The organism is Nocardia sp. NBC_00881, assembly GCF_045207455.1.
In the GTDB taxonomy this organism is placed as follows: domain Bacteria; phylum Actinomycetota; class Actinomycetes; order Mycobacteriales; family Mycobacteriaceae; genus Nocardia.
Genome location: NZ_CP108798.1, coordinates 8,220,282 through 8,416,270, shown reverse-complemented (window position 1 = coordinate 8,416,270; position 195,989 = coordinate 8,220,282). Strand labels below are relative to the sequence as shown.

Genomic DNA, 195,989 nt, shown 5'->3' with positions numbered 1-195,989 from the left:
CTACGTCAAATCGCCTGAACATGCCGGTGTTTCCGCAGGTCAGAGACTCGCCAGCCGGGGCGGGAAAGGCTTGAATCACACTGATGTGATTCAAGCCACCCGATCTTCATGTGCCCGCCCTCAGAACTCCTGCGAGGTTCTTCTTGCCGCGGCGCAGCACCAGCCACCGACTGTGCAGGTAGTCGGCGTCGGCGGGCGTCCATTCGACGTCGGAGATTCTGGCGTTGTTCACCGAGGCTCCGCCTTCGTTCACGGCACGCCGGGCGGCGCCGCGGCTCTCGCAGAGACCGGTCGCGACGAGCAGGTCGACGATGGTGTTCGTTTCGCCCGCCTTGACCTGCACGACCTCGCCGTCGACCGCAGCCTCGCGCAGCGCAGCGCCCAGCGTCGGCTCGTCGAGGTCGCGCAGCTCGCCGCGGCCGAACAGCGCACGGCTGGCCAATTGCACGGCGCGGGTGTTCGCTTCGCCGTGCACCAGGGTCGTCATCTCGGCCGCGAGCGTGTGCTGCGCTTCTCTGGCGTGCGGGCGCTCGGCGGTCGCCTGCTCGAGCTCGTCCAAATCCTCGGGGGAAAGGAAGGTAAACCAGCGCAGGTAACGCAGTACATCGGCATCGGCGGTGTTCACGAAGTACTGGTACCAGGCGTATGGGCTGGTCATCTCCGGGTCGAGCCACAGGCTGCCACCGCCGGTGGACTTGCCGAACTTCTTGCCGTCGGCCGAGGTCACCAGTGGGACGGTCAGCGCGTGCACGTGCGCGCCGTCGACGCGACGGTTGAGCTCGACGCCCGCGATGATGTTGCCCCACTGGTCGGAGCCGCCGACCTGAAGACTGCAGCCGTACTTGCGGCGCAGCTGCAGATAGTCGTTGGCCTGCAGGAGCATGTAGCTGAACTCGGTGTAGGAGATTCCCTCGCCGTCGAGGCGTCGCTTGATGGTGTCGCGGGCCAGCATGACGTTCACCGAGAAGTGCTTGCCGACGTCACGCAGGAAGTCGACGACCGAGAGCGAGCCGGTCCAGTCCATGTTGTCGGCGATGACGGCGCCGGTCGGCGAATCATCCAGATCGACGAAGCGCTCCAGTTGGGAACGGATCCGCTCAGCCCAGTTCGCCACGGTGTCGGTCGAGTTCATGGTCCGCTCACCGATGTCACGCGGATCGCCGATGAGCCCGGTGGCGCCACCGGCCAGCACGATCGGGCGATGGCCCGCACGCTGGAATCGCTTCAGCGCGAGCAGCGGCACCAGATGACCCGCGTGCAGGCTGGCGGCGGTGGGATCGAAGCCGGCATAGAGGGTCAGCGGACCGGTGGCCACCGCCGCGCGCAAGGCATCCAGGTCGGTGGACTGCGCGATCAGTCCGCGCCAGGTCAGTTCATCGATGATGTCGCCGCTCACGCTGCCCTATCTTTCCGCATAAGGTCTGTGTCCTCGTGTCCGCCTCGGTGCCGTTGCGCGACGCCGCCCAGGTCGAGCGATTGTCGCGGACGGGTTCGGACTGTCGCACAACCCCGGATCGGAAGGTCGACGGCTCCGGCGCATCGACCACCCGGTGGACGCGCCGACCTCGAGCGCCCCTGCCAGGTGAAGACGATGTCTCCCAGAGGTTGCCGAGTGCACGGTCCCGCTGCACGACACGTCGATCGGCGGACCGGAGTCCGCCGATCGCCACGGTTGCCGAAGTGGTCAGCAGAACAACATCTCCCGCAGCGCGACGATGCCGTCGCGCCGCTGGTAGGCCATCCAGGCGAACAGCACCGCCAGCACCATCGGAAACGGCGCCAGGCCCGGTGCGCCCATAATGAACGCCTGAGTGGCGGCGGCCAGCACCACGGTGACCGAAAGGCCCGCCGCGGCAAACCCACTCAGCCGGGGCACCAGCAGGCCGATACCGCCGGCGATCTCGACGACGCCGGTGAAGTAGCGGAACCAGTCGCCGAATCCGATTTCGTTGAAGATCCGCACGGCGTTGGCCTCGCCGAGCACCTTGGGCAGGCCAGAGGCGACGATGAAGAACAGGCCGAGCAAGACCTGCAGGGTCCACAGGGTGCGGTTGAGCACCTTGCCCGAGCGATCGGCGGGAGCGGTGGCGGCGACGGCGGTCATGCGTTTCCTTCAGGTTGGTCGCGCCGGGTAGAGGCGCGTTCACCTGATAGGACGAGGGTGCTCGCGAGAATTCATCGCGCGGCGTCGAGGGTCTTCGACCGCTGGTTTCGCCGACTCCGCGACAGGCAGTGACGCACGGGGACTGCGCCGATAGACCGACACCGCCCTGGAACCGGAGAGCCAGAACCGCCATGGCACATCGGCCGCGGTGCTGACACCCACTCGAGGACCGCTGGCGATCTCGGTGTACTCGACCGGCCGGTTCAACTCCAACCGGATCGAGGAAGATGGGTCGAACAGCCGAGTTCCATAGTCGCTCAAAACGATTCCCAACGCACTGCCGAGATTACCTGGGCCACGGGCCAAGTCGAGATCGGAACGCGCGGCCGGACGCCGCGCCTGGACCGTCTCCCGTCCGGTGATCACCTCGCCGGAGCGGATCAGCACGGCACTGGCCGTCCCGTTCGGGCCACTCGTCACGTTCACGCAGGTGTGCATCCCGTAGCTGAGGTACACATACAGGACCCCGGCGGGCCCGAACATCACTCCGTTGCGCTCGGTGCGCCCGCGCCCCGAATGCGAGGCCAGGTCCGGCCACGGTCCCGCAGGATCTCCCCCGTACGCCTCGACCTCGACGATCCGTACCCCCACCGCTCCGGACCACAAGGTGGCCCCGAGCAGACGCCTGGCGGCGGCGGGCGGTTCGACGGCGAGTTCTTCGGCAGACACAGCCGCTATTGTCCTCGACAGCTGGAACGGAATCTCGGCAGCCACTCGAAGACCCCGCCGTGGCCGGAGCAGGTCGGCTTAAGCATCACTGTCACCGCGACAAGATCCACGCGCTGTGCTGGCCCTCGCGGCGGCGTTACCAGGTCGTCGGCGATCACCGCGACGTAGCCCACCGCGACGAGCGCGGCCACCTGGGCCCAGCGCAGCTGGTAATGCCGATCGAGATGGTCGTAGCCACAGCCTCCCGCGAACAGGCGGCCTCGGGCCGCGGCAGCCAAAGCGTCGAGCGGAAGAAGAACTGGCCGAAGAAGAAGAGCGCGACGCCGCCGGAGAGGGCGGCCGTGGCAACGGAAGCGGCTACGTTCCGGTGGGTGACACTCATCTGAATGCCCGGCCCGCTCACAACGATACCGATCAGCAGCGGATACATCGAGTAACGATAGGCAAGAACGGCCGGTGGGAAGCATTCCCGGTCAGGTATCGCCGCCAGCGCGAGCCCGCCACGCTCGTCATCGACACCGGAAGACGCCCACAACAGCACGTGGGCCGAGCACAGGCCGAGGGCGATGGTGGTGATCAGCCGCGGGTGATCTTCTCCCCCGCCAGTCCGTGCCTCGACGCCGAGGCAACCCTGACTGGCACGAGGCGGACATCGGGGGTGAACCGGGGAAGAAATAGGGACACTCCCGGATGTGTTGTGGCACCGTCGATTTCTAGCGTCATGCCATGTCGTCGAATTCCCGGCCGCGCAAGTGGTGGCGGTTGCTTGTCGTCCTCGTCGCGGGCGTGACGTTGCTGGTGCTGATGATCGGCGCCGGCGTCACCTGGGTGTATGTCGAGGCATCCGTGTCCACCGTCGGTAGCACCCGATTCGTCAACGAACTCGCTATCCCTCCGCTGGCGCCATCGCGCATGGAAGCCGACGGGACCCGCACTTTCGAACTCGACATGCGCGCGGGGCGAAAGGAATTCCTGCTCGGCAAGGACACACAGACATGGGGATTCAACGGCGACTATCTCGGGCCGACGCTGCGGGCTCGGCGCGGGGAGAAGGTGGCGGTCGCCGTTCGCAACAACCTGCCTGAGGCATCCACCGTGCACTGGCACGGTATGCACCTGCCCGCTGCGATGGACGGGGGTCCCCACCACACGGTGCAGCCCGGCGCCACCTGGACGCCGAGCTGGACCGTAGATCAACCCGCAGCGACGCTGTGGTACCACCCACATCCGCATGGCACGACCGAAACGCACGTCAGGCGGGGGCTGGCCGGCATGTTCCTGCTCGATGACGACGTGTCCGCATCCCTCGCCCTCCCCGACACCTACGGCGTGGATGACTTGCCGGTGATCGTCCAGGATGTGAAATTCGACGGCGCGGCGCTCGATTCCTCCTACGCGATCTTCCGGGACGTCGGATTCCTCGGCGATCGGACGATGGTCAACGGGACGCTGACGCCGTACCACCAGATCAACGACGAACTCGTCCGCCTGCGCCTGCTCAACGCCTCGACCGCGCGGACCTACACCTTCGGATTCTCCGACACGCGCCCGTTCTCGCTCGTCGCCACCGACGGCGGCCTGGTGGAGCATCCCGTCGCTCTGAATCGGCTGCGGCTCTCCCCCGGCGAGCGGGCCGAGATCGTGGTGCGGGTGCGGCCCGGCGAGCGAATAGTGTTGCGCAGCAATGAACTCGAGGCCGGACTCGGCTTCTGGACACAGCGATTCTCCGGAGGCGACGACACATTCGACGTCCTCGAGCTGCGCGCGGCCGACACGCTGCGGCCGTCACCGGACCTCGCCGCAACGCTGGCGAGCCCCGGCGCGCCGGACGGTACCGATTCGGTGCGGGAACGGCACTTCGAGGCGAATCTCGCCGGAATCAACGGCGCGCCGATGGCGATGAACCGCATCGATTTCACCGTCACCCGTGGCACCGCGGAGACCTGGGTGGTGCACAACAACGACGGCATGCCGCACAACTTCCATGTCCACGATGTCCAGTTCATGGTGCTCACGGTGGACGGCGGCGCACCGCCCGACGCGCTGAGCGGCCCGAAGGACACCGTCTTCCTGCCACCCGACGGCACCGTGCGGATGGCCATGCGATTCGACGGCCCGGCCGATCCGAACTGGCCGTACATGTATCACTGCCATCTGCTGTGGCACGAGGACCAGGGAATGATGGGCCAGTTCGTGGTCGTCGAGCCGGGCGCGACGGCGGGGACGCCACCCACCCACCACGGCCACTGATTTCCGGGGACGACACGCGATCGACGCTTGCCGTTTCGTCGCGCTCGCGCTAAATTCACCACACAGTGAATTCAACACTCGATGAATTGAGGCGACCATGTCGCAACCAATGCCATCCCCGGCTGTCGACATCCGGAACCTGCGGGTCTCCCGCGGCGGACGCGAAGTCCTGCACGACGTGTCACTGACCATCCCGCGCGGCTCGATCACCGGACTGCTCGGCCCATCCGGCTGCGGCAAGACCACGCTGATGCGCAGCATCGTCGGCACCCAGATCGTCGAATCCGGCGATATCTCCGCGCTCGGCCGCCCGGCGGGCTCGGCGGAATTACGCCACCGGATCGGCTATGTCACCCAAGCGCCGAGCATCTACTCCGACATCAGTGTGCGCGAGAACGTCGCGTACTTCGGCGCGCTCTACGGCCGCGACCGCGACGCCGTCGACGAAGCCATCGTGGCGGTCGGTCTGAACACGCACGCCCACCAGCGCGGCGACGAACTTTCCGGCGGCCAGAAAACCCGGGCCTCGCTTGCCTGCGCCCTGGTCGCCCAACCCGAGCTGCTGATCCTGGACGAACCGACGGTCGGCCTGGATCCGGTTCTGCGCGTGGACCTCTGGAAGCAATTCCGCGAATTGGCCGCGGGTGGAACGACATTGCTGGTGTCCAGCCACGTCATGGACGAGGCCGAACACTGCGACCGACTGCTGCTGATGCGCGACGGGCACCTGCTCGCCCAGCTCAGCCCCGATGAGCTCCGCGCGGAGACCGGCGAACAGAACCTGGAGACCGCCTTCCTCACCCTGATCACGATGGGACAGAACGTATGACCGCCATCCTCGAACCCGCGACGCGGCGCATACCGACGCTGCGACCCTACGCCGCGACCACCGGCCGCATCCTGCGCCAGCTGCGCAACGACCACCGCACCGTCGCCATGATCCTGGTGGTCCCCGCGCTGCTGATGTCGCTGCTGTACTTCATCTACAAGGACACCCCGACCAGCCCGCTGAACCCGGTCTCGCTCTTCGACCGGGTCGGCATCGCCATGCTCGGCATCCTGCCGTTCATCGTGATGTTTCTGATCACCGCGATCGCCATGCAGCGCGAACGCACCTCGGGCACGCTGGAGCGGCTGCTGTCCACGCCGTTGTCGAAGCTCGATCTGCTCGCCGGGTACGGTACCGCGTTCTCACTGGCCGCGGCCGCGCAGGCGGCCGTCGCCTGTCTGGTCTCGTTCGGCCTACTCGGGCTCGACTCGGCGGGCAGTCCCGGCTGGGTCGTGCTGATCGCGGTGGTCGACGCGGTGTGCGGCGTTGCCCTCGGTCTGCTGGCAAGTGCCTTCGCGCGCACTGAATTCCAGGCCGTACAGTTCATGCCGGTCGTGGTGGCGCCGCAGATCTTTTTGTGCGGCTTGCTTGTTCCGCGCGGCCAGCTGCCTGATTGGCTGGAGGCGATCAGCAACGTGATGCCGTTGAGCTATGCGGTCGATGCGCTGCAACAGGTTTCATCGCACCCGGAGGCGACCATCGAGATGTGGCGCGACCTGGCCATTGTCGTCGGGTTCACCATCGTCGCCCTCTGCCTCGGCGCGGCGACGCTAAGACGGCGGACGGCGTGACGACAGGCAAGGGATCCGACGGCGCCGACCGTGCCACCCGAACCGGTCGCAGACCAGGACAGTCGGGCGCTCGCGCGGCGATCCTCGCGGCCGCCCGTACCCGCTTCTCCGACGCCGGTTTCGACAAGACCTCGGTCCGTGCGATCGCCACCGATGCCGGTGTCGATCCTGCCCTGGTGCATCACTACTTCGGCACCAAACAAGGGCTCTTCGCCGCAGTGGTGAAACTTCCGGTCGACCCGGACACGACGTTGCGGATCATCGACTCGGTGCCACTGGAGGAGTTGGGCGAGAACATCATTCGGGCGGTGGTCGCCGTATGGGACTCCCCGGCGGGTCCCGGGATCGTCGCGGTGGTGCGCAGCATCCTGGCAGGCAATGACGACCCGGCGCTGGCCAGGACGTTCATTCTCGAAGTCGTGTTGGAGCGAGTCAGGCAGCGCATCGCCACCGCGGACGACGACGGTCGCGCCCGGGTCGCGTTGGTGGGGTCGCAGATGATCGGCGTCCTGGTGGCCCGCAAGATCATCGCCGTCGAGCCGATGGCGTCCATGCCTGCCTCCGACTTGGTCGCAGCGGTGGGCCCCACGCTCCAGCGCTATCTCACCGGCGGCATCGGGCAGAAACCGTCATGATTACCGCGCGGTCGGGCCGGCACAGTCGCGGCGGACCGGTCACTCCACGACTTCGACAATGTCACCGGGATTCAGATACTCGTAGAACGCCTTGGCACCCTCGTGGAGCATCCGGACGCAACCATGCGACTTCTTCTCGATCGGTCCCACATGAAAAGCAATGTCGCCGTTGAAGAAGACGGCATACGGCATCGGAGCGTTGTGCATCGTGCTCCAGTGGAACTCACGCTTGAACGAAACGCGGAAGACACCGGGCGGCGTCTCGTATCCCGGCATCCCGTGGGAAATCGGGGTCGGACCATAGACCACCCGGCCCTCGTCCATCAGCCAAGCGTCGTCGGTCGACAGCCGCATACAGGCCCGGGCGGCCGTGGAACAGGGCGCCGTGGGCGGTGGGGGCGGAATCAGCGCAGGGAGACCGGGAATGTCCGGACCGCCCGGCCAGAGCGGCTCGGCCTGCGCGGGCACCGCCATGGCGAATCCCACTGACGCGACACCGAAGACAATCGCACATCGGGCTGTCCAGTTACGTAAACGCAAGCTGCTCATTACGCTCCTGACCTCTCTACCCTTCCGCCGCCTGCCTCGCTCACCAGGCTGGTCGGACGCCCCTGCACTGGAGCGTCCAGACCTTCTCGAGGTGTAAATGATCATGGCGGACCCCGCTTCGCCCGGTCAATGGCCGCACTCGAACGTGACGGATCCGTTGCCGAGCGCCGTTTTCGCCCGCAATGGCGGCAAGCGAGTCACGGCGCAACAAGGTGGACAGGCGGGTAACGGCAAGCTGCGATCGACCAGCAGACTCCTCGAGCAGAGGTCAGGTGTCGGCCTGCGCAGCGGTGAACGCTTCGTGTTCGGCGTCGGTCACGTCCCTTGCTTCGTCGATGAGCAGCACCGGGATACCGTTCTCGACGGGGTATGCGCGGCGCAGGCGCGGGTTGTAGAGCAGCGTGCTGCCGTCGGCGGCACGGACCAGATGTAGTGGGCCCTTGTCCTGCGGGCAGGCCAGCAGACTCAGCAGTGTGGCGTCCAAAGTGGTGTGCTCAGGCATAGGGTGAACCTACCTCCCGTGCACATCCGACCGGGAACTGTCCACGTCGGCCGCGGGCGCGCGGCGAAACGAGATGTGCCGGTGCCCGAAGAAGCTCGCGGCCGCGACCAGCGCCATCACCACGACCGCCGCCGTAATGCGCGGCAGGTGCAGGACCGACACGGCCAGCTGGAGCAGCACCATGTTCAGTAGCAGCCCACCGGAATTCACGGCGACGAAAGCGCCGAAGTCACGCGCCAGGTGCCCGCGCACCCGGAACACCAAGGTGCGGTGCAGGACGAACGCGACGACCACGCTGATGCTGTAGGCCGCGGGGGGCGCGACGGCGGCGGGTACCCGGTCGCCGAGGACCGCTAGCCACATCACGGTCAGCACCATGCCGAGGGCGGTGTTCACCACACCCACCATGGCGAAGGCGATCTCCTGTCGTCGCACCACTCGCAAGAGCGGCCCCGGATCGGCGGCAGCCGGCCCGGTCAGGGCGGCGCGGCCGGGCTCCGGATCCGCCGATCGCGACGAATCCAAGGCGGAGACAACGATCGGCGCTGTCTCATCCGTGGCATCCGGGCGCCGCGCGTCCACCCTGCGCGCGCCGACCGGGTCCGCCGCGCTCATCGGATGGCGTCCGCCAGATCGGGTTCACCGGGTTCCCGGGTATCGGTGTCCTGCGGCGTCGGCTCCTCGGTCTGTTCCGCCGACTCGTCCGTGCGTCGCCTGCCGCGCAGATATGCCCATTCCAGCACGCCGACGCCGAGCAGCCCGAGCAGCGCCGCCGCGCCGCCGATCTGCCAGCCGGGCGGCCGCCAGGTCAGCACCAGGTCACCGGACGTCGTCCCCGCCGGAATATCAACGGCGACAAAAGTTTTCGCGACCACCGCGAAGGGAATGTCATGGCCGTCGAGGGTCACGTGATAGCCCGGCCAGCCGAGCCGCGCGAACACGACCCGTCCACCATCGACCGAACTCACCCGCACCCGGCTCGTCGTATCCGATTCCGCGACCGAGGTAGCGGTACCACCGTGCACGGCGGCGACCCGACCGTTCTGGGTGGAAATCAGACCGCCTTCGCGTTCCAGCACCACGATGTACTTCTCGTGCCCCGGGTAGTCGACCCACTTCCAACCGGGCGGCGCGGACTGGTCGCGTGCGTCCGGGTACAGGGCACGCTGCAGCACGACACGGTCGACCTTCATCAGGTCGACGACGGTCTCGCCGGTGGTCGGCTCGGCCGCGAAGGCCCGACGGTAGGCGTCGGGGCAGACGCTGGTGTCCCAGCGCATGCAGAGCATTTCGCCGAACCAATAGTGCCCGTTCGGCGTGTACCCGCTGACGTAAGTCAGCTCGAGGTCCTTGGCGTAGTTGCCGAACACCAGCGACCCGTATGCTCCGGAGAGCTTCCGCTCATCCGGCTGGATGAGCATACGGTCGCCGAGTTGCAGCGTGGTGCCAGGAAAATCGGGGAAGGCGGCCTTCATCTCCGACCGGTTCTCCGGCAGGTTCCAGCCCATCGGCGTCGGCTGGGCAGCCCACACCTGTAGAAACGCGATCGGGAAGGTCGAAACGATCACCAGCGCACAGGCCGCGACCGTGCCGCGGCTGCGACCGATCCACACCACCGCGGCGCCGAGCGCCGCCACCGCCAATGCCGCGACGATGTGCCACACCACCTCGCGCGGAGCCGCCGAGAACGATCGCGCCCACAGCAGACCGATCAGCACCGCGGCGGCGACCCCGCGCCGCCGCCATCCGTCGAATGTCGCGAACCGACCGAGCAGCACACACACCAGCACCAGCAGGCCCAGCGCCACCATCGGCAGCACCCGAACAGGCCAGCGCAGGGGTCCGATCGTGCCGGGCCCCGCAGTCCACATCAGCGCCATCACCGTAAACAGCGCGGGCGCGGTGAACTCACGCGCCGAATCGAGCGCCTTACTCCAGTCGACGAAGGCAAGCGCCGGAATCAGGAACCAGGCGATGTAGACCACCGGCATCGGCTGCACGTAGCCCCACCAGGAGTTGAACGCTGGCAGCGTACTGGGAAGGCTCGCGTTGAGCGATTCCGACCACGGCACGGTGAGGAACTGATCGTTGTTGATCTGCGCCGTGCCTCGCCAGGTCACCTTCGCCGACATCATGCTCGGCAGGTAGGTCATCAGACCGGCCAGCGCGGCACAGACCGCCACCAGGAGCAGGCGCAGCGACGGCCGCCACTTCTTCTGGTAGACGAGTTCACCGACCGCCACGGCGCCGATCATCAGGCCGGCCTCGACCGCCGGGAAAATGTACTGCACCGAGATAGCCAGGTAGAGGAAGACGAACGTCGGAATCGGCCCGCTGTGTTCGATGCGGCGTCCGCGCAGCCCTACGTGGTTACGCAAGCTGCCGCCTCCGGGCCCCTCGCTCCCGCCGGGTCCACGCGCGTACCGCACCCCGGAGGCCCACGCGTGCACCAGCCACGCGGTGCCGGTGAACGCGGTCATCCAGCTGGCTTCGTCGAAGAACAACAGCCATCCGGTGAACGGGATGGCTGTACCGGCCACCGCCGCCCATGGCGCCTTCGCACCGTAAGCCAGGCAGATCCGGTAGACGCCGAGTCCGAGGATGATGGCGAATATCAGCTTCACCACGGTGGCATACAGCGCGAGGTTACCGACCGAGGGCGCGATCAGATCGATCAGCAGCTGCGGTGGATTGAGCAGACCTGCCTCTTCGATGGTGTAGTTTCCCGCCATCCAGTGCTCGGGAACCATCACGGGGAACTGCCCCGCACGCAGTTGTCTGCCGAGCATCACCCACAGCGGCGCGTACTGCGATTCCGTGTCATCGGTGTAGAAATGCCGAATGTTGGCGAATAGAACCGCAACGTACCCCGCGACAACCCCGAGCGCGGTAATGATTCCCCATATGTAGACGTCTCGCGAAGCAACGGTTCTACTTTCCACCACGAGTCACAGACCCTACAGGCAAGCCGGTGCTATCCGGGCAAGCCAGTGCGATGACACCGTCCGAAGACGCAATGCGTTGTCGCCGTGGGCTCGGCGACATCGGTGATGACCGGGAACCTATCCGATCGTGCCTGGGGACTGGACCTCCGGTCGGCGGAACGAAATGTACCGATGGCCGAAGAAACTGGCGACCGCGACCAGGCCCATCACCACGACCGCCGACGGAATCCGCGGCAGGTGTAGCGCCGAGACAGCCAGCGACAGCAGCACCGTATTCATCAGCAGCCCACCGGAATTCACTACGACGAAGCCGGCGAAATCGCGTACCAAACGGCCACGCACCCGGAACACCAGGGTCCGGTGCAGAACGAAAGCCACGACGATGCCCATACCGTAGGCCAGCACCACCGCGACGGCGGGCGGCCACGCGTCACCCAGCACCGCCAGCCACGCCACAGTCAGGGTGATACCGAGCACCGTGTTGCACCCGCCGATCAGCGCAAAAGCAACCTCCTGCCTGCGCACGACCCGCAGCAACGGTCCCACCGGCAACGCACCGGTCGCCGTCGGGTTCGCGGCGGCTGGTGCGTCGCCGGAGCGTGCGTTCGCCCTCATGACACGACGTCCGCCAGCTCGCGGTCCGGCTCGCCGGTCACCGGATCATCGGTCTGCTCCGGCTCCGCACGCCGCCGGGACCGCACGTAGAGCCACTGCAGGATGCCGATGCCGAGCACGCCCGCTACCGCGGTCGCGATGCCGATCTTCCAGCCCGGCGGACGCCAGGTCAGGACCAGTTCGGCGTTCTGGGTGCCCGCTGGCACCTGGACGGCGACGAAGGACTTGGCGACTGTTGTAATCGGAATAGATTTGCCGTTCAAGGTGACTCGGTACCCAGGCCAGCCGAGCCGGGAGAACACGACACGACCGCCCTCGGCCGAGGACACCCGTACCCGGCTGGTGGTGTCGGTTTCGGAGATCGAGGTCGCGGTCACGTCGTCGGCGTCCGCGACGCGGCCGTTCGTCGTCGAGATCGGACCGGCCACTCGTTCCAGCACCGCGATGTAGCGCTCATGACCGGGATAGTCCACCCATTTCCAGCCTTCGGGGACGGGTTGGTTCGGTGCCTCCGGGAACAGCGCCCGTTGCAGCACCACTCGGTCCAGTTTCATCAGATCGACGAGAGGCCGCCCGGTGGTCGGCTCCGGCGCGAACATCCGCCGGTAGGCGTCCGGGCAGACGCTACCGTCCCAGCGCATGCACAGCATCTCGCCGAAATAGAAGTGGCCGCTGGGGGTGTAGCCATTGACGTAGTCGAGTTCGACTCCCCTGGCGTAGTTGCCGAAGACGAGCGATCCATAGGCGCCTTCGACGCTCTTGTCCTGCGGCTGCAACAGACCACGGTCACCCAGCTGGATGGTGGTGCCCGCGAAATCAGGGAAGGCCGCCTTCGCCTCCGAACGCTGGGCGGGCAGATTCCACGCCATCGGGGTAGGTTGCGCGGCACTGACCTGGAAGTACGCGATCGGGAACATCGCGACGATGGCCAGTACGCAGGCCGCCGCCGTACCCCTGGTACGCCCCAGCCACACCGCCCCGGCCACCAACCCGGCGAGCGCTAGCGCCGCGATTACGTGCAGGACCGCGTCGTGCGGGTCGGCGGAGAACGAGCGCACCCACAGCAGCAGAATCAGCACACCCGCCGCCGTGCCGCGACGCTTGGGATCAGCCACCGTGCCGTAACGACCGACCAGCACGCACACCAGCACGAGCAGACCGATAGCCAGCATCGGAAGTACTCGAGCGGGCCAGCGCAGCGGCCCGATCGAACCCGGGCCCGCGGTCCACATCAGCATCATGATCGCGAATATCGCGACCGCGCTGAGTTCGCGCCAGGACTCCCGTGCGCGGCGCCAGTCGATGAACGCCAGCGCCGGAATCAGGAACCAGGCGACATAGGTGACCGGAAGCGGCTGAACATAGCCCCACCACGAACTGAACGCGGGTAGCGAGCTGGGCAGGCTGGCGTTCAGCGACTCCGACCACGGCACCGTGAGGAACTGGTCGTTGTTGATCTGAGAGGTGCCGCGCCAAGTCACCTTCGCCGAGAGCATCGAAGGCAGGAAGGTCAGCAGACCCGCGAGCCCGGCACACCCCGCCACGACGGTCAGCCGAACCACCGGCTGCCACTTGCGCTGGTACACAAGCTCACCCACAGCCACCGCCAGCAGCATCAATATCGCCTCGACTGCCGGGAAGATGTACTGCGTCGAAATGGTCAGATACAGGTAGACGAATACCGGGATCGGCCCGCCGTATTCGATGCGGCGTCCGCGGGGCCCTACGTGGTTACGCCAGCTACCGCCTCCGGGTTCGGCGGGAGCGACGGGACCGCGCATGTAACGCACCGATGCGGCCCACGCGTGCACCATCCACGCGGTGCCGGTAAGCGCGGTCATCCAGCTGGCTTCGTCGAAGAACAGGAAGAAGCCCGACATCGGCAGCGCGATGCCCGCCGCCGCCGACCACGACGGCCGCCCACCATAGACGAGGCAGATGCGGTACACGCCCAGCGCGGCGATGATCGAGAAGATCAACTTCACGACGGTGGCGTACAGGGCGACATTGTCCACCGAAGGCGCGATCAGATCGATCAGCAGCTGCGGCGGGTTGAACAGGCCGGCGTCGTCCATCGTGTTGTTGCCCGACATCCACTGCTCGGGCACCATCACTGGAAAGTTGCCCTCGCGCAGCGCGCGGCCCAGCCCCACCCACAGCGAGGTGTACTGGGATTCGGTGTCGTCGGTAAAGAAATGCCGGATGTTGGCGAGCAAAACAGCGACATAACCCGCGACCACTCCGAGCGCGGTGATGACCCCCCACCGATAGACATCTCGCCGCGAATAACTGTCCTGCCGCGAGTCGAGCACTGCACTGTCCGTCACGAGTTCCCAACCCTACAGGCCGGCTCCTCGCTTGGCATCGGTCGCCGACGCCACCATGATTAGGGGGTGATCAGCTGCTCCGGTAACCCGAAACCGCACCGTGCTAGAGTCCACAACGGTTCGGGCCCTGCTGTCTTGCAGCGAGTACCGGTACGCACCGTCATCGAAAGTCGATCCAGCTGATGCCGATTCCCCCCGTCCGCAGACCCCGTTCCGGCGCCCCCGCGACGAACGGCGATCCAGCTCGGCCCGGCATGGACCGGCCGCACACGGTGTCGGTGGTCGTACCGGTGTACCGGGGCGAGGAAACGATCGCCGGACTGGTCGCCGAGCTACACGGCCTGACGCGCCGCACCGAAACTCCCGGCGGCATCACGTTCACCGTCACCGAGATCATCCTGGTGCACGACCACGGCCCCGACCGTTCCGACATGGTGCTGCAGGAACTGGATCAGACCTACGCCGAGGTGCGCACCGTCTGGCTCAGTCGAAACTTCGGCCAGGATGCGGCGACGATCGCGGGGATGTCGGCAGCGGGCGGCGATTGGATCGTCACCATGGACGAGGACGGTCAGCACGACCCACACTTCATCGCAGACTTCCTGGACACGGCGCTGACCCAGCGTGCCGACCTGGTGTATTCCAAGCCGACCAACACCAGGCCGCACGGATTCCTGCGCAATCTGACCTCGCGCGGGGCCAAGGTGGTGCTGGCGACGCTGTTTGCTTTCCCGGATTCCACCCGGTTCGAAAGTTACCGGCTGATTCGCGGGGACATCGGCCGACAGCTCGCCGAGGTCGCCTCCAACGGCGTGTACCTCGACGTCGCGCTGACCTGGGTGGTCGGCGCGGTCGCGCAGGCACCGGTCGTGCTACGCAGCGAGGGCCGCGAGGAATCCGGCTACAACTATCGCCGGCTGTTCTCGCTCTTCTGGAAGATGGTGCTGTGCAGCGGAACTCGCGGCCTGCGGCTGGTCAGCCTGCTCGGCGTCACGCTGGCTCTCGCCGGCGGCGTGATGGCCGCTGTCGTCGTGTGCGAGGCCCTGACCACCGATGATTGGGCACCCGAGGGCTGGGCCTCGACCATCGTCGTGCTGCTGCTGTGTTCCGGCGCTGTGCTCTTCTCGCTCGGACTCATCGCCGAGTACCTCGGAGTCGCTTTGCACATTCTGGTGGGTAAACCGCTCTATCTCACCGTCGAGACACCGACGCCGCGCCCGGCGGATATCCGGGCATCGACCGCGACCACCGCCAGCAAGGGGACCGACCGGGTTGAGCACTGACCGCGTCATCTTCAGCCGCCCGTTCCGGGCGCGCAAGGAACTACCGAACCTGGAGGCCGTGCTGGCCTCCGACCACAGCCACGGCGACGGGCAGTTCACCGCTTCGGCAACCGCGAAACTGAAGGCCATCACGGGCGCGCCGCACGCCCTGCTCACCACCTCCTGCACCTCCGCGCTGGAGATGGCGGGCCTGCTGCTGGAATTGGGGCCCGACGACGAAGTGATCGTGCCGAGCTTCGCGTTCACCTCCACCGCCACTTCCATGGCGCTACGCGGCGCCACCTGTGTATTCGCCGATATCGATCCGGCGACCGGAAATCTGGATCCGGAGTCGGTGGCCGCCGTGATCACCGAGCGGACGAAGGCCGTGGTGGTCATCCATTACGGTGGCGTCGCCGCCGACATGGCGGAATTGATCGCGCTGGCGAACGCACACGGCTTCGCGGTCGTGGAGGACAACGCGCATGGGCTCGGCGGTACCTGGCGCGGCCATCCGCTGGGAACCATCGGCACGATGGGCACGCTCAGCTTCCACGACACCAAGAACGTGCACTGCGGCGAGGGCGGCGCGCTGCTGCTCACCGACGAGATCCTGATGGCGCGCGCCGAGATCATCCGGGAGAAGGGTACCGACCGGGCACGATTCCTGCGCGGAGCCGTGGACAAATACTCCTGGCAGGACATCGGCTCCAGTTACCTGCCGAGCGAGCTGAACGCGGCCGTGCTCGACGCGCAACTGGACGAGTTCGATACGATCCAAGCCGGACGGCACCGGGTGTGGGACGCGTACGCCGACGCACTCCCGGACTGGGCTCGACGCAACGACGTGCGTCTCATGGCGGTACCCGCGGACCGTGCGCACACCGCCCACCTCTACTACTTACGCACCCCGACCGAACACCGCCGCGACCAGCTCATCGCGCACCTCGCCGCGCAGGGCGTCTCGGCGCCGTTCCACTACGTTCCGCTGGATTCCAGCCCGGCGGGCTTCAAACTCGGCCGCACGCCTCGGCCGTGTGTGCACAGCGCGGAATTCTCGGCAACAGTTGTGCGGCTGCCGCTCTGGCCCGATCTGACCGACGCTCAGATCGCTCGTGTCGTGGACGCGGTCACCGCGTTCACCGTGTGACCGCACGGGTCCGTCCGCCGCGACGGACCCGTATCTCGGCGTCACGCCGTGAGCACGTAGAGCTTCTCCCTGCCGCCCGCGATCAGGGACTGCCGCACCACCCGAGGTCCGTACTCCGCGAAGAACTCGTCCAGCGTCTGCTCGGTGAAGCGGTGCGCCTGCTCGCCGTCGCCCGCGTCGGTGAACCGCTTGCCGATGGTGGCGAGGACAGGATTGTTGCTCGTCGCCAGGTTGCGGACCGGCTCAGCGATGATGACCTGCTTGGTCGCCGCCGCGAGCATCCGATCGATCACGGGCCGCGGCTCGGGGAGGAAATGGTAGAGGCTGGCTTGCATGATCACGTAGTCGGCCGGGGGCAGTGCGTCGTCGGAACGCAGGTTCCATACCTCGCCGCGCCCGCCCGCCTCGACCACACGCGCGACGAAGCGCTCGTTCAGATCGAGCCCCGTATAGGCAACCGACTTGCGACGCAAGTAGCGGGTGTAGAGCGTGGCGGGCCCACAACACAGATCGATCGCGCTCGCCCCCTCCGGGATGAGTTCCGCGATCGCGCGATACCGAGCCGTGTAATGCCTGCCGTACAACGCACGCATCAGCACCTCGTAGACGGTCCCGTTGCGATAGATGAGGCTCGTTCTCACAAGCACTCACTATGCCCCATTCGTCCGGGAATCCCGTAGTTCGGCAAGGTGGATGCGACCACCCCGGCAACGGGGCGTGCCGCGGCATGTCAGCCGCCGAGTATGCGCGCCTGATCCTCGGTGAGGACCTCGTATGCCTCCGACGCCCGGTTGTACCACCAGGTGTCAGGCCCTGGCCGCGGCGGACCGGCGTCTTGCACGGCACGGGCGGAGGGTCGGTAGGACGCGCTGCGCGGGATCTCCTCCACCACGTGGACCAGATCGGGACGCTGGTCCGGGTCCAGCGCGCGCAGCGCCTCGGTGAGGTCCTCGGCCTCGAGCCGGAAACCTTTGCGCACGGTCACTGCGCCCACCGCGATGCACTGGTCGCCGACGCCGAGCCCATAGGCGACCTCCATGTCGACGGCGGTGATGTCGTTGAGCACATCGACGATCGGCTGACCGAAAACCGGCCCGCGGCGGGTGCGGATCACCGTGTCCGTGCGGTCCATCAGCCAGTAGTCGCCGTCGCTGTCGCGGCGGAACAAGTTCTCCGTCGGCATCCACGAATCACCCGGGGCGAACACACCGCGCAGGCCGCCCGCCGAGAGGTCGACGCCCTCGGATGCCTTGCCGATCAGGAGGCCGACCTCGTTGTCCGCGCAGCGCCGGGCGAAGCCGAACCGGTCGACCAGGATCCGCTCGGAGATCGGGTCGTAGGCGACGAGTTCTACCTTCGCGGTGCCCGGCACGGGCCTGCCCTTGCAGCCGCGTTTCGCACCGGCCACGTTGGCGAGCACCACGTCGCCCTCGATCGAGGCGTAGAACTCGAGCACCCGGGCAGGGTCGAACTGCTCGACGGCGCGCCGCCACAACCCGGGCGGCATGCCGGAGCCGATGAATAGACGGATCGGGTGGCGGTGCCCGGCCGGGAAGACTTCCGCATCCAGGATGTCGCGCAGCATTGTCCAGGTGTAGGTCACTACGGTGACGCCGTAACGGTATACCTCCTCGGCGAAGCGTTCCGGGTCGAGCGAACGGGCCAGCGCGATCCGGCTGCCGCCCGCGACCGCCCCGCCGAGGCTGACCAGCAACCCGGAGGAATGGTGTAGCGGCGCCAGGCAATACACTGTGTCGCGCTGGTCGAGGTCGGCGGTGGTCGCGGTGCCGAACGCCGACAGCGCCCAACGGTGGTTGGTGATGTACTTCGCCTCCAGCCGGTTGCCGGTGCCGGTGACCAGCACGAACGCCAGCTCCCGCGCCAGACCGGGATCCGGCCGGTACCACGCGGGTAGCTGCACCTGAGTGGGATCTATCCGTTCCAAATCGATCACCTGGTCGCCGATGGGGATCGTCAGCTCCCGTGCGTCCCCGCCGCCGAGCACCAGCACCCGGGCTCTGGTCGCGGCGGCCTGCCGTAGGTTCTCCGGGTCGGCCACCAAAGTGTCGACACCGGTGAGCTCGATCGCCCGATCCAGTCCGCTGCCCGGGGCGAGCAGCACCGCCACCGCGCCGAGCCGGGACAGCGCCGCGACCGTGGCGAGCGCGCTGGGTCGGGTCTCCATCACCACGCCGATCCGCATCGCGGGGCGAACGCCGACCGAGATGAGGCCGCGCACCACGTTGTCGATACGCACGTTGACGGCCGCGTTGGTGTGCACCCGGTCGTCGAACAGGAACAGGTCTTTCATCGGCGCCCGGCGCGCCTGCTCGGCGAGCAGCCGCCCGAGCGAGATCCGGGTGTGCGACTGGATCATGCCGAGGCGGGCCAGTCTGGGTAGCGCCCGCGCGGCCTCACCGGCCAGCTCGATGGACCCGCGCAGCGTGTTGCCCGCGATACCTTCCAGCGCCTTCCCCACCCCGGCACTCGCCTCGGCGAGGGTCGCGGCGGTGTGCACGACGCGGGTGGCCGCCGAACGTGGGCGATTGTTCGCCACGTGCTCGGCCATCGGGACGATCTGCGGCGGCAGCGGCTTGTCGCGGCTCATCCAGTCGACCCACTGCCGCACCAGCGGCCACGTGTGTTTGGTCGCCATGCTGCCCGCCACCAGGCCGAAGTGCCCGGTGGGCAGGGTCGCCTCATACACCTCCGCGTTCGGGGCCGCCCGCACGATACCGCGGACCGCCGCCGGTTGGCCGATGTCGTCGACCTCACCGAGGAACGCCAGGATCGGGCATTTCAGTTCGGCCAGCGATATCGGCTGATCGCGGATCACGAATCCACCGAGCATCAACCGGTTGTGCGCGACGAACTGCTTGAGCAGATCCGCCGCGGCCGGGCCCGCGTAACCGACCCAGCCGTCACTGTTGAGGAAGCGGCGCTGCCGCTCCTTCGGCAACAGCGCCTCGCGGTCGTGCAGCTGGCGCAGGAAATCGATCCTGGACTTGGCCGTCTTCATCGGGTCGAGCAGCTGGAAGCCGATCCGCACCATGGAGTCGGTGATCGGCAGCCGCGTGACCACGTGGTCGGCCAGGAAGTCGGCGACGTCGGAAACCATTCCGTAGGGAAGCCCGAACGGCATGCCCGCGACGATGTCGACCGGGCTGCCGAAGGTCACGATGCTGTCCACTCCCTTGCCGTACCGGTAGGCGGTGGTCTGATAGGCAAACATGCCGCCCTGCGAGTACCCCAAGAGGTGTACGCCGCTGCCGGTGGCCTCCATGACGGTGTCGATGGCGCTGCTGACCGCGAGCACGTGGTCGGCCAGGTCGCGTTCCCAGCCGCCCTCCTCGCTCGCCGGCGAGCCGAAATCGACCACCCAGCAGTCGATTCCGCCGTGATACAGAATACCGACGGCGCCGTCGTCGGCATTCACGTCCCAGATGTCGGCATTGACCATGAGCGGAGGAACGAGCAGGGCGACGGGACGGCCGGGAGTGGTGTCGTCGGGGAAGTAATGGCGCAGCCGGTACATGCGTCGGCGCTCCACTACCTCGAACGGAGACGACTCCACGTCATTGGTCAGGCCGCCGAAGCGGATGACCTCGAGGCCGTTCTGCGCGGTCGACATCAACCGCTGCACGGACCCCACCACATCCTTCGCACTGATCTTCACGATCGCTCCTGGCCCTACCCTAGAAAGTGACCTATATCACACATCCTGGTGTGTTCAGACGAGCTTGCCACACCGCATGTCCATTATGTGTCCGCTGTGACCCGATCCATGCCAGGTAGCCCATGGTCAGCCGCCCAAGACGTGCACGGACCCGGCCTCGAGGCCCACGCTCGGCCGGTAGCCCACCGAGGCGATTCCCGACGCCGGTCCGCGCTGGAACGCCATCGGCTCCCGTCCGGCTCGCTACGCGGGCGGGAATGCACTCGAGAGTTGCCGGTGCACTCGATCGGATCCCGGGGTGGCAACGCATGCTCCAGCTGCGGGTAAGCCGGGGTTCGAGATACCGCGTGCCGACCGCCGTGGCCTCGCCGGCGACCCATTGGGCGGCGTCGTGAGTCCTCATGGTCGCGGTGGTGATCCGGCAGCGCGCGGGCTTAGCACACGCCGTCGATGCTCAGCACCGTTGGCCATGTCGTTCTTGCCGACCGGGCTCGAACGTCCGCCGCACCGCGGCCGGCGGAATTCCGCCCGTGGTGAGCACGGCAACCGAGCCGGTGACAACCGGAAAGTTCGAACAGATGGGCAGTCCATAGGTCCAGGTGAACCCGAAGATCGACGATTGGTGATCCGCAGCGACGAGAAGGGCATTCGGCGATTTACCGGAATGCTGCCGCGGGTTACGGAACCGAGCGCGTGTCGTGACGATCCGCAGGCCTTCGGGGCAACTTCGAAATTCCTCTGCGCACAGTTGGTTTCGCGGCTTACCATCGATGGCGTCCGGAACACTTTGCCAGGCATCGAATTTCATGAAGCAAGTAGCTGCACAGACATGCGTGCCTGCGAATATTTTGTGAACAGGCACTGACTCTGAACTTTCGGCGATTCTGAATCAGTCCGACTCCGAACGTCATCATTGATCGTCTCGGTGACCATCTCGAGGTGAGGACCACGCATGACCATCGAAATGCCAGTCCAAACAGAAAACAACATTCGCAAGAGCCTCAGCACCTCCACCGCGGGCTTGCTTGCGCACACCACCAAATCCGAACCGCAGATGCAGGGCATCAGCTCGCGCTGGCTCACACGTGCGCTGCCATGGACGCAGGTCAGCGGCGGTGTGTACCGGGTGAACCGCCGCCTGTCGCACACCGTCGGCAACGGTGAGGTGGAATTCGTCATCGACGGCTCCACCGCGAAGGTCATTCCTCTGGAACTGCGGGAACTTCCGCAATTACGTGACTTCGACGACGAGGAGGTGTTGCGCGCTCTCGCGCAGCGCTTCGAACAGCGTGATCTCGAACCCGGCACCGTCATAGCGGAATTCGGCAATCCGATGAATCAGGTCATGCTGATCGTACACGGCAAGCTGAGCAAGATCGGGTCGGGGGAATACGGCGAACCGACCATGCTCGGTATGCTCGCGGGCGGCGATTACTTCGGCGACGCCATGCTCACCGACCCGTCGGCGATCTGGCCGGTCACGGTCAAGACCGTCACGAAGACGACCATGCTGATACTCCCTCGGCAAGCCCTGCAGGAAATGCTCGAATACACCCCGGCGCTGCGGGAGCAACTGTCCCGCGTCGCGGCCACGCCGGCGCGGGCGCAGAACACCAAGGGCGAGGCCGATATCGAGATCGCCTCAGGTCACTCCGGCGAGCCGCTGCTCGAAGGCACGTTCGTCGATTACGACGCCTCCCCCCGCCAGTACGAGCTGAGCCTGGCGCAGAGCGTGCTGCGTGTGCACACCAGGGTCGCCGATCTGTTCAACGATCCGATGAACCAGGTCGAGCAGCAGCTCCGGCTGACCATCGAGGCGCTCTACGAACGCCGCGAAAACGACCTGGTCAACAACCCGGATTTCGGACTCCTGCACAACTGCGACCTGAAACAGCGCATCTACACCGAATCCGGCCCGCCTACGCCCGACGACATGGACGAGCTGCTGAGCATGCGACGCAGCACGAAACTCTTTCTCGCACATCCGAAAGCGATCGCCGCCTTCGGGCGTGAATGCACCAAGCGCGGGCTCTACCCGGATCCGGTCGAGGTGGACGGATCCCGGGTGCCCGCGTGGCGCGGCGTGCCGATCCTCCCGTGCGGCAAGATCCCGGTCAGTGGCAACCACACCACCTCGATTTTGGCCATGCGCACGGGCGAGAAGGACCAAGGCGTAATCGGCCTGCACCAAACTGGTATTCCGGACGAGTACGAGCCCAGCCTCAACGTGCGTTTCAAGGGCATCGACGACCAATCGATCATCTCCTACCTGGTCAGCTGCTACTACTCGGCGGCAGTGCTGGTGCCGGACGCGCTCGGGGTGCTCGACAACGTCCTGGTCGCCCGGCAAGCGGTCTGACCGAGGGGGATGAGGGATGTCGGTGCTCTCCCGCGCCGCGGCGACGCAGGCCACCCATGAGGTGGCCGCCATCGTCGCCGCGCTCCTGACCAACACTCGGACCGCCGCTCCACGGCGGCTGTTCTCCACGGAGATGCTTGTCTCGCCGGTCGACCCGCGAGAAGCCGAGCAGGCGAGCGCCGTACCGCGTACGCTGCTCGGTCCGTCCGGTCTCGGTGCTGCCGCGTTGTTGCTCCCGTCCCCTAGGCGCGCCGCGCCACTGCCCAACAACGCGGCCACGGTAACGCGTGACGCGGCGGCAGCCCCGCAAGTCGGACATGCGCCGTCCACCGCAGGTCGCGCACCGGCGGCCGCTTCACCAGCGACATCTACTGAGGTGGCTGGGGCACAGCGGGTTACCGACCTGATCCCCGCGAAACCCGAAGGGCCCGGTGGGTATACGACGCACCGAGCTACGCGTACTCCGCCGGGGCCGACCGGACTGGGAACCGCCTCGGCGAACAGCGCTCGCCGGGAGACCCCGATTCCACCGCTGTACTGTCCGCCGCCGTTGCGCGACGATCCCGCGCTCGCCGCGGCGGTCAACGATGGAATCCTCGCTTGGGCCGGCGACATCGGGCTCTACGAGGGGCGACTCGAGGAACTACGTGCCGCCGATTTCGGGCGGCTGATCATGCTCGCGCATCCCGACTGCGACGACCCGGACCGGCTGTTGGCAGCGGCGAACTGCGCGGTCTCGGAATGGTCCGTGGACGACTACTACTGCGAGGAGGACGCCGACGACTCGGCGCCGGACGGCACTCGGTCCAGCGCCGAGGCAGAGTTGGGACCCCGACTCGAATTGGCCGCCGCCGCCATCGATCCGGTCCACCTGCCTGCGCGGTATGTCGCCCAGCTGGAAGCGGCCCTCGACGCCGACCCGATCTTGCGGGCGTTCCGCACGTCCTTCGAGCACCTGGGCCGTTACGCCAGCCCGGCGCAGCTCGCCCGGCTGCGCACCGAGATCGCGGGCTGGTTCATCGCGCTCGCCGCGCGGAAGCGGGTTGGCGCTCGGCGGGACGGATGCCGCCCGTATGGGAGTACCTCACCAATCGGCAGCCACACAGCTTCCTGCCGTGCATGGCCCCGATCGACGTGGTTGGTGGCTACGAGCTGCGAGCCGCGGAGTACACCGATCCGGCGGTCCGGCGAGTTGTCACCACGGCCGCACTGGCCAGCCAGATGGTGAACGACCTGTATTCCATGGCACGCGAAGACCTTTCGGACGGCAGAGAATTCAATTTGCCGACGGTCCTCGCCGCCGAGGAGCGCTGCTCGCGGCGCGAAGCTGTGCTGCGCACCGCCGATGTGCACGACGAACTGGTGCACCGGTTCGAACGCGAGGCAGCCCCCCTGGCCGCGGCGGGATCGGCGGAACTACGCCGCTTCCTCGCGGGCCTGTGGGCCTGGATGGGCGGCAACCGAGCCTGGCACGCCGACAGCAAACGCTACAACGAAGTGAAATAAGCAGCACCGCGACGAGTAAGGATGATCACGCATGACCATTCTCAACCCGGCTACGGGTCCTGTTCTGCGCACCAGCTACCAGAAGTCCGTGGCCGCGTACTGGAATGACAACCCGAACGACGACCGGGTCAACACCAAGCTCGGCGAGGTCGACGGCCTCTACCACCACCACTACGGTATCGGCGACCCCGACCTGTCCGTACTGACCGGACCGGAGGACACCCGCCAGGACCGCATCGTCAAGGAGCTGCACCGGCTGGAAAACGCCCAGGCGGACTTCCTGCTCGACCACCTCGGCGACGTCCGCGCCGGCGATCGGCTGATGGACGGCGGGTCCGGTCGTGGAGGCACCAGCTTCATGGCCAACCAACGATTCGGCTGCCAGGTGGACGGCGTGACCATATCCGAGTACCAGGTCGGCTTCGCCAACGGCCAAGCCTCGCACCGTGGAGTGGCGGACAAGGTGCGGTTCCACTTCCGCAACATGCTGGAGACCGGATTCGAGCCCGCATCCATGCGCGGCATCTGGACCAACGAGACCACGATGTACGTGGACTTGTTCGACCTGTTTCGCGAGTTCGCCCGGCTCCTAGAGCCTGGAGGGCGCTACGTGTGCATCACCGGCTGCTCCAACGACGTGACCGGAGGTCGCTCATCCTCGGTCAGCTGGATCGACGCGCACTACGGCTGCATGATCCATCCACGCAGCGAGTACTTCCGCGCCTTGGCCGACAATCACCTGGTGCCGGTCGAAGTGACCGACCTCACCGCTGCCACCATCCCGTACTGGGAACTGCGCACGAAATCCGAGCTCGCGACGGGAGTCGAGAAGCGGTTCCTGACCGCGTACCAGGAGGGTAGCTTCCAATATCTGCTGATCGCCGCCGATAGGGTGGGCGGGTGACCGACAGCATCGCCCAGCCGATCATCGACCGCGAAGCCCTGCTCATCGAGCTCGTCGACGAGACGGGGCACGCCGTCGGCGCGTGCCCCGTCGCCGAAGCCCATCAGGCGCCGGGACGGTTGCACCGTGCATTCTCCGTGCTGCTGTTCGACACGGCGGGCCGGGTGCTGTTGCAGCAGCGTGCGGCGGCGAAGACCCGGTTCCCCTCGCTTTGGGCCAACACCTGCTGCGGCCACCCCGCTCCGGGCGAGCCGGTCGCCACAGCAGCGGCGCGGCGACTTTCCGAGGAGCTGGGTCTGACCGCCGTGCTCACCGAGGCGGGGATCTACCGCTACCGCGCCGAGGACCTGCGCACCAGGCGCGTCGAGTTCGAATGGGACCACGTGCTGATCGGACAGCTGGACGTCGGCACACCACGGCCCGACCCGGACGAGGTCGCCGACTACGCGTGGGTCCAGCTGGACGCGCTGCGCGACGCGCTGGCCAGCGATCCAGACGCCTACACCCCCTGGCTGGCCGGGGTCCTCGACATCGCCGACCACGCTCGGGGCACCGGAACGTCGCTGCGCTGACCTTCCCGACGCGCTTGGCGAATCCCGGTACCGCGGCAGCCGCCGATCCGATCCACCGTCATCTCGTAATCGGCGACGTATGTTTCGATGCGCATATCAACGTAACAAAGTATCAAAATGCCGGCGTAACGAAATGTTCCGAAACTGAGAGAACTCATAAGAACGGCACAGGCTTTGACCAGGACCGTTCCGCATCCTTGATGGTGTACGAGTTCTCGATGAAGTGAGGTGCCCGATGGTCGAGTTCGAGGTCACGGGAACGACAGTGACGGTCCACGTGGTTGGTGCGCATCAGCTACTCGCGCTGCGCGATCAGCTGACCTTCGATCTGTCCGACATCATTGCACTCGGCAAAGCCGGGGTGGACCGCCGCCCGCCGTGGATGCGTGCGCCCGGCACGTTCTTCCCCGGCGTGATCGCAGCGGGCACGTTCCGCGGCAAGGGCCGCAAGGAGTTCTGGGACACCCGCTTCGACGGTCGCGCGATCCGGGTCGACCTGGCGAACGCGGAAGTCACCCGGCTCGTTGTCGACGTCGCCGACCCGGACGGCGAGCTACGCAAGCTCGTCTCCGCCGTGGCTGCCTGATCCCGGTCAGGAACCGAACGACCGCAGCGGGCCGGTGTACGGCTTGGGTGGTGGCGTGGCGAACTCTCCCCGCCCCGACTTCCGTAAACCGAGCGTGATCAGCGATTGCACGGTCAGTGTCGCGGCCGCCACGCCGTCGACCACCGGCACGCCCACCTCGGCGCCCAGGTATGCGCACAGTTCGGCCATGCCGGCGCACCCCAGGACGATGGCGTCGGCCCCATCCGCCGCCACCGCCTCCCGGCAGGCCTCGGTGATGATCTTGCGCGCGTCCGGATCGCTGTCCAGCGCGAGCACCGGGATCTCACACGCGTGGATGCCGCGGCAGAACCGTTGCATGCCATAGCCTTCCACCAGATCGGCGGCCCGGCCGACGGTCCGCCCCAACGTGGTGACCACGCTGAATCCACGACCGAGATGACTTGCCGTGTGCATGGCCGCCTCGGCGATGCCGATCACCGGTCCCCCGGCCGCTTCGCGGGCGGCGTCGAGGCCCGGATCACCGAAACAGGCAAGCACGTAGCCGTCGACCCCTTCGGCCTCCCCGCGCCGGATCGCGGCGAGAAGGCCGGGGACGCTGAGCGCTTCGTCGTAGTGACTCTCGATCGAAGCGGGTCCCATCTCGGAAGTCACCGCGTCCAGGAGGGTGCCGGGGCCCACGACGCCCCTGGCGCACTCCTCGATCGTGTCGGTCATCGACCGGGTGGTGTTCGGGTTGATCACCCGGATGCGCATCAGGTCGGAATTCCTCGCACCGCCAGCCGTGTCCTGGTGGCCAGCGCGTAGTAGGCGACGAACCCGAGACCGCAACCGATGAACCAGCTGTACTGCGCCGCGGTGTACATGCCGGCGATGTCCTTGGCCAGCACCGGTATCACGGCGACCAGCGCGCCGATCACCGTCGCGATCACCGCGGCAGGGTTGTATCCCTTGCGGTACCAGTAGCTTCCGGTCGTCGACAGGGTGAACAGGTCGGCCACTACCACGCGCTGTTTACGCACCAGGTAGTAGTCGGCGATGAGCACTCCGAACAGCGGGCCGATGAACGCACCGAGCACCTCCAGGGTGTAGTGGATGACCTCCGGGTTGTTGTACAGGTTCCAAGGCGTGATCAGCACCGAGCCGACTGCCGCGATCATGCCGCCCGCACGCCAGCTGATCCGCTGCGGGCTCACGTGCGAGAAGTCGAAGGCCGGCGAGATGAAATTCGCGACGATATTGATGCCGATGGTGGCGATGGTGAACGTCAGCGCGCCGAGCACGATCGCGAACGTGCTGTCGATGCGCGCGACCGTGGTGACCGGGTCGGTGATCAACTCACCGTAGACCGGAACCGTCAGCGAGGCGGTGATCACCACCAGCAGCGAGAACAACAGGAAGTTCAGTGGAAGGCCGAGCAGGTTGCCCCGGCGCACCGCGGCGAAGGATTTTCCGTAGCGGGAGAAATCGCCGAAGTTCAGCATCGGGCCGGAGAAGTAGGACACGACAAGCGCGATGGCGCCGAGCATCACCGGCACCGAATCCCATCCGGAGTACTTCACCGCACCGAGGCTCAGGTCGATGGCGCCCCAGCCGGCTTTCGCGATCAGGTAGCCGCACAGCAGGAACATCACCACGTACACCGCGGGCCCGCAGAAGTCGATGAACCTGCGGATGGATTCCATACCCCGCCAGAACACGCAGGCCTGTACTACCCACAGCGTCAGGTAGCTGCCCCAGCCGAGCAGCGAAAGGCCGAGGAAGCCGTAGTCGTCGGCCACTGCGTAGGGCGCGAGCGATGGAAAGAGCTTCACCAGAACCACGTCCAGCGCCGCAGAGGCGAGAAACGTCTGGATCCCGTACCAGGCCACCGCGATCAAACCGCGGATGATGGCCGGGATGTTGGCGCCGAGCACGCCGAACGCGCTACGGCAGATGACCGGATACGGCACTCCGGTGACCTGACTCGGCTTCGCGACCAGGTTGCAGAAGAAGTAGACCACGGTGATGCCGATCAGTAGGGCCGCGAGCACCTGCCAGCTGGCGAGGCCGAGCGCGAACAGGCTGCCCGCGGTGACGTAGCCGCCGACGCTGTGCACGTCCGACATCCAGAACGCGAAGATGTTGTAGGAGCCCCAGCTCTGCCTGTGCAGCGGCACCAGGTCCTTGTTGGTGAGCCGCGGAGCGTACTCGGCAGGTGGTGCGGTGACAGGCGGCACGGCGCGCGGCGGCAACGGGGCGATGGTTTCGGTCATGGGCGTTTCCGATCCGACGGTGGAACTGTGATCGAAACGACGGTAGGAACCGGCTATTGCCCGCCCGTTGCGCGGTTATTTCCCGGCCATTGCGCAGCAGATATATCTTCCGGCGCCAGCAGCCCCGTGTTGCTGGGCACCGTCGCGATCACCGTCTCCAACCTGCGGTGATGCCCTTCGGCGACGAGGAGGAGGCGATCGACGTCCCTGGCGAGGAACGCGTCGAGCATCGATGCGTGGTCGGTGTGCAAGCGCACCCGGTCGGCCGGGCCGATGTGCACCATCGACTGCACCGGCTCGGTGACGTTCCATGCCGATTCGAGCATGTGCAGCAGCCGGAACATCCGCGACGGCCTGGTCAGCGCGACATGGAAGACGCGGGACCGGCGATGGTAGGCGACCGGGTCGTCGTCGCGGATGGCTTGTTCGAGACTCGCGTTCACCTCCAGCAGTTCCGCACGGTCGGCGGCCGAGTGATTCATCGCCGCCGCGGCCAGTGACGCCGTCTCCAGGGTCTCGCGCACGATGTACATCTCGCGCAGTTCGGTGGCGGTCAGCTGGGCCACCGTGTACCCGCTGTGTGGCTCATGCGTGACCAGGCCCTCCCCGATCAGCGTCTTGAGCGCCTCGCGCACCGGGATATGGCTCACCCCGAACAGCTCCGCCACCTCGCGCAGCGGGATGACGGTGCAGGGCGGCACCGCACCGTCCAGGATCACCCGGCGTAGTTCGCCGAGGATCACTTGCGGCCGGCCGGGTTCATCGACGACCAACCTCGCGAGCAGAGCCGAACGTCGTCCCGGTGGCATGGCAACACGCTAGGCGAGCCGTATTGCGTTCCCGGTCACCTTTGTGACGGTCAGGAAACGTCTTCTCACGGCACCGATCGGTCACGTGGGAGGGTGCACAGCGCCGCGTCGAGGGCATGCGATGCTGGGACAGACCGTACGACAGAGAGTTTCCGATGACAGCACAGTTCGTCGATCGTCGCTTCGCACGCCTGGTCGCCGAGTTCGACCGGCTGTTTCGGCGGCCTTCCGACGGCGGTGGAGCCCTGGCGGTCTACCTGCACGGCGAGCCGGTCGTTGACGTCTGGGCCGGGTTCGCACACCCCGAGACGCCGTGGCAGCGAGACACCGTCGCCATGGCGTTTTCCACCAGCAAGGGCGTCGCCAGCACACTGGTGCACCGGCTGGCGGAACGCGGCCTGATCGACTACGACGAGCCGGTCGCGACCTACTGGCCGGAGTTCGCCGCCGCGGGCAAGGAACGCATCACCGTGCGCGCCATGCTCAGCCATCGGGCGGGGCTGCACCGGCTGCGCGGGCTGTTGCCGGGGCCGATCGACGCATTCTTCGACGACGCGGCGGTGACCGCGGCGCTCGCGGCCGCGGCTCCCGACCCACGGTATCGGGTCACCAGCGGCTATCACGGCATCTCCTACGGGCACTTGGCCGCGGAATTGGTACGCCGGGTCACCGGTGCGGAATACACCGACGTGCTACGCACCGAGATCGCGGAACCACTTGCCGCAGAAGAACTCTGGTTCCGGGTCCCAGAGCCCGCACGCGAACGCATCGCCACCAACTTCCCACGTCTGACCGTCGCGGGCCTGAGCTGGGAGCGGAGCTCCCGACTGCTGGGCCGCACCCGATTCGCAGCCGCCGCCGACACCACCCCCGCGGGGTTCGCCGAGCTGATCTCCGATCCACGCCTACACGATTCGGTGATGCCCGGCCTGAATGGCGTCTTCTCCGCTCGCGCGCTGGCCCGCGTGTACGGGGCGCTCGCCAACGGCGGGCAACTCGACGGATACCAGTTGCTGCGCCCGGACACCATCGAGCGGATGACCCAGCGCCAAGTGTTCACTCCGGACTATGTCCTGGCTTTCCGGATTCCATGGGCGCTCGGTTACCACGGCGTGCCCATGAAGCCGTCCAAGGCGGAGCCGGTGTCGGCCTTCGGCCACTTCGGGCTCGGCGGCTCGGGTGGTTTCGCCGACCCCAGCACCGGGATGTCGCTCGCCTTCATCACCAATCGCCTCGGCAGCAGGGTCACACCGCTCGGCGACGGCCGTCTGGCCCGGCTCGGTGCACTGGCGCACAACCTCGCCGAGACCGCCTGACACCGGGGCCGTCCGCTACCCGGGATGGCAGCATGGCGGCATGGAATTGATCGAGATGGCGAGGGTCCAGGCCGCCGCGGAGTTACTCGCTCCCGTGATCCGGCGAACGCCGATGGTGGCGTCTCGGGTGTTGTCCGAGCACGTGGGCAGCGAGGTCTGGCTGAAGTGTGAAAACTTGCAGCGGACCGGGTCGTTCAAGCCGCGTGGTGCCTACAACCGGATCGCGAACCTGCACCAGGACGTGCGAGCGCGCGGTGTGGTCGCCGCGAGCGCAGGCAACCATGCGCAGGGGGTCGCGTGGGCGGCGACCTCGCTCGGCATCGCATCGACGGTGTTCATGCCGATCGGGGCGTCGCTACCGAAACTGGTGGCCACCAAGGCGTACGGCGCGCAGGTGCGCCAGGTCGGCGAGACCATCGACGACTCGCTCGACGCCGCGCTGGACTTCGCCGACCGGACCGGAGCGACGCTGATCCACCCGTTCGACCATCCCGACATTGTGGCAGGCCAGGCGACAGTCGGCAGGGAGATCCTGGACCAACTGCCCGAGGTGGGCACCGTGATCGTGCCGACCGGGGGCGGCGGACTGCTGGCCGGTGTGGCAGTCGCACTGCACCACTTGGCGCCACATGTGCGCGTGATCGGGGTACAGGCGGCGGAGGCGGCGGCGTGGCCGGATTCGCTGGCGGCGGGCCGGCCGGTCCGGGTCGGCCGGATGTCGACGATGGCCGACGGCATTGCTGTGGGCCTGCCGGGCGCCGTGCCGTTCGCCAATGTCGCCGAATACGTTTCGACCATGCTGACGGTGGACGAGGAAGCGCTGTCGACGGGGCTGCTGCTGTGTCTGGAGCGCGCGAAACTGATCGTCGAGCCCGCCGGAGCGGCGGCCGTCGCCGCGCTGATGAGTTTCGCACGGGACGAACTCGATCTCCGCGGGAGTGTCTGTGCGATCCTGTCCGGCGGCAATATCGACCCGCTGCTGCTGACCCGCCTGATCGGGCACGGCTTGAGCGCGGCGGGCCGTTATCTCGCTGTGCGCGTGACTATTTCCGACCGACCCGGCGGACTGAGCGCGCTGCTCGCGGTGGTCGGCAAGACCGGAGCGAGTGTCGTCGACGTGGCGCACTCGCGGACGGGCACCTGGCTGGCGGTCGACGAAGTCGAAGTGTCCCTGACCCTGGAGACCAGGGGACCCACCCATCGCGACGACGTCCTCACCGCACTGGCCAACGCAGGATACGCGGTCCGCACGGCGGATTAGCGCGACAATTGTCGGCCCGCGACCATTGCCGCTGCCGCGAATACGACGCGCGTTGTGAACGATCCTTATTCACGGCAAGCGGCGCGTGCATTGCGTGACGTCCTCACGCGCAGGTCGATCGACCGCTCGCCGCCAGGTCTGTGGGCAGCGATGATGGCATGACGCAGCCGCCAGAAACTCCCGGCGCTCCTCGAATACCGTCACCGCGACCGTATCGAGTGCGGTGGCGACCACCGCCAGCGGAGCGGGGTCATCGACGCAGGCGCGTCCATGACCAGCCGTACCAGCAACCCCTGCAACACGGCCGTGCCACCGAAAAGCACCTCGCGCTTGTCCGCGAGATCCGGCGCCGCCCGCCGCAGGTATCAGGTGCGGAGAGGCAGTTGATGCGTTGACGACGGGCTGCAGAACCGACCTTCGGAGGGGTTGCCGCGCCGTACGATGTCGATCGTCAGCACCCGGACCAGATATATCGGGTCTCGGTACCTGGACAGACCGCGGAGGAAGACTATTCTTGGCGTCGTGCCGGTACCGCGTCGTGAGCTGGCCCATGATCGGATGTGGGAAGCAAGTGATTTCGTCGGTCGTGAGGATGAGCTGGACAAGATCGTCCCCATGTTGGTGCATTCAACGCGGTTGATCACCTTGATCGGTTCGGGTGGTATCGGGAAAACCAGACTGGCAGTGCAGGCTGTCGGCCGTTACCAAATGGCCAGGCATGTGTCGGTGCATTGGGTGCGGCTGGCACGTCTGTCCAAGGGTTCGGATGCCTACGCGGTCGAGGAAGAAATCGCCCAGTCGGTGATCGGTCCGGATTTCTCCGGGCGATCGGTCTGGGAGGCGCTTGTCGACACATTCACCGAAGTGGACGCAGTGGGGCAATACCGACAGTCGATACTGGTGATGGACAATTGCGAGCATGTCCTGGCCGGTGCCGGTGCCGTAATAACTCCGTTGTTGGAAACAGTGCCGGGGTTGAGCATTCTGGCGACCAGCCGTGAACCGATCGGGTGGGTCGATGAGCATCTGATCGTCGTGCCTCCGTTGTCGCGCCGACAGGCTCTGACGTTGTTCCGGCAACGATCCGAGCTCACCGGTCACCCCGTCACCGGCGCCGACCAGATCGCCACAGCAGACCTGATCTGCCGACATATGCACGATCACCCGCTGTACATCCGACTGGCCGCAGCACGACTGGTGCGCCAACCGTTGGCGGCGATCCTTGGGGACCTCAGTGGTGACGAAACCGACGACAAACGTATGCGATGGTCGCCCGGGCCCAGCGTAGGAGCCGATCCCCGACATCGAGGAGTCGGGGATGTGATCGCCTGGTCCTATGACCTGTGCACCGACAAGGAACGCCTGCTGTTCGAGCGCATGTCGGTATTCGCCGCGGGATACGACACCAATCCCGAGGACGACCACAGCGGTGCTTCCCTCGATGTGGGAGCGGAGCTGGATGCGATCGAAAGCGTCTGCGCCGACGACCGGCAACCCGGAGAAGACCGTAGACCGGGAGACGACGACCACCCCGCGTCGCTTTCCGGTGATGGGGCGGTGAGCCTGGCGAGCGAAGAGATCGAGGATCTGCTCGATCGCCTTGTCGACCGATCGCTGGTCACAGCGCACTTCACGACGACCACAGTCCGGTACTCGCTACTGGAAAGTCTTCGGATATTCGCTCGGCGACAGCTCGAGCAACACTCCACCGTTCGAGCCGACGAATCGGCACGGCTGGCCGAACGACACCGCCACTACTATCGCGACAAAGTCGCGTACGCCGCAGCCAACTGGCTGGGTCCCGCCGAACACGACCTGCTGGACTGGGCCCGCGCGGCGTGGGACAACATCCTCACCGCTATCGACACCAGCATTACCACACCCGGCGAAGCGGCAGTCGGCCTGGAAATCTGCTCCGGGCTGCTCGCCCTACGATTTCCTTTCATGAAAGGTCCGTTGCGCGAGATGCGGCGGTGGACCACGCGCTCCTTACAGGCCACCCGGACGTTGGACCCACAACCCGCCGAACTCCAGATAGGGGCGATGGCGATGATCGTATGGCTCACCCTGTGCCAGGGCGAGCCCGAGGACGCCGAACGGATGCTGGAGGACTGCGTCACCGCCTGCTTCCCGGACACTCACAGCAGACGGAACTGGCGAAGCACCGCTGAGACCGATATCGGCCTGCCCGCGGTCGTCGAATTTGCGTGGGGCATCGAACTGCTGCTGGCCCACGGTGATGCACGAGCTATCACTGTTCTGGCGCGAGCCCGCGAAAAGTGGCATCGCCTGGACAACTATGGCGCCGCCGTAATGGCTGACTTGTGGGCGGCACTGGCGGCAGGTGTACTCGGAACCGCGCAACAAGCCCATCAGATCGCACGACATCACCTCGACGAAGCGAACGCTTCGGGTGCTTTGTGGGTGAAGTCCTGGGCTCAGCTGGCTTGGGCGCTCACTTTGACCAGACACGGCAATCCCACCGCCGCATTGGACTTCGAACGGCAGGCACTGACACACCAGCTGCCCGCCCGCGATCCCTGGGGGAGATTCTGGGCGGTCCAGTTTCGGGCTTGGTCATTGGCACAATGCATCACCGACGCCATCGCCGCCGGGAACCCCGACCGCGACGCGCTCACCGCATGGGCTACCGAAATCGCCCAACTAGCCGGAGGAACCGCCACGCAACAAGCCAGGTTCGGCATTCGCCTCGAAGCGCTGGGACCGTTTGCCGACGAAGCCGACAAAGCCCTCGCCGTGGCCCGTCGGACGCTCGGCCCAGAGGCGTTCACGGCAGCGGAAACCCAAGGATCCCGGCTGCGCCCCGAACTCGACGAGGTGCAACAACTCGCCATGGGGACACTATCCATCAACACTCTGGCAGCATCCCGTCCAGCAGGCCGAGCCGCCTCGTCGTATTGGAACGAGTTGACCACCGCCGAGCAAGAGGTCGCGATATTAGCGGCGGCCCGGTGGACCAATGCCGCAATAGCCGCGCGCCGCGGAAACTCCGTCAGAACCATCGACGCACAGATGACCACGATCCTGCAGAAACTGAACATCACCTCACGCGAAGACATCATCGGATTCGTCCCCGAAGACATCATCGACGATGTCCGAGCAGAAACCGCTCGACGCCCACGCCGAGGGAAGACCCACTGACTGTGATCGCGGCGAACTCGCAATAAGTTCGGGTCCATAGTTGGAACGGACATGGAAGCCATGTCTGTGGCATGCCACATCCGATGGCGACGCCGGTGGGGGCGGATGAGGCCACCCCCAACCGCAATTACGCGACGTTGGTGCGATCCAACGTCGGGCCAGGAGGCTCGCTTATTGTGGTAGTACGATGATGCATTTTCAGTGACGATGCCGACGGACCGGACGCGCCGACCGGTGTCCGGCGCTTCCGGTCGGCACGTCTCCTCATCAGGTGGCGGTCAGCAGGTGCGTTTGTAGAAGTACTTGGCGTTGACGTCCATGTCCACATGGGTGATCGCGATCATCGCGGTCTGAATGTTCCTGGTGACCGGCTTGCCCTCGAGAGCGGCGACCGCCTGGTCGACGCCTTCGGCGCCGATCCCCGCCGGGTCCTGGGCGATGAGCGCTTGCACGGTACCGACTTTCAAATCCTCGACCTGCTTCGGGCTCGCGTCGAAACCGACGAGCTTGACCTGTCCGAGCTTGTTGGCGTTGCGCAGTCCGGTCGCCGCGCCCTCGGCCGAACTCAGGTTGGTGGCGAACACACCCGCGAGATCGGGGTGTGCGGCCAGCGTCGCGGTGACAATCGACGCCGCCTGCGCCGCCTCGTTGTTGTTGTATTGCACACCGAGCGAGGTGATGCCCGGGTACCTTGTGATCGCCTCTTGGAAACCCTGCGCCCGCTCGTCGGTGGTGGAAGTGCCCGCCTTGGTGTTGATCACCAGAACTGGCCCCTTCTCCCCGACCAGCTTTGCCAGCGTCGCGGCCGCGAGCGCACCGCCCTTGTTGTTGTCCGACGAGATCGACGACACCGCGACGGACATGTCGTCCAGCGCGGTGTCCACCTCGACGATCTTGATGCCCGCGGCCTCGGCCTGCCGAAGCGGATTGGCCATGGCGGTGGCGTGCGTCGGCGCGATCAGGATGCCGCCGGGCTTGTTGGCCACCACACCGGTAAGCACTGGAGTCTGCGCTCCGGCGTCGAATTTCGTAGGGGCCTGGGTGTCGAGGCGGTAGCCGAGTTTCGCGGCTTCGTCCTGCGCGCCGCACTGCATGGAGATGTAGAACGGCTCGTCGGCCACGCCAGGGATCAGCACCAGCCGCTTGCTGTCACCGCCGCCCGAATTGCCCACCCCTCCAACGCAACCCGCCACCAGCGTGCCGATCATCACCAGTGCGCCGATCACCACCGCGTTCCGTTTCGCCACCCGCATCCGGCACCTCCGCATACTGTCTTCTGTTATCGAGGAATCTCTACTTCCGGTCCCGCGCCCTGCGACGGGCTTGGTCGAACCAGACCGCGGCAACCAAAACCACGCTCACGGCGATCGGCTGCCAGAACACCGGCACCTGTGCGATAACGAAACCCTTCTTCAGCACCGACGGGATGAAAACGCCGATCACGGTGCCCACGATCGAGCCGACACCGCCGAAAAGGCTTGTCCCGCCGATCACCACGCCTGCGATGGCATCCACGTTGTCGGTGCCGTGCCCGCCGATGGTGGTGGTGCCGAAGTAGGCCAGGTTCATGAACCCGGCAAGCCCAGCCAGCAACCCGGTAAGCAGATACACCAGAACCAGATGCCGGGTCACCGCGATCCCGGAGCGGCGGGCGGCCTCCTGATCGGAGCCGATCGCACAGGTGTAGCGACCGAACCGGGTGGTGTGCAGCACCCAGGCGGCCAGCACCGTCACAGCGGTCGCAACCAGCACCAGGTTCGGCACTCCCCCCAGCGACGTGCCGAAACCCAATGAATCGCGCAACTTTTCGGGCACCGTCCTGGTGTCCACGCCTCCGGTGATCAGCTGGGCCGCGCCCAGCGCGGCGCCGAAGGAACCGAGCGTGACGATCAGCGGCGGAACCCCGGCCTTGGCCACCAGAAGGCCGTTCAGCAGGCCCCAGACCCCGCCGCCTGCGACCGACAACAGTAACCCGACCGCGATGACGCCCCAGCCCGCGCCGGTGGCATCCTCGTTCGGGCTCAACCACTCCATGGATTTCGCGCCGAGCACGCCTGCGAATATCAGCACCGTCCCGACCGAGAGGTCTATGCCGGAGGTGATGATCACGAAGGTCATGCCGACCGAAAGCACCAGCAGCACGGACGTTTCGATCAGCAGAGTCTGCAGGGTGAACCGGGTGGGGAAGGCGTCGGGCCGGATGAGGCTGAACACCACGCACAGCACCACCAGCACGACGCCGATCCACACCGTGCCGGCGCCCAGCAGTCGCCGCAGGACCGTGCGTTCGGCCGGTGCGACGACCTCGATATCCCTCATGCCGCGTCCTCATGGGACAGTGCGCCGGTCATGGCGCCGACCAACTGCTCCAGCGTCGCATCGGCGGCGGCGAACCGAGCTACCCGCCTGCCGAGCCGCAGCACCTCGACGCGGTCGGCGACCGCACGAACCTCCGGCATGTTGTGGCTGATCAGGACTACCGCGACGCCCTGGTCCCGTACTCGGCGAATGACGTCGAGGACGCGGTCGCGCTGCACGACGCCCAGTGCCGCGGTCGGCTCGTCCAGGAACACAACCCTGCTCGCCCAGAGCACCGCTCGCGCGACGGCGACACTCTGGCGCTGTCCGCCGGAGAGCGCGCCGATCGGGACGTCGGCGCTCGGTAAGGACACCCCGAGGCGCCGGAAGTGTTCGATCGCTCGGGCTCGCATCGCGGCCTTGTCCAGCATGCCGAGCTTGCCCGGGAGTCCGGGTCGAACGAGTTCCCTTCCGAGGAATAGATTCGCGGCGGGGTCGAGATCCGGCGCGACGGCGAGATCCTGATACACGGTTTCCACGCCGAGTTTCCGCGCGGCCGTCGGCGAATTCAGCACGACCGGATCGCCGTCGAGCACGATGGTTCCGGCATCCGGTCGCTCGGCGCCGGAAAGGCATTTCACCAAGGTCGATTTTCCGGCGCCGTTGTCGCCGATCAATGCGACGACCTCCCCGGCGCGCACCTGAAAATCGGCGCCCCGCAACGCTTCCACGCCGCCATAGCGCTTCACCAGTCCGACGGCTTCCAACACGACCGCGGATTCGCCGGTCGCCTCGGGCCGAATTTTCGAATCGTCTGAGGTCATCGGACACATCCACGTGAAATCCACTGAGCGAGTGTCCAATCCATTGCCCGATGGTACGTTCGTCGGCTCATCCCACGGGACGTATTCGGAAAAGTGCGAATGGCGCAACCGGGCCGACCTAGGCAACCATTATTTTCGGTCGGGAGAACACCGAACGAAAGGCACGGAGCGCCAACACATACTATATTCCCTCGCCGGGCCGAATGTCAGTGTGCACCGCCGAGTTCCAACGCCAGCACACCGAGGATCACCAGCCCGATTCCGCCGACCTGGACCACGGTCAGCCGCTCGCCCAGAAACAGCACACCGATCGCCGCGATCGCGGCGACACCCACCGCCGACCAGATGCCGTACGCCACCCCAATCGTCATGCCGCGCTTCAACGCCTGGGACAGGAAGAAGAACGCCGCGCTGTAGCCGACGACCATTACCAACGAGGGCATGAGCTTGCTGAACCCGTCGGAGAGCTTCAGCGAAATGGTCGCGGTCACCTCGGACGCGATGGCCAATGCGAGCAGTAGCAAGGTCATCGCCGCAGCGTAGCCAGTTCCACGCACCCACACAGAGCGATGCCCTGCGCCGGATGCCACGCAGCTCCCCAAGGTGGGGAACACCGGTAGGACCGCGGCAACCGCGGAGCATACGATCTGGCAAATGATCGGCAGGCAAGACGTTGCGGTGGTTGAGTTTCCCTTCGAAACGCTGACCTGCAACGAAATATCGTTCGCGGAACGCGACGAAAGCTATCGGCTACTGCATGAATGGCCGGAGCCGACCTATCGGCATCCATCCGGACTACGCATGATCTGGAAGTACGCCGATGTGCGCGAGGTGCTGGACGCGGCCACTCCCGGGTTATCCAACGCGAATTCGTTGGATCCGCTGGTGGGTTACGCGCGGATCGCGGCGACTCCGCGGGCCATCCCGCATTTCGTCCGGCACCTGGTTCCGCCGCCCGCCAAGGCGACCGCCAACTTGACCGACGACCGCCTGCACAAGCGCGTGTGGAACACCATGGCTGGTCCGTCGGGGCACTTCACGATCTCCCCCGGCGACCGGCCGCACCGTGCCGCCGCCATGGTCGAGCACTTCCACGACGCGGTGCGCGATTCGGGCTACCGGCCCGGCACCCACCTCGACGTCACGGCATTGTCGATTACATACGCCGCACGGACGTGCGGTGCGGCCGTGGGGTTGCCCGAGTCGGACTGGCCACACGTGGCGGCATGGAGCGGCGCGCAATCGGGGCTACTCGGCCGCGTCATGCGCGGCCGCGAATTGGCCGATGCTGTCGCCGCACTCGGATGGTTGTTCACCGTGAGCGGCCGGGCGGTCCGGGAGGGCCGTGGCAGCGCGGCGACCGGATTCGCGCGCAGGCTTCGCGACGCCGGGCTCTCCCACCGAATCGCCGTGTCGGCCATGGCGAATTCCCTCGCCGCCGGTGTGCACACCGTGAGCGGCAGCATCCAGCAAGGGGTGCAGCGGCTGCTCGCGGACCCGGACCGGGCGTGGTGGGATCTACTCGCCAACCCGGAAGGCTCCGGACGGGTTGCCGCGAAGATCCTCCAGCTCGACCCCGGACTCGTGGCGTGGAAACGTCGTGTCAAGAAACCGGTCGTCCTGCGGAGCGGCACTCGACTCCCGGCGGGACCGGTGCTGGTGATGTTCGCTGCGGCCAACCGCGACCCGGAGGCCTTTCCCGACTGTTTGGATCTGCAGGGTACCGGCAAGCTGCCGTTGACCTTCGGATTCGGCAGGCACGTCTGCCCGGGCAAGAGCATGGCCACGCTCGCCGTCGAAGTGTTCCTCCGGCAGCTACGCGAACTCGCGCCGGAGGCCGAACTCGTCCCGGAGGCGAGTCGCACCACGCGGCGAAGCGATCTCCTGTTCAGCGGAGCCGATATCACCATCACCTGGTAGGACCGATCGACTCGACGTCATTCGCCGAACAGGGACGTTCGCTCCGAACACCGGCTCCGCACCGCCCCGCTGAGTCAGCCCAGCCAGGCGCGTGCCTCGGCCGCCGCCCGCCGTACCTCCCCGAGCTGCGACGCGACCTGCACGCCCGCGGTTCCGCCTCGGGCGTCCCGAGACGCGATGGAGCCCTGCACGGTGAGAACCTCACGCACTCTTCCGGTCAGCGCGGGGTCGATGGCGGCGAACTCCTCGTCGGTGAGCTCGTCGAGGCCGACGCCGCGGGATTCGGCGGCACGCACGCAGGCGCCTGCCGCCTCATGCGCGACACGGAATGGAACACCCTGGCGGACGAGCCATTCGGCGATATCGGTGGCCAGTGTGAAACCGGCGGGGGCGAGTTCGGCCATGCGGTCGGTGTGGAAGGTCAGTGTCGAGACCAGGCCCGCGATAGCCGGGAGCAACAGCTCGAGTTGCGCGACCGAATCGAACAAGGGCTCCTTGTCCTCCTGCAGGTCACGGTTATAGGCCAGGGGCTGCGCCTTGAGCGTGGCCAGCAGTCCGGTGAGGTTTCCGATCAGCCTGCCCGCCTTGCCGCGGGTGAGCTCGGAGACGTCCGGGTTCTTCTTCTGCGGCATGATCGAAGAGCCGGTGGACCACGCGTCGGCCAGGGTGATGTAGCCGAATTCCGGTGTGCTCCAGAGAATCACCTCTTCGGCCATCCGGCTCAGGTCTACGCCGATCATGGCGAGCACAAAGGCGGCCTCGGCCGCGAAATCCCGCGCCGAGGTGGCGTCGATCGAGTTGGCGGCGGCCGCGTCGAAATCCAGGTCCGCGGCGATCGCCTCCGGGTCGAGTCCGAGCGAGGAGCCCGCCAGCGCGCCGGAACCATAGGGCGACACCGCCGCCCGCTTATCGAAGTCGCGCAGCCGGTCCAGGTCGCGCAGCAGCGGGTGGGCGTGGGCGAGTAGATGGTGGGCCAGCAGCACCGGCTGTGCGGCCTGCAGGTGCGTCTTGCCCGGCATCACCGCGTCCGGGTGCGCCGCGGCCTGAGCGACGAGCGCGTCGACCACCGCGAGCACACCCGCCGCGACCCGGCGCACACCGTCGCGCAACCACATCCGGAACAAGGTGGCCACCTGGTCGTTACGCGAACGGCCCGCACGCAGCCTGCCGCCGAGCTCGGCGCCCACTCGCTCGATCAGCCCGCGCTCCAGCGCGCCGTGCACGTCCTCGTCCGAGTCGGCGGGCCGGAACACACCCGAATCCACGTCCGCCGCAAGCCGATCCAGCCCGGCCAGCATCCCCGACAAGTCGCCGTCGGAGAGCAGCCCCGCCTTGTGCAGGACCCGCGCGTGTGCTTTCGACGCGCGAATGTCGTATGGGGCGAGAGCCCAGTCGAAGTGCGTCGACTTGCTCAGCGCGGCCATGGCCTCGGCGGGCCCGGAGGCGAATCGCCCGCCCCAGAGCGCACCCTGGTTCGTGCTGCCGCTCTGCGTCACTGGTCCGCCTCTCCGAGCCTTCAGGCCGTACTAGTTGGGTGATGAGGATTTGCGAGACTACGACTGTGGCGGTAGCCGACAGCGCGCCGGTGCGCGTCCGCGCACCGGCGCGCGTGGGATTACTTCTGGCTCAGGTCACGGCGGGCGGCGACCTTGGAGGACAAGCCGTGGATCTGCACGAAGCCCTTGGCCAGCGACTGGTCGAAGGTGTCGCCCTCGTCGTAGGTGGCCAGGTTGAAGTCGTAGAGCGACTGCTCGGAGCGACGACCGTTGACCACGGCGGAGCCGCCGTGCAGGACCATTCGGATGTCGCCGGAGACATGCTGCTGGGTGTCGCCGATGAAGGCGTCCAGAGCGCGCTTGAGCGGGGAGAACCACAGGCCGTCGTAGGCCAGCTCGCCCCAGCGCTGCTCGACCTGCCGCTTGTAGCGGCCCAGTTCGCGCTCGATGGTGACGTTTTCGAGGGCCTGATGCGCGGTGATCAGCGCGATGGCGCCGGGCGCCTCGTAGATCTCGCGGCTCTTGATGCCGACCAATCGGTCCTCGACCATGTCGAGGCGGCCGACGCCTTGGCGGCCCGCGCGATGGTTCAGTTCGACGATCGCCTCGAGCACGCTGACCTGGCGCCCGTCGATGGCCACCGGCACGCCCTTGTCGAAGGTGATGATGAGCTCGTCCGGCGCCTCGAAGTTGACGGTGGGGTCGGAGGTGTAGTCGTAGACGTCCTTGGTCGGAGCGTTCCACAGGTCCTCGAGGAAGCCGGTCTCGACGGCACGGCCCCAGACGTTCTGGTCGATGGAGAACGGGGATTTCTTGGTGACGTTGATCGGCAGCGCGTTCTCCTCGGCGAAGGCAATGGCCTTCTCCCTGGTCCACGCGTAGTCGCGGACCGGGGCGATCACGTTCAGGTCGGGCGCGAGCGCGCCGATGCCGACCTCGAAGCGGACCTGATCGTTGCCTTTGCCGGTGCAGCCGTGCGCGACGGTACTGGCCCCATGGAACTTGGCGGCCTCGACCAGGTGCTTGACGATCAGCGGGCGGCTGATCGCCGAGACCAGGGGGTACTCGCCCATGTACATGGCGTTGGCCTGGATGGTGGGCAGGCAGTACTCGGTGGCGAACTCGTCACGGGCATCGACCACGATCGCCTCGACGGCGCCGCAGTCCAGCGCTCGCTGACGCACCACGTTCATGTCCTCGCCACCCTGGCCGAGGTCGATGGCCACGGCCACCACCTCGGCGCCGGCCTCCTTGCCGATCCAGCTGATCGCCACGGAGGTGTCCAGCCCACCGGAGTAGGCGAGTACGACGCGCTCGGACATGTTCTGTGTGCTCCTCGGTTTTCGGTAGGTGTACCAGCAGTATGGCGGGTGTCCGAGCGGCGGGCGCGGCCCGGCCCCGACGCCTCGAGACCACTCTCGGCTCGCCCACGTCGTGCTACAAATGATTATGCACGACGATGCAATCCCATTCACAACCGGGGCGGGCGTGCGCACCCGCTCAGACTGACGAACCCGTCGGCAATACCCCTTGCCTCACCACCGCCTGTCGCAGCACCACGCCGGTGACGCATCCCGGCGAAGGTCATCCAGACGCCCGACCGGCAATGCCGATGGACGTGCTCACGTCTCCCAAGGATTGATCACCGGCACGTCCATCGGAGCGAAGTCCTTCACGTTCCGCGTCACGAGCGTCATGCCGTGTTCGCTCGCCGTAGCGGCGATCATGGCATCACGCTCGGGGCGTAGGTCCGGCACGTGCAGCCGCGCGACGCGACGCGCGACGGCCAGGTCGATCCCCAGAATCCGGCCTGCGAACACATCGAGCACGTCGTCCTCCAGCCACCTTCGCAGCCGCTTCCCCTGCGTCGAGTCACGTCGTTCGACTCGACCGATGCCAACCTCGATCTCCAGTACGGTGACGACGCTCATATACAGCTCGGACGGCCTCCGGCCTGCCATCCAGGCCCGAACCGAAGGATTCGCCGCACGAGAGGACTTCCGCAGTTCACTGAGGACGTTCGTATCGAGCAGGAATGTCACAGCCGCGGAACCTTCAACTCGACGGTCAACTGAGCCGGATCGAAATCGATGTCGTCATCCCCCATACTCAACCGCTCCACAATGTCCTGACTGTCCGCGCGCAACCTCCGATACTCCTCGATCGATAGCAGCACGAAAGCCTCCGCGCCACGATCGGTGATTACGACCGGACCCTCGACTGCGGCGCGTTTGGCCGCACTGACGTCGCGATTGAACTCACGCGCACTCATCGTGGTCATCGACGCCTCCCTAATGTAGGTACTTACCTACATTAGGAAGTTCGCCATCGGCGCGCCAGTCGATTGCGCGATCGAGTGCCAGCCCCCACGCCTGGCCAGGCAAAGTTTCGACACCATCGCCATGCTGCTCGAGCAGCGGCGCCGCCCGGAAGCCGGGCAATACCCCGCCGCCTGAATCACCGGACCGCACAGACCTCGCTGCCGCGCTCACAGACACGGTCGCCTACCGGCCGGACTGAGCCATTCCGACTTTCAACCCGGCAAGATGGGACCAGACCCACAGCTGTCGCGCAAGCCTTCGATCATCCAGATCGCCGAGGCGCCCGAGGACTGAGTGACCGCCTCCTACCGGCTTCGATCAGCGCTATCGCGCAGCTCGAGCCCGGTGTCGGTCCCGTTGCAGAGATCGGCCGGTTTCTCTTCCTTCGGTGATCTCGTGACCAGATCGAGCCACGGCTGCTGCCAGACAGTGTCTTTGGGAGTGAGCAGACTCTCGAAGGCTGTGTCCGTATATGCCGGTTGGTTATTCCGGTGCCGCTTCGAACTGTCCGATCCTGTGGTTCAGATTTATTCGGGTGCGTAGAGCTCGGGCTCGAACAGCGCTTTGGCGCCGGCTCGCGTGTGGAGCTTCCGTTGCAGGGAGCGCAGGATCGTGACCGCATCGGCGTCGCGTATCGCATTGACGAGTTGGAACTCGACGCCCGCACCGAACAGGTCGCTGCCGAAGGCCAGTTCGCTCAGAAACAGCGCCCTGGCGGTCTCGACCTCGGTCAGCATGGTAGACCGCGTTCCTGCTCAGCGAGGGCCTGGTCCAAATGGCGCATGGCGCGGTGCACGCGGCCGAGGTTGCTGAGGGTCCTCGCTACGGCCGGATGCTCTGGGCCGTAAGCCTCTTCTGTGATGCCGAGGGCCTCGAGATATGCGGCCTCAGCCTCGCCGAGTCGACCGGATGCGTGATGGACAAGCCCAATGGCGTTCAGTGTGGCGGCAACCTCCGGATCTCGTTGGCCGACAAGGCGAGTGAATATTCCCAACGCACGGGTGTGGGCAGCTCGCGCCTTCTCCAGTTCGCCGAGGTCGCGCTGAACCAGGCCCAGACTGTTGAGGCTTGCCGCCAGAGAACGGGAATCCTCTTCTCCTAACGATGTCGCAATATCAACCGTCCGTTCGGAAATCCATCGGGCCTGCCGCAGCTGCGCTTGCCCGTACTGGTTATGCATAGTCAAGTAGCGCGAGACGCGCTCAATGAGAATTCGTGCACGGTCGAGGTCGGATCGCTCATTGATACTGTGGTCGAGTACGGTCAAGGCGTGCGGTAAAAGCCTGGCACATTCGCCCCAATTCGAAATATCTGCGACGTCTTCCGGAAAGGCGCACTCTAGTAGTCGAATCGCTGCCCCCGACCATTCCTTGCGTTGCTCGACGCTCAGGCTCTCTCGGATCACCAACTGCACAAGGCGATGCATCGAAAGGCTTCTCTCCGATACATCCACTATCGAGTATCTGCTGGCGGCACTCACCATGTTGTTGAATTGCAACGGATCCGAGAGCGCCGATCGTAAGGCGCCCGGCATGGTCGCCGCGTGCCTGAGCAGCATGTTCCGGTCCACATCCTCGGCGGAAAGGTGTGACAGAAGGTTCAATAGTAATTCGGCAGTCGGTGAGATACCCCCTAACTTTTGGAGCGACACCGCCCATGTGGTTGCGACGGTATCTTCGTGGTTCGCTGGCCTTCCCTGGCGGGACATAGCAGCGGCTCTGGATTGAAATAATTCGAGATACGTCACCAACGATATATTGGAGTCCTCGATATAGGCGCCGGCCTGCTCCAGCGCGATCGGGAGATCGCCGAGGATCTCGGCGATCTTGTCTGCAGCCACCCGGTCCGTTGTTCCTGTTCGCGAGAGTAGGAACTCGACTGATTCGGATCGTTCCAGCACATCGAGCCTTATGGTCGACGCATACCCCCGCCACGATGGATTTCTGGATGTCACGATGACATGCCCTCTCGTGTCGGCGGGACGAAACGGCATCAGATCCCGCGGGTCCTCGACGTTGTCATAAATTATCAGCCAATTGTCGTGCGCCCGTAGCCAATCTCGGAGCATCCCCATGCTGTCGCTGTGGCCGTCGGTAGAATGCACGCCCAACCTGATCGCCAGCTGATGCAGTGATTCGGTGACTACTGCTGACCGCTCCGCCGGAATCCACCAGATCAGCTCGTATCGAGCAAGATTTCGGTATGCATATGCAAGTGCCAGCTGCGTTTTGCCGACCCCGCCCATTCCTGAAATGACTGTTGTCTGAACTACTGCCGCAGTCAGCTGTTCGTCCAACTTCCGTTCGACGGCAGCAATCACATCGCTCCGTCCGACGAAGTGCAAGGTCAGGCTCGGTAAATTGGAGATGCGCGGCACCGGGGACCGTGTTGACTCGCTGGCATCCGGTGGCCGCTCGACACCAATCTGGACGTGCTGGGCGACCTGCGGTTGGTGACGCCCGGTAGTCTCGCCGTCGGTCGGTCTGTCTGGGCGGTGTGGCGTGGCCTCCAGTGGATGCTGCGGTGCGTGCCCGAAGCGCTGGCCCAGACGTCGCGGCCCGAATCCTACGGCCGCGGCTGCGCCGTGACCCAAAGCTGGAGCCGGAGGCGATTCGGGATCGTCCAGGCCGAGGCCGAGATAGGGCTTCGGGATGTCGAGTCCCTCGGCGATGCGGACGAACACGTCGTAGCTTTCGATCTTCCTTCTGCCGCTAGCGATCTCGCGGACGCGTTGATCGCCGAGGTCGGTAGCGCGCGCGATCGCGGCCCAGCTCCAGCCGCGGTGGTGCAGGAATTGGAAGATCAGCTGGATGTCTCGGGCAGCGAGCAGCTGGCGGATCGAGATGCCATCGTGCTGCTCGCTGGTCCACCAGGCCGGGTTGATCGACTGTCGTGCGGAAATAGGCCCCCCACCCACCGTCTGTACTGTCGATCCGCAAGTCTAGTGGTGCACGTGGGGGTCACGTCATCGCAATTCGATCAGGGAACGTCCGCACTTGAGGAAGCTTCGGGTGTTGGCGGCACCGAGCAACTCTGCGTGTGTGGCGACCAACTTGGCGATGGGCGCGTCGGCGTCCTCTACACCGAGTGTCACAGTTTCCTTGTCATTGCCGGGCCATTCGACCACCAAGCGCAGCCCGCCGGCTTTGGCCGTGCGGCGAACCTGGTTGAGGCTGGGGATCAGTCGGGTGACCTTGACGAAAAGTTGGGCGATGGTGGCGTCAGCTTTCTCGCTTCCGCTCACTCCGGGCACATCGGGAGTGTTGGAGTAGCGCCTCTCGGAGAACTGGGCCTTGAACCCGATCCGGCTCGACTCGGCGACCTCGAGTCCGTGAATTGCCGCTGTGACGTCGGAGGCCAACAGGGTTTTGACGCCCATCGGGTGGATCCTTCTGTCCCGCATCATCTCTTGAACCAGTGCGATCTCGGGGTCCAGCAGCTCGGTCAGCGACTCGAGGTAAGCGGGCAGCAGCCGGTCGGCGGCGGACATGAGCTTGCCGAATACATCCTTCGGGTCGAAGGCGAGACCGACGTAGTTGCCTTTGCTCTTGCTCATCTTGGCGCCGGTCCCGTCGGTGCCCTCGATCAGGCCGGTGGCCACGACCACCTCCGGCTTCTGCCCGTGGTTCTCCATGACCCGGCGGCACATCTGCATGCTCAGCAGCTGGTCGAGTCCGCCGATCTCGATGTCCGCGCTGATCTCCACCGAATCCAATGCCATGACAACCGAGTACACCAATTCCGCCATCGTCAGGCCGCTGCCCGCGCTGAGCCGATTGCGGAAGTCCTCACGCTGTAGGGAGGCCGAGAGCGGAAGTTTCTCCAGCACGCCGATGAATTCGGGGAGGCCGAACGGTGCGAGCCATTCGCTGTTGAACCGGAAGTCAGCGTCGTCGAAGTTGAAGAACGGTGAAACTTGGTCGCGGTAGGACCGCATGTTGCGCTGAATGTCGTCGTCGGTCAACGGAGGTCGATCCGCAACACGGCCAGACGGGTCGCCGATCTTCGCGGTGATGTCGCCGATGATGAAGACGACCCGATGTCCCATGCGCTGGAAGCGGCTGGCGACGATCATCGGCACCGCGTGGCCGACGTGAACGTCTGCGGCGGTGGGGTCGATGCCGAACTTGACGATCAGCTGTCGCCCGGCGTCACGGGCATCGGTCAGCAGTTCGGCGAGCTGGGCTGACGATGGAAGCAGCTCCTGGGTGCGGGCGGCAATGATCTGGGCCTGTTCTGTGGCAGACAGGTCGCTCAGATCCATCTGTCGACGCTCCGCGAGCAAGGCTAGGATCGCGTTGAGTTGCGGTCCTTCCCGCAGTTCGGGGGCTGTCCCGAGGATGTCCATCGTTGCGTCTCGGGATGCACCGAGACGGGTACTTTCGTGCATCATGCGTCCTGTCCTGTTCGCAGTCGGTGAGGTCGCTAACGGAAGGTGTAGACGACCTTGAGGGTGTGTGGTCGGTTGGTGGCGAACGACTGCGGAACGTCGGGCGGCAGAGCGCAGCAAGTGGCGATGATCGGGGCGAAGTCAGCCTGGTGATTGCTCAGAACCTCGAGCGCGGCGGCGAAGTCGTCCTGGCCTTCGTTGACGCGGTATGCCTTGCTGCCTCGGAGGATTGATTCCTTCTCCAGGAGGCGGCGAACCGATAGATCAGCAGTCGCTTGCGGGCGATAGACCCCGAGTGCCACCACCTGACCCAGGGGTGCCACCGCGGCTGCTGCTATCGATATCGGTTCACTGCTGATGCCTCCTACGGCTTCGACCACGACATCGTACCGGTTGGACTCGACGCTGCCTACAGTGATAACCCGGTCCGCGAAGATGGACAAGCGTTCGATCCGCTCGGCAGACTTGACCGCGATCGTCACCTGCCAGGCGTTTTTCTGCCGGGCACGTACTGCGGCCAGCGCCGCCATCGGCCCGTCGCCAATGACGAGAACATCCAGTCCGTCCATCACCATCGATCGAGTAGCGTGAACAACGCACGCCAGCGGGTCCGTCAACGTTGCCAGCGCGACATCGACATCGGCGGGCACCCGGTACAGCTGTTCGATGGTCACCTGAACTGATCCGCTGAACCCGCCGCGGCCGGTGTCGTGTCGGCCGATGCCAGCGTCGTCAGCACATTGCTCGGTCCATCCCCGTCGGCACATCGGGCACCGTCGACAGGGGCGCAGGGGACGAATGGCTACCAGCGCACCGTTGTCCGGATGCCGGCCGACCAGCTCGTGGCCCAGGGAGGTGAGCGCGAAGCCGCTGCGGAACCGCTGGATGTCGGGGCCGCATACGCCGACCGCGACGACCGGCACGGTCTGCTCGATCACAGCCACCCCCGAACGGTGTGGTCGTCGCCACCACTGGCGGTGATCAATTCCCGCAGCTTCGCCAATGCCGATCCGTCTGATATCAATTCGCGAGCGAGGTCGAATGCTTCCGGGACAGTGGTGGCGATGTCGCCGAGGAGAAGCAGGGTCGCCGCGTTCACCGCGACCATGTCCACCAAGGCCGGGGCGGCGGTGCCGGCGAGAACGTCCACCACGATCCGTGCCTGTTCGGTCAAATCTGACCCTGGCACGAAGTCGCCCACGGAGTATGGCCCGACGCCGAGGACGTCTGCCAGCGCAAGGCGCAGAGTTCGGCCCCGGACCCCTTCTCGGACGCCGACGATCGATGTATCGCCGACAATGCCCACCTCGTCGATCCAGCGGAGGTTGTCTGGAGTCGATGACACGACCAGCATGTCTCCGTCGTGGTACCGGCGTAGTACCTCGAGCGACAGGCTGACATCTGGATGCGCGATGCCGTACAGCAGGGTGTCGGTTCTGATCGGCAGCAGTAAGGCTGGAAAGGCCAACGACAGCACATGCGGAGCGAAGAACAGTCCACCATAGGCGGCGTCGAAGCGAGGAACCATCTGCTCGATCTCGAAGATGCCCAGACCGCATTCGGCCATCACGTCCAGGGTGCGACGTGTGCTTCGCGTGAGCTCGACCCCGAGCCGCTTCAAGGTGTCGGCAGAGCCGGCCACCGACGAGGTGGCCGCGGATGCGCACTTCGCGACCCGGACGCCTGCGGCCGCGGCGACGATCGCCGCTGGAGTTGAGATGTTGGGTGTCTTGATTCCCTTCTTTCCGCTGCCGGCGATCCCGATGACGCATTCCCCGGTGAAGGGATGCGCCGGCCGGGCGGCCGGGCGCAGTCCGTCGAGGGCCAGCGCCGCGTCGATGGCACCGCTGGCTTCCTCGACAGTCGGATGTTTAGCCATCAGCCCGTTCAACAGCACGCCGAGCTGGGCGCTGCGCATCCGCGGATCGTCGATGTCGAGTACCAACCGCATGTAATCGGAGGCTTCGCGATAAGTCAGGCTCGACCCGGAGTTCAGCCGGCTCAGGTACGAGGCGAAATGGGCGGGCTCGGAATCCTCGACAAGCCCCATCAGGTTCGCATACACGCTGTTGCCCTTTCACCACAGCTCGGTGACCGAGATCAGGTAGTCCGCCAGCTCGGCCTTCGCCGACCGCCAGGCCTGGGAGTTCGTCGCGCACTCGCCTACGAGATCCACGCAGTCGCCGTAGTCACGCAGGAACAGCTGGTTGATCAGCTGGAAGCTGGGTGACTCCGCCGCGAGCACTGCGGTGTCACCGGCGATCCGGTCTACGATCTGGTCCGGCGTCGAGGTGACGCTGATCGAGGACTCCGGGATGCTCTTGGACATCTTCGGATGTCCTCCGAATCCGGAGGCGAGGCGCGAATAGATCGACCCCAACGTGAAGTCACCGCGCAGGGTGGTGTTCGAGTCGAGGCGACGCGCGATCTCGGCAGCGAAGCGGACGTACTTGTGTTCGTCGATCCCGAGTAGCACCAGAACGGCGTCGAAGTCCTGGCCGAGGGTGATGAAATCGGAGGCCATGAGGGCGAGAGACACCTTGCGGGGGAACGTCATCGCAGAGGCGACGATCCCGAGGCTCGCATAGTAGGCGTGGTTGTCCTCCTCGGCGTCGTCGAAGTCTGCGTCATCTGCGAAATGACTGAGCAGATACAGGTTTCGTACGGTGTCGACTTCCTCGAACTGGCTACGCAATACACCCGCCGAGTCGTCGTAACCGAGACGCCGGCAGAAGGCTGCGAACCTGTCCGCCAAGTCACGGGCTTCGGAAAGCGACCTGCCCTTGCCGTTGTAAGCGTCCAAGTCGCCGAGAACGATTTGGGTGAACTCGCCGCCCTGCTGGAGCTTCGACATCCCGAGGATCTGCCCCACTGTGCCCATGTGCGGGACTCCGGACATGCCGAACCCTGTGGTCACGACGCGAGCGGAGCGAGGTGTCGACAAAAACCCCTCGGCGCGGTGGTGACACAACCAGCGGAGATTCAGCTCCTCCGCGCTGAAGCCGGCCAGCTCGAAGCCGAAGCGATCGAACTCGAAGTCGCCGTAGCCGTACTCCCGCACGACGTTTCGGTAGTAGGTGTTCGAGAAGATGACCGGTGCCGTTCTCATTGCGCCCTCCGTGCCGGTTTCATTGGTGTCCAACAGGATCCGACTGGCAGGCGCTAGGAAGTAAGACCGAGACGCACCTTCACCGTGAGGGGACAAGGTGATCTGGTCGGAGACAGGTCTATGTTCGAGTCTGGGGCGATGACGGAATCAGACGGCCGCGTAATCGGCTGTGTTGCAACTACTGCCAGATCCAAGTCCTGTCAGGCCCGGCAGCACGTCCACGCTGCGACCAGGAGGCAGGTGGTCGTATTCGACATCGACGGTACGGTGTCGGATTGTCGGCACCGCCTCCACTTTCTCGGCTTGAAGCCACCGCAGTGGGAGAGGTTCTTCGCGTCGTCAGCGATTGACCTGCCGCTACCGCGAGGACTCGCGATTGCCACGGCCCTGGGGTCGAGGTGCAACATTGTGTGGCTGACCGGCCGACCAGAACGGTTTCGGACCATCACGATGTCGTGGCTGGCACGGCAGGGCCTACCGACGGACACGGTACACATGCGGTCCCAATCCGACCGGCGTCCCGTCGCCGAGTTCAAAATGGAGCGAATCGCAGAGATCGCCGACCAGGATGACATCCGCCTGGTCATCGACGATGACGATACTGTCGTCGCCGCGCTTCGCCGCGGCGGATGGCCGGTCTACCACGCACAGTGGTCGACCCGATGAGCGGCGCTGTGCGGGTTGTGCACCTGCCGGCCAGAACGCCGTACGTTCGCAAGATCGTGTCCGCTGACATCGAATTACTCAACGGCAACAGAACCCGGCACGGCATCGTGCCTGCGGCAGTGGGCGCGGAATGGCTTCTCAGACACCGCCCGCTGGACTGGCTCGACGTGGTTCACCTCCACCACATCGAGTTCGAGGATCTTCTGGTCCTCGAAGATCTGCTCGACGCCTGTGCGAACGAGTCGGTGAAGGTCGTGTGCACTGCCCACGACTTGGTGCCGATGTTCACAGCGGCGGGGGACCTCCGAGCACGCCTAGAGCTCGTTGCCCAGTCGGGAGCCAGCTGGATCGGCCTCACCGAGTCGTCGGCAGCCGAACTTCGGCAGCTCGTTCCCGCGGTGGAGCGGGTGCGGGTGATTCCGCATGGATACGTCGTTGCCCCGGACGATCTGATGGGACGTGTTCGGCAGGTGAGCTCGGAGGCGAGCGGCTTTTTGATGTACGGCGCGTTACGCCCGAACCGAGGCCATCTGACGGCGGTGACGAACTGGAGTCTGGCCGTCCCTGACCCGCATGCGCGCCTCAGCCTCCTGTTGCGCCCGTTCAATCCTGCCGATTTCGGCAGGTACAACATCGATGCGCTGTTGTCGGTGGTCCGGGCCGACGATCGGATCAGCGCGACCATGCAGTCCTACCCGTCCGATGCCACCGTTGTCGAAGCCGGGCTCAGATCCGATGCGCTGCTGCTCCCGTACTCACGCGGCACCCATTCTGGTCAGCTGGAGTTGGCCTTCGACCTGAATATGCTGGCGGTGTGCTCCTCGGTCGGGCACCTACGCGAGCAAGCCCTCGTACACGGCGATCGGGTGATCGAGCCGATCTGGTTCGACTGGGGTGACGGCCGAGACTTTCTCTACGGTGAGCGACTCGTCGCGGCTCTCGAGACTGCAGGCCGGCAACTCGTCGCCAGACCGCGGAGCGGTCCGAGCCAGGAGTTCTCGGACTACCGGCGCGACGAGCACACCGTGTTCCTAGCCGAGCATCGCGAGACGTACCTCAACTGAATAGCGACCGCCGCTTTCGACGAGTTCCACACCGGCCGCACCCTCACAGTCAGCCAACTCCACTTCCTGAACCTGCTCACCGACTACGTCAGGAAGAACGGGGTGATCGAGGTGGGCGCGCTCTACGAGCCGCCGTTCAAGTCGGTTGCACCGACCGGGCCGGAGGACATCTTCTCCGAAGAGGATGTGGACCGGATAGTGGCGGTCGTCAGGAATATCCGTACGACTTCACTAGCCGATCAACAAGCCGAGCAGACCGCGGCACACGGATAGCACAGAACCTGGAACGCTCGGCGACGTTTCGCGCTCGCAATCGGCGTACCGGGGCAGTCCCGACAGGTCCTTCTACTTCGCAGTGGGTGTGCAGGTAGCTGTCATCGGCGCCGATGGCCAGCATCTTCCCTTCGAATGATGTTGCGGCGGTCGACGGCGTTGGCGTCTAGGGACAGCACTGGGCCAGGATCTGTCTGTGCCAGACCTGCTGACGACAGCCAAAGACGCCGCGTCCCGTCAGGCGAGTTCCTCGATTGTGGCGGCCACTTCCGCGCCGGTCAGGGGCTCGCGCGCGATGACAGCGATGGTGTCGTCGCCCGCGATGGTGCCGACGATGTACGGCAGGGCGGCGCGGTCGAGGGCGCTGGCCAGATAGTGGGCGGCGCCGGGCGGGGTGCGCAGGACCGCGATGTTGCCGCTGGAGTCGGTGGAGACCAGCAGGTCGCCGAGCAACTTGGACAACCGGTCGGTGCCACCGGTGACGCCGCGGAAGGGACTGCCGTCCTCGGGCACCACGTAGACGCCCGCACCGCCGTCGGCGGCACGGAGCTTCACTGCCCCCAGTTCGTCCAGATCCCGCGACAACGTCGCCTGGGTGGTGTCGATGCCCTCGGCCGCCAGCAGCGCCGCCAGCTCGGTCTGGCTGCGCACCGCGTGCGCCGAGAGCAGTTCGACGATGCGTGACTGCCGCCCGGCGCGGGTGCGCGCGATGGCCGGGCCGCCTCTGACCTCGGTCACACCGCGCTCCCGTATCGTCGCTCCAGCAGCCAGACCAGCAGCGCCTTCTGCGCGTGCAGCCGGTTCTCCGCCTCGTCCCACACCACGCTGTGCGGGCCGTCCAGCACCTCGTCGGTGACCTCCTCGCCGCGGTGCGCGGGAAGGCAATGCAGCACAACGGCGTCCGGCTGCGCGTGCGCGAGCAGGCCGGCGTTGAGCTGGAACGGCCGGAAGGGGCCGACCCGGTCCAGGCCGTCGTTCTCCTGTCCCATAGAAGTCCAAGTATCGGTGACCAGCGCGTCGGCGCCCTCGGCGGCGGCGGCCGGATCACCGGTCAACGTAATGGTGGCACCGGTGTCGGCGGCCCGCTTGCGCGCGGCCTCCACGATCCAGGGCAGCGGTTCGAAACCGGCAGGCGCGGCGATGGTGACGTTCAGACCCGCCGTGACACCGCCGAGCAGCAGCGAGTGCGCCATGTTGTTGGCGCCGTCGCCGAAGTAGGTGAGGTTTCGGCCGATCAGGTCGCCCTTGTGCTCGGCAAGGGTCTGCAGGTCGGCGAGCACCTGGCACGGATGGAATTCATCGGACAGCGCGTTCACCACCGGGACCGTTGCGCTGGCGGCCATTTCATCCAGCCGGACTTGTTCGAAGGTGCGCCAGACAATCGCGTCGACATAGCGCGACAGCACGCGGCCGGTGTCGCCGAGCGTCTCCTCCCTGCCCAGCTGGGTGTCGCGACCGTCGACGACCACCGCGTGTCCACCGAGCTGGGCGATGCCCATCTCGAAGGAGAACCGGGTGCGGGTGGAGTTCTTCTCGAAGATCACGCCGACGCCGCGCGGACCCTCCAGGGGGCGCCGGGAGAACGGTGCCGTCTTGAGGTCGGCCGCGAGCGCGAGGATTTCGGCCTGCTCGGCCGGGCTGACGTCGTCGTCTCGCAGGAAATGCCGTAAGTATTCAGAAGTCATTGTGCCGCAACCTCTTTCGCGTCCGCTAGTGCGCCGTCCAAGATCCCCGGCAAGTCGGCGACGAAATTGTCGGCTTGGGTCTCGGTGAGCACCAGCGGCGGAGCGAGCCGGATCACGTCGGGCTTGGCCGGGTTCACCAGGTATCCCGCCGCCCGCGCCCGCGCCTCGACCTGCGCAGACAGGTCCTCGGTGAGCACGATGCCGAGCAGCAGACCCGCCCCGCGCACCCGGTCGATCAGCGGGTGCTCCAGCAGTTCGATGCCGTCGCTGAGCCGCTTGCCGACGGACTGCACATGCGACAGCAGATCGGTGTCGTCGATCGTGCGCAGCACCGCGAGGGCAGCCGCCGCGCACACGGGGTTGCCGCCGAAGGTGGTGCCGTGCAGGCCAGGCGTGAGCAGTTCGGCCGCCTGGCCGTTGGCCAGCACCGCACCGATCGGGAGCCCCCCACCGAGGCCCTTGGCCAGGGTGATCACGTCCGGCACGATGCCGACGGCTTGGTGCGCGTAGAACGTCCCGGTCCGGCCGATGCCGGTCTGCACCTCGTCGAGCACCAGCAGCGCTCCGTTGCGCGCGGTGATCTCGCGCGCCGTGGCCAAGTAGTCGAACGGCGGAACCACCACGCCGCTCTCCCCCATCATCGGCTCGAGGAACACCGCGGCGGTGTCCTCGTCGACCACGGCGTCCAGCGCCGCGGCGTCACCGTAGGGCACGTGCACGACGCCCGCGGGCATCGGCTCGAACGGCGTCCGCTTGGACGGTTGCCCGGTGAGAGCCAGCGCCCCCATGGTGCGGCCGTGGAACGCCTCATCGCAGGCGATGATCTTGCGCCGCCCGGTCAATCGCGCGATCTTGAACGCCGCCTCGACAGCCTCGGTGCCGGAGTTGCAGAAGAATGCCCGGCCCTCGCCGTCGCCGAAGTGCGCGAGCAACCGCTCGGCCAGCTCGATGACCGGCTCGCTGGCATACAGATTCGAGACGTGCCCGAGCGTGCCGAGTTGCTGGGTGACCGCCTCCAGGATCGCCGGGTGCGCGTGGCCGAGGCTGTTGACCGCGATGCCGCCGAGGAAATCGAGGTAGCGGTTCCCGTCCGCGTCGTAGACCACTGCGCCCGCGCCGCGCACCAGCGCGACCTTGGGGGTGCCGTAGTTGTTCATCAGCGCGGCGGACCACCGCTTCCGCAGTTCAGCTGTCGTCATTGTTTCGTTCCGTCCAGTGGCCGCGACCCGTTCGGGATGAGCGGGGCGGGCGTCACCATCGTTCCGATTCCTTCTCCGGTGAACAGTTCCAGCAGCACGGCGTGCGGGACGCGACCGTCGATCACATGGGCGGTCGGCACCCCTGCTTGCACGGCGCGCAGGCAGGCTTCCATCTTGGGCACCATGCCCGTATCCAGGCTGGGGAGCAACTCCGTCAGCTCGGCGGTGTCGATGCGCGTCGCGAGCGACGACCGGTCCGGCCAGTTCGTGTACAGGCCCTCGACATCGGTGAGCACCACCAGCTTCTCCGCCCCGATACCCTCGGCGAGCGCGGCGGCGGCGGTGTCGGCGTTGATGTTGTGCACCACGCCGTCGGCGTCCGGCGCGATCGTCGACACCACCGGGATGCGGCCCGCGCCGATCAGGTCGAGCACGGCATCCGGGTTCACCGCGGTAACGTCACCGACCAAGCCGATGTCGGTCGGCTCGCCGTCCACATCAACGGTGCGGCGGGTCGCGGTGAACAGCCCCGCGTCCTCACCGGAGGTCCCGACCGCGTACGGGCCGTGCGCGTTGATCAACCCGACCAGTTCGCGGCCTACCTGACCGAACAGCACCATCCGCACCACGTCCATCACCTCGGGGGTGGTCACACGGAAGCCCCCGCGGAATTCCCCTTGCATGCCGAGCTTCTTCAGCATCGCGCTGATCTGCGGGCCGCCTCCGTGCACCACCACCGGGTGCACACCGACCGTGCGCAGGAAAGCCATGTCGGCGGCGAAGGCCCGCTTGAGTTCCTCGTCGACCATGGCGTTGCCGCCGTACTTCACCACGACGATCTTGTCCCGAAACCTCTGCAGCCACGGCAACGCGTCGGCAAGGATGTGCGCCTTGTCCAGCGCCGAGAGCGTGTGCAACACCTGACTGGTCATGAGCTGTAGGCCGAGTTCTCTTCGACGTAGCCGTGCGAGAGGTCCGTGGTGCGGATGGTCGCGCGGGCGGCACCGACATTCAGCTCGATCAGCACCTCGATGTCGGCGCCGGACAGGTCCACCTCGCGGGCGCCCGGCGCACCGACGCCGTCGAGGCACACCGGGTTCCCGTTGAACGACACCGAGATCCGGTTCGGGTCGAGCGTGACCGGCGCCATGCCGACCGCGGCGAGCACCCGGCCCCAGTTCGGGTCGGAGCCGAACAGCGCCGTCTTGACCAGGCTGTCGCGGGCGACGGTCCGCGCCGCGGCCACCGCCTCGTGCTCGCTGACCGCGCCCGCGACGGTGACCAGCACCCGTTTGGTGACGCCCTCGGCGTCGGCCATCAGTTGGGCGGCCAAGTCGTCGCAGACCGCGAGTACGGCGGCATCGAGCTCCTCCTGGCTCGGGGTGACCTCGCTGGCGCCGTTGGCCAGCAACAGCACGGTGTCATTGGTGGAGCAGGAGCCGTCCACGTCGAGCCGGTCGAAGGTGCGCTCGGTGGCGTTGCGCAGGGCCTGGTCGAGCTGGTCGGCGGTGACCGCGGCGTCGGTGGTCAGCACCACCAGCATCGTCGCCAGCGCGGGGGCCAGCATGCCCGCCCCTTTGGCCATGCCGCCGACGTTCCATTTGTCGCGATGGTGGTAGGCCGCCTCTTTGGGCACGGTGTCGGTGGTCATGATCGCGTACGCGGCGTCCGAACCACCGGAGAGGCCACCGCCCATCTCGTGCACGATCTCGGTGACGGCGGGAATCAGCTTGTCCATCGGCAGCCGGTCGCCGATGAGTCCGGTCGAGCAGACGGCGATTTCACCCGCGCCGGTCTCGGTACCCCAATTGCTCAGCGCGGCGGCGAGTTCCTCGGCGGTTCGGTGCGTGTCCTGGAATCCGGCGGGCCCGGTGCAGGCGTTGGCGCCGCCGGAGTTCAGGATCACCGCGCGCAACCGCTTGCCGGTCAGCACCTGCTGCGACCACAGCACCGGAGCCGCCTTCACCTTGTTGCTGGTGAACACGCCGGCGGCCGCGTATTCGGGGCCTTCGTTGAGCACCAGCGCCAGATCCGGCTTGCCGCTGGCCTTGATGCCCGCGGCGATGCCCGCCGCGCGGAAGCCGAGCGGCGCCGTGACGCCTTGGTTGCGCACCAGCTTGCCGCCCGCGTTCTCGGTCGATGTCCCAGCGGTTGTCGTCACGGTGCCACTCCTACGGTGGAAAGTCCTGCGGTCTCGTCGAATCCGACGGCCAAGTTCATCGATTGCACCGCGGCACCCGCGGTGCCCTTGGTCAAGTTGTCGATCGCGCCGATCACGACCAGCAGGCCCGCGTCGACGTCCACCGCCACCTGCAGCGTGACGGCGTTGGAACCGAGCACCGAACCGGTTTGCGGCAGTACGCCTTCCGGCAGCATGTGCACGAAAGGCTCGTCGGCATAAGCTTTTTCGTAGACGGCGCGCGCCTGCGCAGCGTCGACACGGGTGGGTGCGGTGCAGGTGGCGAGGATGCCGCGCGGCATCGGTGCGAGCACCGGGGTGAACGATACGGCGACATCCGTGCCACCCGCTGCCGTCAGGTTCTGCGCGATCTCCGGCGTGTGCCGGTGCGCGCCCGCGATGCCGTAGGCCCGCACCGAGCCCATCACCTCGGTGCCGAGCAGCGCCACGTCCAGCTTGCGGCCCGCACCGGAGGTGCCGCTGACCGCGACCACGTGCACGGCGGGCTCGACGATGCCCGCCGCCACGGCGGGGGCCAGCGCGAGGCTGGCCACGGTCGGGTAGCACCCTGGGACCGCGATCCGGTGCGCGCCGCGCAGCTTGTCCCGGCCGCCGGGCAGCTCGGGCAGACCGTAGGGCCAGCTGCCCGCGTGCGGGCTGCCGTAGTACTTTTCCCACGCTTCCGGGTCGGTGAGGCGGAAATCGGCACCGCAGTCGATGATCACCGTCGACTCGGGCAGCTTCTCGGCGATGGCCGCGGACTGCCCGTGCGGCAGGCCGAGAAAGACCACGTCATGTCCGGCCAGCTCGTCCGCCGTGGTCGGCGCGAGTATCCGTTCGGCAAGCGGCAGCAGATGCGGCTGCAACTCCCCCAGCGTAGCTCCTGCGTTCGATCCCGCGGTCAGCGCCCCGATGGCGAGGCGCCCGGCTCGGTAGGCCGGATGCCCGAGAAGCAGGCGCAGCACTTCGCCGCCCGCGTATCCGCTCGCACCAGCCACCGCGACCCGCACGACAGGCTGGTGAGGCATATCCGAGGAATCAACCATGTGATGATTATGCATGACTATGCAATCTCATTCACAGACCGGGGTCCGTCCTGGTCGGCCACGCGCCCGTGATACCCGGCCCGAAGTTACCCAAACAGTCCGCCACGGAGCACCGGACGACGCGAGGAGCATGCACCCGAGCACTTCCGCGGTGCAGTACCCGCCGCGGGAGGTGCACCGGATACCGGCTTACCGTCGCGCCGGATACCGCGCCGCGGTAGGCCAATGTCGGCGCTGGTCGGGTCGGCGAGCAACATGGCCAGGCCCGCCAGATGGGCTCCTCTGGTCGGCACCACACCATGATTGTTCGCGGTTGTTTCGGCGGGCGCCGAAACAACCGCGAGATAGCGTCGCGGGATGGACCGGATATGCCCAGTAATGTCGATGACCAGAACCCAGACCTTCCATGCGCTGCACCACCGCGCCGAGCCGCTGGTCCTGCCCAATGCCTGGGACTTCGGGTCGGCGGCACTGCTCGCGGCCGAAGGTTTTCCGGCGATCGGCACCACCAGCCTCGGAGTCGCCGCGGCGGCGGGGCTCGCCGACGGCGCCGGGGTCACCGGCGAGGAAACCCTCGCGTTGGCGCGACGGCTCGCCAGGCTGCCGGTGCCGGTGACCGTCGACATCGAGGGTGGGTTCAGCGATTGTCCGGCCACCGTCGCCGAATACGTCGGACGGCTGGCCGAATTCGGTATCGCCGGAGTGAACCTGGAGGACGGCCGGGCGGACACCGCGCTGGCCGGACCAGAGCATCAAGCCGAGCTGATCTCCGCGATCAAGGCACGTTCGCCGGAGCTGTTCGTCAACGCCCGCGTCGACACCTACTGGTTGAACCTCGAGCACGGTGCCACCCTCGCCCGCGCCGAGCGGTACACCGCCGCCGGCGCCGACGGCATCTTCGTCCCCGGCTTGACCGATCCGGACGACATCGGCCGGATCGTCACAGCGATACCCGTGCCCGTCAACATTCTCTACTCGACGACTGGGCCGTCGATCGCGACGCTCGCCGAGCTCGGTGTTCGCCGGATCAGTACCGGCTCGCTGCTGTACCGCGCTGCCCTGGCGGCAGCTGTCGACGTCGCGCGCGCCGTACGCGACAGTACGCCAGTCACCACCGGGGTTCCGAGCTACCGGGAGATTCGCACGATCACCCACCCCGACTCGTGAGACACCAGCCGGACGGCCAGCGACAACACGGTGTGGACGTGCGATGGGCCCGAAACGGCGTTGAAGCTGGTGAAAGAGCTGACACCGATGACGCCATCCCCGCCCGGACGCGCCGATACCCCGGTGGCACATGCTGCGGTGGCCGCCGGAATCGACACCGTGCCTCAGTGCTTGCGCACCACGCGCTCACCCTCGCCGGGCTTCCAGATGGTGATGTCGAGGTGGTCGTCGACGACTTCCACCGTCGAGGCGCCGGTGAGATCGGCGACGTAGAAGTGGTCGAACTCCTCGCCCCGGATGTCGAATCCGCTGTCGTCGAAGAGTTTCTGGGCGAAACGGGCGTGCACTTCCTTGTCCGGAAGCTCGACGACGGTGCCGAAGAGCTTGGCGTCACCGTCGGACACATTCGTGTCGACGGTGGCGGTGTGCAGGCAGAACCGCGGATCACGGGCCAGATCACGGAACTTGGTAGTCCCAGGCATACCGGCGATCACGAGCATCCCCTCGAAGACCCTCGGCTCGATCGGACTGATCCGCGGGAAACCGTCGGAACGGAGGGTGCCGAGCATGCAGAGATTGCCCGCGGCTCGGTGCCTGCGGGTGAAGATTTCGGCGACGCGGGGGGCTTCTTCGACGAATGCGCTCCAAGTGGTCATGGCGAGGACAGTACGACGTGTTCTTGACATCGCCTGTCACGTTTTCCGGCTAGTCTCGCGGCATGCGGGCGAGTCGACTGGTGCAGCTGCTGTTATTGCTGCAAACGCGGGGCCGCACCACCGCGCCGGAACTGGCCAAGGAACTGGAAGTGTCGGTGCGCACCGTCTACCGCGACGTCGAGGCACTCTCGGCGGCGGGCGTGCCGGTGTACAGCGAGCCGGGCCGCGGGGGCGGCGTGCAACTGGTGGACGGCTACCGGACCCGGCTGACCGGACTCACCACAGAGGAGGCCGACGCGGTGCTGCTGGCCGGATTACCCAGTGCCGCAGCTGACCTCGGGCTCGGCACCGTGCTGGCCACCGCGCAACTGAAGGTGCTCGCCGCATTGCCACCCGAACTGCGTGGGCGCGCGACGCGCATCGCCGAGCGCGTGCACGTCGACGCACCGGGCTGGTTCCACCGCCCCGACGAGACGCCGACGCTCGCCACGGTCGCCGACGCGCTCTGGCACGACCGCAGGCTGCACGTCCGCTACGGCCGCAAGGACAAGGTTGTCGAACGCCACCTCGACCCGCTCGGCCTGGTCTTGAAGGCGGGCACCTGGTACCTCGTCGCACGCGGCGGGTCGGCGGTCCGCTCCTACCGGGTGGGCCGGATTCTCGCCGCCGAACCGACCGTCGAGAACTTCGTCCGTCCCGCGGACTTCGATCTGCGGGCGCACTGGTCCGACGCGGCCGACGATTTCGCACACTCGATGCTGCGCGTCCGCGCGCGCTGCCGGATCGCGGCCACGCACCTGCGGCTGCTGCGGCTGATGAACGATCCGGTCGCGGTCGCGGAGGCGATGGCTTCGGCGGGCCCGCCCGATGCCGAAGGGTGGGTGGAGGTGGTCGTGCCCTCGGAGTCCTACGAGGTGCTCGCGCACGGCATTCTGCCGCTCGGTGAATTCCTCGAGGTCCTCGAACCGGCCGAACTGCGCGCATGGTTCGCGGCCACGGCCGCCGCCATGCACGCGCGCTACTCGCGCGCGTAGACCGACGCCGCCCTGGAGAGCACCCGGGGCGGCGGCGCGAACACCCGAGCGGTCAGCGCAGCGACCGGAAGAATTCCCGCACGTCCCCGGTCAGCAGATCCGGCGCTTCCATCGCCGCGAAATGCCCGCCACGGTCGAATTCGGTCCACCGCACGATGTTGTGCTCGTTCTCGGCCAGCTTGCGGATGGACATGCTGCCGGGGAAGATCGCCGCCGCGGTCGGCACGCCGGACTTCTGCAGCGGCGCGCCCCACGCCGCGGACTCGCTGTAGAGCCGAAGCGAGGAGGCGAAGGTCCCGGTGAACCAGTAGAGGCTGATATTGGTCAGTAGCGCGTCCCGGCCCACCGCGTCTTCCGGCAGTTCGATGGCCGGATTCGTGTACTGCCGGAACAGGTCGATGATCCAGGACAGCAGCCCCGCAGGCGAGTCGTGCACGCCGATCGCCAGCGTCTGCGGTCGCGTGGATTGCACCATCGCGTAGTCGTAGCGGGAATAACTCTCCGGGCCGGTCAGCGCGGCCAGCTTCGCTTGATCCTCGGGGCTGTACTCGGATTCGCCACCGCCCCAGGACGGATCGCCCGCGGTCGTGGATTCGTCCGCGTCACCCCAGGATTCGGCGTCGCCGCTGTCCCATCCCGGCATGGTGATCGGTCCGTTCAGGTGGATCCCGGCGAGGTGCTGGCCCGCGATGTGGCCCAGCCGGCTCGCGACGAAGAAGCCCGCGTCACCACCATGCACGCCGTAGCGGTCATAACCGAGTCGCGCCATGAGTTTTGCGACCACCTCCGCGAACTGCTCGGTCGCGCCTGCCCCGACCGCGGTTGCCACGTCCGAGAATGCGAACCCGGGCAGCGAAGGGATCACCAGGTGGAAGGCGTCGGCCGGGTCGGCACCGTGCGCGCGCGGATCGCTCAGCGGCCCGATCACGTCCAGGAACTCGACGAACGAGGCCGGCCAGCCGTGATTGAGCAACAGCGGCAGCGCGCCCGGCTCCGGCGAACGGACATGCAGGAAATGCACCTGCTGCCCGTCGATCTCGGTGACGAACTGCGGCAGCTCGTTCAGCCGGGATTCCGTCGCGCGCCAATCGAATTCGGTGTGCCAATATTCGGCGAGCGGCCGCAGATACGACACGCGCATGCCTTTGTCCCAGCCGACGCCGGGCAGGTCGTCCGGCCACAGCGTGTTCGCGAGCCGGTGGTGCAGATCGTCGATCCGGTCCTGCGGGATGTCGATGTGGAAGGGGCGGATGTCGTGTTCGGTGCTCATGGCGACCACGCTAGGAAGCGCTTAGGACAGTTTCGTTCCTAACTTACTGGCATTCTGGACGCCATGCTGGAATCCTCGGCGCGATTGCTCAAACTACTGGCCCTGCTACAGGCCAATCGCGACTGGACCGGGGCCGAACTGGCCGAACGGCTCGGCGTCACCGGACGCACGGTGCGTCGCGATATCGACCGGCTGCGCGAACTCGGCTACCCGGTGCACGCCACCCGCGGCGCCGCGGGCTATCGGCTCGGCGCGGGCGCCGCACTGCCGCCGCTGCTGCTCGACGACGACGAGGCGGTCGCGGTGGTGGTCGGCCTGCGCAGCGCCTCCGGCGGCACCGTGACCGGCATCGAGGAGGCATCGCTGCGGGCCCTGACGAAATTGGAACAGGTGCTTCCGCCACGGTTGCGTCACCGAGTCCGCACGCTGCGCGGCGCCACCCTGCGCGTCGCCGCCCCCGGCGCGACCGTACCGCCGGACACGCTGATGGCCATCGCCGAGGCGTGTGATCGACACGAACGCCTGCGGTTCGACTACCGCGCGCACAGCGGAGTGTCGAGCGTCCGCTCGGTCGAGCCGCACACCCTGGTGCATTTCAGCAGGCACTGGTACCTGGTCGCCTGGGATGTGGACCGCGCCGACTGGCGTACCTTCCGCGCCGACCGGATCACGCCACGAATTCCCACCGGACCTCGGTTCTCGCCGCGCGATCCACCGGAAGGTGGTGTGGTCGCGTATCTTTCGATGCGATTGTCCGCCCGCTCGTGGCCCTATCAGGCGACGGTGCTGCTGCACAGCTCCGCCGAGGACGCCGCAGACAGCGTATGGCCCGGCATGGGTGTCGTGGAGGCCGTCGACGACCGCAGCTGCCGACTGCACGTCGGCGGCGAGTCACCCGAGGGGCTGGTCTGGATGATCACCTCGGTCGACATCGATTTCACCTTGCTGACCGGTCCACCGGAACTGGTCGGCGCGATCCGCGCCCAGGCCGTCCGCTGCGACCGTGCGGTGCGCGACTTCCCCGCACCGTAATTCCGCGGCGCCCGACCTCCGCCGAGCCGGCAGGAACCTCGCCCCGGACAACTCCACCGACGCCAGCCGCGAGTCCTGAACCGTGTGCCATCGAGCTGTCCACCGGTCGGACGGCCTTCGCCGACCTTCCACGGACAGCTGAGCGTCAGTGTGCATCGACACGCACCTCCTCGACCGGGGTCGCGGTGCGCCGACGACGACCGGCCAGCACGACAGCCACCGCGGCAAGCATGAAGGCGCTGCTGCACCACAGCGCCGTCGTGGGGTGATCGGTGTGGTCGACGACGACACCGGCAGCGGCGGGGCCGAGGACGGCGCCGATGTTGAAGGCCGTGGTCGCCAGTGCCCCCGAGATACGCGAGGCGGTTGGCGCAGCGGTCTGCATAATCGTTGCGATCAGGGTCGACCCGACACCGAAGGCGACCGCGCCCGCGACCGCCGCCATGATCGACACGCCGGCCAGTGTGTGTGCGGTCAGAGCGGCAACCAGCCAAACGCCGACGAGCACCACCGTTCCGACAGTGACGATCCGCCTGCGGTAGCGGTCGATGTAGCGGCCGCTGAGAGTCACACCGACGAACGAACCGACGCCGAACAATGCGAGCACAACCGGAACCCCACCGCCACTCGCCTCGGGAATACCGCCGGTGATCGTGCCCAGATAGGTGAACCCGGCGAACGTCGCCGCGTTGACCAGCACACCGACGAGGACGGCACCACGGACCGGCCGTCTGACCACCACGGCCCACTCTCGCCACATCGACGGCCCCTGCGTGTCCAGGCGGTCACGGTCGCGCGCGTCGTCACGAGGAACCATCGCCCACACCGGCACGAGCGCCGCTGCGCTGACGATGGCAACGGCCCAGAACGCCGAACGCCATCCCCAGACCTGTCCGAGCAATGTCCCGGCAGGCACACCGGCAATGCAGGCAACCGTCACCCCGGACACAACCACAGAGGTGGCACGTCCGACCACGGCGGGGCCGACCAGCCGCGGCAGAGCCGCCAACACTGTCGCCAAGAATCCAGCGTTGGCGACCGCCGCGACGACCCGGGTCGCCAGCAGCGCCGCGAAATCCGTGGCAACAGCACCGACGACATGAGCGACACAGAACAACGCCAAAAACGCTGCTACGGAATACCTGACCGGCGACCGGACCGTCGCCATCGCCATCACCGGCGCCCCGAGCACCATGCCGGCCGCGAACAGTGACGTCAGCAACCCCGCGGCACCGGGCGAGACCCCGACGTCGGCAGCGATCTGCCGCAGCAACCCCGACACCATGAACTCAGACGTGCCCTGCGCGAAGACCGCGACAGCCAGCACGAACACCACAACGGGCATAGAAAGACAACTCCCCGGATACGAGGGGTACCACGCATACGACGCGGCACCCGAGATCGTCGCAGAATCGGGCGAACCATCACCCGACGGCAAGAAACCACCATCGCCCGGCGTTGCGAAATACCCACCTGTCATCAGTCGCTCAACGACCGACAGGCCTCGCACTCACAACGCCGTCCAGCACACAGGCTGGACGGCTACCGTCTGGACGACTCCGGAGAATTCACGCCCACACCATAACAATCCGCCCACGTCCAGCCAACGCAATAACTACGACAGCATGACCCGCAACAGCTGGCTGCAGGCCCAATTCCACACCAGCGCAAGTGATTCCAGTGGCACCGAGGCAGAAAGTACGTGGCCAGGGTGGTGCGATCGCGACGGCGGGCGCGAACAAAGCTGCGCCACCGCGCCGATGCGTCGCGACCGGGTCGCGATCATCTGGATGCGCGGCCTGCGTTCACGGCCATAGCGGGTCGAGTCGTCGCCTTCGGCCGCCACCGCCCTGCTCGACAGGGGCGAGCCGTCATGACCCGCACAGCACCACGGATGCAGTGTCGAGCAACATCGCCGTAGCGCACATCACTACCGATGTAGTATCAACAGGTGCCCATGAAGCGCGAACTCCTCTTGGACGCGGCAATCGACCTGCTGGGGTCGCAAGGCACGCGCGCGCTCACCCACCGCGCCGTCGACAAGGCCGCCGCAATGCCGAGCGGGTCGGCTTCCAATTACTTCCGCACTCGCGAGGCGCTGCTGATCGGCATCGCCGAGCGGCTCGAGGAACGCGACTACGCGGACTGGGAGGCACTGAACCGGATACCAGCGCCGCGCACGATCACCGAACTCATCGACGCCATGACAGGCTTCGTCGTCCACGCGGTAGCGGCCGATCGCACCAGGACACTGGCCAGATACGCTCTTCTCCTGGAAGCGCAGACGATGCCCGCACTGCAGGAAACCGTGCGACGCGAGCACCCTCGGCTGGCCGAATGGGCGGCGACCCTGCTGGCGAACGTCGGCGCCGAGCGAGCGGCGGCGAAGATCCTCGTCGACTACCTCGATGGCACGATCCTGCACCAGGTGATCAGCCCCATGCCGGAGTTCGACCCGCACGGCGCGTTGAACCGGTTGGTACGCGCACTGGTCGGCGGCGCGCTCAACTGAAGAGCGCGAACAGACTCGCGGCCTCCGCGAGCGCTCGCCGGTGCCGTCGATGATGTCGACAGCACCGAACAGCAAGTCGGTGATGGGTTTCGGCTCATCAGAAGAAGGTGTGCAGGAGGTCGATGACGCGCGGCGTCGGTGCGTCGGCGTCGTCGATCACGGGAATGAGCCGCCATTTGTCGAAGGCGGTGCACGGATGGGACAGGCCGAGGCGCACGACCGTACCGATCGGCAGTTCCGTCGCGTCACCACCGGGCAGGCGCAGGAAGGTGTGCTGGTCGTTGAGCGCCGACACGGTGGCGCCCGGGTCCAATGGAGTGCCTTCCGGTCCCGCAATCCGCTGCGGGACCGGAAGCCCTTCATCGAAGGGAAGATCACGCTTCCCCGCGTCCAGCAGGGCGAGCCCGGGCTCCGGGCGCGAGAGCGTCCGCGCCCAGCCGTGCATCGCCGAGCGCAGCGGCTTCTCGCTCCGCGGCGCCGCCAAGGGTGAAATGCCCTCGTAAAAGCCGTCGTCGTGGATGAGATAGGCCCCGGACCGCAGGACGACCGTGGTCGAGACACCCGGTGCGGCCCGCTCGTCGGCGAGCAGGGCCAGGCGTTCCACGACCAAGTCCGGGTAGGCGCTGCCCCCCGCGGTGACGATCGCTGGGCCGCGATACAGCCCGGCGGCGTCGATCTCGCGGTGCAGTCGCGCGAGTTCGTCCAGGTAGTCGCGCACCGCGTGGATGCCATTCGGGGTGCGGTCGTGCGCGAGCGCGCCCTCATAACCGCCCACCCCGGCCAGCGACAGTCGCGCCGCCGCATCGATCGCCTCCGCCACGGCGAGTGCCTGGTCGACGGTGCGCGCGCCGGTACGGCCTTGCGGTCCACCGAGTTCCACCAGCACACGGACCCGCTCCGCACCTGGAGCGGTGCTCAGATGCTCCTGCATCAGCGCGACCGTTTCGACGCTGTCTGCCCAGCAGACGAACTCGAACGACGGATCGTTCGCCGATTCCGCCGCCACCCAGTGCAATCCGACCGGATCGACCAACGCGTTGGCCAGCAGCACCCGCGCGACGCCGAAGGATCGCGCGACCTGTGTCTGCCAGATGGTAGCCAGGGTGATCCCCCACGACCCGGCGGCCAGCTGTTCGGCCCACAACTGTGGGGCCATCGTGGTCTTGCCGTGCGGCGCCAACCGCATGCCCGCCGCGCTCACCCAGTCGGCCATTACCGCGACGTTCGCCGAGACGGCCGCCCGGTCGACGGTCAGGATCGGGGTCTCCAGCTGGTCGAGGGTCGGGGCGGTCGCCAAGAATTCGCGCACGGTGTGCCCCCAGGACGCGGGCGGCATGCCCTTGTGCTCGGGCCCGATCGTGCGGTCCCCGAGTGCTGCTACGACTGCTTGGTCGATCGACACGGCATTCCTTCCCGGCCAGCCCGGTCCACATACCCGGTAGCTATTGCCGTATGCGCAACGCTTGTTGCATATAGTTTTTGGTTTAATTGTTCTGCAGCCCTGAGAAACCCGTCGAGATCGACGCCGTCGCCATCGTCACCCCCTGATCGCCGGTGTGCTCGGGCGGGGACTTCCGTGCCGAACGTATCCCGTTCAGCCGGAGTTGCGCAGGGCGGTGGCCAGGCCGTTCATGGTCAGCAGGATTCCGCGCCGCACAAGTTCCGAGTCGTCACCGGCCCGGAGGCGGCGCAACAGTTCCACCTGCATCTGGTTGAGCGGTTCCAGGTAGGGGAAGCGGTTGTGGATGGACTCGGCGAGCGAGGGATTGTCGGCGAGCAGGTGGTCGTTGCCGGTGATCGCGGCGTGCATGCGGATGGTGCGGGCGTGCTCGTCGCGGATCATGCCGAAGATCTGCTCCCGCAACGCCACGTCGTCGACCAGTTCGGCGTAGCGGGCGGCGATATCGAGGTCGCTCTTGGCCATCACCTGGGCCAGGTTGGACAGCACCGTACGGAAGAACGGCCAGCGACGGTAGAGATCGGCCAGGGTCGCCAGGCGCTCCGGATCGCCGCCGATCCACTGCTCCAGCGCCGTCCCGGTGCCGTACCAGCCGGGCAGCATCACCCGAGCCTGACTCCAGGACATCACCCACGGGATGGCGCGCAGGTCGGCGACCGAGTTCGTCGGCTTGCGCGAGGCGGGCCTGCTGCCGATGTTCAGGTCGCCGACCTCGGCGACCGGCGTGGACTGGCGAAAGTACTCGACGAACCCCGGGGTGTCGTGCACCAGGTGGGCATACGCCGCGCGGGCGCGCTCCGCCAGGTCGTCCATGATGTCGTAGGACGGCTCCGCGTCCGGGCCGAGGCCCTCCACGTCGAGCAACGTCGACTCCAAGGTGCCCGCGATCAGCGACTCGAGATTACGGTGCGCCGCACCGGGTTCCGCGTACTTCGCCGCGATCACCTCGCCCTGTTCGGTGAGCCGCAGCGAGCCGCGCACCGCGCCTGCGGGCTGGGCGAGAAGGGCGTCGTAGCTGCGGCCGCCGCCCCGGCCCACGGTGCCACCGCGACCGTGGAAGAGCCGCAACCGGATTCCGGTCTTGCGGGCGACCTCCACTAGATCCAGCTCCGCCCGATACAGCGCCCAGTTGGCGGCCAGATATCCACCGTCCTTGTTGGAGTCGGAGTAGCCGAGCATCACCTCTTGGCGCATCCCCTGTGCCGTCACCAGCTCGCGATAGACCGGCACGTCCAATGCCGCGGCCAGGGTCGCGGCACCGGCGCCCAGGTCCTCGATGGTCTCGAACAGCGGCACGATGCCCACCGCGCAGCTCGGCTGCCCGTCCGGCTCGCCGGGATCGAGCAGCCCGCCCTCCTTCAGCAGCAGCGCGGCCTCGAGCAGGTCGCTGACCGAGGTGCACATGCTGATCACGTAGCTGGGCACCGCCTCGGCGCCGAGGACCGCCACGACATCCCGTGCGGCGCGGACGATGTCGAGTTCCTTGACGGCGAGCTCGCTCAGCCGCGCATGCGGGCCGAGCAGCGGGCGGCGGGTGCGCAGCTCGGCAGCGAGCAGCTGCACCCGCTGCGCCTCGGACAAGCTCGCGTAGTCCGGGTGTACGCCCGCCCAGGCCAGCAGCTCGGTGACCACCTGCTCGTGCACTTCGGAATTCTGTCGCATGTCCAGACCCTGCAGGTGGAAGCCGAACGTCTCCACCGCGTGGCGCAGCCGCGCGAGACGGTCGTCGGCGAGCAGGTCGTCGCCGCTGCCGCGCAGCGACGCGTCCACCGCGTCGAGATCGTCGAGGACCGCTTGCGGTGTCGGATAGGGCCGCGCGCCGACGTCGAGGCCACCCGGCGGAACCTCCCCGAGCGCGGCCTCGGCGGTGGCGGTCACACGGCCGCGAATATGGTGCAGTGCACGGCGATACGGTTCGTCGGCGTGCGTGGCCGGATCGCGGTAACCGGTCGCGGCGAGGGCGGCCACCTCGGGCGTCACCGCGACGAGACGGGCCGAGAGCGACAGCGATTTCTCCAGCTCGACCAGCTCGTGCAGATAGCGCCCGAAGGCGACCGCCGCGGCCCGGTACGCCGCCTGACGCACGACATCGGCGTTCACATAAGGGTTTCCGTCGCGGTCGCCGCCGATCCATGAGCCGGGACGCAGAATCGGGCGGCGCAGCAGCTCGACTCCCGGCCAGCGCGAGCGCAAGGCTGCGCGCACTTCGGCGTTGATCGCCGGAATCACGTCGAACAGGGTGATGTCGTAGTAGCGCAGGCCCACCGAGATCTCGTCCTGGATCCGCAAGCGCGCCAACCTGATCAGCGCGGTGTGCCACAGGCTCAGCACCTGGCGGCGGATTTGCTGTTCGAAATCGGCGCGCTCCCGTTCGGTCTCGCTATAGCGCTGGCGCAGACGCATCAGCTCGGTGATCCGGGTCTGCACGTCGAAAACCGTGCGACGGCGGGTCTCGGTCGGGTGCGCGGTGATCACCGGCGACACCAGCGCATCGGCCAGCAGATCGGCGACCCGGTCGCCGTCCAGCGCGGCCGCGTCCAGTTTGCGGTAGGTCGCCGCCAGCGACGAATCCTGCGGTGGCTCCCCGGCCGTCTCGTGCGCGGCGCGGCGACGATCGCGCTGGATGTCCTCCGCCAAGTTGGCCAGCAGCACGAAATAGCTGAACGCGCGAATGAGCGGCAGGGCCACCACGATGTCGACACCGTCGAGCATCTCCGCGACGGCGCTGCGTCCGACCTCCTCGCGCCGCACCCGGAACGCCTCGATACGCACCCGCTCGATCAGGTCGAAGACCTCAGGGCCCTCGTGATCGCGGATGGTGTCACCGAGCACGCCACCGAGAAACCGGATGTCGTCGCGCAGCGGCCGGGTGGCGTCCTGTTGCGTCTCGATCGTCGATTCGCCCATGTTCAGACAGTATTGTCCTTCGGCCGGCGACGGTATGCGACGCGGCACACACCGCGGCGGCGCTGAGCACACTGCGCTGGCGAACATGCAGGCCAGGGCTACAGCGGTGGCATCCGAGCCGGTCGGCGGCGGAGGCGGACAGGTGGCGGCCGCACAACCCAGCGTGCGACTCGAACCCATTTCCGACCAGGGACCGACCACACCGTGAGCCGATAGAGCACGGACGGTTATCGGTCGCGTGATAATCCGCGCGTACGGTCGTGTCCCTGTCCGGCGCCACCACGCCCAACGCTCGGTGCATGTCCGAGTGGCTGTCTCACTGCCGCTTGCGGGTGGGTTGCCTTGCGGGAATCGAACCCGGACCTTTTCAGTACACAGCACGATGGCTACTACGAGCTAGCCAAGACTGTCAACGGAGGCGAAGAAAGGGTGGTTTACCTGACGCTATCACGATTCCCGACTACCCAGAGCGATCGCAAGCACGTTCGATCGCCAGGACGTTGGACGAATTAGTTGTGACAAAGTTGGAAGCCGCAGCAGGCTCCTTCCGACGTGTCTCAGTCGAACACGCCGACCGATTCGCCAGGCTAGCAAGCTTCACGCTATCGCCAGCAACGCGCCGAGAGGGCTCATCTCGTTCCAAGAAGTAGCGTCGAGAAGAAACGGAGCAGCGATCAGTAGGCCGACAAGTACTAAAAACCACCCCGCAAAAACGCCACGCTTCGAGCACAAACCTCGGTACGATGCCATATTGCTATGGCTGGCGTTGCCAGCTCCGACTACCACATCCACGCCGCATATAGGAGAGCTGAGTGCGAGCATCGGATTTTAGGCAAGCTTGCACTGGAATCCCGGGGGGAGCAATAATTATGAGAGTCGAGTCGAATAAGTGAAAGCATTTGAACTGGGCAGGGAGAACCTGAACAAGCTCATCGCGGATACCATCGAATTCGATGGAAACGAAGCGACGACTCGATTCCGGATCATTGATCGCCTACTCGGAGATGTCCTGAGATGGCCACCTGAATCTATCGAGTGCGAGAAGCATATCGATGGTGACTACCTCGACTACGTACTCGGAAACCCCGATAAGCAAATAGTAGTCGAGGCGAAGCGCACTTCCAAAACCTTCGAAGCACCCGCAGGGCTCGATAGCGGCCGAATCAACCTCGGCACTCTACGCAACTATTCTAAAAGCAACGCCGCCTCAATTGACCAGGTGCTCCGCTATTGCCAGAGCGCAGGAATAGGTGTCGCTCTACTGTCGAACGGTAACCAGTACGTCGGCTTTCTCGGTAGCCGCTCGGATGGAAAGAAGCCGGTCGATGGGTCTGCATACTATTATGCCTGCCTTGCAGACGTCGCCGAAAAATTTGCCGAATTCTGGGATTTCTTCTCCAGAGACGGAATCAGTCGAAAGAGAATATTCTCGGCTCTGATGGTCGATAAGGAACTAACACCTCCACCGGCTCCACTCTCGAAGAGAATAGTCGGATATCCCGGATACCGCATTGGGACCGAGATGGAAATTGATCTTCGCATACTTGGCGATCTCTTCATTCATGACGTCATGAGAGAGGAGGGTATCACCGATGAATTCTTAAGAGAATGCTACTGCTCAAGCGGAGCACTTTCACAGTACGCTGCGGTGAGCAAGGAAATTTTAAAGACACGGTACATGCGACTTAAGCGAGCAGGTGAACACCGAGAGCGTTGCCAATAAAAAAGGCGCAAATCCTCGCATAAAAGACGACATACTTTCGAGCGCTCTAACTAGGCGGCCGGTTATCCTACTTGGCGACGTAGGGGTAGGAAAGAGTATATTTCTTAAGCACCTCTTTCGAATTGAGGCGCGTAGCATGCTCACACGCACCACGGTCTTCTATATCGACTTCCTCAAGCATTCCGGACTAATCGAAGATGTACCAGATCACATAGTTGATGGAATCACAGAGAAACTGCAAGAAGAGAATGGGGTCGATATCTTCGAAAGCGCCTTTGTTCGAGAAGTATACAACAGCGAAATTAACCGATTCAAACGCGGAATTTACGGTGCTCTTGAGCAAGAGGATCCGGCTGAGTTCCGGAAACACGAGCTTCGAATGCTTGCAGGCTACGTGGACAACGCTTACGAACACGCCCAAAGGTCGCTTAAATTCCTACAATCGTCACGACAGCTAAGCTTCGTCATCGCACTTGACAACGTGGATCAGCACGAAGCTACCTTCCAAGAGAGAATATTTGTTGTAGGACAGGCGATTGCAGAGACTTGGCCGTGCACGGTGTTCATGGCGCTACGCCCGGATACCTTCCATGAATCTCGAAAGACAGGCACACTTGCTGCATACCAACCTCGTGTCTTCACCGTATCTCCGCCACGAAGCGATAATGTCGTCACTAAACGACTTGAGTTCGCACGGAAAGAGTTGGTCGAGTATGGAAGAATGCCAGGTTTTCCGGCCGGTCTAACGCTGGACTCAGAGAGCCTGCTGATTTATATAGATGTACTGCTCGATGCATTCGAATCCAATCGGCAGCTCATCGAACTCGTCGACAACTTGAGCTCCGGCAATACTCGCCGAGCACTCGATTTCATCTCGACCTTTGTAGGTAGCGGCTATGTTCAGACTTCAAGAATATTGCAGGCCCACAAGAACGGCAACTCATATGTAGTGCCGCTCCATGAGTTCATACGGGCAATACTTAATGGTGACCACAAATATTACGACCCTAACACATCTCATGTCCCCAATATTTTTTCTGTCGGGTCCAGCGAAGGCAAAGAACACTTTCTCTTAGCAATGGCGCTGGCAGAGATTGAAACCGCAGGAGATGGCAAACCCGGCGGCTTTACGGACCTCGGTACCGTCTATTCTAAATTGCAGAGACTCGAATTTATCGCTGAGCAAATCGATCACCACCTGGAGCGGGCACGGCGGTTTGGCCTTACCGAGGAAAACGACCACGGAGAATCCGGCAAGCTCATCCGAGTCACTCCTGCTGGCGCATATCTGTACAAGGTTCTAGTCAGCAATTTCTCCTACATCGATGCGATTGTCGTAGACACACCAATTTTGGATATCAACTTCCGCACGCAGATACGCGACGTGCACGATATTAGCGATCGAATCTCTCGCGCAGAGGTTTTTATCTCTTATTTGCATGAAATGTGGAAATTTGCCGAGGAGACGATAGCATTCGATTGGCGCCTGCTCTCGACTGCTTGGGATAAATCGTTAAGCGACGTTAAGAGAGGTGCCACCCGCGCAGCCGAGAGACGTCGGAACCAACATTGAGATTGCGTTAAGGTGCGCAACTTTGGAGCGTATTATTGATGACATCTCACGAATGCAGTGCCTGGACCTCAAGTGACGCATGCTGGGCGAACGCGCGTATACGTCGCGAGCTTCGGCGGTCGGCCAATGCGCTCGGAAGCACGACGGCGGCCGAACGTCCGGTCGCCGTAATCAACCGGAACCACACCAGCACCACCACTGATAAGTGTCGGTGAAAAATATCCGAAAGAGTTTCACAAGGAGCACTACGGAAGCGCGGTTCAGCCATGGCAGCGCGAAGTTGGAGTTACCATTGCGCAATGACGGTGGGTTGCTACGCGGATATGCCGCTACAAGATGAGTTGGGCATTCACAAGTGCGGGGCGGTATTCATGCTTCGGCAGAGACCCGTTCAGGACGCAGTTGTCCAGCTCGGGGGTTGGTCGGTAGAAATCAAGCATGAAGTGCGCGCAGTCGCAGTACATGGCGGTGCTCGCAGTAGGGGATTTTCCGAAGCCTTCTCGGTTGTGCTTGAGGCGGCTAACAATGGTCTGGACTTCATGTCTTTTCGAGGTTTAGCGGACGTTGCCATTCGAGATGCAACCGACGACTGTCTAGTTTGGTGGCCAGAGAACGGGGCGGTCGTTCTGCGTGCTAATGTGATCCACACTATGACTTCGCACCATTCCGCGAGAGTGGTCGTTCATGACGCGGACGGAAACGTAGTACCGAGTTCGCCTCCCACTCCGCTACAGCGAGATGCCTTTCGGTTCATTCGGATGTCAAGGACTTCTGAGTATTTGCATGACGCGTACCGGAATATGTTTCTTGCGCTTGAGTCCGTTATCAGCGAGATCCATCCGCACGCGAGTGGGCGTGAGGCAGCTTGGTTTAAAGACGCTCTCAGTGAGGCTGATAGACTGGAGCCGGTCTCATCGCTCGCGCCCCCCGGAGTATCTGACGCGATCGACTGGATATACAACAATATGTACAGCGATGAGCGCTCAGGTCTTATGCATGCCAAGGCGGGGAGACAATATCTTCTCCCCCAGGAGACTGCCAGCCGTGCGTCAATGCAAGAGTCATTAGGGCGGTTATCGACCTACGTTCTATGACTGCTTGAGAAGCGTTTAACTATTAGGCATATGTCGAGCGGATTCGTTCAAGGCGGCTGGGAGTCCTTTATGAAAAAGGCGCTACCTATTCACCGGATCGCAATTTCCGACGATAAGACACCATTTAACGATGAAGACATACCGTTCGCTCCTGGTGGTGGACACATCATAGAACTTCCACAGGGGCCGGTTGCGCGGGAAAATGAGCCGATGGTTATGAGTGTCACGGGCTCGTGTGAAAGAGATGCATTTAGCCAACTCGATGGGATTTATCGTATTGGAGCGATGGGACCGGAGAAAGAAATGCTGTTGACATCTCCACTATTCGGTCCAGTCCAAGTTGGCGGGGGTGTGGGGCGGTTCGAAGTAAAGCTTGGAATGCGCAACATCAACAGCACTGGACCACGGACACACTTTCCGGCGTAAGGATGACTCCGTCGACCTTGCGTCACCCGCCGGTGCTGGGTGGCAAGCCCCGCAGGGGTGCGGCAGGTCGTATGCCGGATAGTACACGTCGGTAGCCGCCGACGGTTTGTGTGGGTTGTGCGTAGCGGTTCGGTGTCCCCCTTTCCTGGTCCTGCACCGGGGTGCCCGCCCGGGAGCGGCGCGCTTTGCGCGCCGCTCTTGATTCTGTAGACGGAAATTCGGCAAGTGCTCGCACTTGGGGGTAATTGGGGTTTGTTGGAGTTCCATGAATGGAGTTCTATTATAAAACTTTTGGAGGTTGGTTGAAGGTTTCCTAGTTCTCTCTCCCAGTAGGAGGTGCCAACTTCTATCCCTGCACTGCAAAGGAATCATCAGAACTTCCCGCACCATCAACCCGCAAATACCTCCTGCACCGCTGCCGCACAACCCGCGTGCGACCCGAACCCCGACCTGAGGCCAACCAGGCGGTGAGCCGATCGAGCACAGACGGTTATCGGTCGCGGGATACTCCGCGCGTGCGGTCGTGTCCTTGTCCGGTGCCGCCACGGTCAACGCTGGGTGCATGCCTAGGTGTCTGTCGCACTGCTGCTTGTGGGTGGGTTGCCTGCCCCAGCCACAGGAGTCTTTCCACCTCGGATAGACGCCCTTTTTCGTCCAGTTCCGTGAATGCCGCATTCCGCGCCTGGTCCTGGGCCTTGGCGGCCTCAAGTTCTTTCTCAGCTGCCGCGCGTGCTTCGGCTGCCGCGCGCTCGGCGCTGTTGGCATCGGCCGTGTCTCGGGCCGCCTGCTCCCCGTTGTGGGCGGCGTCCCATTGCGCGTACTGAGTGGGCATCGCGAATTCCTGCGCCACCCGTTCGGTGACCTCACGTTCGATCCGTACACGCTCGGTTTCCGGCGTTTGACGTGCTTGCCTGGCTCGCTCGGCTTCTTCTCGGGCCCGTCGGGAGCGTTCGGCTAGCTGTGGGGCTTCCTCCCGGCCGCGCGTGGCGGCCTCTCGGAACTGTTGCACCTTCCGGAATTTCTCGGCTCGCTCTTGTGCCCGCACAATCTGGCGTATCTTCGCCAGCCGTTCACGGGCACGCTGGGCGCGATCCAACTCATACACCCGAACCAATTCGAGTTGCTGCGATGCCAGCGACTGACCGAGCCGTATAGCGCGAAGTGCATCGGCGCGGGAAACTATCTCGTGGTGAAACCGGCCCGGAAAATCCCGCGCCATTGCCTGCAATTCGGCGGCCACAGACCGGGGGATATTCTCACCGGCCACCGTTTCCCAACGGGATTGGGTCAGCTGACCGGACTCAAGTCCTGCACGCTCTTTGAATAATTGCTCGCGCGTGTCCCGCTCATTGACCCGGCCCGATTTACGTTCTATGCCTCGGGTTCCCCGACCTTCAGTGCGGGCGTTATCCAGCACGCGAGGGCCCTTACTGGTTTCTATTCTGAATTGTCGCACCCAGCCTTTTTCGGGAGTTTCCCCCCGCTCGCGCGCTCTCCCTAGTTCGAAGTACAGACCTTTTTCGTAGTTGGTCAGCCGCCGCCGGATGACGTCGTATTCGTCGGGCATTGCAGCGCCCACCCCCGTTTACTGAGTTCTATGTACCCTTGCGTATGTCGCGGGCAGCAGACGTGATCACGTAATCTGCCATACCGGGGCCATCGTCTTCAAGAAACAAATAGTCCGTCATCGAGACCATGCTTCGGACTTCCTGACCGTTGCCGTCGTGCACTGCCGGACTGAAATCGGTGTACAGCGGAGAACCGCTCCATTCGAGGCGGTTGGTCCATTCCATCCCAGCGCGTCGAACAAAGCATTCACCATAGAACCGAACAAACTGATCCGCAGCGTCCCGATTTTCGGGCGAAAGAAATCCTTTTCGGTCGCCGAAGAGTTCCTTTACTGCTTCCAAAATTCGCATCGTCAGCGGTGACGTCCACCAGGCGTCCGAATATCCAGCAATGCCCGGAACCGTGCTGGACAAGAATTTCCGTATCCGCGATTCCATGCGTTCGGGCGCAACCCAATCCAAGAAGGCTTGGGTCTTGTCATCGAATTCGATATCGAAACCGATCTGTTCGTCGTCCACTGGCCGGGCCTTCCCCTCGTGCTGACTGTCTGGTATCGCGGTTCGAGCAGTACAGTGTCACGCCCGCACGCATCAGCGGGCAAGCAGCGCGGATGAAAGCGGGGTGTCGCAATCGGAACCGTCATCGCTCGACATACAGCCGCTCACACGGCAGCCGGGGCAGCCGATCAGTTCCGCCGCTGGCGATGCAGACGGCGTCGGTGCAATGGCGGATACCTTCGTCTTGCACGAACACCAGGGCGGCAGTCAAGCACGCGGCGTAGTGCAGTTGGTAGCCGCGGATCTGCACGATCAGATGTACGTCGGGCTCGTCCGGGAGTGGTGAACTCATCACTTGTGCGCTGCTGAGGAAGTGGTTCGGTTTGGCTGTGTCGGGTTGCATGTGAGGGGCCTTCTGCGAGGGATCACCCGGCGTGAATCTGCCTGTCGTGCAATGGAGTTGGTGAGCAGCGAGGCTGGCCAGCGGGTTCGGTTGGGCACACCGATGTGGAGTCCCGTCCGCGCAGCCTCCCCTCTCGGGTGCCCGGCAGATTGCGCGCTTCCCCTGTGGCACGAAGGGGGGACCAGGCGATGTGCATTCACGAGGCGGTCTGGGTGGTTCAGGTGTTGTTGAGGTGCTGGCCGATGATCGCTGGTATCAACAGGTCCAGGAGGGTGATGTCGTCGGCAGCGGAGATGTTGTCAATGATCGGATCAAGCAGCGGTGCGGCGTAGAGGCGGCCAGTGTGCAGTGCGGGTGCCGTGCGGGCGCTGGTGATCAGTTCATAGACCACCATCGCCATCACACGCACGCGGGTGGTGTCGGTCATCCCGTCTCGCACTGCGTCCGCGGTGGCGTCTATCAGGGTGCCGATTACATCGGTGAGGACGTCGAGTTCGGCGGTGGCGCGCTCGGCGTCCTGGTCACCGGTCACCGACCGCCCTGCGGCGGCTGGACTGCTGGCGGGGCAGGCTGGGCAGCAAGATCGGGATATCGGGTGCGGTCGACTACGACACGGATACCGATCCACGGGCACTTCTGGCCTCCGAGCGCGATGTCCAACGGGGAATCGTGGTGACCCATGCGGCCGTTGACAACCTTCACCATCTGCCCGAAGCAATTCACGGACGGGCACTTCACCGACAACACCCCACCCGCTCCGGAGTGCATGGTGAACAGCCCACACTGCTCGGTGGTAATCCATGGCTCACACCCTGGGCAACACCCGCACGGCACTGTGGCGGCGGTGGGTTCAAGCATTTGCCCTCACCGCCCGCCGCTGCCGCGCTGCTGGGCAGCACATCCTCGGATCGCTTCGACCACGAGCCGCCCCGGCGGCCGATAGGAGTCGCGGGGTAGCTGTACCCACGCCCGGAATAGGCCGGGGCGTTGTCCGGGACCGGGCAACGCGATCTCTCCGGCACGGAGGATCGACACACCCAACCGCGACATCTCCGCGAACAACCGAATGTCCTCCGGCAAATCCGGGCAGGTGAGGAACGTCCAGCGCTGCGAGCGCGGGTGCGTCAGTACCGGCCCGGCCTGCTGGCCCGCGCGGTGCATCCACGCTTTGACTTCCGAACCGATGAACGCGGGCATCATCAACCCACACACCCGCCCCGCCCGCAGCGTGATGCGCCCCAAATGCGGCGGGTCGACTTCGGCGGGCAGGTCACACACCTTCCGATAGAAGTGACACACCGACAAAGGTGTGTGCCCAAACTGTTTCGATGAATCCACGAACGACTCCCCTGCTCGATCCACTGGTGTGCACCCGCCGCCGGGGAACCGATGAGGACACCGCATCAACCCGGCGGCGGGGCTCCTCCAGCCTGTCCAAGCTGAGCATGTAATCCCAGACACGAAACTGCGATCGAGGTCGTACGCTTCTCCTACGGACCGTTGGAGGCACGGGCGAGGGGCGGTAATGATCGTCAGCACATGGACGCGAAAGGAAGTCCGAGCGCTGCGCGAAGTTGCTCTGCGCATGACACAGGAGGAGTTCGCCGAGAAAGTCGGGTTTCAGACTGCAACTGTGCAGAAGTGGGAACAGAAGACCACAGCCGAGCGCCCAGTCAAGGGGCGGTCGGCCGAAGCGCTCGACACGGTATACAGCTATCTCGACCCTGCGCAGCGGGAACGATTCTGGCAGCAACTCGCAGCAGCACTACCGCAGACCGCCAGGCATCCTGTTCTTAGCGGCACAGAAACCGCTCAGTCGGAACCGGCCGAGCCTGGTGACGACACGCTCGGCACGAATGCGTGGAAAGTCGACGAAGACGATGTGAAACGGCGGGAATTCGCGAAGCTGGCGACGGCCGGGGTTGCTGTCACCCTACTGGCGGCCAGTCAGGAACGACTCGATACGAGCGACGTGCAACGCCTGCTCGACGGCGTCGACGCGCTCGAACAGACAGATCAAATCATCGGCGGAGCCGAACTGGTCGACTTCGCTGTCGAGCAGTTGGCTCGCGCGGAAAACCTCCTCGATACCTGCGCCTACAACAGCGTTGTCGGCAATGCCTTCACCAGGGCCACTGGGGAACTCGCCGTGCTCGCTGGATGGCTTGCCTACGACGCCCACCGGCACCCGCTTGCGCGCCGCTGCTTCGCCGACGCCCTGGCCCTCGGCACCGAAGCCAACGACAGCGACCTGGTCGCCGACACCTGCCTGTGCGCCGCCAATCAAGCCCTCGCCCTCGCTCGTTCCGGACACGGCAGCCCTCACAAAGCCCTCCTGTTGGTCGAGCGTGCACGCGACCTCATGCGCGGACGCCCACCGGGCCGGATACATGCACTCATCGCCGTACGCGAGGCGCAGTCCTACGGCATTCTCGGGGACCGAGCAGCCTTCGGGCGCGCAATGGCAACAGCGTGGCGGGAGATGGATCACGCAGCCCAGTTCGAGCCGATCGACCAATGCCCCCAGTGGCTCCGGTTCATGACACACGCCGAAGTCGGCGGTCACGAGGCACGTGGATACGGCGACATCGGCGACCTGGCCCGATCCCTTGATCTGTACGTCGCCGCCGCAGACCGACAAGTCGGCACCCGCAACGCCGTGAACTTGCGCGCGTGGTCGGCCGCCACGAGAGCGCGCATGGGCGATATACACGGTGCGCTGGAAGAGAGCAGGCCGGTCCTGACCGCGCTCATGCAGGTGTCATCTACCCGAACACTGCTCGTCATGGACCCGATTCGCGTCGCGGTCCACCAGCTCCCGATCGGCAGCGACTTCCGCGACCAATTCGACGCTCTCACACAGAAAGCAATCACTACATGACCCAGAAGAACCTGCCGGGTCTCGAGTTCACGCGTTACACCGCAGACCAAGCCCGCCAGCTACGCGAACTCGTGGACGACATCTATCGCCGCTCCTACGTCGAGGCCATCGCGAGCGGCAACCTGTTCGACACTCCGGCCGAGTTCCTGAATCGCTTCGATGCCTACACCAATCGCAGCGATACCGGGTTCGAGCTTGTGGTTGCCCGCATCCATGGCAAGGGCGCCGGCCAAACGTGGGGGTGGCCGCTGCCGCCGAACGCGCGCTGGTGGGAGGGGCTGCGACTGAACGACTCGTCCTCCGACCCGGCCGCGTTCGCCACTGAAGACGGCCGCCGCACCTTCGCGCTCAGCGAGATCATGGTGTGCGCGGAGTACACGGGCCAAGGCGTCGGACACGCCCTGCACGACGAGCTGATGGGCGGGCGACCGGAGCAGCGGGCAACCCTGCTGGTGGAGCCGGACAACACTCGCGCCTATGAGCGTTACAAGAGTTGGGGATGGCACCGGGTAGGCACCCTGAGGCCATCGTGGCCCGACGCCCCAGACTTCGATGTGCTGATCCGTGAATTGCGCTGAGCAGAGTCCCCGATACGGGGCGGGGCGGCCGATGCGGCAACGGATTGATGACATTCGGGCAGGCAACCGAACAACTTCATGGAACCAGTACAGCCAGCACAGGCGGTAAGCCGTTCAGCAATTCGCGTGAACCTCAGTGTGTCTCCAGTCGCAGCGGCGGGAATCGGCGGCACCAGGCAGCATCGTCGATTCACTATTGGCACGGATTCGGTTGTCCGACACAATAAGGACCTCTCGACATGTGGGGGGAAAGATGACTGTTCTTCGCATGATGGTCTTCGTCGCGATTGTTGTGAGCATGAGCGCATGCGCCACTTCGATCCCGAACCAGGAAGCGGGCGAGCCTGTTTCCGCGCAGACATCTCCTCCCTGGGCGACCGACGCAACCTCGATTCCCGACACCGGTGGTCCTCCTGGGCAACCCGTGAAGACCGACTCAGGTCGTGTCCCCGGTGCGCCGATCAAGATCCCGGGATTCATCGAATTGGGGGACGACATCGACTATCTGCACCACAAAGCGAAGGCCGACATCGACACAGCCTGCGGTGGCTGCGTCCGGGTCAAGCGAGAAATCGGCACGGACACAACGAAAACCCGGTGTCAGTACACGGGGTACAAGGGCGCCAAGAGTGAACCGCGAGAGAGCGGGGTCGGTGAGTGGTTGATCATCGACCGCGACTCGACTCTGGTCTTGTTGAGCGGGACGCTGCCCTGCACGTCCGGCACCGCGACACCCATCGAAACGGCCACGCCCCCTGTTAGCAGCACCAGCAGTTCCGCAACGACAACCCGCTCCGGCTCTCCGGCACCCACCTCCTCCCATGCCCCAACCGTCCGAACCACCCGCTGACCCGGCATCAGCCGACCCGGTGCCGTCGCCGCATGGCTCACCATTCGACGGGTTGACCAAGGTAGCCACAATCCTCGGGCAGTTCGTGGCTCCGACGACGCTGCTGACTGCGGTGCTGTTCTATTTCGGGTGGAATCACACGTATTGGTTCTTCGAGTACTTCGGTGTCAACTCGACGTCACTGCATCCGAGTATCCGCGAGTACCTGATGCGCAGCGTCGACGCGTTGTTCGTGCCGCTGATCGTGGCCGGGGTGGCCGGTATGGCGCTGATGTGGGGATACATCGCGCTTCCCGAGTCGGTCCGACGCGGTCGGCACCCACGCTGGCACACCATCACGATGACGGTGGCCGCGGTGGCGCTGGTATTCAACGGGGTGAGCCGGATCTACTTCGTGACGCCGCTCAACAGCGGCCTGTGCGCGGCGCCGTTGTCGATCATCGTCGGCGTCGGCGTACTCGGGTACGTGGTCGCGGTGCGGCGGAAGCGGCTGCGTGAACTCCACCCCGACACCCCGCCACGCACCGAGGCCGCCACGTTTCTGGAGTGGGCGATCATCTTCGTTCTGGTCGGCATCACCTTGTTCTGGATCGCCACCGACTACTCCGTCGCCGTCGGCCAGACGCGGGCACGCGAAACCGCCGCCGAGATACCGTCGCATCCAGGAGTGGTCGTCTACAGCGAAAAGGATCTGCATCTGTCCGCCTCCGATGTGCGCGTGGTGGAGTGCCGCAGTCCCGACCCCGCCGCCGGTTCGGCGTATCGGTTCCGCTACGACGGGCTGGTTCTGCTCACCCAGATCGGCGACCAATACGTCCTGCTGCCCACAACTTGGCGGTACCGACACGGAGCGGTCATCGTGCTGCCGACGTCGAGTCCCGGCAACATCCGTTTCGAGTACCGGCTGTCGGGCGACCACGCGACCGACACCTGCTGACCACGGATCCCGCTCTGTCTCCGGACCGTGGCTGTCGCCGACAGCCATTGTGCACTTCTCGGTCTTCGCCCACTATCAGGCCCGCTACGAGGTCTGATACAGTCCGGCCCGGATACATCGGAGGGCAAGAGGGCGGGATGGCGCACCGAATCACATTGGTCCCCTTGGCGGCAGCACTTGTGCTCGGACTCGCCGCCTGCGGCGAGTCGGCCGAGACGACACCGGCCACGACCACGACGCAGGCCGCGGCAACGAGTGACGCGCCCACGCGGCTGTTCGATCCATGCACCGGGATACCCGACGACGCGCTGAGCGCCGCCGGACTCGATCCGGCGACCAAGCAGGTCGGCGTCGGCGGCGTCAAGCAGCCCGGCTGGGAGATCTGCGGGTGGAGGGGCGCCGACTACACCCTCGGCGTGTTCTCCACCGGCGGGACCGTGGCCGAGTTCGAGCGAAGGCCCGGCAACGTCGACTTCCAGGACGTCACGATCGCCGGACGCAGCGGACGCCAGTTCCGGGTGGACGGCGCGGCCAAGGATCAGATGTGCGACGTGCTGTTCCCCGCCGGGCAGGGGCTGCTGCAGCTGACGTTGGTCAACAAGACCAGCGGCGACCCGTGCGATCGCTTGCAGAGCGTCGGCGAGGCCATCGTCCCGGCACTGCCGAAGTAGGCGACGATCCGGCCGATGGCGTGGACGGACAAGCCGACCCTGGTGTGCGATGGCAATGCCGCGGTGGCGATCGTGTCGGCGGGGATCGGGTGCGCGGTGCGATACGACCGGCAATGGTCCTGGTTGTGCTGGCCCAGTGCGGATGGGGTCGTTGTCGCACGCGCCTCGGGCGGCCCGGCTCGGCCACGCGAATTGGTCGAGTGCGTCGGTCTTCCCTTCGAACTCGCGAAAAGCCCTGCGGCGGAGCACAGGATTGCGGCGTTGACCACACCGAGCTGGTGGCAGTTTCCTCCGTCCGTCGAGCTATCGGTGCGGGTCGAACATCCGGACACTGAACGTCCCATCCTGGTCCAGGCAGGCGCGTTGACGTTGATCGCCGCACACCGCGCTGCCGATCCCACTTCCGAAAAGACGGTGGGCGATCCGGCTTTCGAGAACAGCATGGCGGCGATCCGGTCAGGCGAGCGCCCGGTGGTCTTGGCGTTGGATGCTTCCCGGCCGGGACAAAGCAACGAACTGGCGTTTGTCCTGGACGGCCACTACATCCTCGCCGCCTACCGGGCGCTGGGTCTGGATCCGACGGTGCGGCTGCTCGACTGCATTCCCCGGAGTGAGCGCTGGTGTTGGCATCCGAATGGGCGACCGCGGCGACGGTATACCGCGGATTCGGACGAGTATCGAACGTCCGTCGCGATCGCTTCGCGGTTCATCGAGCAGACCGAGGAGCTGCGGCATCACTCGCCCGATGAGCTGGTGCCCACGCCGGACGGGCACGAACTGCCATGCGGTTGCGCCGCGGGTGACTGGTCCGAATGCCACACCGACGATCCACTGGAGTTCGGCCCGGCTGATCTCGATGCTGCGCTGCGGGATCAACCACACACCGCTCGGCGGGCGCGCCCGCTGTACGCCTCGGTCTGCGAGCCCGAGCTGACCTGGCCCGGTGAACTTGTCGACATATCCGAGGGTGCGGGCGTGATCCGCGTTCTCGGCTCACGGGCGAACCCAGAGGCGAGCGTGCTGTGGTTTCGCGGAAAACCCGCGTTCGCCGAGGCATTTGTCGCGCGCGGCACCTACCTGCGGCTGGTGGCTCGGCTGGCGCCCGAACACCGTCCGTCCGGGTTCGATGACCTGATCGACTGGCTTGCCGATCCGGTGATCGAACGTGATTACTCCGGCAAGCCGTTCGTGACTCGCGAGCTCCTCGACCGACTCCGGCCGTTGTTCACGCTGTTCGAGCCTGGGCAGTACGAAGTCAGGATCGAAGAGCACTGGTCACGCCTGGGATTGGGGATATTCACCAACGAACATCTGCATCCCTGGCCGTGGCCGCCTGGAACCGGTGATCTCCAATTCGGCTCCAGCGGCGATTTCTTTCCCACCGACACCTGGCCCCCGCCGGATCTCGACCGAATCGAGTGGTACCGCACCAGAATCCAGTCCGGCGCGGAACCGGTAGCGGTACTCGTCGCTCCGGGCCCGGCCGGTCCCGAGTATCCCCATACCCGGATGAGTTACCTGTTGGACGGGCACCACAAGGTCGCGGCCGGTGCCCGACTGTTCATCGAAATCGCTCCCTGTCACGATGACGATGTCACCAACGAAGGATTCGCGGCGCTGCTCGAGCCGCACCTCGGCACTCCACCGTTCTGGGATGATTCCTCCTGGCCCGGTGTGCCGGACCTGATCGGAATGTCCTACGGCTACGACCGACGCGGGTCCGTACTGAGCGCCGCGGAGTACTACGCGCGGTTCGATGTGCGGTACGGGAACCCGGCCGCGCCACAATCCCATCGAACCGCCGCCGACAGTATCCTCAACGAGGTGGCCGACCGTCTCGGCGACATGGCGTTGGCCGAACTTCGCGAAATCATCGACGCGCCTGCCTCGTTCGTATCGCTGCTACTGGACAGTCTGCGAGGAGCGTCGTTGACGACGGCGGAATTTGCCGCGATCGCGGACCTCGTCGATGACATCGATGACCCACGGCTGATCGCGTTGGACCCGGACCAAGTGGCTGGTGTCAAACGTCGGTGAACCGTGACCTGAGACGGCCCCACCCTGACCCGCACAGAAGTTTCGCCGTCGACGCGACACCTGCCTCGGCAACCGCTCCGACATCACGCGGCCATTCTGCCCGAGACCGTCCCCGCCGCTACTTCCCGGCGAGGATGCCGAGCACCGCGTCGGAAGTGTAGAACGGCGCAAGACGCTCACGGATCAGCCCGGCCAGGACACCGTTCTTCTTCGCGCCCTCGAGAACCGCGGGCCCGTAGCGCAGAATCTCGTTGGCGATGTCGTCGCCGGTGAGTCCGAGTTCCGGCAGCATGGCGGCCACGGTGTAGTCGCCGTACTTCGTGAAGAACACCTCGACGCACTCGTCGACGAGCAAGCCGAAATACTCCTTCTCACGGGTGGTGACGGCGATCTCGTAGCAGAGCACGACCAGCTCGTTGAGGTCCTTCTGACTCAGGTATTCGCGCAGACCGCTGACCGGTTCGTCGGCGTGCAGGTCCCAGAACTCCATCGCGGCGTCGTGCACCGGGGCGTCGCGCAGCATCTCACGGATGGCGTTGTTGGTGCGTTTCAGTGCGAACAGCGCGCCCTTGCCCGCCAGGTCGCCCACGAACGTGCTGTCGGCCACCTTCTTCGCGCGGTTGGCGGCGGACTGGCCGAACGACATGAGCGAGGAGACGCCCGGGATCTTCTCAGCACGCTCTCGGTTGACCTGCATGAAGTCGTTGATCAGCTTGTCGACGAACTTCGAGGCGACGGTGGCCACGAGCGGGCTCTCGGTGAGCCGGTCCAGGATGCGTTCCTGGGCTTGGTGCATGCCGAAGATCTTCTCCAGCAGCGCCTCTACCGGCTCGCGCTCCACCACCTGGCCGAGCGTGTAGTCGTGGTTGGCGGCGATGTGGTCGTAGACGGAGTCGGCGAACACGCCGACCATGTCGGCGAACACCGGGCTGCCACCGATCAGATCGATGACGGTGCGAACGGTCTGCTTGGCCTGCTCGACCTCGACGATGTCACGGAAGACCAGGGTGTCGGCGACCTGGAGGACGGATTCGGTGTCGCGTGCGAGCACCTCGGCGAAGCGGTCGCCGGTCACCTCGGCGAGGAGGAATTCCACCTGGGCGTCCAGCAGCCGTTCGGCGATCTCACGCGGCTCGCTCATCGAGTTCCACCCATCACAGTCGTAGTCCGATGCACCCGGCCCGGATTACGGCTCACGCGTTTCGAACTCGTTGTCGTGCAACGACTTCCGTATCCGGTCCAAGCGCGCACGCGCGGCCTGCTCGCGTGCCTCCCATTGTTCGTCGACGCCGCGGCCGGCCGGGGTCTCCCGGTCGAGTTCGCCCATCCCCTGAGCAGTGCCGAAGCGCTGCTCGACCTTATCGCGAACTGACTCAAAAGTAGGAACGCCAGCCGGCGAATATCCACCACCCGGGACGGGCGTCGAAATACCGGGCGGCGGTGCCGGTACCACGGGTACCCCCGTAACGTCTCCGACCTGCCCGGACACGTCCGGCACCGCCGCAGGACCGTATGCAGCCGCGCCCGACGTGTCAGGACTCACATCGGCGACGGCCCCCGGATCACCTGCCTCGACGAGGCCGAGCAGCGCCGCGTGCACCGCCGCGAACCCGGAGCGTCCCGCCGTCGCGACCAGCAGCACACCGGCCAATTCCGCGTCGGACAGCGCCGCCAGCCGCCCCGCGATCTCGCTGTTGTCACTCATACCGCCAGGCTACGCAGCCGCGACCACCGCGAACGGTTCACAGCCGGACGAGGGCGCCCGCCCAGTCACGCACGAGGTCGTACCATGCCGAGCCACCGACGAGGATCAGGTCGTTGTGACCCGCGCGGGGAAACACGACGAGCCGTTTCGGCTCTCGCGCCGCGGCGTAGAGCCGTTCGGCGTGCCGCAGCGGCAGCAGTTCGTCCTGGTCTCCGTGCATGATCAGCACCGGGGCGCGCAGCGCGCGGATGCGGCGCTCGCTCGGATAGGCATTCGGCACGAGCGGTGCAGGCAGGAATGGGTACACCGAGCGGGCCGCGTCACGGATGCCCGTGAACGTGGACATCAGCATCAATCCGGCCGGTGGATGCTCCTGCGCCAGTTCGAGCATGACGCCGCCGCCGAGTGACTTCCCCAGGTATACCACCCGATCCGGGTCGACACCCGGTTGTGCCAGCATGGCCTTGCGCGCGGCGCGGGCATCGAGGTAAGTGCCGTGCTCGGTGGGCCTGCCGGTGCTGCGTCCGTAGCCGCGGTAATCGAAGGCCAGCACGTCGAATCCGGCCTCGGTGAGCAGCGCGAAGATCGGCACCCGGTCGCCGATGTTGCCCGCGTTGCCGTGCGCGAACAGGATATGTCCGATCGAATTTCGCGCGGGCATCCACCAGGCATGCAGGATCTCCCCGTCCGCCGTGCGCGGGGACAGGTCGGTGTAGTCCATCCCGAGCACCGCCGGGGTATGCAGCACCGTCCGCGCCGGCAAGTAGGTCAGCGCGTTGAGGATCGGACTGGCCGGATGTCGCATGCCCACGTTCTTACTCCCCGTCGGCGCCGATGCGGCAGGCAGGTCATGCCGCGCCGGGAAGCGGCGCGATGTCGGTGCCAGTACGGATCGGCCCCGACAACGGGCCCGCGGTGCGCGGGATAGTCCGCACCGGGTGCGGTGGAAGGCCCGGAGGACCACGATAGACATGTCCAGGCGAATGGCCAGGTCCGCGTCCAGATGACTGCCGAAGCGGGGGCGGAGACGACGAGACCGTGCGGCGACATGGCAGCACGGTCTCGAAAACGGCGCCGATCAGCCGCGCAGGACCGCACCGACGGTGTCGGAAGCCGCGGTGACGGCTGCGTCACGCGCCGCGCTGGCCTCGTCCTCGGTGAGCGTCCGGTCGGTGGCACGGAAGCGCAGCGCGTAGGTGAGCGACTTGCGTCCCTCGCCCGCCTGGGCACCCTCGTATACGTCGAACAGCGCGATGTCCTCGAGCAGTTCGCCGCCGCCGGTGCGCAACGCTGACTCCACCGATGCTGCTGGGATCGCCTTCTCGACGCTCACCGAGACGTCCTGCAAGACCGCGGGGAACGGGGACACCGTCGGGACCGGCCGGGATTCCCGCAACGGAAGCGCGTCCAGATCGAGTTCGACGGCGCAGGTGCGCGGCGGCAGGCCGGAACGTTCCAGCACGGCGGGGTGCAGTTCACCCGCGTAACCGACGACGGTTCCCTCGACCACCAGCTCGGCGCAGCGACCAGGGTGCCACGGCAGATAGGCCGCGGCACGGCGTTCGATGGTCACGCCCGCCGCGTCGGCGAGGGCGTCGGCGAGGGCGAATGCGTCGGCGGCTTGGGCCGGGCGGCCCTCGCCCCACGGCCCGCGCGGCTCGCGGCGGCCGGTCAGGACGGCCGCCACGCGCACCGGCTGGGCGGGCAGCGAATCGAGCAGTTCGGCGATCTCGTCGTCGGTCGGACGCCGATCCACCGGCAGCTCCTGGACCGGCCTCGTGTTCGGTCCGGGCAGCACGACCTGCGCGATGCCGTAGATGGCCAGATCACGCGCTCCGCGCGAAATGTTGCGTGCGGCCACCTCGAGCAGGCCGGGCAGCAAGGTGGTGGCCAGCTCCGCGCGGTCGACGTCGAGCGGGTTCACCACTCGGGTGGTGGCGCGGCGCGGGTCGTCGACGTCCAGACCCCAGGTGTCGAACACCCCGGCGGGCAGGAACGCCGGCGGCGGCACCTCCACGCAGCCCGCGAAAGCCAGCGCACGGCTGACCGCGCGGCGGCGGCGCTGTGCCGGGGTGAGACCACGGCCGGCCGGGGCGGTCGGCAGCACGGACGGGATCTGTTCGAGCCCCTCCAGCCGCAACACCTCTTCCACCAGGTCGGCGGGCTGGGTCAGGTCGGGGCGCCAGCTCGGCGGCGTGACCACCAGCTGGCCGTGCCCGGAGTCGCTGACGCCGACCTCGACGAGGCAGCCGATCTGCGCCAGGCGACGAGCCGAGGTCCCGGTCGGGTAGATAATGCCCGCGACGCGGTCGGCCAGGTCGATGTCGATGCGGATCGGCTCGGCTACCGGGACCGGTAGGCGAATATCGGATAGCACGGATTCGACTGTGCCACCGGCGATTTCGGCGAGCAGTATGGCGGCGCGGTCGAGCGCGGCGACGTTGATCTCGGGGTCGACCACCCGCTCGTAGCGCTTGCCCGCCTCGGACACCAGCTTGTGCCTGCGCGCGGTCCGGTACACCAGCAGCGGGTTCCAGGTGGCCGCCTCCAACAGGATGTCGGTGCTCTCGGTGCCGACCTCGGTGCTCGCGCCACCCATCACGCCGGCCAAGGAGACGACGCCGGAATCGTCGGCGATCACCACATCCTCGGCATCGAGCACCCGCTCCACATCGTCCAGGGTGCGTAGCGTCTCGCCTTGGTTGGCGGTGCGCACCACCAGCCCGCCCGACACCTTCTCGGCATCGAAGGCATGCAGTGGCTGACCGAGCTCGAGCATCACATAGTTGGTGACGTCGACCGCGGGCGAAATCGGGCGCACGCCCGACAGCAGCAGCCTGCGCTGCAACCACCAAGGACTGACCGCTTTCGGGTCGACGCCGGTGACCCGGCGAGCCGCGAAACGGGTGCACTGAGAGCTCGGCTCAACCCGGATCGGCCAGGCCTCCCGCTCGTCGTCAGGCAACGTCCGCACGGCCGGGTCTGCGTATTCGAGGTCGAAACCGCAGGCCAGTTCGCGGGCCAGACCGCGCACCGAGAAGCAGTAGCCGCGGTCGGGGGTGATGTTCAGCTCGATGACCGTGTCGTCGAGTCCGAGCAGCTCGTTGGCGTCGGAACCCGGCTCCGCGGTGCCCGGCTCCAGCACCAGAATGCCGGAATGGTCCTTGCCGATACCGAGTTCGGCGACCGAGCAGATCATGCCGTTCGAGACGTAGCCGTAGGTCTTGCGCGAGGTGATGTGGAACCCGCCGGGCAGCACGCCGCCCGGCAGGACAACGACCACGAGGTCGCCGACCTCGAAGTTGCGTGCGCCGCAGACGATCTCCTGCAACTCGGGATTGCCCACGTCGACCTTGCAGAAGCGGATCGGCTTCTTGAACTCGGTGAGCTCGGTGATCTCGGCGACCCGGCCCACCACCAACAGCCGTGCGGCGTCCGATCCCGCCCCGTTCCCCACCGGGTCACCGGTGACCCGCTCCAGCTTGTCGACCTCTTCGACCTCCAAACCCACCCGGACGAACCCCGCGTCGAGCTCTTCCGGCGGCACCGACCAGTCGGGGTTGGTGCGCTGGATGGTGTCGGTCAGCCAGGACTGCGCTACTCGCACTTGACGTTTCGCTCTCTCGATCGAAGGGGGAGATCAGGACCGGATACCGAAGGGCAGCGTGAAACGCACGTCCCCTTCGACGATGTCCCGCATGTCCGGGATGCCGTTGCGGAACTGCAGAGTCCGCTCCATGCCCATACCGAACGCGAAACCGCTGTACATCTCGGGATCGATCCCGCTGGCGACCAGCACCTTCGGGTTCACCATGCCGCAGCCGCCCCATTCGACCCAGCCCGCGCCGCCCTTCTTGTCCGGGAACCATACGTCGACCTCGGCGGAGGGCTCGGTGAACGGAAAGTAGTTGGGGCGCATGCGTGTACGGGTGTCCGGACCGAACAGTGCCCTGGCGAAGGCGTCCAGGGTCCCGCGCAGATGCGCCATGGTCAGGCCCTTGTCCACCGCCAGACCCTCGACCTGGGAGAACACCGGCGTGTGTGTGGCGTCCAACTCGTCGGTGCGGAAGGTCCGCCCAGGGCAGACCACGTAGATCGGCAGCTCGCGTGCCAGCATGGAGCGCACTTGCACCGGGGAGGTGTGCGTGCGAAGCACCTGGCGCGAACCCTCCGGCGCGATGTGGAAGGTGTCCTGCATGGTGCGGGCCGGGTGGTCGGGCAGGAAGTTCAGCGCGTCGAAGTTGAAGTGCTCGGTCTCCACCTCGGGGCCCTCGGCGACCTCCCAGCCCATCCCGACGAACACGTCGGCGATCTGCTCGGAGATGACCGTGATCGGATGCCTGGCGCCGACCGGTGTACGGCGGGCGGGGAGCGTCACATCGATGGCCTCGGCGACCAGCACCGCGGCGTCGCGTTCGGCGAGCAGCGTGGCACGGCGAGCCTCGAACGCGTCGGACACCCGGCCACGCGCGATGTTCACTCGCTTGCCGGCGTCGGCCTTCGCCGATTTCGGCAGACTGCCCAGCGCGCGCTGCGCCAGGGCAAGCGGCGCCTTGCCACCGAGATGCTCGGTTTTCGCGACCGCGAGCGCATCCAGATCGCCGGCAGCGGCAAACGCCTTCTCGGCGGCCGCCGCGGCCGCGGCCAGTGCCTCCTCGGTCAGCGCCGCGTTCTGCTCGCCTGCGTCGATGTCGTCGGCCACGATGCTCCGTCTCTCCCCTGGGGATCGGTTCGCGGGCACAGCTGATTGCCTACCCACATTGCTGCTGGTCGAATCGTATTCGATGCCTTGTGGAGAATTCACGCGGATTCCCCCGCCATCACGGACCAAATGGTCTGTCAGCTCACCGCGGCTCCGGGTTCCGCCCGCGAAACATGCTGATGGCGCGCCCCGCCGCCACGGAAGACTGGTCTCGTTACGACGCGATGAACCGGACATCAGGACCGCTCCGGCCCCTCCGCAACTGCGCTCATCCCGCCTGGGACACCCATACCGACGCCGCTGTGGCGCCCTCCCACGGAAGCAGCGGAAAGACGCACAGATCGGCGGTCAGTCCGCCGAGACCACCCGGCGCGGCAGCAGCAGCGACGCCAGCGCGCCCGCCGCCACGATCGCCGCGCCGACCCACACTGCGGGCACCAGCCCGTCGACGTAGTTCTGCGGGCTGAGGTAGGAACCGTAGGAGGCGAATACCGACGCCAGCACCGCGACACCCATTGCCACGCCCACCTCGCGGACCGTGTTGTTGGTGCCCGAGGCCATGGCCTGGTCCTCCGGTGCGGCGCTGGACATCACGATCGTGGACGCGGGCGCGAAGGTCAGGCCCATACCCACACCGGCAAGCAGGAACGGCGCGACGAAGGCCCCATAATCGATGTCCACCGAGACGATCGCCGCTATCCAGGCCAGCGCCGCGGCGAGCAATATCTGACCGGTGCTGATCAACGTGCGCGCGCCGACCCGGTCGACCAGCAAGCCCGCGATCGGCGCCACGACCATGGGGGCCATCGTCCACGGCATCGTGCGCACGCCCGATTCCAGCGGGGTGTAGCCCTGCACCACCTGGAAGTACTGCGCGAGCAGGAAGATCGAACCGAACACCCCCACCGAGAAGGCGAATCCGACGACGTTGCTCACGCTGAACGCCCGGGAACGGAACAGCCGCAGCGGCAGCATCGGCTCCGGCGTGCGCAGTTCCCAACCGATCAGGCAGGTCAGCAGTGCGGCGCCGCCGATCAGCGCGGACAGCACGCTCGCCGAGGTCCAGCCGTCGCCGGCGCCGTGGATCACGCCCCACACCACCGCGAGCACGCCACCCGCCGACAGCAGCAGACCGACCGGGTCGAGGCGGCGACTGCCGCCGTGCGACTCGGCGAGCACCCGCGCCGCGAAGGGCAGCACCGCGAGACCGACCGGCACGTTCAGCCAGAAGATCCAATGCCAGCTCAGCCCGTCCACCACGGCGCCGCCGACGAGCGGGCCGAGCGCGACGCCGAGACCGGCGATACCGCCCCAGATGCCGATGGCCGCGTTGCGCATCCGCTCCGGAACGGCCGCCGAGAGCAGCGTCAGTGACAGCGGCATCACGGCCGCCGCACCGAAGCCCTGCATCGCCCGTGCGGCGATCAGCATCCCCGGTCCCGCGGCCAGTGCACAGGCCGCGGACGCCAGCGTGAACAGCGCGATGCCCGCCAGGAAGACCCGGCGCCTGCCGAGCCGATCACCAACCGCCGACGCGGTGAGCAACAGCGAGGCGAAGGACAGCGTGTAGGCATTCACGAACCACTGTAGGTCGGTCAGTGCGGCGCCCAGCTCGGTGCGGATCACCGGCAGCGCGTTCGTCACGACCAGGTTGTCCAGCGTGACCATGAACATCGGGATACCGACAGCGACCAGCACGGCGGCGAGCGAGCGTCCGCCGAGAGTGACCGCGGGTGGCGCGGCAGGTTGGAGAGTCTCGGTCATGTCCGATCCTTGTTGTAATCGACTGATAACTGACCGTTCGAAGCGTATGCATTGACTGATAACATGTCAAGATCCGCATGGAGCAGAGGAGACGGAGCACCCCGATGGCGCATTCGACCAGAACCAGGATGACCGCCGCTGAACGCGGCGAGCAGGTGCTGCGCGCGGCCATAGACGCCTTCGCCGAGTCCGGTTACGCGGCCACAAAGACCGACGAGATCGCGAGGCGAGCGGGCGTTTCGCAGCCATACGTGATACGCCTCTTCGGCAGCAAGCAGCAGCTGTTCCGCGCAGCGCTGCACCGTGCGTGCGACCGGATCGAGGAGATCTTCCGTTCGGCACGCGCAGAAGCAGGCCCCGGCGCGAGCCCCGACGAAGCGCTGCGCGCGCTCGGCAACGGCTACTCGGTGTTTCTGGCCGAGCGAGAACTGCTCCAACTGCTGTTGCACGGGTTCTCGGCCAGCGCGGACCCTGCGATCGGCGACGATGTCCGTACGCGATTCGGCCGGATCTACGTGCTGGTGCGCGAACTGACCGGCGCACCAGTAGCGGAGGCGCGGCGTTTCCTGGCCTCCGGGATGCTGCTCACCGTGATGAGCTCGATGCGTGTCGCGGGGCCGGATGCGGCGCCTGCCGCGTGGGCGACGGAGATTTTGGCGGATCTGAGCGCCAACGGCGATTGAGGAGGCGCGGGCCGATTCGCGATCAAGCCGCGGTCGACGGCGATCAGGCTGCCGATTCGCGATCGGGCCGGATCTGCCCGCTGCAGGCCATTGACCAGGCGCGCGGCCTGTCTTGCTATCGGGCCGAATGGATGACTTGTCGGTCCGCGCCGATCCTGGAGACTCGCGACGTCAGGAATCGCCGCGGTAGCGGACCCGGGAGTTCGCGTAGAGGCAGATCGCCGCGGCAGTGGCCAAATTCAGGCTCTCGGCACGGCCGCGAATAGGGATGCGGACGCGATGGTCGGCGCGACGCGCGACGGCGGGGTCCAGGCCATGCGCCTCGTTGCCGAACAGCCAGGCGACAGGTTCGGTGAACAGCTCGTCGGCGTCGTCCAGGTCGACTTCGCCGTCGGCGGCGGTCGCGAGGATCGTGATGCCGGCGGCGGTAAGCGAATCCACCGTCTCGCCGACATCCCGGTGCCGCGCGATCGGCACGTGGAATATGCTGCCCGCGCTCGCACGCACGCATTTTCCGTTGTGCGGGTCGACAGTGTCCCCCGCCAGCACCACTCCGTCGGCTCCGACCGAATCGGCGACCCGGACGAGCGTTCCGGCATTGCCCGGCTCGGCCATCTCGACGGGAACGGCCAGCATCCTCGGGCCCGGCTCGAGTATCCGTGCCAGGGGCACGTCAATAAGGTCGCAGACCGCGACCAGTCCCGGAGCAGTGACGGTTTCGCCGAGATGCCGCGCTGCGCGGTCGCTCACCAGCGTGCTGCGCACCCCCGCGGCGGCCGCGCCGGCGATCAGCGCGTGCTCACGCTCGGCGGCAGACGTCGAGTAGAACAGCTCATGCACCCGCCCGGTGCTCAGTGCCGCGGCAACAGCGTTGGCTCCCTCGGCGAGGAATCGGCCCGCCCTCTTGCGCTGCGCACCGCGCTGCAGCTTGACAGCGAAAACGACCCGCGGATTGCGCTCGCTGAGCGCCTCCACGGGTCGTTCCGAGAGTCGTCCGTGTGTCAACGGAGTCCGCGAATCAGGCAGCCGGGGCGTTGACGTCCTGCGGGAGAGCGGCCTTGGCGATCGCCACGAGACCGGCGAACGCCTCGGCGTCCGACACCGCGAGCTCGGCGAGGATTTTGCGGTCCACCTCGACACCAGCGGCCTTCAGGCCCTGGATGAAGCGGTTGTAGGTGATGTCGTTGATCCGCGCCGCGGCGTTGATGCGGGCGATCCACAGCTTGCGGAAGTCACCCTTGCGCGCCCGGCGGTCCCGGTAGGCGTAGGCGAGCGAGTGCAGCTGCTGCTCCTTGGCCTTGCGGTACAGCCGCGAGCGCTGGCCGCGGTAACCCTTGGAGGCCTCGAGGATGGAACGGCGCTTCTTCTGAGCGTTGACGGCCCTTTTGACGCGTGCCACTGGTCAGTCCTGTTCGATCTGGGGGCGCGGGCAGCGCCCGAAATTGGTCGGGGTGGCGCCGGAGAATCTCCGGTCGCGGTGTGCTGGTAGCTAGCCTGCGCGGTGGCGCAATCAGATAGCGAGCAGCTTCTTCACGCGACGGACGTCGGCAGCCGCGACGACCTCCGTGCCGTCCAGACGACGAGTCCGGCGGGTGGGCTTGTGCTCGAACAGGTGGCGACGGTTCGCCTGCTGGCGAAGCAGCTTGCCTTTACCGGACACCTTGAATCGCTTCGAGGCGCCGCTGTGGCTCTTCATCTTCGGCATGGATTCCTCTATCTGTCGTTCCGGCGGTCCTCGCGGACCGCCGGTGTCCTGATCGGTGTTACTGCGGAGGTGCTGCCGTCTCGGCCTGCTCCGCGGCCGGTTCACCGGCTGGTGCGGCGCTGGGCGCCGGGCGCGGGGCCGACTCCTGCTGCGCCTTCACGCGCGTCTTCGCACCCTTGTGGGGGGCGAGGACCATGGTCATGTTGCGACCGTCCTGCTTGGCCGAGGTCTCTACGAAACCCAGCTCGGCAACGTCGGAGGCCAGCCGCTGCAGCAGCCGGAACCCGAGCTCGGGCCGGGACTGCTCGCGACCCCGGAACATGATCGTCACCTTGACCTTCGACCCCGCCTCGAGGAAGCGGACCACATTCCGCTTCTTCGTCTCGTAGTCGTGGTCGTCGATCTTCGGGCGGAGCTTCTGCTCCTTGATCACGGTCTGCTGCTGGTTCTTCCGAGACTCACGCGCCTTCTGCGCCGTCTCGTACTTGAACTTGCCGTAATCCATGATCTTGCAGACCGGCGGACGGGCATCCGGGGCCACCTCGACCAAGTCGAGGTCGGCTTCGAGGGCGACGCGTAGTGCATCTTCAACACGCACGATCCCAACCTGCTCGCCGCCAGGTCCGATGAGCCGGACTTCGGGAACGCGGATGCGATCGTTGATGCGGGTCTCAGTGCTGATGGGGCCTCCTAGGTCAAGCGGTGTCGTCGGACGACCGCACGCAATAACTGCAACCCCTCTTCAACACAAAGGCCCCGGTGCGGTATTCCGCACGGGGCCCGGTGTCGACCGATCGCCGACCGCGAAAACACGCGGATCGACCCTTGTACGGTAGTTCTCCCGCGAGAACCCCGGCACAAGAAACCCGCCCAATACGGACGGATGACCGGACCGTTTGACCTGTACGATCGCTCGTCGGCAACGGTGGGAGTCGGGCTCCACTTATCAGGCCCCGGGCAGGCCCGGGGCGGTCGTCAGCGGAAAGTTTAACATTCTGTTCGGCTATCGCCGAATCGGGGCGAAAACCGCTTGCCAGACCACCCGGCGCGTGCCACGCTCCCCCGATGTCCACACCACGCCGTGACCTGCTGCGATGGCAATTCGACCTGACCTGGTCGCTCGCCACGATCCACCTCGACACGCTCATGCAGGAAGACTTCCTCTGGGAGCCGACCGACCTGGTCTGGACGGTACGACCGGATCCCGAAGGCATATGGCGGCCGGACTGGGCCGATACCGAACCCGACCCCATGCCGGTCCCGACCATCGGCTGGCTCACGTGGCACATCGGCTGGTGGTGGGGCACGGCCATCGACCACGCCGAGAAGCGCACCCCACCGGCGCGGGCGGACGTGCACTGGCCCGGCGACGGCGCCGCCACCATCGCCTGCCTGCGCGATCTACGCGAGGAGTGGGTGCGCGTGCTCGACAGGCTCACCGAAGCCGATCTGGACCTCCCGTCCGCCTACCCGTGGCCCGCCGACGCCGGGCTGACCATCGCACACCTGGCGGGCTGGGTGAACGCGGAGCTGATGAAAAACGTCGCGGAGATCGGCCACCTCCGAATGCTGCGTACGGCGTCGCTAGCCTGAAAGGCATGACTGAAGAGCTCGACACCTCCGTGCGCGAACTGGCCGACATCCCCGCGGTCGAGGTGATCAGCCGCGCCGCCGTGATGCTGATGAGCTCGGCGGCGGAGAAGCTCGGGCTCGCCGACGAGGATCCGACCACCAGCCCGCGCCGCGACCTGGACGAGGCGCGGCGGGTGATCACCGCACTGGCCGGGCTGGTCACGGCCTCGGTGGAGTATCTCGGTCCGCACGCCGGGCCGATCCGCGAAGGGCTGCAATCGCTGCAGCGCGCCTTCAAGGAGTCCTCCGCACACCCGGACGAGCCGGGCAAAGGACCTGGCGAGAAGTACACCGGCCCGGTCTACTGACCTCGCAGCTGTCAACGGCGAGTGTCACGAAACTTTCCCTTCGGCAAATTTTGCCCACTGGGCAAGATTTGCCGTAGTCTGGTGCCATGTCCGATGAACACGCGCTCGGCCTACGCGAGCGCAAGAAGCTCGACACCCGTCGGGCATTGAGCGACGCGGCGCTGCAACTGGCCTTCGAACGCGGACTCGAGCACGTCACCCGGGAGGACATCGCGGCGCGGGCGGGCGTCTCGGTACGGACGTTCACCAATTACTTCACCGGCAAGTACGACGCGATCGCCTATCGCCAGACCGAGCGCATTCGGCGCAGCCTCGCCCTCCTGCGCGAGCGGCCCGCCGGCGAGCCGTTGTGGACGGCCGTCTCCGCCGCGCTGCTCGCACCCCTCGAGGCCGAGGGTGCCACGGACATGGTGCCGAGTGCTGCCCAGCTAACCGAGACCCGCAAACTGCTCGCTATTCCCGAGCTACGCTTCGCGATCTCCAAAGAAGCGACCGAGGACTGGGTTGAGGTAATCGCCGAACGCACCAGCACCGATCCGCATCACGATCTCTATCCGCGCCTCGTGGCGGGCGTGATCGCGGCCGTGGGTGAAGCGACCATGCTGGCCTACGTCCACGCCGATCCCCCGGTGCCCGTGACCACCGTGCTCCGCCAGGCCCTGGCCGAAGTCGCGGCAGGCCTGCCAGATCCTCAGCGCTGACCGACAGCGCGCGATCACATCACCGAGATACCAGAAGGGGTGTCCTTGCCATGCCCGAAAACCCTGTCGACGTCGTGATTTCCGGTGCCGGACCGAACGGGCTCATGCTCGCCGCCGAGCTCGCGCTCGCCGGTGTCCGCCCGGTCGTCCTGGACCGGCTCACCGAGCCGAGCGCGGAGCCGAAGGCCAACGGCCTGGTCGGCCAGGTGATCCGCCTGCTGGATCTGCGCGGGCTCTACCACGAATTCGGTGGCGCACCAGGCGCGCCTGCGCCGATTCCGGCGTATTTGTTCAGTGGGATGCCGGTGTCGTTCGCCGGGGTCGCGGACAACCCGATGCGCGCGCTGCTGATGCCGCAGCCGCGGCTGGTCCAGCTGCTGGTGCGGCATGTGCGCGGCCTCGGGGTGAACGTCCGATGGGGCAACGAGGTGATCGGCCTCGACCGCGACAATGCGGGAGTCACCGTCACGGTGGCAGGGCACGACGGGACCTACGACTTGCGCACCCGGTATCTGGTCGGCGCCGACGGCGGCAAGAGCCTGATCCGCAAGAGCGTCGGCATCGGTTTCCCCGGCCACACCTCCGCGACGATCAACCGGATGGCGCATGTGCGCCTACCCGACAACCTGCGCACCGCCGACGGCGGCGTCGAAGTCCCCGGACTCGGCCGTCTTCCCTTCGGGCACAATCGGCTCGAACGCGGCGGATTCGTCTTCGCCGAACTCGAACCAGGCCGTCCGCTGGTCGCCACCATGGAATTCGACGGGTCCGAACCGGGCGACGCGCCGATGACGTTCGATGAACTGCGAGCGAGCCTGCGCCGGGTGCTCGGGGTCGACCTGCCGATCGAGCCGCCGCAGGGGCCCGGCCCCCATGCGCTGCGGCGCATCCACGGGCAGAACACGCGGCAGGCCGACCGGTACCGAGACGGAAACGTCCTGCTGGTCGGCGATTCCGCGCATGTGCACTCCGGCATGGGCGGTCCTGGACTCAATCTCGGCCTGCAGGATGTGTTCAATTTGGGGTGGAAGCTCGCAGCCCAGGTGCACGGATGGGCGCCGGACGACCTGCTCGACACCTATCAGAGTGAGCGGCATCCGGTCGGCGAGCGGGTGATACTGCAGTCGATGTCGCAGACCGCGCTGATGATGCCCGGCCCCGAGGTCACCGCGCTGCGGGCGCTGTTCGGCGAGCTGCTGCGACAGCCGGCGACGGCGGGGCACATCGCGCACCTTATGGCCGGTTCCGACGTACGCTACGACACCGGCGACGACCACCCGCTCGCCGGACTCCTCCTGCCCGAGCTCACCCTGTCGGACGGACGTTGCGCTGCCGAGCTCCTGCGCCAGGCGCGCCCGGTGCTGCTCGACCTGACTGGCGGCCGCTTCGCCGACATTGCGCGAGACTGGCGCGACCGCGTCGACACCGTGGTTTCCACCTGCGCGGACGTACCAGAGGAAGCGCTGCTGGTCAGACCGGACGGCTACGTGGCCGCTGTCGCGCGGGGGCCCGAGGAGGCGGACCGGCTGTACGGCGCGCTCACTCGCTGGTTCGGGAGCAGAGTGGACTGACGGGCGAGCGTTCCCCGCAGGTGCGCGGGGACCCACAACCAGCAAACCATCGCACACCGCTGATACGGCTGATGACGAAAGCGGCACGCCCACCGCATCCGGCGCACCGCACCGCTCCGAACGGCGTGTCAGCCCACCGGCGCCGCCTTCTTCGCCACCCGCTTCGTGGCCTTGGCCGCAGTCGGCTCGACTGCCCGAGTCTTGGCCGCGGCGGCCTTGGCCGGCGTCTTCTTCGCCGGGGCCTTCGGCGCGGACGCCTGCGCAAGCACGTCGCGCAGAAACTGACCGGTGTAGCTTTCCGCAACGGCCGCAATATCTTCGGGGGTTCCTTGGGCAACGATGGTGCCGCCGCCGGAACCACCCTCGGGACCCATATCGACCACCCAGTCGGATGTCTTGATGACGTCCAGGTTGTGTTCGATAACGATCACCGTGTTGCCCTTGTCGACCAGGCCGTTGATGACGCCGAGCAGCTTGCGGATGTCCTCGAAGTGCAGACCGGTCGTCGGCTCGTCCAGGATGTACACCGTGCGGCCGGTGGAGCGCTTCTGCAACTCGGCGGCCAGCTTGACGCGCTGGGCCTCGCCGCCGGAGAGGGTCGGCGCGCTCTGGCCGAGGCGCACATAGCCGAGCCCGACGTCCACCAGCGTCTTGAGGTAGCGGTGGATCGAGGTGACCGGCTCGAAGAACTCGGCGGCCTCCTCGATGGACATGTCGAGCACCTCGGCGATGGTCTTGCCCTTGTAGTGCACCTCGAGTGTTTCCCGGTTGTAACGGGCGCCGTGGCAAACCTCGCACGGAACATAGACGTCCGGCAGGAAGTTCATCTCGATCTTCAACGTGCCGTCACCGGAGCAGGCCTCGCAGCGACCGCCCTTGACGTTGAATGAGAACCGGCCCGGCTGGTAGCCACGCACCTTCGCCTCGGTGGTGGCGGCGAACAAGGTCCGGATCTTGTCGAACACACCGGTGTAGGTGGCCGGGTTCGAACGTGGGGTGCGGCCGATCGGCGACTGGTCCACCTGCACCAGCTTGTCCAGGTGGTCGAGCCCGTTCACCCTGGTGTGCCTGCCCGGCACCTGCCGCGCGCCGTTGAGCCGGTTCGCCAGCACGGTCGCCAGGATGTCATTGACCAGCGTCGACTTGCCCGACCCGGACACGCCCGTGACCGAGGTGACCACCCCGAGCGGAAAACTGACGTCGATGCCCTTCAAGTTGTGCTCGGTCGCCCCGACCACGGTGAGCTGCCGCTTCTTCGCAACAGGGCGGCGTACCAGCGGCACCTCGATTCGCTCGCGGCCCGAGAGATACGCGCCGGTCAGCGAGTTCGGATCGGTGAGCAGCTCCTGGTAAGGCCCGCTGTGCACCACCTTGCCACCGTGCTCGCCGGCGAGCGGGCCGATGTCGACTACCCAGTCCGAGGCGCGAATGGTGTCCTCGTCGTGCTCGACCACGATCAGCGTGTTCCCGAGATCGCGCAGCCGGGTGAGGGTTTCGATGAGCCTCCGGTTGTCGCGCTGGTGCAGGCCGATCGAGGGCTCGTCGAGCACATACAGCACGCCCACCAGGCCGGAGCCGATCTGGGTGGCAAGCCGGATCCGCTGCGCCTCACCGCCGGACAGCGTGGCCGCCGCGCGCGACAGACTCAGGTACTCCAAGCCGACGTCGAGGAGGAAGCCCAGCCGCGCCTGCACCTCCTTGAGCACCTGCCCGGCGATGGCGGCCTCGCGCTCCCCCAGAGTCAGCGAGTTCAGGAATTCCGAGCAATCGCCGATGGACAGCTCGCTGACGTCGGCGATGGACTTTTTGTCGCCGTTCGCGGCGATGGTGACCGCCAGAATCTCCGGGCGGAGGCGGGCGCCGTTGCACACCGGGCACGGGATATCCCGCATATACCCGTCGTAGTGCTCCTTCATCTGCTCGGAGTCGGTGTTCTCCATGCGCCGCTGAAGGAACGGCATCACGCCCTCGAAATCGGCGTAGTAAGAGCGTTTGCGGCCGTAGCGGTTGGTGTAGGAGACGTGCACCTGGTCGGCGCTGCCCTCCAGCACCGCCTTGCGCGCTTTCAGCGGCAGGTCCTGCCATGGCGTATCCATGGAGAAGCCGATCGACTCGGCGAGGCCGGACAGCAGCCTGGTGAAGTACTCGGCGGTCTGGCCGCGCGACCACGGGGCGATCGCGCCCTCGTTCAGGCTCAGTGCCGGGTCAGGCACCACCAGGTCCGGGTCGACCTCCTTGCGGATGCCGAGGCCGGTGCAGTCCGGGCAGGCGCCGTAGGGCGAGTTGAACGAGAACGAGCGCGGTTCCAGGTCCTCGATGTCGAGCGGATGGCCGTTCGGGCAGGCCAGACGTTCGGAGAAACGGCGCTCCCGGTCGTGCGCGTGCTCGTCGCGGTCCACGAAGTCGAGCACCACGATTCCGTCGGCCAGCCGTAGCGCGGTCTCGATCGAATCGGTGAGGCGCTGCTTGGAATTCGGCTTCACCGCAAGGCGGTCGACCACGACCTCGACGTCGTGCTTCTCCTGTTTCTTCAGTTTCGGCGGATCGGTGAGCGGATACACCACGCCGTCGACCCGGACGCGGGAATAGCCCTGCGTGTTCAACTGGTCGAAAAGGTCGACGAACTCGCCCTTGCGAGTGCGGACCACCGGTGCGAGCACCTGGAACCGGATGCCTTCGGCCATGGCCAGCACCTGGTCGACGATCTGCTGCGGAGTCTGCTTGGCGATCAGTTCGCCACACACCGGGCAGTGCGGCGTGCCCGCCCGCGCGTAGAGCAGACGCAGGTAGTCGTACACCTCCGTGATGGTGCCGACGGTCGAGCGCGGGTTGCGGTTGGTGGACTTCTGGTCGATCGAGACCGCGGGCGAGAGGCCCTCGATGAAATCGACGTCGGGCTTGTCCATCTGACCGAGGAACTGCCGCGCGTATGCCGACAACGATTCGACATAGCGCCGCTGGCCCTCCGCGAAGATCGTGTCGAAGGCCAGGCTCGATTTGCCGGAGCCGGACAAACCGGTGAACACGATGAGGCTGTCGCGGGGCAGTTCCAGATCGACCCCCTTCAGGTTGTGCTCCCGAGCTCCACGCACAGTGAGGCGTTCCGCCACAAGCCGTCCCTTCTCATTCGTATTCAGCGTCCAGACAGACCCCCGCCCGCCATGCTAGGCGTGGGCACCGACAGGTTTCGCGGACCACCCGCCACCTCGATAAACGGCGGTAGCCGGGCCGCCGGGCACGGCGAACTCGGCCGGGAGACAGGCTGGACGCCTCCGTAGGATCGCCCGCCCGGCGCCGATGGTCAACAGCTCGGCGCCGCTCGCCATTCCGACGGGCTCGCCGCGCTTGTTCCGAGCCACCGCGCGATCACCCCGGGCCGAGCCGAGGCGCCGCCCGGTCACACCGAGGCGGTGATGCGTGCAGCATGGTCAGGCCGCTCCGAGCACCACGACGGAATTGTTCCCGCCCATGCCCAGCGAGAGCTTCGCGGTAATACCGCCCTCGAACGGCGCGGGACCGTCCAGCAACCGCGGGTGGGCGGACGCGACGACCGGTGCCGCGGGAATGACGCCGCGGTCGTAACCCAGCGCCGTCGCGGCCACCTCCACCGCGGCCGACGCGCCCTGGCAATGGCCCACCAGCGGTTTCAGCGCGTAGATGTGCGGGCGGTCGGCGAACAGGTGCTCGACCAGATGGCTTTCGGCCACATCGCACTGCCTGGTACCGCTGCCATGGGCGTTGAAGTAGCTCACCTCCTCCGCGCTCACCCCCGCGTCGGCGAGCCCGCGACGAGCGCAGTCGAGGATCTGCTCGTGGCTCGGGTCGACGGAGACCACGTGGTAGGCATCGTTGGTCATGGCCCCGCCCAGCACGGCGGCGTAGGGCCGGTCCACCGAGCGGGTCAGGACGAAGGCGACCGAGGCCTCACCGATACTGAACCCGCGGCTGCCCTCCTGGAAGGGCCGGCACGCGTCCAGCGGTTCGGCATCGGTGACCGCCGCGCCGAGCCCGACGAAATGTTCCACCATGTCCGGGCTCGCGGACATGTCGGTGGCGACGCAGATCACGTCGTCGGCCAGTCCTGCGTTCAGCCAGAGCTTCGCGGTGATCAGCGCGACGTTGGCCGAACTACACGCCGCGGACACGTTCATCGCCGGCCCGTGGAAACCGAACTCCTGCAATAGCACCGAGATCGGGGTAGACGGCAGCAGCCGAAGATAATCGCGGGAGCCCCGATGTCCGTGATCGACAACGTAGAAGTCGTGCCAGTTCGCCACGTCACCCAGCACGATCGCGTGCAACAGCCCGACCGTGCGGCCCGGCCGCCAACCCCGGCTTCGCGCGTCCGCGATCGCCTCCCGCGCCGCCTCGTGCACGGCACGCCCGTATCGGCTGGTGCTCACGTGGTGATCGCCGCCGTCGGGCACGAGCGACACCCAGGCATCCTCGTCCCGCTCCAGCCCGTAGCCGCTCTGTATGGACGCCGCCGACTTGCCGCTCAGCAAACCTTGCCACAAGATTTCCCGCCCCCAGCCGTATCCGGTCACCGCACCGAGCCCGGCGATGGACATATGATCTTGATATTGCGGTCTGTCGTTTCGGGACCGAATGGCGTTGGCACCCGGCATAGCATCGCTCCTTCACCGGTTTCCCCAGGCGACCAGCGGTCGGCCCGACTTCTGGGTGGGACCCGGTTTCTCATGATCACCAGCCCGAACCGTACGAAGTGCCCGAACTGTGACCTGAGCAATTGCGTCGACGGTGTGATCTTGTACACGTCGATACCAGAATAATCCCGTGTTCCAATGGCCATAAGGTCGACGATCGGGGGTTCGAGTGGGTGAGGACATGGCAGCCGCCGCGGTTGACGCCGCCGAACAACTAGCCGAGCGCTACCGTTCCCTGATCGAGCACACTCCCGACGGGATCTGTGTCCATGAGCGGGGCACGGTGGTCTACGTCAATCCCGCGACCATCCGCATGCTCGCCGCCGAGAGTGTAGACGAGGTGATCGGCCAACCGCTGACCAAGTTCGTCGATCCCGCCTCGATCCCCGCGATGCTGGACCGCATCAGCACCCTGACCACGGCGGGCGCCGCATCCGAGCCGACTGAGATGATGCTGCGGCGAGTAGACGGTGTGAGCATCCCCGTCGAGACCGTTTCGGTGCTGACCGCCTGGCAGGACCACCTCGCCTACCAGGTTGTCATCCACGACCTCACCGCACAGCGGCACGCCGAGGACGCGCAGCGCCGGGCCGAACAGTACTTCACCACGGTCGTCTCCCAGCTGGAGGAAGGCGTCGTGGTGATCGATCCGGAGGGGCGGATCGAATCGATGAATCCGGCGGCCAAACACATCTTCGGCACCGAGGGGCCCGACGAACAAGTGATCGGCCACACCATCCAGTCGCTGCCACTGGTGCTGCTCGACGGAAACGCCCAGCCGCTACCGCCGAGCCGCCACCCCATCGCGCGCACGCTCGCCACCGGCGAGACCATCACCGGCTATGTCTTCGGCGTCGACCGGGTGGACGGACAGCGGCGCTGGCTCTCCGGCAGCAGCCGCCTGCTCAACCCCGGAGATCCGCGCTCGTCGGCGGTCTCCTCCTTCGCCGATATCACCGAGTTCCGCGCCAGCAGGCGGCAATTGGAGTACCAGGCCACGCACGATGGGCTCACCGGTCTGGCCAACCGCTCATTGATCCTGTCCCAGCTGGCGGCCGCACTGGCCACCGTGGAAGAGCTGCCGGTCTCCACCGTGCTGTTCATCGACCTGGATGGGTTCAAGTCGATCAACGACAGCCTCGGGCACGCCATCGGCGACACTGTGCTGCAGATCGTCGCGCAGCGGCTGCAGCGCGCGCTGCGCAGCGACGACATCGTCGGCCGACTCGGCGGCGACGAGTTCCTCGTCCTGCTCTCCGGCCGCACCCGCCAGGTCGACATCGACATGCTGGTCGCCCGGCTGCGCCACACCATGGCCGAGCCGATCGTCGCGCGAGGGCACCGAATCGAGGTGAACGCCTCGATCGGCGTCACCGCGCTGACGATCGGCGACCGCCGCACCCCCGAGGCCGTGTTGCACGACGCGGACCTGGCGATGTACCGCGCCAAGCCGCCGGGACACCGCGATGGCGCCGTCGCCAAGGGCCAAAACAACACCCACGTGTCCTGACCGGGTGCGGTGCCATTTATCCGGTTGGTCGCTATGACCGTGGGAGTGACCTGCGGTTACGGCGAGCGTGCCGCGATCACAGTAGAATCGACAACTCTGTTTTCCGAGCGTTCACGTGCCCGGTCCGGGCACCGTGCTCCCAGCTCATCGCGGTGACAAGGAGTTAGTTTGCCCGACCTCACACAAGACCGTGCGCCATCCGCGGACACGGGCGACAGCACACCGTTGTCGACCCCTGAGGACGAGCACGAGCGAACCCACGAGACCGAGCGGGAACAGGCCTACCTGTCGGTGCTGTACGACCGGCTCGACGAAATGCGCGACTACGCGCGCAACCGGTTGCGAACCGTACTGCTGGAAACCGGCGGCACCCCGCAGGCCCGCAGCGAACGGGAGTCCTTCAGCCAGCTCTACACCGAGGACCTCGCGAAATACGATGCCGCGGAACACGGTCTGTGTTTCGGCCGCATCGACCTCGACGGCCAGCAGGAGGAGTACCGCTACATCGGCAGGCTCGGCATCCTCGACGAGAAGGACGACTACGAGAGCCTGCTACTGGACTGGCGCGCCCCGCTGGCCCGGCCGTTCTACCTGGCCACCACGGCGACCCCGGACGGCGTGACCCGGCGCAGGCATATCCGGTCGCGCAACCGCACGGTGACCGCGATCAACGACGAGTACCTCGATCTGGACACCGCGCGCCGGGCGGGCGTCACCGCCTCCGACGGCGGCGTCGGCAGCGAGAGCGCGCTGCTCGCGGCGCTCAACGCCGCCCGCACCGGCCACATGAACGACATCGTGGAGACCATCCAGCATGAGCAGGACACGATCATCCGCTCGGAGCACAAGAGCGTGCTCGTCGTGCAGGGCGGGCCGGGCACCGGTAAGACCGCCGTCGCGCTGCACCGCGCCGCCTACCTCCTCTACACCTACCGCCAGCAGCTGGCCAAGAGTGGCGTGCTGATCATCGGGCCGAACGCCACGTTCCTGGACTACATCGGCCAGGTGCTCCCCTCCCTCGGTGAGACCGGCGTGCTGCTGTCCACCATCGGCGACTTGTACCCGGGAGTGAAGGCCACCCGGGAGGACTCCCTGCGCGCGGGCGAGATCAAGGGCTCGCAGGCGATCATCGAGGTACTCGAGCGAGCGGTGCGTGACCGCCAGGAGATACCCGCCGAGCCGATCCGGCTGAGCTTCGACGGCTATCCGGTAACGTTGGACCGCAAGATCGTCACCAGGGCCCGCGGCCGCGCCCGTTCGTCGCGTCGCCCGCACAACCTCGCCAGACCGGTCTTCGCCAGTTCGGTGATCGACGCGCTGACCGACCAGCTCGCGCAGACCATGGGCGGCGACCTTTCCGGTGGGCCGAGCCTACTCAGCTCGACCGACCTCACCGAGATCAGGGACGAGATGCGCGCCGACCCGGAGATCCAGTCCGCCATCGGCAGACTCTGGCCGATTCTGTCCCCGCAGGAGGTTCTCGCCGACCTGCTCGCCGCCCCGGAGCGGCTGAACCGGGTCGCGACCGCGCTCGACCCCGCAGACCGTGCCGAGCTGGTGCGTCCGGACAACGGCACGTTCAGCGCGGCCGACGCGCCGCTGCTGGACGAGCTGGCCGAGCTGCTCGGCGTGGACGATGCCGAGGAGCGCGAACGCGCCCGCCGCCGCTGGCGCGTTCAGCTCGCCGAGGCGCAGGACGCGCTGGACATCTTGACCGGCTCCGCGCCGCAGGACCTGGAGGACGAACTCGATCCCGAGATCCTGATGGCCTACGACCTGATCGACGCGAGCCAGCTGGCCGAACGACAGGATGTGCGCGCCCGCCAGACCACCGCGGAACGCGCCGCGGGCGATCGCACCTGGACCTACGGCCACGTCATCGTGGACGAGGCGCAGGAGCTGTCGGAAATGGCCTGGCGCATGGTGATGCGGCGAGTCCCGAATCGGTGGATCACTGTGGTCGGCGACGTCGCGCAGACCGGCGACCCGGCGGGCACGTCGTCATGGCAGCGGATGCTGGAACCCTATGTCGCCGCCCGGTGGAAGCTGACCGAGCTGACGGTCAACTACCGCACACCCGCCGAGATCATGGCCGTCGCCGCGGACGTGCTCGCCGCGATCGACCCGACGGCAGACGCACCACGCTCGGTCCGCGAGACCGGCACCGTGCCGCGCGCGTACCGAGTGGCCCCAGGCGACGTGCACGCGGAGGTCGCCCGGCTGGTAGCCGCCGAATCCGGGCCGGGCACCACAGCGGTGATCGCGCCGCACGCGCTGGTGGCTCGGCTGGACGACCTCACGGGCGAGTCGGTGCGGGTGCTCACCGTGCACGATGTGAAAGGCCTGGAGTTCGACGCGGTCTACCTGGTCGAGCCGCAGAGCATCCTCGACGAATCGCCGCGCGGGCTCAACGACCTCTATGTCGCGCTCACCCGCGCCACGCAGCGGCTCGGCGTTGTGCACAGCGCGAAGCTCCCGGACGTGCTCGGCAGGTTGCGCTGACGTCCCACGCCGAAATACGAAAGGCTCCGTGCCCCATCGCGGTAGGCGACGAGCACGGAGCCTTTCCTCGAGCAGGGCTCAGCGCACGGTGTGCACGATCAGCACGTCCGAGCGCGACTTGCGCGCCACATCGGAGGGCACCGAGCCGAGCAGCCGACCTGCCAGGGTGTTCAGCCCCCGGTTGCCGACCACGAGCAGGTCGGCCTCGACCTCCTTGACCAGCGCCAAGAGCGACTCCACCGGCTCGCCGACAATGGCGCGCTCGATGATGTCCGCCGCGCCGGCGGCGATGGCCTTGTCCCGCGCGACGCGCAGGATCTCGCTGGTCGGGGCGGAACCCCGCACCTGGTAGGCCTCCTCCTTGAGGACATCGGTGGCAGCGGCGAGATCGCGACCGTCGGTCGGGTAGTACGCGCAGGCCACGACCAAGGTCGCGGTGGAAACTCCAGCCAGAGTGGCGGCCTTCTCGACGGCGACATACGACGAGTCCGAGCCATCGGTACCGACGACAATGGTCCGGTAGGCGGTCATTCTCTCCTCCAACTAAGCGGTGGGTCGGGTGCTGCATCCGGTCTGTCCCGCAGATCGGGGCGTCGGCGCGGCGATTGGGCTCGACCATAGCGGCAAACGGTGCGGAAATATCAGAAATCGCAATACATCACAGTCGGGGTGTTCAACCATTCCTGCCACGGGTTCTCCGGCGAATGTCAGAAAGGCGCAACCAACCAGCGCCGAACCGATTTCGGTGTCCGAAACCTGTGATTTCGCACAATCGAGATGAACGGTCTTGCCACCATGGGATATTCGTCACACAGTCAGGTCCGTCAGACGTAGATCGGCCCACCGCGCCGCTAAGGCCACTGACCATAGTTTGCCCAGAGAATGCCGAGAATCGCTCCGATGTCATGCCTCCTCTCTCTGCCGCGAATAGGACGCGCACTATTAGCGCGGCCGGTCTGCCTAGAGGTCGAAAAGAGGCCCGGTGATGGTCAATCCGAGATCGTCGACATGCGCGAAGAACGCGAACAGCATCAGGGCGGCGCCCGCCAGAGCAACGTCCTTGTTGAACTGGACCATCTCGCCCTGTTTGGTTTCCGCGTCGGCCTCCTTCCAGAACGGATGCATCAGAAAGGCAGTCGGCAGTAGCGCAACCACCAGCAGCAGCGACCCGAGATCGGCCCATACGCCGAGAAGCACGCTCAGTCCGCCCAGTGCGAACACCACACCCGAGGCCAGCACGGCGTACTTCGGCATGGGAATCCCCCGACCCTGTGCATACCCCGCCATCGCCTCCGTCTGAGTGAAGTGCCCGAGCGCGGAGCCCAGGAAGAGGAAAGCGAACAACACCCGTCCGATCAACACCACGACATCCATGTCAACTCCTTGTCGGCTGATGGTTGATAGCGCAACTTCGACTGCGTGCCTGGTCACCCTTCCTGGATGGGCGGAAGAATCCCCACAATCGATCCAGACAGCAACTAATTTCTGATCGGCGTGACCTTTGACGTTACCTCGTTACGTGAACGTAGCGAATTCTTGGCGTATTCCAGTGGAGTCATTCCGACCTCCGCGGTGAACTCACGCGAGAAGTGCGCCTGGTCGAAGTATCCCAGGTCGGCGGCCAGTGCGGCCAGGTCTTCGGTGCGGCCCTTGGCGAGCAGATCGGCCCCGTCCTGCAACCGATAGCGGCGCAGTACCCATTTCGGGCCGGCACCGACGTAACGGCGGAACATGCGCTGCAGGGTGCGCGTGGGCACACCGAAGCGGTCCGTGATCTGATCGACCCTGGTCAGCTCCAGATCGTTGGCCATCGCGTCGACGATGCGCAGCACCAGCCGGTAGGTCGAGTCGTCGACCGACGGCCTGCCCGCGAGGAACTCCTCGACGACGGCGCGGCGTTGCCCGTCGGTGGGCACGTCGAGCACACGCTCGGCCAATCCCGCCGCCTCGGGCATGATGTCGGTGAGGCCGACGGAGCTGTCGCGAAACGAACCGACATCGAGTCCGGTGAACGCGCCGAAACCGCCCGCCCGGAAGCGAATACCGAATGTTTCACCGAGCCCACTGAGCTCGCGGACGTATTTGCCGGTGCTTACGCCGTTCACGAATCCGCCGCTGCGTGCGTCGGATCGTTCGAAGGTGATATTGACGCTCGGATACGACAGCACCTCGGCGCGATACGGCGGTCTGCCGCGCAGATCCCAGCGCACTGACCAGTACCACTCGACGTAGCGATCCATTGCCGGACCGGGGACCAACCGGGCCAGAGATCGGTGCTTGGCCTGTTCGTCCGGGTGCAGGATGCCCTTGGTGTCGGCGGGGAGGGCCGGATTACGGGCCCGCCCTGGCTCGGTGCCGGGCGATTCAGCGCGGCCGGGCATGGTGTCGCTTTCTTACAAGACCCGCGGACCGCGAGCGACAAGGGTTGGTGCCATGACGAACACAGTGAACCCCATTGCCGACGGCTACCACTCGATCACCTGCTTCCTCGCGGTCGGCGACGGCAACAAGGCCATTGATTTCTACACCGCCGTCTTCGGAGCCGAGGTGCTCAGCCGCAACGATCTGCCTGACGGTCAGCCCGCGCACGCGGAGTTGAAGTTGGGTGACTCGACCCTGCAGATGGGCATGCCCATCCCGGACAACGGCGTGCTCGCCCCGAACGGCGAGTGGGTGCACACCTCGATCGTGCACTACTGCCCTGATGTCGACGCGGTCGTGCGGCGCGCCGTCGAACACGGCGCCCGTCGTGTCGAAGAGCCGCAGACCTTCGTCACCGGCGACCGCTACGGCGTGATCATCGATCCGTTCGGCCACCGCTGGGCAGTGCTCACCAGGGTAGAGGAGGTCTCGCGCGAGGAGGCCGAGCGCCGAGTGAACGAGTGGATGGCCGCCCAGGCCTGACGCCCGTGCCGCCTCCGCGACCGCACGGCGCCCGGTCCGCGGAGGCAGAGCCCTTGCGGCACAGCTCAACTCAACCCGGCGGCATCCATGCCGCGCAGTTCCTTCTTCAGGTCCGCGATCTCGTCGCGCAACCGGCCGGCGAGCTCGAACTGTAACTCCCTGGCCGCGTTCATCATCTGTGCGGTCAGTTCCTTGACCAGGTCGGCGAGTTCGGCGCGCGGCATCGACTTGATGTCGCGGCCCTCGTACACCCCGGCGCTCACCGCCCGGCCCGGCTCGCCCTGGGCACGGCGACCGCGGCTGGCATTACGACCGGAACCGCCGACCTCCACCTCGGTCTCGTCTGCTTCTCGGTACACCTGGTCGAGGATGTCGGCGATCTTCTTACGCAACGGTTTCGGGTCGATGCCCATTTCCTCGTTGTAGGCGATCTGCTTGGCGCGGCGGCGTTCGGTCTCATCGATGGCGAACTGCATCGAAGCGGTGACCTTGTCGGCGTACATGTGCACTTCGCCGGAGACATTGCGCGCCGCGCGGCCGATCGTCTGGATCAGCGCGGTGGTGCTGCGCAGGAAGCCTTCCTTGTCCGCGTCGAGGATCGCCACCAGCGACACCTCGGGCAGGTCGAGACCCTCGCGGAGCAGGTTGATGCCCACCAGCACGTCGTACTCGCCGAGCCGCAGCTGCCGCAGCAACTCGACGCGACGCAGGGTGTCGATCTCGGAGTGCAGGTACCGCACCCGGATGCCGAGTCCGAGCAGATAGTCGGTGAGGTCCTCGGACATCTTCTTGGTCAGCGTGGTGACCAGCACCCGCTCGTCGCGCTCGGTGCGCCCCCTGATCTCGTGGATCAGGTCGTCGATCTGGCCCTTGGTCGGCTTCACCACGACTTTGGGGTCGACCAGGCCCGTCGGCCGGATGACCTGCTCGACCACTTCGCCACCGGTCTGCCCCAACTCGTACGGACCGGGGGTGGCCGAAAGATACACCGCCTGCCCGATCCGGTCGGCGAACTCCTCCCAGGTGAGCGGCCGGTTGTCCACCGCGGACGGCAGCCGGAAACCGTACTCCACCAGGTTGCGCTTACGGGACATGTCGCCCTCGTACATGCCGCCGATCTGCGGGACGGTGTTGTGCGACTCGTCGATGACGAGCAGGAAATCCTCGGGGAAGTAGTCCAGGAGCGTCGCGGGAGCCGAGCCGGGCGGGCGCCCATCGATGTGGCGCGAGTAGTTCTCGATGCCGGAGCAGAACCCGACTTGCCGGATCATCTCCAAGTCGTACTGGGTGCGCATGCGCAGCCGCTGCGCCTCGAGCAGTTTGCCCTGGCGCTCCAGCTCAGCGAGCCGCTCCGCCAGCTCGGCCTCGATGTCGTGCACCGCGCGCTCCATCCGGTCCGGACCCGCCACATAGTGGGTGGCCGGGAAGATGCGCAGCATGTCGACTCGGCGGACCACGTCGCCGGTGAGCGGGTGCAGGTAGTACAGCGCATCGATCTCGTCGCCGAAGAACTCGATGCGGACCGCGAGTTCCTCATAGGAAGGGATGATCTCCACGGTGTCGCCGCGAACGCGGAACGAGCCGCGGGTGAACGCCATGTCGTTGCGCGTGTACTGCACGTCGACCAGCAGCCGCAGCAGCGCGTCGCGATCCACCTCGGTGCCCACCTCCAGCTGCACCGAACGGTCCAGATACGACTGCGGTGTGCCGAGGCCGTAGATGCACGACACGGAGGCGACCACCACAACGTCGCGCCGGGACAGCAGGCTGGACGTTGCCGAGTGGCGCAGGCGCTCGACGTCGTCGTTGATCGAGCTGTCCTTCTCGATGTAGGTGTCGGTCTGCGCGATGTACGCCTCGGGCTGGTAGTAGTCGTAATACGAGACGAAGTATTCGACGGCGTTGTTGGGCAGCATCTCGCGCAGCTCGTTGGCCAGCTGGGCCGCGAGGGTCTTGTTCGGCGCCATTACCAGCGCGGGTCGCTGCAGCCGCTCGATCAGCCATGCGGTCGTTGCCGACTTGCCGGTCCCGGTGGCGCCGAGCAGCACCACGTCACGCTCGCCCGACCTGATCCTGCGCTCCAGCTCCTCGATCGCGGCAGGCTGGTCACCGGCCGGCTGGTGCTCGCTGACCACCTGGAACCGGCCGTCGACGCGCTCGATCTCGCCGACGGGACGGAACTCCGAGTGCGCCAGCGGCGGCTCGCCCGCGGCCCTGCCCTCGTAGCCCTCCGCCGGAATCTCGGTTGCGAATGCCATGCTCATCAGCCTAGGCCCAGCCACCGACAGACTTCGCGGCCGTGCGACGACGGCCGGTGCGACGGGTCACGCCCGCCGCACCGCTCGATACGGATGCCGCGGCGAGGCCGAGGACGGCGACCACCGGGTGCCGGGTGCCGGACCGGAATCCGATCGGCAGCATGTGGTTCGGGGGGGGCGCGCACAGCGTTCTCACAGTCCGGGCGGGTATTATCGGAGCAAACCGTCACCTGCCCGAAATGTCCGTTGCGGCAACATATTTCACATTCGGGAACACGTCAGGAACCGCGCGGCGACCCTGTCTCCGGTGTAGCCTGAATTGGTTATTCGGATGTGGTGAAGGACAAGAGCTATGACTGGTCTGATTCCATTGCTCGTCGCCGTGCCGGCCGTCACCGGCCTCGCCGGGTTTGTCGCAAGAGATCTCCGCGCGGCGGTTCCCTCCACGACGGGTGCCACCGCGATCACACCACCCGGCCCGGCCACCCCGGCCCCGCACCGGCCGAGGATCGAGTTCTTCAACCTCGACCACCTCACCAACACCGACGCCAAGGGCTTCGTCCGGCCGGTCGAGCGCTTCCATGTCGAGCCGTGGGGCCTGTACATGGCGCGCGCGGTCGACGGACCGAGCTCGCACTATCTCGAATCCTGGTTGCTGCCAGGGCTTTCGCTACGCGCGACGGTCACGCGGCGCAACCCGGCACACCACAGGAACCCGGATTATCGCCTCGACATCGGCGAGTTCACCCAGCTGGGTCCGAAGCGGTGGAAGGCGGTGGACCACTACTTGGACATCGTGGTGCGCCGCGGCCGCACTGCCGAACTTCTCGGCGTCGGCGAGTTGCTCGCCGCGCACGCGGCCGGCCTGGTCGACACGGCACAGGCGCACCGGGCAGTCGCGCGCGCCACGGCCGCGCTCGACGGGCTGGCCGCGCACGACCACTGCGTCGAGGACTGGCTCGCCACCCACGGCATCACACTCACCTGGTTGTAACCCGGCGGTCACCGCCGCTCGACTCGACGGAGTCGTCACGACGGTAGATTCTGGACCCATGACGCAGGCAGCTTCCGTCGACGTGCACCGCCCCAAGGTCGAGTACTTCAATCTCGCGGACCTGACCAACACCGACCCGAAGGGCTTCGTGCGGCCGGTCGAGCGGTACCACGTCGAGCCGTGGGGTCTGTACATGGCGCGCACCTCGGATCATCCACAGTTCCACTACCTCGAGTCCTGGCTGCTGCCAGAGCTGTCCATCCGCGCGACCGTGTTCCACTACCATCCGGCCCATCAGCGCGACCAGGACTACTACCTCGATTTGGGCGAATTCAGTGTGGTCGGGCCGAAGAAGTGGAAGTCGGTCGACCACTACCTGGATATCGTCGTGCGCTCGACGCGCGAGACCCAACTGCTCGACGTCGACGAACTGCTCGCCGCGCATGCCGCCGGACTGATCAGTCTCGCCGAGGCGGAGGCAGCCATGCAGCACGCGGCCGCGGCGATCGACGGCATCGCCGGCAACGGCCACACTTTCGAGGGCTGGATGAATTCCCTCGGCATCACCCTGACCTGGATGTAACGCCAACCGGCCCGGCGCACTCACCTTCGCCGACACCCGAGACGGCAAGACCCACCATGTCGTTCCACCTGCTGCCGCCCGGTCCGCTCAGCCCGGGGCACGGCACCGAGGAAGGCTGGGTCCAGAACTCGGACCGCCTCGACACGGCAGTGCGGCGCTAGCTGCCCCGCAAGGCGCGCGCGAAGGCCGCGTCGAACCAGGGCTCCTTGACCTCGAGGTAGGCCAGCGTTGCCTGTTTGCCGGTCAGCCCGGCCGCCTTGGCCGCCGCCTCGCGCTTCACCTCGAGGTACTCGGCGCGCGCGGCGGCGTCGGCGCGCAGCCAGTCGCGGAACCACAGCGCGAACTGTTGGCCCGGCGTATCCTCGACCCGCACATGCACGTTGGCCAACCGGCCCGGGTCGGCGTTCTGGTGGAACCGTTTGGCCCACAGTGCGAGGTCGGCGACCACCGGATCCTGCGGAGTGGGCTTAGGGTTGTCGCTGGTGATCTCCGGCCGGATCGGGAATCCGGCTGCGCCGAGGGCCTCCCGCAACCCGTCGGCCGCGGCCAGGTCCGCGACCGTGATCTGCAGATCGATCACGTCCTTGGCGTGCAGGTCCGGCACGGAGGTCGAGCCGATGTGGTCGATCCGTGACGCGGACGCACCGCAGGCCACCCACAGCCGGGCGATCAGCCGCTGCGCCTGCGCGGGCCACTCCGGATTCGGGGGCACGACCCGCACCGTGCTGCGACCGGCGGGCGTCCCGGTGCGCAGGTTGCGCTCGAAGGGCAACAGCCGCTCCTCCCACAGCCGGTGCACCACGGCGGCGACCTCGCCGGGGACGCCGCTGTTGTCGAGCAATACATCGGCAACAGCACGCCGCTGCTCGTCGGTGGCTTGCGCCGAAATACGTGCTCGCGCATCGGATTCGGCAACACCGCGAAATTCGGCCAAACGGCGAATACGCGTTTCGGCGTCGACATCGACCACTAGAACAAGATTCATCAATGGCGCGAGACCATTTTCCACCAGCAGGGGAATATCCTGTACGACAATGGCGTCCTGCGGTGCTGTGGAAATCAATTCCGCGGTGCGCTTTCCGACCAGCGGGTGGGTGATGGAATTAAGTTTCGCGCGTGCCGCGTCGTCACCGAATGCCTTGGCCGCGAGCGCGGGACGATCCAAGCTACCGTCCGCGGCGAGAATGTCCGCACCGAACGCCTCGACCAGTGCCGCGAGGCCCCCGGTGCCCGGCGCCACCACTTCCCTGGCGATCAGATCGGAATCGATGATCACCGCGCCGAGGTCGGCGAGCGCCCGCGCCACCGTCGACTTGCCCGCTCCCATGCCTCCGGTGAGGCCGATCCGTAACATTCGACCAGTCTGTCATCCAGCCATCGACCAGCCGTCCGCTGGCCCGACCCAGCCGAACACAGGCCTCGTCGGTACGGTTCGGACATCTGATCCGCGCCGCCGCACGCGATTGGCGACCCTTCGGCGGCGCGATCCCTTCGATTACCCGGCGCGGTCACTCATTTCACCACTCCTGCTGCCATTTGCTCGATCCGTGACTGCGCCGAGACCGATTCGAAACATTTCCGGCCGGTTCCGGTTTGCCGGCGACAACTTTCCGACACGCCGAGGCAATTAATTCCGTAAAATACTCTGCCGAGCTGTTTGGTTCGACTAATCTTCGCCATGGCGCTCCAGGCCGGCACCAGCAAAGCAAAGGAACATCATTGGGCACCAGAATCAACCCGACGGGTCGCCACCGCCTGGGTAGGGCGGGTCGAGTGCACTGCATTCAAATCCCCGCCGTCGCAGCGGCGCTAGCCGAACACCGCCGTTCATGGTTCACCGCGTTCGTCAGTCCCGCCCGACACAGTTTCGGAACCCTGCGGAGACGTTCGACCGCACCCGTGGTTCGTTGGGTGCCTGCCGCCGCGGCCTGAACTCTTCCTCGATGGTGGCCCAGCCCTAGCCAGGCTGGGCCACTTTCATGCGTGGACGAGTCCGATGGACGTGCGTGGCATACCGGCCGTTCGATCGACATCGCATTCACCCGCACCGAGCAAATATTTTCGGCCGGACAATCCTGGCTTGAAAAGGTTTCGCCTGGTTGCCCCTGAAGATTGAAACGGCCAACGACGAGGCTCCAGAAAGACCTCGTCCAGGTGGACAAAGAAACCCGGATAGCGCGGCGATAAGGGGTGTCGCGGAAACCGGCTCGACCGGACCGCGATCGCAACCAGGTCGGCGGGCCCGGGATTCGCCATCGACAGCGACGCGCCGAGGGCACAATCGGAGAAGCCGCCCGGCGAGCGAGCACCAGCCAGAGCGGAAGCACGGAATGCGGACTACAGCCCGAGCGAGCGAACCAGGTCGAGCATCTCGGTGCGGAAAAGTTTGGCGGGATCCAGCGCTTGCGGACGCAGGTGGCCGTACACCTCCAGCGCGATCAGACCGTGCATCCGACCCCACATACGCAGGGCGAGGCCGAGCGCCGCGGGCGGCAGCGCCGGGAAGTCGGCGCGGACATGCCCGACCAGGCCCGCGTCGAAGTCCGACCACGTGGACTCACCGATGGTCTGCCGCGTCGCGGCGCGCGGCCATGCCGCCGCCGCGAGACCGACCAGACCGGTGCACGCACGCAATTCGGCCTCCGCGGCCGGGCCACCCGGCGGTGCCCGATAGCCGGGCACCGGATCGCCGTAGATGAGCCGGAACTCGGCGGGCCGCTCGACCGCCCAGCCGCGAACAGCTTCACCCCAGGCCACGATGCGCCCGGCCGGGTCGGCCACGGGGACGGCGTCACGCGCCGTCTCGAGCCGGTCGACCAGGGCCGTGTACACGTCGGAAATGAGCGTGGAGATCAGGTCGTCGCGGGTGGCGTAGTAGCCATAGATGGCGCCGGCGGTCATGCCCATCTCACGGGCGATGGCGCGGAGCGAAATCGCATCGGGGCCGCCATCGGCCAGCAGGCGCATCGCAATCGCCTTGATATCGCCCGACGCCTGCGTGCGCAGGCGCTCTCTACGACTCTTCACCACCTCGGCCACGTTTGACACTCTACAGCGTCCGGCTAGTATCTGCCGTACCGTTACTGAACGGCGTGTAGTAAATTGACGATGCTTAGGGAGTGCTGATGGATATCGGAGTTTTCGGGGCGACCGGCGTCATCGGCGCGTGTGTCGTCGCCGAAGCGCAGCAGCGTGGGCATCGGGTCACCGCGTTCACGCGCGATGCCGCGCGGATCCCCGCCGAGCGGGGGAACGCGGCGTGGACGGTCGCCGACTGGCTGGATGCCGACAGCATCGCGTCGGTCATCGCGGGCCTGGATGTGGTCGTCAGCGCGGTGAATGCGGGGCACGGCGTCGCGGACACCATCGCCAACGCGAGCAATTTCGTGGCAGGCGCGCACGCGATGGTCGCCGCGCTCGACCAGCAGCCGCGCGTGCGGCTGATCACGGTCGGCGGCGCGGGCAGCCTGGAGGTGGCACCTGGCGTGCAATTGCTCGATACCGGAGACGAATTCATCCGAAACCTCACCGACGCCCTCGACGTGCCCGCGGCGTACGCCGACGTGGTGCGGGCGCTGCGTGATGCTTTGAACGTCTATCGGACGTCCAATCGCAACTGGACCTACCTCAGCCCGTCGTCCGGCCGGATCAACTCCGGAGTTCGCACCGGCCGCTTCCGCGTCGGCGGCGACCAACTACTCGTCGGCGGGGAAGACATCTCTGCGGAGGACGTCGCGGTCGCCCTCCTTGACGAAGTCGAACAACCCCGATTCATCCAACGCCGCTTCACCGTCGGCTACTGAGCGGTGAACACCGTGTCGCCGGGCCCGTCCGCGCCGCATTCCGGGAAGCCGCCGACGGCCCTGGTGGAAAGATCGCCGCTACCAAGGGGACTCGGGGGGAATTCTTTCCGCAGTTGCCCGCCGCCACCGGTATGACCACTGGGCGCTTCATCGAGGCCGAGAAGGTCGCCGCACAGGTCGCCTTCTCGGCCTCCCACCACGCCAGCAGCATCGTCGGCGCCGACCTGGTCATCGACGGCGGCGCGTTGAAGGCCATCTGACCATCCCGAGTGCGACCCGCTGTCGCTTGCTGCCCTCGGGTCCGTTTTTGTCGGACCCCTCCGGCACAATCAGATCCGGTCGGACGTCGATCGAGTTGCTACTCAATGTAATCCGCAACTCGAACGAGGGAGGCACCATGCCCGACGCCCATGCTTCGACGCCCGACCCCTGTGGCCCGCGCACGGTCGACCACGACCGCCTCATCGCGCTGGCGGTCGAGATCGAACGGCACCGGTACCTGCTGCGCCGTGCGGCGGAGGACTACCGGTGGCGGGTCGAGCAGCGGGTCGAGCATCTGGACCCACCGGATCGGGACCTGCGGCTGCGGCAGGCAGAGCAGCTCATCGCGGCGATGATGATCGACCCGATCCGGCACAGCACACTGGATTTGGACGCGTATCGGGCGATCCGGGATGGCGTGCCGGTGGTGTTCGACGCCGAACGCAGGATGTATGTCCTGCGCCGGCCCGGACAGGTTCCACTGCCGATCCGTCCCGGCCTGCCGGAACATCGGCTCGGCGTGATCGCGCGGCTCGCCGCACTCGGCCTGCGTTTGGAGGAAATTCAAGTCGTCGCGCTCACGACGGCGCAGATGGCGGCACCGTATGAAGCGATCGAGCCACCGCCCGATCTCCCCGAAGTGCGACGCGGGACGACGAAACCCTCGCGCGGGATACGCAGGCCACATCGGCGTAGGCGCCCCGCAGGGCGGTGACGGTGGCGATCGAGCCGCGCGACGCATTCCTGAGCCGATCGGTGGGCGACACCGGACTGTTGTCGACTGTCCGACGTGGCTGTGGAGAGCCCCGCCCAAAAAAACACTTGCGCCCCAACCGGTTTCCCGGTTGGGGCGCAAGTGTTCAGCTGATGCCGGTCAGGCGTTGCCGGAGAGCTTCTCCCGCAGGGCCGCCAGCTGGGCGTCGCTGGCAAGCGAACCGCCCCCGGTCTCGGCCTGGCTGGCGGAGGACTGCGCACCGGTCTCGGAGGAGTAGTTCGATGCGCCGCCGCCGTTCGCGGCCTCGGCCGCGGCGTCGGCCGCCATCTTCTCCATCTGCGCGGTGTGCATCTTGTGGCGACGCTCCGCCTCGGCGTAGCGGCCTTCCCACTCCTCCCGCTGCTTGTCGAAGCCCTCGAGCCACTCGTTGGTGTCGGGGTCGAAGCCCTCGGGGAAGATGTAGTTGCCCTGCTCGTCGTAGCTGTCGGCCATGCCGTACTTCGACGGGTCGAACTCGGCGTGGTAGTCCTCGTTGGCCTGCTTGAGGCTCAGCGAGATCCGGCGACGCTCCAGGTCGATGTCGATGACCTTGACCATCGCGTCGTCGCCGACCGCGACGACCTGGTCCGGGACCTCCACGTGACGCTCGGCCAGCTCGGAGATGTGCACCAAGCCCTCGATGCCCTCTTCGACGCGCACGAACGCACCGAACGGAACGAGCTTGGTGACCTTGCCCGGCACGATCTGGCCGATCGCGTGCGTGCGGGCGAACTGACGCCACGGGTCTTCCTGGGTCGCCTTGAGCGACAGCGAAACCCGCTCGCGGTCCAGGTCGACGTCGAGTACCTCGACGGTGACCTCGTTGCCGACCTCGACAACTTCGGAGGGGTGATCGATGTGCTTCCAGGACAGCTCGGAGACGTGCACCAGGCCGTCGACGCCACCCAGGTCCACGAAGGCACCGAAGTTGACGATCGAGGAGACCACACCCTTCCGGACCTGGCCCTTCTGCAGCTGGTGCAGGAACTCGCTGCGCACCTCGGACTGGGTCTGCTCCAGCCAGGCGCGGCGGGACAGCACCACGTTGTTGCGGTTCTTGTCCAGCTCGATGATCTTGGCCTCGATCTCCTTGCCGACGTACGGCTGGAGATCGCGGACGCGCCGCATCTCGACGAGCGAGGCGGGCAGGAAGCCGCGCAGGCCGATGTCGAGGATCAGGCCGCCCTTGACGACCTCGATGACGGTGCCCTTGACGGCCTCGTCCTTCTCCTTGAGCTCTTCGATGGTGCCCCACGCACGCTCGTATTGCGCCCGCTTCTTCGACAGGATCAGGCGGCCTTCCTTGTCCTCCTTGGTGAGAACAAGCGCCTCGACCTCATCACCCACGGAAACGACCTCGTTGGGGTCGACGTCGTGCTTGATGGAGAGCTCGCGAGAGGGGATGACGCCTTCGGTCTTGTAACCGATGTCGAGCAGGACCTCGTCGCGATCGACCTTGACGATGGTTCCTTCGACGATGTCGCCGTCATTGAAGTACTTGATCGTGGCGTCGATGGCGGCGAGGAAATCCTCGGCGGAGCCGATGTCGTTGACGGCTACCTGCGGCGAGGTGACGGTGGTGGGCATATGTCGGTTTGCTCCGGACGGATTGTGGTCGGTTGCGGACATTGGAACTTTCGGTACGCTGCGATCTCACCGCGAGGTGTGAAGACGGACACTTAGGAAGGTACCGCACGCAACTCGCGTGGAATTCAGCACGGGTCGTACTTCGGTACGGTTGTACGGAAGACACTCGCGCGTTCAGCGTACGCGACCTCGGTCCGGCCGGGCAAACCGGCAGTGCCGCCACGCCGATAGGCTGACGGGCGTGTCGGAAGATCGCCATGCGCAAGCGAATGCACTGCTCGGGACGGCGGGCACGACCCGGACCAGGATCGGATCGGACGCCAGCCAGCTGGCCAGCCGACGCTGGTGGGATGCCGATGCCGCCCAATACCACGAGACCCACGCGGATTTCCTCGGCGTGGACTCGCCTGGAGGGGAGTTCGTCTGGTGCCCGGAGGGCCTGCACGAGGGCGACATGCGCCTGCTCGGTGATGTGGCGGGCAAGGTCATCCTCGAGATCGGATGCGGCTCCGCGCCGTGTTCGCGCTGGCTGGCCGGACAGGGCGCGGTGCCGATCGGACTCGATCTGTCTCGAAGCATGCTGGAACGCGGGAAGGCTGCGATGGCGCGCGGCGGGCCGCGGGTACCGCTGGTGCAGGCGGGAGCCGAGGCCCTTCCGTTCGCCGACGCCTCCTTCGACCTGGCCTGCTCGGCGTTCGGCGCCATCCCGTTCGTCGCCGACTCGGCGCTGGTAATGCGGGAGGTGGCACGGGTGCTGCGGCCCGGCGGGCGCTGGGTGTTCTCCGTGAATCACCCGATGCGCTGGATCTTCCCAGACGATCCCGGCCCGGCGGGCTTGACGGCCAAGATCCCCTACTTCGACCGCACCCCTTATGTCGAGGTCGACGACGAGGGCGTGCCGACATACGTCGAGCACCACCGCACCATCGGCGATCGGGTCCGCGAGATCGTCGCGGCGGGTCTGCTGCTGGAGGACATCGTCGAACCGGACTGGCCCGAATGGCTCGACCGCGAATGGGGGCAGTGGAGCCCCCTGCGCGGCGAGCTCTTCCCGGGCACCGCCATTTTCGTCACGGGTAAGCCGTGAGCGATGCGGGGTGGCGCCGCCACCGGCTACCGCGTCCGACCGCCGACCCTGATGCGCGATGCCCGCATGGCGCGCGAACTGCGCCGCGGCGGTCACCTCACCCTGCGGCGGGCAGGATGTTGCGGTTGAAGCGGAACCGGTTGTGCGGGTCGTACTTCGCCTTGAGCGCGGCCAGGCGCGCGTAGGTGCCGGGCAGGTAGCCCGCGCGGGTCTGTGCCTCGTCGGCGTCGACGCCCCCGCCGTAAAGGAAGTTGAGACTGTGGCCGAGGGTCCACGCAGCCAGCGCGGCACGGACTCGCGCCTGCGCAGCAGTGCCTTCGGGCCCGGTGATGACCCGCACGATGTACGCGGCGTCGCGGTGGTCCACCGCGATTCCGGCACCGCCGGGCCGGGCCAGCGCACCGCCGAGATGGCGAACATCGACCACAGCGTCGACGCCGGACTCCGGGCCCGCGGCGGCCAGCAGCGCGACGGCCGCCTCTTCGGTGTACGCGCCGAGCAGCGCGTTGGTGGCCGCGTAGGCATGCGGGTGGTCTGGGTCGCTGTGAATGGTGTGCGACTCGGTGTAGGGCATCGCGCGCAGATCGTCTTTCAGCCGTTCTCCGACTGCCCGCAACGGCGCGACCAGGCGCTCACCCTCCTCGGTCGTGCCGTTGAAGGCGATCCGGAACGACGCGACGTACCGGCCGCGCAGCGGCGCGGGAACCTGCGGGATGTCCGGAAAGGTGAGCATGGTGACCGCCGAGGTCATTTCCTCCGGTACGCTCGCGGTCCACTGCCGCCAGGCATCCAGTGCCCGCTCGACCAGCGGTGTGTCGAACACCAGCTGTCCGCCGTACACGGTTGCGAGAGAAACCAGTTCGACCTCGAGCGCGGTGACGACACCGAAGTTGCCTCCGGTGCCGAGCACGGCACCGAACAGCTCGTCACCGGGTACCAGCCTGCGCATCCGGCCGTCGGCGGTGACCAGCTCGATCGCCCGTACCCGCTCGGCCGCGAAGCCGAATTGACGCGCCAGCAGCCCGACGCCGCCGCCGAGCAGATAGCCCACCGCACCGACCGAGGGCGATGAACCGTTCAGTGGCGCCAACCCGTGTTCGGCCGCCGCCTCGACCAGCGCGCCCGCGCGCACTCCGGCGCCGACGTGCGCGATACGAGTCGTCGGGTCGACCCGGAGGCCGGTCATCCGACGCGTGCTGATCAGCACTCCCCCTTCGGTCGCGACCGACAGCCCGTGCCCGGTCGCCTGCACGGCGATCGGAAGGTCATAGCGCGCGGCGTATTCCACGGCGGCCCGGACGTCCTCGGCGTGCACAGCTCCGACGATCAGGGTGGGCCGGTGTGCATAAGCGGTCTGAAAACCGGCGGTCTCTTCGGCGTAGCCGGGGTCGCCAGGTCGGAACACGGGACCGGTGAAGGTGTCGATGGTCTGTGCGGCGTTGTTTCCCATGCCTCGACGATGCTCCGCCCAGAGCAAGAAGTACAGCAGATAGTTCTTCTACATTCTATAATCGCCAGTTATGGAAATGCGTCAGCTTCGCTATTTCGTGACGGTCGCGGAGGAGGCTAATTTCACCCGCGCCGCCGCCCGGCTGCACCTGGCCCAGCCAGGGCTGAGCGCGCAGATCCGCCAGCTCGAACGCGAACTCGGCCAGCCGCTGTTCGACCGCGGCGGTCGCACGGTGACGCTGACCGAAGTCGGCACCGCCGTCCTACCCCATGCGCGGGCGGCGCTGGACGCGACCGAGCGCATCACCCAGACCGTTGACGAATTCACCGGCCTACTGCGTGGACAGGTGCGGGTGGGCCTCATCTCGGGAGCGGCGACCGACGAATTCGATGTCGCCGCGCTGCTCGCCGATTTCCACGACGACCATCCCCAGGTCGGCATCAGCCTCACCGAGGACACGTCCGAGCGGATGCTCGTCGCCCTCGCAAGAGGCGAACTGGATGTCGCGCTGATCGGATTGACCGGTGCGGAACTGGAACCCGGCATCGGCATCGACGTGGTGCTGGAGACACCGGTGGTCGCCGCGGTCGCGGCGACCGACACGGTCTTCGACGCCCAGGTCCCGCTCACCGCGTTGCGCGATCGGCCCCTGATCTGCCTGCCCGCGGGCACCGGAATTCACGGCATCTTCTCTCGCGCTTGTGCCGCAGCGGGTTTCGAGCCGAGCATCGCGTATGAGGCTGCCGCGCCCCCGCTTTTGCTGCGCCTGGCCGCGCGCGGCCTCGGCGTCGCTGTGGTGCCCGAGCTCACCGCGGGTGAGGCGGCGGCCTTCGGAGTGCGGACGCTGCGCATCATCGAGCCCGAGCTGCGCGGGCGCCTCGCCCTTGCTTGGCGCACCGATCGCCCCGGCGGCCCCGCGGCCAAGGTCCTGCTCGGTCAGCTCCGAATCGGCTTGCACGCCAAGGCATAACGCCAACACCGTCGGATGGCGGCCACCGGTACTCGGCAACCGCCATCCGACTACGTTCGTCCTGCGTCACAGCAGTCGGGACAGGAACGCCTTGGTACGTTCGTGCCGCGGGGCGGCCAGCACTTCGCGGGGCGGTCCCGCCTCCACTACCACGCCGCCGTCCATGAACACCAGCTGGTCGGCGACCTCGCGGGCGAATCCCATCTCGTGGGTGACCACCACCATCGTCATGCCGGATCGGGCGAGTTCCCGCATCACGGTGAGCACCTCGCCGACCAGCTCCGGGTCCAGCGCGGAGGTCGGTTCGTCGAAGAGCATGAGCTTCGGGTCCATGGCCAGCGCACGGGCGATGGCCACACGTTGCTGCTGGCCACCGGACAGCTGCGCCGGATAGGCCCCCGCTTTCTCCGCCAAGCCGACTCGGTCGAGCAGCTCCCGCGCCCTGGCCACCGCGTCCACCTTACGGATCTTCTTGACCTGGGTAGGCGCCTCGATCACGTTCTCCAGCGCCGTCCGGTGCGGAAAAAGATTGAAATGCTGGAATACCATGCCGATTTCGCGGCGCTGCTTGGCTGCGTCGCGTGGGTGTAGCTCGTAGAGCTTGCCGTTTTTCTCCCGGTAGCCGACGATCTCGCCGTCGACATACAACCGACCCGCGTTCACTTGCTCCAGGTGGTTGACGCAGCGCAGGAAGGTGGACTTGCCGGACCCGGAGGGCCCGATGATGCACAGCACTTCACCGCGGCCCACCTGGAGCGAGACGCCCTCGAGCACCTGCAGGGCACCGAAGTTCTTGCAGACCCGGTCCGCGACGATCATCGGAGGGGGCGTGGTCTTCCCGACCTCGACGCTCATTTCGCCTTCACTCTCTGCTGGGCGTCGGCGAGCTCTTGTAGCTGCTTCGCGGTCAGCTGCCGCGAAAGGCCGCGCGAGTAGTAGCGCTCCAAGTAGAACTGCCCGACCATCAGCAGGCTGGTGATCGCCAGATACCAGGTAGCGGTGACCAGCAGCAGCGGAATCGGCTGGAAGTTCACGCCGTAGATGTCGCGCGCCCGTCCGTAGAGGTCTGTGGACAGGGGAATCGCGGTGACCAGCGAGGTGGTCTTCAGCATGCCGATCAGCTCGTTGCCGGTCGGGGGGATGATCACACGCATGGCCTGCGGTAGCACGGTCCTGCGCATGGTCTGGCCCCAGGACATGCCGAGCGCGATGGACGCCTCGCGCTGCCCTTCACCGACGGAATTTATTCCGGCACGGACGATTTCGGCCATGTAGGCAGCCTCGTTGAGGCCGAGGCCGATTACGGCGAAGGTGAACGCGGCCTGCAAGTTCTGCACGTCGAGTTGGAAGAACTGCGGACCGAATGGAACACCTAGATCGATCTGGCGGTACAGCGAGGGAAATAGTCCCCAGAACACCAACTGGACGAAAACCGGTGTGCCGCGAAAGATCCAGAGATACACCCACGCCGAAGCCCGCAACACCGGATTCGGCGAAAGGCGCATCACGGCGAGCACTGTGCCGAGCACGACCGCGATGGCCATCGCGAGCACGGTCAACTCCAGCGTGACGATGGCGCCCGCGGTGATCCTGCGGTCGAACAGGTACCGCGAGTAGGTATCCCAGCGATAGGCCGGGTTCGTCGCTGCGCCGTACACGAACAGCGCCGTCAAGGCCAGGATGACCGCCGCTGTTATCCAGCGACCGGGCCTGCGCAGCGGAACCGCTTTGATCGGCTCCGGCTGTCCCGTCGGGTCCGCCCCGTCGTATCCGGGTTCGCCAGGCGTCGGGCGCGTGTCGTTCGTCGCCATCAATCAGCTCACGGCGCCGTTGATGACGGACGTTGTGATCGCGCCTTCCTGAACACCCCAGTTCTTCGTGATCTCGAGATACTTGCCGTTGTCCATCAGGTGCTGGACCGCCTTCTGCAGCACTGCGGCCAGCGGTGCGCCCTTGGCGACTGCCCAACCGTAGGGTGCGGAATCGAACACGGGGCCCGCTTTCTCGATCTTGCCGTTGCTCTGCTTGATCGCGTATGCCGTCACCGGGGAGTCGGCCGACATCGCGTCGACCTGACCGAGCATCAGCGCGTTGGTCGCGCCACTCTGCTCGTCGAACGGCTCGAGGTCGATGGCGGGCTTGCCCTCCGCGACGCACTTGGCGCTCTTGGCGGGCACCTCGTCGGTGTGCTCCACCGTGGTGGCCTGCACCGCGACCTTCTTACCGCAAGCGTTGTCCGGGTCGACCGGCTTGCCCTTCTGCTGGGCCCACTGGACCCCCGCGTTGAAGTATGTGGTGAAGTCGACCTGCTGCTCGCGTTCCTTCGAGTCGGTGATCGACGACATGCCCACGTCGTAGGTACCAGCCTGGATCGCCGGGATGATCTTCTCGAACGCGGACTCGACGTACTCGGCCTTCACGCCGAGCACGGAGGTGATCGCATCCATCAGATCCACGTCGAACCCGACGATCCGACCGCTGGCGTCCTTGTATTCGTTGGGCTGGTAGGGAATGTTCACGCCGACGACGAGTTTGCCCGACTGTTCGATCTTGTCCGGGAGCTGCGCCGCGATCTCGTCGACCTTGTCCACCTGCACCTTGGCCACCGTCGGTCCGGACTCTTCGGTGTTCGTCGTACAGCCCGTCAGCACCAGTGTGCCCGCGGCGAGCACACCCATCACCCGCAGGGCGCGCCTGCGAAGTACCGATCGATCAGACACAACAGCCCTCCACATTTCGGATATACGAAACCAGGGCGTCACCACCCGTTGGCAATCTAGGCGACCCAGGCACTTTTTGCTGGACAGTAACGGAAGAGAAACACGAAGTCGTGGGATCTCCCTGACGTCCGCGTACCGGAACCGGCACGCGGATACGCCGGATGGGGCTACCTTCTGGAGACCATGGTGCAGTCGGTCGAACTACTCCTCGATGAGGCCGCCGACGCGGAGATCCGCCGTCAGTGGCGATTGCTCGCGGAGGCGGGCGTGCCGAGCCCGGCCGCGAACACCGCCGCATCGAACCGCCCGCACATCACCGCCGCGGTGGCGAGGCAGATCTGGCCGCGCATCGAGCGGGCGCTGGATGAGCAGACCGTCCCGCCCATCCCGGTGCGCCTCGGCGGGCTACTGGTGTTCGGTGCGCGCCGCCCGATCCTGGTGCGGATGGTGGTGCCGTCCGAGCCGCTGCTCGCGCTACATCGGCGGATCTTCCACGCGATCTCGCCCTGCCCCGGCATTCCGGTCAACGTCCACCCAGACGCATGGACCCCGCACATCACGCTGGCCAGGCGGGTGCCCGCGTCCCAGCTCGGCGAGGCGATTCACGCCGTCGCACGCGATCGCGATTTTCCCGCGACCGTGCTGGGTATCCGTCGATGGGACGGCGAACAGCGGCGCGAGTGGCCGATCGGTCGTGGAAGATAACGACAGCAGCCCGCGTTACAGCTGGCACACCGAATACGAGAGGACGTCATGGCCACCCAGACCCTGACCCAGCAGAACTTCGATGAGATCGTCACCGGAAACGACGTGGTACTCGTCGATTTCTGGGCTGATTGGTGCGGCCCGTGCAAGAGCTTCGCACCGACTTTCGAGGCATCCGCCGACAAGCACCCCGATGTGGTGCACGGAAAGGTCGACACCGAATCCGAGCAGGGCCTCGCGGCGGCCGCCAACATCCGCTCCATCCCGACCATCATGGCCTTCCGGGAGGGTGTGCTGGTGTTCGCGCAGCCCGGCGCGCTGCCGCCTGCCGCGCTCGAGGACCTGGTCACTCAGGTGAAGGCGCTGGACATGGACGACGTACGCAACCAACTCGCCGAGCAGCAGGCCGAAAAGTAGTCTCGCGGCGGCGCCGGAAAGCCTTGCGGCGCAACGGTGCCGAGTCGGGCGCGGACGCCGCAACGCGGCAAAGACCGTACCCGGGCCCGACCGATGTCTCGACTCAACGGCGGCCGTTCGAAGGCCGCGCGGCCTACGTCAACTGAGCGCCGAGCAAGTTGACACCCGCGATCATGGCACGGACCGTCGATTCGGCGCCGTCGTCGGCGAGCGCCGCACCCCAGCCGCGCCTGCCATCGCACTCGCACTGCACGAACGTGGCGGTGCCTTCGGCGGTGCGCCGCTGGTGAAACTGCAGAATCTCCACCGGGTAGCCCTCCTCATAGAGGGCCGAGGTCATTGCCGCGACCGGGCTGCCGGTGGCGACGACGGTTTTCAGATGGCCGGCGAATTCCAGCGTCGCGGTGAACTCGGCGGTGCGGCTACCCGCGGGGGACCAGTCGCCGAGCCGAATGGGACCGTTGTGGTCGCAGTAGCGGCTGTGGAACTCCGCCGAGGTCAGATCAGGGCTTTCGGCGCGAAGGCCCTTCGGTGCGGAGGTATGGAACGAGTCGATATCCAGAGTCAGGATAGTCATTGAAAGTAGGTCTTCCCGAAGAATGTCGTGGTTCAGTTGACAGAGGGGACCAGCACTAACAAGTCGAACAGCCGCAGCGAGGGGGCCGGCCGAATCAGACCCCGCTACGGCGGGCTACTACGAGGAGTCGCCGCTGCGCCACCATCGCCGTGAGCGGGTCCTGCCCGGCGCGAGCCTCAGGTTCGGAGGCGGTAGCCTGCGTGACCATGGCGGGCCGGGTGAGCGACGCCATCGAGTCAGCGCTGTCGCGGTCTGCGACATGGAGCGCTGCGCTATGGCGGGCGGCGGGATTCGGCACGCGCTTGAGAATAGGGACATCGCGCCGCGATAGCAACTACATTTTGCGCCCGGATTTGTCTACTGGCGAGTATCGTTCGCGCAGTTCAAACGGCCACAGGGCCGGTGAAGGTACCGTCGATGGACATGGGCCCCCTCGTCGGCATGACAATCCCCGGTCTGGCCATCCTGCTCATCGTGTTCGCCTTCGCCGAAGTCGCGTGGAACAAGCTCATGGGAAGCCGCATCCTGCCCTGGACCCGCAAGCGTGCGAGCCGCCCGGTGGCGGCCGCGGGATTCGAGGAGGTGTCGGCGGCGTTCCAGGGTTCCAAGCAGCACGAGTTCGAGCAGCGGATGACGACACTGATGCACAAGGAAGACAAGGCCGACGGCGCGCCGCCGCGCGACGAGGTGGATCTCACCTCCGGTTCGGCGCGCCTGGTCCGGCATCAGAGATGTGACGTGCCGCACGGCAGGTGATCGCGCACAGCCGGATGCGGGTCCTTGGTCGCACCGATCTCGACAAGGCAGACCGATCCGTTCGGATCCGGCCCCTCACGTCGTTCGCGGCGCTCAGTGCGCGGCGGCGTCCCAGCTGCGGCCGACGCCGACGGAGACCTCGAGCGGCACCGACAGGCTGATCGCCGACGACATCTGTTCGCGCGCCAGCGTCTCGAGCGTCTCCCGCTCCCCCTCGGCGACCTCGAACAGCAATTCGTCGTGGATCTGCAGCAGCATCCTGGAGCGCAGCCCGGCGGCCTGGATCGCGTGGTGCACGTTGATCATCGCGACCTTGATGATGTCGGCCGCGGTGCCCTGGATCGGGGCGTTGAGCGCCATCCGCTCGGCCGACTCGCGGCGCTGCCGGTTGCCGGAGTCCAGGTCCGGCAGATAGCGGCGGCGACCGAACAGCGTCTCGGTGTAGCCGACCTTGCGCGCCTGCTCGACCACCTCGTACAGGTAGTCACGGATCCGGCCGAAGCGGTCGAAGTAGACATCCATCTGTTCCTTCGCCTCGGTGGTGCTGATCTTCAGCTGCGCGGAGAGGCCATAGGAGCTCAGACCGTAGGCGAGGCCGTAGGACATCGCCTTGATCCGTCGACGCAGCTCCGGGCCGACCTCGGCGATCGGGATGTCGAACGCCTTGGACGCGACGAAGCTGTGCAGGTCCTCGCCGGAGTTGAACGCCTCGATCAGGCCCTCGTCACCGGAAAGGTGCGCCATGATGCGCATCTCGATCTGGCTGTAATCGGCGGTCATCAGCGACTGGTAGCCGGAGCCGACCACGAAGGTGTCGCGAATCTGCCTGCCGGTATCGGTGCGGATCGGGATGTTCTGCAGATTCGGCTCGGTCGAGGACAAACGACCGGTGGCGGCGATCGTCTGATTGAACGTGGTGTGGATGCGGCCGTCGTCGGCGACGCATTTGAGCAAGCCGTCGACGGTGACCTTCAACCGGGTGGCGTCGCGGTGCGCGAGCAGATGTTCCAGAAACGGGTGCTCGGTCTTCTCGAACAACGACTCCAGCGCGTCCGCGTCGGTCGTGTACCCGGTCTTGGTGCGCTTGGTCTTCGGCATGTCCAGCTCGTCGAACAGGACCACCTGCAGCTGCTTGGGCGAGCCGAGATTGATCTGCTTGCCGATCACCTCGTAGGCCGCGTCGGCCGCCTGGTTGACCCGGTCGGCGAACTGGCGCTGCAGCGTCTGGAGTTGCTCGGTGTCCACCGCGATGCCCGCGTTCTCCAGCGTGGACAGCACGCCGAGCAACGGCAGCTCCATCTCGGCGAGCAGCGGCGTGGATTCGATCTTGCGCAGCTCCTCGTCGAGCGCCTCGGCGAGATCGGCGACCGCGCGGGCGCGCAGCATCTCCGCTCGCGCCAGCTCGGCGTCGACGGTGTCCTCGTCGTCGAGCAGCGACAGTTGCGGAGTCTCGTCGGTTTCGGCGCGCAGCTCCCGATGCAGATAGCGCAGCGAAAGGTCGTCCAGATTGAAGGTGCGCTGGCCAGGGCGGACCAGGTAGGCGGCCAGCGCCGTGTCGCTGGTCAGGCCGCCGAGGGTCCAGCCGCGCCCGCGCAGGGCGTGCATGGCTGCCTTGGCCTCGTGCAGCGCCTTGGGCACGGCCGGATCGGCCAGCCAGGCGCCCAGCGCGGCCTCGTCCTCCGGGGTGAGCACGGTGACGTCGATATAGCCGCTTTCACCGTCGCCCGCCGCGATCGCGATCGCACGCGCGTCGCCATGTCCGGGTGTGCCCGCGCCGACAATCGAGACACCATGGCGCACAGCGGGTTTCGCGTGTTCGGCCAGCCAGGCGGCGACCGCGCCGATCTCCAGCGCGCCGCCGCTGATCTCGAAACCCACCTCGGCCTCGGGCGCCGGCGGGGCCAGCGTCTCGAACAGCCGGTCGCGCAGCACGCGGAATTCGAGGTCGTCGAACAGCTGATGGATTTTGCCACGGTCCCAGGGCGCCTGCGCCAGCTGGTCGGGCGTGTAGGGCAGCGGCATGTCACGAATCAACTCGGTGAGCTGCCGGTTGAGCACCACGCTGCTCAGGTTGGCGCGCAGCGCGTCGCCGACCTTGCCCTTCACCTCGTCGACCTTGTCGACCAGCGCGTTCAGATCGCCGTACTCGCGGATCCACTTGGCGGCGGTCTTCTCCCCCACGCCGGGGATGCCGGGCAGATTGTCGCTCGGGTCGCCGCGCAGCGCCGCGTAGTCCGGGTACTGGTTCGGGGTGAGGCCGTATTTGGCCATCACCTCCTCTGGGGTGAAGCGGGTGAGGTCGGAGACTCCCTTGCGCGGGTACAGCACGGTGACGTTGTCCTCGACCAGCTGGATCGAGTCCCGGTCACCGGTGACGATGAGCACCCGGAAGCCCTCGGCCACCGCACGGGTCGTGAGCGTGGCGATGATGTCGTCCGCCTCGAAGCCGTCGATCGCCAGCACCGGGATGCCCAACGCGCCGAGCACGTCCTTGGTCAGTTCGACCTGCCCCCGGAACTCGTCCGGCGTGGCGCTGCGGTTGGCCTTGTACTCCGGGTATGCCTCGGCGCGGAAGGTCTGGCGCGACACGTCGAACGCCGCGGCGACGTGCGTCGGCTTCTCGTCGCGCAGCAGATTGATCAGCATCGCGGTGAAGCCGTACACCGCGTTGGTGGTCTGCCCGGTGACCGTCTTGAAGTTCTCCGCCGGTAGCGCGAAAAACGCGCGGTAGGCGATCGAATGCCCATCCAGCAACAGCAACGTCGGCCGGTCACCCGACGCGGGATCACTGGAGCCGGAGGCGGGGGCGGGACGCGGAGCGGTCGTGGGTGAACTCACGCCCCAGAGTCTAAGGACCGCCACCGACACGGTGATACGGCGACACCCGCCGGCCACACGCCGCTGCGGGGCAGGATCGCGCACGCGGACGCGTGCCGAGGCCCGACGGCTCGCGCGGCGCCGCTCACAACGTCGTGACCAGCTCACGCAGGACGGGCAGGCTCACCGAACCCGACCCGAGCACCACGTCGTGGAATGACTTGATGTCGAAGTCCGCGCCGAGTCGTTCGGTGGCCGCCACCCGCTGCCGCTGGATCTCCAGCTGGCCGACCTTGTAGGCGACCGCCTGCCCCGGCATCGCAATGTAGCGGTCCACCTCCACGGTGATCTGGGCCAGCCCGACCGGCGCGTTGGCCACCATGAAATCGATGGCCTGCTGTCTGCTCCAGCCCTTCACGTGCAAACCGGTGTCGACCACGAGCCGGCAGGAGCGCCAGGAGTCGCCCGCCAGCATGCCGAGGCGTCCGAGGTCGTCCTCGTACAAACCCATCTCGTCGGCCAGCCGCTCGGTGTAAAGCGCCCACCCTTCGACGAACGCGGTGTTGGCGAACGATTGGCGCTGGAAGCGCGGCAGGTGGTCGAGCTCGTTGGCGATGGTGAGCTGCAGGTGGTGGCCGGGAATCGCCTCGTGGTAGGCCACCGACGCCGTCTCCCACCGGCCGCGGCCGGTGGGATGGTGCTGGTTGACGAAGTAAGTGCCCAGCCGCGACCCGTCGGCGGCGGGCGGAAAGTAATACGCCGCGGGCGAATCCGCGGCCAGGAATTCGGGTATCGGCACGATGTCGCAGGATTCCTTCGGCAGCCGCCCGAACCAGTTGTCCATCTCGGCCGTGGCCAGCGACAGCGCCCGCCGCGCGTCGAACATGATTTGCTCGGCGTCGGCATAGCACAGCTCGGGATCGTCGCGCAGCCTGGCGAATACCTGGTCGAGGTCGCCGGTGCCGAACAGCCGCGCACCCACGGTGGCGTACTCTTCGCGCAGCTTCGCCAGCTCGGCGAGGCCGAGTTCGTGGATCTCCTCCGCGCCGAGGTCGGGCAGCGTGGTGTGGTGGCGCAACAATCGCCCGTAGATGTCCTCGCCGTCGGCGCCGAGCCAGCACAGCCCTGGCTTGTCGTCGGGGCGGCTGACGGGCAGCAGCTCGTCGTACAGCGCGTCGCGGTAGACCTGGAACGCGGGCCGGATGACCTCCCGTGACACCTCGGCCAATTCGGCGCGCCAGGCAGCCTCACCGTCCCAGCCTTCCGGTCCCGCGAAGGTGACGAACGGGTCGGCGGTGTGGTCGGAGGCCAGGTAGCCGTCGAGCTGGTTGAGCGAGCGCTCGATGGTGATCCGCGCGGGTGCGCGTCCTGCCGCGAGGCCCGACCGGAACCGATCCACGGCCTGCCCGAGCATGTCGCCGAACTGCCGGTAACGCCGCACCAGCGCCAGCGCGTTCTCCGCCCGGGGTGCGTTGGTCTGCGGCGCCACCATCAGCAACAAGGCGTGCACGCCGCCCATCTGGTCGGAGGCCATCTCCACCGGCCGCCACTCCAGATGCTCCACCGCGCCACTCAACTCGGTCCGCAGCAGGCTGCGGGTGATGCGGTCGGTGGGGCCCAACCGGTCGGCGTCGAGGGCGTCGACCGCGCGCAACAGGTCGCGCCAGGTCGACAGCAGCCGCTGCTCCGCCTCGACGGACAGATCCTCGATCCGGTCGTCGAATCGGCGGTCGCCGAGCAGGGTCGCCTCGCTCGGCGTCGCCTCGAGCACGCTGTCCCAGTACCGCTCGGCCAGGCCCATCAGCTCGTCATGACCATCCATGGTCACGATCATGCCTCGAGCAAGGCCGCGCGGCACCGAGCTTCGCGGTCCTACCCGACGCCGAGGTAGGCCGATTCGACGGCCGGATCGGTGAGCAGTTCGCGGCCGCCGCCGGTCTTGGTGACCTCACCGGTCTCCATGATGTAGGCACGGTGGCTGCGGGCCAGTGCCTGCTGCGCGTTCTGCTCGACCAGCAGCACGGTGGTGCCCTGCTGATTGATCTCACTGATGATCCGGAAGATCTGCTGGATCACCATGGGTGCCAGGCCCATCGACGGCTCGTCGAGCAGCAGCAGCCGCGGCCGCGACATCAGCGCACGGGCGATGGCCAGCATCTGCTGCTCGCCGCCGGAGAGCGTGCCGCCGACCTGTTTGCGCCGCTCGCGCAGCCGCGGAAACAGATCGAATACCCATTCGAGCGTCCGGTCGTACTCGGCCTTCTTCTTGAAACCCCTTCCGTAGCAACCCATATCAAGGTTCTCCTGCACCGTCATGCCGGGGAAGACACCTCGGCCCTCCGGTGCCTGGATCAGCCCGTGGGCCACCCGCTCGTGCGCCTTCATCCGGGTGATATCGCGGCCCTCGAACAGGATGCGGCCGCGCGTCAACGGCAGCAGCCCGGACATCGCGCGCATGGTCGTCGTCTTGCCCGCGCCGTTGGCACCGAGCAGGGTAACCAGCTCGCCCTCCGACACCCGCAGCGAAATCCCATGCAACGCTTGGATTCTGCCGTAGTTGACGACCATGCCCTCTACCTCGAGCAGCGGAGCGTCCGCACCGGCGGAGTGCTCGTCCGGTTTGCCGAGCACACCGGCCGGCCTGCGCGGCTGCGCCGCAGTCGGCTGCGTGGCCGTTGCCTCGGCCGGTTGGGGCTCACCCGCGTCGGGCGCGCCCTTCCCTGCCGTCTCATTTTCGCTCGCGTCCCGGTCTGATCGGACGACCTCGGTGTCCGGTACACCGAGGTACGCCGCGATCACCGCCGGATTGTCGCGGATCTGCGCAGGCAGCCCGTCGGCGATCTTGCGGCCGAACTCCAACACCACGATCCGGTCGGTCACGCCCATGACCAGCCGCATGTCGTGCTCGATCAGCAGCACCGTGAACCCGTCGGCGCGGATCTTGCGGATCAGGTCCATGAGCGCGGACTTCTCGCTCGGGTTGAACCCGGCCGCCGGCTCGTCGAGGCACAGCAGTTTCGGCTCGGTGGCGAGCGCGCGGGCGATCTCCAGCCTGCGCTGATCACCGTAGGACAGGTTGCGCGCCTTCTCCACCGCCCGCGGCGCGATGCCGACGAACTCCAGCAGCGCCATGCCGCGCTCGATCGCGTCGCGTTCCTCGCGCCGATGCCGCGGTGTGCGCAACACCGCGCCGGGCACCGAGGTCTTGTGCCTGGCGTCGGTGCCGACCACGACGTTCTCCAACGCGGTCATCTCACCGAAAAGCCGTACGTTCTGGAACGTGCGCGCGATGCCGAGCCGGGTGATCATGTTGCGCTTGGTCTTCGTCAGCGGCTTGCCGTCGAAGTACACCAGTCCCGACGCGGGCTGGTAGATACCGGTGATCGCGTTGAAACAGGTCGTCTTGCCCGCCCCATTGGGGCCGATCAGACCGAGGATCTCGCCGCGGCGAATCTCGAAGCTCACGTCGTCCAGTGCGGTGAGGCCGCCGAACTTCACCGTGAGGCCGTCGGTCCGCAGCAGTGGAGCACCGACGGCGGTCTCGATCTCCCGATGCGGCGCGACGACTTCCGCGACGGTCTCGGCATCGGCCAGATCCGGGATCACGGCAGCCACGTCGACCGTGCCCGCGCTCTCGACCTCCGGCTCCGCCGCGTAGCCCGCTGCCATGTCCTCGTTGTCGAACAGCGCGTCACCCGCGCACGGCCCGGTCATCGCCCCGCTCCCATCGGCTCGCTCACGACCGGTCTGCGCACGGCCTGGTACACCTGCCTGCCGTAGGTGAGCAGCTTCTGCCGCACCGGGAACAGACCCTGCGGACGCAGAATCATCATCACCACCAAAGCGATTCCGAAGTACAGGTATTTGAGGTCACCCAGCGACTGCGCGCCGCCCTTGCGGAACAGCAGGACGCTACCGAGCAGCAGCAGCGCCAGTACGCCGGTGACCACCATGCCGGTGATCACACCGCGTCGCGGCCATCCGCCGAGCCGGTCGCCCAGCAGTTTCCAGCCCGCGAACAACGCGACGAACATCACGACGTCGATGATCAGCAGGAGATACCCGGTCGACTCGTCGCTCACCAGGTTCACCGACTGCAACCGCGCGGGCAGATAGGCGATGACGAATGCGCCGAAGATCACCCCGAGCTTGTTGCCCTGGCCGCCGATGACCACCGCGCAGAGGAACAGCATCGAGTTGATGATGTTGAATCCGGTCGGGTTGATGAACTGCACCTGACCGGCATAGATCGCGCCGGACATGCCGCCGACCGCGGCGCCGATCATGAAGGCCCACAGCTTGAATTTGAATGTCGGCACGCCCATGATCTCGGCCGCGTCCTCGTCCTCGCGGATGGCGACCCAGGCGCGCCCGACCCTGCTGCGTTCCAGGTTGCCGACCATCAGCAGCACGAGGATCACCAGAACCATGCCGAACCAGTACCAGTAGGTGCCGTAGCTGGCTCGATCCAGGATGTTCGCGCTGTCGGGGTTGCCGCTGTTGCCGCCGGAGAACACGCCCTCCGGCTTGCTCGTCGACTCGCCGACATGGGGATAGGCCACGCCGGACAGGCCGAGGCTACCGTTGGTGAGCTCGGTGAGGTTGTCGGCGAGCAGCCGGACGATTTCCCCGAAGCCCAGCGTCACGATCGCCAGGTAGTCACCGCGCAAGCGCAGCGTCGGCGAACCGAGGATCAGACCCGAGACCGCGGTCACCACGACCGCTATCGGCAGGCACGCCAGCCATGCCCACTTCGGATCCAGCCAGCCGCCGTCGGTCTGATTCCACGGACTGTTGGGGCTGGTCAGCAGGCCGACGGTGTAGGCGCCGACGGCGTAGAAACCGACATAGCCGAGGTCGAGCAGGCCCGCCTGCCCGACCACTACGTTCAGGCCGATAGCCAGCAGCGCGTACATCGCCACCTGCGCCATCACCAGGCCGAAGTTGTAGGACGGGGTGTCCAACAGCGGCGGAGGGGACAGCGGGAGCAACGCGAGGAGAAGGAGGATCGGGACGCCGACGCCCCACTGCGCGGGCCTGCTCAAACCATCCCACCAGGTACGGATCGTGTCGCCGAGGCCGTGTCGCACGGGTTCCGGCGCGGGTTCGGTCGTGTCGGTCATGCACGTGCCCTTCCGAGACTCTCGCCGAGGATGCCGGTCGGGCGCACCATCAGCACCAGGACGAGCACCACGAACGCGACCACGTCGCGCCACTCGGTGCCGAACAGGATCTGGCCGTACTGCTCGACCACGCCGAGCACGAGGCCGCCGAGCAGCGCGCCGCGTAGGTTGCCGATTCCGCCGAGCACCGCAGCGCTGAAGGCCTTGATGCCGAGGATGAACCCGCCGGAGTAGATGACGCCGTTCGGGATCTTGAGTGTGTACAGCATCGCCGCCGCGCCCGCGAGCACGCCGCCGATGAGGAAGGTCAGCACGATGACCCGTTCCCGTGAAACACCCATCAGCGTCGCGGTGTCGGGGTCCTGGGCCACGGCGCGGATGCCGCGACCGAACTTGGTCCGGTTGATCAGAACCTCGGTGACGATCGCGAGCACCACCGCCGCGATCACGATGAGCAGCATGATGTTGGTGACGTCCGCGCCACCGAAGCTGAACTGCACAGTCGGCTCGACGAGCCGAATCGCCTGCTGCGCGTTGGTGCCACCGAGATCGGGATCAATCTTCGGCAGAACGAAGTGCACCAGTTCCTGGAGCACGAACGACATGCCGATCGCGGTAATCAAAAAGCTGAGCGGCTTGGCACCCCGCCTGCGCAACGGGCGATAGGCCACCCGCTCCAATCCGACAGCCGCGCCGCCGGATATCGCCATACCCACGATCATCGCCAACCCGAGATATACGACGGTCAGTACGACACCCTGGGTGTAGACATCGGGACCAGCGACGAATCCGAAGATCATCAACCCGATCAATTGCCCGAACAAACCGAGCATGAATATTTCCGAGTGGGCGAAATTGATCAGCCGCAATACGCCGTAGACCAAGGTATAGCCCACTGCTACCAAGGCATAGATGGCGCCATAGGTCACTCCGTCGGCAGTCAGCCGCCAGAAACTATCGATCAACCCGTGATAGTTGAAGTCGATCGAGCCGCCGACGAGTTGCACTACGTCGGCCGATGACATTGAATTCATTCGTTTTCTGCCCTCATCCAGTGCCCCCCGAACAACAGCACGTACGGGGATCAGCGCGATCCCCCGTACGTGCTGTATCCGGGATTCGGAGCTACTTGACCTCGTACACCCAGATCAGCGCGTTCGACAGCTCGCCGTTCGGGTCCCACTTGTACTGACGCGCGAGGCCGGCACCGTCGTACGTCCGCACATACTCGAGCAGATCCGGGCGGGTCACCTTGCCGCCGTCGATGCCCTTGGACAGGATCGTGGTCAGGTCGTAGGCCTCGACCGAGTAGACGCCCGGTGCCTGACCGTTGAGTGCCTCGTAGTCCTTGGCGAACTGCTCCGGTGCGGGACCACACGGGCACGACAGCTTCGCGCCCTTGGCCGCACTACCGGCCTGGGCGACGAACTGCGGGTCGTTGGTGCCGTCAGCGGAGACGAAGACCGCCTTCACGCCACCGGACTTCAGCTGCTGGGCCAACGGGGCGGCCTCGGAGTAGTAACCGGAGTAGAAGATGGCGTCCGGATTCGCGCCCGCCACCTTGGTGACCGTCGCGGAGAAGTCCTTGTCGCCCTTTTTGATACTGGCGGCGCACGCCGGGTCAGCGGCGGAGCCGAGTCCCTCGATGATAGACCTCGCCAGCCCGGTGCCGTAATCGGTGTTGTCCTGGATGACGCAGACCTTCTTGTAGCCCGCAGTGTTGAGCAGGTACTTCGCCACCGAAGGGCCCTGCACGTCGTCATTGGCCAGACCGCGGAAGAAGCTGGTCCAGCCGTTCTGGGTCAGCGTCGCGTTGGTCGCCGACGCGGTGACCGAGACCAGGCCCGCGTCGCTGAGGATCTTTCCGGTCGCCTTCGTCTCCCCGGAGAACCCGGGACCGACCAAGCCGACGATCGACTTGTCGTTGACGATCTGCGGGATGACTTGGGTGGCCTTCTGCGGGTCGCCCTCGGTATCGAACTGCTTCAACTCGATCTTGCACCCGGGGTTCGCCTTGTTGTGCTGATCGAGGGCGAGCTTGACGCCGTTCACGATGTTGATGCCGAGCGCGGCATCCGGGCCGGTCAGCGCACCCGCCATAGCGATGGTCGTGCCGGGAGCGCAGGTCGCCTTGCCGTCGCCCACCGGATCAGCTGCCTTGGCCGTGTCGGCCTTCGGCACCTCCTTGCCCTGCTGGTCCACCTGCATGACCGGCTGAATGGACAGACCACCCGATCCATTGGTGCCCGACGAATCCGAACCGCTGCTCGTGGATTTGTCGCTACAGCCTGTCAGCACCAGCGCGGCGGCGGCGCCGATGACAAGAACACCTCGCGTCGTACGACTCCGGCATGTCGAACTAAGCACGTTTCACCTCTAAGTTCTGTGCTCCCCCGGGACCACCGAGGAGGCCGACCACGTCAGCCCGGTCAGAACATAGCGTTGGTACGTTATTTCCGCATCACATTCGCATCATGCACGCGACACAATGTCGAACTCTTGTTCACGATCGTGTTTCATCCGAGTAAATTCTCCGGCCGATGCGACAAGCCGATGTTACTTGGGAGCCAAATTCTCCAACACGACCTCGGCGACGGCCTTCATCGTCGTCCGCCGATCCATTGCCGTGCGCTGAATCCACTTGAACGCCTGCGGTTCCGAAAGACCTTGGGTCTGCATAAGCACACCCTTGGCACGCTCCACCAACTTGCGCGTCTCCAGCCGATCGGCCAGATTCGCCACCTCACTCTCCAGCGCCGTGATCTCGTGGAAACGGCTCGCCGCCAATTCGATGGCAGGCACCAGATCCGATTTCGTGAACGGTTTCACCAAGTAGGCCATCGCACCCGCGTCCCGCGCCCGCTCCACCAGATCCCGCTGACTGAACGCGGTCAGAATAACCACAGGGGCAACACGTTTCGACGCGATCTCCGCCGCCGCATCGATACCGTCCCGACGCGGCATCTTCACATCCATGATGACCAGATCCGGCCGGTGTTCCACCGCGAGATCGACCGCCTGCTGGCCATCGCCCGCCTCGCCGACGACCTGATATCCCTCTTCGGTCAGCATCTCGACCAGATCCATGCGAATGAGCGCCTCGTCCTCGGCGACGACGACCCGCTTCGCCCCGGCGTCCCGCTTCGTGCCGGCGCCCCCAGCTGCTGTGCTCATAGGTTGACCCCTCTGGTTCCGATGCCTGTCCCGACACGCCGTGAGACCGGCGGTCGCATCACACGACCAACGGCCGACCATCAGGCTGTCGAGTGATGTAAAGAGTACCTTTCACTTCGGCACAGAACGCATATACCCTGCGGAAACCGCCCCCCTCGCACTGCCGAAGACAGCCCATTCGCTTCCGGCGCACAGTACCCGCTATAGTTGCCATCCGGTGCGCCGAGTTGGCGGAACTGGCAGACGCGACGGTCTCAAAAACCGTTGTCCGAAAGGACGTGTGGGTTCGAGTCCCACACTCGGCACTCGCTTTTGGGCGGCCCCTGCTCGCAAAGAACGCTTGCGGGGGCGCTCGTCATTCTTTCTGGGGGGTGCCACCCCCCCAGACCCCGCTCGGCGAGGCTACGCCCCCAAACCCCTGGACTTGTGGTGGCGTTATGAGATGTCGTGTTCGAGGGGGCTGCTTTCCGCAGGCGTGGTGAAGAACCTTCACAGGGACGGCCCGTCATTCCTTCTGGCGTGCAACCTCAACCTCAGGCTCGCTCGACGGGCCGCACCCCCGCATGTTACGAACAGGGAGAGTTGCGTTCATAAATTTCCGGGGAGGATGCCGGGCCGTCCGGGTCGCGTTGGGCCTGTGGGCGTCGATTTCCTGCCGTATCGGGGTCGTGGCAGAGATTCGTCGGGTGTCTTCACGGGCAGCGCGAGGAGGTCCGCGTTTCTCATCGAACCGTTTCGGCCGCTGGATCGTAGTTCCGCGTAGGGTAGGCGGTAGGCCCCCCGGCGGAGGTATGCGATGCGGGTGAACAGGACGACCGTCGATCTGTCCGACTATCCAGACCTGGTCGTCATCTACCTGGGGATGCGGGTCAGACGACCACGGGGCATGCTGCGACTACTCGGGCTCGGGCCCAAACTGTATCGCTCACATCAGGATCGACCGGACGGACTGCTCCTGCACGAAGACGTCGTCTGGTCGCTGTTCCCACCGCACTGGGGGGCTCGACAATACTGGCGCGACCTCGACAGCCTCGAAGCATGGACCCGCTCGGCGCCACACCGCGACTGGTGGCAACGGTTCCTGCACGACTCCGGCGGCACCGGATTCTGGCACGAGGCGTACTTCGCGCGCGGCGGAATCGACGCCATGTACGACGACATGGACACCGCGACCGGGCTTGCCCGATTCGCGCCCGTGATCGCCTCGCGCGGGCGGGCCTTCTCCACCCGGGGACGCGTCGAGGACAAACCCGCCAAGGTCGCGCCGGTGGTGCCCGAATCCGCGCTGTACGACAACGAACCCAAGTAGTCCGCGCCAGGGCATGCGGGTCACGACAGCGAACTCCATCAATTTCACAGTGACGTACGCCATAGGCCACCGGCTCGCGAGCGGTGCCTTTCATGTACAGCACGCGACCAGCAAATGAACATGAGTTCCCACCGCTGGGATTAATCTACTTCCGCACTTCTGGTATGGTGCGCGCCGTTTATCGTGTTGCGTATGCACGTCTTGTTCGTCTGCAACGGCAACGTTTGCCGTTCGGCGATCGCCGAACGGCTCACCCGCGCCGTCGCGGTCGAACACGGCCTACACCACCTCACCGCCGAGAGTGCGGGAACCCGCGCATTAGTGGGTTTTCCGGTCGAGCCGCTCGCCGCGCAGGCGATCACCGGGCTCGGCGCCGACCCGAGCAATTTCCGGGCCCGCCGCCTGACGTCCGAGATGATCGACAAGGCTGACCTGGTCTTGGCGATGACCGAGCAGATCCGCGACCAGACCATCGAAATGGGCTTAGGTAGGGGGCCGCGCACCTTCACGCTGTTGGAAGCGCAACGGATAGCCCACGTCACCGGCGCGCGCACGGTCAGCGAGCTGCATCAGGCGCGCAACGACCTGTCGCTGGTCGGCCGGGAGAACATCGCCGACCCGGTCGGGTTGTCGGCGCAGGCTTTCTGCGAGGTCGGCGACAGCATCGCCGAGGCGCTCGTCCCGCTGCTGCTGGCGCTCGCCCCGCACGAGCAGCCCCGTTCACGGAACGACAACCGATCCGGGCTGGTGATCCGGCCTGGCGCGACGCCCGCTCCGCTGGCGACCTTTCTCGCCGCGCAGCGCACGCGCTGACCCGCGCTCGGACACCGTCGAAAAAAAGAGGCAGTACCCGGCTGTGTTTAGTTCCGGCCCCGAGGGTTTACACTGCCCGCGGACAGCAACTTCCACCGTTGATGGTTCGACACACGACAGGAATCAGACATGCCGAAAAGAATTTCGGATGTTTCGCTCCATGTTTATGTGACACCGAAGACCCTCGAACGCGTCGTCGAGACCGTTCGCGAGGTGGTGGACGACCACCTCGCCGACCGCGACGTGTTCGCCTGGCGCTTCACCCTGCCGGTCGACACCGACGACCCGGCCCACATGGCCCTCGAAACTCACTGGCGCGAACTACATCTGGACCGAGTGCCGGACACCCGGGCCACCTACGAGATCGCACTCAGCCTCGTCGGCGCGCCCGACGAACTCACCGACGACGACGTGGCCGCGCTGGAACGGCAACTGCTGCACGGAATCTACGCCGTCGCGCGGACCGAGCCCGGACAGGAGATGATCCCGGTCTCGATCCGCGCCTCCCAACGCACCGACGTGGATCTCGACATCGATCTCGAACTGCTGTAAAAGGACCTACTCCGCCGATTCCCGCCGGCGCGCGGGGAAGTGGCGGATGAGCCCCTCCTGCACCGTGGTGGCGAGCAGGTCGCCGCTGCGTGAGTAGAAACGTCCGGTCGCCAGTCCGCGGGAGCCCGCGGCCACAGGAGACTCGGTGGCATATAGCGCCCACTCGTCGAAACGGAAGGGGCGGTGGAACCAAATCGAGTGGTTGATCGTCGCCGCCACGATCCGGTCCAAGCCCCAGGAGAGCCCGTGCGTGGTGATGATCGAGTCCAGAACCGTGGTGTCGGACGAATAACCGAGCGCGGCAACGTGAATCAGCGGGTCGTCGGGTAACCGGCCGTCCGCGCGCATCCACACCCGGTTGTGGTTGAGCCGCTCCCCCGTGCCCTTCAGGATCCACGCCGGGTCGTTGGTGTAGCGCAGGTCGATCGGGTGCGGCGCATTGACGAACATCTCCAGCTTGTCCTCCAAGCCTTCGAAACTCTCCTCCACCCGCGGTAGCGTCTCCGGATCGGGCACGGCCGGTTGCGCATGCGCGTGCTCGAGTCCCTTGCCCCATTCTTGGAACGCGGCGAGCATGACGAACAGCTCTTGCCCGTCCTGGCTGGCGGTGACTGTGCGGTTGGCGAACGCGCGACCGTCCCGGTGGCGGTCCACCCGGTACTCGATCGGCTTCTTCACGTCGCCGCCCCGCACGAAATGCGCGTTGACGGCGTGCACCGGACGGTCACCGACCGTCCGGCCCGCCGCCATGATCGCCTGCGAGACGAGCTGACCGCCGAACGTCCGGCTCCACACCTTCGCGGGGTGCTGGCCGACGAACACGTCCTCGTCCATCTGCTCCAGATCGAGCAGGCCCAGCAGCACGTCCAGGTCGGAGCCCACCGCGGGCGCCTCCTCGACACCGACGCTACTCAGGGAAGCAGTCACTAATGGTCCTCCTCGCCGATTCGGTGCACGTGGATCAGGTTGGTGGAGCCAACGGTACCCGGCGGGGACCCGGCCACGATGACCACCAGGTCACCCTTTTGGTATCGCTCCATCGACAGAAGTGCTACATCGACCTGGTGGATCATCGCGTCGGTGCTGTTCACCGTCGGCACGATGAAAGTCTCCGTGCCCCAGGTCAGCGCCAGTTGGCTGCGCACTTCCGGCAGCGGGGTGAACGCCAGCAGCGGCAGCGGGGTGTGCAACCGCGCGAGGCGGCGCACCGTGTCGCCCGACTGAGTGAACGCGACCAACGCCTTGGCGTTGAGCCGCTCGCCGATGTCGCGCGCGGCGTACGAAATCACGCCGCGCTTGGTACGCGGCACGTGGGTCAGCGGGGGCACCTGGGTCGACTCGGTCTCCACCGCGTGCACGATGCGCGCCATGGTGCGCACCGTCTCGATCGGGTACTTACCCACTGAGGTCTCACCCGACAACATCACCGCGTCGGCGCCGTCGAGCACCGCGTTCGCCACGTCCGAGGCTTCGGCGCGGGTCGGGCGGGAGTTCTCGATCATCGACTCCAGCATCTGGGTCGCCACGATGACCGGCTTGGCGTTCTCGCGGGCCATCTGGATGGCGCGCTTCTGCACAATCGGCACCTGCTCGAGCGGCAGCTCGACGCCGAGGTCACCGCGGGCGACCATCACCGCGTCGAAGGCCAACACCACGGCCTCCAGGTTGTCGATCGCCTCCGGCTTCTCCAGCTTGGCGATCACCGGCACCCGGCGGCCCACTCGGTCCATCACGTCGTGCACCAGCTCGACGTCGGAGGGGGACCGCACGAACGACAGCGCGATGAAGTCGACGCCGAGCTTCAGCGCGAACTCGAGGTCCTCGATGTCCTTCTCCGACAGCGCGGGCACCGACACGTCCATACCGGGCAGCGAGACGCCTTTGTTGTTCGAGACCGGACCGCCCTCGGTCACCCGGCACACCACATCGTTGGCTTCGACCCGGGTGACGGTGACACCCACCTTGCCGTCATCGACCAGCAGCCGGTCGCCGGGCTTGGCGTCCTTGGCCAGCTCCTTGTAGGTGGTGGACACCCGGTCGTGGGTCCCTTCGACGTCGTCGACGGTGATGCGGACCTCTTCGCCCGTCGCCCAGACGGTCTTGCCCTCGATGAAGCGGCCGAGGCGGATCTTCGGACCCTGCAGGTCGGCGAGAATGCCCACCGCTCTGCCGAGGTGGTCCGAGGCCTGACGCACCTTCTTGTAGTTCTCGGCATGGTCCGAGTGTTCGCCATGGCTGAAGTTCAGCCGAGCCACGTCCATACCGCTCTCGACGAGTTCGCGGATACGGTCCTCGGTGGCAGTGGCCGGGCCGAGCGTGCACACAATCTTCGTCCGTCGCATCACGGGTAGAGCCTAGTCCCGCCTGGTGCCCGGGTCGTCTCCCGGCCATGGTGAAAGCTTGATGAAAAATATGAACGGGCAGTACAGACCGTTGATCATCGGGCCACATGGCGGGCAAGCCGAGTTTCCAGCCGGGTCTGCCCGAATCCGAGGACCACGCAGATGACCCAGTAGTAGATCGCCGCGACTCCGTACAGCGCGAAGAAATCGAAGGTCGGCGCCGCCGCCAGCTGCGCGGCCCGCAGCAGTTCGGTCACCAGGATGGTCGAGGCCAGCGAGGTGTCCTTCACCAGCGAGATGAGTGTGTTGGACAGCGGCGGCACCGCGATCCGTGACGCCTGCGGCAGGATGATCAGCCGCATCATCATCGGGTATGACATGCCCAGCGCCTCGGCCGCTTCCCACTGCCCGTCCGCGACGCTGAGAATGGCTGCGCGCACCACCTCGGCCGCATAGCCGCCGACGTTGAGACTGAACGCGATCACCGCCGCGGGGAACGGGTCGATCACGATGTCGAACTGCGGCAGCGCGTAGAACACGATGAACAGCTGCACCAGCAGCGGCGTGCCGCGAATGATCGAGATATAGAAGCGGGCCGCCGCCGACAGCGGCCACACCGGCGACATCCTGGCCAGCGCGACGAACAGCGCGATCACCAGGCCGATGGCGAAGCTGATCGCGGTCAGCGGAATGGTCTTGGTGAGCGTGGCCTGCAGCATCGGCCACAGGTTGTGCCAGATGAGATCTCTCGTGGCGGCGTCCATGGACGGAGTCGGCTACCGGCTGACGTCGGTGCCGAAGTACTTATCGGAGATCTTCGCCAGGGTGCCATCGGCGCGCAGCTGATCGAGCGCCCTGTCCACGTCGGCGATCAGCGCGTCGCCCTTGCGGGCGGCGAAAGCCTGCTGGCTCACCGCTCCGGTCCTGCCCGCGATCTTCACGGTGGTGTCTCCGGTCTTCTTGGTGTACTCGGCGACGGCGAGGTTGTCGTTGACGGTGGCGTCGACACGGCCGTTCTTCAGCAGCTGGACGGCTTGCACGAAGCCCTCCACGGCCTCGACCTTCGCGCCCGCGTCGGTGGCGACCTTGCTCCAGTTGCTCGTGGCCGACTGAGCGCTAGTCTTGCCGTTCAGGTCGGCGAGGGTGGAGATGGCGTTGTTGTCGGCGTGGGTGACGATCACGCCCGCCGAGGTGGTGTAGGGCGTGGACAGCGCGTACTTGTTCTTGCGCTCGTCGCTCACCGTCACCTGGTTGGCGACCAGCGCGAACCGCTTGGACTCCAGGCCGGCGAAGATGGCGTCCCACGGTGTCTGCACGAACTCGACCTTCTTGCCGAGCTTGTCGCCGACCGCCTGGATCACCTCGACGTCGTAGCCGGTGAGCTTTCCGTCGGAACCCTGGAAGCTGAACGGCGAGTAGGTGCCCTCGGTGCCGACCTTCAACACATTAGGGTCGCTGCTGCCGCAGGCGCTGAGCCCACTGGCGGCGACGATGACGAGCATGGCGGCGGCGAGCAGACTGCGACGCACGGGGGTATCCCTCTCTCCGGTGCGTGGAACTCCACACACGACACGCAAAATCCGGCCCATGGTACGCCCGGGCCTGTGCGATGGACAGTATCTCGATCATCGTGCGCCGCACGGTTGTGCTCGTTGATTTCGCATCCGTGTACGCGGGGAGGCGGGCACGTCGTGCCCGCCTCCCCGTCGTGTCGATGCCCCGCGGTCAGTCGCGCAGCGGGCGACCGTTGGGATCAGGCACCTTGCCGACCAGGATCATGATGCCGTCGATGAGGCCCCAGATGCCGCCGAGGCCGCAGGTAAAGATGGTGACCAACAGCTGGGCGACGCCCAGGCCGGTATAGCCCAGGTAGAAGCGGCCGACGCCGAAACTGCCGATGAAGATCTGCAGCATGCCCGCGATCATCTTCTGCTTGTCCGACAGCGGCACACCGTAGGGATCCCGACCCCACGGCGCCTCCGGGTCGTTCGGGTTGTAGCCCTGTGGGCCGCCGACGTACGGCGCGGGTGGGTAGCCGCCGGGCTGCTGACCGTACTGCGGCTGACCGTACGGGTCAGCGGGCTGACCGTACTGGGGCTGACCGTACGGAGCAGCGGGCTGACCATACTGGGGCTGACCGTACGGGGCCTGCTGCTGGGCGTAGGGGTCCGACGGTGGGCTGTACTGCGGCTGACTCGGCGCGTCCTGCGGCTTGTTCAAATCCGGACCCGTACCGGACGGGCCGTACTGCGGACCGCCGACTCCTGGGTTCTGCTGGTAAGGGTCGGTCACTCATGTCCTCCTCATTCGTGCGGGCACCCTTGTCGGCCCCCGATATTGATGAACCGCCGGGATACCGCTTCCGACGATCCGAGTCATTGTTACCGGGATCGACCGGGATTGTCGCCCCTGGGCATTCGGCGCTCGCAGCGGTTATCGCCCCGCGTCCCTTGTTCGTTGCCGTAGACGAAATCCGGCGTTGGCGGTATCGGTCGGACTTGCGGCCTCGTCAATCAGTCCCGTCGGAACCGGTCCTGTCGGGTTCAGCCACGGAGGGCTTACCCGTTTCGACGGTCCCGCCCGGCGCGGGCGCCTCGGCGTCGGCGGACGCATTCGCGCCGGAGTCGTTGTCGGTCTGCGCGCCCGCCTGAGCATCGGATGTCCCCGAGCCGTCGTCGCCCCGGCTGTCGGCGGTGCCTTCATCGGCGGCGGCTGCGCCCGACGCCTTTTCCGACGCCGCAGCAACATCAGGTGCTGCCGTCTCCGCCGACGTGGCGGTCCCTCTGGGCTGCAACTGTGCGGCGGTCTCGCGTCCTTTTGTCGCGAATACGAAGTAGGCCAGAGCGGCCAGGAACACCACCGCTGAGGTGAACGAGTTGATCCGGATGCCGGCGATCTTTGTCGCCTCGTCGTCGCGCATCAGCTCGACGAAGAATCGTCCGAAACAGTAGCCCACGACGTACAGCGCGAACAGGCGACCGTGCCCGATCCTGAAGCGCTTGTCCACGAACACCAGCAGCGCGACGACGAGCAGGTTCCAGATCAGCTCGTACAGGAAGGTGGGATGCACGATCTTGTCGACCACCCCCGTCGAGACACCGTTCATCAGGTCGAGCTGTCCGTCGTCGCCGACCCGGCGGAAGATCTGCAATCCCCACGGCACATCGGTTTCGCGGCCGTACAACTCCTGGTTGAAGTAGTTGCCGAGCCGGCCGATGGCCTGAGCGAGCAGGATCGGCGGAGCGACCGCGTCACCCAACGCGGGCAATGGGATTCGGTACACTCGGCAGCCGATCCATGCGCCGACGCCACCGAGCAGCACCGCGCCCCAGATGCCGAGTCCGCCCTGATAGATCTTCAGCGCGTCGACCGGATTCCCGCCCGAGCCGAAGTACTTCTGCCAGTCGGTGGCCACATGGTAGAGCCTGCCGCCGATGAGACCGAACGGCACGGCGAACATGGCGACATCCAGAATCGCGCCGGGCTGGCCGCCGCGTTCGCGCCAGCGCCGCTCGCCCCACCAGATCGCGACGATGATGCCGAGGATGATGCATAGGGCATAGGCTCGCAGCGGGAACGGCCCGATATGCCACACACCCTGCGAGGGGCTGGGAATGTAGGCCAGCACGGCGCCGCTGTCGGCCAGGACACTGTCTGCCAGGACTCGTAAGGTCACGGGGCCACGGTAGCGGAGATCCTCACTCGCGCCGCCACCACCGCACCCCCTCGGCCGCAGCGGGGCTCAGCGTCGCGGCACCGAGCGCGGTGCGGACGGTCGGCTCACCGCGGGTCGAGACAGCGACCATCGGTGCGAGAATCAAGAATACGACGAGGCTCGCCGCCGAAGTCGGTCATGCCGGCCGGTCGACGCACAATCGTCCTACGACGGCGGAAGCGGCGCGGTTCACCGCCTCGCTCGGAATGGCTACGACGCGACGGTCGCCGAGCGCACACCGTCGGCAAGCTCGGCAGTGAGGGCGCGGACCGCGTCCAGCCCCTCGGCCGCGGCGCTCACCAGCGCCGAGCCGACGATGACTCCATCCGCGTACGAGGCGATTTCCGCGGCCTGAGCCCCCGAGCGCACGCCGAGGCCGACGCCGATCGGGATGTCGGAGTTGGCGCGGATACGCGCGCACAGCGCGGGCGCTGCCGAGGACACTACGTCACGGGCTCCGGTGACACCCATCGTCGAGGCCGCGTACACGAAGCCGCGGCTGGCCTCGAGCGTCTTCACCAGCCGCTCCTCCGTGGACGATGGCGCGACCAGGAAGATGCGGTCCAGGTTGTGCGTTGCCGAGGCGACGAACCAGTCGTCGGCCTCCTCCGGGATCAGGTTCGGGGTGATGATGCCCGAGCCACCCGCGGCAGCCAGATCGCGCGCGAAGCGGTCGACGCCGTACTGGAGCACCGGATTCCAGTAGCTCATCACCACGGCCTTGCCTCCCGCACCGGTGACCGCCTCGACCACAGAGAATGCGTCGCGGACCCGGACGCCGCCGCGCAGCGCCTGCTCGGCGGCGGCCTGAATGGTCGGGCCGTCCATCACGGGATCGGAGTAGGCGACACCGACTTCGATGATGTCACAACCGGATTCGACCATCGCACGGACGACCTCGATCGAACCGGCGAGGTCGGGGAAGCCCGCGGGCAGATAGCCGATCAGCGCGGCGCGGTCATCGGCGCGGCAGGCCGCGAAGGTGTTGGCGAGGCGGGACTGCTGGCTCACTGGTGCGTTTCCTTCGGCTCGGTCTCGCCATCGAACAGCCGGAACCACCGCGCCGCCGTGTCCATGTCCTTGTCACCCCGGCCGGAGAGATTCACCAGGATGATCGCGCCCGGGCCGAGCTCCTTGCCTAGTTGCAGCGCGCCCGCTACCGCATGTGCGGACTCGATCGCCGGGATGATGCCCTCGGCGCGGCTGAGCAGCAGCAGCGCGTCCATCGCCTCGGTGTCGGTGACCGGCCGGTACTCGGCACGCCCGATGTCCTTGAGGTAGGCGTGCTCGGGGCCGACGCCCGGGTAGTCCAGGCCCGCCGAGATCGAGTGTGACTCGATGGTCTGGCCGTCCGCGTCCTGCAGCAAGTAGGAGTAGGCGCCCTGGAAGGCGCCCGGCGTTCCGCCGGTAAAAGTGGCCGCGTGGCGTCCGGTTTCGACGCCGTCACCGGCGGCCTCGTAGCCGATCAGGCGGACCTCGGCGTCGTCGAGGAATGCGTGGAAGATGCCGATGGCGTTGGAGCCGCCGCCGACGCAGGCGGCGACCGCGTCGGGCAGCCTGCCGGTCGACGCCTGCACTTGGGCGCGGGCCTCCAAGCCGACGACGCGCTGGAAATCGCGCACCAGCATCGGGAACGGGTGCGGGCCCGCGGCGGTGCCGAAGCAGTAGTAGGTGTCGTCGGCGTTGGTCACCCAGTCGCGCAGCGCCTCGTTGATGGCGTCCTTCAGGGTCTGCGAGCCGGAGCGCACCGAAACCACTTCGGCGCCGAGCAGCCGCATGCGGGCCACGTTCAGCGCCTGGCGCGCGGTGTCGACTGCGCCCATGTAGACCACGCAGTCCAAGCCCAGCAGCGCACACGCGGTCGCGGTGGCGACACCGTGCTGGCCCGCCCCGGTCTCGGCGATCACCCGCTTCTTGCCCATCCGCTTGGCGAGCAGGGCCTGGCCGAGCACGTTGTTGATCTTGTGCGAACCGGTGTGGTTCAGGTCCTCGCGCTTGAGCAGGATGCGCGCGCCACCCGCGTGCTCGGCGAGACGCTTGCATTCGAACACCGGCGAGGGACGGCCGGTGTAGTCGCGCTGCAACCGATCGAGCTCGTTGAGGAAGGACTCGTCGATGCGTGACTTCTCGTACTCGACGGTGACCTCCTCGATCACCGCCATCAGCGCCTCGGGGACGTGCCGTCCGCCGTAGACGCCGAAGTGCCCGCCCGTGTCCGGCTCGTGACCGCTGCGCTGGGCAACGCCGTCGCTCGCCTGAGGTAGCGACCCCACTCCTGTCACCGGCCCCGCCGCGCGGGCTTAGGGCAGGACGGATGGGTACCCGCGGTCACCAGCTCGGACACAGCGGCGCGGGGATCGCCGCTGGTCACCAGACCCTCGCCGACGAGAACGGCGTCCGCGCCCGCGCCCGCGTAGGCCAGCAGGTCAGCGGTGCCGCGAATGCCGGACTCGGCGATCCGGATGACCTCGGTGGGCAGGCCGGGCGCGATCCGCGCGAACACGTCACGGTCGACCTCGAGCGTCTTGAGGTCGCGGGCGTTCACGCCGATCACGGAGGCGCCCGCCTCGAGCGCGCGATCGGCCTCCTCCTCGGTGTGCACTTCGACCAGCGCGGTCATGCCCAGCGATTCGGTGCGGTCGATCAGCGAGGACAGCACGTCCTGCTCCAGCGCCGCGACGATCAGCAGGATGACATCCGCGCCGTGCGCGCGGGCCTCGTGGATCTGGTACGGACCGACGACGAAGTCCTTGCGCAGGATCGGGATGTTCACCGTGGCACGGACCGCGTCCAAATCATCCAGTGACCCGTTGAAGCGGCGGCTCTCGGTGAGCACGCTGATGATCCGGGCGCCGCCGTCCTCGTAGGCTTTGGCCAGGCTCGCCGGGTCCGGGATGTCCGCGAGCTCGCCCTTGGACGGACTGGCCCGCTTGACCTCGGCGATGACGCCGATGCCGTCTTCGAGGAGCGCGGCGCGGGCGTCCAACGGCGCAGGCGCCGCGGCAGCCTTGGCCTTGACCGCCTGGAAGTCGAGAAGGGCTTCCCGAGCGGCCACATCCGCGCGGACCCCGTCGAGAATCGAGTCGAGTACCGTCATCTGGCTCGAATCCTTTCTGGGGAGACGGACTTGCTACCTGAGAATCCCCCCAGGCGCTGTCTCACCGATGCTGACAAAGAATAAATGGAAGGACCCGCCGCCTTTGCGCCGGGGTTTGTGTTGGACCACGTGGAAGGGTCTGGCACAAGGTAAGACCCGTCACAGCCGCCACGCGGGAGCAGCTCAGCGTTCATGTCTGCCCGCTTTACCGGGTCCGGATCGTCCGTCCGGAGGGGCTGACTCCTCGGTCGGGTCGGTACCCGCGTCCAGCGCGTCCCACAGCACGCGCTCCGACAGCTGAGGCGGCGGCTCTGCCTCCGAAGTCTCCGTACGCCGCTGGGTGACCTCCGCCGTGGCGGCGGCGCGCCGGAAGACCGGGTTGTCGTACTTGCCGGACAGCCGCCCGGTCTCGGCGGGCATGCGGGTCAACAGGGCGCCCGCCGCGAACGCCGCGATCGCTCCGAGCAACGCGAGCACGGCCGGTAACGCCGACGCCGTCGCCTCCCCCACCTGCGCGCGGGCCGGGAGTTCAGCGAGTTCGGCGGCGCGTTCGGCGATCTTGCCGGAGTTGGTCAGCAGCGCGAACGCCGGCACCGCGGCCACCGCGGCGACCAGCGCGATGAGCACGCCGACCACGCGGCGCAGCCAGCCCCTCGTGGCCAGCACGGTCGCGATCGAGGCGAGCAGCACCAGTGCCAGCGGCGTCAGCGCGCCGAACCACACACCGCCGTTGAGCTGGTCGGTGCGCGGCTGGGTGAGGCCGTCGGAGGAGGCAATCGTCACCCAGGTCATCCGGGAGGAGCCCCAAAGCGCGGTGGCGGCCAGCGCGAGCAGCACGACGGGGCCGACCGGATACCTGCGGCCGGATCCGGTGTCGGCGCTGGTGGCCGCCCCTGAATCGTTCGGTGGCGGGATGGATGCCCGCCCGGCTTCGGCGTCCGCCTCGGTCGCGTGCTCCCGGGCGGTGCCCGGTTCACCGTCGGGGTCGGCCGTCATCGGGCTCCGCCGTTCGCCGCACGCGGATCCGCGCCGTAGGCCCGGACCGTCTCGGCCGCCGCGATCGCCTTCAACACCGCCATCGCCTTGTTGCGCGATTCGACGTCTTCGTAGTCGGGGTCCGAGTCCGCGACCACGCCCGCGCCGGCCTGGACGTAGGCCGTGCCGTCCTTCAGCAATGCCGTGCGGATGGCGATCGCGGTGTCCGCGTCACCAGCGAAGTCCAAGTAACCGACGACACCGCCGTAGACGCCGCGACGGGTCGGCTCCAGCTCCTCGATCAGCTCCATCGCCCGCACCTTGGGCGCGCCGGAGAGCGTGCCCGCCGGGAAGCAGGCCCGCACCGCGTCCAACGCGATCCGGCCGGACGCCAGCTGACCCGACACCGTCGACACCAGGTGCATGACGTGGCTGTACCGCTCGATGTGCCGATACTCGGTGACCCGCACGGTGCCCGGCTCGCACACCCTGCCCAAATCGTTGCGGCCGAGATCGACGAGCATGAGGTGCTCTGCGTTCTCCTTCTCGTCGGCGAGCAGGCCCTTCTCCAGCAGCAAGTCCTCTTCCTCGCTGACGCCGCGCCAGCGGGTGCCTGCGATCGGATGGGTCGTCGCGACACCGTCTTTCACGGTCACCAGCGATTCCGGGCTGGACCCGACGATCGAGAACGCGGTGCCACCCTCGCCGTCCGGGATGTGCAGCAGATACATGTACGGGCTCGGGTTCGAGGCGCGCAGCATCCGGTACAGGTCCAGCGGCGCGCCGTCGTAGTCCATTTCGAAGCGCTGCGACAGCACTACCTGGAACGCCTCGCCCGCCTCGATCTCCTTGACCAGGCGACGCACGCCGGCGCCGAATTCCTCGGTGGTACGCCTGCGCCGGTACCGCGGTTCGGGCTGGTCGAACACCGAAACGGTGGAATCGGCCGGCGCGCCGAGCGCCTCGGTCATCCGGTCCAGCCTGGCCACCGCGTCGTCATAGGCCTCATCGGCCCGCTCGGCGGTGCCGTTCCAGTTGACCGCGTTGGCGATCAGCGTGATCGCGCCCTCGTGGTGGTCGAATGCGGCAAGGTCGGTGGCCAGCAGCAGCACCATCTCCGGCAGTCGCAGGTCGTCCAGCGCCAGGTTCGGAAGGCGCTCGATCCTGCGCACCGCGTCGTAGCCCAGGTAGCCGACCATGCCGCTGGTCAGTGGAGGAAGGCCGGGCAACCGCTCGGTCCGCAACAGTTCCAGGGTCTCGCGCAGCGCGACCAGCGGATCGCCCCCGGAGGGCGCGTCGGCCGGGATATGGCCCAGCCAGGCGGCCTCGCCGTCGACGACGGTCAGCGCCGACGGGCTGCCCGCGCCGATGAACGACCAGCGCGACCAGGACCGTCCGTTCTCCGCGGACTCGAACAGGAAGGTGCCCGCCCGGTCACCGGCCAGCTTCCGGTAGGTCGACAGCGGAGTTTCGGAGTCCGCCAGCACCTTTCGGATCACCGGGACAACCCGATGCTCCGCGGCCAGCTGATGGAACTGTTCGCGGGTCGTGGTGGTGGGAGTGGACGCGCCTGGCATGCGCTCATCATCCCAGGTGGGGTCGACACGTCGGTCGGCGGTGTCGGTGACTGCGACAGCACAGGCTGGCGAGCCCGACAAATCGGACAGTCGACCGTCCGGTTCCTACGCGAATGCAGGACCTGTGTCGGCCGTCACTACACTCGCTGCGTTCGACGTCGCATGCGGTATCCACCTCGAGAGGAAACAACTGATGTACCCCTCGCAACCGGTAGCGCCCCTCCCGGGCCACGGTGCCCCGCCTACCTACGCTCCACGGATGGCAGGCATGAGTCAGATGGGCCACCAGCAGACCACCGGTTCGATCAACGCCCTCGCGTCTTTCGTCACCTATGTCAAAGCGCTGGAGTCCTTGGACAAGAACCACTTTCCGGACGAGTACGCCACGCACAGCGATCGCATCAAGGAACTGAAGCCTTTCCTGCGCGCGCACGGCATCCTCGACGTCATGGCGATCAAGAATCCCGAGGTGGCCGCGCTCATCGGCGCGTAGCCGCACCGCGGCGGACGCGCCGCGCACCCCTCGGCTCGTGCCCGGCCAACCGACCCAGGCGATCGCATCGCAGCGGCTCGCGGCGGGCACGAGCACCAGGAACCCCCACCGTGCGGGCACGACACCGGTGGCCGAATGCCGAATCGGCCCGGTGCCGGTAGTGTTCTCGGTCATGCAGCCAGGACAGCTCGCTCCACACTTCGAGCTTCCCGATCAGTCCGGCACGCCCCGCTCGCTCGACGCGTTGCTGGCGGACGGCCCGCTGGTTCTTTTCTTCTATCCCGCCGCAAACACCCCGGTCTGCACGGCCGAAGCCTGTCACTTCCGTGATCTGGCCGCCGAGTTCGCCGCCGTCGGCGCCACCTGCGTCGGCATCAGCACCGACAGTGTGGAGACCCAGGCCGGGTTCGCCGACAAGCAGCGCCTCGGCTATCCACTGCTCTCCGACTCCGACGGCGCGGTCGCGGCGCGGTTCGGCGTCAAACGCGGGCTACTCGGCAAGCTGGCGCCGGTGAAGCGGCAGACGTTCGTCATCGACACCGATCGCACGATCAGCAAGATCGTCAGCGGCGAGCTGCGCGCCGCCGTGCACGCCGACGAGGCCCTGAAGTTCCTCAGCACCAGGTAGACGGCGCGACGCGCCGCGTCCACGGAGCCCGGTCCGCACCGATGGTCCGGCTTACGCTGGATTCATGACGTCGACCGAGGTTCAGCCGGGCGGACAGAAATCCATGTGGGCCACTTGGCGCGCGCGGATCATCGGTGGACTCGCGATCCTCGCGGTCCTCGTCATCGCCTACTTCATCCTGGCCGCGTTCATTCCGCGCTGGTGGGCGCAGCGCCTCGCGGGCGTGGTGGGAGGCAGCTTCGCCAAGGGCATCGGCTGGGGCCTGGTCTACGGCGGATTGGGTACCGCCGTGCCGCTTTTCCTGTTGCTGTCGGCCGTGCTGGCCTGGCGCCGCAGGGCAGGCAGATTCCTCGCGGGCGCGGCGGTGGTCGTCGCGATCCTGGCCGCGATCCCCAACCTGATGACCCTGACCATCGTGCTGGGCCGCAGTAACGCCGCCCATGCGGGCGAACGGATTCTGGACGTCGACGCGCCCGCGTTCCGCGGCGCCTCCCTCGTCGGCGCGATCGTGGCGGTACTGGTGTTTCTCGCCGTGGTCGGCCTGGTCCTGCTGCGCAAGTGGCGACGCAGGCACCCGAGAAAGTCGACCGGACAGCCCACCGCACCGGCCCCGACGGCAGGCCCCAGCTCGACACACCCGGAGGCCTGATGAGTGAACTCATGTCATACGCCCATCTTTGTGACGGTCGAGCGAAGTCATGGCAAACTCACTATCACGGGTGACTGCGAACACGTTTTCCATAGTCACTAGCTGACCACCGAAACCACGTCACTTGGCTTGAAAGAAGGCGCACAGTGACGAAGTGGCTAGACCCCGTCGAACAACGAGCTTGGCGCGCGACCGTGGCGCTGATGACCCGTCTACCAGGCGCTTTGGACACCCAGCTGCAGCGCGAGTCCGGCATGACGCATTTCGAGTACTGGGTGCTTACCCTGCTGTCCGAGGAACCGGGGCATCGGCTGCAGATGAGTGAGCTTGCCCAGAAGGCAAATGCATCGCTATCACGGCTGTCCCATGTGGTGTCGAAGCTGGAGCGCATGGGCTGGGCGCAGCGGTCGGCGACCGCCGGTCGACGCGGCGTGCACGCCGCGCTGACCGACGACGGATATCTGAAGGTCATCGAGGCCGCGCCCGGATATCTGGACGCGGTGCGGCACATGGTGCTCGACGGTTTGGACGCCGATCAGACGGCCCAACTCGCCGAACTCGGCGAGCGGCTGGCCGAGCATTTGGCCGACGCACTGAACGAGCCCGGCGGGCTCACCCCTTCTGGTAAGGACAACCAGTAGGCCGTCCGGCTCCTGGGCGGGCGCGTTCAGGACCGGGCAGCCAGCAGCACATCCGAGTCGAAGCACGTGCGCGTGCCGGTGTGGCAGGCGGCGCCTTCCTGATCGACGACGAGCAGGATCGTGTCGCCGTCGCAGTCGAGCCGCACCTCGTGCACGTACTGGGTGTGACCGGAGGTCTCCCCCTTGACCCAATACTGTTGCCGCGAGCGCGAATAGTACGTCGCCTTGCGGGTTTCCAGCGTCCGCGCAAGGGCCTCGTCGTCCATCCACGCGACCATCAGCACGTCACCGGTGGCACGCTCCTGCGCGACGGCGGACACCAGCCCGGCGTCGTTGCGCTTGAGACGGGCTGCGATGGCGGGATCGAGACTCATAGCACGGTTATAACAGGCACGTCGTGCGGTCGATGCCGGAGGTTCTCGCTCAGTTCGCGTGGGAGCGCCGCAACTCGCCGAGGACCTGCCAGGTGCGCCGCTGGTCCTCGGGGGTGGTCAGGTCGGTCTGCGAGAACACAACATCCGTCGCGCCCGCCGCGAAGTACTCCTCGACGCGCGCAGCGATCATCTCCTCGGCGCCGATCACCACGAGATCGGCGGCGCGAGATGCGCCCGACAGCTCGATGATGCGCGCATAAGACGGGATGTCGTCGTAGAACGCGGTCTGGGCTGCCGCGGCCGCGCGCGCGGCGTCCACGTCGGCGGTGACCACGCCGGGCACGAGGACCGTGATCCGCGGGCTGGGCCTGCTCGCCCGCTCGGCGGCCGCGATGATCGGCGCGACGATGTGCTGGGCGAGTGCCTTCGGGCTGACCAGGAAGGGCAGGGTGCCGTCGGCCAGCTCGCCGGTGGCGCGCAGCACCTGCGGACCCATGGCGGCCACCAGAACGGGCACGGGCGGTCGCGCGCCGGCGACCGCGGCCGGCAGCGGCGGCGCGGCGGTGAGCGTCTCGCCGTGGAAGTCGACCGCGCCGGTGTGCAGCACGGTGCGCAGCGCGGTCAGGAACTCGCGCAGCCGGGTGATCGGCCGGTCGAAGGACCCGCCGAACGCCGATTCGGCGAGCGACTTCGCGCCGAGCCCGAGGCCGAGCGTGAATCGGCCGTGCGTCGCCGCCTGCGCGGTCTGCGCCTGACCGGCGATCAGCAGCGGATGTCGCGCGGTGATCGGCACCGCGGATGTGCCCACCTCGAGCTCCGGCACGGCGCGGCCCACCATGGTGGCCAGCGCGATGGCGTCACTGGTGAACGTCTGGCCGAACCAGAGCGAGGACAACCCGGCGGCGGCCACCTCCTCGCCGAGCGCTACCGCAGCGTCCACCGCGTTGTCGGTGGCGTCGAGCGCGAACGGGGACAGCGCGATTCCGATGGTCATACCTGAAGGAACGCGGTGGGGCTGCGCGCCTTCCCCCGCGGCGGAATTCCGCCAATCGCTACCGGACGACGATTTTCTCCGCCCGCATCGAATCCTTGACCTGGCCGATGGTCAGGTCACCGAAGTGGAACACGCTGGCCGCCAAGACCGCGTCGGCGCCCGCGTGGACGGCCGGGGCGAAGTGTTCGACCGCGCCCGCGCCGCCACTGGCGATCACCGGCACCGTCACCGCCGCCCGCACCGCGCGAATCATCGGCAGATCGAAACCGGCCTTGGTTCCGTCGGCGTCCATCGAGTTGAGCAGGATCTCGCCGACGCCGAGTTCGGCGCCGCGCACCGCCCATTCGACCGCGTCGATACCGGTGCCGCGCTTACCGCCGTGCGTGGTCACCTCCCAGCCGGAAGGAGTGCCGGGCCGGCCGGCCGGCACGGTCCGCGCGTCCACCGACAACACGATGCACTGGGAGCCGAACCGCTCGGACATCTCACGCAACACCTCGGGGCGTGCGATCGCGGCGGTGTTCACCGACACCTTGTCGGCGCCTGCGCGCAGCAGCCGGTCCACGTCGTCGACAGTGCGCACGCCGCCGCCGACGGTGAGCGGGATGAAGATCTGCTCAGCGGTGCGGGTCACCACGTCGATCATGGTGCCGCGGTCGCCGGCGGAGGCGGTGACGTCGAGAAAGGTCAGCTCGTCGGCACCTTGCGCGTCGTAGAGGGCGGCCAGCTCGACGGGATCGCCCGCGTCGCGCAGGTTTTCGAACTTCACGCCCTTGACCACCCGGCCGGCATCGACGTCCAAACACGGAATCACGCGTACTGCCAACGTCATTGCCTCACCCCTCCTCCGCGGTCGCGGGGTCGGCGACCGTGCAGATCATGTCGAGCAGTTCTTCGTGCACCCCAGGCGCGGCCGCGAGCACCGAGCCGGACGTGATCGTCCACGGCGCGCCCGCCAGGTCGGTGACCACGCCGCCCGCCGCGCGCACCAACGCGACGCCTGCCGCGTTGTCCCACGGATGGTGCCCGAAGACGATCGCGCCGCCGAGCACGCCGGAGGCGGTGAACGCCAGATCGATACCGGTGGAGCCGTGCATGCGAACCCGGGAGGACAACCTGCTCAGCGGGCCGAGCAGATCGAAGCGGAACTGCCCCGGGAGGCGGCCACGCGAATCCACGTTGAAGGCGCCGAAACCGATCATCGCCTCGGCCAGCTTGCCTTGTGGCAGCGGCGGCAGCGCATGGCCGTCCAGCAACACCGGACCACCGGCCACGGCAGCGTAGCGGCGACCGAGCAGCGGCAGCCAGGTAAGGCCGAGCACCGGCTCGCCGTCGCGCACCAGCGCGAGCAGCATGCCTGAGAGCGGATGCCCCGACGAATAATTGAACGTGCCGTCGATCGGATCGAGCACCCAGGTGGCGCCCGAGGTGAGCTGGGGTCCGCCGAATTCCTCGCCATGCACCTCGATTCCGGTGCACCGCTCCAGCTCGGCGGAGATGGTGCGCTCCAGTTCCAGGTCGAGCTCGGTGGCGAAGTCGTTGCGGCCCTTGGTGACCGCACTCGGCGCGCCGATACCCTGGACGAACCGCGGGCTCACCGAATCCAGGATCTCGCTCGCCACGGCGAGCAGGGTCGTCAGCTCGCCGCTCATCTCACCGCGGCCAGCGCCTCGGGCAGGGTGAACCGGCCCGCGTAGAGAGCCTTGCCGACGATCGAGCCCTCGACGCCGTCCGGCACCAGCTCGGCGATCGCGACCAGGTCTTCGATGGTGGAGACGCCACCGGAAGCGATCACCGGCGCGTCGGTCGCCGCGCAGACCTCGCGCAGCAGGTCGAGGTTGGGGCCGGTGAGCGTGCCGTCCTTGGTCACATCGGTTACCACGTAGCGCGAGCAGCCGTCGCGCTCGAGGCGCTCGAGCACCTCCCACAGGTCGCCGCCGTCGCTGACCCAGCCGCGGCCGCGCAGCCGATGCTCGCCGTCGACGATGCGCACGTCCAAGCCGACGGCGATCCGATCGCCGTGGCGCGCTATCGCCTTGGCGCACCAGACCGGGTCCTCCAACGCGGCGGTGCCGAGGTTCACCCGGGCGCAGCCGGTGGCCAGCGCTGCCTCCAGGGTCTCGTCGTCGCGGATGCCCCCGGACAGTTCGACTTTGACGTCGAGTTCCCCGACCACGCCCGCGAGCAGCTCCCGATTCGAGCCGCGACCGAAGGCCGCGTCCAGATCGACCAGATGCACCCATTCCGCGCCGGCTTCCTGCCACGCCAGCGCCGCCTCGCGAGGCGAGCCGTAGCTGGTTTCGCTACCGGCCTCCCCCTGCACGAGGCGCACGGCCTCTCCATTGGCGACATCGACAGCGGGCAGCAGCACAAGACTCACGAGAGCAGCCTAGTGGTTGGCCGCCCGCGCGCGAGCCCCGGGCCTGCGCTGATGGGACCTCGATCACCGGCGCGGGGGTCGGCCGCTGTGCGCGTCCAGGATGCGGGTGAGCAGCGTGACCAGCGTGCGACGGTCCGCGGCGGAGAACCCGGCCAGCAGCTCGTCCTGGGCGCCCGCCAGGCGCTGGTCGAGATCGTCCAGGTGCCGCGTGCCGGCGGCAGTGAGGGTGACGATGTTGCGGCGACGATCGGCGGGATCGGGGCTTCGGGCGACGAAACCGCGCTCGGCGAGATCGTTCACCGCCGCGACGACATCGCTGCGGTCGATGCGGGTGCGCCTGCCCAGCTCGGCCTGGCTGGCCGCACCGAACTCTCCCAACGCCGCGAGTAGCGCGTAGTGGTGACGACGGGAGCCGGTGGCTTCCAGCGCCCGCTCGGTTGCCCGATTCGCCACGAGCGCGACCTGGTTGACCAACCGGGTCGGCAGAATCCGCAGCCTGCCAGGGGCGTCCTCGTGCGCGATCTCCATGCGGTCAATCTACCCACTTGTTGGTATCACCCACAATCTGATACGTTGGCGTCGCCAACGTTGGAGTTGCCAACGTTTAGTTCGAAAGGCGCCATTGATGAAGAAGATTCGCCAGACCCTCCCCCTGCTGACCCTCCCGCTGGCCGCCCTCGCCGCCGGCTGCACCTCCCCGACTGCCGCGAACGACTCGGCACACGAGCTACACGACATGCTGGACCGCCACCAGATCACCGCCCTCGTCGACCGGCTCGGCCGTGCACTGGACGAGGGCCGCTTCGACGACCTGCGCGCGATCTACACCGCCGACGCCACCGCGAAGACCCCCGGCGGCACGGCCGATGGCCGCGACGCGCTGATCACCCAGGCGAGCCGGAACCACACCGACGACAAGCAGATTCAGCACTTCATCAGCAACGTGATCGTCGATCTTCGCGGCGACGCCGCGGACGTTCGGGCCAACCTCATCGCCATTTTCGGTCCGGCCGCGAACGAGTCGATTCCGCAGCCGCAATACACCCTTGGCGAGATCTACCGCTTCGACGCGGTCCGCACCAGGGAAGGTTGGCGGCTGGCCCGGGTCGAGACAACCCCGATCTGGTCCACGGGCACCCGTCCGTAATAAGCGCGCAGCAAGGACGTGCGCCCGGGTAGCAGGGCAGCTCCGCCAGCACAACGAAAAGCGCTGTCATACTCGCGAATCGGGTAGGCGCCTGCTGGCGGACGGCTGATGCAGGTGGTCACGAGATCGCCTGGGGCCGGTATCGTTTCCGCGCGGCGATCACCCCCGGTCGCCGATTCCACCTCGCATTGAGGAACTGAATGTCACGAAAGACACTTCCTGCCGCACTGCTACTTTCGGCAGCCACCTGCTCGGCGGCACTCGCAGCCGCGCCCCTTGCCGCCGCGGCGGCGCCCGAGGAGGCACGCTTGGCCGGCTGCGAATTCGGCAGAGCCGCGATGACATACGACTATGCGCGGTTCGGCGACCATGCCCGCAGAGTGCTCGAGTTGAGCACTGGCGAATTCCGTACCGAGTTCGAGAACTTCCGCCCCAACATCCAGTCCGGCGCGGAGGCCGCGCACGCGCGGGCGCAGGCCGACTCGGCCGACTGCCGCGTCGTCTCCGGCGACGACAACCGGGCCGAAGTAGCCGTCGACGTGGTACGCACGGTGACGAGTGACGAAACCGACGGCATGCCGCAGACCGGCCGCGTGTCGATGACCGTCACGGTGGACAACGTGGACGGACGCTGGCTGGTCAGCAAGGTCCAGTCGAACTGAGCCGGTGGGCGATCCCGCGCCCCGGCGCGCGGGATCGTCTACAGCGACCGCACCCAGTTCGCCAGCAGGTGAGCGCCCGCGTCGCCGGATTTCTCCGGGTGGAACTGGGTCGCCGACAGCGCACCGTTCTCCACCGCGGCCAGGAACGGCACACCGTGCTCGGACCAGGTCAGCTTGGGTGAGGCGAAGTGCTCGCTGGGCGGTAGATCCCAGGCCTGCGCGGCATAGGAGTGCACGAAGTAGAAGCGGGTCTCGGAATCCAGGCCCGCGAACAGGACACTGTCGGTCGGGGCGGAGACGGTGTTCCAGCCCATGTGCGGCAATACCGGTGCGGACAGCCGTTCGACGGTGCCCGGCCATTCGGCGCAGCCGTCGGTTTCCACGCCGAACTCGACCCCGCGATCGAAGAGGATCTGCATGCCGACGCAGATGCCGAGGACGGGGCGCCCACCGGCCAGTCGCTGGCCGATCATGCGCTCGCCGCGCACTTCCCGCAACCCCGCCATGCACGCGGCGAAGGCGCCGACACCGGGCACGACCAGACCGTCGGCAGCCAGCGCGAGTTGTGGGTCCGCGGTCACCTCGACCCGCGCGCCCACCCGGGCCAGCGCACGTTCGGCGGAGTGCAGATTGCCCGAGCCGTAGTCGAGCAGTGCGACGGACTTCCTGGTCATGCCTGCACCTCGCTGACACTCGGCTCCGACATGACCACGCCTGTGGCTGCGTCGATGGTCCGCTCGCTCACAGCGTTCCCTTCGTCGACGGGACACCGCTGACCCGGGGGTCGAGTTCCACCGCGGCGCGCAATGCCCGTGCGACCGCCTTGAACTCGGCCTCGGTGACATGGTGCTGGTCGCGGCCGTAGAGCACGCGCACATGCAGGGCGATACGCGCGTTCAGCGCGATCGACTCGAACACGTGCCGGTTCAGCACGGTGGAATACGGCGCTCCGGGGCCCGATCCCGGAATCACGGCGTGCAGCAGGTGTTCCGGCTCGCCGGTGTGCACACAGTAGGGACGGCCGGACACGTCGACCGCGGCGTGCGCCAGTGTCTCGTCCATCGGGATGTAGGCGTCACCGAACCGGCGGATACCCGCCTTATCGCCCAGCGCTGCGCCCAGCGCCTGCCCTAACACGATCGCGGTGTCCTCCACCGTGTGGTGCGCCTCGATCTCGATGTCGCCCTCCGCGCGCACGGTCAGGTCGAAGGCGGCGTGCGCGCCGAGCGCGGTCAGCATGTGGTCGTAGAACGGGACGCCGGTGGCGATCTCGGTCCTGCCGGTGCCGTCCAGATCCAGCTCGACGACGATGCTGGATTCCTTCGTGACCCGCTCCACCCGTGCGGTCCTACTCATGCTCACTTCCAATCAGGTTGTCGCCGATGGTTTCCCGGCGCTGGTTCATCGTGGCGTGAGGTCGGTGCCGACCAGTGTGCCGCTGATCTTCAGCAGTTCGTCGTTCTCCGCGGCGAGACCGATGGTGGTCCTCAGGTAGCCGGGAATGCCGACGTCGCGGATCAGCACGCCGTGGTCCAGATACTGCTGCCACGTGTGCGCGGCGTCGGTGAAGCGACCGAACAACAAGAAGTTGGCGTCACTGGGGATCACGTCGAATCCCATGTCCCGCAAGGCTGCCGCGACCCGGTCGCGCTGCGCGGCCAGTTCGGCGACGCTTCCGAGGGTCTCGTCGGCGTGCCGCAACGCCGCGCGCGCGGCGGCCTGGGTGACCACAGACAGGTGGTAGGGCAGCCGCACCAGCAGCATCGCGTCGATGACCGCGGGCGCGGCGACCAGATAGCCGAGGCGCCCGCCGGCGAACGCGAAGGCCTTGCTCATCGTCCTGGTCACCACCAGCTTCGACGGGAACCGATCGATCAGCCCGATGGCGCTGGGCTGCGCGGAGAACTCGCCGTAGGCCTCGTCGACCACCACGATGCCCGGGGCGGCCGAAAGAATACGGGCCAGGTCGTCCTGCGGAATGCTGTGTCCGGTGGGGTTGTTCGGGCTGGTCACGAACACCACGTCGGGGGCGCGGTCGGCGATGTCGGCCAGCGCGCGGGCGAGGTCGAGGGAGAAGTCGTCGTTGCGCTTCGCTTCGACCCACTCGGTGTCGATGCCCTCGGCGATGATCGGGTGCATCGAATACGAGGGCACGAAACCCAGTGCGCTGCGGCCCGGTCCGCCGAACGCCTGCAGCAGTTGCTGCAGGATCTCGTTGGAGCCATTCGCCGCCCAGACGTTGCCGGTGTCCACCGCGACGCCCGTCTGCCTCGTCAGATACTCGGCCAGGTCGGTGCGCAGAGCCACCGCGTCCCGGTCCGGGTAGCGGTGCAGATCGGCGGCGGCGGCCCGGATCGATTCGGCGACGTCGTCGATCAGCGCCCGGCTCGGCGGGTGCGGGTTCTCGTTCGTGTTGAGCTGTACGGGGACCGTCAATTGCGGAGCCCCATAGGGCTTCTTCCCGCGCAAATTCTCCCGTAGCGGCAGATCGTCCAAGCTCACGGTCGCGCCGGGCACGTGCACCGAGCGGGTCACGACAGCGCCTCGAAACGCGCCTGCACGGCTTGGCCGTGCGCGGGCAGGTCCTCGGCATTCGCCAGCGCCACCACATGGCCCGCGACATCCTTCAGCGCTGCCTCCGTGTACTCCACCACGTGGATGCCGCGCAGGAACGTCTGCACGCTCAGGCCCGAGGAGTGCCGCGCGCAGCCCGCCGTAGGCAGGACATGGTTGGAGCCCGCGCAATAGTCGCCCAGACTGACCGGCGCGTACGCGCCGACGAACACCGCTCCGGCGCTGCGGACCCTGGCCGCGACCGCGGGCGCGTCGGCGGTCTGGATCTCCAGGTGCTCGGCGGCGTAGGCGTTCACCACGCGCAGCCCCTGCTCGATGTCGTCGACGAGGACGGTGCCGGACTGCTTGCCGCGCAACGCCTCGCTCACCCGGTGCGCGTGCTTGACCACGATCAGCTGCGCGGACAGCGCCGCGTCCACCGCGTCGGCCAGCCGCGCGCTGTCGGTGACGAGCACGCTGGCGGCCAGCACGTCGTGCTCGGCCTGGCTGATCAGGTCGGCGGCGACGTGCACCGGATCGGCGGTCACGTCGGCCAGGATCGCAATCTCGGTGGGGCCCGCCTCGGCGTCGATACCGACCAGGCCACGGCACAACCGCTTGGCCGCGGTGACAAAGATGTTGCCGGGCCCGGTGATCAGGTCGACCGGCTCCAGCGCGGCGCCGTCGGTATCGACGCCGCCATAGGACAGCAGCGCGACGCCCTGGGCTCCGCCGACCGCCCACACCTCGTCGACGCCGAGCAGCTGCGCGGCGGCGAGGATGGTGGGGTGCGGCAGCCCGCCGAACTGCGCTTGCGGCGGCGAGGCCACCACCAGAGAGCCGACACCCGCGGTCTGCGCGGGCACCACGTTCATCACGACGCTGGACGGGTAGACGGCGTTGCCGCCGGGCACGTACAGACCGACCCGCTCGACAGGCACCCAGCGTTCGGTGACAGTGCCGCCCGGCACCACTTCGGTGGTCTTGTCGCGGCGCCGCTGATCCGCGTGCACCTTACGCGCCCTCGCGATGGATTCCTCCAACGCCGCGCGCACCGCCGGGTCCAGCCGATCCAGCGCGGCTTCCAGCTCGGCCGCGGGCACTCGTACCGTCGCCGGGATCACGCCGTCGAAGCGCTCACCGAACTCCAGCGCGGCCGACACTCCCTGATCCCGGACCGCTTCGACGATCGGCCGCACCTGATGCAGCACCGAGTCCACGTCGACTCCCCCGCGCGGCAGAGCGGCGCGCAGCTCGGCGACGGAGGGAGTGCGACCGCGCAGATCGACGCGGGCGAGCTCGATGCGGGTTGTCATGTGGGTTCGATCCTTGTCTCCAGAAGATCCGCAACAGGAAAGTTGCAGCTACCAGCCTAATGGTCCGGCGCCAGCCGTTATCGGTGTGGTCGGCGCGACCGGCCGGCGACCGACGGGACAGCGAGGTACGGCGACCGGATCGGGCCGACCGCCACGGCGGCACGCGCCGGGCGGTCCCGGTGACCGGCCGAAAATCCGCGCGACGCGACGATCGGCGACTAGCGGGTGTCGTTATCGATGAGCAGACGCCCCGCGGAGCTGATCACCCGCAGCGTCAAGCTCTTGGTCTGGCCTTCTATGGTGAGGCTCGCCAGTCGCATGTCGACCGACCCGTCGTCGTTGTTCGTCCGCTTGGCCGCCTCGATGGTGGCGAAGTTGTCGATGGTCCGCGAACCCCAGTACTGACGGAAACTCTGCTCGCTGCCGTACACCTTCTGCGCGGCCGGGGTCAGCAGTGACCAGGAACCACTCGGGTCGCTGTAGAACTGCTCTATCAGGCGACCGGCCGCCCCGATATCGACCCGCTCCCCAGAGTTGGCTGTCCGACCTGGCTCGGTCGGAATGGTCGAGGACCTACCGGGATTCGCCGTAGCGCTCGCCGACAGCGAGCTCGCCTGCGCGTTCGGCGAATCGGAGCCAGAATCGCTGAACGCGCTGATCAGCAGCGCCGAGACGGCGGCAATAGCGCCGACCAGCGCACCGACCAGCACCGCGCGCCGCTTGCCGCCCGAACGCTGTGTGGGGATCGGACGCGGCTGGGCCATAGTGCGCGGGTGCGCCGCGGTGTCCAGCGGTGCGGCGGCGCGCGGCGGCGCGGGTTCCGAACGCTGATGGCGCTCGGTCGGCGTGTACGGCGCCGACGCCATCGCCGATGGACGCAGCGCGCGGGTCCGCGATTCGGGCTCGCCTGCCCTCGGGCGCGCGAAAGCCTCACTGGCCGGGACGAATCCGGCAGCCACCGGCGCGGGACCTGAGTCGGCGAGCGCGGCGAGCTGCTCGCGCGCCGCGCGCATCGTCGGACGTTCCGCGGGCTCGGGGCTGAGCAGATCCAGGAGGAAATCCGTGGCGGGACCGGCGTTTCGCGGCTGGCTGACCTGACCGTTGGCGGCCGCGTACAGCACCGCGAGCGGATTGGCGCTCGCGCCGTAGGGCGGTTCGGCCTCCAGCGCGTGGAACAGCGTGGCGCCCAAGGCGAAAACGTCCGACGCGGGCGTCGGATCGGCGCCACGGGCCATCTCCGGCGCGAGATAGGCGGCAGTGCCGCAGATCAGGCCGGTTTCGGTGAGCGTGACATCGCCGGTCGCTCGGGAGATGCCGAAGTCGGTGATCTTCACCGTGCCGTGGTCGTCGAGCAGGATATTGCCCGGCTTGACGTCGCGATGCACGATGCCCGCCTGATGCGCGGCGATCAGCGCCGAGGCGACCTGCTCGCCGATCCGAGCGACCTGGGTCAGCGGCAGCGTGCCTTGCGCGGCGATCACCGCGGCGAGGCTCTTGGACTTCAGATACTCCATCACCAGGCAGGGGTCGCCGTCGTGCTCGGTGATATCGAACACGACGATCGCGTTCGGATGCTGGAAGCGGGCGGCATTGCGCGCCTCCCGGATCGCGCGCTGGCGCACCACGTCCCGCTCGGCCTCTGGGAGGCTCGGCTGGATATGGATCTGTTTGACGGCCACAGAGCGCTGGAGGCGTTCGTCGACGGCGCGCCAAACTATGCCTGTGCCGCCGCTACCAATCCGCTCGACCAGGCGGTAGTGCTCCGCGATCAACTGACCGGTATCGATGGCGCCTACTCCGAACCTTCTCGAAATCGTGACATCCCGCATATTGATTAAGCACGCGGGTCGGGGACGAGTGTAGCCTGCGCCGGAACTTCGGCACGCGCCAGCCGGGCTTGTTCTCCGCCCAAAACGCCCCGAACGGACTAACGCGACGTCCGCAACATCCGGCCCGCCGCGTCTACCGCGGGACCCGAACTGCCCGCATCGCTGACGAACACGGCAAACGCCAAGTCACCGTCGATACCGACGAACCAGCCGTGCGCGTGGGTGTCGTCGATGTATTCCGCGGTGCCGGTTTTGCCGAGCAGACCGGGGATGTCGCGCAACTGCGTCGCGGTACCGCCGGTGATCGTCTCGCGCATCATGGATTTCAGCTGGTCAGCGATGGTCGGCGGGAGCACGGCCGGCGTCTGGTCCTGGGTTCCCCGCTGTCCTTCGACCAACGTGGGCACCGGCACCGCGCCGTGCGCGATGGACGCCGCGACCAGCGCCATCCCGAACGGAGATGCTGTCACCTGTCCTTGACCGATCGCGGATTCCACCCGCAGGGCGGATGTGTCGGCGGGCAGCACCTTCCCGGTGACAGTGGTAAGGCCTGGTGTGATGTAGTCGATCCCCAGCCCGAGTTGCGTGGCCGCGTTCGTCAGCGCGTCGGCGGGAAGTCGCACCCCGAGCGCGCCCATCGTGGTGTTGCAGGAGCGGGCGAACGCGGTATGCAGCGGAACCTCGCCCAAGTCGAATTTATTGTCGTTGGGAATGCGACGACCCTCGATATTCGCGGTGCCGGGGCAGGGCAGCACCGTGTCGGGAGTCACCGTGCCCGCCTGCAGCGCGGCGGAGACAGTGATGGTCTTGAACGTCGAACCCGGCGGGTACAGGCCGGTCAGCGCGATCGGCCCCTGTGTGTCGGCGGCGCTGTTCTGCGCGACCGCGACCACGTCGCCGGTGGACGGTTGCAGGGCGACGATCGCGGCGGGCTGGGCGATCGGCGCGAGCGCCGCCTCCGCCGCACGCTGCAGGCCGACGTCGAGGGTGGTCGCGATGTCGGCGGTCGGCGTCGGATCAGCACCGGCGACGAGCTGGGTGCCCTGCGAAGTCTGGGCCAGCACCGCCCAACCCGCATTCGCGTCGGCCGACTTCTGCCATAGCTCGGTAAGCCCGGACATGGTCGGCGCGGCGAGCGCCTTGTCGGTGGTCAGCAGACGGGTCTGCGGTGTGAGGGTGACGCCCGGCACCGCGGCGAGCAGGTCCTGGATCGGGGCGATGTCGGCGCCGCGCAAGGTGATGGCGGTGATCGGCTTACCTTGCCCCACGGCCAGATCCGATTGCAGCGACTGCGCTGTGATGCCGGGGGCGAGTGGACCGAGTAGGTCCGCCAGCGCGGGGAGGTCGGCGCCGGGGGCGACGTTCACCAGCGTGACGACCTGCTCAGTCATCAACTCGCCCCCGGCGGAGTCGAGGATGCGGGCCGGTGGTGGAGAGATCAGGCGGTAGCTCAATGGCCCCGCGGCCAGCCCGGGGGCGATGGTGGCGGGATCCCACTTCACCTTCCACCCCTCGCCGGTGTCACGCGCGGTCCCGTTGGTGGTGTAGGTCCACTCGGACTTGCCGTCTTTGCCCAGTTTCCAGGTCGCGGCCAGCGAAAAACCGTTCTCGTCCGCCGAGCGGACCTCGAAACGGACGTCCTTGCCGAGCCCGTCGTAGAGCTTTCCGAGCGTGTCGGTGGCGGTGGCCGGATTGTCGGTGAGTGCGGCGGCCGCGGCGACGTCGTCGCGGTTCAGCGCGTCGGCGAACTGCCCGGCCACGGTGTCGGGCTGGTCCGGTCCGGACGAGCAGGCGGCGAGCACGAGCGCTGGTGCGGCGAACAGGACGAGGTACTTCCGGTAGGTACGCACGCCGACGACACTATCGGGCCGAGGCGACAGGACGGGGCAGGTTGCACCGCCGGACCTTGGAGAGACGCACCACCGGACCGTCGGCGGACACCGAATCCCGTGGCGGCGCGATGCGGTCGGGGCAAGGCGCGCCGCGGTTGCGACAAACAACGGATACCGCTCGACCCCACATGTACGCGGCACCCCGGATTTCCGAACGCGACCGAGCATCGGGGCCCGGCTCGCGTCCGAGCGGTCGCTATGTCCGCGACGAAGTCGCTAGCGGCGGCCGCTGGAACGCGAGCCATCAAGGAGCCCGAACACTCAGCGCCCCACAAACGAACCACTCAGCGCCCCACAAACGAACACAATGCGGCGGCATCGGCCTCGGTTAGGTCGATGTCGAATATCTCGGTGAGAATTTTGGGCAGGTCAGCCGGGTCGAGTTCGCGCGAATCGCTCGAGCCGTCCGGGCGCTCGGTGGTCAAGGTGGTGCCGTCCAGCACGTGGTGCACGTCCGGGAGGAAGCGCTGCGCGTACGGCCGTGTGGTGAATGGCGATCGCGGCGAGGTGGATACGAAGTGGTTGCCGACGGCGTAGTCGATGCGGTACTGCGGGCTCGAGGTGAAGGTGTAGCGGTCGATCCAGCCCTCCCTACCGAACTGGTGCAGCAGCCACAGGTCCGAGTCCAGCGCGCCGACCGTGTGCTCCAACCGGAACTTCCACGCGCCCGCCGCGAATTCGCCCGTCCGCGTAGACAATTCGAATGGCTCGAGTGGGCCGGAACCGAACCCCACATCGCACAGCCAGACCCGGTCGTCCTCGGCGGTCGTCACGCGTAGCAGAGCGTGCGTAGCGGGACGAAGCCCTTCGCCCGCGCCCATGTTCACCCGGCCGCTGAGGCCGATGACGCCGAAACCGAGCCGTTCCAGCGCCGCCGCGAACAGTCCGACGTTCTCGTAGCAGTATCCACCGCGGCGGCGACGGACCATCTTGTCCTGCAAAGTCGCCAGGTCCAACTCGATCGACCGCCCGAGAATGATCTCCAGGTTCTCGAACGGGATCGATGTGGTGTGCGCGCGCACGAGCGCGCGCAGCGTGGCGACGGTGGGCCCGCGCTCCCCGTCGAACCCGATCCGTCCTAGATAAGCGTCCAAGTCCAGGTCGGCGCCGTTCCAGTGGTATGCCGGGTCTGTCGGCTGGCTCATCGCGTCCTCACTTCGTTGTCGGTGTCCCCCGGCTCAACCGTGTCGCGACGCGCTTGTGTTCCCCGCTCGTCCGCTCAAGCCGCGCATTTGGCGTCGGGTGGGGCAGGCGGGGCGGTCATCACGCCGCCTGCGACGTCCACCACATACTCGCGGTCGGGATCCTCGACCGGTTCGGTGCCGACCAGCAGGCGCTCGACGACACAGCCGCCCTCGAAGAAGGCCGGGCCGATACTGTGGTTGCCGGGAACCACCTGTCCGTTCAGGTCGCGGCCGGTGACGATGGTGTATATCGAGGTCGGCTTGCTCGCCGCGAGCAGCCCGGCGCGCATCTCCAGGGTGGTGGCATACGGCACCACGCGGTCGCCGGTGCCGTGGACGAGGAAGGCCCGCCGCACGTCCATCCGGTTCGCCAGCAGCACCGGAGAACGTTCGGCGTAGGCCTGCGGACAGGCCATGGGGGTGCACCCGCCCGCGTCCCTTTCGATCTGCGCAGGCAGGGCGGGATCGACCGTCACCGCGCCCAGCCACATGGTGAAATCGTCGGCGGGACCGTAATTGTCGACCCAGTAGTCGAACAGCCCGCGCGGCCCGTGCGCCGCCGCGAGTCCGCTGGTGATGCCGCCCTGGCTCCAGCCCCACAGTACGGTGCGCGTGATGGAACGATGCGCCTCCTTGTACCACCGGGTCGCGGCGACGATGTCATGCCAACCCGCCCACAGGTTCCATTCTCCGGCGCGCCAGACGCTGGTTGCCGAGCGCAGGTCCATGGACAGGATCGGGGTTCCGGTCCGCCGGGAGATCGAGGTGAGGTAGTCGGCGAAGTCCGCGGACGACCCGTTGTGTCCGTGCACGGCGACCACGAGCCCCTGTGGTGTCAGGTCGCCCTCGGCACACCGGTACGGCTCGTAGACCCGGCCGGTCGCGTCTTCACCGTCGACGTTGAGCGTCACCGGCCGCATGGACACCCGGACAGCGCACTCGGGCGCCGCCGAAACAGCCGGTGCGGCAACGCTTGCCGTCACGAACAGGCTCGCGAGCACCCAGCACGCCGCGAGCACCGGATATCCGCGCCTCATGCTCGAATGATGTCATGGGTCGCAGACGCGGGCGCTCGTGCAGCCCCCGCGGTTGGTCACAGGCGCCGATGCCACCGGCCCCGGCATTACTCGCGGTCGCACCCTGCGGCCCAACTACGCCGACGCTGTGGCGTCTTCCGCCGACGCAGCGGCGCCCGTGCCCAGATGCACCGCCACTAGTAGTCCACCGGCCACCGCCGCGACGGCCACCACAGCGCCGAACGCGGTCACGCCGGTGGTCAACCCGAATGCGTCGCCGAGGAAACCGGCGATCAGCGGCAGAGCCGCCGCCGGAAGGTAACCACCGACGTTCTGTGCGGCGTTCGCCTCGGCCAGCCGGTCGCCCGGCACGCTCGCGCTGATCGCCGTCAGACCACCGAACTGGCCGAGCCCTTGACCGACTCCGCCCAAGACAGCGGCCACCGCGAACAGCGGGAGGGACGCCGACGACAGCGACAGCACCAGCGCGAGCATGCTGAGCGCCGTCGAGGTGGCCCCGCCGACCAGGATGGTGCGCAGCCGGAACCTACGCGCCGCGAACTGGATTCCGGTCGCACCGAGAAACATCGCGAACGCCACCGCACCCGCGAGCACCCGGTCGGCGGCGCCGAGCAGATGCGATAGCACCGACGGGCCGAGCGACAGGAAGAAGGACGTCGCCGTGATGCCGGGAGCGAATACCGCGACCCCTAGCAGCACGGCCGTCCGGCCACTTCGCGCGACCGAGGGAACACGAACCCACGGCCCGCGACCACCCACCCCGTTGGGCAGATCCAACCGGACCACTACCACGAACGCCGAAGCGAGCACAGCGATCTCGACCAAGAAGACGGCAACCGTCGGACCGGGCAACACCTCCGACAAAATTCCGGCGAGCAGCGGCCCGAAGCCGGCCCCGAGCACCATTGCCGAGGAGGCGGCCAGCGCGGCGAGCCGCTTCCGCTCCGGCCCGCCGACATCGGTCACGGCGGCCATCCCCGCGGACACCGTCGCCCCCACTGCGATGCCCGTCAGCATTCGCGCGAACGCGAGCACCGCGACCGAGTTCGCGACCGAGAACAGTACGCAAGCCACGAGCGCCGCCACCACCGCGGGCAACAGCACCGGCTTGCGCCCGATCCGATCCGACACCACGCCCGCGACGAGCAGCGCACCGAGCAATCCGAGGATGTAGCAGCCGAATATCGCGGTCAGCGTTCCGGAGGAGAACCCGAGTGCTCGCTGCCACACGATATACAGCGGCGTCGGTGCGTTCGACAGCACGAACACCGCGAGCACCGGCCACGCCGCCAGCCACACCATGCCGCTGCCCGCCTGGTCCGCGCCCTGCGGTGTGCGTTTCACGGTCAGCGTCATCCTTACCCTCCATAATTTCGACTTTTCTCGTACTGGTACGACGATAGTCGAACTTAACACCTAGTACGATATAACTCGTACAAGGCGGCGAGAACCGAGGAGAACCGATGACAACGGCCACCGAAACGACCGACACCGCGTCCGTGCTCCCCGAGCCGGACCGTGCCGGCCTCCGGCTCGACCACGTGCTCGCCGCCCTCAGTGACCCACTACGGCTGGCTATGGTGCAGAAGCTTCTCCTGGAATCCCCCGACTCCGACCGTTCCTGCTCCTGGTTCGGTATCGACCGCCCGAAATCCACACTGACCCATCACTTCCGGGTGCTGCGCGAGGCGGGCGTCACCCGGCAGCAGCGCTATGGACTCGAGCGCCGCAGCCGCGTGCGCATCGAGGATCTCGACGCTCGCTTCCCCGGCCTGCTCGACCTGGTCCGCGCCTGGGAGCCCGCGCACTGATCCCGATCAACCATGACGACGGAGCGCTTCGGGCTCTGAGCCGCCATGGCGAACGCTAGGATTCGCCTATGCGTTCGATTCATACTGCCGAGCGTCGCGCTCGGCTGGCGGTGCGGCACCGGTTGGCGACGACACAGCGGTCCGACCAGGTCGCCGAGATCGTCCGCTCGCTGGTGGCCCTGCACGCGACCGATCCGGCTACCGTATTTCTCTCGGTCGCGGCCCGCGGCGGCGACCTCGAGCCGGCCGCTGTCGAACGGGCGCTCTACGAAGACCGCACGCTGCTGCGCATGCTGGCCATGCGCCGCACCATGTTCGTGGCGCCAGTGGACCTTGTTCCCATCCTGCAGGCATCGTGCGCGGATGCTTTGGCACACAAGCAGCGTCGCACCTACGGCAAATACCTGGAACAGGCGGGCGTCGGCGACGGCGACGCCAGGGGCTGGCTCGCCGAGGTCGAGGCCGAGACGCACAAGGCACTGCTGGCCAGGGGTGCGGCGACCGGCGCGCAGCTGAGCAAAGACGTCCCGCGCCTACGCACGCAGGTGAATACCGCGCCGGACAAGGCTTATTCGAAGCCGACGAACATCACCACCTGGGTGCTGGTGACGCTGGGCTGCGAGGGCCGCATCGTCCGAGGAAAGCCGAACGGCAGCTGGACCAGTAGCCAATACACCTGGGCACCAGTCGAATCGTGGCTGCCCGACGGTGCCGCGGCCGTCGCCGTGGCAGACGCCCGCGTCGAGCTGGTCCGCCGCTGGTTGCGGGCGTTCGGCCCCGCACCGGTCGCCGACATCAAGTGGTGGACCGGCTGGACTCTCGGTGAGGTGCGCACGGCGCTCCAAGCTCTCGACCTGGTAGAGGTCGATCTGGACGGCGCCACCGGCGTGCTGCTCGCCGACGACCTGGACCCCGTCGCGGCACCGGAACCCTGGGCGGCGCTACTGCCCGCCCTCGATCCGACACCGATGGGCTGGCAGTCACGAAGCTGGTATCTCGGACCGCACGCGCCGACCCTGTTCGATCGCAGCGGCAATGTCGGACCCACCCTTTGGTGGGACGGGCGGATCGTCGGCGGTTGGGCGCAGCGCAAAAACGGCGAAATCGTCTACCGCCTGCTGGAAGACGTGGGGACCGACGCCGAGGCACTGATCGCCGCGGAAGTGCGGCGGACCACCGCGTGGTTCGGCGACGTCCGTGCCGTTCCGCGGTTCCGCACACCACTGGAACGCGAGCTGACCGCCTGATCACAGGGGACCGGTTCCGCAGCGACGAGTGTGACTGCGCCGACGTTGCCACCGGTACCTTGGGCGGCATGCAGATTCGCGAATTCGCCGAGGGTGATCGAACCGCCCTACGCGAATTGTTCGTCCGGGCGGGTGCCGGTTCGCCGACCGAGTCGCTCTGGGGACACCCTGAGTCGGAGGCGGCGGTCTACCTCGAGCCGTACATGGATCTGGAACCCGAGTCCGTGTTCGTCGCGGAGTCCGACGGCGCACTGGTGGGGTATCTCGCCGGGTGCGTAGACAGTTCGGCGTTTCCCGGCGAGAGCGCGCGCATGGAGCAGGCGATCCGCGCCTACTACTTGATGTTCCGCCGCAAGCCCGCAGCGTTCTTCGCACGCGGCATCGCCGACATCACTTCCGCCGCGATCCGCCGGGCGCCGACAGCGGGCGATTTCCGCGACGACGACCACTGGCCCAGCCATCTGCACATCAACGTCGCCCCGGAGGCAAGGGGTATCGGCGCCGCCGACCGGCTGATGGTCCGGTGGTTCGAGAGGCTCGCCGCCACCGGGTCACCCGGCTGCTATCTGCAGACCCTGGTCGAAAACCGACGGGCTATCCGTTTTTTCGAGCGCATGGGTTTCACGGCCTGCGGTCCGGAGCCAGTTGTGCCGGGCGTGCGCTACCGCGGCGCCCGGGTACACCAGCGCACCATGGTGCGCGCCGTTTGACCTCATACCCCACCAACCGAACCGTTCGCCGGATCGGTTGCGTGTCAGGATGGCGCGATGAGCGCCGCGGCTCGTCCGGTCAGGGAAAAATCGGTGCAGCCGTTCATGGGTGCGCGGCCCACGCGAGATCGCAGGCGCGCAATCCCGTTATCCGGCGGCTGGGCGCCGGCGGCGAAGCGTCCGGTCATAGTCCTCGAACCGGGCTTTCGCGATAGCGGACCGGTCTGAGGTACGCAGGACGATCCCCTCGGGGCGGCCTGCCGCGCCGTCGTCGAGCGCGGATCGGGTCATGGGAAGATGCGTAGCCAGGAACTCCCGGGTCGTGTCGATCTCCCGAGGTAGATCGGCGCAGTCCAAGGTGAACAACCGGGGCGTGAGCTCGACACCGCCGCGTACGGCCGCCGCGGCCAGCTCGGGCTCGGCGAGAAACGGTTGCCCACCTGACTCGCGCCAGGCCGAGATCTCCGGCACCGGCATGGCCAACACGGCCTCGTAGTCGCGCAGCGCGATCATGTCGAACAGACGGTAGCCGACGGCTCGGTCGCCGGTGTACTGCTTGCTTGCCGCGGTGATCTTCCCGCCGTAGACCTCCAGATAGAACACCCTGACGACGTCGCCGACCGGTGTCAGCGCGTTGGCGAACTCCCGCAACGCCGCCACGATGCCCTGGGCCGGATTTCCGATCAGATCGCCCTTGGCGCACAACAGCTCCTCACGGCTGCCCAACAACCAGGAGCCGTCGGGCAGGCTGATCACCCGTGCGTTGGTACCGTCGACCTTCTCGGTCCCGATAACCGGCCCCTGGAACTCGGTGACCGCGTCGGTCAGCGACCCGCGATCACCGAGCTGGTGGTAGGTCGGGATGGATGGATACTTCGTCGCGCTGTTGATCGCCTCGAGGTCGGCTGTACGCAGATCGAAATTCACCGGTGCATCGTGCGCGTCGACGCCGACATTTGTCCATCCAGTTTTCCTGCGTCCGGATGCATCTCGTGACCCTTCACTTGCCGCCGAGGCACCCCCGTAGCCGCGATCAGCGGCAAGCGTGTGCATTCTTCACTACGGTGGGGTCGCGATGACCAGGATCACTGGGTGCACCTCGAGTCTGCTCGACAGTAGGCCGGAACCACGTATCCGCCACCGATGCGCGAGCCGGCTGGGTCGTCGAAACTGCGGGGATGTATTTCGTCTATGACGCCATCGAATCGGCAACACTCGATACCGGATCAGCGCAGCTGCTGCAATCGTTGCTCTGTCTCTTCGGTCGTGGCACCGTGCTCTGCCCGGTCCCCTCCCCACCGGTGTAGAGCTGCCGGATCGACAATTGTGGCTTCGACGCGAGTTTCGATCGTCGGGTGGTGCTGGGTAGCCCGTTCAGCTGGTTGGCTGCTGGATTTCCGATCCCGGAATGGCTTGCCCTCTCGCTCATTTGATCGGATTTATGCTGGTCAGCTGGGTGTCAGTCAGTGAGTACGGTGGTGATCAGGTTCGTCCACGGCCAGTGCGCCGGTAGTGGCGGGACCCGTCACGCGGCGATCGAGAACAGTTGCGGCAGTGGCCGTTTGGGTTTCCCGCAGCGGACGCCGTGATCGTGGAAGGCGAGGGTTGCAGTCATGCGGTGAGCTCGCGTACCGGCGACCCTCGCTGCGACCACTGCCGTCGATCCCGAACGGTCGGGCCGATCCGGGGATACGGCTATGACGACATCGGTAACCGCTTCGATCCGCGTGATCGCGGACGCCGGCGTTGGCCGCGATCTATACCGGCTCTCGATCGCGTTCGACCGACCTGATCCGGTGGGCCGACGCCCGGTTCGCGAACCTTTTCGCCGGCGGCCCCGCCCGACCGCATGCCACGTTCCGGTCCGGACCGGAACGACGGCTGTGGCAGAGGTGGCTATGGCCGAACCGGCGCCCGCCGACGCGCGGCGATCACTATGCGCTCGGCCGCCGATGCGCCACGACCATGGAATTCAGGGCAGGCCGGATCGCTTGAAGGGCATTAGCCTGGGCTGGGCCGGTGGGGTTTGCGCTGCATCGAATGAGATGCAGATGCATTTGCGGACTATGAGAAAACCTTCGTGTCGCCTGTCTTTCGGGCGCGACTCGTGACGGAAAGTTTCGGTTCCAGGTGGAAGAAGATAGATTGCCGTTGTCGGCGGCGCAGCTCGGCATGTGGCTGGCGCAGAAGTTCCATCCGGATGTACCGATCAACATCGCGATGTATGTGGACGTCTTCGCCGATTTAGATCCGAGAGCACTCGAAAAGGCCAGCATCGACGCCGGTCTCGAATTGGGCTCGGGGTATGTACGAATTATCGACGGGGGTGACAGACCGTACCAAACGGTCGACCCGGATCTGGGCGGGAGCATTCATCGGGTCGACGTGCGCGCAGCCGACGATCCCGAGGCGGCCGCGCACGAGTGGATGCGCCGGGATATCACCCGCCCGGTAGATATCACGGGCGACCGGCTGGTCCGGGTCGCGCTGGTTCGTCTCACCGAAACACGCTGGTTCTGGTATCTGCGCGCCCACCATGTCGTCCTGGACGGTTACGGCGCGATGGTTTTGATCAAACGGATAGCCCAGCGTTATTCCGCGATCCAGGCGGGACAGGCGCCCGAAGCGGCCCGAGTCGGCGATGTGTCCGGCTTGGTCGCTGCGGATGGCGCGTATCGGACCAGCCCGCGCCGCGACGCCGACCGCGAGTACTGGATCGGCCGGATGGAAGGGTACTCACCAGGTCCGGGATTGTCCGGTCGAGCCGGTCCCCCGGCCGCCCTCGGGAGCATCGTCGGAGGTGAATTGCTCGGCCGGGACGGCGCGATGGTGGCCCAGGCCGCCGACCGGCTCGGCTGCTCGGACACCGAACTCCTCATGGCGGCCTTCGCGGCGTACCTGGCCGGGTTCACCGTCACCCGAGACGTGCTGGTGAACCTTCCCGTCGCGGTCCGAACCACCGCGATAACCCGGCAATCGGCCGGTGTGACATCGAATCTCGTGCCACTGCGTTTCGCGATCGGCGCCACTACGACGATATCCGAGCTGGTGCGATCAGCTCGGCTCATCGTTACCGGGGCATTGCGCCACCAACATTATCGGTACGAGGACATTCGCCGGGACGCCGGAACCACCGAATACGGCACCGATGTCTCCGGCTCCTGCATCAATATCATGCCGTTTCTGGATGATATCCGATTGGGTGCCGCGACGGGACGGATACATATCCTGTCCACGGGTTCCGTCGTCGATATCAACGCGAATATCTATACATTCGGCACGCGGGGCCGGTACCGAATCGATTTCGAGGCGAATCCGAATCGCTACACCCTTTCCGAAACGCATGTCCATCACGCGCGTTTTCTCGAGTTTCTGCGGCGCTTCGTGGCCGCCGGCGCGCAGGAGCGGGTGTGCGACTTGCCCATCGTCGGCACCGAGGAGCACATTCGCACGCTGATTCGGTGGAACGCCACCGAGGTCGCCGTCCCCGCTGTCGTCCTGCCCGATCTGCTGAGCGAACACCTCGCCCGCAGGCCGAGCAATGTCGCGGTGACCGTCGAGGGGACCGATCTGTCCTACGCGGAGTTCGGCGCCCGGGTGTATCGCTTGGCCCGCCACCTGATATCTCTCGGCGTGGCCCCTGGTATCCGCGTCGCTCTGGGGATGCGCCGCTCCTTGAACCTCGTCGTCGGGATGTATGCGGTCAGCGTGGCCGGAGGGGCGTATGTGCCGCTCGATCCCGACCATCCGGTCGACCGCCTCCGTTCCCTGCTCGACTTGTCCGACCCGCTGTGTGTGCTGACCGCCGCCGACGACGCTGTTCCCGACACCGATCGCCCTGTCATCGAAATCGACACGCTGGACCTTTCCGGCTACTCGCACGCTCCCGTCGATGGCGGCGAACTTCGCGCACCGATTCGACCGCTCGACACCGCATACATCATCTTCACCTCCGGTTCGACCGGACAGCCGAAAGGTGTGGCGGTGCCGCACCGGGCGGTGGTGAATCAGCTGCTGTGGAAGGTCGCGGAATTCGGCCTGGACGCCACCGAGGTCATGCTGGCGAAGACCGCGGCGACGTTCGACCTATCGGTGTGGGAGTTCTGGTCCGCGGCCGCCTGCGGCGGCCGGCTGGTCATCGCACCGCCGGAGGCCCAGCACGATCTGGATCAGCTTGCGCACCTGCTGCGTCGGGAATCGGTCACCACACTCCACGTGGTGCCCTCGGTGCTCGAACTGTTGCTCGAGGTGCTACCGGACTCGCTGCGGCGGGTGCTGACCGGCGGCGAAGCCTTGACGGGTGCACTGGCGCAGCGAGTGCGCGCCGCTCACCCCGCACTCGCGCTGTTCCACCTGTACGGCCCGACCGAGGCCGCGGTCGCCGTCACCAGCCACGCGGTGTCCTACGACGACGTGACGTCGGTGCCGATCGGAACTCCGGTGTGGAACAGCCATGTCTATGTGCTCGACTCGCGACTGCGCCCCGTTCCGATCGGTTCCGCCGGCGAGTTGTATCTGTCGGGTACGCAACTGGCACAGGGCTATACGGGTCGCCAGGACCTGACCGCGGCGCGTTTTCCGGCCAACCCGTTCGAGCCGGGGGCGCGGATGTATCGCACCGGCGACCTGGTGCGGTGGACAGCCGTCGGCGAGCTCGAGTTCGTGGCCCGCACCGATTTCCAGGTGAAGATCCGCGGTCGGCGGATCGAACCTGGCGAAATCGAACATCGGCTTCGCGAGGGTGGCTCGATCGGACAGGCGGTCGTCTCCGTCCGCAAGGCACATGGCGGCGAGCGGTTGGTCGCGTATGTGGTTCCGGTCGCGGGCCATCGGATCGACACGGACACTGTCCGCGCCGATCTGGCACGTGTGCTGCCGTCCTATATGGTGCCGTCGGCGTTCGTGGTGATGGATGCGTTGCCGCTCAACGCGAACGGCAAGCTGGACCGCATGGCCCTGCCCGAGCCGGAGCTCGAAGCCACCGCGTACCGCACTCCCTCGACCCCGAACGAAGAGATCGTGGCCGGCGTGTTCGCCGATGTGCTGGGTGTCGAACGGGTCGGCGCCGAGGACGACTTCTTTGCTCTCGGGGGTAACTCGCTGCTGGCCACGCAGGTCACCGCACGCATCGGTGCGGCCCTGGACCGCCAAGTCCCGGTCCACAGCCTGTTCGAGGCACCGACCGTCGCCGGCATAGCCGCGACGGTGGCGCAGCAGGTCGGGCGGCGCGGCCGAACCCCGCTGGTGGCAGGCCCGCGGCCGGAACGGATCGCATTGTCGCCGGCGCAGCAGCGGATGTGGCTCCTCAACCGGTTCGACACCGCGTCGTCGACCTACAATATTCCAGTCGCGGTGCGGCTGTCCGGCGCGCTGGATCTCGCCGCGCTACAGCAGGCCGTCACCGACGTGGTCGGCCGGCACGAGCCGCTGCGCACCATCTACCCAGCTGCCGACGGCGACCCCTACCAGCAGATCCTGACCGCGACGCAGGCCGTCGCGGACCTCGCGGCGGAACCGATCGAGGCGCAGGCGCTGGCCGGGCGGATCGCCGAGGTGGTCTCAGCCGGGTTCGACGTCGCCACGGAGATCCCGTTGCGCGTGCGGCTGTTCGCCATCGACACCGACGGCGCCGAGAACGAACACGTGCTCGTGTTCGTGACCCACCACATCGCCGCCGACGGTTGGTCGATGGGACCACTGACACGCGACGTGATGATCGCCTACGCGTCCCGGGCCGTCGGATCAGCCCCGGCATGGGCACCGCTGCCCGTGCAGTATGCCGACTTCAGCATCTGGCAACGCGACGTGCTCGGTTCGGAGGACGACCCGGACAGCCTGCTCGCCACGCAGGCCGACTATTGGCATACCGCGCTCGCCGGACTACCCGACGAATTGAACCTGCCCACCGACCGGTCCCGCCCGCACACACCCTCGTATCGCGGTGGATCCGTCTCGTTCTCGATCGATGCGGAGCTGCGCGACCGGTTGCGGCGGCTCGCGCGAGAACGGAACGCGACCATGTTCATGGTCGTGCAGACGGCGCTGGTGGTGTTCCTGTCCCGGTTGTCGGGTGCTGACGACATCGCGATCGGTACTCCGGTCGCGGGCCGCGGTGAGGCCGAACTCGACGACATGATCGGCATGTTCGTCAACACCCTGGTGTTGCGGACGCACGCCCGTGGTGAGCTGACCTTCGGTGAGCTGCTGGCGCACGCCAAGGATGCGGACCTGCAGGCGTTCGCGCACGCCGATATCCCGTTCGAGCGGCTGGTCGATCAGCTGCAGCCGCAGCGGTCCACCGCACGGCATCCGCTGTTCCAGGTGGCACTGTCCTTCGAGAATCTGCCCGACGCCACCTTCGAGCTGCCCGGGCTCCGGGTCGAGGCAGTGCAATTCGATGCGGGCACAGCCACATTCGATCTGTCACTGACCATTCGGGATGACATCGACGATCAGGCCGGTCTGTCCGCCGTCTTCTCTTTCGCCCGTGACCTGTTCGATGACAGCACCGTGGAGATGTTCGCACAGCGATTCACCCGCCTGTTGCGGGCGATCGCGGACCAACCGCAGCGTCCGGTCGGCGATCTGGAGATTCTCGACGAGCCCGAGCGGGCCGATCTGCTCGCACGCACGGGCACTCCCGCGGCGCCGCCGCGAGTCCTACCGGAACTGCTGGCCGCCACCGTGCACGAGAACCCGAACGGCACGGCAGTGGTCTTCGAGGGCCGCAGCCTCACCTACCAGGAACTGGACACGGCGTCCTCGCAGTTGGCCCGCACACTGACAGAACGTGGCGCCAAACCGGAAGCCGTCGTGGCCGTGGCTATTCCACGATCCATCGAAAATGTCGTCGCGATCTGGGCCGTAACCAAGACCGGCGCGGCCTTCCTGCCGGTCGACCCTGCCTACCCACCCGACCGGATCCAGCACATGGTCACCGATTCCGGCGCCGCCCTCGGGCTCACACTGAGCGCCGAAGCGGCCGACCTACCGCAGATCCCGACCGGCGCCGAGTGGCTCGCACTCGACGACCCACGGTTCGTGTCCGAGACGCAGACACATTCACAGCAGCCGATCACCGCGGCCGACCGACATGGTGTGCTCCGACCCGAGAACACCGCCTACGTGATCTACACCTCCGGATCCACCGGTCTGCCCAAGGCAGTCCTGGTAACCCACACCGGCCTGACCAACTTCGCCACCGAACAGATCGAGCGCTACCGGCTCGACCACAACACTCGAGCGTTGGCGTTCGCCTCCCCCTCGTTCGACGCCTCCGTACTCGAGTTCCTGTTCGCCATCGGCGGCGCCGGCACACTGGTCGTCGTGCCGCCGGAAATCTATGGCGGCAACGAGTTGGCAGCGCTGGTCCGGCGAGAACAGATCACCCACGCATTCCTCACCCCCTCGGTACTGACCTCAACCGATCCGAACGCGCTGTCCGACCTGCACGTACTCGTGATCGGCGGTGAAGCCGTAGGGGCCGACCTGATCGCGAAATGGGGTGACGAACCGAGCCGGTCAGGCCCCCATCTCCACAACGGCTACGGTCCCACCGAGACCACCATCATGACCACTATCAGCGCTGCGCTGTCGCCGGATGACCCGGTCACCATCGGTGGTCCGATTCGCGGCATGCGTGCGCTCGTACTGGATGCCCGTCTGCGGCCGGTGCCCGAGGGAGTCACCGCGGAACTCTACGTGGGCGGCATCCAGCTGGCCCGCGGCTACCTCGCGCGCCCGGCGCTGACCGCGACTCGTTTCGTCGCCGACCCCTACGGCGAGCCACACGAACGGCTCTACCGGACCGGTGACCTGGTCCGCTGGCGGCGTGACCGCGACGGCACTCCGATCCTGGAGTACTTCGGCCGCAACGACTTCCAAGTGAAAATACGCGGCTTCCGGATCGAGCCGGGCGAGATCGACGCCGCGCTCAACACCCACCCAGAGGTCGACTACGCCGTCACCATCGGCCACACGAATGCCGTCGGCTCGGTGTCGCTGGCGTCGTATGTGATGGCGGCAACCGGAACCTCGATCGACCTCGCGGCCCTGACCACGTACCTGCAGCAACGGCTACCCAAACACATGATGCCCGCGACCATCATGCCCATCGACCGGGTCCCGCGCACCCCCGCCGGAAAACTGGACCGCACGGCGCTGCCCGAACCCACCTACGAACACGCCGTGTTCCGGGCCCCGACCACACCGACCCAGCAGACCGTGGCCGACATCTTCGCCGATGTGCTCGGCGTCGAGCAAGCCGGTTTGGACGACGATTTCTTCGCCCTCGGCGGCAACTCACTACTGGCCACCCAGGTCGCCGCCCGACTGGGCACCGCACTGGATACCCAGGTGCCGGTACGCCTGCTGTTCGAGACCCCCACCGTGACCGCACTGGCAGCGCGCGTCGCTCCGCAAACGGGGTCCGGTGGCCGCCTACCGTTGGTCGCGGGCCCACGTCCGGAGCGGATCCCCTTGTCGCCAGCACAGCAGCGCATGTGGTTCCTCAACCAGTTCGACGCACAATCCGCGGCCTACAACGTGCCAATAGCGGTACATCTGACCGGCGCACTGGATGTCCCGGCATTGCGCGCCGCCATCTCAGATCTGATAGCCCGCCACGAGATCCTGCGCACACTGTATCCCTTGACCGACGACGGCCCGGTACAGGTAATTCTGCAGAAGACGCAAGCGGTGCCCGAACTCGAGATCCGGACCGTTGCCCGCGACCTCATCGAGGCGTCGGTGCTGGAGTTCTTCTCCACGACTTTCGACGTGACCGCCGAGGTGCCGCTACGGATCGCGCTGTTCCCCATCGCCGCTGCTCCAAAAGAGTTCGTGCTTGCGCTGGTTGTGCACCATATTTCCAGTGACGGTGCGTCGATGGGCCCGTTGACCAGGGATCTGATGACCGCCTACGCTGCCCGTGCCGCGGGCCGGATGCCGGGCTGGGCGGCGCCGGCGGTGCAGTACGCCGATTACGCGCTGTGGCAGCGCGCGGTGCTGGGTTCGGAGGAGGACCCTGATTCGGTGGCGGCCGAGCAGATTTCCTATTGGACGACCGCGCTCGCGAAGCTGCCGGATCAGCTGGATCTGCCTTCGGATCGGCCGCGCCCTGCCGTGCGGTCGTTCGCCGGTGGAAAGGTGCCCGTGCACATCGGTGCCGAAACACATCGGTCCCTGGTGGAGTTGGCGCGCGCCGAGGGTGCCACTTTGTTCATGGTGGTCCACACCGCGTTCGCGGTGCTGTTGTCGCGGCTGTCCGGTACCGATGACATCGCCATCGGTACCCCGACGGCCGGCCGCGGCAAGGCCGTGCTGGACGATCTGATCGGTATGTTCGTCAATACTCTGGTGTTCCGTACCCGGGTGGACCCGAACAAGTCCTTCGCGGCGCTGCTGGCCCGCCAGCGCGAGATCGATATTCAGGCGCTCGCCAACGCCGATGTACCGTTCGAGCGGCTGGTCGGGCTACTCGACCCGGAGCGTTCGACGGCCAGGCATCCGCTGTTCCAGGTGGGGCTTTCGTTCCAGAACCTGGAACGGGCGAGCCTGGAGCTGCCCGGCCTGACGGTCGACGTACTCGACTTCGACATGCGGCTCTCGCAATTCGACCTGCATCTGATCGTGTCGGACAACTACGACGAGTCCGGTGTGCCGGTGGGTGTGGATGGGTATGTCACCTACTCCACCGACCTGTACGACGCCGCTACCGTCCAGGTCTTCGTGGACCGCTTCTTGCGGTTGCTCGATGCGGTGATCGCCGCTCCGCGAACGTTGGTGGGTGATATCGAGATCCTGGCCGGAGCCGAGCGCGCGAGGCTGATCTCCGGGTGGAATGCGACCGCGCACGAGGTCGACGGTTCGGCGACGCTGGCGACGCTGCTGAACGAAACTTTGTCGCGTAGACCGGAGTACGTGGCGCTCGTCGGACCCGACGGCAACCGGATCAGCTATACCGAGCTCGGTCAGCGGGTGAATCGCCTGGCTCGGCACCTGATGTCGCTGGGTGTGCGTCCGGAGTCCCGCGTCGCGTTGGCGATGCGGTGCTCGGTCGATCTCGTGATCGCCATGTACGCGGTGTCCACGGCGGGTGGCGCCTATGTTCCGGTGGATCCGGATCACCCCGCCGAGAGGACGAACTACATCCTCGAGACAGCGGCACCGGTCTGCGTGCTCACCAATACCGAGACGGGATACGAGACGGACGCGGCACCGCTGGTGCGGATCGATGAACTCGATCTCGCCGAGGTGGACGGCTCGCTGGTGTGCGACACGGAGCGGATCGCGCCGTTGCGCCCGGAGAACACGGCGTATGTGATCTTCACGTCGGGTTCGACGGGTCACCCGAAGGGTGTGGCGGTGCCGCACGCGGCCATTGTCAACCAGTTGCTGTGGAAGACCGCGGAATTCGCTCTCACCAGCGATGACCGAGTCCTACTGAAGACCGCGGCAACGTTCGATTTGTCGGTGTGGGAGTTCTGGTCGGCGGTGGTGTCGAGTGGCCGTTCGGTGATCGCGGCACCGGATGGGCATCGGGATCCGGCGTACCTGAACAAGCTCATGGCTTGCGAAGGCGTCACCACGCTGCATGTGGTGCCGTCCATGCTGGACGCGCTGCTGGCCCAATCCAGTGGGACGCTCGCGCCTTCGTTGCGGCGGGTACTGGCCATTGGTGAGGTGCTGCCGGCGGCGACCGCGCTGCGGTTCCGTCGCGCCAATGGCTCCGGCCTGTTCAACACCTACGGTCCGACCGAGGCGGCGGTGTCGATCACCAGCCAAGAGGTGACCGAGGCGGATATGGTATCGGTACCGATCGGTACGCCGGAATGGAACAGCCGGGTCTACGTGCTGGACGGGCGGGTGCGGCCGGTCCCGGTGGGCGTGGTGGGTGAGCTTTACCTATCCGGGGCGCAGTTGGCGCGTGGCTACTTCGGTCGTGCGGACCTGACTGCGGATCGGTTCGTGGCAAATCCGTTCGAGCCCGGGCAGCGTATGTACCGCACCGGTGATCTCGTGGCCTGGAACGCCAATGGTCAGCTCGACTATCGGGGTCGTACGGACTTCCAGGTCAAGCTCCGTGGTTTCCGCATCGAAATCGGTGAGATCGAGGCCGCGCTACTGGCGTTGCCCGAAGTCGCCCGGGTCGCGGTGCTGGCCACATCGGACGAGCGGCTCGGCGAGCACCTGGTCACCTACCTCGTGCCCACCGATAGTAGGGCGGGTGTCGATGTCGCAGGGGTGAAGTCTGCTCTCTTCGAGGTGCTGCCGTCATACATGGTGCCGTCGGCGTTCGTAGTTTTGGATGCGCTGCCGTTGAATGTGAACGGAAAGCTGGATCGGGAGTCCTTGCCCGAGCCGGAGTTCGAGGCCATGGCCTACCGCGCCCCGTCGACTCCGGTCGAGCAGATCGTGGCCGAGGTGTTCGCCGATGTGCTCGGAGGGGATCGGGTCGGCGCGGACGACGATTTCTTCGCTCTCGGCGGTAACTCTCTAGTGGCCACTCAGGTTGCCGCGCGACTGGGTGCTGCGCTGGATGCCCAGGTGCCGGTGCGGCTGCTGTTCGAAGCCCCGACCGTGGCCGCACTGGCGACCAGGGCCGAGCAGGGGATCGGTGCCGGCGCCCGCCTGCCGTTGGTGGCTGGCCCGCGTTCTGAGCGGATCCCGTTGTCGCCTGCGCAGCAGCGCATGTGGTTTTTGAACCGGTTCGATCAGTCGGCTGCCTACAACGTGCCGATGGCGGTGCGCCTGACCGGCGCACTGGATGTGGCGGCGTTGCGGGCGGCGATGGTGGATCTAGCGGCGCGCCACGAGATTCTGCGGACGTTCTATCCGTTGACCGACGACGGCCCGGTGCAGATGATTCTTCCTGCAGCGCAGGTGGTCCCGGAACTAGAGGTCCGCACGGTCGCGCCGGAGCGAATCGAAGCCGTCGTCCGCGAGGTGGCCTCGACGAGCTTCGACGTCACCACTCGGGTGCCGTTGCATGTCGCGTTGCTGGAGATCGCGGACGCAGAGCTCGCGCGGGTACCCGACGACATCGACACGGAGCCCGCGAGGCGTCCCGACGACCCAGCCGGCGGTTCCGCTGAGTTCGTGCTGGCGATGGTGGTGCACCACATCGCCAGTGACGGTTCCTCGGTCGGCCCGCTGACCCGGGATCTGATGACGGCCTATGCCGCACGGTCTGCGGGTGAGGCGCCGAGCTGGGCGCCGCTGCCGGTGCAGTACGCCGACTACACCATCTGGCAGCGCTCACTGCTGGGCAGCGAAGACGATCCGAAATCGTCGGCTGCCAAGCAGGTCGGCTACTGGCGGACTGCCCTGGCAGACCTGCCGAGTCGGTTGGACCTCCCCTCAGACCGGCCGCGTCCGGCGGTGCAGTCCTTCGCCGGTGGCACGGTGCCGGTGGAGATCGACGCTGGCACCCACCGTGCGCTGGTGGAGTTGGCGCGCAGGGAGAACGCGACCTTGTTCATGGTCGTGCACACCGCGTTCGCCGTACTGCTCGCGCGACTGTCCAGCAGCGACGACATAGCCATCGGCACCCCGGTCGCCGGTCGTGGCGAGACAGTACTCGACGATCTGATCGGTATGTTCGTCAACACCTTGGTGTTCCGCACGCGGATCACTGCTGGCGAGCCGTTCACCGATCTGCTGGCTCGGCAGCGTGAGATGGATCAGCAGGCATTCGCCAACGCCGATGTGCCGTTCGAGCGCGTAGTCGAGGTACTCGACCCGGTGCGGTCAACGGCGCACCACCCGCTGTTCCAGGTAGGCCTGTCGTTCCAGAACCTGGCGCGGGCGAGCCTGGAACTGCCCGGCCTGACCGTCTCGGACGTGAACTTCGACATGCAGCTGTCGCAGTTCGATCTGCACCTGATCGTGGCCGACCGCTATGACGAGTCGGGTGCGCCGACCGGTATCGGTGGTCTGCTCACCTACGCCAGCGCTTTGTTCGACGCCGACACAGTGGCGGGCTTCGTCAAACGGTTCGTGCGGCTGCTCGGTGTGATCACCGCCGCGCCATCCACCCCCGTCGGTGATATCGAGCTGCTCGAGACCGCCGAGCGTGAGACGTTGGTCTATGACCGGAATGCGACCGAGCACCCGGTCGATCCGTCGGTCACGCTCGCATCGTTGCTGGACCGAGCGGTCGCGGCGACACCGGACGCGGTGGCGCTGGTCGGTCCCGACGGTAGCCGGAGCACCTATGCCGAACTCGGCCGACGCGTAAACACCCTTGCACGTCATTTGATCTCGCTGGGCGTGGGCCCCGAAGCCCGGGTCGTGCTGGCGCTGCGGCGCTCTGTCGATCTCGTCGTGGCGGTGTATGCGGTGTCCACGGCGGGTGGGGTGTATGTTCCGGTGGATCCGGATCATCCGGCTGAGCGCACCGACTACATCCTGGAGACCGCGCGCCCGGTGTGCGTGCTGACCTCCGGCTCCGATCTGGCGACCACTGCCTCCCGGCAGGTACGCATCGATCAGCTCGACCTGTCGGAGTTCTCCGACGAGCCGCTGACAGACGTGGATCGGCACAAGCCGCTCCGTCCGGCCAACACGGCATACGTGATCTTCACCTCCGGTTCGACCGGTCGCCCGAAGGGCGTGGCGGTCTCGCACGCCGCGATCGTGAACCGCCTGGTGTGGATGCACGCCGAGTACGGCCTCGCCGCAGACGACGTGGTGTTGCAGAAGACGCCCGCGACGTTCGACGTGTCGGTGTGGGAGTTCTTCTGGCCCTTGGAGGTCGGCGCGCGTTTAGTTGTCGCGAAACCGGACGGGCACCAAGATCCCGTCTACCTCGCGCAGCTGATCGACGACGAGCAGGTCACCACCGTACACTTCGTTCCGTCGATGCTCGCGGCGTTCGTGAGTTCGATCGCGGCGTCCGCGGGCCCCTCGGTAGTGACGCAGGCCGACTCCGGGCTCGCCGCTCCCGCCGCGGTCGCATGCACCAGCTTGCGTAACGTTTTCGCCTCTGGTGAGGCGCTGCCCGCGGTGACCGCCCAGCGGTTGCGCGAGCTGACCGGCGCTCGCCTGCATAACCTGTACGGTCCGACCGAGGCCGCGGTCGATGTCACCTTCCACGAGGTGACCGAGGCCGACACGGTGTCTGTGCCGATCGGTGCGCCGGTGTTCAACACCCAGCTGTATGTCCTGGATTCGCGGCTTCGGGCGGTGCCGTCAGGAGTCGCGGGCGAGCTGTACCTGGCGGGCGCACAGCTGGCACACGGCTATGTGGCGCGCCCCGACCTGACCACCGAGCGCTTTGTGGCCAACCCGTTCGGTTCGGACGGGTCCGGGGGCAAAGTCGGCGCGCGCATGTACCGGACCGGTGACCTGGTGGCCTGGACCGCGAACGGTGAGCTGGAATACCTGGGCCGCACCGACTTCCAGGTGAAGTTGCGTGGTCTGCGGATCGAGCTCGGCGAGGTCGAGTCGGGGCTGACGGCGCTGGAATCGGTAGCGCAGGCCGTGGTCGTGGTGCGGACCGATGAGCGCACCGGCGACCAGTTGGTCGCCTACCTGGTCGCAGACCCGGACCGGGTGGTCGACGTCGAGTCGGTGCAGGCCGAGCTCGGCGCGCGGCTGCCCGCGTACATGGTGCCGTCGGCGTATGTGGTGCTCGACGAATTCCCGCTCAATGCCTCCGGCAAGCTGGACCGCGAGGCCCTGCCTGAACCCGAGTTGGCGCCGAGCGAGTTCCGCGCACCCGTTCGCGAGATCGAGATGATCATCGCCGAGGTGTTCGGCGACGTGCTCGGCGTCGACCGAGTCGGCCTGGACGATTCGTTCTTCGGGCTCGGCGGCGACTCCATCCTGGCGATTCAGCTGGTGTCAGGGGCAAGGGCACGCGGTGTGGTGTTCACTCCGCGTGATGTTTTCGACCGGCGCACCGTGTTCGGGTTGGCCGAGTTGGCGACGCGCACAGGCGAATCCGAGCAGCCCCTAGCCGAACTGTCCGGCGGAGGCGTCGGCCGGATCCCGCTGACTCCGGTCATGTGGTCGATCCTGGCGTCCGGCTCGTCGTTCCAGCGGTTCTCGCAGTCGATGACACTGCGGCTGCCGGACCGCATCGAACGCGAGACCCTGGTTGCCACGGTCGCCGCGGTCTTCGATCACCACGATGTGCTGCGCACCCGCCTGCGGCGGAACGGTCGATCGACCACGCCGCGATGGACCTTCGAGGCGCTGGATGGCCGCGCGGTCGATGTCGACGCGTTGCTGCACCGAATCGAGATTGCCGCTGGCATCTCCGACGAGGAACTGTCCCGGTTGGCGAGCGCCGAAGCCGATGCGGCGCTGGATCGTCTGGATCCGGCGAACGGGGCGATGGTGCAGTTCGTGTGGTTCGCCTTCGACGCTGATCGCAGGTACGGCGGCCGGCGTCGGGATGTGTTGCTAATTGTGGCTCATCACTTCGTGATCGATGGTGTGTCGTGGCAGATTCTCATTCCGGATCTCGCGGCGGCGTGGTCGCAGGTGATCGCGGGTTCGTCGGTGTCGTTGCCGGCGAACGGCACATCGATGCGGCGCTGGGCGCATGCTTTGGCCGACGAGGCGTACTCGCCGGCGCGGATGGCCGAGTTGCCGTTCTGGCAGGAGGTTTCGGCGACGCCGGACCCGTTGCTGGGCTCGCGTGCCTTCGATCCCGTGGTAGACACCACCGCGACCGTGGACACGGTGCGTATCAGCGTGCCCGCCGACGTTACCGACGCGGTGCTGACCGCGATCCCCCGCCTTTATCACGGCGGTGTGAACGACGGTCTGCTGTCGGCACTGGCCATGGCCTTGGCCAAGTGGCGCGGTGACGGTGCCGGCTCGTCCTCGCTGATCCGAGTGGAGGGGCACGGCCGCGAGGAGGATGTGGTTGCGGGTGCGGATCTGTCGCGTACGGTCGGCTGGTTCACCAGCGTCTACCCGGTGCGGCTGAATCTGGCCGTGGCCGACCTGAACGACGCCTTCGACGGCGGACCCTCGGCGGGGCGCATCGTCAAATCGGTGAAGGAACAGCTGCTTGCGGTGCCGGACAAGGGCATCGGCTACGGTCTGCTGCGTCACCTCAACCCAGAGACCGGCGCGCAGTTGGGGACCGTCGGCCAGATCAGCTTCAACTACCTCGGCCGTGTTTCGGCCGCGGGCATGCCGGAGCAGCCGAGTGAGCTGGACTGGGTGCCGGTCGGCGATCTCGGCGAGCTGTCCATGACCATGGACCCGGATATGCCTGCCAACGCCGCGATCGACATCAATGCGATCGTCACCGACGGTGTGAACGGTCGGCGGTTGGGTGCCTCGTTCGCCTTCCCGGCCGGTCTGTTGCGTCGGGAGCAGGTGCGTGAGTTCGCGGATCTGTGGGTTGCGGCGCTGACGGCATTGGCCGAGCATGCGCGTCGTCCACAGGCCGGTGGTCTGACGCCGTCGGATCTGCCGTTGGTGCGCGAGCGGCAGTCGGATATCGAGGCATGGGAGCGGCGGTATCTGGGGCTGGTCGATGTGTGGCCGCTGTCCACGCTGCAATCCGGTCTGCTGTTCCACGCTCTGTTGGCCGAGTCCACCGTCGACGTCTACACAATCCAGGCTGTCGTCGGCCTGGCCGGCACGCTGGATACCGTGCGGCTGCGGACGGCGGCGCGCGGCATCCTGGAGCGCTACCCGAACCTACGCACCGCCTTCATCGCCGACATCGACGGCAACTCCGTGCAGGTGGTGCTGGACCGCGCCGAAATACCCTGGCACGAGGTCGATCTCACCGACGTGCCAGCGACGCAGCGGGCCACGGAACTAGAGCGACTGATCGCCGAGGAACGAGCTGAGCACTTCGACCTGTCCGCGCCGCCGCTGAT

Annotated in this window: 168 protein-coding genes, 1 tRNA gene and 2 pseudogenes (1 of these 171 only partly in view); 65 read left to right on the top strand and 106 right to left on the bottom strand. The window is 66.7% G+C overall.

Annotated features, from left to right (window positions below; all coding sequences use genetic code 11):
* Positions 1 to 106 precede the first annotated feature (106 nt).
* The 5 genes and pseudogenes from tyrS (OH799_RS35850) to OH799_RS35830 all read right to left on the bottom strand — a co-directional run.
* On the bottom strand, positions 107 to 1,396 hold the full coding sequence (gene tyrS / locus OH799_RS35850; RefSeq protein ID WP_406273857.1) for a tyrosine--tRNA ligase: 1,290 nt from the start codon (positions 1,394 to 1,396) through the stop codon (positions 107 to 109).
* A 288-nt stretch (positions 1,397 to 1,684) separates the two neighbouring features.
* Positions 1,685 to 2,104: a DoxX family protein gene (locus tag OH799_RS35845; protein WP_406273854.1), complete on the bottom strand. Its 420-nt coding sequence runs from the start codon at positions 2,102 to 2,104 to the stop codon at positions 1,685 to 1,687.
* Positions 2,105 to 2,143: 39 nt separating this feature from the next.
* Complete coding sequence (locus OH799_RS35840) at positions 2,144 to 2,833, bottom strand: DNA-3-methyladenine glycosylase (protein WP_406273851.1); 690 nt, start codon at positions 2,831 to 2,833, stop codon at positions 2,144 to 2,146.
* Between the two features lie 5 nt (positions 2,834 to 2,838).
* Complete coding sequence (locus tag OH799_RS35835) at positions 2,839 to 3,111, bottom strand: hypothetical protein (RefSeq protein WP_406282932.1); 273 nt, start codon at positions 3,109 to 3,111, stop codon at positions 2,839 to 2,841.
* Positions 3,112 to 3,158: 47 nt separating this feature from the next.
* A pseudogene (locus OH799_RS35830) lies at positions 3,159 to 3,374 on the bottom strand (low temperature requirement protein A); the annotation flags it as partial.
* Between the two features lie 185 nt (positions 3,375 to 3,559).
* Between OH799_RS35830 and OH799_RS35825 the strand changes: the two are divergent.
* From OH799_RS35825 to OH799_RS35810, 4 genes are all read left to right on the top strand, one after another.
* A complete protein-coding gene (locus tag OH799_RS35825) occupies positions 3,560 to 5,083 on the top strand; it encodes a multicopper oxidase family protein (protein ID WP_406273848.1) in 1,524 nt (507 codons plus the stop codon).
* A gap of 97 nt (positions 5,084 to 5,180) precedes the next feature.
* Positions 5,181 to 5,912 (top strand): ABC transporter ATP-binding protein, encoded by a 732-nt coding sequence (locus OH799_RS35820; RefSeq protein WP_406273845.1) that lies wholly within the window; start codon positions 5,181 to 5,183, stop codon positions 5,910 to 5,912.
* A complete protein-coding gene (locus OH799_RS35815; protein WP_406273842.1) occupies positions 5,909 to 6,703 on the top strand; it encodes an ABC transporter permease in 795 nt (264 codons plus the stop codon). Before OH799_RS35820 ends, OH799_RS35815 begins: the two co-directional genes overlap by 4 nt.
* On the top strand, positions 6,700 to 7,338 hold the full coding sequence (locus OH799_RS35810; RefSeq protein ID WP_406273839.1) for a TetR family transcriptional regulator: 639 nt from the start codon (positions 6,700 to 6,702) through the stop codon (positions 7,336 to 7,338). The genes OH799_RS35815 and OH799_RS35810 overlap by 4 nt, the downstream gene beginning before the upstream one ends.
* A 39-nt stretch (positions 7,339 to 7,377) precedes the next feature.
* Here OH799_RS35810 and OH799_RS35805 read toward each other — a convergent pair whose 3' ends face one another.
* From OH799_RS35805 to OH799_RS35780, 6 genes are all read right to left on the bottom strand, one after another.
* The gene (locus tag OH799_RS35805) at positions 7,378 to 7,887 is read right to left on the bottom strand and encodes a L,D-transpeptidase (RefSeq protein ID WP_357272951.1); all 510 of its coding nucleotides are present in this window, start codon (positions 7,885 to 7,887) and stop codon (positions 7,378 to 7,380) included.
* Between the two features lie 268 nt (positions 7,888 to 8,155).
* A complete protein-coding gene (locus OH799_RS35800) occupies positions 8,156 to 8,389 on the bottom strand; it encodes a Trm112 family protein (RefSeq protein ID WP_406273836.1) in 234 nt (77 codons plus the stop codon).
* Between the two features lie 9 nt (positions 8,390 to 8,398).
* Complete coding sequence (locus OH799_RS35795) at positions 8,399 to 9,004, bottom strand: GtrA family protein (RefSeq protein ID WP_406273833.1); 606 nt, start codon at positions 9,002 to 9,004, stop codon at positions 8,399 to 8,401.
* Positions 9,001 to 11,331, bottom strand: a complete 2,331-nt coding sequence (locus OH799_RS35790; RefSeq protein ID WP_406282918.1) for a hypothetical protein — start codon at positions 11,329 to 11,331, stop codon at positions 9,001 to 9,003. Before OH799_RS35790 ends, OH799_RS35795 begins: the two co-directional genes overlap by 4 nt.
* Before the next feature lie 120 nt (positions 11,332 to 11,451).
* Positions 11,452 to 11,949 carry a GtrA family protein gene (locus OH799_RS35785; RefSeq protein ID WP_406273830.1) on the bottom strand — a complete coding sequence of 166 codons (498 nt, stop codon included), beginning with the start codon at positions 11,947 to 11,949 and terminating at the stop codon, positions 11,452 to 11,454.
* Positions 11,946 to 14,189, bottom strand: coding sequence for a hypothetical protein (locus tag OH799_RS35780; protein ID WP_406282916.1), 2,244 nt, complete (start codon positions 14,187 to 14,189; stop codon positions 11,946 to 11,948). The genes OH799_RS35785 and OH799_RS35780 overlap by 4 nt, the downstream gene beginning before the upstream one ends.
* A gap of 269 nt (positions 14,190 to 14,458) precedes the next feature.
* Between OH799_RS35780 and OH799_RS35775 the strand changes: the two genes are divergently transcribed.
* Complete coding sequence (locus OH799_RS35775; protein WP_406273827.1) at positions 14,459 to 15,559, top strand: glycosyltransferase; 1,101 nt, start codon at positions 14,459 to 14,461, stop codon at positions 15,557 to 15,559.
* Complete coding sequence (gene rffA, locus OH799_RS35770) at positions 15,549 to 16,688, top strand: dTDP-4-amino-4,6-dideoxygalactose transaminase (protein ID WP_406273824.1); 1,140 nt, start codon at positions 15,549 to 15,551, stop codon at positions 16,686 to 16,688. Before OH799_RS35775 ends, rffA begins: the two co-directional genes overlap by 11 nt.
* A 41-nt stretch (positions 16,689 to 16,729) precedes the next feature.
* Here the strand turns inward: rffA and OH799_RS35765 are convergent, their stop codons facing one another.
* Positions 16,730 to 17,329 carry a class I SAM-dependent methyltransferase gene (locus OH799_RS35765; protein ID WP_406273821.1) on the bottom strand — a complete coding sequence of 200 codons (600 nt, stop codon included), beginning with the start codon at positions 17,327 to 17,329 and terminating at the stop codon, positions 16,730 to 16,732.
* Positions 17,330 to 17,418: 89 nt separating this feature from the next.
* Entirely contained in the window at positions 17,419 to 20,364 is a 2,946-nt protein-coding gene (locus OH799_RS35760) for an acyl-CoA synthetase (RefSeq protein WP_406273818.1), read from the bottom strand.
* Positions 20,365 to 21,316: 952 nt separating this feature from the next.
* Here OH799_RS35760 and OH799_RS35755 point away from each other — a divergent pair.
* The 5 genes from OH799_RS35755 (at position 21,317) to OH799_RS35735 (ending at position 26,291) form a co-directional block, all read left to right on the top strand.
* Positions 21,317 to 22,723 (top strand): family 2B encapsulin nanocompartment shell protein, encoded by a 1,407-nt coding sequence (locus OH799_RS35755; RefSeq protein ID WP_406273815.1) that lies wholly within the window; start codon positions 21,317 to 21,319, stop codon positions 22,721 to 22,723.
* Between the two features lie 741 nt (positions 22,724 to 23,464).
* Positions 23,465 to 24,229: a terpene synthase family protein gene (locus OH799_RS35750; RefSeq protein ID WP_406273812.1), complete on the top strand. Its 765-nt coding sequence runs from the start codon at positions 23,465 to 23,467 to the stop codon at positions 24,227 to 24,229.
* A 31-nt stretch (positions 24,230 to 24,260) separates the two neighbouring features.
* Complete coding sequence (locus OH799_RS35745; protein WP_406273809.1) at positions 24,261 to 25,133, top strand: geranyl diphosphate 2-C-methyltransferase; 873 nt, start codon at positions 24,261 to 24,263, stop codon at positions 25,131 to 25,133.
* Positions 25,130 to 25,705, top strand: a complete 576-nt coding sequence (gene idi / locus OH799_RS35740) for an isopentenyl-diphosphate Delta-isomerase (protein ID WP_406273806.1) — start codon at positions 25,130 to 25,132, stop codon at positions 25,703 to 25,705. The genes OH799_RS35745 and idi overlap by 4 nt, the downstream gene beginning before the upstream one ends.
* A 235-nt stretch (positions 25,706 to 25,940) precedes the next feature.
* The gene (locus OH799_RS35735; protein WP_357272974.1) at positions 25,941 to 26,291 is read left to right on the top strand and encodes a hypothetical protein; all 351 of its coding nucleotides are present in this window, start codon (positions 25,941 to 25,943) and stop codon (positions 26,289 to 26,291) included.
* A 6-nt stretch (positions 26,292 to 26,297) separates the two neighbouring features.
* Here the strand turns inward: OH799_RS35735 and OH799_RS35730 are convergent, their stop codons facing one another.
* The 3 genes from OH799_RS35730 to OH799_RS35720 are packed head-to-tail and all read right to left on the bottom strand — an operon-like array spanning position 26,298 to position 29,334.
* Positions 26,298 to 27,026 carry an aspartate/glutamate racemase family protein gene (locus tag OH799_RS35730; protein ID WP_406273803.1) on the bottom strand — a complete coding sequence of 243 codons (729 nt, stop codon included), beginning with the start codon at positions 27,024 to 27,026 and terminating at the stop codon, positions 26,298 to 26,300.
* On the bottom strand, positions 27,026 to 28,525 hold the full coding sequence (locus tag OH799_RS35725; RefSeq protein ID WP_406273800.1) for an NCS1 family nucleobase:cation symporter-1: 1,500 nt from the start codon (positions 28,523 to 28,525) through the stop codon (positions 27,026 to 27,028). The genes OH799_RS35730 and OH799_RS35725 overlap by 1 nt, the downstream gene beginning before the upstream one ends.
* Before the next feature lie 53 nt (positions 28,526 to 28,578).
* Positions 28,579 to 29,334, bottom strand: a complete 756-nt coding sequence (locus OH799_RS35720) for a GntR family transcriptional regulator (RefSeq protein ID WP_406273797.1) — start codon at positions 29,332 to 29,334, stop codon at positions 28,579 to 28,581.
* A gap of 155 nt (positions 29,335 to 29,489) precedes the next feature.
* Between OH799_RS35720 and OH799_RS35715 the strand changes: the two genes are divergently transcribed.
* From OH799_RS35715 to OH799_RS35705, 3 genes are all read left to right on the top strand, one after another.
* Positions 29,490 to 30,650, top strand: coding sequence for a serine hydrolase domain-containing protein (locus OH799_RS35715; protein ID WP_406273794.1), 1,161 nt, complete (start codon positions 29,490 to 29,492; stop codon positions 30,648 to 30,650).
* Positions 30,651 to 30,690: 40 nt separating this feature from the next.
* A complete protein-coding gene (gene ilvA / locus OH799_RS35710) occupies positions 30,691 to 31,911 on the top strand; it encodes a threonine ammonia-lyase (RefSeq protein WP_406273791.1) in 1,221 nt (406 codons plus the stop codon).
* Between the two features lie 522 nt (positions 31,912 to 32,433).
* On the top strand, positions 32,434 to 35,073 hold the full coding sequence (locus OH799_RS35705; RefSeq protein ID WP_406273788.1) for an ATP-binding protein: 2,640 nt from the start codon (positions 32,434 to 32,436) through the stop codon (positions 35,071 to 35,073).
* A gap of 278 nt (positions 35,074 to 35,351) precedes the next feature.
* Here the strand turns inward: OH799_RS35705 and OH799_RS35700 are convergent, their stop codons facing one another.
* The 4 genes from OH799_RS35700 to OH799_RS35685 form a co-directional block, all read right to left on the bottom strand.
* Positions 35,352 to 36,326 carry an ABC transporter substrate-binding protein gene (locus tag OH799_RS35700; protein WP_406273787.1) on the bottom strand — a complete coding sequence of 325 codons (975 nt, stop codon included), beginning with the start codon at positions 36,324 to 36,326 and terminating at the stop codon, positions 35,352 to 35,354.
* Positions 36,327 to 36,366: 40 nt separating this feature from the next.
* On the bottom strand, positions 36,367 to 37,392 hold the full coding sequence (locus tag OH799_RS35695) for an ABC transporter permease (protein ID WP_406273784.1): 1,026 nt from the start codon (positions 37,390 to 37,392) through the stop codon (positions 36,367 to 36,369).
* Entirely contained in the window at positions 37,389 to 38,195 is an 807-nt protein-coding gene (locus tag OH799_RS35690; protein ID WP_406273781.1) for an ATP-binding cassette domain-containing protein, read from the bottom strand. Before OH799_RS35690 ends, OH799_RS35695 begins: the two co-directional genes overlap by 4 nt.
* A gap of 206 nt (positions 38,196 to 38,401) precedes the next feature.
* Positions 38,402 to 38,725, bottom strand: coding sequence for a DMT family transporter (locus tag OH799_RS35685; protein ID WP_406273778.1), 324 nt, complete (start codon positions 38,723 to 38,725; stop codon positions 38,402 to 38,404).
* 124 nt (positions 38,726 to 38,849) lie between these two features.
* On the opposite strand from OH799_RS35685, the gene OH799_RS35680 reads away from it, so the two are divergent.
* Positions 38,850 to 40,115, top strand: coding sequence for a hypothetical protein (locus tag OH799_RS35680; RefSeq protein WP_406273775.1), 1,266 nt, complete (start codon positions 38,850 to 38,852; stop codon positions 40,113 to 40,115).
* Between the two features lie 74 nt (positions 40,116 to 40,189).
* Here the strand turns inward: OH799_RS35680 and argH are convergent, their stop codons facing one another.
* The 10 genes from argH to OH799_RS35630 all read right to left on the bottom strand — a co-directional run bounded on the left by argH (position 40,190) and on the right by OH799_RS35630 (position 51,431).
* Entirely contained in the window at positions 40,190 to 41,611 is a 1,422-nt protein-coding gene (gene argH / locus OH799_RS35675) for an argininosuccinate lyase (RefSeq protein WP_406273772.1), read from the bottom strand.
* A gap of 119 nt (positions 41,612 to 41,730) precedes the next feature.
* On the bottom strand, positions 41,731 to 42,933 hold the full coding sequence (locus OH799_RS35670; RefSeq protein WP_406273769.1) for an argininosuccinate synthase: 1,203 nt from the start codon (positions 42,931 to 42,933) through the stop codon (positions 41,731 to 41,733).
* Between the two features lie 300 nt (positions 42,934 to 43,233).
* Positions 43,234 to 43,653, bottom strand: a complete 420-nt coding sequence (locus tag OH799_RS35665; RefSeq protein ID WP_406273766.1) for a type II toxin-antitoxin system VapC family toxin — start codon at positions 43,651 to 43,653, stop codon at positions 43,234 to 43,236.
* Positions 43,650 to 43,892 (bottom strand): type II toxin-antitoxin system Phd/YefM family antitoxin, encoded by a 243-nt coding sequence (locus OH799_RS35660; RefSeq protein WP_406273763.1) that lies wholly within the window; start codon positions 43,890 to 43,892, stop codon positions 43,650 to 43,652. Before OH799_RS35660 ends, OH799_RS35665 begins: the two co-directional genes overlap by 4 nt.
* Before the next feature lie 567 nt (positions 43,893 to 44,459).
* Positions 44,460 to 44,669 (bottom strand): hypothetical protein, encoded by a 210-nt coding sequence (locus tag OH799_RS35655; protein WP_406273761.1) that lies wholly within the window; start codon positions 44,667 to 44,669, stop codon positions 44,460 to 44,462.
* Complete coding sequence (fxsT, locus tag OH799_RS35650) at positions 44,663 to 46,849, bottom strand: FxSxx-COOH system tetratricopeptide repeat protein (RefSeq protein ID WP_406273758.1); 2,187 nt, start codon at positions 46,847 to 46,849, stop codon at positions 44,663 to 44,665. Before fxsT ends, OH799_RS35655 begins: the two co-directional genes overlap by 7 nt.
* Positions 46,850 to 46,897: 48 nt before the next feature.
* On the bottom strand, positions 46,898 to 48,325 hold the full coding sequence (tyrS, locus tag OH799_RS35645) for a tyrosine--tRNA ligase (RefSeq protein ID WP_406273755.1): 1,428 nt from the start codon (positions 48,323 to 48,325) through the stop codon (positions 46,898 to 46,900).
* A 32-nt stretch (positions 48,326 to 48,357) separates the two neighbouring features.
* Positions 48,358 to 49,266 carry an alcohol dehydrogenase catalytic domain-containing protein gene (locus OH799_RS35640; protein ID WP_406273753.1) on the bottom strand — a complete coding sequence of 303 codons (909 nt, stop codon included), beginning with the start codon at positions 49,264 to 49,266 and terminating at the stop codon, positions 48,358 to 48,360.
* On the bottom strand, positions 49,257 to 50,372 hold the full coding sequence (locus OH799_RS35635) for a hypothetical protein (RefSeq protein WP_406273750.1): 1,116 nt from the start codon (positions 50,370 to 50,372) through the stop codon (positions 49,257 to 49,259). The genes OH799_RS35640 and OH799_RS35635 overlap by 10 nt, the downstream gene beginning before the upstream one ends.
* A 27-nt stretch (positions 50,373 to 50,399) precedes the next feature.
* Positions 50,400 to 51,431: a hypothetical protein gene (locus tag OH799_RS35630; RefSeq protein WP_406273747.1), complete on the bottom strand. Its 1,032-nt coding sequence runs from the start codon at positions 51,429 to 51,431 to the stop codon at positions 50,400 to 50,402.
* Positions 51,432 to 51,551: 120 nt separating this feature from the next.
* Here OH799_RS35630 and OH799_RS35625 point away from each other — a divergent pair, with 120 nt between their 5' ends.
* The 3 genes from OH799_RS35625 to OH799_RS35615 are packed head-to-tail and all read left to right on the top strand — an operon-like array spanning position 51,552 to position 53,434.
* A complete protein-coding gene (locus OH799_RS35625; RefSeq protein ID WP_406273744.1) occupies positions 51,552 to 52,097 on the top strand; it encodes an HAD family acid phosphatase in 546 nt (181 codons plus the stop codon).
* A complete protein-coding gene (locus tag OH799_RS35620) occupies positions 52,094 to 53,161 on the top strand; it encodes a hypothetical protein (protein WP_406273741.1) in 1,068 nt (355 codons plus the stop codon). The genes OH799_RS35625 and OH799_RS35620 overlap by 4 nt, the downstream gene beginning before the upstream one ends.
* A complete protein-coding gene (locus OH799_RS35615) occupies positions 53,162 to 53,434 on the top strand; it encodes a type I restriction-modification enzyme R subunit C-terminal domain-containing protein (RefSeq protein WP_406282914.1) in 273 nt (90 codons plus the stop codon).
* Positions 53,435 to 53,671: 237 nt separating this feature from the next.
* On the opposite strand, the gene OH799_RS35610 is transcribed toward OH799_RS35615, so the two are convergent.
* The 6 genes from OH799_RS35610 to argC are packed head-to-tail and all read right to left on the bottom strand — an operon-like array spanning position 53,672 to position 59,543.
* Complete coding sequence (locus tag OH799_RS35610; RefSeq protein ID WP_406273739.1) at positions 53,672 to 54,172, bottom strand: arginine repressor; 501 nt, start codon at positions 54,170 to 54,172, stop codon at positions 53,672 to 53,674.
* On the bottom strand, positions 54,169 to 55,119 hold the full coding sequence (gene argF, locus OH799_RS35605; protein WP_406273736.1) for an ornithine carbamoyltransferase: 951 nt from the start codon (positions 55,117 to 55,119) through the stop codon (positions 54,169 to 54,171). The genes OH799_RS35610 and argF overlap by 4 nt, the downstream gene beginning before the upstream one ends.
* Complete coding sequence (locus OH799_RS35600) at positions 55,116 to 56,318, bottom strand: acetylornithine transaminase (protein ID WP_406273733.1); 1,203 nt, start codon at positions 56,316 to 56,318, stop codon at positions 55,116 to 55,118. Before OH799_RS35600 ends, argF begins: the two co-directional genes overlap by 4 nt.
* A complete protein-coding gene (gene argB, locus OH799_RS35595) occupies positions 56,315 to 57,250 on the bottom strand; it encodes an acetylglutamate kinase (protein ID WP_406273731.1) in 936 nt (311 codons plus the stop codon). Before argB ends, OH799_RS35600 begins: the two co-directional genes overlap by 4 nt.
* The gene (gene argJ, locus OH799_RS35590) at positions 57,247 to 58,479 is read right to left on the bottom strand and encodes a bifunctional glutamate N-acetyltransferase/amino-acid acetyltransferase ArgJ (protein ID WP_406273728.1); all 1,233 of its coding nucleotides are present in this window, start codon (positions 58,477 to 58,479) and stop codon (positions 57,247 to 57,249) included. Before argJ ends, argB begins: the two co-directional genes overlap by 4 nt.
* Positions 58,476 to 59,543, bottom strand: coding sequence for an N-acetyl-gamma-glutamyl-phosphate reductase (argC, locus tag OH799_RS35585; RefSeq protein WP_406273725.1), 1,068 nt, complete (start codon positions 59,541 to 59,543; stop codon positions 58,476 to 58,478). Before argC ends, argJ begins: the two co-directional genes overlap by 4 nt.
* A 384-nt stretch (positions 59,544 to 59,927) precedes the next feature.
* Here argC and OH799_RS35580 point away from each other — a divergent pair, with 384 nt between their 5' ends.
* Positions 59,928 to 60,710, top strand: a complete 783-nt coding sequence (locus OH799_RS35580) for an isocitrate lyase/phosphoenolpyruvate mutase family protein (protein ID WP_406273722.1) — start codon at positions 59,928 to 59,930, stop codon at positions 60,708 to 60,710.
* A 164-nt stretch (positions 60,711 to 60,874) separates the two neighbouring features.
* Here the strand turns inward: OH799_RS35580 and OH799_RS35575 are convergent, their stop codons facing one another.
* Positions 60,875 to 61,366 (bottom strand): pyridoxamine 5'-phosphate oxidase family protein, encoded by a 492-nt coding sequence (locus OH799_RS35575; RefSeq protein WP_406273719.1) that lies wholly within the window; start codon positions 61,364 to 61,366, stop codon positions 60,875 to 60,877.
* Positions 61,367 to 61,428: 62 nt separating this feature from the next.
* Between OH799_RS35575 and OH799_RS35570 the strand changes: the two genes are divergently transcribed.
* The gene (locus OH799_RS35570) at positions 61,429 to 62,400 is read left to right on the top strand and encodes a helix-turn-helix transcriptional regulator (RefSeq protein ID WP_406273716.1); all 972 of its coding nucleotides are present in this window, start codon (positions 61,429 to 61,431) and stop codon (positions 62,398 to 62,400) included.
* A gap of 52 nt (positions 62,401 to 62,452) precedes the next feature.
* Here the strand turns inward: OH799_RS35570 and OH799_RS35565 are convergent, their stop codons facing one another.
* Entirely contained in the window at positions 62,453 to 63,670 is a 1,218-nt protein-coding gene (locus OH799_RS35565) for an epoxide hydrolase family protein (protein WP_406273714.1), read from the bottom strand.
* A gap of 63 nt (positions 63,671 to 63,733) precedes the next feature.
* On the opposite strand from OH799_RS35565, the gene OH799_RS35560 reads away from it, so the two are divergent.
* Positions 63,734 to 64,702, top strand: a complete 969-nt coding sequence (locus OH799_RS35560; RefSeq protein ID WP_406273711.1) for a helix-turn-helix transcriptional regulator — start codon at positions 63,734 to 63,736, stop codon at positions 64,700 to 64,702.
* Positions 64,703 to 64,847: 145 nt separating this feature from the next.
* On the opposite strand, the gene OH799_RS35555 is transcribed toward OH799_RS35560, so the two are convergent.
* The gene (locus OH799_RS35555) at positions 64,848 to 66,047 is read right to left on the bottom strand and encodes a Cmx/CmrA family chloramphenicol efflux MFS transporter (protein ID WP_406273709.1); all 1,200 of its coding nucleotides are present in this window, start codon (positions 66,045 to 66,047) and stop codon (positions 64,848 to 64,850) included.
* Positions 66,048 to 66,659: 612 nt separating this feature from the next.
* Here OH799_RS35555 and OH799_RS35550 point away from each other — a divergent pair.
* Positions 66,660 to 67,214 (top strand): TetR/AcrR family transcriptional regulator, encoded by a 555-nt coding sequence (locus tag OH799_RS35550; protein ID WP_406282911.1) that lies wholly within the window; start codon positions 66,660 to 66,662, stop codon positions 67,212 to 67,214.
* A gap of 97 nt (positions 67,215 to 67,311) precedes the next feature.
* On the opposite strand, the gene OH799_RS35545 is transcribed toward OH799_RS35550, so the two are convergent.
* Entirely contained in the window at positions 67,312 to 68,616 is a 1,305-nt protein-coding gene (locus OH799_RS35545; RefSeq protein WP_406273706.1) for an amino acid deaminase, read from the bottom strand.
* Between the two features lie 192 nt (positions 68,617 to 68,808).
* Complete coding sequence (gene ppc / locus OH799_RS35540; protein WP_406273703.1) at positions 68,809 to 71,580, bottom strand: phosphoenolpyruvate carboxylase; 2,772 nt, start codon at positions 71,578 to 71,580, stop codon at positions 68,809 to 68,811.
* An 889-nt stretch (positions 71,581 to 72,469) separates the two neighbouring features.
* Between ppc and OH799_RS35535 the strand changes: the two genes are divergently transcribed.
* The 3 genes from OH799_RS35535 (at position 72,470) to OH799_RS35525 (ending at position 76,396) form a co-directional block, all read left to right on the top strand.
* Positions 72,470 to 73,303 carry a hypothetical protein gene (locus OH799_RS35535; protein WP_406273700.1) on the top strand — a complete coding sequence of 278 codons (834 nt, stop codon included), beginning with the start codon at positions 72,470 to 72,472 and terminating at the stop codon, positions 73,301 to 73,303.
* A gap of 136 nt (positions 73,304 to 73,439) precedes the next feature.
* Positions 73,440 to 74,876, top strand: a complete 1,437-nt coding sequence (locus OH799_RS35530; protein WP_406273697.1) for a hypothetical protein — start codon at positions 73,440 to 73,442, stop codon at positions 74,874 to 74,876.
* Between the two features lie 1,124 nt (positions 74,877 to 76,000).
* Complete coding sequence (locus OH799_RS35525; RefSeq protein ID WP_406273695.1) at positions 76,001 to 76,396, top strand: hypothetical protein; 396 nt, start codon at positions 76,001 to 76,003, stop codon at positions 76,394 to 76,396.
* Positions 76,397 to 76,886: 490 nt separating this feature from the next.
* Here OH799_RS35525 and OH799_RS35520 read toward each other — a convergent pair whose 3' ends face one another.
* The 5 genes from OH799_RS35520 to OH799_RS35500 form a co-directional block, all read right to left on the bottom strand.
* Positions 76,887 to 77,963, bottom strand: a complete 1,077-nt coding sequence (locus tag OH799_RS35520; RefSeq protein ID WP_406273692.1) for a hypothetical protein — start codon at positions 77,961 to 77,963, stop codon at positions 76,887 to 76,889.
* Between the two features lie 28 nt (positions 77,964 to 77,991).
* Entirely contained in the window at positions 77,992 to 78,483 is a 492-nt protein-coding gene (locus OH799_RS35515) for a hypothetical protein (protein ID WP_406273690.1), read from the bottom strand.
* Positions 78,484 to 78,604: 121 nt separating this feature from the next.
* Positions 78,605 to 78,814, bottom strand: a complete 210-nt coding sequence (locus OH799_RS35510; RefSeq protein WP_406273687.1) for a hypothetical protein — start codon at positions 78,812 to 78,814, stop codon at positions 78,605 to 78,607.
* Between the two features lie 268 nt (positions 78,815 to 79,082).
* Positions 79,083 to 79,397, bottom strand: coding sequence for a hypothetical protein (locus tag OH799_RS35505; RefSeq protein ID WP_406273684.1), 315 nt, complete (start codon positions 79,395 to 79,397; stop codon positions 79,083 to 79,085).
* 332 nt (positions 79,398 to 79,729) lie between these two features.
* Positions 79,730 to 80,203: a DNA-directed RNA polymerase subunit beta gene (locus OH799_RS35500; protein WP_406273681.1), complete on the bottom strand. Its 474-nt coding sequence runs from the start codon at positions 80,201 to 80,203 to the stop codon at positions 79,730 to 79,732.
* Between the two features lie 247 nt (positions 80,204 to 80,450).
* Between OH799_RS35500 and OH799_RS35495 the strand changes: the two genes are divergently transcribed.
* From OH799_RS35495 to OH799_RS35470, 6 genes are all read left to right on the top strand, one after another.
* The gene (locus OH799_RS35495; protein WP_406273678.1) at positions 80,451 to 81,746 is read left to right on the top strand and encodes a hypothetical protein; all 1,296 of its coding nucleotides are present in this window, start codon (positions 80,451 to 80,453) and stop codon (positions 81,744 to 81,746) included.
* Positions 81,743 to 82,324, top strand: coding sequence for a GNAT family N-acetyltransferase (locus OH799_RS35490; protein ID WP_406273675.1), 582 nt, complete (start codon positions 81,743 to 81,745; stop codon positions 82,322 to 82,324). The genes OH799_RS35495 and OH799_RS35490 overlap by 4 nt, the downstream gene beginning before the upstream one ends.
* A gap of 271 nt (positions 82,325 to 82,595) precedes the next feature.
* Positions 82,596 to 83,174, top strand: a complete 579-nt coding sequence (locus tag OH799_RS35485; RefSeq protein ID WP_406273672.1) for a hypothetical protein — start codon at positions 82,596 to 82,598, stop codon at positions 83,172 to 83,174.
* Positions 83,175 to 83,226: 52 nt separating this feature from the next.
* Positions 83,227 to 84,111 (top strand): hypothetical protein, encoded by an 885-nt coding sequence (locus OH799_RS35480; protein ID WP_406273669.1) that lies wholly within the window; start codon positions 83,227 to 83,229, stop codon positions 84,109 to 84,111.
* A 164-nt stretch (positions 84,112 to 84,275) separates the two neighbouring features.
* Positions 84,276 to 84,782, top strand: a complete 507-nt coding sequence (locus tag OH799_RS35475) for a DUF3558 domain-containing protein (RefSeq protein WP_406273666.1) — start codon at positions 84,276 to 84,278, stop codon at positions 84,780 to 84,782.
* 15 nt (positions 84,783 to 84,797) lie between these two features.
* Positions 84,798 to 86,819, top strand: coding sequence for a hypothetical protein (locus OH799_RS35470; RefSeq protein WP_406273663.1), 2,022 nt, complete (start codon positions 84,798 to 84,800; stop codon positions 86,817 to 86,819).
* Positions 86,820 to 86,937: 118 nt separating this feature from the next.
* Here OH799_RS35470 and OH799_RS35465 read toward each other — a convergent pair whose 3' ends face one another.
* The 6 genes from OH799_RS35465 to OH799_RS35440 form a co-directional block, all read right to left on the bottom strand.
* Entirely contained in the window at positions 86,938 to 87,960 is a 1,023-nt protein-coding gene (locus tag OH799_RS35465; RefSeq protein ID WP_406273660.1) for a hypothetical protein, read from the bottom strand.
* Between the two features lie 45 nt (positions 87,961 to 88,005).
* The gene (locus OH799_RS35460; RefSeq protein ID WP_406273657.1) at positions 88,006 to 88,524 is read right to left on the bottom strand and encodes a hypothetical protein; all 519 of its coding nucleotides are present in this window, start codon (positions 88,522 to 88,524) and stop codon (positions 88,006 to 88,008) included.
* A gap of 37 nt (positions 88,525 to 88,561) precedes the next feature.
* On the bottom strand, positions 88,562 to 89,329 hold the full coding sequence (locus OH799_RS35455; protein ID WP_406273654.1) for an alpha/beta hydrolase: 768 nt from the start codon (positions 89,327 to 89,329) through the stop codon (positions 88,562 to 88,564).
* A gap of 273 nt (positions 89,330 to 89,602) precedes the next feature.
* Positions 89,603 to 92,131, bottom strand: coding sequence for a phenylalanine--tRNA ligase subunit beta (gene pheT, locus OH799_RS35450; protein ID WP_406273651.1), 2,529 nt, complete (start codon positions 92,129 to 92,131; stop codon positions 89,603 to 89,605).
* Positions 92,132 to 92,164: 33 nt separating this feature from the next.
* Entirely contained in the window at positions 92,165 to 93,226 is a 1,062-nt protein-coding gene (gene pheS, locus OH799_RS35445; protein WP_406273648.1) for a phenylalanine--tRNA ligase subunit alpha, read from the bottom strand.
* A 348-nt stretch (positions 93,227 to 93,574) separates the two neighbouring features.
* Entirely contained in the window at positions 93,575 to 94,990 is a 1,416-nt protein-coding gene (locus tag OH799_RS35440; RefSeq protein ID WP_406273645.1) for a DHA2 family efflux MFS transporter permease subunit, read from the bottom strand.
* Positions 94,991 to 95,094: 104 nt separating this feature from the next.
* Here OH799_RS35440 and OH799_RS35435 point away from each other — a divergent pair, with 104 nt between their 5' ends.
* On the top strand, positions 95,095 to 95,673 hold the full coding sequence (locus OH799_RS35435; RefSeq protein ID WP_406273642.1) for a TetR/AcrR family transcriptional regulator: 579 nt from the start codon (positions 95,095 to 95,097) through the stop codon (positions 95,671 to 95,673).
* A 171-nt stretch (positions 95,674 to 95,844) separates the two neighbouring features.
* Here the strand turns inward: OH799_RS35435 and OH799_RS35430 are convergent, their stop codons facing one another.
* The 4 genes from OH799_RS35430 to infC form a co-directional block, all read right to left on the bottom strand.
* Positions 95,845 to 96,648: a TrmH family RNA methyltransferase gene (locus OH799_RS35430; protein WP_406273639.1), complete on the bottom strand. Its 804-nt coding sequence runs from the start codon at positions 96,646 to 96,648 to the stop codon at positions 95,845 to 95,847.
* A gap of 43 nt (positions 96,649 to 96,691) precedes the next feature.
* The gene (gene rplT, locus OH799_RS35425) at positions 96,692 to 97,072 is read right to left on the bottom strand and encodes a 50S ribosomal protein L20 (protein WP_327114805.1); all 381 of its coding nucleotides are present in this window, start codon (positions 97,070 to 97,072) and stop codon (positions 96,692 to 96,694) included.
* A 111-nt stretch (positions 97,073 to 97,183) separates the two neighbouring features.
* Positions 97,184 to 97,378 carry a 50S ribosomal protein L35 gene (rpmI, locus tag OH799_RS35420; protein WP_327114804.1) on the bottom strand — a complete coding sequence of 65 codons (195 nt, stop codon included), beginning with the start codon at positions 97,376 to 97,378 and terminating at the stop codon, positions 97,184 to 97,186.
* Between the two features lie 58 nt (positions 97,379 to 97,436).
* The gene (gene infC / locus OH799_RS35415) at positions 97,437 to 98,105 is read right to left on the bottom strand and encodes a translation initiation factor IF-3 (RefSeq protein ID WP_357268798.1); all 669 of its coding nucleotides are present in this window, start codon (positions 98,103 to 98,105) and stop codon (positions 97,437 to 97,439) included.
* A 338-nt stretch (positions 98,106 to 98,443) separates the two neighbouring features.
* Here infC and OH799_RS35410 point away from each other — a divergent pair, with 338 nt between their 5' ends.
* The 4 genes from OH799_RS35410 to OH799_RS35395 all read left to right on the top strand — a co-directional run bounded on the left by OH799_RS35410 (position 98,444) and on the right by OH799_RS35395 (position 101,590).
* Positions 98,444 to 98,971: a DinB family protein gene (locus tag OH799_RS35410; RefSeq protein WP_406273635.1), complete on the top strand. Its 528-nt coding sequence runs from the start codon at positions 98,444 to 98,446 to the stop codon at positions 98,969 to 98,971.
* A 5-nt stretch (positions 98,972 to 98,976) separates the two neighbouring features.
* Complete coding sequence (locus tag OH799_RS35405; protein ID WP_406273632.1) at positions 98,977 to 99,318, top strand: DUF1844 domain-containing protein; 342 nt, start codon at positions 98,977 to 98,979, stop codon at positions 99,316 to 99,318.
* Positions 99,319 to 99,404: 86 nt separating this feature from the next.
* Complete coding sequence (locus tag OH799_RS35400; protein WP_406273629.1) at positions 99,405 to 100,019, top strand: TetR/AcrR family transcriptional regulator; 615 nt, start codon at positions 99,405 to 99,407, stop codon at positions 100,017 to 100,019.
* Between the two features lie 50 nt (positions 100,020 to 100,069).
* Positions 100,070 to 101,590 (top strand): FAD-dependent monooxygenase, encoded by a 1,521-nt coding sequence (locus OH799_RS35395; RefSeq protein WP_406273626.1) that lies wholly within the window; start codon positions 100,070 to 100,072, stop codon positions 101,588 to 101,590.
* 128 nt (positions 101,591 to 101,718) lie between these two features.
* On the opposite strand, the gene uvrA is transcribed toward OH799_RS35395, so the two are convergent.
* Both uvrA and OH799_RS35385 read right to left on the bottom strand, forming a co-directional pair.
* A complete protein-coding gene (gene uvrA, locus OH799_RS35390) occupies positions 101,719 to 104,700 on the bottom strand; it encodes an excinuclease ABC subunit UvrA (RefSeq protein ID WP_406273623.1) in 2,982 nt (993 codons plus the stop codon).
* Between the two features lie 318 nt (positions 104,701 to 105,018).
* Positions 105,019 to 106,161 (bottom strand): beta-ketoacyl synthase N-terminal-like domain-containing protein, encoded by a 1,143-nt coding sequence (locus OH799_RS35385; RefSeq protein WP_406273620.1) that lies wholly within the window; start codon positions 106,159 to 106,161, stop codon positions 105,019 to 105,021.
* A gap of 277 nt (positions 106,162 to 106,438) precedes the next feature.
* Between OH799_RS35385 and OH799_RS35380 the strand changes: the two genes are divergently transcribed.
* Positions 106,439 to 107,767 carry a diguanylate cyclase domain-containing protein gene (locus tag OH799_RS35380; RefSeq protein ID WP_406273617.1) on the top strand — a complete coding sequence of 443 codons (1,329 nt, stop codon included), beginning with the start codon at positions 106,439 to 106,441 and terminating at the stop codon, positions 107,765 to 107,767.
* 225 nt (positions 107,768 to 107,992) lie between these two features.
* The gene (locus tag OH799_RS35375) at positions 107,993 to 110,269 is read left to right on the top strand and encodes a HelD family protein (protein WP_406282908.1); all 2,277 of its coding nucleotides are present in this window, start codon (positions 107,993 to 107,995) and stop codon (positions 110,267 to 110,269) included.
* Between the two features lie 78 nt (positions 110,270 to 110,347).
* On the opposite strand, the gene OH799_RS35370 is transcribed toward OH799_RS35375, so the two are convergent.
* The 3 genes from OH799_RS35370 to OH799_RS35360 all read right to left on the bottom strand — a co-directional run bounded on the left by OH799_RS35370 (position 110,348) and on the right by OH799_RS35360 (position 112,650).
* On the bottom strand, positions 110,348 to 110,800 hold the full coding sequence (locus OH799_RS35370; RefSeq protein WP_406273614.1) for a universal stress protein: 453 nt from the start codon (positions 110,798 to 110,800) through the stop codon (positions 110,348 to 110,350).
* 429 nt (positions 110,801 to 111,229) lie between these two features.
* Entirely contained in the window at positions 111,230 to 111,643 is a 414-nt protein-coding gene (locus OH799_RS35365; RefSeq protein ID WP_406273611.1) for a DoxX family protein, read from the bottom strand.
* Positions 111,644 to 111,747: 104 nt separating this feature from the next.
* Positions 111,748 to 112,650 carry a DUF6597 domain-containing transcriptional factor gene (locus OH799_RS35360; protein ID WP_406273608.1) on the bottom strand — a complete coding sequence of 301 codons (903 nt, stop codon included), beginning with the start codon at positions 112,648 to 112,650 and terminating at the stop codon, positions 111,748 to 111,750.
* A 52-nt stretch (positions 112,651 to 112,702) separates the two neighbouring features.
* On the opposite strand from OH799_RS35360, the gene OH799_RS35355 reads away from it, so the two are divergent.
* Positions 112,703 to 113,173 carry a VOC family protein gene (locus OH799_RS35355; protein WP_406273605.1) on the top strand — a complete coding sequence of 157 codons (471 nt, stop codon included), beginning with the start codon at positions 112,703 to 112,705 and terminating at the stop codon, positions 113,171 to 113,173.
* A gap of 65 nt (positions 113,174 to 113,238) precedes the next feature.
* Here the strand turns inward: OH799_RS35355 and uvrB are convergent, their stop codons facing one another.
* The gene (gene uvrB, locus OH799_RS35350; protein WP_406273602.1) at positions 113,239 to 115,431 is read right to left on the bottom strand and encodes an excinuclease ABC subunit UvrB; all 2,193 of its coding nucleotides are present in this window, start codon (positions 115,429 to 115,431) and stop codon (positions 113,239 to 113,241) included.
* Positions 115,432 to 115,783: 352 nt separating this feature from the next.
* Here uvrB and OH799_RS35345 point away from each other — a divergent pair, with 352 nt between their 5' ends.
* A complete protein-coding gene (locus OH799_RS35345; RefSeq protein WP_406273599.1) occupies positions 115,784 to 116,425 on the top strand; it encodes a DUF402 domain-containing protein in 642 nt (213 codons plus the stop codon).
* 58 nt (positions 116,426 to 116,483) lie between these two features.
* Positions 116,484 to 117,008, top strand: a complete 525-nt coding sequence (locus tag OH799_RS35340; protein WP_406273596.1) for a DUF402 domain-containing protein — start codon at positions 116,484 to 116,486, stop codon at positions 117,006 to 117,008.
* Between the two features lie 157 nt (positions 117,009 to 117,165).
* On the opposite strand, the gene coaE is transcribed toward OH799_RS35340, so the two are convergent.
* Positions 117,166 to 118,362 carry a dephospho-CoA kinase gene (gene coaE / locus OH799_RS35335; protein WP_406273593.1) on the bottom strand — a complete coding sequence of 399 codons (1,197 nt, stop codon included), beginning with the start codon at positions 118,360 to 118,362 and terminating at the stop codon, positions 117,166 to 117,168.
* 365 nt (positions 118,363 to 118,727) lie between these two features.
* On the opposite strand from coaE, the gene OH799_RS35330 reads away from it, so the two are divergent.
* Positions 118,728 to 118,940, top strand: coding sequence for a hypothetical protein (locus OH799_RS35330; RefSeq protein WP_357268634.1), 213 nt, complete (start codon positions 118,728 to 118,730; stop codon positions 118,938 to 118,940).
* A 405-nt stretch (positions 118,941 to 119,345) separates the two neighbouring features.
* Here the strand turns inward: OH799_RS35330 and OH799_RS35325 are convergent, their stop codons facing one another.
* Positions 119,346 to 120,047: a TetR/AcrR family transcriptional regulator gene (locus OH799_RS35325; RefSeq protein ID WP_406273588.1), complete on the bottom strand. Its 702-nt coding sequence runs from the start codon at positions 120,045 to 120,047 to the stop codon at positions 119,346 to 119,348.
* Between the two features lie 86 nt (positions 120,048 to 120,133).
* Between OH799_RS35325 and OH799_RS35320 the strand changes: the two genes are divergently transcribed.
* The 3 genes from OH799_RS35320 (at position 120,134) to OH799_RS35310 (ending at position 121,787) form a co-directional block, all read left to right on the top strand.
* The gene (locus OH799_RS35320) at positions 120,134 to 120,811 is read left to right on the top strand and encodes an NAD(P)-dependent oxidoreductase (protein WP_406273585.1); all 678 of its coding nucleotides are present in this window, start codon (positions 120,134 to 120,136) and stop codon (positions 120,809 to 120,811) included.
* Between the two features lie 131 nt (positions 120,812 to 120,942).
* Positions 120,943 to 121,071, top strand: a complete 129-nt coding sequence (locus tag OH799_RS35315) for a hypothetical protein (RefSeq protein ID WP_406273583.1) — start codon at positions 120,943 to 120,945, stop codon at positions 121,069 to 121,071.
* Between the two features lie 137 nt (positions 121,072 to 121,208).
* A complete protein-coding gene (locus tag OH799_RS35310) occupies positions 121,209 to 121,787 on the top strand; it encodes a hypothetical protein (protein ID WP_406273580.1) in 579 nt (192 codons plus the stop codon).
* 159 nt (positions 121,788 to 121,946) lie between these two features.
* Here OH799_RS35310 and rpsA read toward each other — a convergent pair whose 3' ends face one another.
* A complete protein-coding gene (gene rpsA / locus OH799_RS35305) occupies positions 121,947 to 123,413 on the bottom strand; it encodes a 30S ribosomal protein S1 (RefSeq protein WP_357268625.1) in 1,467 nt (488 codons plus the stop codon).
* 241 nt (positions 123,414 to 123,654) lie between these two features.
* On the opposite strand from rpsA, the gene OH799_RS35300 reads away from it, so the two are divergent.
* Positions 123,655 to 124,500 carry a class I SAM-dependent methyltransferase gene (locus tag OH799_RS35300; protein WP_357268623.1) on the top strand — a complete coding sequence of 282 codons (846 nt, stop codon included), beginning with the start codon at positions 123,655 to 123,657 and terminating at the stop codon, positions 124,498 to 124,500.
* Between the two features lie 97 nt (positions 124,501 to 124,597).
* Here OH799_RS35300 and OH799_RS35295 read toward each other — a convergent pair whose 3' ends face one another.
* Complete coding sequence (locus tag OH799_RS35295) at positions 124,598 to 125,950, bottom strand: FAD-binding oxidoreductase (RefSeq protein ID WP_406273577.1); 1,353 nt, start codon at positions 125,948 to 125,950, stop codon at positions 124,598 to 124,600.
* A 70-nt stretch (positions 125,951 to 126,020) separates the two neighbouring features.
* Between OH799_RS35295 and OH799_RS35290 the strand changes: the two genes are divergently transcribed.
* Positions 126,021 to 126,920: a LysR family transcriptional regulator gene (locus tag OH799_RS35290; RefSeq protein ID WP_406273574.1), complete on the top strand. Its 900-nt coding sequence runs from the start codon at positions 126,021 to 126,023 to the stop codon at positions 126,918 to 126,920.
* Between the two features lie 66 nt (positions 126,921 to 126,986).
* Here OH799_RS35290 and OH799_RS35285 read toward each other — a convergent pair whose 3' ends face one another.
* Genes OH799_RS35285 through OH799_RS35275 form a run of 3 tightly spaced genes read right to left on the bottom strand, consistent with a single transcriptional unit; the run spans position 126,987 to position 129,598 of the window.
* On the bottom strand, positions 126,987 to 127,739 hold the full coding sequence (locus OH799_RS35285; protein ID WP_357268792.1) for an amino acid ABC transporter ATP-binding protein: 753 nt from the start codon (positions 127,737 to 127,739) through the stop codon (positions 126,987 to 126,989).
* Positions 127,740 to 127,771: 32 nt separating this feature from the next.
* A complete protein-coding gene (locus OH799_RS35280; RefSeq protein WP_406273571.1) occupies positions 127,772 to 128,731 on the bottom strand; it encodes an amino acid ABC transporter permease in 960 nt (319 codons plus the stop codon).
* A 3-nt stretch (positions 128,732 to 128,734) separates the two neighbouring features.
* Positions 128,735 to 129,598: an ABC transporter substrate-binding protein gene (locus tag OH799_RS35275; RefSeq protein ID WP_406282905.1), complete on the bottom strand. Its 864-nt coding sequence runs from the start codon at positions 129,596 to 129,598 to the stop codon at positions 128,735 to 128,737.
* Positions 129,599 to 129,823: 225 nt separating this feature from the next.
* Here OH799_RS35275 and OH799_RS35270 point away from each other — a divergent pair, with 225 nt between their 5' ends.
* Together OH799_RS35270 and trxA are read left to right on the top strand one after the other, a co-directional pair.
* Positions 129,824 to 130,345: a 2'-5' RNA ligase family protein gene (locus OH799_RS35270; RefSeq protein ID WP_406273568.1), complete on the top strand. Its 522-nt coding sequence runs from the start codon at positions 129,824 to 129,826 to the stop codon at positions 130,343 to 130,345.
* Positions 130,346 to 130,393: 48 nt separating this feature from the next.
* Positions 130,394 to 130,762 (top strand): thioredoxin, encoded by a 369-nt coding sequence (gene trxA / locus OH799_RS35265; protein ID WP_406273566.1) that lies wholly within the window; start codon positions 130,394 to 130,396, stop codon positions 130,760 to 130,762.
* 133 nt (positions 130,763 to 130,895) lie between these two features.
* Here the strand turns inward: trxA and OH799_RS35260 are convergent, their stop codons facing one another.
* Positions 130,896 to 131,339, bottom strand: coding sequence for a 2-keto-3-deoxygluconate kinase (locus tag OH799_RS35260; protein ID WP_406273563.1), 444 nt, complete (start codon positions 131,337 to 131,339; stop codon positions 130,896 to 130,898).
* Positions 131,340 to 131,433: 94 nt separating this feature from the next.
* Complete coding sequence (locus OH799_RS35255) at positions 131,434 to 131,637, bottom strand: hypothetical protein (RefSeq protein ID WP_406273561.1); 204 nt, start codon at positions 131,635 to 131,637, stop codon at positions 131,434 to 131,436.
* A gap of 119 nt (positions 131,638 to 131,756) precedes the next feature.
* Between OH799_RS35255 and OH799_RS35250 the strand changes: the two genes are divergently transcribed.
* Positions 131,757 to 132,095: a DUF6191 domain-containing protein gene (locus tag OH799_RS35250; protein WP_406273558.1), complete on the top strand. Its 339-nt coding sequence runs from the start codon at positions 131,757 to 131,759 to the stop codon at positions 132,093 to 132,095.
* Between the two features lie 93 nt (positions 132,096 to 132,188).
* On the opposite strand, the gene polA is transcribed toward OH799_RS35250, so the two are convergent.
* The 8 genes and pseudogenes from polA to OH799_RS35210 form a co-directional block, all read right to left on the bottom strand.
* On the bottom strand, positions 132,189 to 134,933 hold the full coding sequence (polA, locus tag OH799_RS35245; RefSeq protein ID WP_406273555.1) for a DNA polymerase I: 2,745 nt from the start codon (positions 134,931 to 134,933) through the stop codon (positions 132,189 to 132,191).
* 124 nt (positions 134,934 to 135,057) lie between these two features.
* Positions 135,058 to 136,734, bottom strand: a complete 1,677-nt coding sequence (locus OH799_RS35240) for a DUF885 domain-containing protein (protein ID WP_406273552.1) — start codon at positions 136,732 to 136,734, stop codon at positions 135,058 to 135,060.
* A gap of 50 nt (positions 136,735 to 136,784) precedes the next feature.
* Positions 136,785 to 137,480, bottom strand: coding sequence for an ABC transporter ATP-binding protein (locus tag OH799_RS35235; protein ID WP_406282902.1), 696 nt, complete (start codon positions 137,478 to 137,480; stop codon positions 136,785 to 136,787).
* Between the two features lie 237 nt (positions 137,481 to 137,717).
* Positions 137,718 to 138,581 (bottom strand): annotated as a pseudogene (locus OH799_RS35230) (ABC transporter ATP-binding protein); the annotation flags it as partial.
* Between the two features lie 41 nt (positions 138,582 to 138,622).
* Entirely contained in the window at positions 138,623 to 140,035 is a 1,413-nt protein-coding gene (locus OH799_RS35225) for a branched-chain amino acid ABC transporter permease (RefSeq protein ID WP_406273549.1), read from the bottom strand.
* Entirely contained in the window at positions 140,032 to 141,069 is a 1,038-nt protein-coding gene (locus tag OH799_RS35220; RefSeq protein WP_406273546.1) for a branched-chain amino acid ABC transporter permease, read from the bottom strand. Before OH799_RS35220 ends, OH799_RS35225 begins: the two co-directional genes overlap by 4 nt.
* A 91-nt stretch (positions 141,070 to 141,160) precedes the next feature.
* Complete coding sequence (locus tag OH799_RS35215; protein WP_406273543.1) at positions 141,161 to 142,402, bottom strand: branched-chain amino acid ABC transporter substrate-binding protein; 1,242 nt, start codon at positions 142,400 to 142,402, stop codon at positions 141,161 to 141,163.
* Between the two features lie 189 nt (positions 142,403 to 142,591).
* Entirely contained in the window at positions 142,592 to 143,209 is a 618-nt protein-coding gene (locus OH799_RS35210) for an ANTAR domain-containing response regulator (protein WP_357268597.1), read from the bottom strand.
* Between the two features lie 221 nt (positions 143,210 to 143,430).
* Here OH799_RS35210 and OH799_RS35205 point away from each other — a divergent pair.
* The 4 genes from OH799_RS35205 (at position 143,431) to OH799_RS35190 (ending at position 145,883) form a co-directional block, all read left to right on the top strand.
* Positions 143,431 to 143,514, top strand: a tRNA-Leu gene (locus OH799_RS35205).
* A 491-nt stretch (positions 143,515 to 144,005) separates the two neighbouring features.
* Complete coding sequence (locus OH799_RS35200) at positions 144,006 to 144,518, top strand: monooxygenase family protein (protein WP_406273539.1); 513 nt, start codon at positions 144,006 to 144,008, stop codon at positions 144,516 to 144,518.
* A gap of 192 nt (positions 144,519 to 144,710) precedes the next feature.
* Positions 144,711 to 145,331 carry a low molecular weight phosphatase family protein gene (locus OH799_RS35195; protein WP_406273537.1) on the top strand — a complete coding sequence of 207 codons (621 nt, stop codon included), beginning with the start codon at positions 144,711 to 144,713 and terminating at the stop codon, positions 145,329 to 145,331.
* 129 nt (positions 145,332 to 145,460) lie between these two features.
* A complete protein-coding gene (locus OH799_RS35190; protein WP_406273534.1) occupies positions 145,461 to 145,883 on the top strand; it encodes a hypothetical protein in 423 nt (140 codons plus the stop codon).
* 6 nt (positions 145,884 to 145,889) lie between these two features.
* Here OH799_RS35190 and OH799_RS35185 read toward each other — a convergent pair whose 3' ends face one another.
* The 11 genes from OH799_RS35185 to OH799_RS35135 all read right to left on the bottom strand — a co-directional run bounded on the left by OH799_RS35185 (position 145,890) and on the right by OH799_RS35135 (position 157,589).
* Positions 145,890 to 146,717 (bottom strand): acyl-CoA thioesterase II, encoded by an 828-nt coding sequence (locus tag OH799_RS35185; protein ID WP_357268780.1) that lies wholly within the window; start codon positions 146,715 to 146,717, stop codon positions 145,890 to 145,892.
* A gap of 92 nt (positions 146,718 to 146,809) precedes the next feature.
* Positions 146,810 to 148,228: a pyruvate kinase gene (gene pyk / locus OH799_RS35180; protein WP_406273531.1), complete on the bottom strand. Its 1,419-nt coding sequence runs from the start codon at positions 148,226 to 148,228 to the stop codon at positions 146,810 to 146,812.
* Between the two features lie 92 nt (positions 148,229 to 148,320).
* A complete protein-coding gene (locus OH799_RS35175; RefSeq protein ID WP_406273528.1) occupies positions 148,321 to 148,989 on the bottom strand; it encodes an amino acid ABC transporter permease in 669 nt (222 codons plus the stop codon).
* A 12-nt stretch (positions 148,990 to 149,001) separates the two neighbouring features.
* Entirely contained in the window at positions 149,002 to 149,727 is a 726-nt protein-coding gene (locus OH799_RS35170; RefSeq protein ID WP_406282898.1) for an amino acid ABC transporter substrate-binding protein, read from the bottom strand.
* A 223-nt stretch (positions 149,728 to 149,950) separates the two neighbouring features.
* Entirely contained in the window at positions 149,951 to 150,517 is a 567-nt protein-coding gene (locus tag OH799_RS35165; protein WP_406273525.1) for an NINE protein, read from the bottom strand.
* Between the two features lie 217 nt (positions 150,518 to 150,734).
* The gene (gene lgt, locus OH799_RS35160) at positions 150,735 to 151,901 is read right to left on the bottom strand and encodes a prolipoprotein diacylglyceryl transferase (protein WP_406273522.1); all 1,167 of its coding nucleotides are present in this window, start codon (positions 151,899 to 151,901) and stop codon (positions 150,735 to 150,737) included.
* Positions 151,902 to 152,150: 249 nt separating this feature from the next.
* Positions 152,151 to 152,951, bottom strand: a complete 801-nt coding sequence (trpA, locus tag OH799_RS35155; protein WP_406273519.1) for a tryptophan synthase subunit alpha — start codon at positions 152,949 to 152,951, stop codon at positions 152,151 to 152,153.
* Positions 152,948 to 154,222, bottom strand: a complete 1,275-nt coding sequence (gene trpB / locus OH799_RS35150; RefSeq protein ID WP_406273516.1) for a tryptophan synthase subunit beta — start codon at positions 154,220 to 154,222, stop codon at positions 152,948 to 152,950. The genes trpA and trpB overlap by 4 nt, the downstream gene beginning before the upstream one ends.
* On the bottom strand, positions 154,219 to 155,037 hold the full coding sequence (trpC, locus tag OH799_RS35145) for an indole-3-glycerol phosphate synthase TrpC (RefSeq protein WP_357268579.1): 819 nt from the start codon (positions 155,035 to 155,037) through the stop codon (positions 154,219 to 154,221). Before trpC ends, trpB begins: the two co-directional genes overlap by 4 nt.
* 183 nt (positions 155,038 to 155,220) lie before the next feature.
* Entirely contained in the window at positions 155,221 to 156,033 is an 813-nt protein-coding gene (locus tag OH799_RS35140; RefSeq protein WP_406273513.1) for a TIGR02234 family membrane protein, read from the bottom strand.
* Positions 156,030 to 157,589, bottom strand: coding sequence for an anthranilate synthase component I (locus OH799_RS35135; protein WP_406273510.1), 1,560 nt, complete (start codon positions 157,587 to 157,589; stop codon positions 156,030 to 156,032). Before OH799_RS35135 ends, OH799_RS35140 begins: the two co-directional genes overlap by 4 nt.
* A 259-nt stretch (positions 157,590 to 157,848) precedes the next feature.
* Between OH799_RS35135 and OH799_RS35130 the strand changes: the two genes are divergently transcribed.
* The 4 genes from OH799_RS35130 (at position 157,849) to OH799_RS35115 (ending at position 160,000) form a co-directional block, all read left to right on the top strand.
* The gene (locus OH799_RS35130) at positions 157,849 to 158,082 is read left to right on the top strand and encodes a hypothetical protein (protein WP_357268573.1); all 234 of its coding nucleotides are present in this window, start codon (positions 157,849 to 157,851) and stop codon (positions 158,080 to 158,082) included.
* A 172-nt stretch (positions 158,083 to 158,254) separates the two neighbouring features.
* Entirely contained in the window at positions 158,255 to 158,710 is a 456-nt protein-coding gene (locus OH799_RS35125) for a peroxiredoxin (RefSeq protein ID WP_406282895.1), read from the top strand.
* Positions 158,711 to 158,774: 64 nt separating this feature from the next.
* Positions 158,775 to 159,359 (top strand): permease, encoded by a 585-nt coding sequence (locus OH799_RS35120; protein WP_406273507.1) that lies wholly within the window; start codon positions 158,775 to 158,777, stop codon positions 159,357 to 159,359.
* Positions 159,360 to 159,562: 203 nt separating this feature from the next.
* On the top strand, positions 159,563 to 160,000 hold the full coding sequence (locus OH799_RS35115; protein WP_406282892.1) for a MarR family winged helix-turn-helix transcriptional regulator: 438 nt from the start codon (positions 159,563 to 159,565) through the stop codon (positions 159,998 to 160,000).
* A gap of 26 nt (positions 160,001 to 160,026) precedes the next feature.
* Here OH799_RS35115 and hisI read toward each other — a convergent pair whose 3' ends face one another.
* The 6 genes from hisI to OH799_RS35085 form a co-directional block, all read right to left on the bottom strand.
* On the bottom strand, positions 160,027 to 160,374 hold the full coding sequence (gene hisI / locus OH799_RS35110) for a phosphoribosyl-AMP cyclohydrolase (protein WP_406273504.1): 348 nt from the start codon (positions 160,372 to 160,374) through the stop codon (positions 160,027 to 160,029).
* A gap of 49 nt (positions 160,375 to 160,423) precedes the next feature.
* Entirely contained in the window at positions 160,424 to 161,368 is a 945-nt protein-coding gene (locus OH799_RS35105; protein ID WP_406273501.1) for a TIGR03564 family F420-dependent LLM class oxidoreductase, read from the bottom strand.
* A gap of 58 nt (positions 161,369 to 161,426) precedes the next feature.
* A complete protein-coding gene (gene hisF, locus OH799_RS35100) occupies positions 161,427 to 162,200 on the bottom strand; it encodes an imidazole glycerol phosphate synthase subunit HisF (RefSeq protein WP_406273498.1) in 774 nt (257 codons plus the stop codon).
* Positions 162,201 to 162,204: 4 nt separating this feature from the next.
* Positions 162,205 to 163,020 (bottom strand): inositol monophosphatase, encoded by an 816-nt coding sequence (locus tag OH799_RS35095; RefSeq protein WP_357268557.1) that lies wholly within the window; start codon positions 163,018 to 163,020, stop codon positions 162,205 to 162,207.
* Positions 163,017 to 163,748 (bottom strand): bifunctional 1-(5-phosphoribosyl)-5-((5-phosphoribosylamino)methylideneamino)imidazole-4-carboxamide isomerase/phosphoribosylanthranilate isomerase PriA, encoded by a 732-nt coding sequence (priA, locus tag OH799_RS35090; protein ID WP_406273494.1) that lies wholly within the window; start codon positions 163,746 to 163,748, stop codon positions 163,017 to 163,019. The genes OH799_RS35095 and priA overlap by 4 nt, the downstream gene beginning before the upstream one ends.
* A gap of 63 nt (positions 163,749 to 163,811) precedes the next feature.
* Positions 163,812 to 164,276: a MarR family winged helix-turn-helix transcriptional regulator gene (locus OH799_RS35085; RefSeq protein ID WP_406273491.1), complete on the bottom strand. Its 465-nt coding sequence runs from the start codon at positions 164,274 to 164,276 to the stop codon at positions 163,812 to 163,814.
* A 97-nt stretch (positions 164,277 to 164,373) separates the two neighbouring features.
* Between OH799_RS35085 and OH799_RS35080 the strand changes: the two genes are divergently transcribed.
* Together OH799_RS35080 and OH799_RS35075 are read left to right on the top strand one after the other, a co-directional pair.
* Complete coding sequence (locus OH799_RS35080) at positions 164,374 to 164,895, top strand: nuclear transport factor 2 family protein (protein WP_406273488.1); 522 nt, start codon at positions 164,374 to 164,376, stop codon at positions 164,893 to 164,895.
* A 200-nt stretch (positions 164,896 to 165,095) separates the two neighbouring features.
* Entirely contained in the window at positions 165,096 to 165,557 is a 462-nt protein-coding gene (locus OH799_RS35075; RefSeq protein ID WP_406273485.1) for a hypothetical protein, read from the top strand.
* A 38-nt stretch (positions 165,558 to 165,595) separates the two neighbouring features.
* On the opposite strand, the gene hisH is transcribed toward OH799_RS35075, so the two are convergent.
* From hisH to OH799_RS35050, 5 genes are all read right to left on the bottom strand, one after another.
* Positions 165,596 to 166,231: an imidazole glycerol phosphate synthase subunit HisH gene (gene hisH, locus OH799_RS35070; RefSeq protein ID WP_406273482.1), complete on the bottom strand. Its 636-nt coding sequence runs from the start codon at positions 166,229 to 166,231 to the stop codon at positions 165,596 to 165,598.
* 67 nt (positions 166,232 to 166,298) lie between these two features.
* Complete coding sequence (gene hisB / locus OH799_RS35065; protein ID WP_406273479.1) at positions 166,299 to 166,913, bottom strand: imidazoleglycerol-phosphate dehydratase HisB; 615 nt, start codon at positions 166,911 to 166,913, stop codon at positions 166,299 to 166,301.
* Positions 166,914 to 166,958: 45 nt separating this feature from the next.
* Positions 166,959 to 168,092: a histidinol-phosphate transaminase gene (locus OH799_RS35060; RefSeq protein ID WP_406273476.1), complete on the bottom strand. Its 1,134-nt coding sequence runs from the start codon at positions 168,090 to 168,092 to the stop codon at positions 166,959 to 166,961.
* Entirely contained in the window at positions 168,089 to 169,426 is a 1,338-nt protein-coding gene (hisD, locus tag OH799_RS35055; RefSeq protein ID WP_406273473.1) for a histidinol dehydrogenase, read from the bottom strand. Before hisD ends, OH799_RS35060 begins: the two co-directional genes overlap by 4 nt.
* A gap of 218 nt (positions 169,427 to 169,644) precedes the next feature.
* Entirely contained in the window at positions 169,645 to 171,144 is a 1,500-nt protein-coding gene (locus tag OH799_RS35050) for a serine/threonine-protein kinase (RefSeq protein WP_406282889.1), read from the bottom strand.
* On the opposite strand from OH799_RS35050, the gene OH799_RS35045 reads away from it, so the two are divergent.
* Entirely contained in the window at positions 171,085 to 171,264 is a 180-nt protein-coding gene (locus OH799_RS35045) for a hypothetical protein (RefSeq protein WP_406282929.1), read from the top strand. The genes OH799_RS35050 and OH799_RS35045 overlap by 60 nt on opposite strands.
* An 89-nt stretch (positions 171,265 to 171,353) precedes the next feature.
* Here OH799_RS35045 and OH799_RS35040 read toward each other — a convergent pair whose 3' ends face one another.
* From OH799_RS35040 to OH799_RS35025, 4 genes are all read right to left on the bottom strand, one after another.
* Positions 171,354 to 173,105: a penicillin-binding transpeptidase domain-containing protein gene (locus tag OH799_RS35040; protein ID WP_406273470.1), complete on the bottom strand. Its 1,752-nt coding sequence runs from the start codon at positions 173,103 to 173,105 to the stop codon at positions 171,354 to 171,356.
* Positions 173,106 to 173,431: 326 nt separating this feature from the next.
* Positions 173,432 to 174,292, bottom strand: coding sequence for an arylamine N-acetyltransferase (locus tag OH799_RS35035; RefSeq protein WP_406273467.1), 861 nt, complete (start codon positions 174,290 to 174,292; stop codon positions 173,432 to 173,434).
* A 74-nt stretch (positions 174,293 to 174,366) separates the two neighbouring features.
* Complete coding sequence (locus tag OH799_RS35030) at positions 174,367 to 175,368, bottom strand: alpha/beta hydrolase family protein (protein WP_406273464.1); 1,002 nt, start codon at positions 175,366 to 175,368, stop codon at positions 174,367 to 174,369.
* A 114-nt stretch (positions 175,369 to 175,482) separates the two neighbouring features.
* The gene (locus tag OH799_RS35025; protein WP_406273461.1) at positions 175,483 to 176,724 is read right to left on the bottom strand and encodes an MFS transporter; all 1,242 of its coding nucleotides are present in this window, start codon (positions 176,722 to 176,724) and stop codon (positions 175,483 to 175,485) included.
* A gap of 107 nt (positions 176,725 to 176,831) precedes the next feature.
* Here OH799_RS35025 and OH799_RS35020 point away from each other — a divergent pair, with 107 nt between their 5' ends.
* From OH799_RS35020 to OH799_RS35010, 3 genes are all read left to right on the top strand, one after another.
* A complete protein-coding gene (locus OH799_RS35020; RefSeq protein WP_406273458.1) occupies positions 176,832 to 177,179 on the top strand; it encodes an ArsR/SmtB family transcription factor in 348 nt (115 codons plus the stop codon).
* Positions 177,180 to 177,247: 68 nt separating this feature from the next.
* Positions 177,248 to 178,426 (top strand): winged helix DNA-binding domain-containing protein, encoded by a 1,179-nt coding sequence (locus tag OH799_RS35015; protein ID WP_406273456.1) that lies wholly within the window; start codon positions 177,248 to 177,250, stop codon positions 178,424 to 178,426.
* 68 nt (positions 178,427 to 178,494) lie between these two features.
* Positions 178,495 to 179,136 (top strand): GNAT family N-acetyltransferase, encoded by a 642-nt coding sequence (locus OH799_RS35010; RefSeq protein WP_406273453.1) that lies wholly within the window; start codon positions 178,495 to 178,497, stop codon positions 179,134 to 179,136.
* A gap of 147 nt (positions 179,137 to 179,283) precedes the next feature.
* On the opposite strand, the gene OH799_RS35005 is transcribed toward OH799_RS35010, so the two are convergent.
* Positions 179,284 to 180,063, bottom strand: a complete 780-nt coding sequence (locus OH799_RS35005; RefSeq protein WP_406273450.1) for an RNA ligase family protein — start codon at positions 180,061 to 180,063, stop codon at positions 179,284 to 179,286.
* Positions 180,064 to 181,266: 1,203 nt separating this feature from the next.
* Between OH799_RS35005 and OH799_RS35000 the strand changes: the two genes are divergently transcribed.
* A protein-coding gene (locus OH799_RS35000) for a non-ribosomal peptide synthase/polyketide synthase (RefSeq protein ID WP_406273447.1) crosses the window boundary here: on the top strand, positions 181,267 to 195,989 show its 5' portion. It continues 4,165 nt past the right edge of the window; the window shows 14,723 of its 18,888 coding nt (coding positions 1–14,723); it begins with the start codon at positions 181,267 to 181,269; the stop codon falls past the right edge of the window.

Excerpts from the sequence above, each read along its gene's own strand:
- OH799_RS35845 (WP_406273854.1), bottom strand. The coding sequence starts at position 2,104 with ATGACCGCCGTCGCCGCCACCGCTCCCGCCGATCGCTCGGGCAAGGTG.
- OH799_RS35825 (WP_406273848.1), top strand. The coding sequence starts at position 3,560 with ATGTCGTCGAATTCCCGGCCGCGCAAGTGGTGGCGGTTGCTTGTCGTC.
- OH799_RS35820 (WP_406273845.1), top strand. The coding sequence starts at position 5,181 with ATGTCGCAACCAATGCCATCCCCGGCTGTCGACATCCGGAACCTGCGG.
- OH799_RS35815 (WP_406273842.1), top strand. The coding sequence starts at position 5,909 with ATGACCGCCATCCTCGAACCCGCGACGCGGCGCATACCGACGCTGCGA.
- OH799_RS35805 (WP_357272951.1), bottom strand. The coding sequence starts at position 7,887 with ATGAGCAGCTTGCGTTTACGTAACTGGACAGCCCGATGTGCGATTGTC.
- OH799_RS35800 (WP_406273836.1), bottom strand. The coding sequence starts at position 8,389 with ATGCCTGAGCACACCACTTTGGACGCCACACTGCTGAGTCTGCTGGCC.
- OH799_RS35795 (WP_406273833.1), bottom strand. The coding sequence starts at position 9,004 with ATGAGCGCGGCGGACCCGGTCGGCGCGCGCAGGGTGGACGCGCGGCGC.
- OH799_RS35785 (WP_406273830.1), bottom strand. The coding sequence starts at position 11,949 with ATGAGGGCGAACGCACGCTCCGGCGACGCACCAGCCGCCGCGAACCCG.
- OH799_RS35775 (WP_406273827.1), top strand. The coding sequence starts at position 14,459 with ATGCCGATTCCCCCCGTCCGCAGACCCCGTTCCGGCGCCCCCGCGACG.
- OH799_RS35755 (WP_406273815.1), top strand. The coding sequence starts at position 21,317 with ATGACCATCGAAATGCCAGTCCAAACAGAAAACAACATTCGCAAGAGC.
- OH799_RS35750 (WP_406273812.1), top strand. The coding sequence starts at position 23,465 with ATGGTCCGTGGACGACTACTACTGCGAGGAGGACGCCGACGACTCGGC.
- OH799_RS35745 (WP_406273809.1), top strand. The coding sequence starts at position 24,261 with ATGACCATTCTCAACCCGGCTACGGGTCCTGTTCTGCGCACCAGCTAC.
- OH799_RS35735 (WP_357272974.1), top strand. The coding sequence starts at position 25,941 with ATGGTCGAGTTCGAGGTCACGGGAACGACAGTGACGGTCCACGTGGTT.
- OH799_RS35730 (WP_406273803.1), bottom strand. The coding sequence starts at position 27,026 with ATGCGCATCCGGGTGATCAACCCGAACACCACCCGGTCGATGACCGAC.
- OH799_RS35725 (WP_406273800.1), bottom strand. The coding sequence starts at position 28,525 with ATGACCGAAACCATCGCCCCGTTGCCGCCGCGCGCCGTGCCGCCTGTC.
- OH799_RS35720 (WP_406273797.1), bottom strand. The coding sequence starts at position 29,334 with ATGCCACCGGGACGACGTTCGGCTCTGCTCGCGAGGTTGGTCGTCGAT.
- OH799_RS35715 (WP_406273794.1), top strand. The coding sequence starts at position 29,490 with ATGACAGCACAGTTCGTCGATCGTCGCTTCGCACGCCTGGTCGCCGAG.
- ilvA (WP_406273791.1), top strand. The coding sequence starts at position 30,691 with ATGGAATTGATCGAGATGGCGAGGGTCCAGGCCGCCGCGGAGTTACTC.
- OH799_RS35700 (WP_406273787.1), bottom strand. The coding sequence starts at position 36,326 with ATGCGGGTGGCGAAACGGAACGCGGTGGTGATCGGCGCACTGGTGATG.
- OH799_RS35695 (WP_406273784.1), bottom strand. The coding sequence starts at position 37,392 with ATGAGGGATATCGAGGTCGTCGCACCGGCCGAACGCACGGTCCTGCGG.
- OH799_RS35690 (WP_406273781.1), bottom strand. The coding sequence starts at position 38,195 with ATGACCTCAGACGATTCGAAAATTCGGCCCGAGGCGACCGGCGAATCC.
- OH799_RS35685 (WP_406273778.1), bottom strand. The coding sequence starts at position 38,725 with ATGACCTTGCTACTGCTCGCATTGGCCATCGCGTCCGAGGTGACCGCG.
- OH799_RS35680 (WP_406273775.1), top strand. The coding sequence starts at position 38,850 with ATGATCGGCAGGCAAGACGTTGCGGTGGTTGAGTTTCCCTTCGAAACG.
- OH799_RS35670 (WP_406273769.1), bottom strand. The coding sequence starts at position 42,933 with ATGTCCGAGCGCGTCGTACTCGCCTACTCCGGTGGGCTGGACACCTCC.
- OH799_RS35660 (WP_406273763.1), bottom strand. The coding sequence starts at position 43,892 with ATGACCACGATGAGTGCGCGTGAGTTCAATCGCGACGTCAGTGCGGCC.
- OH799_RS35655 (WP_406273761.1), bottom strand. The coding sequence starts at position 44,669 with ATGCTGACCGAGGTCGAGACCGCCAGGGCGCTGTTTCTGAGCGAACTG.
- tyrS (WP_406273755.1), bottom strand. The coding sequence starts at position 48,325 with ATGATGCACGAAAGTACCCGTCTCGGTGCATCCCGAGACGCAACGATG.
- OH799_RS35635 (WP_406273750.1), bottom strand. The coding sequence starts at position 50,372 with ATGGGGCTTGTCGAGGATTCCGAGCCCGCCCATTTCGCCTCGTACCTG.
- OH799_RS35630 (WP_406273747.1), bottom strand. The coding sequence starts at position 51,431 with ATGAGAACGGCACCGGTCATCTTCTCGAACACCTACTACCGAAACGTC.
- OH799_RS35625 (WP_406273744.1), top strand. The coding sequence starts at position 51,552 with ATGTTCGAGTCTGGGGCGATGACGGAATCAGACGGCCGCGTAATCGGC.
- OH799_RS35620 (WP_406273741.1), top strand. The coding sequence starts at position 52,094 with ATGAGCGGCGCTGTGCGGGTTGTGCACCTGCCGGCCAGAACGCCGTAC.
- argF (WP_406273736.1), bottom strand. The coding sequence starts at position 55,119 with ATGACTTCTGAATACTTACGGCATTTCCTGCGAGACGACGACGTCAGC.
- OH799_RS35600 (WP_406273733.1), bottom strand. The coding sequence starts at position 56,318 with ATGACGACAGCTGAACTGCGGAAGCGGTGGTCCGCCGCGCTGATGAAC.
- argB (WP_406273731.1), bottom strand. The coding sequence starts at position 57,250 with ATGACCAGTCAGGTGTTGCACACGCTCTCGGCGCTGGACAAGGCGCAC.
- argC (WP_406273725.1), bottom strand. The coding sequence starts at position 59,543 with ATGGTTGATTCCTCGGATATGCCTCACCAGCCTGTCGTGCGGGTCGCG.
- OH799_RS35580 (WP_406273722.1), top strand. The coding sequence starts at position 59,928 with ATGACCAGAACCCAGACCTTCCATGCGCTGCACCACCGCGCCGAGCCG.
- OH799_RS35575 (WP_406273719.1), bottom strand. The coding sequence starts at position 61,366 with ATGACCACTTGGAGCGCATTCGTCGAAGAAGCCCCCCGCGTCGCCGAA.
- OH799_RS35570 (WP_406273716.1), top strand. The coding sequence starts at position 61,429 with ATGCGGGCGAGTCGACTGGTGCAGCTGCTGTTATTGCTGCAAACGCGG.
- OH799_RS35565 (WP_406273714.1), bottom strand. The coding sequence starts at position 63,670 with ATGAGCACCGAACACGACATCCGCCCCTTCCACATCGACATCCCGCAG.
- OH799_RS35560 (WP_406273711.1), top strand. The coding sequence starts at position 63,734 with ATGCTGGAATCCTCGGCGCGATTGCTCAAACTACTGGCCCTGCTACAG.
- OH799_RS35555 (WP_406273709.1), bottom strand. The coding sequence starts at position 66,047 with ATGCCCGTTGTGGTGTTCGTGCTGGCTGTCGCGGTCTTCGCGCAGGGC.
- OH799_RS35550 (WP_406282911.1), top strand. The coding sequence starts at position 66,660 with ATGAAGCGCGAACTCCTCTTGGACGCGGCAATCGACCTGCTGGGGTCG.
- ppc (WP_406273703.1), bottom strand. The coding sequence starts at position 71,580 with ATGGGCGAATCGACGATCGAGACGCAACAGGACGCCACCCGGCCGCTG.
- OH799_RS35530 (WP_406273697.1), top strand. The coding sequence starts at position 73,440 with ATGCTCACACGCACCACGGTCTTCTATATCGACTTCCTCAAGCATTCC.
- OH799_RS35525 (WP_406273695.1), top strand. The coding sequence starts at position 76,001 with ATGTCGAGCGGATTCGTTCAAGGCGGCTGGGAGTCCTTTATGAAAAAG.
- OH799_RS35520 (WP_406273692.1), bottom strand. The coding sequence starts at position 77,963 with ATGCCCGACGAATACGACGTCATCCGGCGGCGGCTGACCAACTACGAA.
- OH799_RS35510 (WP_406273687.1), bottom strand. The coding sequence starts at position 78,814 with ATGAGTTCACCACTCCCGGACGAGCCCGACGTACATCTGATCGTGCAG.
- OH799_RS35495 (WP_406273678.1), top strand. The coding sequence starts at position 80,451 with ATGACACAGGAGGAGTTCGCCGAGAAAGTCGGGTTTCAGACTGCAACT.
- OH799_RS35490 (WP_406273675.1), top strand. The coding sequence starts at position 81,743 with ATGACCCAGAAGAACCTGCCGGGTCTCGAGTTCACGCGTTACACCGCA.
- OH799_RS35485 (WP_406273672.1), top strand. The coding sequence starts at position 82,596 with ATGGTCTTCGTCGCGATTGTTGTGAGCATGAGCGCATGCGCCACTTCG.
- OH799_RS35470 (WP_406273663.1), top strand. The coding sequence starts at position 84,798 with ATGGCGTGGACGGACAAGCCGACCCTGGTGTGCGATGGCAATGCCGCG.
- OH799_RS35465 (WP_406273660.1), bottom strand. The coding sequence starts at position 87,960 with ATGAGCGAGCCGCGTGAGATCGCCGAACGGCTGCTGGACGCCCAGGTG.
- OH799_RS35460 (WP_406273657.1), bottom strand. The coding sequence starts at position 88,524 with ATGAGTGACAACAGCGAGATCGCGGGGCGGCTGGCGGCGCTGTCCGAC.
- OH799_RS35455 (WP_406273654.1), bottom strand. The coding sequence starts at position 89,329 with ATGCGACATCCGGCCAGTCCGATCCTCAACGCGCTGACCTACTTGCCG.
- OH799_RS35440 (WP_406273645.1), bottom strand. The coding sequence starts at position 94,990 with ATGACCGAGACTCTCCAACCTGCCGCGCCACCCGCGGTCACTCTCGGC.
- OH799_RS35435 (WP_406273642.1), top strand. The coding sequence starts at position 95,095 with ATGGCGCATTCGACCAGAACCAGGATGACCGCCGCTGAACGCGGCGAG.
- rpmI (WP_327114804.1), bottom strand. The coding sequence starts at position 97,378 with ATGCCGAAGATGAAGAGCCACAGCGGCGCCTCGAAGCGATTCAAGGTG.
- OH799_RS35410 (WP_406273635.1), top strand. The coding sequence starts at position 98,444 with ATGTCCACACCACGCCGTGACCTGCTGCGATGGCAATTCGACCTGACC.
- OH799_RS35405 (WP_406273632.1), top strand. The coding sequence starts at position 98,977 with ATGACTGAAGAGCTCGACACCTCCGTGCGCGAACTGGCCGACATCCCC.
- OH799_RS35400 (WP_406273629.1), top strand. The coding sequence starts at position 99,405 with ATGTCCGATGAACACGCGCTCGGCCTACGCGAGCGCAAGAAGCTCGAC.
- OH799_RS35395 (WP_406273626.1), top strand. The coding sequence starts at position 100,070 with ATGCCCGAAAACCCTGTCGACGTCGTGATTTCCGGTGCCGGACCGAAC.
- OH799_RS35385 (WP_406273620.1), bottom strand. The coding sequence starts at position 106,161 with ATGTCCATCGCCGGGCTCGGTGCGGTGACCGGATACGGCTGGGGGCGG.
- OH799_RS35380 (WP_406273617.1), top strand. The coding sequence starts at position 106,439 with ATGGCAGCCGCCGCGGTTGACGCCGCCGAACAACTAGCCGAGCGCTAC.
- OH799_RS35370 (WP_406273614.1), bottom strand. The coding sequence starts at position 110,800 with ATGACCGCCTACCGGACCATTGTCGTCGGTACCGATGGCTCGGACTCG.
- OH799_RS35365 (WP_406273611.1), bottom strand. The coding sequence starts at position 111,643 with ATGGATGTCGTGGTGTTGATCGGACGGGTGTTGTTCGCTTTCCTCTTC.
- OH799_RS35360 (WP_406273608.1), bottom strand. The coding sequence starts at position 112,650 with ATGCCCGGCCGCGCTGAATCGCCCGGCACCGAGCCAGGGCGGGCCCGT.
- OH799_RS35355 (WP_406273605.1), top strand. The coding sequence starts at position 112,703 with ATGACGAACACAGTGAACCCCATTGCCGACGGCTACCACTCGATCACC.
- uvrB (WP_406273602.1), bottom strand. The coding sequence starts at position 115,431 with ATGGCATTCGCAACCGAGATTCCGGCGGAGGGCTACGAGGGCAGGGCC.
- OH799_RS35345 (WP_406273599.1), top strand. The coding sequence starts at position 115,784 with ATGACTGGTCTGATTCCATTGCTCGTCGCCGTGCCGGCCGTCACCGGC.
- OH799_RS35340 (WP_406273596.1), top strand. The coding sequence starts at position 116,484 with ATGACGCAGGCAGCTTCCGTCGACGTGCACCGCCCCAAGGTCGAGTAC.
- coaE (WP_406273593.1), bottom strand. The coding sequence starts at position 118,362 with ATGTTACGGATCGGCCTCACCGGAGGCATGGGAGCGGGCAAGTCGACG.
- OH799_RS35320 (WP_406273585.1), top strand. The coding sequence starts at position 120,134 with ATGGATATCGGAGTTTTCGGGGCGACCGGCGTCATCGGCGCGTGTGTC.
- OH799_RS35315 (WP_406273583.1), top strand. The coding sequence starts at position 120,943 with ATGACCACTGGGCGCTTCATCGAGGCCGAGAAGGTCGCCGCACAGGTC.
- OH799_RS35310 (WP_406273580.1), top strand. The coding sequence starts at position 121,209 with ATGCCCGACGCCCATGCTTCGACGCCCGACCCCTGTGGCCCGCGCACG.
- rpsA (WP_357268625.1), bottom strand. The coding sequence starts at position 123,413 with ATGCCCACCACCGTCACCTCGCCGCAGGTAGCCGTCAACGACATCGGC.
- OH799_RS35295 (WP_406273577.1), bottom strand. The coding sequence starts at position 125,950 with ATGGGAAACAACGCCGCACAGACCATCGACACCTTCACCGGTCCCGTG.
- OH799_RS35290 (WP_406273574.1), top strand. The coding sequence starts at position 126,021 with ATGGAAATGCGTCAGCTTCGCTATTTCGTGACGGTCGCGGAGGAGGCT.
- OH799_RS35285 (WP_357268792.1), bottom strand. The coding sequence starts at position 127,739 with ATGATCGTCGCGGACCGGGTCTGCAAGAACTTCGGTGCCCTGCAGGTG.
- OH799_RS35280 (WP_406273571.1), bottom strand. The coding sequence starts at position 128,731 with ATGGCGACGAACGACACGCGCCCGACGCCTGGCGAACCCGGATACGAC.
- OH799_RS35275 (WP_406282905.1), bottom strand. The coding sequence starts at position 129,598 with ATGGGTGTGCTCGCCGCGGGCACACTGGTGCTGACGGGCTGTACGACG.
- OH799_RS35270 (WP_406273568.1), top strand. The coding sequence starts at position 129,824 with ATGGTGCAGTCGGTCGAACTACTCCTCGATGAGGCCGCCGACGCGGAG.
- trxA (WP_406273566.1), top strand. The coding sequence starts at position 130,394 with ATGGCCACCCAGACCCTGACCCAGCAGAACTTCGATGAGATCGTCACC.
- OH799_RS35260 (WP_406273563.1), bottom strand. The coding sequence starts at position 131,339 with ATGACTATCCTGACTCTGGATATCGACTCGTTCCATACCTCCGCACCG.
- OH799_RS35250 (WP_406273558.1), top strand. The coding sequence starts at position 131,757 with ATGGACATGGGCCCCCTCGTCGGCATGACAATCCCCGGTCTGGCCATC.
- OH799_RS35240 (WP_406273552.1), bottom strand. The coding sequence starts at position 136,734 with ATGGATGGTCATGACGAGCTGATGGGCCTGGCCGAGCGGTACTGGGAC.
- OH799_RS35235 (WP_406282902.1), bottom strand. The coding sequence starts at position 137,480 with ATGGTCGTCAACTACGGCAGAATCCAAGCGTTGCATGGGATTTCGCTG.
- OH799_RS35225 (WP_406273549.1), bottom strand. The coding sequence starts at position 140,035 with ATGACCGACACGACCGAACCCGCGCCGGAACCCGTGCGACACGGCCTC.
- OH799_RS35220 (WP_406273546.1), bottom strand. The coding sequence starts at position 141,069 with ATGAATTCAATGTCATCGGCCGACGTAGTGCAACTCGTCGGCGGCTCG.
- OH799_RS35210 (WP_357268597.1), bottom strand. The coding sequence starts at position 143,209 with ATGAGCACAGCAGCTGGGGGCGCCGGCACGAAGCGGGACGCCGGGGCG.
- OH799_RS35200 (WP_406273539.1), top strand. The coding sequence starts at position 144,006 with ATGCGGGTGAACAGGACGACCGTCGATCTGTCCGACTATCCAGACCTG.
- OH799_RS35195 (WP_406273537.1), top strand. The coding sequence starts at position 144,711 with ATGCACGTCTTGTTCGTCTGCAACGGCAACGTTTGCCGTTCGGCGATC.
- OH799_RS35190 (WP_406273534.1), top strand. The coding sequence starts at position 145,461 with ATGCCGAAAAGAATTTCGGATGTTTCGCTCCATGTTTATGTGACACCG.
- OH799_RS35185 (WP_357268780.1), bottom strand. The coding sequence starts at position 146,717 with ATGGACGAGGACGTGTTCGTCGGCCAGCACCCCGCGAAGGTGTGGAGC.
- OH799_RS35175 (WP_406273528.1), bottom strand. The coding sequence starts at position 148,989 with ATGGACGCCGCCACGAGAGATCTCATCTGGCACAACCTGTGGCCGATG.
- OH799_RS35170 (WP_406282898.1), bottom strand. The coding sequence starts at position 149,727 with ATGCTCGTCATCGTCGCCGCCAGTGGGCTCAGCGCCTGCGGCAGCAGC.
- trpC (WP_357268579.1), bottom strand. The coding sequence starts at position 155,037 with ATGACGGTACTCGACTCGATTCTCGACGGGGTCCGCGCGGATGTGGCC.
- OH799_RS35140 (WP_406273513.1), bottom strand. The coding sequence starts at position 156,033 with ATGACGGCCGACCCCGACGGTGAACCGGGCACCGCCCGGGAGCACGCG.
- OH799_RS35135 (WP_406273510.1), bottom strand. The coding sequence starts at position 157,589 with ATGCCAGGCGCGTCCACTCCCACCACCACGACCCGCGAACAGTTCCAT.
- OH799_RS35130 (WP_357268573.1), top strand. The coding sequence starts at position 157,849 with ATGGCAGGCATGAGTCAGATGGGCCACCAGCAGACCACCGGTTCGATC.
- OH799_RS35125 (WP_406282895.1), top strand. The coding sequence starts at position 158,255 with ATGCAGCCAGGACAGCTCGCTCCACACTTCGAGCTTCCCGATCAGTCC.
- OH799_RS35120 (WP_406273507.1), top strand. The coding sequence starts at position 158,775 with ATGACGTCGACCGAGGTTCAGCCGGGCGGACAGAAATCCATGTGGGCC.
- OH799_RS35115 (WP_406282892.1), top strand. The coding sequence starts at position 159,563 with ATGACCCGTCTACCAGGCGCTTTGGACACCCAGCTGCAGCGCGAGTCC.
- hisI (WP_406273504.1), bottom strand. The coding sequence starts at position 160,374 with ATGAGTCTCGATCCCGCCATCGCAGCCCGTCTCAAGCGCAACGACGCC.
- OH799_RS35105 (WP_406273501.1), bottom strand. The coding sequence starts at position 161,368 with ATGACCATCGGAATCGCGCTGTCCCCGTTCGCGCTCGACGCCACCGAC.
- hisF (WP_406273498.1), bottom strand. The coding sequence starts at position 162,200 with ATGACGTTGGCAGTACGCGTGATTCCGTGTTTGGACGTCGATGCCGGC.
- OH799_RS35095 (WP_357268557.1), bottom strand. The coding sequence starts at position 163,020 with ATGAGCGGCGAGCTGACGACCCTGCTCGCCGTGGCGAGCGAGATCCTG.
- OH799_RS35085 (WP_406273491.1), bottom strand. The coding sequence starts at position 164,276 with ATGGAGATCGCGCACGAGGACGCCCCTGGCAGGCTGCGGATTCTGCCG.
- OH799_RS35080 (WP_406273488.1), top strand. The coding sequence starts at position 164,374 with ATGAAGAAGATTCGCCAGACCCTCCCCCTGCTGACCCTCCCGCTGGCC.
- OH799_RS35075 (WP_406273485.1), top strand. The coding sequence starts at position 165,096 with ATGTCACGAAAGACACTTCCTGCCGCACTGCTACTTTCGGCAGCCACC.
- hisH (WP_406273482.1), bottom strand. The coding sequence starts at position 166,231 with ATGACCAGGAAGTCCGTCGCACTGCTCGACTACGGCTCGGGCAATCTG.
- hisB (WP_406273479.1), bottom strand. The coding sequence starts at position 166,913 with ATGAGTAGGACCGCACGGGTGGAGCGGGTCACGAAGGAATCCAGCATC.
- hisD (WP_406273473.1), bottom strand. The coding sequence starts at position 169,426 with ATGACAACCCGCATCGAGCTCGCCCGCGTCGATCTGCGCGGTCGCACT.
- OH799_RS35045 (WP_406282929.1), top strand. The coding sequence starts at position 171,085 with ATGGATCTGTTTGACGGCCACAGAGCGCTGGAGGCGTTCGTCGACGGC.
- OH799_RS35035 (WP_406273467.1), bottom strand. The coding sequence starts at position 174,292 with ATGAGCCAGCCGACAGACCCGGCATACCACTGGAACGGCGCCGACCTG.
- OH799_RS35030 (WP_406273464.1), bottom strand. The coding sequence starts at position 175,368 with ATGAGGCGCGGATATCCGGTGCTCGCGGCGTGCTGGGTGCTCGCGAGC.
- OH799_RS35025 (WP_406273461.1), bottom strand. The coding sequence starts at position 176,724 with ATGACGCTGACCGTGAAACGCACACCGCAGGGCGCGGACCAGGCGGGC.
- OH799_RS35020 (WP_406273458.1), top strand. The coding sequence starts at position 176,832 with ATGACAACGGCCACCGAAACGACCGACACCGCGTCCGTGCTCCCCGAG.
- OH799_RS35015 (WP_406273456.1), top strand. The coding sequence starts at position 177,248 with ATGCGTTCGATTCATACTGCCGAGCGTCGCGCTCGGCTGGCGGTGCGG.
- OH799_RS35010 (WP_406273453.1), top strand. The coding sequence starts at position 178,495 with ATGCAGATTCGCGAATTCGCCGAGGGTGATCGAACCGCCCTACGCGAA.